Annotated in this window: 214 protein-coding genes, 1 tRNA gene and 1 riboswitch (1 of these 216 only partly in view); of the genes, 149 read left to right on the forward strand and 66 right to left on the reverse strand. The window is 44.6% G+C overall.

What is annotated here, in order from left to right:
• The first annotated feature begins 307 nt into the window (after positions 1-307).
• Both MN199_RS09625 and MN199_RS09630 read left to right on the forward strand, forming a co-directional pair.
• Positions 308-961 (forward strand): inovirus Gp2 family protein, encoded by a 654-nt coding sequence (locus MN199_RS09625; RefSeq protein ID WP_335739269.1) that lies wholly within the window; start codon positions 308-310, stop codon positions 959-961.
• Positions 962-1,237: 276 nt separating this feature from the next.
• A complete protein-coding gene (locus MN199_RS09630; RefSeq protein WP_335739270.1) occupies positions 1,238-2,329 on the forward strand; it encodes a hypothetical protein in 1,092 nt (363 codons plus the stop codon).
• A gap of 45 nt (positions 2,330-2,374) precedes the next feature.
• On the opposite strand, the gene MN199_RS09635 is transcribed toward MN199_RS09630, so the two are convergent.
• Together MN199_RS09635 and radC (MN199_RS09640) are read right to left on the reverse strand one after the other, a co-directional pair.
• Complete coding sequence (locus MN199_RS09635; RefSeq protein ID WP_335739271.1) at positions 2,375-2,935, reverse strand: tyrosine-type recombinase/integrase; 561 nt, start codon at positions 2,933-2,935, stop codon at positions 2,375-2,377.
• Positions 2,936-3,097: 162 nt separating this feature from the next.
• The gene (radC, locus tag MN199_RS09640) at positions 3,098-3,595 is read right to left on the reverse strand and encodes a RadC family protein (protein ID WP_472511588.1); all 498 of its coding nucleotides are present in this window, start codon (positions 3,593-3,595) and stop codon (positions 3,098-3,100) included.
• 132 nt (positions 3,596-3,727) lie between these two features.
• Here radC (MN199_RS09640) and MN199_RS09645 point away from each other — a divergent pair, with 132 nt between their 5' ends.
• Together MN199_RS09645 and MN199_RS09650 are read left to right on the forward strand one after the other, a co-directional pair.
• Positions 3,728-3,922: a helix-turn-helix transcriptional regulator gene (locus tag MN199_RS09645; RefSeq protein WP_335739273.1), complete on the forward strand. Its 195-nt coding sequence runs from the start codon at positions 3,728-3,730 to the stop codon at positions 3,920-3,922.
• Between the two features lie 133 nt (positions 3,923-4,055).
• Positions 4,056-4,403, forward strand: a complete 348-nt coding sequence (locus MN199_RS09650; RefSeq protein ID WP_335739274.1) for a hypothetical protein — start codon at positions 4,056-4,058, stop codon at positions 4,401-4,403.
• Positions 4,404-4,417: 14 nt separating this feature from the next.
• On the opposite strand, the gene MN199_RS09655 is transcribed toward MN199_RS09650, so the two are convergent.
• The gene (locus MN199_RS09655) at positions 4,418-6,493 is read right to left on the reverse strand and encodes an ATP-dependent helicase (protein ID WP_335739275.1); all 2,076 of its coding nucleotides are present in this window, start codon (positions 6,491-6,493) and stop codon (positions 4,418-4,420) included.
• Positions 6,490-7,464 carry a competence protein CoiA family protein gene (locus MN199_RS09660; RefSeq protein ID WP_335739276.1) on the reverse strand — a complete coding sequence of 325 codons (975 nt, stop codon included), beginning with the start codon at positions 7,462-7,464 and terminating at the stop codon, positions 6,490-6,492. Before MN199_RS09660 ends, MN199_RS09655 begins: the two co-directional genes overlap by 4 nt.
• Positions 7,465-7,698: 234 nt before the next feature.
• Between MN199_RS09660 and mads1 the strand changes: the two genes are divergently transcribed.
• The 8 genes from mads1 to MN199_RS09700 all read left to right on the forward strand — a co-directional run bounded on the left by mads1 (position 7,699) and on the right by MN199_RS09700 (position 18,140).
• Positions 7,699-7,872, forward strand: a complete 174-nt coding sequence (gene mads1, locus MN199_RS09665; RefSeq protein ID WP_335739277.1) for a methylation-associated defense system helix-turn-helix domain-containing protein MAD1 — start codon at positions 7,699-7,701, stop codon at positions 7,870-7,872.
• A gap of 90 nt (positions 7,873-7,962) precedes the next feature.
• Positions 7,963-8,259, forward strand: coding sequence for a restriction endonuclease (locus tag MN199_RS09670; RefSeq protein WP_335739278.1), 297 nt, complete (start codon positions 7,963-7,965; stop codon positions 8,257-8,259).
• A gap of 6 nt (positions 8,260-8,265) precedes the next feature.
• Entirely contained in the window at positions 8,266-10,383 is a 2,118-nt protein-coding gene (locus tag MN199_RS09675; protein WP_335739279.1) for a type I restriction-modification system subunit M, read from the forward strand.
• Positions 10,377-11,672: a restriction endonuclease subunit S gene (locus tag MN199_RS09680; RefSeq protein ID WP_335739280.1), complete on the forward strand. Its 1,296-nt coding sequence runs from the start codon at positions 10,377-10,379 to the stop codon at positions 11,670-11,672. The genes MN199_RS09675 and MN199_RS09680 overlap by 7 nt, the downstream gene beginning before the upstream one ends.
• A gap of 18 nt (positions 11,673-11,690) precedes the next feature.
• The gene (locus MN199_RS09685; protein WP_335739281.1) at positions 11,691-14,912 is read left to right on the forward strand and encodes a type I restriction endonuclease subunit R; all 3,222 of its coding nucleotides are present in this window, start codon (positions 11,691-11,693) and stop codon (positions 14,910-14,912) included.
• 56 nt (positions 14,913-14,968) lie between these two features.
• On the forward strand, positions 14,969-16,051 hold the full coding sequence (locus MN199_RS09690; protein WP_335739282.1) for a DUF262 domain-containing protein: 1,083 nt from the start codon (positions 14,969-14,971) through the stop codon (positions 16,049-16,051).
• Positions 16,048-17,187 (forward strand): AAA family ATPase, encoded by a 1,140-nt coding sequence (locus MN199_RS09695; RefSeq protein ID WP_335739283.1) that lies wholly within the window; start codon positions 16,048-16,050, stop codon positions 17,185-17,187. Before MN199_RS09690 ends, MN199_RS09695 begins: the two co-directional genes overlap by 4 nt.
• Positions 17,187-18,140 carry a hypothetical protein gene (locus MN199_RS09700; protein WP_335739284.1) on the forward strand — a complete coding sequence of 318 codons (954 nt, stop codon included), beginning with the start codon at positions 17,187-17,189 and terminating at the stop codon, positions 18,138-18,140. The genes MN199_RS09695 and MN199_RS09700 overlap by 1 nt, the downstream gene beginning before the upstream one ends.
• A gap of 83 nt (positions 18,141-18,223) precedes the next feature.
• Here MN199_RS09700 and MN199_RS09705 read toward each other — a convergent pair whose 3' ends face one another.
• Both MN199_RS09705 and MN199_RS09710 read right to left on the reverse strand, forming a co-directional pair.
• Complete coding sequence (locus MN199_RS09705) at positions 18,224-19,447, reverse strand: tyrosine-type recombinase/integrase (protein ID WP_335739285.1); 1,224 nt, start codon at positions 19,445-19,447, stop codon at positions 18,224-18,226.
• Positions 19,448-19,644: 197 nt separating this feature from the next.
• Complete coding sequence (locus tag MN199_RS09710) at positions 19,645-20,505, reverse strand: YicC/YloC family endoribonuclease (protein ID WP_335739286.1); 861 nt, start codon at positions 20,503-20,505, stop codon at positions 19,645-19,647.
• Positions 20,506-20,629: 124 nt separating this feature from the next.
• Between MN199_RS09710 and rph the strand changes: the two genes are divergently transcribed.
• The 3 genes from rph (at position 20,630) to MN199_RS09725 (ending at position 22,592) form a co-directional block, all read left to right on the forward strand.
• Complete coding sequence (gene rph, locus MN199_RS09715; protein WP_335739287.1) at positions 20,630-21,343, forward strand: ribonuclease PH; 714 nt, start codon at positions 20,630-20,632, stop codon at positions 21,341-21,343.
• Positions 21,344-21,377: 34 nt separating this feature from the next.
• Positions 21,378-22,025 carry an orotate phosphoribosyltransferase gene (gene pyrE, locus MN199_RS09720; RefSeq protein ID WP_335739288.1) on the forward strand — a complete coding sequence of 216 codons (648 nt, stop codon included), beginning with the start codon at positions 21,378-21,380 and terminating at the stop codon, positions 22,023-22,025.
• Positions 22,026-22,220: 195 nt separating this feature from the next.
• Entirely contained in the window at positions 22,221-22,592 is a 372-nt protein-coding gene (locus MN199_RS09725; RefSeq protein ID WP_335739289.1) for a diacylglycerol kinase, read from the forward strand.
• Positions 22,593-22,599: 7 nt separating this feature from the next.
• Here MN199_RS09725 and slmA read toward each other — a convergent pair whose 3' ends face one another.
• The 3 genes from slmA to coaBC all read right to left on the reverse strand — a co-directional run bounded on the left by slmA (position 22,600) and on the right by coaBC (position 25,062).
• On the reverse strand, positions 22,600-23,193 hold the full coding sequence (gene slmA / locus MN199_RS09730; protein WP_335739290.1) for a nucleoid occlusion factor SlmA: 594 nt from the start codon (positions 23,191-23,193) through the stop codon (positions 22,600-22,602).
• A gap of 171 nt (positions 23,194-23,364) precedes the next feature.
• Positions 23,365-23,823 (reverse strand): dUTP diphosphatase, encoded by a 459-nt coding sequence (gene dut / locus MN199_RS09735; RefSeq protein WP_335739291.1) that lies wholly within the window; start codon positions 23,821-23,823, stop codon positions 23,365-23,367.
• 27 nt (positions 23,824-23,850) lie between these two features.
• On the reverse strand, positions 23,851-25,062 hold the full coding sequence (coaBC, locus tag MN199_RS09740; protein ID WP_335739292.1) for a bifunctional phosphopantothenoylcysteine decarboxylase/phosphopantothenate--cysteine ligase CoaBC: 1,212 nt from the start codon (positions 25,060-25,062) through the stop codon (positions 23,851-23,853).
• A gap of 83 nt (positions 25,063-25,145) precedes the next feature.
• Here coaBC and radC (MN199_RS09745) point away from each other — a divergent pair, with 83 nt between their 5' ends.
• From radC (MN199_RS09745) to mutM, 5 genes are all read left to right on the forward strand, one after another.
• A complete protein-coding gene (radC, locus tag MN199_RS09745) occupies positions 25,146-25,820 on the forward strand; it encodes a RadC family protein (RefSeq protein WP_132585519.1) in 675 nt (224 codons plus the stop codon).
• 162 nt (positions 25,821-25,982) lie between these two features.
• Entirely contained in the window at positions 25,983-26,219 is a 237-nt protein-coding gene (gene rpmB / locus MN199_RS09750; protein ID WP_132585516.1) for a 50S ribosomal protein L28, read from the forward strand.
• A 10-nt stretch (positions 26,220-26,229) separates the two neighbouring features.
• Complete coding sequence (rpmG, locus tag MN199_RS09755) at positions 26,230-26,385, forward strand: 50S ribosomal protein L33 (protein ID WP_008219722.1); 156 nt, start codon at positions 26,230-26,232, stop codon at positions 26,383-26,385.
• 95 nt (positions 26,386-26,480) lie between these two features.
• On the forward strand, positions 26,481-26,945 hold the full coding sequence (locus MN199_RS09760; protein WP_132585513.1) for a hypothetical protein: 465 nt from the start codon (positions 26,481-26,483) through the stop codon (positions 26,943-26,945).
• A 21-nt stretch (positions 26,946-26,966) separates the two neighbouring features.
• Positions 26,967-27,776, forward strand: coding sequence for a bifunctional DNA-formamidopyrimidine glycosylase/DNA-(apurinic or apyrimidinic site) lyase (gene mutM / locus MN199_RS09765; RefSeq protein ID WP_335739293.1), 810 nt, complete (start codon positions 26,967-26,969; stop codon positions 27,774-27,776).
• A gap of 1 nt (position 27,777) precedes the next feature.
• Here the strand turns inward: mutM and MN199_RS09770 are convergent, their stop codons facing one another.
• The 3 genes from MN199_RS09770 to MN199_RS09780 all read right to left on the reverse strand — a co-directional run bounded on the left by MN199_RS09770 (position 27,778) and on the right by MN199_RS09780 (position 31,089).
• On the reverse strand, positions 27,778-29,394 hold the full coding sequence (locus tag MN199_RS09770; RefSeq protein ID WP_335739294.1) for a BamA/TamA family outer membrane protein: 1,617 nt from the start codon (positions 29,392-29,394) through the stop codon (positions 27,778-27,780).
• Positions 29,395-29,474: 80 nt separating this feature from the next.
• Positions 29,475-30,278: a mechanosensitive ion channel family protein gene (locus MN199_RS09775; protein WP_132585504.1), complete on the reverse strand. Its 804-nt coding sequence runs from the start codon at positions 30,276-30,278 to the stop codon at positions 29,475-29,477.
• Positions 30,271-31,089: a DUF432 domain-containing protein gene (locus MN199_RS09780; RefSeq protein WP_335739295.1), complete on the reverse strand. Its 819-nt coding sequence runs from the start codon at positions 31,087-31,089 to the stop codon at positions 30,271-30,273. Before MN199_RS09780 ends, MN199_RS09775 begins: the two co-directional genes overlap by 8 nt.
• 159 nt (positions 31,090-31,248) lie before the next feature.
• Between MN199_RS09780 and mgtE the strand changes: the two genes are divergently transcribed.
• Positions 31,249-32,592, forward strand: a complete 1,344-nt coding sequence (gene mgtE / locus MN199_RS09785) for a magnesium transporter (protein WP_132585498.1) — start codon at positions 31,249-31,251, stop codon at positions 32,590-32,592.
• 35 nt (positions 32,593-32,627) lie between these two features.
• On the opposite strand, the gene MN199_RS09790 is transcribed toward mgtE, so the two are convergent.
• Together MN199_RS09790 and MN199_RS09795 are read right to left on the reverse strand one after the other, a co-directional pair.
• A complete protein-coding gene (locus tag MN199_RS09790; RefSeq protein WP_335739296.1) occupies positions 32,628-33,521 on the reverse strand; it encodes a cation diffusion facilitator family transporter in 894 nt (297 codons plus the stop codon).
• Between the two features lie 146 nt (positions 33,522-33,667).
• Entirely contained in the window at positions 33,668-34,498 is an 831-nt protein-coding gene (locus MN199_RS09795; protein WP_335739297.1) for a nidogen-like domain-containing protein, read from the reverse strand.
• A gap of 172 nt (positions 34,499-34,670) precedes the next feature.
• Positions 34,671-34,767, forward strand: a riboswitch (TPP riboswitch).
• A gap of 41 nt (positions 34,768-34,808) precedes the next feature.
• On the opposite strand from MN199_RS09795, the gene MN199_RS09800 reads away from it, so the two are divergent.
• The 4 genes from MN199_RS09800 to MN199_RS09815 are packed head-to-tail and all read left to right on the forward strand — an operon-like array spanning position 34,809 to position 38,592.
• Complete coding sequence (locus tag MN199_RS09800) at positions 34,809-36,893, forward strand: TonB-dependent receptor (RefSeq protein WP_335739298.1); 2,085 nt, start codon at positions 34,809-34,811, stop codon at positions 36,891-36,893.
• 12 nt (positions 36,894-36,905) lie between these two features.
• Positions 36,906-37,154: a YkoF family thiamine/hydroxymethylpyrimidine-binding protein gene (locus tag MN199_RS09805; protein ID WP_132585486.1), complete on the forward strand. Its 249-nt coding sequence runs from the start codon at positions 36,906-36,908 to the stop codon at positions 37,152-37,154.
• Positions 37,151-37,780, forward strand: a complete 630-nt coding sequence (gene pnuC / locus MN199_RS09810; RefSeq protein WP_132585483.1) for a nicotinamide riboside transporter PnuC — start codon at positions 37,151-37,153, stop codon at positions 37,778-37,780. The genes MN199_RS09805 and pnuC overlap by 4 nt, the downstream gene beginning before the upstream one ends.
• Positions 37,732-38,592: a phosphotransferase gene (locus MN199_RS09815; RefSeq protein WP_335739299.1), complete on the forward strand. Its 861-nt coding sequence runs from the start codon at positions 37,732-37,734 to the stop codon at positions 38,590-38,592. Before pnuC ends, MN199_RS09815 begins: the two co-directional genes overlap by 49 nt.
• A gap of 9 nt (positions 38,593-38,601) precedes the next feature.
• On the opposite strand, the gene MN199_RS09820 is transcribed toward MN199_RS09815, so the two are convergent.
• Entirely contained in the window at positions 38,602-38,784 is a 183-nt protein-coding gene (locus MN199_RS09820) for a helix-turn-helix domain-containing protein (protein WP_132585477.1), read from the reverse strand.
• Between the two features lie 189 nt (positions 38,785-38,973).
• On the opposite strand from MN199_RS09820, the gene MN199_RS09825 reads away from it, so the two are divergent.
• From MN199_RS09825 to MN199_RS09840, 4 genes are all read left to right on the forward strand, one after another.
• Entirely contained in the window at positions 38,974-41,094 is a 2,121-nt protein-coding gene (locus MN199_RS09825) for a S9 family peptidase (protein ID WP_335739300.1), read from the forward strand.
• A 189-nt stretch (positions 41,095-41,283) separates the two neighbouring features.
• Entirely contained in the window at positions 41,284-42,078 is a 795-nt protein-coding gene (locus tag MN199_RS09830; protein ID WP_335739301.1) for a DUF4198 domain-containing protein, read from the forward strand.
• Positions 42,079-42,103: 25 nt separating this feature from the next.
• Complete coding sequence (locus MN199_RS09835; RefSeq protein WP_335739302.1) at positions 42,104-42,718, forward strand: EF-hand domain-containing protein; 615 nt, start codon at positions 42,104-42,106, stop codon at positions 42,716-42,718.
• 21 nt (positions 42,719-42,739) lie between these two features.
• Positions 42,740-45,058 carry a TonB-dependent hemoglobin/transferrin/lactoferrin family receptor gene (locus MN199_RS09840; protein ID WP_335739303.1) on the forward strand — a complete coding sequence of 773 codons (2,319 nt, stop codon included), beginning with the start codon at positions 42,740-42,742 and terminating at the stop codon, positions 45,056-45,058.
• Positions 45,059-45,113: 55 nt separating this feature from the next.
• On the opposite strand, the gene MN199_RS09845 is transcribed toward MN199_RS09840, so the two are convergent.
• Complete coding sequence (locus MN199_RS09845; RefSeq protein ID WP_335739304.1) at positions 45,114-45,677, reverse strand: hypothetical protein; 564 nt, start codon at positions 45,675-45,677, stop codon at positions 45,114-45,116.
• A gap of 186 nt (positions 45,678-45,863) precedes the next feature.
• Positions 45,864-47,366 (reverse strand): S10 family peptidase, encoded by a 1,503-nt coding sequence (locus MN199_RS09850; RefSeq protein ID WP_335739305.1) that lies wholly within the window; start codon positions 47,364-47,366, stop codon positions 45,864-45,866.
• A gap of 259 nt (positions 47,367-47,625) precedes the next feature.
• On the opposite strand from MN199_RS09850, the gene bfr (MN199_RS09855) reads away from it, so the two are divergent.
• The 7 genes from bfr (MN199_RS09855) to MN199_RS09885 all read left to right on the forward strand — a co-directional run bounded on the left by bfr (MN199_RS09855) (position 47,626) and on the right by MN199_RS09885 (position 55,915).
• Positions 47,626-48,099: a bacterioferritin gene (gene bfr / locus MN199_RS09855; RefSeq protein WP_335739306.1), complete on the forward strand. Its 474-nt coding sequence runs from the start codon at positions 47,626-47,628 to the stop codon at positions 48,097-48,099.
• The gene (gene bfr / locus MN199_RS09860) at positions 48,100-48,567 is read left to right on the forward strand and encodes a bacterioferritin (protein ID WP_132585463.1); all 468 of its coding nucleotides are present in this window, start codon (positions 48,100-48,102) and stop codon (positions 48,565-48,567) included.
• A 156-nt stretch (positions 48,568-48,723) separates the two neighbouring features.
• Positions 48,724-51,603, forward strand: a complete 2,880-nt coding sequence (locus tag MN199_RS09865; protein WP_335739307.1) for an insulinase family protein — start codon at positions 48,724-48,726, stop codon at positions 51,601-51,603.
• Positions 51,604-51,773: 170 nt separating this feature from the next.
• A complete protein-coding gene (locus MN199_RS09870; protein ID WP_418338087.1) occupies positions 51,774-52,796 on the forward strand; it encodes a Fe(3+) ABC transporter substrate-binding protein in 1,023 nt (340 codons plus the stop codon).
• Positions 52,797-52,837: 41 nt separating this feature from the next.
• Complete coding sequence (locus MN199_RS09875; protein WP_335739308.1) at positions 52,838-54,466, forward strand: ABC transporter permease; 1,629 nt, start codon at positions 52,838-52,840, stop codon at positions 54,464-54,466.
• Entirely contained in the window at positions 54,466-55,500 is a 1,035-nt protein-coding gene (locus tag MN199_RS09880) for an ABC transporter ATP-binding protein (protein ID WP_335739309.1), read from the forward strand. Before MN199_RS09875 ends, MN199_RS09880 begins: the two co-directional genes overlap by 1 nt.
• A gap of 97 nt (positions 55,501-55,597) precedes the next feature.
• Positions 55,598-55,915 (forward strand): DUF6122 family protein, encoded by a 318-nt coding sequence (locus MN199_RS09885; protein WP_132585448.1) that lies wholly within the window; start codon positions 55,598-55,600, stop codon positions 55,913-55,915.
• A 9-nt stretch (positions 55,916-55,924) separates the two neighbouring features.
• Here the strand turns inward: MN199_RS09885 and MN199_RS09890 are convergent, their stop codons facing one another.
• The 6 genes from MN199_RS09890 to MN199_RS09915 all read right to left on the reverse strand — a co-directional run bounded on the left by MN199_RS09890 (position 55,925) and on the right by MN199_RS09915 (position 61,493).
• A complete protein-coding gene (locus tag MN199_RS09890) occupies positions 55,925-56,347 on the reverse strand; it encodes a serine hydrolase domain-containing protein (RefSeq protein ID WP_335739310.1) in 423 nt (140 codons plus the stop codon).
• Complete coding sequence (locus MN199_RS09895; protein ID WP_335739311.1) at positions 56,337-56,510, reverse strand: serine hydrolase; 174 nt, start codon at positions 56,508-56,510, stop codon at positions 56,337-56,339. The genes MN199_RS09890 and MN199_RS09895 overlap by 11 nt, the downstream gene beginning before the upstream one ends.
• Positions 56,511-56,522: 12 nt before the next feature.
• Positions 56,523-56,879 carry a hypothetical protein gene (locus tag MN199_RS09900; protein WP_243695512.1) on the reverse strand — a complete coding sequence of 119 codons (357 nt, stop codon included), beginning with the start codon at positions 56,877-56,879 and terminating at the stop codon, positions 56,523-56,525.
• A gap of 79 nt (positions 56,880-56,958) precedes the next feature.
• Positions 56,959-58,839 carry a hypothetical protein gene (locus MN199_RS09905; RefSeq protein WP_335739312.1) on the reverse strand — a complete coding sequence of 627 codons (1,881 nt, stop codon included), beginning with the start codon at positions 58,837-58,839 and terminating at the stop codon, positions 56,959-56,961.
• Positions 58,840-59,018: 179 nt separating this feature from the next.
• The gene (locus MN199_RS09910) at positions 59,019-60,182 is read right to left on the reverse strand and encodes an E22 family MetX-like putative esterase (RefSeq protein WP_335739313.1); all 1,164 of its coding nucleotides are present in this window, start codon (positions 60,180-60,182) and stop codon (positions 59,019-59,021) included.
• Between the two features lie 9 nt (positions 60,183-60,191).
• Entirely contained in the window at positions 60,192-61,493 is a 1,302-nt protein-coding gene (locus MN199_RS09915; RefSeq protein WP_335739314.1) for a GntP family permease, read from the reverse strand.
• Positions 61,494-61,649: 156 nt separating this feature from the next.
• On the opposite strand from MN199_RS09915, the gene MN199_RS09920 reads away from it, so the two are divergent.
• A complete protein-coding gene (locus tag MN199_RS09920) occupies positions 61,650-63,896 on the forward strand; it encodes a TonB-dependent receptor (RefSeq protein WP_335739315.1) in 2,247 nt (748 codons plus the stop codon).
• A 67-nt stretch (positions 63,897-63,963) separates the two neighbouring features.
• Entirely contained in the window at positions 63,964-64,605 is a 642-nt protein-coding gene (locus MN199_RS09925; RefSeq protein ID WP_335739316.1) for a response regulator transcription factor, read from the forward strand.
• Positions 64,606-64,607: 2 nt separating this feature from the next.
• Here the strand turns inward: MN199_RS09925 and MN199_RS09930 are convergent, their stop codons facing one another.
• Together MN199_RS09930 and MN199_RS09935 are read right to left on the reverse strand one after the other, a co-directional pair.
• Positions 64,608-68,066 carry a PAS domain-containing hybrid sensor histidine kinase/response regulator gene (locus MN199_RS09930; RefSeq protein WP_335739317.1) on the reverse strand — a complete coding sequence of 1,153 codons (3,459 nt, stop codon included), beginning with the start codon at positions 68,064-68,066 and terminating at the stop codon, positions 64,608-64,610.
• Positions 68,067-68,107: 41 nt separating this feature from the next.
• A complete protein-coding gene (locus tag MN199_RS09935) occupies positions 68,108-68,857 on the reverse strand; it encodes a 3-hydroxybutyrate dehydrogenase (protein WP_132585408.1) in 750 nt (249 codons plus the stop codon).
• A gap of 234 nt (positions 68,858-69,091) precedes the next feature.
• On the opposite strand from MN199_RS09935, the gene MN199_RS09940 reads away from it, so the two are divergent.
• The 4 genes from MN199_RS09940 to nagP are packed head-to-tail and all read left to right on the forward strand — an operon-like array spanning position 69,092 to position 73,319.
• Entirely contained in the window at positions 69,092-69,799 is a 708-nt protein-coding gene (locus MN199_RS09940) for a SapC family protein (RefSeq protein WP_132585405.1), read from the forward strand.
• A gap of 54 nt (positions 69,800-69,853) precedes the next feature.
• The gene (gene nagB-II / locus MN199_RS09945; protein ID WP_335739318.1) at positions 69,854-70,852 is read left to right on the forward strand and encodes a glucosamine-6-phosphate deaminase NagB-II; all 999 of its coding nucleotides are present in this window, start codon (positions 69,854-69,856) and stop codon (positions 70,850-70,852) included.
• A 23-nt stretch (positions 70,853-70,875) separates the two neighbouring features.
• Positions 70,876-71,994 carry an N-acetylglucosamine-6-phosphate deacetylase gene (nagA, locus tag MN199_RS09950; protein ID WP_335739319.1) on the forward strand — a complete coding sequence of 373 codons (1,119 nt, stop codon included), beginning with the start codon at positions 70,876-70,878 and terminating at the stop codon, positions 71,992-71,994.
• Between the two features lie 26 nt (positions 71,995-72,020).
• Positions 72,021-73,319, forward strand: coding sequence for an N-acetylglucosamine MFS transporter NagP (gene nagP, locus MN199_RS09955; protein ID WP_335739320.1), 1,299 nt, complete (start codon positions 72,021-72,023; stop codon positions 73,317-73,319).
• A 3-nt stretch (positions 73,320-73,322) separates the two neighbouring features.
• Here nagP and MN199_RS09960 read toward each other — a convergent pair whose 3' ends face one another.
• The gene (locus tag MN199_RS09960) at positions 73,323-74,720 is read right to left on the reverse strand and encodes a capsule assembly Wzi family protein (RefSeq protein WP_335739321.1); all 1,398 of its coding nucleotides are present in this window, start codon (positions 74,718-74,720) and stop codon (positions 73,323-73,325) included.
• Positions 74,717-75,199 carry a pantetheine-phosphate adenylyltransferase gene (coaD, locus tag MN199_RS09965; RefSeq protein ID WP_335739322.1) on the reverse strand — a complete coding sequence of 161 codons (483 nt, stop codon included), beginning with the start codon at positions 75,197-75,199 and terminating at the stop codon, positions 74,717-74,719. The genes MN199_RS09960 and coaD overlap by 4 nt, the downstream gene beginning before the upstream one ends.
• A gap of 117 nt (positions 75,200-75,316) precedes the next feature.
• Here coaD and MN199_RS09970 point away from each other — a divergent pair, with 117 nt between their 5' ends.
• The 11 genes from MN199_RS09970 (at position 75,317) to MN199_RS10020 (ending at position 89,145) form a co-directional block, all read left to right on the forward strand.
• Positions 75,317-75,964: a TetR/AcrR family transcriptional regulator gene (locus MN199_RS09970; protein WP_335739323.1), complete on the forward strand. Its 648-nt coding sequence runs from the start codon at positions 75,317-75,319 to the stop codon at positions 75,962-75,964.
• 136 nt (positions 75,965-76,100) lie between these two features.
• A complete protein-coding gene (locus MN199_RS09975) occupies positions 76,101-77,297 on the forward strand; it encodes a glycine C-acetyltransferase (RefSeq protein WP_132585387.1) in 1,197 nt (398 codons plus the stop codon).
• Between the two features lie 14 nt (positions 77,298-77,311).
• Positions 77,312-78,337 (forward strand): L-threonine 3-dehydrogenase, encoded by a 1,026-nt coding sequence (gene tdh / locus MN199_RS09980; protein ID WP_132585384.1) that lies wholly within the window; start codon positions 77,312-77,314, stop codon positions 78,335-78,337.
• Between the two features lie 214 nt (positions 78,338-78,551).
• Positions 78,552-79,055, forward strand: coding sequence for a PEP-CTERM sorting domain-containing protein (locus MN199_RS09985; RefSeq protein ID WP_335739324.1), 504 nt, complete (start codon positions 78,552-78,554; stop codon positions 79,053-79,055).
• 256 nt (positions 79,056-79,311) lie between these two features.
• Positions 79,312-82,413, forward strand: coding sequence for a S8 family serine peptidase (locus MN199_RS09990; RefSeq protein ID WP_335739325.1), 3,102 nt, complete (start codon positions 79,312-79,314; stop codon positions 82,411-82,413).
• 173 nt (positions 82,414-82,586) lie between these two features.
• Positions 82,587-83,618, forward strand: a complete 1,032-nt coding sequence (locus MN199_RS09995) for a substrate-binding domain-containing protein (RefSeq protein ID WP_335739326.1) — start codon at positions 82,587-82,589, stop codon at positions 83,616-83,618.
• 141 nt (positions 83,619-83,759) lie between these two features.
• Positions 83,760-85,139 carry a phosphate ABC transporter permease subunit PstC gene (gene pstC, locus MN199_RS10000; protein WP_335739327.1) on the forward strand — a complete coding sequence of 460 codons (1,380 nt, stop codon included), beginning with the start codon at positions 83,760-83,762 and terminating at the stop codon, positions 85,137-85,139.
• A 3-nt stretch (positions 85,140-85,142) separates the two neighbouring features.
• Positions 85,143-86,513, forward strand: coding sequence for a phosphate ABC transporter permease PstA (pstA, locus tag MN199_RS10005; RefSeq protein ID WP_335739328.1), 1,371 nt, complete (start codon positions 85,143-85,145; stop codon positions 86,511-86,513).
• A 59-nt stretch (positions 86,514-86,572) separates the two neighbouring features.
• Positions 86,573-87,343: a phosphate ABC transporter ATP-binding protein PstB gene (pstB, locus tag MN199_RS10010; protein WP_335739329.1), complete on the forward strand. Its 771-nt coding sequence runs from the start codon at positions 86,573-86,575 to the stop codon at positions 87,341-87,343.
• Positions 87,344-87,385: 42 nt separating this feature from the next.
• Positions 87,386-88,105 carry a phosphate signaling complex protein PhoU gene (gene phoU / locus MN199_RS10015; protein WP_335739330.1) on the forward strand — a complete coding sequence of 240 codons (720 nt, stop codon included), beginning with the start codon at positions 87,386-87,388 and terminating at the stop codon, positions 88,103-88,105.
• Between the two features lie 101 nt (positions 88,106-88,206).
• A complete protein-coding gene (locus MN199_RS10020) occupies positions 88,207-89,145 on the forward strand; it encodes a porin (RefSeq protein WP_243695509.1) in 939 nt (312 codons plus the stop codon).
• Positions 89,146-89,196: 51 nt separating this feature from the next.
• Here MN199_RS10020 and MN199_RS10025 read toward each other — a convergent pair whose 3' ends face one another.
• Together MN199_RS10025 and MN199_RS10030 are read right to left on the reverse strand one after the other, a co-directional pair.
• The gene (locus tag MN199_RS10025) at positions 89,197-91,857 is read right to left on the reverse strand and encodes a TonB-dependent receptor domain-containing protein (protein WP_335739331.1); all 2,661 of its coding nucleotides are present in this window, start codon (positions 91,855-91,857) and stop codon (positions 89,197-89,199) included.
• Between the two features lie 99 nt (positions 91,858-91,956).
• On the reverse strand, positions 91,957-93,369 hold the full coding sequence (locus MN199_RS10030; RefSeq protein WP_335739332.1) for a hypothetical protein: 1,413 nt from the start codon (positions 93,367-93,369) through the stop codon (positions 91,957-91,959).
• 273 nt (positions 93,370-93,642) lie between these two features.
• On the opposite strand from MN199_RS10030, the gene phoB reads away from it, so the two are divergent.
• Complete coding sequence (gene phoB / locus MN199_RS10035) at positions 93,643-94,329, forward strand: phosphate regulon transcriptional regulator PhoB (protein WP_132585357.1); 687 nt, start codon at positions 93,643-93,645, stop codon at positions 94,327-94,329.
• 17 nt (positions 94,330-94,346) lie between these two features.
• Entirely contained in the window at positions 94,347-95,642 is a 1,296-nt protein-coding gene (gene phoR, locus MN199_RS10040) for a phosphate regulon sensor histidine kinase PhoR (RefSeq protein ID WP_335739333.1), read from the forward strand.
• A gap of 6 nt (positions 95,643-95,648) precedes the next feature.
• On the opposite strand, the gene MN199_RS10045 is transcribed toward phoR, so the two are convergent.
• From MN199_RS10045 to MN199_RS10065, 5 genes are all read right to left on the reverse strand, one after another.
• Positions 95,649-96,230: a DNA-3-methyladenine glycosylase I gene (locus tag MN199_RS10045; protein ID WP_472511589.1), complete on the reverse strand. Its 582-nt coding sequence runs from the start codon at positions 96,228-96,230 to the stop codon at positions 95,649-95,651.
• Entirely contained in the window at positions 96,230-97,552 is a 1,323-nt protein-coding gene (locus tag MN199_RS10050; RefSeq protein WP_335739334.1) for an amidohydrolase, read from the reverse strand. Before MN199_RS10050 ends, MN199_RS10045 begins: the two co-directional genes overlap by 1 nt.
• Positions 97,553-97,629: 77 nt before the next feature.
• Positions 97,630-99,168 carry a Ppx/GppA phosphatase family protein gene (locus MN199_RS10055; protein ID WP_207903088.1) on the reverse strand — a complete coding sequence of 513 codons (1,539 nt, stop codon included), beginning with the start codon at positions 99,166-99,168 and terminating at the stop codon, positions 97,630-97,632.
• Positions 99,168-101,291, reverse strand: coding sequence for a polyphosphate kinase 1 (ppk1, locus tag MN199_RS10060; protein ID WP_335739335.1), 2,124 nt, complete (start codon positions 101,289-101,291; stop codon positions 99,168-99,170). The genes MN199_RS10055 and ppk1 overlap by 1 nt, the downstream gene beginning before the upstream one ends.
• 88 nt (positions 101,292-101,379) lie before the next feature.
• Positions 101,380-101,886 (reverse strand): glycine cleavage system transcriptional repressor, encoded by a 507-nt coding sequence (locus MN199_RS10065; RefSeq protein ID WP_132585345.1) that lies wholly within the window; start codon positions 101,884-101,886, stop codon positions 101,380-101,382.
• Positions 101,887-102,192: 306 nt separating this feature from the next.
• Here MN199_RS10065 and phoU (MN199_RS10070) point away from each other — a divergent pair, with 306 nt between their 5' ends.
• The 11 genes from phoU (MN199_RS10070) (at position 102,193) to MN199_RS10120 (ending at position 113,005) form a co-directional block, all read left to right on the forward strand.
• On the forward strand, positions 102,193-102,903 hold the full coding sequence (phoU, locus tag MN199_RS10070) for a phosphate signaling complex protein PhoU (RefSeq protein WP_335739336.1): 711 nt from the start codon (positions 102,193-102,195) through the stop codon (positions 102,901-102,903).
• A 152-nt stretch (positions 102,904-103,055) separates the two neighbouring features.
• A complete protein-coding gene (locus MN199_RS10075; RefSeq protein WP_132585339.1) occupies positions 103,056-103,733 on the forward strand; it encodes a TIGR00153 family protein in 678 nt (225 codons plus the stop codon).
• 18 nt (positions 103,734-103,751) lie between these two features.
• Positions 103,752-105,020, forward strand: coding sequence for an inorganic phosphate transporter (locus tag MN199_RS10080; RefSeq protein WP_132585336.1), 1,269 nt, complete (start codon positions 103,752-103,754; stop codon positions 105,018-105,020).
• Between the two features lie 154 nt (positions 105,021-105,174).
• Positions 105,175-106,089, forward strand: a complete 915-nt coding sequence (locus tag MN199_RS10085; RefSeq protein WP_132585333.1) for a hydrogen peroxide-inducible genes activator — start codon at positions 105,175-105,177, stop codon at positions 106,087-106,089.
• A 67-nt stretch (positions 106,090-106,156) separates the two neighbouring features.
• Positions 106,157-107,182: a tRNA preQ1(34) S-adenosylmethionine ribosyltransferase-isomerase QueA gene (gene queA, locus MN199_RS10090; protein ID WP_335739337.1), complete on the forward strand. Its 1,026-nt coding sequence runs from the start codon at positions 106,157-106,159 to the stop codon at positions 107,180-107,182.
• 145 nt (positions 107,183-107,327) lie between these two features.
• A complete protein-coding gene (gene tgt, locus MN199_RS10095; RefSeq protein ID WP_335739338.1) occupies positions 107,328-108,479 on the forward strand; it encodes a tRNA guanosine(34) transglycosylase Tgt in 1,152 nt (383 codons plus the stop codon).
• A 10-nt stretch (positions 108,480-108,489) separates the two neighbouring features.
• The gene (gene yajC, locus MN199_RS10100; RefSeq protein WP_132585324.1) at positions 108,490-108,831 is read left to right on the forward strand and encodes a preprotein translocase subunit YajC; all 342 of its coding nucleotides are present in this window, start codon (positions 108,490-108,492) and stop codon (positions 108,829-108,831) included.
• A 22-nt stretch (positions 108,832-108,853) separates the two neighbouring features.
• Positions 108,854-110,707: a protein translocase subunit SecD gene (gene secD, locus MN199_RS10105; protein WP_335739339.1), complete on the forward strand. Its 1,854-nt coding sequence runs from the start codon at positions 108,854-108,856 to the stop codon at positions 110,705-110,707.
• A gap of 10 nt (positions 110,708-110,717) precedes the next feature.
• Complete coding sequence (gene secF, locus MN199_RS10110) at positions 110,718-111,665, forward strand: protein translocase subunit SecF (protein ID WP_335739340.1); 948 nt, start codon at positions 110,718-110,720, stop codon at positions 111,663-111,665.
• Positions 111,666-111,745: 80 nt separating this feature from the next.
• Positions 111,746-112,126, forward strand: coding sequence for a rhodanese-like domain-containing protein (locus tag MN199_RS10115; RefSeq protein ID WP_132585315.1), 381 nt, complete (start codon positions 111,746-111,748; stop codon positions 112,124-112,126).
• Positions 112,127-112,135: 9 nt separating this feature from the next.
• Entirely contained in the window at positions 112,136-113,005 is an 870-nt protein-coding gene (locus tag MN199_RS10120; protein ID WP_335739341.1) for a TraB/GumN family protein, read from the forward strand.
• Between the two features lie 39 nt (positions 113,006-113,044).
• On the opposite strand, the gene suhB is transcribed toward MN199_RS10120, so the two are convergent.
• On the reverse strand, positions 113,045-113,848 hold the full coding sequence (suhB, locus tag MN199_RS10125) for an inositol-1-monophosphatase (protein WP_132585309.1): 804 nt from the start codon (positions 113,846-113,848) through the stop codon (positions 113,045-113,047).
• A gap of 266 nt (positions 113,849-114,114) precedes the next feature.
• Here suhB and MN199_RS10130 point away from each other — a divergent pair, with 266 nt between their 5' ends.
• From MN199_RS10130 to MN199_RS10140, 3 genes are all read left to right on the forward strand, one after another.
• Positions 114,115-114,846 carry a complement resistance protein TraT gene (locus MN199_RS10130; protein ID WP_132585306.1) on the forward strand — a complete coding sequence of 244 codons (732 nt, stop codon included), beginning with the start codon at positions 114,115-114,117 and terminating at the stop codon, positions 114,844-114,846.
• Position 114,847: 1 nt separating this feature from the next.
• Entirely contained in the window at positions 114,848-115,666 is an 819-nt protein-coding gene (locus MN199_RS10135; protein ID WP_335739342.1) for a complement resistance protein TraT, read from the forward strand.
• 119 nt (positions 115,667-115,785) lie between these two features.
• Positions 115,786-117,525, forward strand: a complete 1,740-nt coding sequence (locus MN199_RS10140) for a potassium/proton antiporter (RefSeq protein ID WP_335739343.1) — start codon at positions 115,786-115,788, stop codon at positions 117,523-117,525.
• A 26-nt stretch (positions 117,526-117,551) separates the two neighbouring features.
• Here the strand turns inward: MN199_RS10140 and MN199_RS10145 are convergent, their stop codons facing one another.
• The 8 genes from MN199_RS10145 to MN199_RS10180 all read right to left on the reverse strand — a co-directional run bounded on the left by MN199_RS10145 (position 117,552) and on the right by MN199_RS10180 (position 126,844).
• Positions 117,552-118,295 carry a ferredoxin--NADP reductase gene (locus MN199_RS10145; protein ID WP_335739344.1) on the reverse strand — a complete coding sequence of 248 codons (744 nt, stop codon included), beginning with the start codon at positions 118,293-118,295 and terminating at the stop codon, positions 117,552-117,554.
• A 200-nt stretch (positions 118,296-118,495) separates the two neighbouring features.
• Positions 118,496-120,079: a bifunctional phosphoribosylaminoimidazolecarboxamide formyltransferase/IMP cyclohydrolase gene (gene purH, locus MN199_RS10150; protein ID WP_335739345.1), complete on the reverse strand. Its 1,584-nt coding sequence runs from the start codon at positions 120,077-120,079 to the stop codon at positions 118,496-118,498.
• Positions 120,080-120,147: 68 nt separating this feature from the next.
• Positions 120,148-120,438, reverse strand: a complete 291-nt coding sequence (fis, locus tag MN199_RS10155) for a DNA-binding transcriptional regulator Fis (protein WP_132585291.1) — start codon at positions 120,436-120,438, stop codon at positions 120,148-120,150.
• 17 nt (positions 120,439-120,455) lie between these two features.
• Entirely contained in the window at positions 120,456-121,427 is a 972-nt protein-coding gene (gene dusB, locus MN199_RS10160) for a tRNA dihydrouridine synthase DusB (RefSeq protein WP_132585288.1), read from the reverse strand.
• Between the two features lie 331 nt (positions 121,428-121,758).
• Complete coding sequence (locus MN199_RS10165) at positions 121,759-122,655, reverse strand: phosphoribulokinase (RefSeq protein WP_132585285.1); 897 nt, start codon at positions 122,653-122,655, stop codon at positions 121,759-121,761.
• Positions 122,656-122,786: 131 nt separating this feature from the next.
• Positions 122,787-124,556, reverse strand: a complete 1,770-nt coding sequence (locus MN199_RS10170; RefSeq protein WP_335739346.1) for an ExeM/NucH family extracellular endonuclease — start codon at positions 124,554-124,556, stop codon at positions 122,787-122,789.
• Between the two features lie 150 nt (positions 124,557-124,706).
• Positions 124,707-125,993 (reverse strand): phosphoribosylamine--glycine ligase, encoded by a 1,287-nt coding sequence (gene purD, locus MN199_RS10175; protein WP_335739347.1) that lies wholly within the window; start codon positions 125,991-125,993, stop codon positions 124,707-124,709.
• 26 nt (positions 125,994-126,019) lie between these two features.
• Positions 126,020-126,844 (reverse strand): class I SAM-dependent methyltransferase, encoded by an 825-nt coding sequence (locus tag MN199_RS10180; RefSeq protein ID WP_132585276.1) that lies wholly within the window; start codon positions 126,842-126,844, stop codon positions 126,020-126,022.
• A gap of 160 nt (positions 126,845-127,004) precedes the next feature.
• Here MN199_RS10180 and trmJ point away from each other — a divergent pair, with 160 nt between their 5' ends.
• The 23 genes from trmJ (at position 127,005) to MN199_RS10295 (ending at position 149,757) form a co-directional block, all read left to right on the forward strand.
• On the forward strand, positions 127,005-127,745 hold the full coding sequence (gene trmJ, locus MN199_RS10185) for a tRNA (cytosine(32)/uridine(32)-2'-O)-methyltransferase TrmJ (protein WP_335739348.1): 741 nt from the start codon (positions 127,005-127,007) through the stop codon (positions 127,743-127,745).
• Between the two features lie 3 nt (positions 127,746-127,748).
• The gene (cysE, locus tag MN199_RS10190) at positions 127,749-128,558 is read left to right on the forward strand and encodes a serine O-acetyltransferase (protein WP_132585270.1); all 810 of its coding nucleotides are present in this window, start codon (positions 127,749-127,751) and stop codon (positions 128,556-128,558) included.
• A 104-nt stretch (positions 128,559-128,662) separates the two neighbouring features.
• Complete coding sequence (gene iscR / locus MN199_RS10195) at positions 128,663-129,145, forward strand: Fe-S cluster assembly transcriptional regulator IscR (RefSeq protein WP_132585267.1); 483 nt, start codon at positions 128,663-128,665, stop codon at positions 129,143-129,145.
• 17 nt (positions 129,146-129,162) lie between these two features.
• Complete coding sequence (locus tag MN199_RS10200; RefSeq protein ID WP_132585264.1) at positions 129,163-130,377, forward strand: IscS subfamily cysteine desulfurase; 1,215 nt, start codon at positions 129,163-129,165, stop codon at positions 130,375-130,377.
• A 29-nt stretch (positions 130,378-130,406) separates the two neighbouring features.
• Positions 130,407-130,790, forward strand: coding sequence for a Fe-S cluster assembly scaffold IscU (iscU, locus tag MN199_RS10205; RefSeq protein WP_132585261.1), 384 nt, complete (start codon positions 130,407-130,409; stop codon positions 130,788-130,790).
• A 5-nt stretch (positions 130,791-130,795) separates the two neighbouring features.
• A complete protein-coding gene (gene iscA / locus MN199_RS10210; RefSeq protein WP_132585258.1) occupies positions 130,796-131,119 on the forward strand; it encodes an iron-sulfur cluster assembly protein IscA in 324 nt (107 codons plus the stop codon).
• Positions 131,120-131,134: 15 nt separating this feature from the next.
• Entirely contained in the window at positions 131,135-131,659 is a 525-nt protein-coding gene (gene hscB / locus MN199_RS10215; RefSeq protein WP_132585255.1) for a co-chaperone HscB, read from the forward strand.
• An 8-nt stretch (positions 131,660-131,667) separates the two neighbouring features.
• Positions 131,668-133,518 (forward strand): Fe-S protein assembly chaperone HscA, encoded by a 1,851-nt coding sequence (gene hscA, locus MN199_RS10220; protein ID WP_335739349.1) that lies wholly within the window; start codon positions 131,668-131,670, stop codon positions 133,516-133,518.
• Positions 133,519-133,521: 3 nt separating this feature from the next.
• Entirely contained in the window at positions 133,522-133,860 is a 339-nt protein-coding gene (gene fdx / locus MN199_RS10225) for an ISC system 2Fe-2S type ferredoxin (protein WP_132585250.1), read from the forward strand.
• 151 nt (positions 133,861-134,011) lie between these two features.
• A complete protein-coding gene (locus MN199_RS10230; protein ID WP_132585247.1) occupies positions 134,012-135,166 on the forward strand; it encodes a porin in 1,155 nt (384 codons plus the stop codon).
• A gap of 9 nt (positions 135,167-135,175) precedes the next feature.
• Positions 135,176-135,589: a phosphate ABC transporter substrate-binding protein gene (locus MN199_RS10235; protein ID WP_132585244.1), complete on the forward strand. Its 414-nt coding sequence runs from the start codon at positions 135,176-135,178 to the stop codon at positions 135,587-135,589.
• Positions 135,590-135,736: 147 nt separating this feature from the next.
• Positions 135,737-136,168, forward strand: a complete 432-nt coding sequence (gene ndk / locus MN199_RS10240; RefSeq protein ID WP_335739350.1) for a nucleoside-diphosphate kinase — start codon at positions 135,737-135,739, stop codon at positions 136,166-136,168.
• Positions 136,169-136,272: 104 nt separating this feature from the next.
• Positions 136,273-137,397, forward strand: a complete 1,125-nt coding sequence (gene rlmN, locus MN199_RS10245) for a dual-specificity RNA methyltransferase RlmN (RefSeq protein ID WP_335739351.1) — start codon at positions 136,273-136,275, stop codon at positions 137,395-137,397.
• A 24-nt stretch (positions 137,398-137,421) separates the two neighbouring features.
• Entirely contained in the window at positions 137,422-139,146 is a 1,725-nt protein-coding gene (gene pilW, locus MN199_RS10250; protein ID WP_335739352.1) for a type IV pilus biogenesis/stability protein PilW, read from the forward strand.
• Positions 139,143-139,979 carry a RodZ domain-containing protein gene (locus MN199_RS10255; RefSeq protein WP_335739353.1) on the forward strand — a complete coding sequence of 279 codons (837 nt, stop codon included), beginning with the start codon at positions 139,143-139,145 and terminating at the stop codon, positions 139,977-139,979. The genes pilW and MN199_RS10255 overlap by 4 nt, the downstream gene beginning before the upstream one ends.
• A 2-nt stretch (positions 139,980-139,981) precedes the next feature.
• Entirely contained in the window at positions 139,982-141,085 is a 1,104-nt protein-coding gene (ispG, locus tag MN199_RS10260) for a flavodoxin-dependent (E)-4-hydroxy-3-methylbut-2-enyl-diphosphate synthase (RefSeq protein WP_335739354.1), read from the forward strand.
• A gap of 82 nt (positions 141,086-141,167) precedes the next feature.
• Positions 141,168-142,442, forward strand: coding sequence for a histidine--tRNA ligase (gene hisS / locus MN199_RS10265; RefSeq protein ID WP_335739355.1), 1,275 nt, complete (start codon positions 141,168-141,170; stop codon positions 142,440-142,442).
• A 30-nt stretch (positions 142,443-142,472) separates the two neighbouring features.
• On the forward strand, positions 142,473-143,108 hold the full coding sequence (locus MN199_RS10270; protein WP_335739356.1) for a YfgM family protein: 636 nt from the start codon (positions 142,473-142,475) through the stop codon (positions 143,106-143,108).
• 10 nt (positions 143,109-143,118) lie between these two features.
• Entirely contained in the window at positions 143,119-144,300 is a 1,182-nt protein-coding gene (bamB, locus tag MN199_RS10275) for an outer membrane protein assembly factor BamB (protein WP_335739357.1), read from the forward strand.
• 72 nt (positions 144,301-144,372) lie between these two features.
• A complete protein-coding gene (gene der, locus MN199_RS10280) occupies positions 144,373-145,851 on the forward strand; it encodes a ribosome biogenesis GTPase Der (protein ID WP_132585217.1) in 1,479 nt (492 codons plus the stop codon).
• An 11-nt stretch (positions 145,852-145,862) separates the two neighbouring features.
• Entirely contained in the window at positions 145,863-148,121 is a 2,259-nt protein-coding gene (locus MN199_RS10285) for an arginine/lysine/ornithine decarboxylase (protein ID WP_335739358.1), read from the forward strand.
• Positions 148,122-148,351: 230 nt separating this feature from the next.
• Positions 148,352-149,368, forward strand: a complete 1,017-nt coding sequence (locus MN199_RS10290; protein ID WP_335739359.1) for a hypothetical protein — start codon at positions 148,352-148,354, stop codon at positions 149,366-149,368.
• Positions 149,368-149,757 carry a hypothetical protein gene (locus MN199_RS10295; protein ID WP_335739360.1) on the forward strand — a complete coding sequence of 130 codons (390 nt, stop codon included), beginning with the start codon at positions 149,368-149,370 and terminating at the stop codon, positions 149,755-149,757. Before MN199_RS10290 ends, MN199_RS10295 begins: the two co-directional genes overlap by 1 nt.
• Positions 149,758-150,021: 264 nt before the next feature.
• On the opposite strand, the gene MN199_RS10300 is transcribed toward MN199_RS10295, so the two are convergent.
• Complete coding sequence (locus tag MN199_RS10300; RefSeq protein WP_335739361.1) at positions 150,022-150,585, reverse strand: gamma-glutamylcyclotransferase; 564 nt, start codon at positions 150,583-150,585, stop codon at positions 150,022-150,024.
• 14 nt (positions 150,586-150,599) lie between these two features.
• Positions 150,600-151,937, reverse strand: coding sequence for an exodeoxyribonuclease VII large subunit (gene xseA, locus MN199_RS10305; RefSeq protein WP_335739362.1), 1,338 nt, complete (start codon positions 151,935-151,937; stop codon positions 150,600-150,602).
• A 139-nt stretch (positions 151,938-152,076) separates the two neighbouring features.
• Between xseA and guaB the strand changes: the two genes are divergently transcribed.
• The 9 genes from guaB (at position 152,077) to lepB (ending at position 162,606) form a co-directional block, all read left to right on the forward strand.
• On the forward strand, positions 152,077-153,546 hold the full coding sequence (gene guaB, locus MN199_RS10310) for an IMP dehydrogenase (protein WP_132585202.1): 1,470 nt from the start codon (positions 152,077-152,079) through the stop codon (positions 153,544-153,546).
• Between the two features lie 58 nt (positions 153,547-153,604).
• A complete protein-coding gene (gene guaA, locus MN199_RS10315) occupies positions 153,605-155,182 on the forward strand; it encodes a glutamine-hydrolyzing GMP synthase (RefSeq protein WP_335739363.1) in 1,578 nt (525 codons plus the stop codon).
• Positions 155,183-155,419: 237 nt separating this feature from the next.
• Entirely contained in the window at positions 155,420-156,751 is a 1,332-nt protein-coding gene (locus MN199_RS10320) for a sigma-54-dependent transcriptional regulator (RefSeq protein WP_132585190.1), read from the forward strand.
• A 21-nt stretch (positions 156,752-156,772) separates the two neighbouring features.
• Positions 156,773-156,985, forward strand: a complete 213-nt coding sequence (locus MN199_RS10325; RefSeq protein WP_335739364.1) for a histidine kinase dimerization/phospho-acceptor domain-containing protein — start codon at positions 156,773-156,775, stop codon at positions 156,983-156,985.
• 23 nt (positions 156,986-157,008) lie between these two features.
• Positions 157,009-158,487, forward strand: a complete 1,479-nt coding sequence (locus MN199_RS10330) for a sensor histidine kinase (protein WP_335739365.1) — start codon at positions 157,009-157,011, stop codon at positions 158,485-158,487.
• A 3-nt stretch (positions 158,488-158,490) separates the two neighbouring features.
• Positions 158,491-158,952 carry a response regulator gene (locus tag MN199_RS10335; protein WP_132585182.1) on the forward strand — a complete coding sequence of 154 codons (462 nt, stop codon included), beginning with the start codon at positions 158,491-158,493 and terminating at the stop codon, positions 158,950-158,952.
• Positions 158,945-160,924 (forward strand): response regulator, encoded by a 1,980-nt coding sequence (locus tag MN199_RS10340; RefSeq protein ID WP_132585179.1) that lies wholly within the window; start codon positions 158,945-158,947, stop codon positions 160,922-160,924. The genes MN199_RS10335 and MN199_RS10340 overlap by 8 nt, the downstream gene beginning before the upstream one ends.
• A gap of 277 nt (positions 160,925-161,201) precedes the next feature.
• Positions 161,202-161,789, forward strand: a complete 588-nt coding sequence (locus MN199_RS10345) for an outer membrane beta-barrel protein (protein WP_335739366.1) — start codon at positions 161,202-161,204, stop codon at positions 161,787-161,789.
• A 163-nt stretch (positions 161,790-161,952) separates the two neighbouring features.
• Positions 161,953-162,606, forward strand: coding sequence for a signal peptidase I (lepB, locus tag MN199_RS10350; RefSeq protein ID WP_132585173.1), 654 nt, complete (start codon positions 161,953-161,955; stop codon positions 162,604-162,606).
• 13 nt (positions 162,607-162,619) lie between these two features.
• Here lepB and prmA read toward each other — a convergent pair whose 3' ends face one another.
• The 5 genes from prmA to MN199_RS10375 all read right to left on the reverse strand — a co-directional run bounded on the left by prmA (position 162,620) and on the right by MN199_RS10375 (position 167,856).
• Entirely contained in the window at positions 162,620-163,504 is an 885-nt protein-coding gene (gene prmA, locus MN199_RS10355) for a 50S ribosomal protein L11 methyltransferase (RefSeq protein WP_335739367.1), read from the reverse strand.
• A 77-nt stretch (positions 163,505-163,581) separates the two neighbouring features.
• Positions 163,582-164,925 (reverse strand): acetyl-CoA carboxylase biotin carboxylase subunit, encoded by a 1,344-nt coding sequence (gene accC / locus MN199_RS10360; RefSeq protein ID WP_335739368.1) that lies wholly within the window; start codon positions 164,923-164,925, stop codon positions 163,582-163,584.
• Positions 164,926-164,941: 16 nt separating this feature from the next.
• Positions 164,942-165,397, reverse strand: coding sequence for an acetyl-CoA carboxylase biotin carboxyl carrier protein (gene accB, locus MN199_RS10365; RefSeq protein WP_132585164.1), 456 nt, complete (start codon positions 165,395-165,397; stop codon positions 164,942-164,944).
• 25 nt (positions 165,398-165,422) lie between these two features.
• Positions 165,423-165,875, reverse strand: a complete 453-nt coding sequence (aroQ, locus tag MN199_RS10370) for a type II 3-dehydroquinate dehydratase (RefSeq protein ID WP_132585161.1) — start codon at positions 165,873-165,875, stop codon at positions 165,423-165,425.
• Between the two features lie 220 nt (positions 165,876-166,095).
• The gene (locus MN199_RS10375) at positions 166,096-167,856 is read right to left on the reverse strand and encodes a protein-disulfide reductase DsbD (RefSeq protein WP_335739369.1); all 1,761 of its coding nucleotides are present in this window, start codon (positions 167,854-167,856) and stop codon (positions 166,096-166,098) included.
• A 290-nt stretch (positions 167,857-168,146) separates the two neighbouring features.
• Here MN199_RS10375 and MN199_RS10380 point away from each other — a divergent pair, with 290 nt between their 5' ends.
• From MN199_RS10380 to MN199_RS10390, 3 genes are all read left to right on the forward strand, one after another.
• Positions 168,147-168,437: a co-chaperone GroES gene (locus MN199_RS10380; protein ID WP_132585155.1), complete on the forward strand. Its 291-nt coding sequence runs from the start codon at positions 168,147-168,149 to the stop codon at positions 168,435-168,437.
• Between the two features lie 47 nt (positions 168,438-168,484).
• Positions 168,485-170,122: a chaperonin GroEL gene (gene groL, locus MN199_RS10385; protein WP_335739370.1), complete on the forward strand. Its 1,638-nt coding sequence runs from the start codon at positions 168,485-168,487 to the stop codon at positions 170,120-170,122.
• Between the two features lie 209 nt (positions 170,123-170,331).
• On the forward strand, positions 170,332-170,877 hold the full coding sequence (locus tag MN199_RS10390) for a DUF3016 domain-containing protein (protein ID WP_335739371.1): 546 nt from the start codon (positions 170,332-170,334) through the stop codon (positions 170,875-170,877).
• A 15-nt stretch (positions 170,878-170,892) separates the two neighbouring features.
• Here the strand turns inward: MN199_RS10390 and MN199_RS10395 are convergent, their stop codons facing one another.
• Positions 170,893-171,204, reverse strand: coding sequence for a primosomal replication protein PriC (locus tag MN199_RS10395; RefSeq protein ID WP_335739372.1), 312 nt, complete (start codon positions 171,202-171,204; stop codon positions 170,893-170,895).
• A 164-nt stretch (positions 171,205-171,368) separates the two neighbouring features.
• Here MN199_RS10395 and MN199_RS10400 point away from each other — a divergent pair, with 164 nt between their 5' ends.
• Positions 171,369-171,761, forward strand: coding sequence for a MerC domain-containing protein (locus MN199_RS10400; RefSeq protein ID WP_132585143.1), 393 nt, complete (start codon positions 171,369-171,371; stop codon positions 171,759-171,761).
• A 34-nt stretch (positions 171,762-171,795) separates the two neighbouring features.
• On the opposite strand, the gene MN199_RS10405 is transcribed toward MN199_RS10400, so the two are convergent.
• The 3 genes from MN199_RS10405 to rsgA are packed head-to-tail and all read right to left on the reverse strand — an operon-like array spanning position 171,796 to position 174,457.
• The gene (locus MN199_RS10405) at positions 171,796-172,491 is read right to left on the reverse strand and encodes a glycerophosphodiester phosphodiesterase (protein WP_335739373.1); all 696 of its coding nucleotides are present in this window, start codon (positions 172,489-172,491) and stop codon (positions 171,796-171,798) included.
• 37 nt (positions 172,492-172,528) lie between these two features.
• A complete protein-coding gene (gene asd / locus MN199_RS10410) occupies positions 172,529-173,386 on the reverse strand; it encodes an archaetidylserine decarboxylase (RefSeq protein WP_335739374.1) in 858 nt (285 codons plus the stop codon).
• 36 nt (positions 173,387-173,422) lie between these two features.
• Positions 173,423-174,457 carry a small ribosomal subunit biogenesis GTPase RsgA gene (rsgA, locus tag MN199_RS10415; RefSeq protein WP_132585134.1) on the reverse strand — a complete coding sequence of 345 codons (1,035 nt, stop codon included), beginning with the start codon at positions 174,455-174,457 and terminating at the stop codon, positions 173,423-173,425.
• A 111-nt stretch (positions 174,458-174,568) separates the two neighbouring features.
• On the opposite strand from rsgA, the gene orn reads away from it, so the two are divergent.
• From orn to MN199_RS10435, 4 genes are all read left to right on the forward strand, one after another.
• Positions 174,569-175,120, forward strand: a complete 552-nt coding sequence (gene orn / locus MN199_RS10420; RefSeq protein WP_132585131.1) for an oligoribonuclease — start codon at positions 174,569-174,571, stop codon at positions 175,118-175,120.
• Between the two features lie 66 nt (positions 175,121-175,186).
• Positions 175,187-175,262: transfer RNA gene (locus MN199_RS10425), tRNA-Gly, on the forward strand.
• Between the two features lie 161 nt (positions 175,263-175,423).
• Positions 175,424-176,926: an acetyl-CoA hydrolase/transferase family protein gene (locus MN199_RS10430; protein WP_132585128.1), complete on the forward strand. Its 1,503-nt coding sequence runs from the start codon at positions 175,424-175,426 to the stop codon at positions 176,924-176,926.
• 20 nt (positions 176,927-176,946) lie between these two features.
• Positions 176,947-177,147: a DUF1289 domain-containing protein gene (locus MN199_RS10435; RefSeq protein WP_335739375.1), complete on the forward strand. Its 201-nt coding sequence runs from the start codon at positions 176,947-176,949 to the stop codon at positions 177,145-177,147.
• Here MN199_RS10435 and queG read toward each other — a convergent pair.
• The gene (gene queG, locus MN199_RS10440) at positions 177,116-178,243 is read right to left on the reverse strand and encodes a tRNA epoxyqueuosine(34) reductase QueG (RefSeq protein WP_335739376.1); all 1,128 of its coding nucleotides are present in this window, start codon (positions 178,241-178,243) and stop codon (positions 177,116-177,118) included. The genes MN199_RS10435 and queG overlap by 32 nt on opposite strands.
• Before the next feature lie 170 nt (positions 178,244-178,413).
• On the opposite strand from queG, the gene tsaE reads away from it, so the two are divergent.
• From tsaE to MN199_RS10545, 21 genes are all read left to right on the forward strand, one after another.
• Positions 178,414-178,884, forward strand: a complete 471-nt coding sequence (gene tsaE / locus MN199_RS10445; protein WP_132585119.1) for a tRNA (adenosine(37)-N6)-threonylcarbamoyltransferase complex ATPase subunit type 1 TsaE — start codon at positions 178,414-178,416, stop codon at positions 178,882-178,884.
• Entirely contained in the window at positions 178,874-180,172 is a 1,299-nt protein-coding gene (locus MN199_RS10450) for an N-acetylmuramoyl-L-alanine amidase (RefSeq protein ID WP_132585116.1), read from the forward strand. The genes tsaE and MN199_RS10450 overlap by 11 nt, the downstream gene beginning before the upstream one ends.
• A 2-nt stretch (positions 180,173-180,174) precedes the next feature.
• Complete coding sequence (mutL, locus tag MN199_RS10455; RefSeq protein WP_335739377.1) at positions 180,175-181,902, forward strand: DNA mismatch repair endonuclease MutL; 1,728 nt, start codon at positions 180,175-180,177, stop codon at positions 181,900-181,902.
• Positions 181,902-182,831: a tRNA (adenosine(37)-N6)-dimethylallyltransferase MiaA gene (miaA, locus tag MN199_RS10460; protein WP_335739378.1), complete on the forward strand. Its 930-nt coding sequence runs from the start codon at positions 181,902-181,904 to the stop codon at positions 182,829-182,831. Before mutL ends, miaA begins: the two co-directional genes overlap by 1 nt.
• Before the next feature lie 82 nt (positions 182,832-182,913).
• Positions 182,914-183,174: an RNA chaperone Hfq gene (gene hfq / locus MN199_RS10465; RefSeq protein WP_132585107.1), complete on the forward strand. Its 261-nt coding sequence runs from the start codon at positions 182,914-182,916 to the stop codon at positions 183,172-183,174.
• 17 nt (positions 183,175-183,191) lie between these two features.
• A complete protein-coding gene (gene hflX / locus MN199_RS10470) occupies positions 183,192-184,487 on the forward strand; it encodes a ribosome rescue GTPase HflX (RefSeq protein WP_335739379.1) in 1,296 nt (431 codons plus the stop codon).
• A gap of 40 nt (positions 184,488-184,527) precedes the next feature.
• On the forward strand, positions 184,528-185,682 hold the full coding sequence (gene hflK / locus MN199_RS10475; protein WP_132585102.1) for an FtsH protease activity modulator HflK: 1,155 nt from the start codon (positions 184,528-184,530) through the stop codon (positions 185,680-185,682).
• Positions 185,683-185,685: 3 nt separating this feature from the next.
• Positions 185,686-186,570 (forward strand): protease modulator HflC, encoded by an 885-nt coding sequence (hflC, locus tag MN199_RS10480; protein WP_132585100.1) that lies wholly within the window; start codon positions 185,686-185,688, stop codon positions 186,568-186,570.
• Between the two features lie 62 nt (positions 186,571-186,632).
• Positions 186,633-187,790, forward strand: coding sequence for an aminotransferase class V-fold PLP-dependent enzyme (locus MN199_RS10485; RefSeq protein ID WP_335739380.1), 1,158 nt, complete (start codon positions 186,633-186,635; stop codon positions 187,788-187,790).
• Between the two features lie 136 nt (positions 187,791-187,926).
• Positions 187,927-189,222 carry an adenylosuccinate synthase gene (locus MN199_RS10490; RefSeq protein WP_335739381.1) on the forward strand — a complete coding sequence of 432 codons (1,296 nt, stop codon included), beginning with the start codon at positions 187,927-187,929 and terminating at the stop codon, positions 189,220-189,222.
• A 94-nt stretch (positions 189,223-189,316) separates the two neighbouring features.
• A complete protein-coding gene (locus MN199_RS10495) occupies positions 189,317-190,624 on the forward strand; it encodes a S41 family peptidase (RefSeq protein WP_335739382.1) in 1,308 nt (435 codons plus the stop codon).
• Positions 190,625-190,698: 74 nt separating this feature from the next.
• Positions 190,699-191,319, forward strand: a complete 621-nt coding sequence (locus MN199_RS10500) for a tetratricopeptide repeat protein (RefSeq protein ID WP_132585093.1) — start codon at positions 190,699-190,701, stop codon at positions 191,317-191,319.
• A 66-nt stretch (positions 191,320-191,385) separates the two neighbouring features.
• Positions 191,386-193,728 (forward strand): ribonuclease R, encoded by a 2,343-nt coding sequence (rnr, locus tag MN199_RS10505; RefSeq protein WP_335739383.1) that lies wholly within the window; start codon positions 191,386-191,388, stop codon positions 193,726-193,728.
• 186 nt (positions 193,729-193,914) lie between these two features.
• Complete coding sequence (rlmB, locus tag MN199_RS10510; RefSeq protein WP_335739384.1) at positions 193,915-194,646, forward strand: 23S rRNA (guanosine(2251)-2'-O)-methyltransferase RlmB; 732 nt, start codon at positions 193,915-193,917, stop codon at positions 194,644-194,646.
• Between the two features lie 158 nt (positions 194,647-194,804).
• Positions 194,805-195,185: a 30S ribosomal protein S6 gene (gene rpsF, locus MN199_RS10515; RefSeq protein ID WP_132585090.1), complete on the forward strand. Its 381-nt coding sequence runs from the start codon at positions 194,805-194,807 to the stop codon at positions 195,183-195,185.
• A 9-nt stretch (positions 195,186-195,194) separates the two neighbouring features.
• The gene (priB, locus tag MN199_RS10520; protein ID WP_132585088.1) at positions 195,195-195,500 is read left to right on the forward strand and encodes a primosomal replication protein N; all 306 of its coding nucleotides are present in this window, start codon (positions 195,195-195,197) and stop codon (positions 195,498-195,500) included.
• 11 nt (positions 195,501-195,511) lie between these two features.
• Positions 195,512-195,739 carry a 30S ribosomal protein S18 gene (gene rpsR, locus MN199_RS10525; RefSeq protein ID WP_008218940.1) on the forward strand — a complete coding sequence of 76 codons (228 nt, stop codon included), beginning with the start codon at positions 195,512-195,514 and terminating at the stop codon, positions 195,737-195,739.
• 18 nt (positions 195,740-195,757) lie between these two features.
• On the forward strand, positions 195,758-196,210 hold the full coding sequence (rplI, locus tag MN199_RS10530; RefSeq protein WP_335739385.1) for a 50S ribosomal protein L9: 453 nt from the start codon (positions 195,758-195,760) through the stop codon (positions 196,208-196,210).
• Positions 196,211-196,364: 154 nt separating this feature from the next.
• Positions 196,365-197,747 (forward strand): replicative DNA helicase, encoded by a 1,383-nt coding sequence (dnaB, locus tag MN199_RS10535; RefSeq protein WP_132585084.1) that lies wholly within the window; start codon positions 196,365-196,367, stop codon positions 197,745-197,747.
• Positions 197,747-198,835, forward strand: coding sequence for an alanine racemase (gene alr, locus MN199_RS10540; protein ID WP_132585082.1), 1,089 nt, complete (start codon positions 197,747-197,749; stop codon positions 198,833-198,835). The genes dnaB and alr overlap by 1 nt, the downstream gene beginning before the upstream one ends.
• 85 nt (positions 198,836-198,920) lie before the next feature.
• Positions 198,921-199,424, forward strand: coding sequence for a hypothetical protein (locus tag MN199_RS10545; RefSeq protein ID WP_335739386.1), 504 nt, complete (start codon positions 198,921-198,923; stop codon positions 199,422-199,424).
• 43 nt (positions 199,425-199,467) lie between these two features.
• On the opposite strand, the gene MN199_RS10550 is transcribed toward MN199_RS10545, so the two are convergent.
• The 3 genes from MN199_RS10550 to MN199_RS10560 all read right to left on the reverse strand — a co-directional run bounded on the left by MN199_RS10550 (position 199,468) and on the right by MN199_RS10560 (position 200,765).
• A complete protein-coding gene (locus MN199_RS10550; protein WP_132585078.1) occupies positions 199,468-199,932 on the reverse strand; it encodes a chemotaxis protein CheX in 465 nt (154 codons plus the stop codon).
• Positions 199,933-200,033: 101 nt separating this feature from the next.
• Entirely contained in the window at positions 200,034-200,468 is a 435-nt protein-coding gene (locus MN199_RS10555) for a transcriptional repressor (RefSeq protein ID WP_335739387.1), read from the reverse strand.
• Positions 200,469-200,552: 84 nt separating this feature from the next.
• Positions 200,553-200,765 carry a hypothetical protein gene (locus MN199_RS10560; RefSeq protein ID WP_335739388.1) on the reverse strand — a complete coding sequence of 71 codons (213 nt, stop codon included), beginning with the start codon at positions 200,763-200,765 and terminating at the stop codon, positions 200,553-200,555.
• Between the two features lie 189 nt (positions 200,766-200,954).
• Between MN199_RS10560 and tadA the strand changes: the two genes are divergently transcribed.
• On the forward strand, positions 200,955-201,440 hold the full coding sequence (gene tadA, locus MN199_RS10565; protein ID WP_335739389.1) for a tRNA adenosine(34) deaminase TadA: 486 nt from the start codon (positions 200,955-200,957) through the stop codon (positions 201,438-201,440).
• Positions 201,441-201,630: 190 nt separating this feature from the next.
• Here the strand turns inward: tadA and mltF are convergent, their stop codons facing one another.
• On the reverse strand, positions 201,631-203,073 hold the full coding sequence (gene mltF, locus MN199_RS10570; RefSeq protein ID WP_335739390.1) for a membrane-bound lytic murein transglycosylase MltF: 1,443 nt from the start codon (positions 203,071-203,073) through the stop codon (positions 201,631-201,633).
• A gap of 152 nt (positions 203,074-203,225) precedes the next feature.
• On the opposite strand from mltF, the gene purL reads away from it, so the two are divergent.
• On the forward strand, positions 203,226-207,119 hold the full coding sequence (gene purL, locus MN199_RS10575; RefSeq protein ID WP_335739391.1) for a phosphoribosylformylglycinamidine synthase: 3,894 nt from the start codon (positions 203,226-203,228) through the stop codon (positions 207,117-207,119).
• A gap of 61 nt (positions 207,120-207,180) precedes the next feature.
• Here the strand turns inward: purL and MN199_RS10580 are convergent, their stop codons facing one another.
• The 3 genes from MN199_RS10580 to MN199_RS10590 all read right to left on the reverse strand — a co-directional run bounded on the left by MN199_RS10580 (position 207,181) and on the right by MN199_RS10590 (position 211,434).
• Positions 207,181-208,098, reverse strand: coding sequence for a histone deacetylase family protein (locus MN199_RS10580; RefSeq protein ID WP_132585066.1), 918 nt, complete (start codon positions 208,096-208,098; stop codon positions 207,181-207,183).
• Complete coding sequence (locus MN199_RS10585; protein ID WP_132585064.1) at positions 208,098-209,954, reverse strand: bifunctional acetyl-CoA hydrolase/transferase family protein/GNAT family N-acetyltransferase; 1,857 nt, start codon at positions 209,952-209,954, stop codon at positions 208,098-208,100. Before MN199_RS10585 ends, MN199_RS10580 begins: the two co-directional genes overlap by 1 nt.
• Before the next feature lie 106 nt (positions 209,955-210,060).
• A complete protein-coding gene (locus MN199_RS10590) occupies positions 210,061-211,434 on the reverse strand; it encodes a DUF3300 domain-containing protein (RefSeq protein WP_335739392.1) in 1,374 nt (457 codons plus the stop codon).
• Positions 211,435-211,676: 242 nt separating this feature from the next.
• Between MN199_RS10590 and MN199_RS10595 the strand changes: the two genes are divergently transcribed.
• Positions 211,677-212,597, forward strand: coding sequence for a 2-hydroxyacid dehydrogenase (locus MN199_RS10595; protein ID WP_335739393.1), 921 nt, complete (start codon positions 211,677-211,679; stop codon positions 212,595-212,597).
• Between the two features lie 3 nt (positions 212,598-212,600).
• A complete protein-coding gene (locus MN199_RS10600) occupies positions 212,601-213,191 on the forward strand; it encodes a GNAT family N-acetyltransferase (RefSeq protein WP_335739394.1) in 591 nt (196 codons plus the stop codon).
• A gap of 293 nt (positions 213,192-213,484) precedes the next feature.
• Here the strand turns inward: MN199_RS10600 and smrA are convergent, their stop codons facing one another.
• Together smrA and MN199_RS10610 are read right to left on the reverse strand one after the other, a co-directional pair.
• Complete coding sequence (gene smrA / locus MN199_RS10605) at positions 213,485-214,063, reverse strand: DNA endonuclease SmrA (protein WP_335739395.1); 579 nt, start codon at positions 214,061-214,063, stop codon at positions 213,485-213,487.
• Between the two features lie 73 nt (positions 214,064-214,136).
• On the reverse strand, positions 214,137-214,424 hold the full coding sequence (locus MN199_RS10610; protein ID WP_132585045.1) for a hypothetical protein: 288 nt from the start codon (positions 214,422-214,424) through the stop codon (positions 214,137-214,139).
• 181 nt (positions 214,425-214,605) lie between these two features.
• On the opposite strand from MN199_RS10610, the gene MN199_RS10615 reads away from it, so the two are divergent.
• Entirely contained in the window at positions 214,606-215,019 is a 414-nt protein-coding gene (locus MN199_RS10615) for a hypothetical protein (RefSeq protein WP_132585043.1), read from the forward strand.
• A gap of 1 nt (position 215,020) precedes the next feature.
• Here MN199_RS10615 and MN199_RS10620 read toward each other — a convergent pair whose 3' ends face one another.
• On the reverse strand, positions 215,021-216,352 hold the full coding sequence (locus MN199_RS10620) for a M20/M25/M40 family metallo-hydrolase (protein ID WP_132585041.1): 1,332 nt from the start codon (positions 216,350-216,352) through the stop codon (positions 215,021-215,023).
• Between the two features lie 210 nt (positions 216,353-216,562).
• Here MN199_RS10620 and MN199_RS10625 point away from each other — a divergent pair, with 210 nt between their 5' ends.
• Positions 216,563-216,868 (forward strand): ArsR/SmtB family transcription factor, encoded by a 306-nt coding sequence (locus MN199_RS10625; RefSeq protein WP_132585039.1) that lies wholly within the window; start codon positions 216,563-216,565, stop codon positions 216,866-216,868.
• Between the two features lie 65 nt (positions 216,869-216,933).
• On the opposite strand, the gene rpsT is transcribed toward MN199_RS10625, so the two are convergent.
• Positions 216,934-217,203 carry a 30S ribosomal protein S20 gene (rpsT, locus tag MN199_RS10630; RefSeq protein WP_132585037.1) on the reverse strand — a complete coding sequence of 90 codons (270 nt, stop codon included), beginning with the start codon at positions 217,201-217,203 and terminating at the stop codon, positions 216,934-216,936.
• A 175-nt stretch (positions 217,204-217,378) separates the two neighbouring features.
• Here rpsT and murJ point away from each other — a divergent pair, with 175 nt between their 5' ends.
• From murJ to MN199_RS10695, 13 genes are all read left to right on the forward strand, one after another.
• On the forward strand, positions 217,379-218,953 hold the full coding sequence (murJ, locus tag MN199_RS10635) for a murein biosynthesis integral membrane protein MurJ (RefSeq protein ID WP_335739396.1): 1,575 nt from the start codon (positions 217,379-217,381) through the stop codon (positions 218,951-218,953).
• Positions 218,954-219,003: 50 nt separating this feature from the next.
• Positions 219,004-219,978, forward strand: coding sequence for a bifunctional riboflavin kinase/FAD synthetase (gene ribF, locus MN199_RS10640; RefSeq protein WP_132585033.1), 975 nt, complete (start codon positions 219,004-219,006; stop codon positions 219,976-219,978).
• Positions 219,975-222,803 carry an isoleucine--tRNA ligase gene (gene ileS, locus MN199_RS10645; protein WP_335739397.1) on the forward strand — a complete coding sequence of 943 codons (2,829 nt, stop codon included), beginning with the start codon at positions 219,975-219,977 and terminating at the stop codon, positions 222,801-222,803. The genes ribF and ileS overlap by 4 nt, the downstream gene beginning before the upstream one ends.
• The gene (lspA, locus tag MN199_RS10650) at positions 222,803-223,291 is read left to right on the forward strand and encodes a signal peptidase II (protein WP_335739398.1); all 489 of its coding nucleotides are present in this window, start codon (positions 222,803-222,805) and stop codon (positions 223,289-223,291) included. The genes ileS and lspA overlap by 1 nt, the downstream gene beginning before the upstream one ends.
• Positions 223,288-223,725: an FKBP-type peptidyl-prolyl cis-trans isomerase gene (fkpB, locus tag MN199_RS10655; protein ID WP_335739399.1), complete on the forward strand. Its 438-nt coding sequence runs from the start codon at positions 223,288-223,290 to the stop codon at positions 223,723-223,725. Before lspA ends, fkpB begins: the two co-directional genes overlap by 4 nt.
• Positions 223,726-223,728: 3 nt before the next feature.
• The gene (gene ispH, locus MN199_RS10660; RefSeq protein ID WP_335739400.1) at positions 223,729-224,658 is read left to right on the forward strand and encodes a 4-hydroxy-3-methylbut-2-enyl diphosphate reductase; all 930 of its coding nucleotides are present in this window, start codon (positions 223,729-223,731) and stop codon (positions 224,656-224,658) included.
• A 32-nt stretch (positions 224,659-224,690) separates the two neighbouring features.
• Positions 224,691-225,707 (forward strand): sensor histidine kinase, encoded by a 1,017-nt coding sequence (locus MN199_RS10665; protein ID WP_335739401.1) that lies wholly within the window; start codon positions 224,691-224,693, stop codon positions 225,705-225,707.
• Positions 225,708-225,719: 12 nt separating this feature from the next.
• Entirely contained in the window at positions 225,720-226,421 is a 702-nt protein-coding gene (locus MN199_RS10670; RefSeq protein WP_335739402.1) for a LytR/AlgR family response regulator transcription factor, read from the forward strand.
• Positions 226,422-226,540: 119 nt separating this feature from the next.
• Positions 226,541-227,119, forward strand: a complete 579-nt coding sequence (locus MN199_RS10675; protein ID WP_335739403.1) for a GspH/FimT family pseudopilin — start codon at positions 226,541-226,543, stop codon at positions 227,117-227,119.
• Positions 227,120-227,134: 15 nt separating this feature from the next.
• Complete coding sequence (gene pilV / locus MN199_RS10680; RefSeq protein WP_335739404.1) at positions 227,135-227,548, forward strand: type IV pilus modification protein PilV; 414 nt, start codon at positions 227,135-227,137, stop codon at positions 227,546-227,548.
• Positions 227,545-228,516: a PilW family protein gene (locus MN199_RS10685; RefSeq protein WP_335739405.1), complete on the forward strand. Its 972-nt coding sequence runs from the start codon at positions 227,545-227,547 to the stop codon at positions 228,514-228,516. The genes pilV and MN199_RS10685 overlap by 4 nt, the downstream gene beginning before the upstream one ends.
• 2 nt (positions 228,517-228,518) lie before the next feature.
• Positions 228,519-229,025, forward strand: a complete 507-nt coding sequence (locus tag MN199_RS10690; protein ID WP_335739406.1) for a pilus assembly PilX family protein — start codon at positions 228,519-228,521, stop codon at positions 229,023-229,025.
• A 5-nt stretch (positions 229,026-229,030) separates the two neighbouring features.
• Positions 229,031-230,686 carry the 5' portion of a pilus assembly protein gene (locus tag MN199_RS10695; protein WP_335739407.1) on the forward strand. 1,587 nt of this gene lie beyond the right edge of the window, so 1,656 of the gene's 3,243 nt are visible here — the first part of the coding sequence; the start codon lies at positions 229,031-229,033; its stop codon lies off the right edge, out of view.

Raw genomic sequence — 230,686 nt, forward strand, 5'->3', positions numbered from 1 at the left:
ATTTTACCATAGTGTCTCAGAAACTAGTTTGATTATGGATGGCAGCTTGATTTTTTTCAAATAACTTCAGAGCGTATAACTCCGAATAATTTTATGATTTTCTTAAACTAGCTTGCTAAGCTGAAGCGACTTGTAGGATTGAAATAAATAAATTTTGTCTGTATTAGAAATATCAATATCAATCAATCTTTCAGCATGAATTAGAACAACAGAGATTTGTGCATTAGGCATCTAGCAATACCAAAATTACTGTAAAGAAATACATGTCAGGTTAATCCATGTGAGATGACAACATTAAGGATTAATCATGAACACCTTGAACTTAAATACCGCGAACGTACCCACAATAGAACGCTTTACTGACTATCCAGTTTTAAAAAGTATCGGGCCTTTGAACCCTTATTACTTAGACCGGATACTAACAGTAATAAACAGAGCATTAGCTGAACATCCCAGAACATTAGCGATAAGGTTCGATCTGCATCTTCCTTTTGGGTACGGTGATGTTGGCTCAGACTTGATGACCAAATTTGTCGAATCGTTAAAAGCACAAGTTAAAGCTGACTTATACCGAAGGGCTGCACAAGGTAAGAGAGTGCATGATTGCAATATGCGGCATATCTGGGTAAGAGAACGTTGTGACTCGGACTCACCACACTTTCACGTAGTTGTCTTTCTGAATCATGATACGTACCACACCTTGGGAGCGTACGCCGATGAGCAGAGACGAAATATGGCCTCTAGAATCAGGAAAGCTTGGGCAAGTGCATTAAGACGATTGCCGGAAGCGATATTAGGCCTAGTCCATTTCCCAACAAATCCAACCTACAGCTTAAATGCCAATGCACATGATTTTATGGCAATAAAGGCTGATCTATTGCGTCGGCTAAGCTACTTTGCAAAGTTAAAAACAAAGGAGTACGGCACAGGTAGTCGAAGCTTCGGCTGCAGCCAAAAATGAGCAAATAAGGCGTTTTTTGAAAATAATATAGGTCTGAGTTTTTACCGGTATCGTCATTCGGTAAAAAATTCTTGCAAGCCATCAGCAAGCGGGGTAGCCTTCCTCACAGGCGCCCGCCTCACTTACATGCGAGTGAAAACAGGCAACAATCGCTAACGCGTATCTATGCTATGTCTTAAATAAATTTACTAACTTAATTCCAGGTTGAGCTACCTGGCCTTAATCGCATGCGGTCATGGTTAATTGCCCAAGGCACTCAGCCACCGGAGTTAATGTATGTACAATTTATCCTCTAACGCGCATGCGGTGCTTCAGCAACTAAAAATTCAAAACAGTGTATTGCCAACTCGGGCTCAGATACTCGAGCTGCTAGCTGCCTATTTCGGATATAAAACCTATGCTGCCTTCAAGGCTGATTCAGCCATTAGCGAAGAAACGCTTAAAGCTGCGATATTAGACCGTGTTGCATCGAATACACGTTTAGTATCCAGGCTGTTTGAGCTCTCATTACCAGAGTCGCTCGCTAACCAAGTTACGAAGTGCATTATTCAGCAACTTCAAACTGCCAAGCTTGAATCCAAAATTAGCCTTTTGCGAATCGCGCAAGATTTGCAGATCGCTGTTGGTCAGGTAAGGCTTGATAGTAAGGAAATAAAAGCAAGTCATGACTTTTTAGCTAAAAGTCATGATGCCGAGAGTGTGCTGCTTAGGTACGTTTGGCAATCCCATGACCTGGGTAGCGATCCGGATGATGAAGATGTTTATGCTGGTGCCAGCGCTTATTGGTACGAACAGCGTAAAGCGGGTAATCAGCTTTCTTCTGCTGCCAACGAGTGGGCTGATGCATATGAGCGCCAGTTAGCAGCGGAAAAGCGCCTACAAGATTTTCTATCGGCTTTTGCTGATACCACGTTGGCCAAACCCAATGCTATCGAAGTTATTGAACAGGGCGCTGAACCCAACCTTTGTTGTCAGCTCGACGCTTCATATCTGCTGTTCTTGTTTGGGCGTTTACCAACGGCGACTATGACCGACGACTTTTATTATGAATGGCATTATTTGGCGACCTTACAAAGGCCTGGCCATGAAAGCTTGGTCGAGTTAGCTGAAGGCATCGACAATCCGATTGAGCTATGGGCTCTATATTTATTCGGGTTAAGCAATAAAGTTGATATCACTGCAAGTAATTACCGTTTGATTAATTCATACACGGGTGAAGAATGGGATGAATATGGCCCTGCTGAACCCGTTGGTTATGACGGCATTACGTTACCTAATATCAGTGACAGTCAAAAGCAGGATGCCAAGTTAATGGCTGAGCGTATGCAAAGCCTGATGAACTTGGTGCGCCAACCAACAAAAAAATAAACCCCAGCACAAAGGCTACCGCCGAAGCGGTAGCCGATAGCTGTGTTAAATTTCCAGATCAACGAAGTCCTTATCAATATCTTCCTGAGTAATACCGATGTAGCGCAGCGTTACTCCTTCAGAGCTGTGCCTTAACATTTTCATCACCCGGCCGATGTCTTTGGTGCTTTTGTATAAATGGTAGCCTCGGGTTTTACGCATTGAGTGCGTGCCCAGGTCGATGCCAACATCTTCACCAATCAGAGCGAATGCGCGGCTAACGTAGCGGCGTGATAATGGCGCGGGTGGCATATTGCCAGCGCGCTGATTTCGATACGACTGAAACAGATAAGTATGATCTGGATGTTGCCGTCTTATCCGGTTTGTAATTTCAATCGTCTTCTGGTTAAGTTTAATATTGGCTACCTTGCCGGTTTTCCCTTCCTTTAATAGCAGCCGCTCATCCTGGATATCAGAGAAACGTATCGACAGTAAATCCGAGATCCGCAGTGCCAGGTTTAACCCCACGTTCCAGATATCCGCCATTTGTTGGCCGTAGTGCCTGTCCAGTAAGTGACTAATCAGTTTCACCGTGTCCAGGCTTTTGACCGCTTGTACCTCAGCCATAGTCAACTTCCTCTTTTCGATTAAAACGCAGTTTTGAGAACTTCAGCACAGTGCAAAAATTGAAAGTGCTGGTTTATAAGGCTTTCCAAGTTCCCAAAATACTAATTTGGGAACTTGGCATTTATGCCGTTATGCGGTTGGTGTTAAAGCTTGCCGTTTGAGCTAAATAAGCCCACGTTCGGCAAAAGACACTGGCGTTTCACCCACGACGATATGGTCCAGTACTTTTACATCAATCATTGCCAGCGCATCGGTTAATCGTTTGGTAATGCGCTTGTCAGCCTCGGATGGCTCAGCCACACCAGATGGATGGTTATGCGCAAAGATCACTGCGCCCGCGTTATGCTCCAGTACCAGCTTTACCACTTCACGTGGGTAAACCGGTGCTGCGTCAATGGTGCCGTGAAACAGCTCACAGTATTCGATAAGCCGGTGCTGGTTATCCAACAACATCACCGCGAAGACCTCACGCTCATGGTGCACCATGCGGTATTTCAGATATTCCTTAGTGACATCTGGGCTGGTAAAGGCGTCTTTGCGCGCATACTTTTTGGCAATCAGCGTTGCGGCTTTATCCAGAATTTCCAGTGCAGCAACTGACCATTTAACAACATCAGCAGGGGTAGGTTTTGGTGTCATGGTATATCTCCTTAAAGGCATTCATTTGTTAATGCACATAAGTGATATAGGTTTGAAAATTTTTCGATTCCGGTGCTGCTGGCGCCAAGTAACGCCCTCAAGTTAAAAAATACAGCACTGGCTCATGGTCTGGACGAATATGAGGACCTGACCATGAAACTTATCAAATTAAAAACCGTAATGGATTGCACCGGCCTGGCACGCTCAACAGTGTATAAATTTATTGCTGAGGGACGCTTTCCAAAGCCGGTGAAATTAGGTGCCAGAATGGTGGCCTGGGTAGAGAGCGAAATACAAGACTGGATCCAGGAAAAAATAGAGCAGCGCCAGCTGAGTGCTGCGGAGTAATAAGCTTTTTTAACACAAATATGAAATCTGCCAACTGTATCATTATCGTACACATCGAAAATATCCTCACTGTTCAGAGCTGTTACTGGCCGCTAATCTGGCTACACTGAAACAGAGCCTAAGGAGAAAAGCTATGGATAATGATGTAATCCTTCTTGAGCAGCAGAGCCTGGAAGCCCTGCGCCACAACTATCCTCTACTACAACAACTCAGCGGCAACATTACGTTTGTAGCTGAAGCTGATTCACCCACATTAACTGCTACCGCATGGCATTTAACTGAAGCTGATAACCAGATACTTAAACAGTCAGGTGTTAAAAGTGCAATACTAGAATTGCTCGATACCCTGGTTGAACAGCGTAAACGCCAGCGTATCCGACCAAACCGGGAAGGGTGTTTGCTTATAGATGCTGGCCAGTTATTGGTTGAATGGCTTAGCGATGGCAGCATCCCATTGTCAGGTTATAAGAATGCGAGTTGAAGCATTAGATTAAATTAGTTAAGTCTACGAAGTTCATTTAAATACCAGCTTGGCAATCGGTTGGTTGAATTACTGAAATTGTCAGCAGTTCCATCATAAATTGCCTGGCTAACTTTTATAAATGCGGTTAAACCCAGCTCGTAAACAAATCGCGATGCAACAGGTTCCTGCCTTGGTGTGCTATTCCAGCCGTTATTAAGCCATTTAGCTAGCCGTTCATCGTGCGGCACCAGTAAATGAAGTTTTTGCTTGGCACGGGTGATGCCGACATAAAAAAGCCGTCGCTCTTCTTCAAGCGAGTCGCCATCAGACACACTTTCTGTTGCAAACTGTGATGAGATCTCTTGAGGTGGCTTAGGTGGGAATTCGGAGTCGTTTAGCCCGGTAATAATAACGTTGTCATACTCAAGTCCTTTAGCGGCGTGAAAGGTCGCCAATCTGACAGGGCTGAAGTCACTATTTGCTTTCTGAGGGTTAAGTATTGCAGATAAAAACTCGCCGGCGGTTATTCTGCTTGATTGCAAGAACTCTTTGATTCTAAACATACCTCTGCGCTGGTCGTTGGACTCTCGCCTGACGGTGGATTCCTGGCCAATATTCTCGGTAAAGCCGGCCATGGCTATTTTTTGATACACTTCAGCCGCTAAATCAGTTCCTCGTGTATAACCCTTTAGTGACAGTAAATCATTTAAGTGGAAACGATGCTTACGGCCATTTTGTAAGACCTCACTAATTACCTGCCAAATATCGACCCTGTACTTTAACAGCGCTGCCTGCGAATCTTTCATTTGTCCGGATGTCCAGCTAAAACCAGCGTCCCAGAGAAAACCATTAATTATTGCAACTCTCTCCGGGTGATGGTCGAGCTTCTGTAAGTCCCCATCAATACAAAGTAAGAATGCTACTACTACAACACAAATTTCCTTGCGTCTGAACAGGGTGGTTTTTTCTGGCCTATCGCGGCCGTCAGCTTTTTCTTCAGGGTATGCATAGGGGATCTGGCATAAGCGCAATGCGAGCTCTGCTTCAGCCAAGTGAGCATTGGTTCTTGCCAATATTGCGGTTGAGCTGGCCCCCTTACTTAGCAGTGATGGAATTTTAGAAAGACATAGCCCTGCATGAATTGCCACTTCTGTTCTAAGTGTTTGACTTGGATGGCTTACACAAAGTTTTGCCGTTTTATGAGTGTTTTTGCCAATAAGGGAATTGGCAACAAGTGATAGCATATGGCCAAATCGGAAGGTGCACGATAAATGAAACACTTTTACAGGCTTAAACTGTTGCTCAAAAATACCGTCGATAAAGTCAGGCCGGCTACCGCGCCATTGATAAATACTCTGATTGATATCCCCAACAGCCATCACTTTGGCATGTTCACCTGCTAGCAACCGAATCAGTTCATGTTGAACTAAATTGACATCCTGATATTCATCTACGATTACGTGCGTTAGGTGGCTAAACAGTTGTGGCTGCTTGATAATGATTTGTTTGGCTTCAGCGAGCATGCTGTCAAAGGTACGGAAACGATGCTCCTGTAACAATTCAACAAACCGCTGGTATGCCTTAATGTGTTCTTTAGGTGATTTATCAAATACAGGATCAAATTGTATTTCTTCAGGCGAAGAACCATCAGCGTGGCAGCGAGCAATAAATAGCTCTAACTCTTCTATCTCATTCTGTTCAACAAAGCTGTCCTCAGCGGCGTAGCCATACTTATGCGCCTCTCGAATGATGCTCTTGTATTCTGGCATATCAGGTGTAAGCAAATTCTTGTAGCCCAATTCACCTCTTTGCACTGCCTGCTGCACAATTTCAAGAGCAAGGCTATGAAAGGTCCTAACATCAGGTAGTCGATGCTGGTTTTTTAGCGTTAGATTGAGTTTTTCTAAAAAACTTAGCTGAGCTGCTTTGTTATACATCAACACCAATATTTGACCTGCCATAACGCCGTTTTGGAGTAAGCGTTGCACGCGTTTAACCAACGTAGTGGTTTTGCCGCTACCGGGTACTGCTTTAACTAACGCATGTGAGCCAACATGCTCGATAATAAGGCGCTGTTCTTGTGTAACTGTTTTACTCTTCGCAATCATGACAGTGGCCTGTATTGCGCGCATAACTTAGCTTCGGTATAGGGCACTCTTGCGTGTTTTTTGTTGCAGTTTAGGAAGCCATCATCCCAGTTACTTGCAAATACACAATTCAAGCAGTTGGCATGCACACCTGCGGGGTCGGCTTGTTGTAACATATCCCTTAACCGCCCCAGCTGCAGTGAACTAGGCAATGCTTTTGGCCAGGCGCAGCTTGTGCTTACTTCAGTATGCTCAAAGTCCTTATATTTCTGCGTATGTTTTTGCAAACGGCCATTCGGGCTAATGCTCCATATATCTATTCCTACCAGAGCGTTTTTGCATTCGTCGAGACAATTATCTACAACACGGTCAACTGGTTTAAAGTTGTAATGAGTTAAATCAGTTTCCTCTACACTTAATTCACAGCTAATCAGCGCCGTAATGTCGGCCTCTGATGTCACATGAAACTCAAGTATGGGTATTCCAGAGCTGATTTTTTCTACCGAGCACGGGTGTGTTACATAAATTTCCAAATAACACTTTGCTTTCGAATTTGTATTGGTAAGAAGCACATCAGGTTTTAAGCCAGTTTCTGGGTCGTGGTGTTCAAGTTCAACCTGGTTAAAAAGCGTTTTTAAGTTGTAACGCGCAGGGATGAACACGTTACACGGTTCATGAAATCCGGCAAACAAATCAGCTTTAGGTGATTTGCATTGAGCCACACGTGCAAGTGTCAGCGTTACAGTGTCTTCATTTAGCAGGCGATGATAAATCGCCATTTTTGCCGCCTGGTGCAGATAGCTCTCGTATGAGCACACTGCTTTATGATGACGAAAGTGCTTGGCTTTATGTTCACCAAGTACAGGGATCATTGGCTCATGGCAGCCAGGGCAAAGGTATTTACCATTTCTTATTGCAGCACCAATGTGAATTAGCTTATCCCCATCAGTTTTAGCGTATGAAAATTGAACCGATTGCTCATTCCCTGGCATTTAAAATCCTAATGGCTCATCTCAATACTTTGACTAAGCGGTAAGAGGATATTGTTGACAGGTAAGCTGTTCCATTTCAAGGAAAATAATAAGATCGGCAAATATTGGTATCAAATACCTTGTTTACTAATCGAAAAAATAGTCTTGACTGACAATCACTAATGTTTTTAAAGTTTAATTGTTAACTCCTCAATTTTCTCATATTATCCAGTTGTTCATAGAAAGAGGTTAAACATGACCGATGATATTTTAACTATTCACGAGGTCGCTACCTACCTAAAACTGAATGAGAAAACGGCATATCGTCTTGCTAGTGAAGGTAAGTTGCCGGGCTTCAAAGTTGGTGGTAGCTGGCGCTTTAAGCGTAGTGATTTAGAGAAATGGATCGAAGAACAAAAAAACAAGTAAGGACAGTCAATGATCCCAAGCTATCAAGACTTCATGCGCCCCTTTCTTGAGGTTGAAAACAGTGTTGATGGTGTAATCAATTAAGACCCTTTGGGAGACGAAATTTATATCCAGGCTAAACGCTACGGTGAAGTTAATAACGTAAGTGCCGCTGATATCCGCGACCTCTTTGGCGCGTTAAACCTTAAGAAGGCGCATAAAAGCATTTTTATTACCACGTCAGATTTTACGTTATCTGCAAGAGAAATGGCACGTAACTTAGGCACGCGAATTGTGCTAATTAACGGTACTGAATTAGCCAAACTCATGCTACGTTACAATACCGGCAGCAGGGATGAGCAGGTGCTGTATCTGAAAAAAATTGACGAAGAGTTTTTTGAGAATTAAACACAAATGAATCAACAAGAAATTAAGCAATTAGAGACTGAATTATGGGACAGTGCAAACTCACTGCGCGCAAATTCAAAGTTAACAGCCGCAGAGTACAAAGATCCTGTGTTGGGCTTAATTTTGTTGCGATATGCACAAAACCGTTACGACCAGGCAAAAGTAAAAATTGAAGGGAGCATACCTGAGGGGCCAAGGGGTAAGCGTGCCGCGACCAAAGATGATTTCTTAGCTGCTGGCGCTATGATGTTGCCAGAAAAATCGCAATTTGATTACCTTGCTAATTTACCAGAGCAAGAGCCGCTTGATGAGGCTATTAACGAAGCGATGAAGCTGATAGAAGAAGCTTATCCTGATCTAGCCGGTGTGCTTCCACGAAACTATCAAGAGTTAGATACCGACTTATTACGTGAGCTTATCCGCGTTTTTAACAAAGATGCAGTCAAGAGTATCAGTGGCGACGTTTTTGGCCGTATCTACGAGTTCTTCTTAATGAAGTTCTCCATGGATGGTGCGGGTGCTCAAGAAGGGGGCGAATTCTTCACGCCGCCATCGTTGGTTCAACTTATTGTTAACATGATCAAACCCGATCACGGTGTTATCCACGATCCGGCTTGTGGCTCTGCGGGTATGTTTGTGCAAACAGGGCACTTTATTCAAGAGCAAGATAAAGATGCTTCGGTAAATCAGAAAATCACTTGCTACGGCACTGAGCTTAAATCTAACAACACTCGTTTAGCAAAAATGAACTTAGCCATTCATGGTATTGAAGGCAAAATCATTGAGAGCAACAGCTTTTACTCTGACCCTCACGCCTTAGTGGGGCAATGTGACTTCGTAATGGCTAACCCGCCATTTAACGTCAGCAAAATTGATAAAAATAAAGACTACGTAAAAACAGATGCGCGTTTATTTGCTGATATCGGTATCCCTAAAGCGGATAACGGTAACTATATGTGGATCCAGTACTTCTATCACTACCTCAACAATCAAGGCCGTGCTGGTTTTGTCATGGCAAGCTCGGCGACTGATGCAGGAAACAGCGAAAAAGATATTCGTCAAAAGCTAGTCGAAACCGGAGCGGTAGATTGTATTGTCGCGGTCGGGAATAACTTCTTCTATACCCGCTCATTACCTTGTCATGTGTGGTTTTTAGATAAAGGCAAAATAATAGCAAACCAAGACAAGATCTTAATGATGGATGCGCGTAACACATTCCGAGTCGTAACTAATACTATTAATGATTTTTCACCAGGTCAGCTAACCAACTTCAATGCCATTATGGAATCTTACCGTGGTGATGAATCAGCAATTAAAACGGCGCAAACCATCCATAGCAAAGAGGCGTTGAAATTAGCCAAAGAGATAGCCAAAGAGATTAATAGCTTGCGCAAAGATTGCAAAGCGATTATTGCCGCACCGTATATTCCGCGTAGTGATCTTAAATGTATAGAGTGCAGCAAAAACACCAAAAATATTGATTTTAAACTTTGCAAAAAGTGCCAACAAACCTTCGATAAACTGACAAAACCAAATTTTGACTTTAGCGCTATCGCGACTGAATTAGAGGAGCTGATAACGGTCGAAGATAGCACCGATTTTGAAGTGTATCAGCAATTGAATGAGCGCTTTTCTCAACCGGTAGAACAATTGTTTACCTTGCTAGAACAGTATCAAACGAGTTCAGATAAAGCGCTGGCAGATTTTAAAGCGCTGGATAAAGATGCTAAAGCGAGTAATAACAATAAGCAGCTTAAAATGCAGCTTGATGCCAATAGCAAACTACTAAAGACGATAACCTCTGCACTCTCTACTCATAAAGCGCTATTAAATCAAGAAATAGCCGACTATAAGCAACGCATCAAGGATTGGCGTTCGCTTCGTAGCAATTTTCCTGAAAACAAATATCAGGATGTTGAAGGGTTATGCAAAATTATTGATAGAAAAGAGTTAGCTGAGAACGAATACAGTCTTTCACCAGGACGTTATGTTGGAGTTCCTGTCGTTGTTGATACCGAGTTTGATTACTTGCAGCGTTTCTCAGAAATTCAGGGAAGGTTAAAACTCCTTAATGACGAATCTACAATATTGATGAATGGTATCCAAGCGGTGAAATTATGCTAGTTGGATGGAATAGTGTAAGAGTTTCGGACTTAGGTAAAGTTGTAACAGGAAATACACCACCTAGAAAGCAACCGGAGTTGTATGGCAATCATACATTGTTCATTAAGCCAACAGATATCAATATTGATGAAAGATATTGTCTAACACCTGAAGAATGTTATTCTGAAGCTGGGTTTAAAAAGTACAAAAAAAGCCTGATACCGAAAGGTTCCACTTGTGTGGTGACTATTGGCAGTATTGGTAAGAAGGTCATCATTGCTCATGATGATATATTCATTAACCAAGCAATGAATGCGGTTATACCGACTGAGAGCTATGACCCATTTTTTGTTTTTTACCTCCTAAAGCTCAACCTATTTCAACTGAAGATTGCGGATTCAGGAACAGCTTCTGGTCGTGAAAATGTGTCGAAATCCTCCTTTTCTGCTCTAAAAGTAACCGTTCCTGAATCTAAGATCATACAGAGTAAAATCGCTGCTGTTCTTTCTGCTTACGATGACCTTATCGAAAACAACCTTGAACAAATCAAGCTTATAGAAGAGATGGCACAAATCACTTATGAAGAGTGGTTTGTCCGTTTGAAGTTTCCTGGTCATGAAGAGGTTGATATAGACTCTGAGACTGGTTTTCCGGAGGGTTGGTCGAAAAGAGCTTTAAAAGAGTTCTGCACTGCGATAACTGATGGTACTCATGACAGTCCAAAACCTGTAGAAAAAGGGGTTCCGTTAGCCACGGGTAAGAATATTCTAAATGGTTTTATTGACTTTAGTGACACTTACTTAATCAGCCAAGAAGACCATGAGAAGATAAAGAAAAGAAGTGGTGTTGAAGAGTGGGATATTCTGTTTTCTAACATTGGAACTCTGGGTAATGTAGGGGTTGTAGAACGAGATATTGAGTTTAGCTGTAAGAATGTTGTGATTTTTAAAAGAAAAACAGGGTTTGAGTGCTTTTTGTACACTTACTTGTCCAACTGTTACACAAAAGAAAAGTTAGATAACCAATCTTCAGGTGTCGCTCAAAAGTTTTATAGCTTGAAGTTTATTCGAGGGTTAGAAGAAACCCTGCCTAAAGATGAATTAATTATGGCCTTTAACGACTTTACGAAACCACTTTATGAGCTGAAATACAGTCTGAAGTGTCAAAGTAAGCTACTTAAAGAAGCTAGAGATATCTTATTACCTCGTCTAATGACTGGCACGATAGATATTGAACAAGTAGAGCTGCCAGAAGCGCTACTTGAGCGTATCAACAATGAAAATAATAACAATAAAATTAACATCGGTTAGATAAGGGAGTATCGCTGTATGAGTTATGAGTATTCTGAAGATGGATTAGTGGAACAAGCCAGCCAAGAAGTATTAGAACAGCTTGGTTGGCAAGTAAAAACCGCTTGGCATAAAGAGTCATTTTCGAACAAAGATGACCGCAGAGATGGCCTGCTAGGGCGTGCTAACAAATCTGAAGTCATATTACAGCGATACTTAAAACAAGCCTTAATCGAGTTAAACCCAGACTTACCCGATACCGCTTATCAGAGCGCTATCGACCAGCTAACCTTGGCAGAAGCAGATAAAAGTTTAAGCGCGATTAATAAGCAAAAACATGAGTTAATGACCAAAGGTGTGCCGGTTAGCTTCCAGGACAATAACGGTAAGCTGCAAAAGAAACGCCTAAAAGTATTTAATTTCAACCAGCCTGAAAAGAACCACTTCTTGGCTGTTCGTCAGTTTGAAGTAGTGGGTAAACTCTATAATCGTCGCCCAGATATTGTTGGTTTTGTGAATGGTATTCCATTGGTATTCTTTGAACTTAAGGCGCACCATACCGATTTACGCAGTGCGTTTGAAGATAACCTGACCGATTACAAAGATACGATCCCTGAAGTATTACACAGCAATGCTTTCATCATTTTAAGTAACGGTACCGACTCACGAGTAGGTACCGTTACCAGCCCTTATAAGTTTTTCTTAGAATGGAAGCGTATTAAAGAAGATGAAAAGGGTGAAGTAAGCCTTGATACCATGCTTCGTGGTACCTGTGAGAAAGGCAACTTACTAGACCTGTTTGAGAACTTTGTCTTATTCGATGGCGAAGGTGATGAAGTTGTAAAAATTATGGCCAAGAACCACCAATTTATTGGTGTAAATAGAGTAGTTGAGCAAGCGAAAAACCTAGAAGATTTGAAAGGTAAGTTGGGGGTGTTTTGGCATACACAAGGATCTGGTAAGTCTTATTCGATGGTGTTTATTTGCCAAAAAATTCTGCGTAAATTTGGTAAAAGTTATACCTTTCTCATAGTAGTTGATCGCACTGAACTTGAAAACCAGCTTTACGATACCTTCACGGGTTGCGGCGCAGTAACAGAAAGAAATGTGCGTGCCAAGAGTCGTAAACATCTTCGAGAGCTTCTTGGTGAGAACCACCGTTATGTGTTTACGCTTATCCACAAGTTTGCTATCGATAAGAAGAAAGAAACTGAATACCCCTTGATTACAGAACGTGACAATATCATTGTAATTTCAGATGAAGCACATCGTACACAAGGTGGAACATATGCTCAAAATATGCGTTTTAAGGCTATTCCAAAAGCTTCTTTCCTTGGTTTTACAGGTACACCACTAATTGATGATGAAGTGGAGATTACCAAGCAGATATTCGGTGGCTATGTTTCGGTTTATGATTTTAAGAGAGCGATGGATGATGGTGCAACTCTACCATTACGTTATCTTAATCGGGGTGAAAAGCTGGATATACAGAACCCCGACCTTGATGAACGAATGGCTAAAATCATCAATGAAGAAGATTTAGATCTCGACCAGGTTGCGAAATTACGCCGTGAATTTGCGCGTGATTACCCAATCATGACCTCTGACGATCGCTTAGATAAAATAGCTAAAGATCTGGTTTGGCACTTCAATGACCGAGGCTATCAGGGCAAGGCGATGTTTGTGGCACTAGATAAGCCAACAGCTGTACGTATGTACAATTTAGTGATGCAGTACTGGCCTCTATATGTCAAAGAATTTAAACAACGAGTAGAGTCTGCAACTGACCAGCAAGAAGAGCTTACACTGAAAAAACACTTACAACGGGTAGAAAAGACCGAAGTATGTGTTGTAGTCAGCAGTGAACAAAACGAAGTTAAGAAGTTTAAAGCACTAGAGCTAGATATTGCGCATCATCGAAAAAAGATGGTGGAACTTGATTTAGAAAAAGAATTTAAGGATGAAGATAATCCGTTCCGTTTGGCGATTGTGTGTGCCATGTGGATTACTGGCTTCGACGCACCTTGTGTTTCTACCGTATATCTCGATAAACCCATTCAGGGCCATACCCTTATGCAGACGATTGCACGTGCGAACCGGGTTTACGATGATGAGAAAGAAAATGGACTGATTGTCGACTATGGGAATGTCTACACCCAGCTTGAAAAAGCATATTCAGTGTACGGCGAAGGTGGTAAGCCTACAACACCCGGTGGTAAAGGTGGTACTGGTGGTAGCGGGAATTCAACACGCAACCCAGTTGAAAAGCTGGAAGAGATGGCAAGCGAACTAGCGGCGGCGATCTTAGCGGTAAGTAATTTTTTATTTGAAGTTGATTTTAAATTACTAGACCTTGTCAATGCACAGACGGCGATGGCGAAGCTTACAGCGTTAAGTAAAGCGTCAAATGCTGTTAGCCTTAATGAAACAGCTCGTACTCAATTTGAGGTAGGTGCACGCGATGTTTTTAGAAAATACAAAGCCCTCTACCCTGAAGAGTTCATTAAACCATTTATTGCAGAATTTAATGCTATCGAAGCGATTTACAATCAGCTAAACCAGAAAGTGAAATCCGCTGATATTTCTTCTGTGATGCGTAAGCTACAACAAGAAGTGAGCATGAGTGTAAGCACTATGGCTAATGCCGTAAGTGATGATGACTATGTTGATTTAAGCAATCTCGATTTTGATAAGTTAAAACAAGCTTTTGCGAAATCAAATCAAAAGAATGTTGTTGTATTTGACCTGCAAGAAGCGATTGAAAAGCAGCTTGAACGAATGGTACGTGAAAACCCTATTCGTCTAGAGTTCTATGAGAAGTATAAAACTATTATTGCTGAATATAACGCAGGTAAAGATATCCAAGCGGTACAGAAGGCGTTTGATGACCTGAGCGATTTTATGAAAAATCAGCTTAATCCTGAGCAAGAAAGGGCTATGCGAGAAGGCTTAGATGAGGAATCCCTAGCGATTTTTGACTTGCTTAAGAAGGCCTCATTGACCCCTGATGAAGAAAAAGTGGTGAAGAAGGTCGCTAAAAAGACATTAGACATGCTTAAAGCTGAAAAGCTTAAAGTGGACCGTTGGCGTGAAAGCACACAGGTGAGTTCACAAGTCAGAACTATGATCACCAATAGCCTGGAATGGTTACCACAGGACGCGTACCCGGATGACGAGCTAGGTGATATGAGCTTGCTGGTTTATCAACATGTTTACTCAAACTACCAAGGTGCGGGAATGAGTACATATGGGCCGTTCTAAGTGCCAAGTTAATGAACAAAAGTTATTAGCTGAAAATTCAAGAAAAAGAGTTGAATATGATTAATGATAAGTACAGTGAAGAAATTGAAGGTATGGAGCTAGATGAGGATGACTCACTAGGTGAGTATCCTATTGATACAGTTCTTATTAGAAATGAAAACCGAACTGTTTACGATGTAATTCGCCGGATAAGCCAAGGCGGATATGTCATGGATCCAGATTTTCAGCGTGATTTTATTTGGGACGAAGAAAAGCAAAGCAAGCTTATTGAGTCAGTTCTAATGAGGATACCTTTACCTGTATTTTATCTGGCTGAAAATAAGCAAGGGCATATGATTGTCGTTGACGGTCTTCAGCGTTTGTCAACTTTTCAACGTTTTTGTAACGACGAACTTAAGCTAAAACTCCCAAACCAGAAATTACTTCATGGTAAACGATTTAAGGATCTATCACCAAAATTACAAAACAGGGTTGAAGATTGTAATTTAATACTTTATTTAATTGATCCAAAAGTACCAACGCAGGCTTTATTAGATATTTTTGATCGAGTAAATAGTGGTGAACCGTTGTCTCGACAACAGATGCGGAACTGCTTATTTATGGGGCCGGCTACTCAGCTTTTGAGGGAAAAAGCGGCAAAAAATGTCTTTAAGGAGGTAACAGGCGGGAGCTTAAAGCCCGAAAAGATGAGGGATAGAGAACTCATTAATAGATTTTTTGCTTTTAAGTGTCTTGGTGTAGCGGAATACAGGGGGGGCATGGACGACTTCCTGGAACGTAGTCTAGAGACTATCAATAAGATGTGTAAACCGGAAATAATTGAACTCGCTGACAGCTTTGACCTTGCTATGGCGAACAATTTGGAAGTATTCGGAAAGCACGCCTTTAGAAAACATACAGATCCTCATCATGTTAGAAGTGTAATAAATGCATCCTTGTGGGATGTTATGTCGGTTACTTTATCAAATTATCCTGAGAGTTTAATAAGAGACAAGGCTGAATTGATTAGGGAGGGCTTTTATGAGTTGATGACCAATTATAGGTTTATTGATGCAATTACATTAGGAACAAACCAAGTTGGTCGAGTTAAGGAACGTTTTCGCCTTGTACAGAAAATGTTTGAAGAGATAATGGAATGATAAAACGTTTAGACCTAAAGCATTTCAAATGCTTTGAAGAACTCAAATTACCTTTGTCTCAGCTTACGCTGTTATCAGGCTCCAATGCATCTGGTAAATCATCTGTTATTCAAGCACTAAACTTGCTGCATCAAACAATAGTTAAACATGAGTGGTCTAAACGACTACTTTTGAATGGCAATATTGTTAATGCTGGAACTGTACAAGATGTCGTTGATAAAGTTCATGGTAGGACGGGGTTTGAGATAGGGATACAAGCCGAAGAACATTCATATCACTGGTCTTTTTCTGGAGAAAGAGAGGATATGTCACTCTCAATTGACTCTATCACAGTTGATGGGAATACCTTAAAGACCCCAGAAAAATTGCATTTTCTTTTACCTGATGATTCTTCCTCTGCGACTGAAGATATGGCTAATCGTCTGTATTCAATGACATATATTTCAGCCGAACGGATTGGTCCTCGAGATTACTACCTTCTTGATGATTTGCAGAATGTACCAGTAGTTGGGAGTTCTGGTGAAAATACGGTTAGCCTTCTGTATAGCAGGCAAGATGACGATGTACTATTAGGAATAGCTGAATCTTCAGTATCTCTAAAGTTGTTCCAGCAGGTTCAATTCAGAATGCAGCAGTTCTTTCCTGGCTGCGAATTAGTCTTAGAAAGAGTTTCTGCTATTAATGCGGTTACTTTGGGAATTAGGACTTCAGAAGACACTGGATTTCATCGACCAATGCATGTTGGTTTTGGATTGACTCAAATATTGCCAATTGTCGTCGCAGCGCTAGCAGCAAAGAAAGACGACTTACTAATAATCGAGAATCCAGAAGTACATCTACATCCTGCCGGTCAGTCAATGATGGGGCAATTCTTAAGCATCATAGCAAATGCGGGTGTTCAAGTTATGGTTGAGACACATAGCGATCACCTGTTAAATGGCATCAGACGTTCTGTTAAAGCTGGAGCTTTAAGTTCAGACAAAATTGATATACATTATTTTCAACCAAGGAATATTGAAGGCGCTCAAGTTTCATCACCACAAATTGATGCGGTAGGAAATATTTCATATTGGCCCAAAGGTTTTTTCGATCAATATGAAGTGGATATGAACTACTTTGCAGGCTGGGGGGAGTAGTGCAACTTCTAGCAAATGAACTTTCCTTTGATGGAAATTTTGAAAGTTTTGAGTCTTATCTAAAAAGCTTAACTCGCCTTATGCAAATGAGGGCCGAATCTAAGAAGCACGGTTTTGACGTTCATTGCACTAAAACGATTTTGAACACTAAGATCACGAAGGATATAAACTTTAGACAGTCAGTACAAAAGCTTAATCAAGCACAAAGGTCTGCTTTACTGCAGTGGATAACTCGGTCTGGACCTTTTTGGGATGAAAACAAGAGTCATTCTTCAGAGGAATACTTTGAACTAGAAACGGGTGATATCGTTACTGATACTTGCCTCGCTGAAGCCGCCCTCCAGAATTTAGATAGTAAACCCTCAACCGTTATTAGTCTTTCGCAGCCTAATTGGAGTTCTGCGACGATACCAATTGTTTGGCATAAAGATACCGGCAATGTGCGAGTTGAAATAACGAATCAAACACGGCTTGATGTTCTTAGCGAAATGCTAGTTCAACAACCTAAGCCGATTACGTCATGGAAGCAGCTCGAAACAAGGTGTAAAGACAGGTGCTCTTCATTAACTTTTGCAGAGAAAGCCTTTTCAGGTTTGAATGGAGTTCCTTTTATACTTGGAGCATCCTCTAGAATCTTAGAGTTGCTTTTAGTATTAGATAAAATGAAGTGTTCTTTTAATGAACAAGGTGAAAGGTCTGAGGAAGGCCATCGGATATATCAAGAGCACTTTACTGGTGATAAAGGTTGGTTCTCGGATTCTTCTGATACTGAAAAGAAAGAGTTTAAAGATGCGTTAACCTTCAAGCATCCAGAAATAGAGAATGAAACTCTTTTCTGCACATGGCATGGCAAAGTTAAAACGCCTCAGATTAGAATTCATCATTCTTGGCCTATATCCTTGGAAGCACCGTTATATGTAATGTATATAGGTCCCAAGATAACTAAAAGATGATTTATGTTATATATCATTATTTTTAATTAATAAATTCAATATTTTGCGCCTCTAGAGGGTGTAGCTCACTATTAATCATAGCTTTAATAATCTGATGCAACTACTTGCTTTAGATATTGCGAAAGCTTCTCCAAAGCCTCTCTCCGCTCTTCCAAATAATCATGCTTATTATAAATCCCCTCAACGCCTTTAAGCTTATGGTTTAAGCAGCGCTCGGCTACATTACCTGGCACACCAAGTTGCGCCAGCAGGGTGCGGCAGGTGCGGCGTAAGTCGTGCACTGAAAAGTGCTTGATGTCACCCATTTTGTTTGGTGGTTGCTTCTTCTTGCCGGCTTCATGGCCAAATAGCTTGGTAATGGCGCGGTTGAGCGTGTCGGCACCCATGTGTGGGTTTTTGCTGCTGCGCCGATTGGGGAACACATAAGGTGACCCTGCTGCGCGGATTTCCAATTCTTTAAACCAAGTTACGCATAGCTCGGGTATTGGGATAGTAATGCCCACGCCTGATTTGCTGCGCTCTTTCGGTAGCTGCCAAATTCCTGCCTCTAAATCGACCTCTTGCCAACTGGCTTCTGTTAGCTCGCCTTTGCGCACGCCCAGCGTGAGTAAAAGCGCACAGGCCAGGTAGTTCTCTCTGGCAAAACTATCCTTATTTTCCCGAAATACCTTAAATACCTGAGTAAGCTCTTCCAAGGTTAGCGACCGATCTTTGCTTAGCTCAACACCGCCGGCATCGCTTACATTAAACGCACTGGCCGGGTTGGCGCTCACTACATCTAACTTTATGCCGTGGTTAAACAGTTGTTTTAAGTACAGCAGGGCATCATTGGCGGTAGTAGGCCGGCCTGACGCAGTGATGCTTTCGATGATGTACTGAATATCTCTGGCAACCACTTTGTTGGGCGCTGCGGCGCCAATATGCGGCGCGATATCTTTGCGGTAAACCCGTTCTGGGATATTCGGGTGCTTAAGGCGTTTGATATTGCCTTTATGCCAGTCGGCAAATAAGTCGTTTACGGTTTGTAGCTTTTGCTGCTTGGCACGTTGTTTTAAAAAAAGTGGATCAACTTTTTCTACCAGCAACTGCTTTTTCTGCAGCACTGCTTCGGCCCGCGCTTCTGCCAACGTCATATTGGCGTATTGGCCTAATGTCATCTCGCGGCGTTTGCCGTTTGCGGTATAGCGTAAAAACCAAAAAGGCTTACCTGATTTTGGTATTGTTAGGTATAGGCCCTCACCATCGGCATACCTTCCTGGTTCGCCCTTAATTAACGACTCTACCTTCTTTGTAGTTAGGCTACCCATATTTCCTCTCAAATCAGTTAGTTACTTCTCGGTGTTTTACCCACCAATTGCGATCTGAGTTAGTCTAACATACCCACCACTTTACCCACCACTTATTCGTAGCTTGCGGTGGATAAAGGTGGATTTTGGTAGACTTGGGTTTTGATTAAGTTATTGAAAAATATTGATTAATGTATCTTGTTGGATGTCGGTAGATGTTATTCGATGTTCTGGATCTGCTCCCGCATCTGCTCAATTAACACCTTTAACTCCACCGCAGCATTGGTAATCTCCGTGCTGATGGCTTTAGAGGATAGCGTATTCGCTTCGCGGTTAAATTCCTGCATCATAAAATCTAAACGCCGGCCGCAGGCGCCGCCTTTTTTCAATGCATGTTGGGTTTCTTTAATGTGCGCGTCTAAGCGGTCTAGTTCTTCTGCCACATCTGATTTTGAGGCAATAAAAGCCATTTCTTGCTCTAAACGGCTTTGGTCAAGGTCGGCTTTAATTTCATTTAGACGGTTTACAATGCGATCGCGTTGCCATTGCATGGCTTGCGGTAGGTGGCTGCGCACAAAAGCGACTTGCTCGGCGATACCGGTTAAGCGCTGCTGAATCATTTCTTCTATGGCGTCGCCTTCGCGGCCACGACCGGCTAAAAAGTCTTGCAAGGCGGCATCAAACCCAGCCAACAATTCGCCTTGTAGCGCATCGATGTCTTCGCTTTGCGCTTCCATAACACCGGGCCAGCGTAAAATATCAGCAATATTTAATTGTGCTTGCGGTGCTTTTAATAATAGCTGTTGGGCTTTTTGCAGTAACTGCTCGGCAAATACGTTATTCATGGTTAGCTCACCGGCGGCTTGGTTTGCATGAAAGCGTAAGTTTACTTCAATTTTTCCGCGTTGTAGGTTGTTGCGTAGTTTGTCGCGCAGAATGCTTTCTAAGCCACGAAATTGCTCAGGTAGGCGGAAATAAGACTCCAGATAACGTTGGTTTACTGAACGAATTTCCCACTGGGCGGTGCCCCAGCTAGCTTTGGTTTCGTGACGGGCAAAGGCGGTCATGCTATGGATCATAAAAAGCTCTCAACGACAAATAAAGGCTAAGTATACCTGAGCTGAATGGATTTTGGCGAATTGATAGCCCTCGCCAGTGTTAACCCTTATAATAAGCGCCATTGTTAATTTTAGGAGTGCAGTTATGCGTCCAAGTGGTAGAACCGCCAGTCAAATTCGTCCTTTAACCTTTACCCGTCAATTTACTGCGCATGCTGAAGGCTCTGTGTTAGTTGAGTTTGGTAACACTAAAGTTATTTGTACCGCCAGCGTGATAGAAGGTGTACCTCGGTTTATGAAAGGCCAGGGCAAAGGTTGGATTACGGCGGAATACGGCATGCTGCCACGGGCAACACATACGCGTAATGATCGTGAAGCAGCTCGCGGAAAGCAAGGCGGCCGCACCATGGAAATTCAGCGCCTGATTGGCCGTGCACTGCGCACAGCAGTCGATTTAAAACTGTTGGGCGAAAACACCATCACCATTGACTGTGACGTAATTCAGGCCGATGGCGGCACCCGCACCGCCTCTATTACCGGTGCTTGTGTTGCCTTGGTGGATGCGCTGAGCTTTATGCGTGCCAAAGGCATGATTAAAACTAACCCGCTGAATTTTATGGTAGCGGCGGTGTCTGTCGGTATTTATAAAGGCACAGCCGTGGCCGATTTAGACTACGCCGAAGACTCTAACGCCGAAACTGATATGAATATCGTTATGACTGAAACCGGCAAAATCATTGAAATTCAGGGCACTGCTGAAGAAGCGCCGTTTAGCTTTGAAGAAATGCAGCAAATGCTCGATTTAGGCAAACATGCTATTCGTGAAATTATTGACGAGCAAAAGCGCGTACTGGCTTAAGGCTAACTTAAGGTTCTAAGGTAAAAATAACGCTATGAAACAATTTCAAATTGATTTTATTGAGTTTGCTCTGTCGCGGCAGGTGCTAAAGTTTGGCAGCTTTACGTTAAAGTCGGGCCGTACTAGCCCGTATTTTTTTAATGCAGGTTTGTTTAATACCGGTAGTGATTTAGCCAAATTAGGTCGGTTTTATGCCGCAGCGTTAACGGATGCTGGTTTAGCTTTTGATGTGTTATTTGGCCCGGCGTATAAAGGCATTCCTATTGCCACCACTACTGCGGTGGCGCTGGCTGACCACCACAACCTAGACGTGCCGTACTGTTTTAACCGTAAAGAAGCTAAAGCGCATGGTGAAGGCGGTAATTTAGTGGGTGCGCCGCTAAAAGGTCGCGTTATGTTAGTGGACGATGTGATTACCGCTGGCACGGCAATTCGTGAGTCGATGCAGTTAATTCAGGCGCAGGGCGCAGAGCTAACCGGCGTGTTAATTGCGCTGGATAGGCAAGAGCGCGGCCAAGGTGAATTGTCAGCGATCCAAGAAGTAGAGCGTGATTTTAATACCAAGGTTATTTCAATTGTTAGCCTGCCAGATTTAATTAATTATTTGGCTGACAAACCTGAAATGGCTGAGCACTTAGACGCAGTAAAGGCGTATCGTGCGCAATATGGTGTAAAGGCGTAAAGCAAGTCTGGTTTGGTAGTAAGACACAGTGTCAGGAAATGCTTTCTACTCCGGCTTCAAGGAGCACGTCCCTGTGCCCTTTCAGCCTGCGCGGCATCCATGCCGCTGTTGCGAAAGCATACCTGACACTAGGCTTAAATATAGTGTTGTAGCCATAAACAGCTAACTAAAAATATCTTTCCTAAGGGTTCTACTATGCAAAAACCAAATGGCAGCGGCATTAGGCGTGTGTTTAAAGCAACAAAATGTTCGATGCAAGGCTTTAGCGCCAGTTGGCAGCATGAGTCGGCCTTTCGTCAGGAAACTGTATTAACGCTAATTTCAGTGCCATTGGCGGCGCTATTAGCTACGTCGTTAAGCCAGTTTGCGTTGTTAGTGAGTGTTTGGTGTTTAGTCTTAATAACTGAACTGCTTAACTCGGCCATTGAGGCGCTAACCGATCGGGTAAGTTTAGAACGCCATGAGTTATCTGGTCGCGCTAAAGATATGGGTTCAGCTGCGGTGTTTGTGAGTTTAGTAATAGTGGCGTTAGTCTGGGGCAGTGCGCTCTATGAGCGCTTTGTCTAAATAGTACTTATATGGCAAATAACGCCTGTTGCAACAACTGCCACTGATGTGGCCATTGGCTAGTAGGCAGGCGTTTAAACCCTGAGCGAACAAACTGGTTCAGTTTGCCCTCTACAGTAGCTAATAGCAGATTAGCTAGCTCGGCTTCGTCAATACTAAAGCTTTTACCTTCACGCAGCTTGCGTTCGCGTAAACATTGCTTGAGCTGGGTTTCTAACTTTTCAAATAATAGCGCTACCCGTTCTTGCAAGCGTTCTTGCTCGCCTTGCAGCGCGTCGCCGGTAAGAATACGACAAATGCCGGGGTTACGTTCGGCAAACACTAAAATTAGTTGTAGCATTAGCTCTGTGCGGCTAGCGGTGTCTTTATGTTCGTCTAAAATGCCATTAATACGCGATAGTAGCGTGTCTTCAATAAATTCAATTAAGCCTTCAAACATTCGCGCTTTGCTAGGAAAGTGGCGGTAGAGTGCGGCTTCTGATACACCTACTTTTTCGGCAAGTGCTGCAGTGGTGATACGCTGGCCATTATTGCTTTGCAGCATAGCGGCCAGAGCCTGCAAAATGTCTTCTTTGCGATTAGTGCGACGTGGTGCCGGCATTGATGATCCTACAAAATATAAACAGTGTAATTCGCTGTACGCATCTACAGCCGAAAATACTTATTTCACCGCCTGCAAGGAGCACATCCCTGTGACCTTTCCGGCTACGCGGCATCCATGCCGCTGTGGCATAAGTACATCAGCTTTCGATGCTTGTCTGCTTCTACAGCTTTATGCTTTACCAGAATGGCCAAAGCCACCTTCGCCACGCTCAGTTTGGTCGAAGCTGTCAACCAGATTAAATTCAGCTTGCACTACCGGCATAAACACTAATTGAGCGATACGATCACCCGGTTCGATGGTAAAGCTTTCATTGCCGCGGTTCCACATAGAAACCATCAGCGGGCCTTGGTAATCCGAATCAATTAAGCCAACTAAATTACCTAGCACTATGCCATGTTTATGGCCTAAACCTGAACGTGGTAAAATGGTGGCGCATAAGTTAGCGTCGCCAATAAAGATAGATAGCCCAGTTGGGATCAGCTTGGTTTCGCCCGGTGCTAACTGCATTGTAGTATCAAGACAGGCACGTAAATCTAAACCGGCAGAGCCTGGTGTAGCGTAGGCTGGTAACGGAAACTCAGTACCAATGCGTGGATCAAGAATTTTTAAATTAATGGCTTTTTTCATTTACTGCGAACTCTTCTGAAAGATCTATTATTTAGTAGAAATTTGTGCGTGAATATACTGCAATATGGCGCTGGCTAACGTGGTTTTAGATTGCAATGGCAGTGACTGTTCACCGCTACGCGATATCAAGGTAATGGCGTTATTGTCACTATTAAAGCCTAAGCTGGTGTCAGATACGTCATTAGCGCAAATTAGGTCTAGTTTTTTTCGTTTAAGTTTATCTTTAGCATACTGCAGCACATTTTGCGTTTCGGCGGCAAAGCCAACGGTGAAAGGTCGTTTTGTGGTTAGTGCAGCAACGGTTGCAACAATATCTGGGTTTTGCACTAGCTTAAGTTCAAGCGGCGTATCACCTTGTTTCTTCATTTTTTCAGGTTCTACATTCGCCACCCGATAATCGGCTACGGCCGCGCAACCAATGAAAACATCGCTACAAACCGCTTGTGCCAGTGCTGCTTCATGCATTTGCACTGCGGTGGTGACATCAATTCGATTAACCCCGACTGGCGTCGCTAGCTGCACTGGCCCCGCAATTAACGTAACGTCTGCACCCATATCTGCGGCAGCTTGCGCTAAGGCAAAGCCCATTTTGCCAGAGCTATGGTTTGAGATATAACGTACGGGATCTATAGCTTCGCGAGTTGGCCCCGCCGTGATGGTAATTTTAACGTTCTTTAATATTGGCGTTGTTTGAAAATGCGCTTCTAGCGCGCTAACCAATTGTAGTGGTTCAAGCATTCTGCCTAAGCCAATATCACCACAGGCTTGCTCGCCTGCACTTGGGCCGTAAATGTAATTATTTCGTAGTTTTAATGTTGCTAAATTTTGCTGAGTGGCTATGTTCTTATACATCTGCTGGTTCATTGCCGGCGCTAGTGCAACAGGTGCTGCGGTGGCAAGCACGCAGGTGGTAAGTAAGTCGTTGGCTAAACCATGCGCAATACGGGCAATAACATCAGCTGTAGCGGGGGCAATTAATAGCATATCGGCCCATTTAGCGAGCTCAATATGGCCCATGGCCGCTTCAGCGGCAGGGTCTAGCAGGCTGGTGCTAACCGGGTTGCCTGATACCGCTTGTAGTGTAAGTGGGGTAATAAAGTGCTGCGCTGAGTCGGTTAATATTACGCGCACATCGGCACCGCGTTCTTTTAAGCGGCGAACGAGATCGGCACTTTTATAGGCAGCAATACCGCCGGTAATACCAAGTAAAATACGTTTTTGTGCAAGCGTTTGTTGCATAACAGAGTAACCAAAGCCGGAAAAAAACTAGCGCTAAGATAACATGGAAACGCAAATTCAGCATCAATTCAGGGAGGATTTGTATGAGCATAAGGAACTGGCCAGCTAATGAGCGTCCCCGCGAAAAATTACTGGAAAAAGGCGCCGTGGCGTTATCAGACGCCGAATTGTTAGCAATATTTTTGCGCACCGGCATCGCTGGTACTGACGCGGTAACGTTAGCACGTCAATTACTAAGTCAGTTTGGCTCGTTACGCAGCTTATTGGGTGCTAGCCAAGCAGATTTCTGTTCAGCTAAAGGTTTGGGGCAGGCAAAATTTGTACAGTTGCAAGCAGTGTTAGAGCTAAGTAAGCGTTATTTTCAGCAACAAATACAGCGTGAAACCGTGTTTAATGAACCGGCGGCAGTAAAGCGTTATTTGCAACATATAATAAGTGGTGAGCAACGCGAGGTGTTTTTGCTATTGTATTTAGATAGCCAACATCGGTTAATAAAAGCAGAACCATTATTTTCGGGCACTATTGATGCTTCTCCGGTGTATCCGCGTATTGTAGTTCAGCAAGCGTTAGCGCATAATGCAGCCGCTGTTATTCTGGCACACAATCATCCTTCAGGCGTTGCCGAACCCAGTCGGGCCGACAAAGCCATTACTGAACGCTTAGTTCAAGCATTAATGTTGGTTGATATCAAAGTATTAGATCATTTTGTTGTTGGCGATGCTGATGTGATCTCCTTTGCTGAACGTGGCTGGCTGTGACAAACGGGCGAGATCCCGTTTAGATCCTTGCGCGCGAACAAAGATTTTGCTTGAATAGCGGGCTTAATTCGTGTATAAATTGCGCCCTCTCTTTTGGGGCGACCTTCTTGGCCGGAAGGGTGATGACAGCTCGAGCTGATAAAATATTGGAGAATTATTGACATGTCTAAAGTGTGCCAAGTAACTGGCAAGGGTCCGATGGTAGGTAACCGTCGTTCACACGCTAACAATGCTACCAAGCGCCGTTTCCTGCCTAACCTGCAAACGCACCGTTTCTGGGTTGAAAGCGAAAACCGTTTTGTTACATTACGTACTTCTACCCGTGGTATGCGTATTATCGATAAAAAAGGCATTGATGCCGTTTTAGTTGATGTACGTGCTAACGGTCACAAGGTGTAAGGAATAGAAAATGCGCGATAAAATTCGTTTAGTTTCTTCTGCCGGTACTGGTTTCTTCTATACAACTACGAAGAACAAACGTACCATGCCAGAAAAAATGGAAATAAAAAAGTTTGATCCTAAAGTGCGCAAGCACGTGATTTTCAAAGAAGCGAAAATCAAATAATCAAACACAGAAGCCCGGCTAACGCCGGGTTTTTGCTTTCTACGCCCTGCCTACGTTATTATGCCGCTGTCTTTGCCTACTGAGCGGCATTTTGTATGTTAAAACTGTCTCGCCGTAACTGGAATAATGTACTGATTTTAGTCGTACTGGTATTAATGTTTGTACTGTACGGTATTCCGCAGCGTTTACAGCAGTTAAACGCGTCTGAGCAGCGGTTAATCCCCGCTGACACAGAGCTATTAATGGTTGCCTTTGCCCAGCAGCGGTTAATCAAAGCCGGCCCAGTTTGGCAGTTGCAACCAATTAATATGAAAAATAGAGATGCCAGCCAGCTCGCGTTAGCGTGGCAACACAGTGTATTAACTCCAGTAAGTGTTCCGGCTAATAAAAGCCGTATACCAATAGCGCAGGCCAGTGTGCAGCTGGTAGGGCAAAGGGCTCCACTGATTTGGTTGTTGTATCCAGATAGCGATGCTGAGCTGTTTTTATTGCAAGAGGCAGGGCAAAGTCAGTTTTACCAAATAACCGCCGCCCAGGCAGCATTATTATTTTTGTTGTAAAAAAGCGAGTTGGAGTAACCCGTGCCGGAATTGCCAGAAGTAGAAGTATCGCGTCAGGGCATTAGTCCCTACCTTGAAGATCATCACTTAGTACAAGTTATTGCTCGGCAACGTCAACTACGCTGGTGGATACCTGATGAGGTGCTGGCACAGCTTAATCAACCTATACTATCTGTTACTCGTCGGGCTAAATACTTACTTATTCAACTGCCATTAGGTGACATTGTTTTGCATTTGGGTATGTCGGGCCATTTAAAGGTGCTGCCAAAAGGTACGCCAGCTACTAAGCATGATCATGTGGATTTAGTGCTATCCAGCGGAATGACGCTTAGATTAAATGATACGCGTCGCTTTGGTGCGGTTTTATGGCAACCTAAAGGTGAAGTGCATCCGTTGTTGGCTAAACTTGGGCCTGAGCCATTAAGCGATAGTTTTAATATTGAGCAATTAGCGGACGCTTTTGCTAAACGTAGCACAGCAGTAAAACAAGTATTAATGGATAACCATGTGGTGGTGGGTGTGGGTAATATTTACGCCAATGAAGCCTTATTTAAAGCCGGTATACTGCCGACAAAACCTGCGAAAGAAGTAAGCCTGCAACAACTAGAAGCCTTAGTGCCGGTAATTAAAACTACGTTAGCAGAGGCGATTAAACAGGGGGGTACTACGTTAAAAGATTTTAGCCAAGCTGATGGTAAACCAGGCTATTTTGCCCAACAGTTATTAGTTTATGGCCGGGGCGCCAAGCCGTGTATGGCTTGCGGTATAATCCTAAATGAAATTCGCCTTGGCCAGCGTAGCACGGTATTTTGCTCGCATTGCCAGCACTAAATTAAAAGCTTTGGTTGGCGGTGATCCTAATTTCCGTCGAGCTTAGGTTGTGGTTGTCGCTAAGCGCTTTGGTTAAATCGATATGGATCATGGTGCCGCGGCTAGAGTGACTAGACAGTAAGCGCACACCCGTACCAATGCCCACTAAGGTACCACCGGAAGAGGTATTGGCATCTTGTTCTTTAGTCTGCCATATTTTGCCCGCATCGACATAACCAGCAAAAGCTACATCTAGTAATTGCCATAATGACCAGTCGGTATAATGCCGATATTCTGCAGTAATAACTGCCCGAGACTTGCCGCTACGAAAGTAAGCGGGGTAGGCGCGTAGCTGATCTTCGCCGCCAATATACAAGGGCTCATCACGAAATGGGTTTTGTCCCTTATCAAGCGTTAGCTTGCCAACAATAGTGTTGTAGTCGTTAAGTTGCTTAACCAGTTGCCAGTGAGAGTTAAATAGAAACTGCGTTTGTTCAAACTGACGCTGAGTATATCTAGCGTCGGATAATAACCATAAATCTGTTGCTAGCTGCCAGTTTTTAGTTGCGCTAATCGACCAAAATAACGCATTAACGTCTGCTCCCAGCTTTTCATTATACTGGCCAATTTTTGCATTAAATTGCCAGCCTAAGTTGAAGTCTTCGGTGCGGTTAAAAGAGTTGATGTTGTACAGTTTTTTATATTTGGCTTGAATATATTCGTACTCTGCCCAGTAGCCAGTTAGGTTTCTATCTTCGGCGAAGCCAAATAGAGTACGGTCATTTTCGTAAAATTTGTGGCTATTTGCCTCAAAAGCAAGCTTTAAGCGGTGCACATGCTTACTATTAAGATTAAGTTTGTAACCAAGTTCAGCCTTAAATTTGTTGTGTTGGCGCTCATAGCTGTTGTATTCCTCGCCGGCATCATATTCGTTAACGTCTTCAGATATACGTTCAATATCAAAGCCTAAAGCCCAAGGTGAGGATAGCCGGTAAAATGGGCGATTAATTCCCAGTCGATAGTTATTACCATCACTATTTTTACTGTAGGCTACGGCGCTATTCCAAAAACTACCAAACATATTAGGTGATAAAAATACAAAACCTGCTCCGCTGCGTTCACTGTCATGCTTATATTCTAAGTTTAGGCGGTTGCCCGTACCTAGTAAGTTATCTTCATCAATGCCTATGGCACTTTTACTGCGCCCACCTTCACTAGAAAAATCGAGCGTTGGTAGTAACGACCAATTATCCCAAGTCGACACATTAACAATCACGCTGTTGCTCTCGGTACAATAATGGGTAATGCGTACTTCTGCTTCACGAATGTAACGTCGACTACGTAATAAGCGCTCGGTTTCAGCTAAGTCTTTTAACCGCAGAGTGTCTGAGGGCTGAAATAACAAATCATCTTCTAATACCGATTCTTTAGTGATGGTATGGGTATAGTTAGCAAATTCATGTAGCCAAAAAGAATGTTTGTCAGTTAAGTCAAATACGTTGTTTGCTGTGTAAGTAATACTTTTTATCGTAACGTTTTGCTCATCAACCAGAAAGTTATTGTCAGCAACAGCTTGGCATTCAGCTTGGGCTTGGCCGGCTAAAAGTAGCATGACTGCTGTAGCGACAAGGTTTTTCATTGGTTACTCCATAAGCCGTTATCAGTCGACTGTAGTTATGTTGCCTTAAGGTAACATTAACGTTTAACTTCAGGGAGATATTAATTTTTTTGTTGGTGAAGGTATACCGTACGCTGCGGAAAGGGTATATCAATACCTGCATTATCAAACGCAATTTTTATTTCTTCCTGCAAGCTATTACGTAAATCACGAAAGTTTTCTCGTTTAGCCCATACTGAAAATTGAATATTAAGCGCCGAGTCGCCAAAGCCAACAAACAAAAATATAGGTTTGGGTTCATCAAGGCATAACGGATTTTTATCAGCCACTTCAGTTAAAATACGCCGTACTAACGAAATTTGCTCCTTATATGCAACGCCCATTTGTAAATCAAAACGACGTATTGGAAAGCGTGTCAGGTTGGTGACCTCACTTTTTATTAGCGTTTCATTGGGTATGCGCACAAATAAGTTATCAAAAGTACGCAACTTAACTGACAGTAAATCTATCGACAACACTTCGCCGGTGGTGTTACCTATTTTTATCGTGTCGCCTAGGCGAAAGGATTGTTCGCCAATAAGAAATAAACCACTAATTAGATTAGACGCTGAAGTTTGTGAGGCAAAACCAATAGCAACCGATAATACGCCAGCAGCGCCTAATAAAACGCTAAGTGAAAACCCCAGTTGTTGTAATGCTGAGGCAAAAAATAATGCTAGAACTAGCCAATAAACCAGCCGTTTAAATAGCACTATATGGTGCTGCGAAAAGTTTTTGCTAAAAAACCGACTGACTGCGCGCGACGCGATACCGGCAACAAGAAAACCAGCAAGTAGTAATACACCGGCTTTAATCATGCTGCCAATTTGTTCGGATTGTAACCACTGTATTAGTTGTTCAGTCATGTTCACCTCGTCTAGTGGTTAATATATCGGCAAAAGCACGAAATAAGTTGTGCTTCTCTGATTTTAGCATTGGCTCTGATAGCAAGGTTGCACCAGCTGCATCGCTAGCTGATAGCTTGCCGGTGCGAAAATGCGTTAGTGGCTCTAATTCTTCATGTTTAAGTGTTATTGGGTTGGTCCACAGGTTGCCATCTGGCAGCGCAAATAAAGACAAATAGGGTACGGGCACACTAATTTTGTCGATACTGAGCATTTTGCTGGAATTATTATGAATAGTTACCGGAGTAATGGCGCGATATGAGCGCTGAGGTAACTCCGCTTTGGTATGGCGAGCATTGGTTTTATCAGCATAGCAAAGCTCACCCACTTGGGTAGATGGGCCAAACCAAGTGTCGGACAAGCGTTGTACGATAATGTCTTGCAGTACAATGTCTGGCTGTTTTAACGTTAGCCTTACTGATACCGGCGAACTAATGTAAAATGTAGTTTGCTCATTGGGCGGTAAGCTAACGGGTTGAAATGTTTTTACTACGATAGGGCGATCTAGCAGTTGGGGCAATAACTGGTAAATTGCTGGGCTTTGTTTGAATAAATAGCGCTGGCAAGTTAGGTGCACTGGGATCATGTTTACCGCGTTGTTAAACAGCGGGTCTGCTTTTTCTTCTGTGTTATATTCATACGCCAACAACCATTGCTGGGCTTGGCGTTGTACATAAACATGCAGTGGCCCTAGCCGATAGTGCCAACAAGCGTTTATAGCCAGCTCTTGTGGTTGCCACCAAGCGTGATGATTAGTTGTTGTGCTTAACATTTATCTACCTATAACTAAGCTTTTCGCCATATTAGCAAGAACCTGAGCTAACGCCCAATGCGATATTCAGTTGTGATTCACTGCTATGCTATTATAAAATAGCGTGAATTTTTCTTATTTAGCAATACGTTAATTTATTAACGCGGAGGTGACACTGCTATGGAACTACCAGCATTAATCACCACGCTGCGCAGTGCGCTGGAATCAGACACCGTACCTCTGCTTAGAGAGCAGCTTATTGATGTGCATCCAGCTGATTTAGCGTCTGCTTTGGTTGAGTTTGAGACCAGCGATTTATGGACGCTATTAACGGTATTTCCCCGTGCTGAACAGGCCAAGGTGTTTGGCTACCTGCCACCAGAAGAGCAGGTTAATTTATCTATTCGTATCAGTAGGCGTAAATTAGCGCCGATTATTCGGCAAATGCCGCCGGATGAACGGGCGGCGCTGTTTCACCGGTTAAGTGACGAGCAACGTGAAACGTTACTGCCAGCCTTGGCGCAAGCTGAGCGTGAAGACTTATTGCGTTTAACCGCTCATGAGCAAGGTACGGCCGGTTCGATTATGACATCGGACTACGCTATTTTAGCGACGGACTTAACGGTTGCGCAATCGCTTGAATCGTTACGTCGTGAAGCACCGGACAAAGAAACCATCTATTTTGCTTATGTAGTAGATCATCATCGTAAGCTTATAGGTGTTGTGTCGTTGCGCGATCTTATTCTTGCGCCAGTATCGATGCCAATTATCGAATTGATGAACCAAGATCCTATTTGCGCCAGCGTCGATATGCCGCAAGAAGAGGTTGCGGCGCTTATTGCGAAGTACGACTTATTAGCACTGCCCATTATTAATAACCAAGAGCAAATGGTGGGTATTGTTACCTACGATGACGCGATGGACGTTGCCGAAGAAGAGGCTACAGAAGACTTTCACAAAAATGCGACCATCGGCAAGCTAGAAAGCAGTGTAAAAGATGCCAGCATTATGCTGTTGTATCGTAAGCGCGTGCTGTGGTTAGTAATATTGGTATTTGGTAATATTTTCTCTGGTGCGGGTATCGCTTATTTTGAAGGCACAATTTCTGCTCATTTAGCATTGTTATTTTTCTTGCCACTGCTAATTGGTAGTAGCGGTAATGCGGGGGCACAATCGGGCACGTTAATGGTACGGGCATTAGCTACCGGCGATATTAAAATGCGTGACTGGGGTGCACTGCTGGGCAAAGAATGTTTAGTTGCAGGCTTGCTGGGTTTTACTATGGCCGCAGCCGTTGTTGGCTTAGGCTGGTGGCGCGGTGGTTATGATATTGCGATAGTGGTGGCGATAACCATGATGTTTGTCGTGATGGTAGGTAGTTTAATTGGTTTATCACTGCCATTTTTACTAAGCCGGTTTAACCTTGACCCAGCAACAGCAAGTGGGCCACTTATTACCTCTATCGCCGACGTAGCTGGGGTAGTGCTGTACTTCTCTATTGCTACTTGGTATCTGGGGTTGTAATTATAGTACCAACATAGCGGCTAAAATAATCGCCGCTATGTTGGTACTTTATACGCAGTGACGCCGTTAGCAAGTTCTTTGGGTTCAACGTGGACAACTAACTCAATACCAAGCTGTAGCAACGCAATTTCAGCTTCGTCTGCTAACTTATGGGCTTTTTCTACCGTCCAGTGTGCTGGAACCTGCATATCGGTTTGGGCAAATTGTAGTGTGGCTGCAGCTCGAGTGCGCAGATGAATAAAACTAACTTCCGGGCCGCCGATCGCTGCTAGCGTCTGTTCAATTTTAGCAATGTCTTCATCAGGCAGAGCCTTATCCATTAGGCCATTTGCCGCACGAAACAAAATGCCATACCCTTCGTACACAATATGCAGCGCCACGGCAATAGCCACTAAAGGGTCAAGCCAGCTATAACCGCTTACTGCGGCTAGCGCTACACCAATAATCACACCTACCGTAGTCCATACGTCGGTCATTAAATGTTTACCGTCGCCCTCTAACGCGGGTGAATTATGCTGTTTGCCACCACGCAACAATAACAGCGCGATAGCCAAGTTAATTAAACTCGCCAATACCGTAAATGCGGTACCTATGCCCAGAGTAGAAATAGGTTGCGGGTTTATTAAGCGCTCAATGGCAGTAATACAAATAGCAAATGCAGCAAGCAGTATCATGCCGCCTTCAAAAGCTGCTGATAAGTATTCCGCTTTACTGTGACCATAAGGGTGGCTGTCATCAGCGGGGCGTCTTGCTAGTGTAACCATAAAGAGCGCAAAACCAGCGCCGGCGACATTAACCACTGATTCAATAGCATCAGATAAAAAGCCAACTGAACCGGTAATGTACCAAGCTAAGGTTTTTAGCGCCATGGTGACAAAGGCAGCTAATAAAGACAGTAATAATAGTTGGCGAGGGCGCAGGTTTAGCATAGAGATGAGTCGCAAATAGTCAGTATATTGTTGCAGTGTAGAGTAGCTATTTCGCAATGTCATGCGTTGAAGTAAAAGCGGTAAAAACACAAGGTAATAAAACGCTGCTGAGGCGTTAAGGCACCATCAGCAGCGCTTGGGTATTGCTATACGCTTTTTTTAAGTAACTTTCTGCCGCCAAGAAGCATTAAACCTGAGGCTAACAAAATCACAGAACCAGACTCTGGCACTGGATTAGGTGTAGGGTCAACAACAATGTTACCGTTACGCGCAGTAAAAACGTAACGACCATCGATATCGCTATTGTAACGATTATTAATTAATGAATTTATACCTGAGTTTAAGAAGGCACCGTTGACCGCAGAGCCCGCTAATTCATAAAACGTACCTGGATTATTTGTGCCGTTGGAAAAGCCAGCACGAGCAGATGAGCCACCTAAACCGTTTTCATCTGAATCACTGGCAGTTCCGGCTTCCCACATAATATTGTCGTAGTTAAAAATGATGTCAAAATCACCTGCAGCAATATCACTTCTGTCGACTAAAATTAACTGAAAGCTATTAAAGTTAGTATGCGTTGAATCGCTGAAATAGTAATCAACATCAAGCCAGTTTACGGCAAAAGCGTTAAAGCCGTTAAGCTGGCCTTGGCCGTAAGTGACTAGCTCACCAGCATTGCGAGTATCTACGTCTGCGAAAAAAGGCGCAATAATTTGCTGTCCAGTTGAGGTTAAGTCAAAAGGGGTGTAAGCAGAGATTGGGCTATCAAACGTCACGTTACCGTTGTTGTTTACATACAAATCACTGAATACTAAACCGAAAAAGTTTACGTTAAAACCAATAGACACTAGCCCAGTAGAGCCGTCATCGTTACCCGGTAATGTATTATCGTTAAAACCAGTAATAATGGCGCCAGCAAATGCTGGGGCGCTTAATGACAAGGCGAGAATTCCAGTTGAAAGTAATTTTTTTAACATTTTAATCTCCAACACTTAACCATTTTAATTGTTATTTTACTAAAGCATGAAGTATGCCAATAAATTACTCTATGTTTTTCAGTTGGATATTAATTGTTAACAACAAGATATGTAAAATTAGCTGTCAGTTTTTCCTACGATTGCAGTTAATCTAGAAAAGCTCTACACTTGCCGCGCAACCAAGGGGTGCAATTGCTGAGATGCCGAAAGGCGAACCCTATGAACCTGATCCGGATTATACCGGCGGAGGGATGGTGCTAACTCCTCATGCTGGTGTGATCTCTATGTTGTTTTGGAGACTCATACAAAAATGCGTTTTATACCTAGTTTAATCACGCTGACAATGGCTATTCCTGTAGTAGCTACTGCGGAGCAAATCAACCTTGATGCTGCGTCGCTAGAACGCATTGAAGTGCAAGGTGACTTTCGTCGTCATTCCGTTCAGCAACTTTCGGGTAGTATTGCCGTGCTTACTGACGATGACGTTAAACGAACTTCAGCACAGCACCTTGATGATTTACTACACCAGTTTGCCAATGTTAACTATACGTCCGGCGCGTCTCGCGGTCGTTATTTGCAAGTACGTGGCGTGGGTGAGCGTAGCGAATACTCCGATACTATTAACCCGTCAGTTGGGGTGTTAATTGATGGCATTGATTACTCAGGTATGGGCATTAGCGCAATACATGATATTGCGCAAATAGAGGTTTTTCGTGGCCCTGAAGCAACCCGTTTTGGTGCTAATGCGTTGGCCGGTATGCTAAATTTAACAACCAAAGGGCCATCCATAGCGCCTGAAGGTAAGTTTAGTGCTACGTTGGCGAACTATGATAGTTACCAATTAGCCGGCTTGTTTAGTAATGCCATCAACGACAGCCTAGGTTTTAGCCTAGCGTTAGAACAGCAAACCTCAGACGGCTTTATTGAAAATGGCTACTTAAACCGTAATGACACCAACAATATTGACGAATTTACGGCACGCTTTAAATTACGCTATCAGGTTAATCAGCATTTAATGCTGCAATTAGTTACGCATTTAGTTGATCAAGATAATGGCTTCGATGCGTTCTCGTTAGACAATAATCGCACTACGCTATCAGATGAACCTGGCCAAGATATAATTCGTAGTAAAGCCTTAGCGCTGCAAGCTGAATATACCGGTGCTGAATATTTTACCGCGTTTGGTCAAATTAGTTGGTTAGATGCAAATAGCGATTATGGTTTTGACGAAGACTGGGCTTATGCGGGTATTCATCCAGATGAATATATATCAACTGATCGCTATTTACGTGATCGTGAGCAGCTAAGCGTTGATTATCGTCTGGTATCTACACCCGAAGGTAAGCTTGGTAATAGCGATTGGGTGTTTGGTATTTACGCAGCTAATAAACAGTTTGATTTAACGCGTATTGTTTTTCACAAAAATCGTCAGTTTGATAACGAACTAATACGGCGGAATTTAGCTGCCTATGCTGAATTAACTACACCGTTAAACCCAGGCTGGAGTGTAATTACAGGTTTACGCGCTGAACGTTATGATGATGACTATGCCGATACCAGCGGTAATCAGATCCAGAACCACGATACTATGTGGGGCGCAAAACTCAGTTTAAACTATCAAGTTAATCAACAAGCCTTAATTTATTTATTAGCATCGCGCGGTTATAAGGTTGGTGGTGTTAACGGCGAAGCCTTGTCTAAAGCGAAAGATAACGATTTAGCTGCACTACAAACCAAAGCCAGTTTTGCCCCTGAAACGCTATACAACGCCGAGTTTGGTGTAAAAGGCAGTGCTTTAGATCAAAGCGTGGTTGCGCGTGTAGCTGCGTTTTATATGTGGCGTGATGATATGCAAGTTAAAGGCTGGCTAAACCCGAATAGCGGCCCAGAGTTTTCCGGTTTTATTGATAACGCCGGTAGTGGCCGTAACTACGGTATTGAAATGGAAAACCGTATCCAGGTAAATTCACACTTAGCTGTGTTTATTAGTGCAAGCTGGCTTAAAACTAAGCTAGGTAATTACACGACCATTGCTGGCGACGATTTTACCGGGCGCGAGCAAGCGCAAGCACCACGGTTTCAATACAGCGTTGCTGCTGATTGGTATATCACTGAGCCACTAACCTTCAATATTAGCCTGCAAGGCAAAGATGAGTTCTTTTATTCTGACGGCCATAGCGCGCGCTCGTCACGTTACGAGTTAGTTAATCTGCGCTTAAGTTATCAGTTAGAGCAATGGAATTTAGCCCTGTGGAGCCGCAACGCGCTAGATAAAGACATTGGTGTACGTGGTTTTTACTTTGGCAATGACCCCCGCGATGGCTACGAGGCGCATACTTACGAGCAATTTGCTGAACCCCGCCGCATTGGCGTTAGCGCTAGCTATCAATTTTAATTGGAGATAAACATGAAATTAACTGTAGAAATAAGTAGCTATCCATTAGCGGATGATTATCTCACTCCAATTAAAGATTTTATTGATCAGTTAAATCAGTATCCGTCAATTTTAGTGTTAACCAACACGTTAAGCACGCAGTTATTTGGCGAATATGATGACGTTATGCATGCCTTACAGGCATGTATTAAATGGTCATATGAAAAGTACGGTAAAGTGATTTTTGTTTGTAAATTTTTACACGGTGACTTACGGCCATGAACCAGCTTATCTCGCAGGCTATCGAGCAATGGCAACTTATGCACAGCATTGAGCTGATAGCAACGCTATTGGCGTTAGCCTACGTGATACTGGCGCTAAAACAAAGTTTATGGTGTTGGCCAGCGGCGTTACTAAGCACTGTGCTATTTACTCATGTTATGTGGCAGTCGGCATTGTTGTCGGATGCCATTTTGCAGTTGTATTATGCCGGTATGGCACTTTATGGCTGGTGGCGTTGGCAACAGTTACGCCAAGCAGCGCCGGATACTCGCGGGCCGGTGTATGAATGGCATTGGCAACGGCATTTGGGCTTAATTGTTATTACGGCAATAGCAGGCTGGGTGCTAGGCGTGGTAATGCACAACTATACCCAGGCCGACTTTGCTTATATTGATGCGCAAACCACTGCTTTTAGTGTGATGGCAACTTTATTGGTTGCTCGTAAGCTGGTATCCAATTGGTTATATTGGGTGGTGATAGACGCGGTATCAATTTATATTTATGCACAAAAACACCTGTATTTTCTTACTGGCTTGTTTATGCTGTATACGGTTATTGCAATTGCAGGGTACTTTATATGGCGCAGTCATTATCAACAGCAGCCGACCATGAAATTGAGCATGTAACGCGCTTATGTCAGCGGCTAGAATTTTTTGTTAGCCAACCGCCGTTAAAAGTCCGTGCTTTATCTCAGGGCGAAAGTAACCAAAGTTTTTATGTAAGCACTGCGCTCGGTGAATATGTGCTGCGTAGTTATCCGGTCGGCTCTGATATCTGTCGACATCAAGAACTACGCTGTCAGCACGCAGCTGCGGCAAAGGGGTTAGCACCTGCACCGCTTTGTTTAAATAATCATTATCAAGTTATGTTAAGCGAGTATATTCCAAACGGTGTGGCTTTTGATTATACCCAGCACGGTTCAACCTTACTATTAACTGCACTTGCTGCCTTTCATCAATTGTCGGTACAAACACCGCAACTTGAATACCCCAGATATTTACAGCAGCTAATTAAGGCCGTGCCAACCACATTCGTTATAGAGCCGTTGTTATTGGCAGCATTACAGCGAGCTGCGACAAAGCTACAGTTATTATCGACTGACATTGTGTTATGTCATTTAGATTTACATGCGGGTAATTTGTTGTTCGCAGCAGACAAGCTCTGGCTACTTGATTTTGAATACAGCCAATTAGCTGATAGTAGTCTTGATCTAGCGGCGGTAAGTTTACATTTTAATTTGACCGAGCAGCAAGAACAGTTAATGTTAGCGGAATATGTGGGCTATCGCGGTTTAGCTGAATTGTTAGAGCCACTGCGTAGCAAGTTATTTTTAGCAAAACAACTTTACTGCGGCTTTTGCTGGTTATGGTACTTAGCGGTTCCCGGTTATGAAGCGCAGGCCAAGCGCTGGCAGCAGCGCTTGCAACACGTAGAATAATTGCTAGCGTTATAATCCGCCTAAGCGCTCTGCTAGTGTTTTATATCGCTTTACGTCATCGGCATTGAATAATGGTTTACCTGCGGTATCTTTCTCTGCGGGTACAAGCAAGTTTTCCCTTGCTAAACGTTCAACTCTTATTGCTTGTACACCTAAAAATTCTGCTACCTGCTCAACCGTCATTAACGCCATGTCATTTTCCCTGTTTATAATAAGTTTAAAGTAATAGCTTAAAACCAGCCATTTGTGAATAGATTAAATAAAGCGGCGTATAATATCTATGTATAAATATACTCAGTTACACTTTTTACGCTGTGCAAATTTGGTTTATTGTAATGATTATGTTAGTTTTTCTGCCTGCCTTATTTTGAGAGAAAACTAATGCGTAAACATACTATTGCTCTGCTGTGCTTAAGCAGTTTAAGCAGCTTCTGGCTAACCGCAGCAGAACTCACCGCGCCGATTGCCGTACAACAACCCTACACTGTAACCTCAGCCAATGGTGACCGACCAGATCCTTATTATTGGCTACGTGACGACAGCCGCACTTCACCAACAGTATTAGATTATTTGCAGCGCGAAAACGACTATTTCGCACAATATAGTGCTGGTTATCAAGCGTTAACTGACAAGCTTACCGATGAGATTATTGGCCGGATTAAACAGGACGATAGCTCAGTGCCCTACAATAAAGGCGATTATAGCTATTACACCCGTTTTGATACCGGCAAAGAGTATCCAATATATCTGCGTAAATCGTTAAAAGACGGCACCGAGCAGGTGATGCTAGATGTAAACGTATTGGCCGCTGGTAAAGATTTTTATCAGGTGGCGAATATGCGTGTTAGTCCTGACCAAAATTTACTGGCCTATGTCGACGACACTAATGGCAGACGTCAATACACCTTGAAAATACGTGACTTACGCACCGGAAAAGATTTACCCGATCAGTTAACTGGCTTATCTAGCAGCATTGCTTGGGCTAAAGATAGCAAAACGTTATATGTGGTTAAAAATGACCCTGCTACCTTACTTAGTACCCAGGTATTACAGCATACACTAGGCAACGATGTTGCCAGTGCTCGTCAAGTCTATGAGGAAAAAGATAATAGTTTTTACATGGGTATAGGTAATACCGGTGATAATAACTATGTCGTTATTTATCTTGGCAGCACGGTATCGACCGAAATGCGCGTACAAGACGCCAGTAAACCTGATAGTGAATTTAAAGTGCTGGCACCTCGGCAGCGCGACTTTCAGTACTCGGCTAGCCATATTAACGACCGCTGGGTAATAAGCACCGATTGGGACGCGCCTAATTTTCGTTTAATGAGTGTAACTGATGACAAAATTGGTGATCGTAATAACTGGCAGCCATTAGTTAAGCACGACGACAAGGTATTTATTGAAGACTTTGAGTTATTTAATAATTACTTAGCGATTAACGAGCGCAGCGATGGCTTGCGTCGGTTAAAAGTCATGCCGTGGGCTGCACCAGATAAGGCCTTCTATGTCGCATCTGACGAATCGGCTTATGTTATGGCGTTTGAAACCAACGTTGAACCTAATACTGACTATGTGCGCTATGTGTACACGTCACTGACTACACCTGCTAGCACTTATCAACTGAATATGAAGACCGGTGAAAAGCAGTTGTTAAAGCAAACTGAAATACTGGGTGGTTTTGATAAAAACAACTATAAAACAGAACGGGTTTGGGCCACAGCGACTGATGGCGTAAAAGTGCCTATTTCACTGTTATACCGTAAAGACTTTAAACGTGATGGCAGTGCACCGCTATATCAGTACGCGTACGGCTCTTACGGTAATTCGTCTGACCCTTCATTCCGTTCAGTTGCGTTGTCGCTGGTAGATCGCGGCTTTGTTTATGCTATCGCGCATATTCGTGGTGGCCAAGAAATGGGCCGGCAATGGTACGAAGATGGTAAGTTACTGCATAAAATTAATACCTTTACTGACTATATAGCAGTAACTGATTATTTAGTTGCTAACCAATATGCGGCGAAAGACAAAGTGTTTGGTATGGGCGGCAGTGCTGGCGGTTTGCTAATGGGCGCAGTGGCTAACATGGCACCAGAAAAATATCGTGGTTTAGTGGCGCATGTACCCTTTGTTGATGTGGTTACCACTATGTTAGACGAAGGTATTCCGCTAACTACCAACGAGTTTGACGAGTGGGGTAACCCAAAACAAAAAGCCTATTACGATTACATGTTGTCTTACTCGCCTTATGATCAGGTAGCTAAGCAAAATTACCCTGCGATGTTAGTGACTACCGGTTTACATGATTCGCAGGTGCAATACTTTGAGCCAGCAAAGTGGGTGGCAAAACTGCGAACCCATAAAACCAATAATCAGCCATTAATGTTTAAAACCAATATGGAAGCAGGCCATGGCGGTAAGTCTGGACGCTTCTCAAGGCTGGCAGAAAATGCTCAAGAATACGCGTTTATTCTTAATCTGTTAGGCCAAACAAAATAAAACCCAACAGCAAAAAAGCCGAGCAGCATTGCTCGGCTTTTTTGTTTGTATCGCCGCCTATTTACACCTAATACCCTCGGTTAAATTTATTTTTACGAATGATAATCATTATTACTTGAGATCTATTCTCATTTGCACTATTGTGCGCACCGCAGTAAATAATAATAATTATCATTTATGGAGAGTGTGGTGTTTTCATTTAATCGAATTATCTTGGCAAGTGCCTTAGTTAGTGGTGCGTTTATGGCTCAGGCGCATGTGCCCTACATACAACCAGCTAGTTTCGAACCTATACGCGGCGGTTGGGTAAGTTTAGATGCGGCTTTTGCTGAGCGTTTCTTTATTCCAGAACTTGCTTTTAATGACAGTGAGTTTTCTGTACTAACACCAACAGGAGCTAAGGTTAAGCCATCATTAATGCAGTACAGCCATACGCGAACTATGGCTGAGCATCAGCTAACTGACGACGGAACCTATCGCTTTAGCACCGGTTTGCGTTATGGCGCGATATTCCATACCTATGAGTACAACGGCGAGCGTAAAAGCAGCCGTGACGCTGATTTTGTCTTACCCAAAGGGGCCAAATCGTTAGCGCATTTTCAGGCGGTTACCCGAGCTGAAACCTATGTTAGCAAAGGCGCGCCAGATCACCGAGCGTTAACGCCTAGTGGTGAGGCATTAGAACTCGAATTTCTTAGCCACCCTAACGATCTTTATACCGACAGCCAAGTGCGAGCTCGACTGCTATTTAACGGTAAGCCGTTGGCCCAGCAGACGGTAAGTACTTACTTAGTTGTCGCTGGCGCTAATGATGAAAAAGTGACACACCAGCTAACTACAGATGCTGCTGGCATTCTAAGTTTTACTCCAGAACAGGCTGGTACCTACTTGCTACTAAGCCGTTACCGCACTGATGCACCTGCCTCGGCTAAGGTGCCGCAATACAGTTATAGCTACAGCGTAGTGCTAGAAGTTACGCAATAAACTTAGCTTAAAAGGAATTTATCTCATGAATAAACAACAATTTTATACCCGCCTATTTATAGCCTTAAGCGGCGTTTATCTTAGTGCGTGCAGTAGTTCGGATGTCAACACACGCCAAGCGTTAAAGCCTGAGCAGCAAAAACAGCTGGCCGCCGAGCGCGCTAGCCAATTACGGCAAACGCATGTGCGGTTTAATGCATTAGACACCGATGAAGATGGCTACATTAGCCAAGCAGAGTTTAAACGTTCAGGCGACCGTGCTTTTAAACGTATGGACACCAACCAAGACGGTGTGCTTTCAGCTGCCGATCCAAAACCTGCTCCTCGTGGTGAAGACACCCGCAGTGAACAAACGCGATTACAGCAGGAAATCCAAAGAGCTGAAGCAAATAAATCGGCACAACCGCGGCCTGAACGCTTACTTATTATGCCCACTACACATTCGAAAAATGGCCTATTAGCGATGTATGACACGAATAATGATGGCGTGGTTAGTTATGCGGAATATGAACAAGGTCGAGCATTACAGTTTGCCAAAATAGATAGCAATAACGACGGTGTACTGAGTTACGACGAATATATTGGCGAGTTTGCTACGCGCTTAGATCAACAAATAGCCCTTACTGTACAACCTAATTAAGCTCGGTACTCGGAGATTAACATGACAACGCAATACAAGGTGTTGGCGCTGGCTATTAGCTGCGCTTTGCCTCATAGCACTTTTGCTAACACAACATCGCCCGTAGAGCTTGCTACTGCTCAAGTAGCAGTCACAACTGAAGTGGAAACCAAAGCTAATACCAAGCAAAGCCAGCAACTTAGCGCTGAACAGTTGCAGCAGCAACAAGCACAAAACATTGCCGATGTGGTGCGCTTTATACCTGGTGTTAGCACTACAGAGTTAGGTCGTTTTGGCAGTAATGGTTTTAATATTCGAGGCTTAGATGGTGATCGAGTGGCGATGACGGTTGATGGCTTATCATTAGGTGAAAGCCTAGACCCACCTAATAGCGCGCCTTATGAATTTTTTCGGTCTGCCAGAGGCGGTATTGATATAGATGCGTTAAAACGGGTCGAAATTATAAAAGGGGCTGATGCTATTGCCGCCGGCAGCGGTGCGCTGGGTGGCGCGGTGTTGTTTGTTACTAAAGACCCTGCAGACTACTTAGACGCAGAAGGTAATGACACCTATTTGGCTTTGAACGCCGGTTTTAGCGGTTTAAATAATGAAACACAATTGGGCGCTACCTTAGCTAATCGTAACGATAAGCTAGAGTCGTTACTGGTATATACCCACCGCGATGGCAGCGAAAGCAAAACCGCGCGCTCGGGCGCTAATATTGCGGGTGCAGGCCGCACTATTGCCGACCCGTTAGATTATAAAACTGATAATGTTTTGGCAAAGTTGCAGTATCAGCTAACAGCTAAGCAGCGTTTAGGTTTTACCGGCGAATATTTCAATCAACACAGTGTGTTAGATAATCAATCTCGGCTAGATAAAACCTATTTGAAGCGAACTGGTGATGATGTTATTGAGCGAAAACGGCTTGGAATACAATACGAATGGCTAGCCGCTACGCCTTGGGCTGATGCGATAAATACGACAGTTGATTATCAAACAAATTATACCAATGGCCTGACTACGATGTTAACAACGGGCTGTGCCGGGCCAATAAATGGTGGCGTAACGCCTTGTTTGCGCAGTGAAGACCGTGATTTTAAACAGCAGCAGTTAAAATTTGCTTTAGCACTTGATAAAAATCTGCTGCATGACAACGCGCAACAACAATGGCTTTATGGCGTATCAATGGAGCGGCGCAAGGTTGAATACTCTGCCGTTGACCGGCGTTATTTAGGCCAGACTGACGATCTAGCCAGCCCGCCAGAAATTGATCCTGATCAGGTGCCAAAAACCCAAGTTACCGCAGTTAGTGTGTATGCACGTGATGCCATTCAGTTTAATTCAGGCTGGACACTAAGCGCTGGTGTGCGCTTAGACACATTAAAATATAGCCCTGAGTTTGACGCGCAATTTGTTGATAAGAGTAACAGCGTACAAGATGTCGATTTTTCGTCGGTAGTTTGGCAAAGCAACCTTAGTTATCAAGTTACGCCAAGCCAGCAACTGTGGTTGCAGGCGGGTCGTGGGTTTCGTGCACCAACAATAGGTGAAATGTATTCGCCAACAGCCCTAGTTAGCCGTACCGAAAAAGCTACCGGTGCTGTGGTAGATAACTTATGGAGCAGTGTTGCTAACCCTGATTTACAGGCAGAGCGTAGTTTAAACCTTGAAGCGGGTTATCGTTACCAAACTGATAATATTCTGCTTGGCGTATCTGTATTTACCGATAAATATAGCGAGATGATCGATAGCATAACGCTAATTCAAAACCCAGATATTATTTATCAAACCTGTAACGCCGGCAACTGTACCGACTTACAAGGTAACCAATATAATACCGTTGATAATATTGGTGAAGCAGAGGTAAAAGGCGTAGAGGTAGAAATGGCCTGGCGTATTAGCCAAGCAGTAAGTTCACGCTTCGCTTACTCGTATAATCACGGCGAAAAAGCCAATGGTGACCCGTTACGCAGTACTAACCCCGCTTCTGCGGTATTGGGTATGCGCTACGAGGGTGAAAGTTGGTATCTTGGTGCTAACCTAACTCATAGTGCAGCGAAACAGAGCAAAGACGCACACGATTCTGCAGCAAATAACATGGTAGCAAAGCCTTTTTTAACCTCAAATTATACCGTGGTAGATTTGCTGGCTGCACTTGAACTGTCGACAAATTGGCAGCTAAAAGCCGGAATTTATAACGTATTTGACACCGAGTATTATCAGTGGCAGCGCGTTCGGTTTGTTACTAATTGGGTAGGTAGCGGTGTAAGAGGGGGTGTACTACCAAACGGTGAAGGATTAGAGCGTTATAGTGAACCAGGCCGTTACGCCAAGCTCAGCATTAACTATAGTTTTTAACGTTTCTCCCGCTGTTGTGCATTTTACGTACCCCAATAGTTAAAGTTGGGGTTTTTTATAGCGCTAGCGTTTTGGCCATACTTAACTGTAATTGTGTGGTGAGTGAATTTAACAACGATTGTTGTTTATTACTCAGGACATGGCACACGGCAAAATCGGCGACGTCTTGCTCGGCAATGTTGGGTAAATCTTTTTTCTGGTATAAAAATTTTTTTGCCGTGTGGCTATCTTCTAATAGCACGTCAACCCGGCCTTGTAACATTAAGCCAAAAGCTTGTTGGTCACTACTAACCGTTATTCGTTTACCTAAAAACTGTTGTTGCTCCGCCATTTTAAAACCGTGAATATGGCTAATGGTGAGTTCAGGCCGTTGTTGCCAGTTGATGAGCTGCTGTGGATCGAGACTATAAGCTCGCAAGTGTAATGCACCTATAGTTACCGGTACGACAATAAATTCTGAGTGTGCTTCGTCCAGCTCACAAGAACGAAATAAGTCTGCATCAAGCTCGCCATGTTGCAGTAAGCGCAATCTACGCTCTGATGGTAAAGCAATAAACTCTGTACGATAACCCAGTTGTAAGTAGGCCGTTTTAAGTAGCTGTTCGAGCTGCAGACTCATTGGCGTAGGGTTAAGCGGCGCACCAATTACAAGAGTATTAGCACTAAGTGTGTGGGCCGAAAATAGTAAGAAAATTAATATCGAACGAATAATCACCACCTCAAAAATAGCGCTAAGCTAACCTAGTATAGCGGTTTACGTACTGACCGCCAAAAAAGGTCAGTACGTATTTATGCTAAATAGACTTTAGTATTTTGCGGCAACGCCAGGGGCTGGTAGTGCGCCTAAAATAAACTCACGTAAATCATCATTAGATTTTTTTAAGTCTTCTTTACGCAGATACATCATATGACCGCTACGGTAGCCTTTAAAGCTAAGGCGATCTTTCATTTTACCGCTTGGGTCTAACTGCCACATATTATACTTAGCATCAAAGTAGTTAGTGGCGCCGTCGAAATAGCCTGATTGGGTCATTACTTTTAAATAGGGGTTTTGTGCCATAGCTTGGCGCAAGTTTTCGCCGGTGTTATCACCACTTCTATCCCACGGGTGCACAGGGCCAAACATATTGTATTTTATGTCAGTATTGTATTTTAACTCCGCACGCACGTAGTAATTCATCGCTGGGGTAAATGAGTGCAGCCATGAGGTTAGTTCGGCATTGTAATCAGGACGGTCGCCAGCATCGCTTTTATCAATACCTAAATAGCGCGAGTCTAAACGGCCAATAGTTTGGCTACGGTCACGAAGTAGTTCTTTCCAAAAGAAACCCGGGTCAATATCTAGGTTATTTTGCAGTACAGCTTGTAACGATAAACCTGAATATGCGGCTACCTGCTGGGCTACGCGCTGCTTTTCTTCGGCACTTATCGCATTGCCTTTGGCTAAAGCAGGTAAGTATTGATTAAGTGTAAAGTCCTCTACTGCCGGTAAAATGTCGTATAAATCTTTTTGCTGTAAGTCAGTACCCAGTTTTTTGTGATACCAGGCTGTGGCGGCAAAATACGGCAGGCGATTAGCGGCATCAACCGGTCCTTCACGCTTAATGCCAAGCTCAGTTGGCGATACTAGCACTACGCCATTTAAGTACATCCACTGCTGGTTTTGTAATGCAAGTGCTAAACCCGATACTCGCGTAGTGCCATAGCTTTCGCCAATTAAAAACTTAGGTGACTGCCAACGCTCATTACGAGTAACAAAGGTATTTACCCATTCGGCTAAATATTTGATATCAGCGTTTACACCAAAAAACATTTTTTGCTGCTGATCTTTAGACGGCATTTTGCCTTCTTTATTGGGTAATACGCGCGAGTAGCCGGTGTTTACCGGGTTAACAAATACAATATCGGCAACGTCTAATACCGAATGTGTATTGGTTTGCACGCCGTAAGGTTGTACTGGATAGCCTTCGTCATCAATAAGTAATGATTTAGGGCCAGTATAAGCAATATGCATCCATACTGACGCTGAACCTGGGCCACCGTTAAATGAAATTAGTAGTGGGCGTGTGCTGCGATCTTTAATATCGCTACGCTGATAATAGGTATAAAACAAGGTGGCTGTCGGGTTGCCTTCTTCATCCCACACCGGTTGTGTGCCGGTAGTGGCGCTATAACCAAAACGTTTACCGTTTACTTCGGTTTTATGTTCGGTAACCACTTTACTGTCTATTTCTATTTGGCGCTCTGTTGCCATTAATGCACTGCTGCACAGCAGTAGCACTAGGGCAAAAGGTTTGAATAGTTGCATAAGTTCCTCTGATATTACTGGTTATTATAATTTTCACTTACTCTGTGTAACGTAAAAACACAAATAATTCAAAGTGCTTGAGACCAATATACGAAAATATGCCGTCATGTACGCTTATTTAAAACGAGAAACGAAACGTGTTAGTAATACGAACTATTATCAGTAATATGTTGTTGAAAATAAACATAATTTTGCCTAGTGGTGGCTTTTGTACTACACTTAGTCGCATGTTTTAACGCCAGATAAGAAGGTTGGTGTAATGAAAGGTCATCCACGGATACTGTCAAAATTAAACGAAGTGCTGACAGCAGAGTTAACGTCTATTAATCAATACTTTTTGCATGCCCGTATTTATAAAAACTGGGGCTTAAAAGCGCTAAATGACATCTGTTATAAAAAGTCGATTAAAGATATGAAGCAGGCTGATCAGCTGATAGAGCGTATTTTAATGCTTGAAGGCTTACCGAATTTACAAGCATTAGGTAAATTACGAATTGGTGAAGACACGCCAGAAATGCTGCAGTGCGATAGCGAGTTTCAACTTGAGCAATTACCGCTATTGCGTGAAGTTATTGCACTTTGCGAAGCAGAGCAAGACTATGTTAGCCGCGACATTATTACTGACATTTTAGAATATGAAGAAGAGCATCTAGACTGGTTAGAAACGCAGCAGTATCAAATTGGTAGCCTAGGGCTGGCAAACTATTTACAAGCACAGCTGGGAGGCGAATAAATGAAAGGCAGCAAACAAGTTATCGACGCGTTAAACCAACTCTTATCTAATGAGTTAACCGCGATGGACCAATACTTTATTCACTCGCGGATGTATCACGATTGGGGTTTGCAAAAATTATTTGCCCGTATTGATCACGAATTTGATGATGAAAAAGGCCATGCTTCAGCCTTAATTGAGCGTATTTTATTTTTAGGCGGTGTGCCAGATATGGTTACGCGCGACCCAATTCATGTTGGCCACGACGTACCTAGCATGCTGCAGAACGACTTAAACGTTGAATATGCAGTGCAAAAGCTATTAAAGCACAGCATGGCATTGTGTGAGCAAGAGCAAGATTACGTTACCCGTACGATGTTGCAACAGTTATTAGACGATACTGAAGTTGATCATGCACACTGGTTAGAACAGCAGCTAAACTTAATTAAATTGCTAGGCTTACCAAATTATTTGCAATCACAGATGTAATTATTAGCATCGAACACTAAGGCTCCTAACGGGGCCTTTTTTATTGCTGTCGACACATTTTATTACAATCCTTTTGCGCTCTGTGCTGGTAGATAGCACCTGATTTCATTACATTAGCAATTCTTTTTGTAACATTTTCGTTATATAGGTATAGACATGAAAAAAATATTTATAATCAGTGCGGTGGCGCTAGCAGTACTAACCGGCTGTGCTAGCGAACGTGTAACGTCGACAGACATGCAAAGCGTTCAGCAACAAGTGCAGGGCCAAGTACTGGTTAGCCCGAATGATACTCGAGCCTATAAAATACTAACTTTACCTAATAAAATGGAAGTGATTTTAGTATCAGATCCGGCAGCAAAAAAATCTGCTGCGGCGTTAAGTGTTGGTGTTGGTTTACTGCAAGATCCCATGAGCCAACAAGGTATGGCGCACTATTTAGAGCATATGTTGTTTTTGGGCACTGAGCGTTATCCAGACACTAAAGGCTACAGCGAGTTTATGACCGCCAATGGCGGCGCACAAAATGCTTATACCTGGCTTGATATTACCAACTACATGTTTAAAGTAAACAATGGTGCTTATGATGAAGCACTAGACCGTTTTTCTGATTTTTTTAAAGCACCAAAACTGTACCCAGAGTATACCGATAAAGAGAAAAATGCAGTTAATGCGGAATGGTCGATGCGCCGGGAAATGGACTTTTTTGGCCAATATAATTTATCGCGTAGCATGATGGGCAGCCATCCTGCCAACCGGTTTTTAATTGGTAACTTAGAAACATTAGGCGACAAAGAAAATAGTAAATTACACCCGCAAACCGTCGATTTTTATAATCAGTATTACTCGGCTAATATTATGAAGGTGGCGCTGTTAAGCAACTTGCCACTGAACGAGATGGAACAACTTGCAGTTAAGCATTTTAGTAGCATTAAAAACAAAAATATTGCCTCACCTAAAGTTACGGCAAAACTAGATGTTAGCAAGCTAGGCGGGAAGCGCATTCACTACGTACCGAATGAAGATGTTAAGCAGCTGCGTTTAGACTTTACCATTACTAATAATAGCGAACAATTTGCGGTAAAACCGAATGAGTTTTTAACCTATTTACTGGGTTCTGAAATGCCGGGTGCACCAGCACAACAGCTAAAAGCGATGGGCTTAATTTCTGGTTTAAATGCCAGTGCTGATCCTGGGCTATACGGCAATTATGGTTCATTTAGCATCGACATCGATTTAACTGACGCCGGCATGCAAAATCGCGAGGGTATTGTCGCGACTATTATGCAATATCTAGATTTGGTGAAGCAGCAGGGTGTTGATAATAAATACTTTAGCGAAATTCAAACTAGCTTAAATAACCGTTTTCGCTTCTTAGAAAAAGGCGATGAATTTGGTTATGTGTCTAATTTAGCTGCCGCTATGCAAAACGTGCCAGCGCGCAATGCGGTAAATGCGCCTTTCTATTATCAGCGTTTTGACGGTAAAGCCATAAACGAGGTATTACAGCAGCTAACGCCTGAACACTTACGCATTTGGTATATTAGCAAGCAAGAGCCGCACGATAGCAGCCTGCATTTTTACGATGGTAAATATAAAATTGCAGATATTAGCCTTGAAGAACGGCAAAGCTGGCAACAAAGTCCTAAATTGGCCTTAAACCTGCCGGCAGTGAATCGCTTATTACCAGAAAAATTTGATTTAGTCGCTGCGGTAGCGCAAAGCAAACCTGAGTTAGTGCTGCAAAAAGACGGCATTAGTGCTTGGTTATATCCAAGTCAATTGTTTGCTAGCCAACCACGTGGTGTGCTAGAAATTTTGTTTAATACTAATGTGGCTCAGCACGATATTGACGCCAAAGTGCTGCAGTCACTATGGTATGATCTATACAACTTACAGCAAAGTGCACTAGCTACAGAGGCAGGTATTGCTGGTATGTCTATGGGTTTAACGCCTCGCAACGGCATGGCATTAACTATCGGCGGTTTTACTGATAAACAGCCGCAGTTATTACAGCAAGCATTGGCTGGGTTAACGGTTAGTGCTGATCAGCAAAGCTTTGCCCAGGCTAAAGACCGTTATATTCGTGGGTTACAAAACCAGGGTAAGCAGTTTCCATACGCGCAAGCATTTGGCACGTTCAGCGCATTAGTTACTGATGGTGACTACGAACGCGCTCAGCTTATTGCCGCGGCAAATAAGCTAACAGAAGCTGATTTACAACGCTTTATTAGCAACACGTTAAGCAATAATCAACTGCGTATTTTTGCCTTTGGTAACTACGATAAGGCAATGATTGAGCAGGTAGCGGCTGAGATAAAACAAGCGTTACCCGCACAGCGCGCCGAGCAGCCGTATAGCCGCACGGTATACTGGCAACCAACAGTGGGTGAAACACTGGTAGTGCAAAAAGATATTGACGTTGCCGATGTCGCATTAGTTGATGTGCATATGCACCCTGAACCCTCTTATACCCAATTAGCTCGCGCTACAATCTTAAAAAGTCATTTTAGTAATGTGGCCTTTGATAAACTACGCACTGAAGAGCAGTTAGCTTACGCGGTGGGTGGCACCGCTATGCAGTTAGAAGACTATGTTGGTTTTGCTATGTTTATTCAGACACCGGTAAAAGGCGTGGCTGATATACAAGCAAGGTTTGACAAATTTAAGCAGGAATATGTTACGGCATTAAATGAGTTAACTGAGGAAGCGTTTGCCCAACTTAAAGCCAGCACCTTAGTCTCTTTAAACGAGCCAGCAAAAAATCTGCAGGGTGAAGTGCGGCCTATTATTTCTGACTGGTATCGTGAAAACTTCAACTTCGACAGTAAACAACAACTTATTGCTGCGGTTGAGCAAGTAACCTTAGCTGACGTAAAAGCGTTTTATAATGAAACCATGTTAAATAGCAAGGCGCCACGTATATCCATACAAATGCGCGGCACATCATTCCGTGATCAACCGTTTGCCAATTTACCTGGCCAAAAAATAATTACTGATGTAGCACAATTTCATCAACAGATGAAAAAGCAATAATCAGCATTATGCTTTACTAAAAACGCAGCTTTGGCTGCGTTTTTTATTAGGGTTTAATCAACATTTAATAGGTATTTTGGCCAAATTCGGCATTATCAAGTTGAGAACGGTTCGTATTTATGTTTAGATGCGCGGGTATTTTTTAGTATGCATTACTTAGGAGCTACAGCATGAAATTAGGTTCGGCGCTAACCCTACTCGGTACTGGTATAACTGCAGTACTGTTTAATATGTCAGTTGCTCACGCTGCAGAAGTAAATATCTATTCTGGCCGCCAAGAAGAATTAATTAAACCGCTATTAGAAAAATTTACTGCCGACACCGGTATTAAAGTAAATTTAATTACCGGTAAGCCAGATGAGCTAATTAGCCGCATGCTAAGCGAAGGCCGTAACAGCCCAGCGGATATACTTATTAGTACCGACGTAGGCCGGCTGTATCGTGCCCAGCAGCAAAACGTGCTGCAAAGTATAAACTCTGAAGCATTAACACAAGCGATACCTGCTGCACTACGTGATCCCGCAGGGCACTGGTATGGTTTAACCATGCGTGCCCGGCCAATTTTATATGTAGGAGGTAAAGTAAAACCTGAAGAATTATCCACCTATGAAGATTTAGCCAGCCCGAAATGGCGCGGCCGTATTTGCGTGCGCTCATCTGACAATATTTATAATCAGTCGATGACCGCTAGCATTATTGCCCATGACGGCGTTACCGCAGCCGAAAGCTGGGCTAAAGGCTTAGTGGCAAACTTTGCCCGCCCGCCTAAAGGTGGCGACAGAGACCAAATTAAAGCCGCTGTAGCCGGCGTATGTGATATTGCGATTGCTAATACCTACTATTTAGGCGGCATGCTAGCCGATAAAAATGAACAAGCCGTGGCGCAGCAAGTTAAGGTATTTTGGCCAAATCAAGCCGATCGTGGTGCGCACATTAATATCTCTGGTGCAGGCATAGCGAAGTACTCGCCTAATAAAGCCGCTGCTATACAGCTACTTGAGTATATGGTTACCGCAGAAGCGCAGCAGTGGTATGCGGTAGCTAACCACGAATACCCAGTAATTAGCTCAGGTAAGCTAAGTGATATACTGCAGAGCTTTGGTGAATTTAAAGCCGATCAGTTATCGCTAGAAAAGTTAGGCGAATTAAATAGCGATGCTATTCGAGTGATGGATCGCGCTGGCTGGAAGTAGTAATTGAACACTATATTCTTTAATAACCTAAGCGCCAGATAATGCGTGATATCTGGCGTTGGTCGGTGCTAATGCCTGCGCTGCTGCTGGCCATGCCAGTGCTCGTAGTTTTTACTAGCCTATTTACGCCACAACCTGATATTTGGCTGCATTTACGCCAAACTGTGCTAGCGGATTACGTTATTAACTCGTTACTGTTGGCTACAGGCACTGGTATCGGCGCGTTGTTGCTTGGCACGTCTAGCGCTTGGTTAATTAGCCAGTATCAGTTTATTGGTCGGCGTTATGTGCAGTGGCTACTGTTACTGCCGCTTGCTATGCCTGCTTACATTATCGCTTATACCTACACCGGCATGCTCGACTTTTCTGGCCCACTGCAAACGGCGCTACGCAGTCAGTTTGGCTGGCATTATGGCGATTACTGGTTTCCGGAAATACGCTCGTTAGGCGGCGCCGTTATTATGCTGTCGCTGGTATTGTACCCTTACGTTTATATGCTGGCGCGCACGGCGTTTCGTGAGCAATCCTTATCGTTATTTGAAGCCAGCCGCACTTTAGCGTTAAGCCCAAGGCGACATTTTTGGCAGGTGGCGCTGCCTTTAGCGCGGCCCGCCATTTTAACCGGCACAGCGTTAGCAATGATGGAAGCCTTTGCCGATTACGGCACAGTGCAATATTTTGGTGTCGCCACCTTTACTACCGGTATTTTTCGTACCTGGTTTGGTATGGGCAACCAAGTTGCGGCAGCACAATTGGCTGCGATGCTTACCAGCTTCGTGCTGTTACTGTTGGTGTTAGAACGCTGGTCACGCCGTAAAATTCGTTATTATCATCAAGGACAGCAACACCAGGCGCCAATGCTGAGAACGGTTAGCAAAACACGGCAGTTGCTCCTATTACTGTTATGTTTGTTACCTGTGTGCTTGGGCTTTGTCATACCGGCTGCGCAGCTTATTAGCTGGGCGTTGTCTAACTATCAAGTAACACTTAATCAGCAGTTTGCTCAGTTGGCATGGAATAGCTTTAGCTTAGCAGCTATAGCTGCGGGCATTTCCGTGATGCTGGCACTGTTGTTCGCTTATGCTAAGCGTTTACGCCAAGATGCCGTAGTGCAAACACCGGTGCGTGTTGCCGCTCTAGGTTATGCGGTACCGGGTACCGTAATTGCTATTGGCGTTATGTTGCCACTAGCGTGGCTAGATGGGCGCATCGATTTACTGGCCGAGCAATGGTTTGGTACTCGCACCGGCTTAGTATTTTCGGGTAGCGTTTTCGCGCTATTGCTGGCTTACAGTGTGCGGTTTTTAGCGGTGTCATTACACAGTGTTGAAGCAGGATTAGAGCGAATTAAGCCAAGTATGGACAACGCTGCCCGTTCATTAGGCTGCACGCCACTTCAGGTACTAAAGAAAGTACATGTGCCATTACTGAGTGGCAGTGTGTTTAGTGCCTTATTGCTAGTTTTTGTTGATGTGTTAAAAGAACTGCCCGCCACGTTAATTTTACGGCCATTTAATTTTAATACGCTAGCGGTGCGTACCTACGAGCTTGCCTCCGACGAGCGTTTAGCCGACTCGGCACTGCCGGCACTGGCAATAGTATTGGTGAGTTTATTGCCGGTAATTTTGTTAGCGCGATCGGTAGACGTCGCCAGCAAAGGAAAGAATTAATGCTAAACATACAAAAGGTTAGCATTGCCTATGCTAAGCATAACGTCGTTAACAATATCTGCTTTTCGTTAGATCAAGGCCAAATTGGTTGCTTAGTTGGCCCCTCTGGGTGTGGCAAAACAACCTTATTGCGTGCCATCGCCGGTTTTGAGCCAATTACAGCGGGTAGCATTAGTTTAGCTGGGCAGGCGGTAAGTGCGGCTGATATGCTGCTAGCGCCTGAGCAAAGGCAAGTGGGCATGGTGTTTCAAGATTTTGCTTTATTTCCTCATCTTAATGTTGCCGATAACATTAGTTTTGGCTTACGGCACAGTACTAAAGCTAATAAAGCGGCTAAGGTTAAACAACTATTGCAGTTAGTCGGCTTACCCGACTTAGCGCAGCGCTATATCTATCAGTTATCTGGTGGTCAGCAACAACGTGTCGCCTTAGCTCGAGCTTTAGCTCCTGAGCCTAAAGTACTGCTATTAGACGAGCCGTTTTCTAGCCTAGACGCTGAGCTACGTGAAGGGCTAGCCCGCGAAATACGTCATATTTTACAACAGCTAAATATTACTGCGGTAATGGTAACGCACGATCAAAACGAAGCTTTTGCTATGGCTGACATCGTCGGCGTAATGCAGCAAGGGCAACTGCAGCAATGGGCGACACCTTACGAGCTATACCATAAACCTGCTAACCGTTTTGTTGCCGATTTTATTGGCCGTGGCGTATTACTGCCAGGCACTATGCTAGATGCCCAGCAGGTGCAAACTAACTTGGGTCGGTTTGTACAGCGGTACAGCAGCGCGTTGCAAGCCGGTGACAAGGTTGAAATACTTATTCGCCCCGACGATATTGTGCACGACGATACTAGCAATGTTACCGCACTGGTTGTGGAAAAAGCGTTTCGTGGTTCACATATTTTATATCGGTTAACATTAGACAGTGGTGAGCAAGTGCAGTGCTTAGCACTGAGTCATCATAACCATGCAATAGGCGAACACATTGGTATTCGCCTTGATTTAGATCACGTGGTGTTGTTTCCCAAATAACGTGCGGCCCTTTTATCCAATTGGCCATTCATCTTTAACCTGAGTGGCTATTGTTTTAGATTAACCAGACTCGAACGCGAAGGGGTAATAATACGTAATGCTGCATATAGGTTTGCACTTTATTATTCCCGCAATATTGGTGGCGCTATTTTTTCGACATAATTGGAAATCAGCTTACCTAATACTTGCGGCAACTATGCTCGTCGATATCGATCATCTTATTGCACAGCCGATATATGATCCTAACCGTTGTAGCATTAACTTTCATCCGTTGCATAAATTGTGGCTTATTGCGGTATATATTTTGCTTTGTTTCTTGCCTAAAACTAGGCTCCTTGGGCTCGGCTTATCCATTCATATGGCACTTGACTCGATAGATTGCCAAATAACAAATGGTGTTTGGATGCAGCACTAACGTAAACAATTAAAAGTTTTTCTGTTGCAACAAATACTCTGCTAGTGCTTGATACGCGGGTAATGATGTTGGATCATTGACGCCATTAGCTGCTATGGGATGTGAGGCAAAGCGAACAATCACCATTTGCGCGGTTGGGTCAATATACATCGTTTGACCGTGCACACCGCGGGCTGCAAAAGCGTGATGTTTGTTGTGCAGTATCCACCACATGCTTTTGTAACTACCCTTTGGCAAGGTAGTGTAATCTGCTTTGGCAAAAACTTCAGGGTTACCGCCTTGGCAAATACTGTCGATGGCTTGCTGCGGAATAGCTTGTACATTATTAACTTTGCCATTGTTTAATATAGCTTGGCCTAATTTTGCCATGTCACGTAAGGTTGCACTTAAGCCACCGCCGGCAAACGGCGTACCCAAGCTATCAATTGTCATCTAACTTGCCCTGAGCGATCAGCATTTCTGCTAATAAACCGGTTAAAGATTTCGTCATTGACATGGCGGCATGATATTCAGTTTCATGCAGACAACCAAAATAGCGCTCATACACCACTTTACCTTGATGCAACACGATAATGCCATCGGTATAGTTCGCCATTAGGCTTTGCTGCTAGGTCATAGTTTGGTTGCTATTCAGCGGTGTAAAACGCAGCTCGTCTATATTGGCTAACGGTGAAAAAACCAGTGGCTGATAATGGCTAATTGCGCGGTTAATATTGGTGGTGGGTAACAGTTGGCGCATGTTACATACTGACCAGCGCAGCTTAGGAAAGCTAAAAAAATTACTGTCAGGTTGCGTAATGCGTTTGCTTTGCGCTGGCGGGAAACCCTGCATCCAACCCATTTTTACCGGGTCGGAGTCTTGTGCCGACATAGTCGGGTTTGCCGCAGTTACTGGGAGTACCAGCAAAGTTAACGCTACCGCAGTACTAAGAGTTAAGACTTTGCTACCGTTAATTCGCTGCATGTTTTGCCCTTCTTGCTTGGCGTAGCCACTCAGCTTTTGCTTAAACTGAGTGGCTATTGTTTTAAGTTAACCTAAGCAGCTAGCTTTTGGGTTGCTCGATAGCTTGAGCCGCACTGGCATCGGCGTCTTGCTGCGGGCTAGATAAGGTTGCTTGATCCGAAGTTACCGGCATCGCGCGCGATTGCTGGTTAATTTGGTAAATTTGTTCTGTGTTAGATAAATCTTGCGCGTTTTTAATACTAGCAATGGTTTCGCGGTTTGACATGAAACTTTGAATATCATCCAAAATAGCCTGCATTTCTTGTGGGTTATCTTCCATTTCTAATATGTGACGCGGGTGCTCTACGTTTTTCGCACCGCTATCAGCAAAGGTGCTACTCATAATGCGCGAGCTAATAATCCACGGCGTTAACGATGAGCGCATTACGTAGTTTTCTGATGCGGTAGAATCGTAAATACCTTTACCTGTGGTTAATTTACTTTCGGTATAAGTACCTTCACATTTTAGGTATACCAGTAGCGAGTTAAAATTAAGTTCGGCCCAAAACGTGTGGCTATAATTTTCCAGTAAGCGGCCAAAGCTGTGGCAAATTAACCAACTAAATAGCAAGCTAAGAATAAATTGGCTTTCGTTGAACAAGCTGATAACAAAGCTTTGAGTTGCCGCGTCAGACGGGCGGGCAATAGCTTGAAATTGATGCACTAGTTCTAAGATAGAGCGGGCTTCAAACAGCAAGTAAAATAAAATAAACGGACCAATAAGCAATAGCACTTGGCCAGCAATGGTCGAGAAAACACGCAGCTGCTTAAATAAAGCGGTGTGCTCCAGCGGTGCATATGCCGGCTGGGTTTCTATCATGATTTCGCCGCTAAAATTACCTTTGCTTTCTGATTGCTCATTCAAGTTAGGGTTTAGCTCGCGATATACGCGGTTTGGGATCTCTTTATAACGACGATTAGCCATAACAATGTTGTCGATATTAACGAACAGTTCGCGCGGATGGATATTTTCTTGCCAATTGGCGCGGTATTCTGACACCTTAGTTTGAGCCTTTACCTGTGCGGTGCGTTGTTTTAACAGCAAAAATATAAAGGCTCCGCTGATTGCCGCAAATAGCAGTACTAACAACAATTGTGGTGCGATGGCAAAACTGTGTAACTCGGATTGCCGTAGCTCAGCAACAAGCTCGGCAATATCGGGTTGTTGCAGTAAGAAATTGATGATTAAGCCCATTATTACTGGCGCTAAAATAGCAAAGGCCATAATTTTTGCCAGTTTTAGGTTGCCTTGAGTTTCAATGCTGCGCTCTGCTTGGCGATACACGGTGCTGGCGCCGCGCCAGCTTAAAATTAAATAAATAACTAATACCGCAGAAAAAAATGGTAACAAAATATCGCCAGTGTCGCCGGCTAAACCGGTTAAACACACAAAGGCAGTAAGGGCGTAGGCGACTAAAGCGATAATAGTGGCGATAAGCGCGCCAGAGAAACGCTGAGCTAAATTACGCAGCGGGTAGGGCAAAAAGATCAGTTTAGGTACCAGGGTATGTACTAGGCGTGAAATAAAACCTACCGGTTCAACAAAGGTTTTGTTTTTTCTGCCCATTAACATTTCTTCTAAATCAATGCTTTTGTAATGTGGCTTTTCTAGTTTCGCCGTTTCACGCTCGGATTTACTGTAGTTAGGCGCCAAAGAGGTTGGCACGCTGCGACCAACAAAAAAGCGTAACATTTGAAAAATACCACCACCCAAAGCCCGTAAGCCGCCGGCTAATAACACAAAGCCAATTGCCGCAGAAATCCAGGCCAGGGTTTTATCCTGTTGTACCAAGCTAACAACCTGCAATAGCGGGTATATACCTAATAACGTTACAACCAAGCCGCGTGCGGCTCGCAGTAAACCTTCCGCTTTAAATGGATTGCGGATCCCTAACGACTCACTGCCATAATCATAGGCCATTGCTATGTCCTTTTATAAATCAATTTGTTAACTAAGGCATCTATTTGCCTGGGTAGTATATGTTGTGCAAAATACTGAGGGATATATTAAGCGGAACAGGCTATACATTGCGAATTTAATTACATAAAGAAAAAGGGTGCTCAATACCTGCCGCACCCACCAGGGAAGGGGACTAATTTTTAGTTCAAAAAGCCGGCAATTTGGCTAGCAACGGCCTCGATACCGATAACACCGTCTAAATGCCCCCAGTTACCAGGGATTTCAGCATACTGTGGCGTGTTGCCCGCTGCAGTCATAGCTGCAGCACTATTTTTACTTAATGCCGGCGGTAATAGTAGGTCGCCAGTGGCGGGTAAAAACAGAGTTGGAGCAGTAATTTTAGCTACCGCTTGTTGCCAGTTGTCGCCCATACCAGCACGCCACAGTTGAGATGCACGCACTAAGTACAGAATATGGTTCGCATCTTGATAGGTAGCGCGTAGTTTTGCCTGTTGCATTAACTGCTGCCATGCAGAAAAACTAGCGCGAATATCATGTTGTGGTGCAGTATCAAGCTCAGGGGCTGGATAATTTAGGTTAAAGCCAACCGGATTCAGTGCATCTTGCGTAATATATGCCAGTGCCGTAGTCAGGCCCTGTATTGGTTGGCCTTGTTGGTAATAGTCACCATTTAACCATGCTGGATCTGTTTTAATCGGATAAGACCAACGCTCTAACTTAACGGCGCTGTAGGCATCCATGTAAGCACTACCAATTACTGGAATTAATCGCTGCACTTTATCTGGGTAGCGCACTGCCCATTCAATAGCCTGAAATGAACCCATTGATGGGCCGACAACCGCATGTAACGTTGAAATACCTAAACTATCGAGTAAGGCTTTTTGTACTTCAACAAAATCGCCAATGGTAACTACCGGAAAACTTAAGCCATACGGCTTACCTGTGGCGGGGTTAATGGTTGCAGGGCCGGTAGTTATTACGTTGGCATCAAATACGTTAGCGTTAACTAGCGTATCACTGCTAATCACGTAAAACTTATTAGTATCTATGGCTTTACCCGGGCCAACAATGGCGTCCCAGTAGCCAGCGGCAGTGTCTGCTGCATGGTATTTACCTGCAGCATGGCTAGTACCCGAAAAATAATGAGTGATTAAAATAACATTAGATTTGTCAGCATTAAGCTTGCCATAGGCTTCCCAGCCAATATTAACTGGGGCAATAGTGCTACCGCTTGCAGTAGTAAAACGATCTAGCGTAAAGCGCTGCTTTTGAACAATGAGTGTGTCACTGCAGGCATTAAAACTTAACCCAGCAAGTAGCAGTATGGTCAAAAAAATACGCATGTTAAGTCCTTAAAACCACTGAAATAATACGATAGCCAGTGCCGTGCCCAACACAGGGACCAATACACTAACTACGGCTACCGGCCAATAAGCATTGTGGTGGCTTTCACCACAAATAGCACGAATAGTGGTAACCACATAGCCGTTATGCGGCAGCGAGTCTAGCGCACCAGACGAAATAGCAACCACACGGTGCAATTGTTCTGGGTTAACGCCGCGGTCTAAATAGTGCGGTGCAATCTCGGGTAGTGCAATCACTTGGCCACCCGACGCTGAGCCGGTTAAGCCGGCAATCGCACTAACCGCAACAGCGGCACCCACCAACTCTGGGCCAGGTAAGTGTGTCATATAGTTTACTACGCTGGCAAAAGCAGGGGTTAGTTTAGCCACTGAACCAAAGCCGACTACGGCAGCCGTGTTGCCAATGGCCAATAGCGCACCAAGCACACCTTCATTAGTGGCTGCTGCGGGGTTAAGTAAAAAACGAAAATTGAGTAAATACAAACTGACTACGCCGCCGCTTAAAGCCACAATTAATGCGGCTTGTTGTAGGCTGTTGTGGAGTAAAAATGATAGCAGTAACACTACTCCCAAAGGGGCAATACCTTTAAGTGGGTGAGGTAGCTCACGGTCGGTAATTTCTGGGTCGCCAGTACGTTGGCTAAATTGCTCGCCTTGCTTAACCGCATGCTTAATCATCCACATCAGTAACATATAGCCGACTATCGCCATAAAAATGGCCACCATAATACTAACCTGCCAGCCTGCATAGGGCGTGGTTTTAAGGTAGGGAATAGGGATCCAATTTTGAATTTCTGGCGAGCCAGCAGAGGTCATAGTAAAGGTAACTGAACCCAGTGCTAGTGCTGCAGGAATAAAGCGGCGGGGCAGGTTGGCACCTTTAAATAAACTTACCGCCATAGGGTAGGCAGAAAATGCGACGACAAATACACTAACACCGCCGTAAGTAAGTACGGCACAAGCCAGCACCACAGCGAGTACCGCTTTGCCCTGGCCTAGCTTGTTCACAATCATCAAAGCTACCGAGTCGGCAGCGCCGGTGTGCTCCATCAGCTTGCCAAATAGTGAACCGAGTAAAAACATTAAAAACCAAGCGGCGACAAAACCAGAGAAACCAGACATATAGCCATTAACAAAGTCTATTTTGTCGCTAACATGCCAAAATGGAATGCCGTTGGTTACGGCCACTAGCAGTGCGCACAGAGGTGCGGTAATAAATAGGTTGAAACCACGCATGGTAAGTACGATAAGTAGGCCAAGGCCGGCCAATAATCCAAGAAGACTCAACATCTTATTATCCTTGTGCTCATTTTCGCTTAGTCTGATACAGGAAGGCTCACATCACCATAGTACTAAGGTACAGGTTAAAAATTCTGCGTTTAGGCCTACAGTAACCCTAGATAAATAAAAACAAGATATGCGAACACAAACAGCAGGAGAGCCAACATGGCCAATAATTATAAGATTAATGCAACGCACAAGTTTAGCCGTACCTTACTCAAGCCTAGTTTAGTTGCCTTAGCTATTAGTGGTTGTTTTGCCGGCACAGTGCTAGCGCAAGAAACTGCCAAAGGCGCCGATGACGTTAAGTTAGAGCGTATTGAAGTAACCGCTCGTCGTACTGTAGAAAATTTGCAAGAAGTGCCGGTTGCTGTAACCTCATTAGGTGAAGAAGAATTAGCGCAGCGCGGTATGGACAATATTACGGCTGTCGCGCAGTTTTCACCCAATACCACCTTGCAAGTATCGCGCGGCACAAATAGTACGCTAACGGCCTATATCCGTGGTATTGGCCAACAAGATCCACTATGGGGTTTTGAACCCGGCGTGGGTATCTACATTGATGATGTTTACATGGCGCGACCTCAGGGCGCGGCGTTAGACGTATATGACGTGGAACGCATAGAAGTATTGCGTGGCCCGCAAGGTACCTTGTATGGTCGTAACACTATTGGTGGTGCAGTAAAATATGTCACTAAGCAACTTACCGGCGAGAATGAATTCGCCGTTCGTGGCACCTTAGGTACTAAAAGTCAGCGTGATTTGAAAATTTCTGGTCAAACGGCGTTAGCAGATAACCTGTTTATTAGCGGTGCTTTTGCTACCTTTAATCGTGATGGTTTTGGTAAGTTTCTTAACACCGGCGATGACAACTACAATAAAGAGTTAATGACTGGACGTGTAAGCGTACAGTGGAATGTCGCAGACAATTTCCGTTTAGCGTTAAATGCCGATAAAACGGTAGATGAATCTAATCCGCGTGGCGGCTTTCGTTTATTCCCTAGTGCTTTAGCACCTAACGATATCCAATCTAATAGCGTATATGACGCCAACATCAGTATGCCGGTAACAAACAAGGTAGAAACTGAAGGCCAGTCACTTACCATGACGCTAGATTTGTCAGAGAATTGGACACTTAAGTCGGTTACTGCACATCGTGAAGGTAAAACCGATACCAATATCGATTTTGACTCAACAACCTTCCCTACACTGGATATCCCCGCATTTTATGAAGATACGCAGGTATCTCAAGAGTTACAGCTGATGTACAGTGATGACAAGCTGAAGGTCGCTTCGGGGCTATATTACTACGACGGCGAAGCCTGCGGTGCCTTTGGTCAGGTAGTTTATGGCGCTAGCACTACAGAAAACGGTGGCTGTGTGCAAACCGATAGTATTGCCGCTTATGCACAGGGTTCGTATCAGCTAGATGATAAATGGTCTTTAACCTTTGGTGGTCGTTATACCAAAGATGACAAAGAGGCCGATGTTTACCGTTATGTTTATGCCGGTTATAAATTCCCACGTGACCCTAACGGCGTTTATTTAGCTACGCAAACTGAATTTACTGGTAAAGAAAGCTTTAGCCACTTTTCGCCGCGTATCGGCGCAGAGTATCAGTATAGTCGTGACTTAATGCTGTATGGTAGCTATACCGATGGCTTTAAATCAGGTGGCTTTGATATGCGAGCCAACCAAGCTATTAACCCAGATGCAAGCAAGCCTTACCAAGAAGAAACGGTTGATACCTTTGAATTAGGTATGAAGAGTGAATGGTTAGACCAACGATTACGTGTTAACGCGTCGGTGTTTATGTCATCTTACGATGATATGCAGGTAACGGTGCAGCGTGCGGTTGAAACGTCACCGGGTGTTGTTACTGTTGCATCACAAGTACTAAACGCGGCCAGTGCTGATATTAACGGTGTGGAATTAGAAGCTCAGTTTGCCGTTACTAACGACTTTGAACTTAGCATGATTGTCGGTTACTTAGATGCCAGCTTCAATAAAGTAGAGTTTTTTGACCCCACTCAGCAAAAAGTAGTTGATGTATCTAACGTGTGGGCCTTTGCTAACACACCGGAGTTAACTGCAACCTTAGCGGGTAAATACAGCATTGCGACTGAAATTGGTGAATTTGTTATTACCGCGAATATGGCACATCGTAGTGAAACGCAAATTTTTGAAGTGCCATCGGTGCTAGATTACGGCGGTTACAGCGTATTTAATGCCGGTGTAAATTGGTACTCAAATGATGGCCATTGGGACGTTGCTCTGCAGGGCAAAAACTTAGGTGACAAACAAGCGCGTATCGCGGGCTACAACTTTGCTGGCCCGGCACTTGATAACTCGGTATTGGGTTTTTATATTGACCCACGCACCATTAGCTTAAGTGTTGGTTACCGTTTCTAATTAAGAAAACCCTTGCCGGGGCGCAAGCCCCGGTACATTATGGGCCAAAAGGCTCAGAACTGAATTTATGATTGCTTTAATTGCTGACGACCACCCACTATTTCGCGTTGCTTTAGCTCAAGCCTGCGCCAATATTCTTGGTAATGATGCGCTATTATTACAAGCGCAAAGCATGCAACAACTATGGCCACTACTGCGCGCTCACCCCGATACTAACTTTATATTTCTTGACTTAAAAATGCCCGGTAGCGATGGTTTTACTGGCTTAACTGCGCTGCGCACAGAATACCCCGATGTGCCGGTTATTATGGTATCGGCAGAAGAAGACCCGGTTATTATTAAACAAGCACTGACACTGGGTGCTGCAGCTTATATTCCTAAATCTGTACCGCTTGAAATGCTGTCTGAAGCCATCGCCGCAGTATTAAACGGCGACAGCTGGTTACCTGCTGAGCTAGTAGCAGATGTTAATAGTGCGGTGCCACTGATTGATGAAGACTTTGCCCAGCGCTTAGAGCAACTAACCCCGCAGCAGTTTAGAGTATTAAAAATGATTGCTGACGGCTTGCTAAATAAGCAAATTGCTTATGAAATGAATGTACAAGAAACCACGGTAAAGCAGCATGTTTCGGCGATATTGCGCAAGCTAGACGTTAACAACCGAACGCTTGCGGGTATCTTGTTTGAAAAGCTACGTTTACCTAGTTAGTACTAACGCAGTAATCGGGTAAACAGCCGCTTTAGTGCCACAGGCTTTAATGGTTTAAGTAAAAAGTAAAAGCCGGCGTTTAGTGCATGTTCACGAATAGCTTCGCTATGATCAGCAGAATGAATAATTACCGGTATTGTTAGCGCAAATTGTGCAACCAGCTTGTTGGCCACTTCTACGCCCATTTCGTTGTTATCTAAATGATAGTCAAACAACAGTAAATCAGGCTTTAAGCCTTGCGCTAAGGCAAGTTCTGCCTCTGCGGGTAAGCCAACCGCAGTCACATCGGCGTGCCAGCTGCGTAGCAATTCGGTAACTGCGCTGCGTAGTTGCGGTTCATTGTCTAATAACAAAATGGTTTTGCCAGCAAAGCTGGCGGCGATATTAGGCTGGTGTATGCTACGGATAACGGCAGGCGCAGTGGTGGCTAGCGGTAACTGAATGCTAAAGCAGCTGCCTTTGCCAACTTCAGACTGTAATTTCAAGTTGTGACCAAGAATACCGGTAATACGGTTGGCTATGGCTAAACCTAAGCCTAAACCACGTTGATCTTGTTGTTCACCTTGTTGAAACTCATCAAAAATACGCAGTTGCTCGTTTTCAGCTATGCCGATACCGGTATCAAGCACACAGATGCGTATATCGCTACCACAGCGTTTTACGCCAAGCAACACCTTACCGGTGGTGGTGTAACGAATAGCATTGGCTAATAGGTTTTGCACTACGCGCTTTAGTAGTTTTCTATCGGTGCTAACCGCTAGTTTTGACGGGATGTAATGCAGTTTTAAGCCTTTTTCTGCCGCCAGTATTGCCGCATCACGCGCAATATCATCTAATAAGGCATGCAAGCTAATGCTTTGCACATTAGCGGTTATTACTCCAGAGTCGAGCTTAGTCAGTTCTAAAATTGCGCCTAATAGTTCTTCGGCCGAATTTAATGAGCTAATTAAATTTTGACTTAGCTGCTTTAGCTCCGGTGTTGTTTGTTGGTCGCGCAGTAAGCTGGCGAATAATGCCGAGGCATTAAAGGGCTGCATTAAATCATGGCTGGCTGCGGCAAAAAAACGAGTTTTCGCTTGGGTACTTTCTTCAATTTTTTGTTGGGCTAATTGCAGTTGCTGGTTTAATTGCTGCAATGCTTGAGTGCGTTCTGTTACGCGCTGTTCAAGCTGTTGTTGCGTATCAATAAAGGCGCTTACGTCGCTATAGGTAGTAACAAAGCCACCACCGGGCAACGGATTACCTTGCATTTCTAGTACGCTACCATTTTGCTGGCGGCGCTGAAATTTATAGGCACTACCTTGTTTTAAATAACTTAAACGCTTTTGAATTTCAGCGTCGATATTGTCGCTATCAATGAGGCCACGTTCAAGGTTGTAACGAATAACATCGGCTACCGGTTTGCCAACTTCAACTAAACCCGTGGGGTAGCTAAACATATCAATATAACGCTGATTCCAGGCAATTAGGCGAAGATCAGCATCTACTACGCTAATACCTTGACTAATGTTATCGATAGTTGAGCGCAGCAGGGCTTGGTTAAACTGAAATACTTGGCTGGCTTCGTCAACAAAACGTGCGACGGATTCAAGCGGTAACGACGCATGGCGGCCACTGGCATCCATAATTAAGCGCATTGAAGCGCCACCGACTACGGCCGCTAGGCTGCGTTCGGCTGCTTGCAGTAGGTTAGCTGGAGCAAGCTGCTGTAACTCGTGAGGCTCTTTTAAATTGCGCTGTAATAAGCGCTGTGCTTCTTTATCACCCGCAAAACGTTTTACTAATAAATAACAATCTTGCACCGATAAATTGAGTGGTCGAGTAGGTTGGCTGCTCACTTGAGTGCGTAAAAACCGCCCACTTTCTAGCCATTCGCCAACGCGGGTAACACTAAAACGACTAACCAATACAACCAATAAACAGTTTAAGCTGAGGCTAACTAGCGTACCTATGCTGATAACATCGGCATCTAAGCCAAATAGGTGGTGGGGGGCTAAGTAACTAATACCAAAAGGCCCTTGCGCTAACCACGCTTGGCCAATTAACCCGGCCCGGCTTAGTTCGGGCAGTAAAATAATGTAGGCCCAAGCGATAGCGCCACCACACAAGCCGGCAATAGCGCCTTGGCGGTTAATATTGCGGCTAAGTAAGCCCAGAATTAATACCGGAGCCAGTTGTGCTACTAAAGCAAATGCCATTAGCCCTAATTGCGCTAAGCCTGTGGCAGTGCCAATCCAGCGATAATAGACATAGCCCAATGCCATTACCGCAAGCATAGTAATGCGGCGCAGAGTGGCAATTTTAATATGTTTAGCCGGTGTTGGCTGATTAGCTGGCGTGCGATAAATTAGCGGTGCTAATAGCTCGTTGGTAATCATAATGCCTAGCACTACAGTAGCCACCACCACCATACTGGTTGCGGCAGAAAACCCACCAAGGTAGGCCAGCAATGCCATATCGGTACGCTGCGCAGCTAGTGGTAGTTGTAGCAATACCAAATCAATATTGGCATCGGCACCCAGCAGCATTACCCCGGCTAGCGCCAGCGGTAGAGTAAACATGCCCATTAGCAGTAAATAGAGTGGAAAAATCCAGCGGGCACTGCGCAAATGGCCAAGATGTTGGCCTTCAACAAAGGTTACATGAAACTGGCGTGGTAAGCATAAGGTAGCGGCAAAACCCAATAATACGTGCAGCCAGTAAGTGTGTGTTGGCGCTGCCTGTTGTTGCACTTGTTGCACCGCGTTACTTTGGCCGGCAAGCTGAAAAATTTGTGCTACGCCATCATACATGCCCCAAAACACGAAAGAGGCAATGGCTAACAGGGCTAATAGTTTTACTAAGGATTCAAAGGCGATGGCCGTCATTAAGCCAGGGTTAGGTTGATGCGCCTTAGCGCCTTTGCTAACAAATAGTAGCGCAAATACTGCCATCCATAAACTAACGTAAAGGCCGGTATCGGCATACCAAGCGTCGTTAGGTGCGCTCACCACCAGCGTGTTAATACTGGTTGAAACGGCTTGCAGCTGCAGTGCAATGTAAGGAATAACCGACATCAGTAAAATGAGGGTGGTAATAACCGCTAGTAAGCGCGAGTGGCCAAAGCGGGTGGCGATAAAGTCGGCGATAGAAGTAATGCGATAACGCCGACAGGCAATAGCAATATGGGCTACTAGCTTAAAACCAAACCAAAACAGAATGAATGAGCCGATGTAGGTTGGCGGCATCCACCAACCGTTAACCGCGGCTTGGGCGGTAACACCATAAAATGCCCACGAGGTGCAATAAATAGATAAGGCAAAGCTAAATACCCAAGGTGCGAGCGGATGCTTGCTATTAATGCGCCGGCCAAAGTGACCAACGCTAAATAAAATTAGCAAATAGATTAACGAAAGCGCAGCAATGGTGCCAATACCTATGCTGCTACCGGTTAAATTCATAAACTCAGGCGCTGTGATCATTTTTTCTGTTGCTCGATTGTGCCTGAGTTTTTAATGCTGGGCTAGCGCGCTGTCCAGCCACCATCTAGTACTAACGTTTGTGCCGTCATATGCCGAGCTGCGTCACTGCATAAAAACGCCGTAGTAGCGGCAATTTCATCAACGCCAATAAAGGCTTTTTGTGGCATAGGGGCCAGCATAATTTGTTCAATTACTTGCTGCTCGGTTAAGTTGTGCTCTTTTGCTTGCGCTGCTATTTGTTGCTCTACTAGCGGCGTTTTAACATAGGCAGGGCAAACGGTGTTAATCGTAAAATTTTTGTCGGCGTTTTCTAACGCAACCACCTTACTAAAACCGAGTAAACCATGCTTGGCGGCTACATAGGCCGATTTAAACGGCGATGCTATTAACGCATGAATAGAGCCTATATTAATAATACGGCCAAAATTACGCTCGCGCATACCCGGCAGTAAGGCGCGGCTGAGCATGGCAGGCCCGGTTAGCATAACGTTTAATAGCATCTGCCATTTTTCTGGTGGAAAATCTTCCAAGCGTGCGACATGTTGAATACCAGCATTATTAACTAACACATCAATATTATATTGCGCGGCACAGCGCGCGATAGAATCGGCATTAGTAACATCCAGCAAGATGCCTTCGGCGTGATAACCAAGCTGCTTTAGCTGTGCGACTTTAGTGTCGATACTTGCTTGGTGTAAATCAGCAATAATGACCTGGTGCTGTTGCTCAGCAAAATGGCTAGCAATAGCAAAACCAATGCCTCCAGTGCCACCTGTAATTAGAATTTGCATGCGGTTAACTCCCGTAACTATGATATCGCCTATGTTAGAAGCGCTAATGTGTTACAACAACGCTACTTTAGTGCTATGCACCTTGTGTTATTAAACTGGTTTTGACCTGTTGATCCTATAGCTAACTTAGAGCATGATAAGTCCGCACTGCTGATGGCATAAGGGGTAAGCATTTAACGTTACATTACGACCATCAGCACTTCTCAAATTAATGATCAGAATAAAGAGTAGTTTATGACTTCAGCGCAAAAGATTGTGCCGCTAAATAAAGAGCAGCACGCGACAACAAAAATTAACAACAATAATGCCTTTTCTCATATTGATAACGAACATTTATTGCCGGTAGTGGTGCATGAGTTTGTGGTAGCGGGCGCCGAGTTTCCCATTGTATTTGTGAAAAGCGAAGATACGTTTCAAGCGGTAGCTATGTTGGGTTTGGCAACAAAACAGAATTTGTTTATGCAAGATAACCAATGGCAAGCGCTGTATGTGCCACGCGCAATTCGTAATTACCCGCTACTGCTAGTGCAAGAACAACAAGACAGTGAGCGCTTATTAATCGCATTAGATGAAAACTCTGAGCGTGTTAGCCAGGCTGAAGGTAATGCGTTATTCAATGAAGATGGCAGCGAAAGTGAGTTTTTAACTTATCGTAAGCAACAAATGTCAGATTACATTGAAATGGGTGTAGTAACCCGTAACTTTGTGGCTAAATTACAAAGCTTAGATTTAATTCAGGAGCAAACGCTTACATTAACGATTAATGGTGAAGAGCGCCGTATTAACGGTATTTATCTTATCGACGAGAAAAAGCTGAATGAATTAAATGACGAGGCCTTTCTAGATCTACGTAAAAGTGGTTACCTCACTGCAATCTATGCTCAGCTTATGTCGCTACAGCATACGCAAAAATTAGTTAAAAAATCCGCAGAAGCCAGCTAGTTTGGTACTTTAGGCAGCAGCAACGGCTGCTGCTGTCATTATAGGGAAGAATGAATGAGTAACAGTATCATGGCGTTAGAGGCTAGAGAAGCGCCTCAGCGTATTGCTGAACAGTTAGCTGCCAATGCTAATCTGGTAGAACAGATTGTGACGGCTATTTCTGAGCGCGCGCCTAAATTCGTCTATATGGTTGGTCGGGGGTCGTCTGACCATGCTGGTGTGTTTGCAAAATATCTAATTGAAATTGAAGTTGGTTTGCCAGTATCGGCGGCCGCGCCATCAATCGCTAGTGTATACAATAAGTCTCTGCAACTTAAAGATGCGTTGGTTTTAGTGATCTCTCAATCAGGCCGCAGCCCAGATATTCTTGCCCAAGTTGATATGGCCAAGCGCAGTGGTGCCATGGTAGTGGCATTGGTAAATGACACTAGTTCACCGCTAGCAGAGCAAGCGCATTATGCGCTGCCGTTAAATGTTGGTACAGAAAAAGCAGTAGCCGCCACCAAAAGTTATTTAGCAACATTAAGCGCCATTTTACACTTGGTATCGGTTTGGTCCGGTAACAAGGCGCTACAGCAAGCTGTGCAACAGTTGCCACAGACGTTGGCTAAAGCAATTGAGTTACCGCCGCAATTAACTGCTGCAGCGTTAGAAAACGTCGCGCATTTAGTCGTGTTAGGTCGCGGTTTCGGTTATGCCATTTCGCGGGAGATCGCACTAAAACTTAAAGAAGTTTGCGGTATTCATGCTGAAGCGTTCTCTAGTGCCGAGTTTTTACATGGCCCCGTCACCTTAGTTAAACATCCTTTTACTATTGTTGATGTTACGGTGGCTGATGAAAGCTTGAGTGCGCATCGTAGCCAGATTGATGATGTGCGCCGCCGTGGCGCTACTATAATTCCGCTGCATCATAACGGTGTTGATGCGTATAACCGAGTATTGCCTTTAGTAATTTTACAGCGGTTTTATTTAGATGTAGAAGTGGTTGCACGTAGCAGAGGAATAAACCCTGATGCGCCACCGGGCTTAAATAAAGTAACTAAAACGGTTTAATCTAACATAGTGGTATTAAGCGCATGCAGCAGTTGAGTGTCAGCCGGCTATTTGACGGTGAACAGTGGTTCGATAATGTGAGTGTCAATATTGATAACGGTATTGTGCACTCGATAGTGCCCGCGGTTGGCAATATTCAGTCTGGCATGCTAGTGCCTGGCTTTATTGATGTGCAGGTAAATGGTGGTGGTGGGGTGTTGTTTAATGCTAAACCAAACCTGCAATCGCTGCGCACTATGCTGCGGGCGCATGCCCAGTTTGGTACTACGGCAATGCTACCTACAGTTATTACTGATAATGTCGCAATTATGCAGCAAGCGGCTGATGCAATAGCGTTAGCTATTGCGGCGCAAGAACCTGGCATTATTGGTGTGCATTTTGAAGGTCCGCATTTATCAGTGGCAAAAAAAGGAGTGCACTCAGAGCAATATATTCGTCCATTAAGCGCTGCTGAGCTAGCAATTTATGCGCGAGCAGACTTAGGTATAAAGTTAATCACTGTTGCCCCAGAAAATATTAGTCCAGCACAAATTAGCCAGCTAGTGGCACTAAACGTCATTGTTTGCCTTGGCCACTCAAATGCCGATGCCGCAACCGTGCAGGCTGCACTTGCAGCAGGTGCGAGCGGTTTTACGCATTTATATAATGCGATGTCGCCGTTAACGTCACGCGAACCCGGCATGGTTGGTGTGGCGCTTAGCGACCCGAATAGTTGGTGCGGTATTATTTTAGATGGCCATCATTTGCACCCTGTTGCGGCAAAGGTGGCGTTAGCCGCTAAGCCACAAGGTAAGTTAATGCTGGTAACTGATGCGATGTCGCCAGTAGGCACCAGTGATACCGAATTTGACTTTTTTACCGGTAAAGTGACGCGTGATGGTAGCAAATTAACTAATGAGGCTGGCTCTTTAGCGGGCTCGGTATTAGATATGGCGGGTGCGGTACAATATGCCGTGCAGCAGCTAGGCGTTAGTCCGGCAGAAGCACTGCGAATGGCGTCGCTATACCCGGCACAGTTTTTATCACGCAGTACCGGTGGCCGTATTGTCGCTGGTGCGCCGGCAGATTTCGTATTCGTTGATGATAACTGGCAGGTACTAGCGTGCTGGATTAATGGTCAGCCAATTTATAGCTCCTTATAAAAATCATAATAAAGCAGGAAATACGCATGGAAGTGACAGCTGAACCAGTTAAAGTTCGCAGCAGCCTAGTGCCGATGGCAATAGTCGCAATCTTATTTTTTGTTTTAGGTTTTGCAACCTGGCTTAATGGCTCATTAATGCCTTACTTAAAGCAAATGCTCAGCCTAACGCCACTGCAGGCGTCATTTGTGGTGTTTTCTTTTTATATCGCCGTAACCTTTACTGCCTTACCTTCGGCGTGGTTAATTCGTAAAGTTGGCTATAAAAATGGTATGGCGTTAGGCATGGCAACTATGATGCTGGCTGGCTTGCTCTATATTCCGGCGGCACAAACACAAACCTTTGCTTTGTTTTTATTAGCACAGTTGGTTATTGGTGCTGGGCAAACTTTGCTACAAACTGCCGTAAACCCTTACGTAGTAAAAATTGGCCCGGAAAAAACTGCTGCCGTACGTATCAGTGTTATGGGTATTTTAAATAAAACCGCGGGAGTTGCCGCACCGGTTGTGTTTACCGCGTTAATCGCCAATAGCTTTATCTCAACTTCTGATACTGTGCTAACAAGCATACAAATTGACGAAATGGCCGCTAGTTTAGTTTTACCTTACCTTGGTTTAGCTATATTTTTAGGCGTGCTAGCACTGGCTGTAAAGTTTGCACCTTTACCTGAATTAGAAAAAGAATCGAATAACACCAATAGTGTGCAGTTAATTAAAGCGGTATTAGCAAAACCTAGTTTAGTATTAGGCGTATTAGCGTTATTTGTTTATGTAGCGGTTGAAGTTATTGCTGGTGATACCATTGGTTTATTTGCCTTATCGCTTGGTGTCGAGCGTTACACGGTAATGACCTCTTATACTATGGGTTGTATGGTACTGGGTTATATACTGGGAATAGTATTGATCCCGCGCGTGCTATCACAGCAAGCTGCGTTAGCCATTTCTGCTGTTTTAGGTGTGTTGTTAGTCGGCTTTATTGTGCTGGGTGATACTTCATCCTTTATCATCGCTAATAACGTATTGCTGCCATTAGGTGGCGCAGCGCTACCCGATACGCTGCTGTGTATAGCTGTACTTGGATTGGCTAATGCTATTGTTTGGCCGGCAGTGTGGCCGTTGGCGTTGTCAGGTTTAGGTGAGTTAACTAGTACCGGTTCGGCATTACTTATTATGGGTATTGCCGGTGGTGCTTTTGGCCCAGTATTTTGGGGTTTAGCTAGTGGCACGGGGTTGGGGCAACAAGGTGCTTATATTGTGATGTTGCCATGTTATGCATTTATTCTGTTTTATGCACTGAAGGGCCATAAAATGACCCGTTGGCAGTGATAGCTAGAAACGATATTCCCAAGTGGCGGCTAAACTACCACGTTTAATATTAAGCTCGGGTTGCGGCGATTTATCAAACACTCTACCTTCAATACTTAGCAGGCCGTTAAATAACGGCTGGCGGTATTCCAAGCGTAACTGCCAATTTTTTAAATTAGAGTTGGCAGCTAAAAACTCACCGTGCAGTAGGCTAACCGCCCAGCTATAGCCATCAAAAGTTTGAAAGCGATATCCCGCCGATAATACTCGCGCATCGCTGCCATAGCCGCTGCCAATAACGCGACCATAGCGGCGGTAACCCTGCGGGTATATATCGCCTTCGTAAGCGCAATCACCGGTTTGCACTGCACCGTCGCAACGAATATAGGTATTCGACCACTCTAAATTAACTGTGTGTATTGTGCTGCTGCTACCAAAAAAGCTACGTACGCCATAAAGCTGCATAGGTGTGCTTAGGTTGCGACCACCGCTGTCGTTGGCAAGTTCAGCATAAATACTCAGAGGTTGATGAAACAGATTAAGGTGCAAGGTGGCATCTAACCCAACCAAGTTATCAGAATTATGTTGATCATTTAACAATAACATCTGGCCAAATGCGCTAAGGCCGTTGTCTAAGGTATCGCCACCCCACTGACTAATGCGCGATAAACCCAGCTCTAATTCAGGTAACGGCCTAGCACTAAAGCGTGCGCCAAAATGCTTAATTTGTTGCGGTATACTATGGTGTTCACCCTGACCGATAAAACTGGTAAAACTCCAAGGTCCTAACCAGCTTAACAACCGGTTTTCACTTGCTTGCCAGCTATGACGGCTTAACCGCAACGAAGGTATTGGTCTGGCGTTATTGCTTAGTAACAGTGAGGTTTGTTGCCCTGGGCCCCACCATGCAGGCTGTTGATCAATAGCCAACACCCAGTTGCCAGCAATGAATGCCAAATAGCTGCCATCTAGCGTAACATCTTGCTCATGGCTGCCATTTTCTAGTTTACGATAATTAACCTGCGTTTTAGCCGCCCAGTTTTCGCCAAGGTATTCTTTAAAAATACTGGCATCAGCTTTTTCAAAATAGCTTTCGCCGAAACTTTGATACAGCGACGGGTTCGTGCTGGCTTTTAACTTAATACCGGCAATGTAATCTTGTTGGTTAGCGTTTAACGCTGATCTAACATGAGCTAGTGCAAAGCGTAATTCTTCTGTTGGTTGTTCTTGCGCCGCCGCTAAATCGCCTACAATGTTTTTCCACATTAAAGGGTAGGTGTTTACTGGGCCTGTTATAACGCCAGCCTGCGCCAGTGTTTGCAACGATTGGCGTAAATAATTATCTGTGGTGTCTACCCAGGGCGCAGCGCTGGCGGGTAATGCCAACAACAGTGTGGCAATAATCGTTGGTTTTAATGTCATAATTTAAATTTGGCTTTTAGGGCTAATTCAACATCGGCAGGAACAAAGCTAGATACATCACCACCGTGCCGACATACCTCTTTGACTAGAGTCGATGAGATAAATGAGTTTTTTTCCGACGGTGTCATAAAAATACTGTCTAGCGCGGGGTTTAGTTGCCGGTTCATACTGGCTAGCTGAAATTCATACTCAAAGTCTGCTACAGCTCGCACGCCACGAATTAATACCGCAGCGTGCTCATTTTCGGCAAACTTTGCTAATAAGCCAGAAAAGCCAATTACGCTAACATTTTTAATACCGGCAAAAGCCTGCTGCGCTAAAGCTACTCGTTCTTGCAAACTAAATAATGGCTGCTTACTTGGGTTAGCTGCAACGCCGACAATAACACTGTCAAACATTCGGGCTGCGCGCTGCACTAAATCGGCGTGACCGTTAGTAAGAGGGTCGAAAGTGCCTGGGTAAATGGCTTTAATTTTCATATTGTTAGAGGCATTCCATGCTAAGTTAAAATGCAGATTTCGCAACGACTAGAGTTTTTAGTCAATTTGGCGTTACTATAGCAAATTAATTTAATAAACAATAAGCCTGTTTCGCAGATGGAAAAAAAGCTCAGAACAAAAGATAAAATTCTGCAAGCCAGTGTAGAGTTATTTAACCAGGTGGGTGAACGCCAGGTTACGACTAATCATATTGCGGCACATTTGGGTATTAGCCCCGGTAATCTGTATTACCACTTTCGTAATAAAGAAGACATTGTGCGGCAAATTTTTAAAGAATATGCCAAGTTATTAGAAACTCGTATTAAGCCGCCGTCAGATAAAACTGAAGCACTGGATGCGTTGGCCAGTTATTTGGATGCCGTGTTTGAACTGATGTGGCGGTTTCATTTTTTTTACGCCAACTTACCCGATATTTTGGCGCGAGATGCCGCATTGCAGCAAGATTATCAACTGGTGCAACAAGGTGTTTTGGCGCGCGTTACTGCCGTGTTACGCTCGCTTAAGCAGTCGGGTATTATTGCCATTGATGACGAAGACGTGACCGATTTAGCGCACAGTATTAAGCTGCTAGTAACGTTTTGGATTAGCTATTTGAAAACCCAAGCACCCGATAAAGCGATTGATCAGGCGAGTGTGTATCAGGGCGTATTAAAAGTATTACTGCTATTTAAACCCTATGCTACTGAACAAGCTAAACCCCGTATTGCACGCTTGCAACAACAGTATGAGGCGCTGGCCAATTAAATAGCGCGGTTGTAGGTTAAACTTGACACTATCAGGTCTGAGCAGCGCACAACATAATGTAAAAGCGCTGCAGGCTTGCTTTATACGCTATACAATAGCGCCGTTTTTCTGTACTTAGCCAGTAACTGGAGGTTTTATGCGCAGCAGTGCTTTTCTGCAACACTTACAACAGCAAACCGATGATGTTAAAGCAGAAGGTTTATACAAGGCAGAGCGTATTATTACCTCGCAGCAACAGGCCAGCGTTAGTGTTGCTGGTAAACAGGTACTAAATTTTTGTGCTAACAACTATTTAGGTTTAGCCAATCATCCTGATCTTATTGCTGCTGCTCAGCAAGGTTTAACCAGCCATGGCTTTGGCGTAGCCTCAGTGCGCTTTATTTGTGGCACTCAAGATATTCATAAAACTTTAGAGCAAAATATCAGTAGCTTTTTAGGCACTGAAGACACCATTTTGTATTCGTCGTGTTTTGATGCCAACACCGGTTTATTCGAAACCCTACTGGGCGCTGACGATGCGATTATTTCTGATGCACTAAATCACGCCTCTATTATTGATGGTGTGCGTTTATGTAAAGCCAAGCGTTACCGTTATGCCAATAACAACATGGCCGAGTTAGAAGCGCAATTAAAGCAAGCCGATGCCGATGGCGCGCGTTTTAAATTAATTGCCACCGACGGTGTATTTTCAATGGACGGCGTAATTGCCGATCTAAAATCTATCTGCGATCTGGCCGATAAATACGGCGCCATGGTGATGGTTGATGACAGTCATGCTGTGGGCTTTGTTGGCGAAAATGGCCGTGGCACCCCAGAGTATTGTGGTGTGACAGAGCGAGTAGATATCATCACGGGTACTTTAGGCAAAGCATTAGGTGGCGCGTCAGGTGGTTACACCTCAGGTAAAAAGGAAGTGATTGAATGGCTGCGTCAGCGCTCACGGCCGTATCTGTTCTCTAATTCATTAGCGCCATCTATTGTTGCTGCGTCAATAAAGGTACTGCAAATGTTGCAGCAAGGCGACGCGCTGCGTGCCAAGCTTTGGGATAATGCTAATTATTTCCGGGAAAAAATGTCAGCTGCTGGTTTTACGTTAGCTGGTAAAGATCATGCCATTATTCCGGTGATGTTAGGTGATGCCAAAGTTGCCTCAGAAATGGCAAAACGGATGTTAGAAGAAGGTATTTACGTGGTTGGCTTCTCATTTCCAGTAGTGCCAAAAGGCCAAGCGCGGATCCGGACACAAATTTCAGCAGCACATAATAAAGCACAATTGGATAAGGCTATAGATGCCTTTATCCGTATTGGTAAAGACATGGGCGTGATCGCATAAGGGCGGGACGTAAAATGAAAGCATTAGCAAAGTTAAAAGCAGAACCAGGTATTTGGCAAACTGAAGTTGATAAGCCAGAAGTCGGCCCGAATGATGTATTAATACGTATTAAAAAAACCGCTATTTGCGGTACCGACGTACATATTTATAAATGGGATGAGTGGGCACAAAACACGATTCCACATGGCATGGTAGTAGGTCATGAGTATGTTGGTGTAATTGAAGGCATGGGTTCAGAAGTGCGTGGTTTTAAAGTAGGTGACCGCGTGTCGGGTGAAGGCCATATTACCTGTGGTTATTGCCGTAACTGTCGGGCTGGGCGAGTACATTTATGCCGTAACACCACAGGTGTTGGTGTTAACCGTCCGGGTGCTTTTGCCGAGTACTTAGTCATCCCAGCGTATAACGCGTTTAAATTAGCTGACAACATTCCTGACAATATCGCGGCTATTTTTGATCCGTTCGGTAATGCCGTGCATACCGCACTGTCGTTCGATTTAGTGGGTGAAGACGTGCTTATTACCGGTGCTGGGCCAATCGGCATTATGGCAGCAGCCGTAGCGCGCCACGTTGGCGCCCGGCATGTGGTTATAACTGATGTAAATCAATACCGCTTAGACTTAGCGCTTAAAATGGGTGCTACCCGTGCCGTAGACGTTAGTAAACAAAACCTAAAAGACGTGATGAACGAACTGGGTATGACCGAAGGTTTTGATGTTGGTCTGGAAATGTCCGGTGTGCCAGCCGCGTTTCGTAGCATGCTTGATACCATGAATCACGGTGGCAAAATTGCGATGCTAGGTATTCCGCCGTCTGATATGGCAGTAGATTGGAATAAAGTTATTTTTAAAGGCTTAGTAATCAAAGGTATTTACGGTCGCGAGATGTTTGAAACTTGGTACAAAATGGCCAGTTTAATTCAGTCGGGGTTAGATTTAACGCCAATGATTACTCATGAAATGCCGATGGAAAACTACCAAGAAGGTTTCGAGATTATGTGTTCTGGTCAGTCAGGTAAGGTAATTCTGAACTGGTCATAATCACCAGCGACCTATCAACAATAAAACAGCGAACCTCGGTTCGCTTTTTTATTGCCTAAAATTCATTCACTCATTTGTCTCTAAAGTTGATTTGGATATATGTTATATTTTTTTGGAATATAGGATTAGTGTTTGGTTGGATTGCTTTGTGCATAGTTAATGTTGCATGTAATTGCAATTACTAAAACTAATAATAATATCCAGAGGAATACCCATGTTGAAATCCATAATGTTTGCTGTCGCAACCTTGGTACTAAGCAGCTTTGCTGTTATCCAAACTGCGCAAGCTTCACCAATTATTACTCAAGAGTTTTTGTTTGATGACGGCAGCAGCTTTGGCTTCCTGTCAATTGACACTGCCGATATTGATGCTGATGGTAATGTGTCTCAGTGGCATGCTTTTGAATTATTTGGTTATGAAATAGGCGAAGTTTTTGATTTTTCTGCTTCGTTCGATATCGATAATTTATTTGCCGGCCTGACGTTTTTAAACTTCGACGCTAATGACGTTTCCGATTTCTTTGCCTTTCAGGGCAGCTGGTTCGCAGATTTTGATTTAGGGTTCTTTACTATTTATACAGCTGACGGTGACTACCTTATTGACGATTATATGGTGATGGGTGCACCAGTTGTAAGCGGCGTAACTGTGCCGGAGCCTGGTACGCTGTTTTTAATGCTATCTGTTATGGGCGGCTTGTTGTTACGTCGTCGTGCCTAATTTGTTTGTTAGAAATGTTTTAAGTGTCAGATTTTTTATCACTTTTATCACAGATGTAATTTAATGTTTCGAAGGGGGCGGTCATAGCTAGTGGTGTTGATGCGCAACACCATGTGCTTGTAAGTTGTCCAAATTCTTTACAGTTATGTGAAATGAGTTTTAATAAAAATTAAATTGCCGATCAATAAATAATGGTTTAGGCAAAATAGCAAAATAAAAGTGTGTTGCTAAATAAAAAAATAACCGGAGAACATCCATGCAACTGAACAAAATTATGTCTCGTACTGCTATCGCTGTCGCTATGGCAGTAGGTGTGGTTCACGCCCAGCAAATGAATAGCCCGTATGAAGTAAATATAAATCCAGCACAGTTACAGCAATCTGCTGATGCGACTGATGCGGTATCTTATATTGTGCAAGTTAAAGGTAAAACAGGCGTAGAAAAAGCAGAAGAGCTAGGTGAGTTATTGCCAGCAAAGCAATCGGTAACAAAAGCGTTAAACCGTTATAATTCATCTTCTTCACGTATGCAAAGCTATACCGCGAGTTTAAAAGCCTTTCAAGAAAATTTAGCAGCGCAAAGCGGTGTTGATACTTTACTGCATTCTTATACTCATACTTTTAACGGTTTCTCGGCAAAAATGACTGCTGCACAGGCAGAAACCTTACGTAATCATCCGAACGTGGTCGGTGTATGGCGTGATGAATTACAACAATTAACCACGTCTAACACGCCCGCATTTCTTGGCCTTACTGATACGCCTAATGGTTTACATACGCTGGGTGTGAAAGGTGAAGATGTTGTAATCGGTATTGTTGATAGTGGTATTTGGCCAGAGCATCCAAGTTTTGCTGATGATGGCTCTTATGCGCCATTAGAAGGTTGGAATGGTACTTGTGACTCGGGCGAAGACACGGCTTTCACCTGTAACAATAAATTGATTGGTGCACGCTACTTTAATCAGTCGTTTGCCAGCACTTACGCTATTCAGCCAGGTGAGTTTATTTCACCACGCGATGCTGATAACCACGGTACACACACCTCATCAACTGCCGGTGGTAATGCTGGAGTAACAGCCGTATTTAATGGCACGCCAGTAGCCACTGTGTCGGGTATTGCACCACGTGCCCGTGTTGCTATGTACAAGGCGTGTTGGAATAGCGATTACGTTAGCCCAACAGGCGCACAAGAACGCGGCTGCTTCTACGGTGATACTATGGCCGCTATTGATGCTGCGGTTGCTGATGGCGTCGACGTTATTAACTATTCAATTGGCGGCAGTTTAACTGACCTAACTACTATAGCTGCTGCGGCTAAATTACGTGCAGCACAAGCTGGCGTGTTTGTTGCGGTGTCTGCCGGTAATAGTGGTCCAGGTGCTGGCACCGTTGGTACACCAGTACCTTGGGTAACGACAGTGGCTGCGTCAACGTACGATGGTCTTAGTATTGCTAATGGTATTGAAGTAACTGCAGGTTCATTGCAAGGCACTTATATTGCGGTGGAAGGAGCTACGTCTAAGCCACTAAGTGCAACCGGTGATATTAGTGCTGATGTGGTAGTTGCTTCGCCATTATTAGCCTGTACGCCGTTAACTAATGCTGCGGATATTGCTGGAAAATTTGCGCTAATTCAGCGCGGTGATTGTTCGTTTGATATAAAAATTGCTGAAGCGCAAGCCGCAGGTGCTGCCGGTGTTATCGTTTATAACAATTCTGCAGTTGCTCCGATCCCTATGGGTGGTACTGACAGTTTCACTATTCCAGCGGTAATGACAACCTTAGCCGCAGGTACAGCGTTTAATGCTGAAGTTACTGCTGGTGGTGTAGTAAATGTAAAAATGAGCCCGTCAATCTTTATTGAAGGCGTGCCTGAAGTAGGCAACCTAATGGCTGGCTTCTCGTCACGTGGTCCTAACATTGCAACTTATGATGTTATCAAGCCTGATATTACAGCGCCGGGTGTTAAGATTTTAGCCGGTGGTTCATCACAACCCATGTCTGGCCCAGCAGGTGTTAGCTTTATTTATCTGCAAGGTACGTCTATGTCTAGCCCGCATATTGCAGGTATGGCAGCATTAGTTAAAGAGGCGCATCCAAATTGGTCTCCAGCAATGATTAAATCAGCGCTAATGACTACAGCACGTCAGAACGTGAAAAAAGAAAATGGCACAACGCCTGCCGATCCGTTTGATTTTGGTGCAGGTCATGCTGTACCAAACAAAGCGACTGATCCAGGTTTAACTTATGATATTACTAGCTTAGATTACTTCGCTTTCTTATGTGGTGTAGGTAAATCTAGTTTTGTGCAAAGTGCGAGTGGTTATACTTGTGCGCAATTTGAGGCAGCAAACTATGATACTGATCCTAGTCAGCTGAACTTACCTTCTATAGCTATTGCAGAGTTAACAGCGGCGCAAACCTTAACTCGTGTAGTTACTGACGTGAGTGGTGCCGCATCAGTTTATACTGCGACCGTTCAAGCTCCAGCTGGTGTTGATGTTCAGGTACTTACTACCGAAGGTGGCAACACCATGGCAGTAGCTGCTGGTGCAACTGTTGGTTACGGTATCAAGTTTACGCCAAAAGCTAACGCTGTAATTGGCAAGTGGGCGTTTGGTGCAATTACGTGGTCTGATGGTGTGCATACTGTTCGCAGCCCAATTGCGATAAAGGTTGAATCACCTAAGTTAATTGTTGCGCCTGAAGTGGTTAAAGGTCTCGTAAAAGCTAAAGCTGGCCGCGTTGCCTTTGACGTACAAATGAACTTTAGCGGTGTAACCAGTGCCGAAGTTAGCGGTGTTAGTGCACCATTTGGTTCTAGCGGTGTGGTTTCGCAAGATGCGGATGGAGCTTTTACCTTTAATGAAGCAGGCTTAGGTTTCCATGCTTTCCTGGTGCCTGCGGGTACTAGTGTTGCACGTTTTAGTTTATACGACGGTTTATCTGATGTAGCTGGTGCCGATTTAGACTTACATGTTTATCGCTGTATTGCTTATTCATGTACTAGCGTTGGTACTTCACTGAATACGGGTGGTAATGAGGTAGTTACCGTGCTTAATCCGCAGCCAGCAGCTAATGATGCTGCAGGTGATTTCTACTTAGCCTTTGTGCATGGTTATGATTTAAAGGGCCAAGCCAAAGCTAACTATACTATGCCAGTTTGGGTAGTTGACGCACAAGAAACGACGACAAAACTGTCGGCAAGTACGCGTGCTATTGCTGGTAGGCCAAACATTGTTGCTGTGATGACAAATAACCTGACTGCAAGCGCATTCCCTTATTTGGGTGTGGTTTCCTTTAAAGATGCTAACGGCGTTAAGCAAGCTTCAACTTTGGTTGAAGTAACTGCTAACTAAGTTTTATGTAAATACCAAAAAGCCCAGCAATAAGCTGGGCTTTTTTATTTGTGCTATCAGCTTAACTGCAAGGTATTAGTGCTCATCGAACAATCCCCCCTCGTTGTCATACTACTGTAATAAATATGCAGCAAACTAGTGCTGTATTTACATTGGACAGCCAAGGAAAAGATATGAAGCCGAATAAAAAAGCGACTATGTTGCTAATTTCTGTAACCGCTTTAGCGCTATCAGCGATGGCTGAGGCAAAAAGTCGCGATACCATTCAAATTGCCGGTTCCTCTACAGTACTGCCCTTTTCGTCAATTGTCGCCGAGGAGTTTGGTAATAACTTTGCGCAGTTTCGCACGCCGGTGGTTGGTTCAGGTGGCTCGTCAGGTGGCTTACGTCAGTTTTGCCAAGGCGTCGGTGAGAACACTATTGATGTGGCCAATTCTTCGCGAAAAATTCGGCCCAATGAGGTTGAAGCCTGCAAAGCTAATGGGGTAAAACAAATTATTGAAATAAAAATTGGTTACGATGGCATTGTGTTTGCGTCGCGCACCGATGCTGCAGTGTTTAAATTAGAGCCACAGCATATATTTTTAGCGCAGGCGGCTAAGGTGCCACAGGCCGGAAAGCTAGTAGTAAACCCCTATACGCGCTGGAATCAAATTGATAAAAACCTGCCAGATCAGGACATACTCCTGGCTATTCCGGGCTCTAATCACGGTACGCGAGAAGTGTATGAAGAAAAAGTGGTGATCCCCGGCTGTGAAAGTTTAGCCGAAATTAAGACGCTAGAACAAAGCGAAGCTAAAGCTATTTGTACTGCCACCCGTAATGATGGTCGAGTAGTTGAAATTGCTGGAGATTACACTGAAGCGTTAGCGCGCTTAACAGCGCAAAAAGAAACCTTGGGCGTATTTGGTTTAAGTTTTTATGAAGCTAACCGCGACCGCATTAAAGTAGCCACCATGTCCGGTGTTGAGCCAAATTTAGATACCATTATTGCTGGTGAATATCCGGTATCGCGCCCGCTGTATATATACATTAAAGGCGCTCATATCGGTGTAGTGCCAGGCTTACAAGAATATGCGTTATTTCATGTTAGTGACACTATGTCTGGCTTTGGCAGTGTGCTAGAAAGTGCCGGTTTAATACCTCTTGCTAATGCTGAACGTGAGCAAATGCAGCAGAATATTAAGCTTAAAGCGTCACTCTAGTAAGCTCAGATGTGCGGTTAAAAAAGAGCTATGTCATATAGCTCTTTTTTGCTTACGGCTATTGTCATAAAACTGAAATATAACTGACTTACACTACGCACCAGAATACCTTATCTAAAAAACGACTTTTATGGAGCAACCATGAGTAACCTTTCGTTAATTTTAGTGCTATTGCTAGTTATGGCGCTAGGTTACCAATTTGGTCTGGTTCGCAGCCGAAACGTTGCTAAGTCGCAGCTTAATGTGCCCATGCATTCTCGCTCACATCATTACGGTATGTTGGTTGCGTTATGGGCGGCACTGCCCGCATTTATTATTTTACTGCTGTGGTTGTGGTTGGCGCCAACAGTGATTAATAGCATGCTGTTATCGGCAGTACCTATAGATGTAACTAGCTTAAAAGCGGACGAGCTTCGTGTAATGCTACAGCGCATTAGTAATTTAGCCGGCAACTTTGGTGTAGTTGCTGATGCGGAGCCTTGGGAGCGCGCAGCAGCGGATCACCTGCGGCAGCTTAAGGCCAACAGCACTATTGTTCTTAGTGCGCTAATGGCCGTTATTGTGGCTATTGGTATGCTAGTTAGCTTGTATAGCATTACACCCAAACTAAAAGCACGGCATCAAATAGAGCGCGTAGTTAAAGTCTTGCTGATCCTGTGCTCTGCCGTTGCGGTGTTAACGACCATTGGCATAGTGTTATCAATGGTGGGCGAAACGCTAAAGTTTTTTAGTTATATTCCGCCTACTGAGTTTTTCTTCGGCACCAGTTGGAACCCTCGATTTTCAACAGTCGGCACCCAGCAGCAAGGCAGTTTTGGCTTATTGCCCCTGTTGGCGGGCACCACACTAATTGCCGGTATTGCCATGCTGGTCGCGATACCTCTGGGACTGATGGTAGCCGTCTATTTGGCAGAATATGCATCATTGCGTTTTCGTAATATCGCGAAGCCATTAATTGAAGTTCTCGCTGGCATTCCTACTATTGTTTATGGCTTTTTTGCCTTGGTTAGTGTTGGCCCCTTTTTACGTGATTTAGGTGCAGCGCTTGGCCTTAATATTAACGCTACCTCAGCGTTAACGGCCGGCGTAGTGATGGGTATTATGATTATTCCGTTTATTTCATCGTTGTCAGACGACATTCTTACTCAGGTACCCAAAGCCATGCGTGATGGCTCTTTAGGCCTTGGCGCAACAAAATCAGAAACTATTTTAAAAGTAGTATTACCTGCTGCCTTGCCCGGTATTGTTGGCGCGGTATTACTAGCCGCCAGTCGCGCTATTGGGGAAACTATGATTGTGGTACTCGCAGCCGGTAATAGCCCAGCGCTTACTGCTAACCCGTTTGAAGCGGTGTCTACGGTTACGGTAACTATAGTGAACCAGCTAACCGGTGATAACGACTTTTCCAGCCCGCAATCGCTAGTCGCATTTGCCCTAGGCTTAACCCTATTTGTTATTACCTTGCTATTAAACGTTATGGCACTGGTGATAGTGCGTAAATACCGTGAGCAATACGAGTAAGACATGACGATTATTACCGATAAATCTATACCGCATACTGCAACGTTAAGCTTAGTGCAGCAAAAGGTGATTGCTTCATTGCGCCACCGTCAGCGTAAAGAAACTTGGTTTCGCCGCTTGGGTTTTAGCGCGGTGCTTATTAGCTTGGCGTTAGTGGCTATTTTATTTACCAATATATTTTCTAAAGGGTTACCCGCATTTTGGCAGTCTGCTATTACTTTAGATATTTATTTTGACCCACAAATTATTGCTATTTCAGCTAAGCCAGAGCGTCGCGCTGATGAATTGGCCGCTGATTATCAACAGCGTTTTCTGGCGTGGCAAACGGAAGTCGGTTTTATTAACTTTAATCGCTTAATAACCGATAGCTTGCAAAAAGTGGTGCCAGATGGCACCAAACATAAACGCGACCTCGCACGCTTGGTAACATCGGGTGAGCGCTTTGCTTTGCGAGATATGGTTGTAGCTGAGCCGAGTATTATTGGCCAAACCCGCCGTTTAAACCTGTTAACCGACGCCAATATTGATGTTTGGTTAAAAGGTAATATTGACCGCAGTTTACCCGACGAGCAACAGCAACTTAGTGCCAACATGCGCGACTGGGTAGATGCATTAGCGGCAAATGGGGTGATCAAAAATCGTTTTAGCCTAGCCCTATTTATGAATGCAGATTCACGTAGTTCGCTAGCATCAGCCGGTTTGGCTGGTGCCTTTATGGGCTCTTTTTATATGATGTTGGTGGTGATCTTTTTAGCCGTGCCAATGGCAGTTGGCGCGGCCATTTATTTAGAAGAGTTTGCACCACGCAATAAACTGACTGACTTAGTTGAAGTAAATATTAATAACTTGGCAGCAGTGCCTTCTATTGTGTTTGGTTTACTTGGAGCGTCGGTGCTAATTGGCTGGTTTAATTTACCCATGTCGGCACCTATTGTTGGTGGTTTAGTGTTGTCGTTAATGACGCTACCAACCGTTATTATTGCGACCCGCTCAACGTTAAAGGCAATACCGCCATCTATTCGTCAGGCAGCACTGGGGCTTGGTGCTTCAAAAATGCAGTCTATTTTTCACCATGTGTTGCCGCTAGCCATACCGGGTATTTTAACCGGTGCCATTTTAGGTGTCGCTCAAGCCTTGGGTGAAACCGCACCGCTATTGCTTATCGGCATGAAGTCCTTTGTCGCATCAGTACCGGCGTCACCCTTGGAGCAGGCCAGTGCTTTACCAGTACAAATTTATTTATGGCAGGGTAATGAGTTGCGTAACTTTTTTGAAGCCCGTACCTCTGCCGCTATTATTGTATTGCTAATGATGATGCTAAGTTTAAATGGCGTAGCGATATGGCTGCGGAGAAAATATCAGCGGCACTGGTAAGCGAGCGAAGCAGCTGCGGTAACAAAAGAATTTTCGATTTTAAGGTAACGGATAAACGCATGACTAACTCAGCCCCGATAAAAATTAGCGCAAAAGATGTAGCGGTGTTCTATGGCAATAATCAGGCGCTGCATGGCATCAGTATGGACGTATACCAAAATGAAGTTATCGCGTTTATAGGCCCTTCAGGCTGCGGTAAATCAACATTTTTACGCTGTATGAACCGGATGAACGATACCATTGAGCACTGTCGAGTTACAGGCAGCATTTTACTTGATAATCAGGATATTCATCAGCCGGAGCTAGACGTCGTGCAGTTGCGCGCACAGGTGGGCATGGTGTTTCAAAAGCCGAACCCCTTTCCTAAGTCCATTTATGAAAATATTGCCTATGGCCCGAAATTGCATGGTTTAGCGGCGCGCAAAGCCGATTTAGACGACATTGTTGAATCGAGCCTACGCCGTGCGGGGTTATGGAATGAAGTAAAAGATCGTTTAGACCAACCCGGCACCGGTTTGTCTGGTGGCCAGCAGCAACGTTTATGTATTGCCAGAACCATCGCGGTAAGCCCAGAAGTTATTCTAATGGACGAGCCGTGTTCAGCGCTTGACCCTATTGCTACCTTGATTATTGAAGAGCTTATTGATGAGCTAAAGCAAAATTTCACTATTGTGATGGTGACACACAATATGCAGCAGGCTGCGAGAATATCTGATCGTACAGCATTTTTTCATATGGGTAATTTAATTGAATTGGGTAACACCAATGATCTTTTTACTAACCCAAAGTTAAAACGCACAGAGGACTATATTACTGGACGTTACGGTTAAATGTTATGGCCAGCGCTATCACAATTTTAGGAGACGAATGTTATGCCAAACAGTAAGCTCGGCAGCCATTATTCGCAGGCTTATGATGCAGAATTACACCAAGCCGTAGTCTGCTTATTGCAAATGGCTACACTAGCACAACAGCAGCTAACCGATGCTATGGCAGCGTTTACCACCGCTAATTTAACCTTAGCGCAGCAAGTAAAAGCGTTTGACCGCAAGGTAAATACTTTTGAAGTAGAGATAAGTGAGCATTGTTTACTTATTTTAGCTAGGCGCCAGCCAGCAGCGAGTGACCTGCGTTTAGTGCTATCAGTGCTAAAAGCGGTTAATGATATTGAACGCATTGGCGACTTAGCTAAGCGAATTGCTAAAGTACTGCTAAAAGAGCCTGATAGTAATCGTCCACAGCCGGCACAGCTAGGGCAGTTAACGCTAATGGGCACAAAGGTGTTACAGATGCTAAGCCGTGCCTTAGTGGCATTTGAACGTGTTGATGCCAGTGAAGCATTAACAGTACTGCGAGCAGATAGTGCCATTGACGCGGATTATGCTGGCATTACCCAGCAGTGTTTGCAGGATATGCGTCAAAATGCCGAAAAAATTACCACCAGCTTACAAATTATGCAGGTTGCTAAAGCGTTAGAGCGGGTTGGTGATCATGCGCGAAATATTTGTGAGCACACTATATTTTTGCGCACCAGCCGTAATGTTGCTCACTTAAGTGATACCGAGTTGCAACAAGTGGTAGATGAAGGGTAGCTAAAAGTAAGTAAATACAATATTAAAGAGGCTATGGCCTCTTTTTTTATGTTATTTTCTATAAGCGTAAAATACAAAAAATCGCCAAGTCGGTTAGACTAATGGCAGATTTATTCTGCATTAACTTAGGTGCACATATGAAAAAAACGACAATAGTATTAGCTATGATGTTGGCCAGTTCTTTATCTTTACAAGCCAAAGAATTGGAAGTGTACGGTAAAATTAACATCTCTGCGCAATCTAGCGATGAAGGCGACGGACGTTTTACTGAATTGAAAAGCAACTCGTCAAACTTTGGTGTTAAAGGCGAATATGCACTCGAAGACGGCTTAAAAGTAGTGTATCAGTTAGAATTCGGCGTAGAGACAACCAACGGAGCTAGTGATAAGAATATTAAAGCCCGTGATCAATATTTAGGTTTAGCCGGCAGTTTCGGTGAAATTCGTTTAGGCCGTCACGACACAGCGCTAAAGTTATCACAGGGTAAAATTGATCAGTTTAATAACTACGAAGCGGACGTACAAACCTTATGGCAAGGCGAAAACCGGCTAACAAATTCTATTAGTTATTTTACGCCATCATTTTCCGGCTTTTACGCCCAGTTTAGTTATATTGCTGAAGGCTCAGCGGATGCCGACGACGGTATATCTGCGGCCTTACTCTATGGCGATGAAAGCTTAAAAAGCAGCAATGTGTATTTTGGTTTGGCTTATGACTCAAAGGTAGCGGGTTTTGATACCGTGCGCGCCAGTGCGCAAGTTAAAGTAGCCGAGTTTAAACTCGGTGCTATGTACCAAACACAAGAAGCGGTAATTAGTGGCCTAGAACAAGACGGCTATTTATTCAGCGTGGCGTATCCACTAGAGAAGTTTGAATTAAAGGCCCAGTATCAAGCTCTGGAAGATGATAAGGGCTTTAGCGTTGGCGCCGATTATAAGCTAGGTAAAAATACCAAAGCCTTTGCGTGGTATTCTAGTTTTGATTTTTATAACGCGGTAGACAAAAACTATGTTGCCCTAGGGTTAGAGCACAAGTTTTAAGCTGATTAATAAAAAACGCCGGTTATATACCGGCGTTTTTTATGTTGGCTATTAGTATTTATAGGCAAAGCTTAAACTGTAGCTTTGGCCCTCAATACGTTTTTGCAGAATTTCATTTTGCTGCAAAATTTCTACGTCGTTATCTAATAAGTTTTTTAAGCCTAATTTTACCGTCATGCTGTCGCTGGGCGCATAACTATAAGTCAGATCTAGCGAGTGAAAGGGTTGCTCAAAGGCGTCACCTTTTTCATTTACACCGGCAAAGGCAATGCGTTTACCAAACACGTTATAGGTTAGAGTAGCGTTATGTTGGTTATTATCGGAGTCAAAACCCAACTGTAGGTTAGCGATATACTTAGAGTGACCATTTAAACTACGTGTTAGGTTGGTAAGGTTAGCGCCCGGAAAGCGTTGAATGGTAATGGCGGAATTGCTAACGGTAATATTGCCCGCTACAAAGAAATTGCCTGCAAACTGGCCAATGCTGTCACTAAAAAAACCTAACGGTTGTAAAAAGTCGGCTTCAATACCATACAGCTTTCCGCTTTGTGCATTACGAAATGACATGAGTAAGTTGCCGTCTGACGCTGATAATTCAATTGCTTCTATTGGGTTTTTTAACGCTTTGTAAAATACGCCTAAGCTATAATTGCTGCTATCTGCATACCATTCTAGGCGCGCATCTAGGCTGTTGATATCGGTACTTTGCAAATTAGCAAAGCCAGTAACGTTAAAGTCGGTAAGTGGGTCGATATACAATACGGGTGTTACTTCACGTAAATCTGGCCTTACTGTGGTTTGGCTGTAACCTAAGCGGGCTTGTAAATCATCATTAATAAACCAGGTTAATGCTAGTGCGGGGTAAAAGTCATCGGCTTGCAATATTGAGTCAGTAATTGAGCCACTGATGCTGTTATTGGCAGTTAGCGGGATAGAAATTTGTTTAAAGTCTTCATAGCGCACACCTAAATTTAGGCGAACTGTGTAATTGTAGTTAAGCTCTAGTGCTAGGTAGCCGGCATCGATCATTTGTGCGGCTAAATAGTCGTCAGCTTGCGTGGTCACATTTGAGATTTTAAAGCCATTACTCGGGTTTAAAATATTGTCATCAGAAAAAATCTCAAAAAAACGGCCTGATAGTTGGTTAAGGTTAAAGCCTACCGTATCAAAGTTAAAGCGGTCGGTTTGGGCGTTACGGCTGCGTTCGAAATGCGCATAGCCAGTGCTTAACATCATTTCAACCTTACCCAGTGTTAGTGGCAGTTTAGTATCCCAACTTAGGTTTTCAGTGTTGTCTTGCATATCACTGAAACTATAATTTACGGCGTTTTGGTTACGGCGCAAAAATGAAAATACTGAACCATCAGCTTGGCTTTCGTTTAGGTAACGGTGTTCAATTTGGCCCGGAGCATAGCGGCGCACTTTAGCTTTGGTGTATTGCCAGTTAAGGGCTAAATCGTTTAGTGGCGTAAAATTGTGCTTGCCGCTGATTTGATTACTTAGCAGTGTTCGCTGTTCATAGTTAATATTGGTATCGGTGTTCGAACGGTTATTCTCGTTAATGGTTTCAATACTGTCGCCACGTTTAATTTTAACTTCGTCTTTGGTATCACGCAGATAGATTGTTGCCGTTTCAAGGTGATGATTAACACCTAAATCTAGGCCAAAACTTAGCATGCCAGATAACTTAACCTGATGCTCAGTACCGCTAATATCGTCATAACGGTTTAGCGGTGTTAAGTTTTTGCCCGATACTGAGTAGTAACGCTCTTGCTCTTGAATATTATGTGTTGAACGGTCGTAACTTAGACCGGTCATTACGCCAAATACGCTATCTGAGGTTAGAGCAAAACGGTCACCGAACGAGATACTGCCGTCAACATCCGGTTTTATGCTGGTAGCATTGATATCGATATTGCGGTTAAAAGCCGTACCTAAATGGCGTAACGTATTTTCTGCCTGCGCTAAATTATCAGCATTAACCCCACCAAGGTTTTCGGCAATATTAATCGGTGTTAGCACACCATATTGCTGCTGCGCGATGGCAAGTTCGGCTGGTATAGCGCGTACGCCGTTATCTTTACCTTGCCAATCGTTACTGCCACCGGCATAGCTAACGCCACGTTCATTGTTTAGGCTGTTGTACCCGGTGCCTAAGGCAACATTAAAGCTGCGTTGTAGCGGAATTGACGTGGTGCGAATATTAACGTTACCACCACCAAAGGCGGCAGGTAATTCTGGCGAATAGGCCTTTTGCACGACTAGGCTTTCAATAATGCCGGCGGGGAACATATCTAGCGGAATAACATTACGGGTTGGATCAGGGCTTGGCACCATAGCGCCATTTAATAGCGTACTAGAATAACGCTCGCCTAAGCCGCGCACATAAATAAATTTATCTTTTACTAGTGTAAGGCCGGTTACTCGGCGCAGAGCTGTAGCGGCATTGCTATCGCCGGCTCGGCTAATTTGTTCGGCACCCAATAGCTCTGCTACATAAGGCAGCTCACGGCGTTCGGCTGCTGCGGCTGCCGCTGAACTTAGCAAGCGGCCCGATACTGAAATACGTTCAACACTTGCGCTATCTGGTGTTAATGGCTCGGCTGGGTCTTGAGCTGCCGCATTTAGCGACACGGCAGCAGCGGCGGTGTGTAGGGCTAAAACTACACCGCGCCCAATACGGCTAAAAGTAAACTTTGGCATACTGCTCATTTAAACTTTTCCTATTGGTTTAAGGTTGTCGCTGTTTAGTTGAGTAACGCGACGGCATAAAAAGCACTGCCAGTATTAAACCGGCAGTGTGTGTTTTACTTAGTCGGTTAAACCTATGGTCCAACCCTGGGTCCAATTGGTTTTGCCATCAAAGGCACCAATATGCGTTACGTTGTCAAACCAGTTATCAACATAGTTAGCCACGTTATAGCCATTAGTTAAGGCGGGTGAGTTCGCTGCGGGTATAAAACCGGTTAACAAGGCACTGCCAACTAGGTTGCCCGGTTGTGCGCGAAACCAAGCGCCGGTGTCTAACGTAACGTTGCCATTGCTATCAACGCTATTTTTAAAGGGTTCGGTGCAATCAATAATGGAGTTTCGAAACACAATTTCGCCGTTGTTGGCATTGGTTATCGACTCATCGCTATTTATTTCAAAGCATTCACCCATACCTTCAGGACCGGTCACTATGATGTTGTACAACTCAGCTGCGGTGCCAGCACGCAATAGAATGCCTTCAGAGTCGTCTTCACCATCAAAGTTGTTGCCAATAATGGTCATGTTGGCAATGCGCGGTTTGGATAGCGGTTGTGCAGTAAAGTTACCTGATTGGTTGTCCGCTTCAATACCACGGTTAGCTTTAGAATTATTGGGGTTGTGGCGCACCAGTACATGCTGCATACGGCCAGACCAGCCATCGGCCCAGTCTAACGAGTCGTCGCGATTACCGGTTAGCACCACGTATTTGGCGTCAACGGTGCCGCCAAAAAACTCAACACCGTCATCAAGGTTGTTGTGTACTTGAATATATTCAACGCGAGTGCCTCGGCCGACACCTGCAAAGGTAATACCGTTTAATTCGTTGTCAGGAATAACTTCGTAACCGGCATAGCGTACTTGCAGGTATTTTAATGCGCCGCTGCTGTCGTCGGCATCAGCGCCACCGTAAGGGCCAGCTTCGCCTTCGGCTTCTACTTGGCAATTTGCTAAATCAGCTTGGTTACATTTGTTGGTTGGCGCCTTACCTAACAACACCAAGCCGCCCCATTCTGCTGCAGAATCGTTATTAGACAAGCCCAGCATGTCATTTATAGACGTCATGATGATGGGCGCTGCAGCGGTGCCCACCGCTTGAATTTTTGAGCCGCGCGCCACTACTAAGTAGTCAGCACCGCTTTTACCAAACAGCGTAACACCTGGTTCAATAGTTAGCGTAGTGCTGTTGGCGTTATCGTTACCTACAGTTACCTTGCCGCTTAACGACCAAATAATATTTGCGGTTAGGCGGATATCGTTAGTAATAGTGCCGGAAATACCACACACGGTTTTATTTATGCTGGCTAAGCTTTTATCTTCGCTAGCAAAGCTAGGGCAGGGGCCAGTGGCTGGTGGTGTGGTGCCGCCAGTATTACTGCCGCCATTTCCAGCATTTACCACTAGGTCACCACCACAGCCAGCCAGTGCTATTGCGGATGCTAGTGCGCTTAGTTTTAATAGTTTGCATAAAGCCATTGCCATCTCTCCATTTGGTTTTTTAGGTGCTGCAAATAAGTCGTATGCACCCTACAACAGAAAAATGACGGTTTTATTACAATAAAGTCGTTGTCACAAAAGGGTAATAACGCCACGCAAAGCATCAAAACAGGCTGTAGTTAAAGATTATTCTTTGGTTTTCATAAAAGTGTCATAAACTGCGGTAATACTAGGTTAAGCAAATAATTGTTAAGTAATAATTAGCGCCGCGCGGCTAAAAAGCCCGACAATAAATCGAGTGTGGTGGGTTTAATGACAAGAAAAATTTTAGTAGTAGAAGACGAAGCGCCAATACGCGATATGCTGTGTTTTGTTTTGGAGCAACACGGTTACCAAGCGACAACGGCTGAAGACTATAACTCGGCACTTAATGCGCTAGTAGAACCTTATCCTGATTTAGTATTACTAGACTGGATGTTACCCGGCGGCAGTGGTATTCAGATAGCCAAAAAAATGAAGCAGCATGAGCTAATGCGTAATATCCCGATTATTATGATTACTGCTCGTGGCGAAGAAGAAGACAAGGTGCGTGGCTTAGAAGTGGGCGCTGATGATTATGTGACTAAACCATTTTCACCTAAAGAATTAATGGCGCGCATTAAAGCCGTTATCCGTCGCGTAGCACCCACTAGCCTAGACGAAGTGTTGGACGTGCAAGGTTTAAAACTTGACCCTGTATCGCATCGGGTAACGGCACAAGAGCACACCCTAGATATTGGCCCTACCGAGTTTCGGCTGCTGCACTTTTTTATGACCCATCCCGAGCGAGTATACAGCCGCGAACAGTTGCTTGATCACGTGTGGGGCACCAATGTGTATGTGGAAGATCGCACGGTGGATGTGCATATTCGACGTTTACGTATGGCGATTTCTGTAGCCGGGCATGATAGATTAGTGCAAACCGTGCGTGGTGCTGGTTACCGTTTCTCCGCTAAGTAAGGTTAATTACTGCCGTTATGCGTCAGCTACTGTCAAAAAAGAAGGTGTATACCAAACTCGTTCTTTTATATTGCTTTATGGCCTTGGTCGGCTTTATTTCTAACAGCTTAGTGCTGGCGCTACTTATTTTCACCATCGCCTTACTGCTATGGCACTATCATCACTTGTTTCTTATGGATAAATGGCTGTGGCAAGATCGTAAGCTATCACCGCCGATGGCTGACGGCATTTGGGCACATTTATTTGAAGGTATATATTACCAGCAGCGCAAAGATCGGCGTAAACGCCGTGAACTGAGAAATATGGTACGGCGCTTTCGCGATGGTGTAGAAGCATTGCCAGAAGCGGTAGTAGTACTGCGTGATGACTGGACTATTGTTTGGAGTAACCAGTTAGCACAAACCTTAATTGGCCTACATTGGCCGTCGGATGAAGGCATTCGGTTAGATAACCTTATTCGCCATCCTGATTTTCAGCAATACTTAGCGGCAACAAACTTTACCCAGCCGATTGAGCTGCCATCACCGGTGAGCGCGCAGCGAACACTTGAGCTTCATCTGGTGCCCTACGATATTGAACAATACTTGTTGATCGTCCGCGATATCTCGCACTTAAAGCAGCTTGAGCAAGTTCGTAAAGACTTTGTTGCCAACGTATCGCACGAATTGCGTACACCGCTTACTGTGCTGCAAGGTTATCTTGAAGTTATGGATGATGAGCATTTACCCGATAAAGCGATGTGGAAAAAAGCGCATAACGTAATGCTAGATCAGACCAAACGTATGGAGCTGTTAGTGCAGCAATTACTCACGCTATCGCGAATAGAAGCTGCTACTAAAGTACCGTTTGATAATGAAGTCGATGTACCAAGCTTGCTTGCGACCTTAGAGCAAGAAGCGCAGGCGCTGAACCATGATAAACAGCATCAAATCAGCTTTGCTGTTGATAGCAAGCTTAAAGTAACCGGCGTTAGTGAAGAGCTACGTAGTGTATTTTCTAATTTGCTCACCAACGCCATTAAATACACGCCTAGTAACGGCATTATTCAGCTTAGCTGGCAGCGACAGCCTAATGGTGCCGTGTTTACGATAACGGATAATGGGCCGGGTATAGCACTGCAGCATGTAAAGCGTTTAACAGAACGTTTTTACCGAGTAGATGAAGCGCGCGCTCGCAATACCGGTGGCAGCGGTCTTGGCTTGGCTATAGTGAAGCATGTGTTGTCGTGGCATAATAGCAAGCTGGTCATTAATAGTGAGCCCGGCAAAGGCAGCCGTTTTTCCTTTACGCTACCGCCAGAGCTAGTGCTTTAAGCTGACTTATATTGTGCTTACCCCATTTTTACAAAAACACTGATTATGATGGTCATTTACCATGCCGCAGGCCTGCATGTAGGCATACATAATGGTTGAACCAATAAAGGTAAAGCCGCGTTTTTTTAAGTCTTTACTAAAAGCATCAGATTCTGGGCTGGTAGCACGAATGTCGGCAGCGCTGGCAATGTTATTCACTTGCGGTGAACCATTAACAAAGCGCCACTGATATTGGCTAAAACTACCAAACTCTTGCTGTACCTCAATAAACCGTGACGCGTTATTAATAGCTGCAGCAATTTTTAGCCGATTACGAATAATACCAGGGTTTAGCAGTAGCTCGCTGGCTTTAGCTTCGTCAAATGCCGCCACCTTTACCGGGTCGAAATTAGCAAAGGCAGTGCGGTAGTTGTCACGCTTTTTTAATACGGTATACCAGCTAAGCCCAGCTTGAGCGGCTTCAAGCACTAAAAACTCAAACAGTTTATTATCGTCATATACCGGCACACCCCACTCGGTGTCGTGGTAGGCCACGTAATCGGGTTTGCTTAAATCTGCCCAGTGGCAGCGCTCTGGTACTAACATCATTATTGCGGCTTAAGCGTTGGCGCTTGGTCTAAATAATCTAGCGCTAACGAACTTAATGCGCGCACGCCGTTAATTAGTGCATCTTCATTGACGTCAAACATCGGCGAGTGGTTAGGGGCAACCTCGCTGTTAGTTTTGCCTTCTGGCGAGATACCTAAAAAGAAAAACACCCCAGGAATTTTTTGTTGATAAAACGAGAAGTCTTCGGCACCAGTAATAGGTTTAACGCCGGCAACACCTTTATCACCAGCCGCCCATTTTAAGCTTGGCATCGCCCAATCGGTAAGTGCTGGGTCATTCCAAGTAACAGCAGCAAAATTATGTACATGCAGCTCTGCTGTAGCGCCGCTGGCTTTGGCAATGTGTTCGCTAGTGGTGGTCATGCGAGCAATTAAGTCTTCACGCATAGCGCTGTCAAAGGTGCGAATAGTACCTTCTAGCTTTACGTCATCAGGAATAATATTCCAACGAATACCACCATGTACCTGACCAAAAGACACTACGGCTGGCGCTTTGGTCACGTCAATTTGCCGTGCCGGAATAAGATTAATCGCATTAATTAGCTGGCCAGTAACGTTGATAGGGTCAATACCCAGCCATGGCGATGAGCCATGTACTTGTTTACCTTTTACCGTAATTTGAAAGCTGTCAGCCGCCGCCATAATACCTTCGGTTTTTACCTGTATTTGCCCAGGGTTGCCAGGCCAAACGTGAAGGCCGAAGATAGCCGACGGCGAAGGGTTAGCAAATAGGCCTTCAGCGAGCATCATTTTAGCGCCGCCGTCTTCGCCGTTTGGCGGGCCTTCTTCCGCTGGTTGAAACACAAACATAATAGTGCCGCTAATATCGGCCTTTTGTTTGCTTAGTACTTCAGCCACACCCATTAACATCGCAACGTGCGCATCATGGCCACAAGCGTGCATTACACCGGTTTGTTGGCCGTTAAATTCAGCCATTACTGTTGACGCAAAGGGTAAGCCTGTTTGTTCGGCTACTGGTAACGCATCCATATCAGCACGTAGCGCAACCACAGGGCCGGCTTTACCGCCTTTAAGAATGCCAACTACACCGGTATGAGCAATGCCGGTGCGAACCTCTAAGCCTAGCGATTCTAGGTGTGCAGCTACTTTTGCGGCAGTTCGCACTTCACGGTTAGATAATTCAGGGTGTTGGTGTAGATCACGCCGCCAGCTAATCACTTTAGGCATAACCTGCTCAATGTGTTTACTCAGTTTAGTTTTACTGTCAACTGAGCTATCGGCCATTGCGGGTGCAGAAAGCAGCAGTGGTAATAATGCCAAACTTAACAATGATAAACGCATAACCGCTCCAAGTTTTTAGTCTGTTTCTACCTTAAGCGCTAATAGTGAAAAAGCCAAGCAATGATATTGTTTGATATCTAGCTGGCTTTTACTGTGGTTAAGTTGAAGCAATCAAGCGTAAAACCAATTTTCTTTAATACTTTTTGCTCTGCGACTAAATCGGCGGCAAGCAAGCGTTGTTGTGCCAGCCAGTCTGGGCTTAAATGTAGCTGTAGCTGCTGTACTTTTGCACTAACGGTTAGTTGAGGCAGTATATCATCGCGTCGTTTTTGGTTTAACAAAACGGCCAAACGCAGTAGTACCGTTAAATATACCGCCTGTGATAGCTGATACAGGCTAAAAGTAGGCATGTCATCTAAGCGGATTTTATGCCGATGGAAACGTACTAAGGTGGAGATAAGCAGTTGTTCTTCTTGGTTAAAACCGGGTAGGTTGGCATTTTCTAAAATGTAGGCTGAATGTTTTTGTACACCTGATGAATTAATGTGCAGACCAACTTCATATAAGGTTGCGGCCCAGCCTAATAATGTGGCGTCTTCGTCATTTAGCTGCCATAACTGGCGTACCTGCTGAAATAGCACTAATGCGGTATTACGAACGCGCTTGGCTTGAGCCATATCGACGTCGTAACGGCGCTGCAAGCTAGTAACGGTATGCTCACGAATATCCACATGTTGCAAACGATCGCTCATTTCATATAACACACCTTCGCGCAGTGCCGCGTCGATATAGGTTAGCTGGTCGATTTGCAATAGATTAAATGCTGCAATTAGTATGGCTAAACCCGAGCAAATCAGTGGTTTTCTATCATCTGTTAGGCCGGGTAAATTTAATTGCGCGCTATTGTTGTACGCTAATAATAGGGCTTTAAGCGCCAACAGATGCGACAATTCTAGTGCGTTGTTACTTAAGCCTAAACCAACAATAATATCGCGAATAATTTTGACCGTACCCGAGGTGCCCACTACTTGTTGCCAGCCTAACGCTCTAAAGCTAGTGACAATAGGTTCTAGCTCTTGTTCGGCCTGTAAAATTGCACGGGCAAAGCGTTTTTCACTAATACGACCTTGGGCAAAGTGCTGCAAACCATAGCTAATACAGCCCATGTTTCTACTGCCTAGTTTTAACGGTTGCAAACCCACCCCCAGGGCGAGTTCAGTGCTGCCGCCACCGATGTCAATTACTAAGCGGTGGCCGCTAAAATATTCAAAATTAGCCACACCACTGTATATAAAGCGCGCTTCTTCTTGGCCAGAAATAATTTCTATTGGAAACGGAAATACCGATTTAGCACGGCGTAAAAACGTAGCGGCATTTTTTGCTCGGCGTAAGGTGTAGGTAGCAATAACCCGCACCGATTGTGGTGCAAAGGGCTTTAAGGTATCAGCAAATTGCGCTAGGACGGATAAACCGCGGTCAATGGCCTCTTCACTTAGCACAAACTGGTCGTTTAAACCTTGTGCTAGTTGAAGTTTTTGCTTTTCACGATGTAATGGCTGAATGTCGCCATCGACTACGCGAGCAATAACCATGTGAAAAGAGTTTGAACCCAAATCAACCGCGGCCATATAGGCTTGGTTTTCTGGGCGTGTTACGTTAGCAGTAATGTCATTCATTAATGGCTTTGGTCGCTGTTTTGCCAGGTTATGCGGGCAAAATAATCATAAATTTCTTGTTGTGAACGTATGCTACGCTTGTTGCCGCGCTTCACGTAGCCATTGCTTTGTTGGGCGTCAATAATACGCGCCTTTACGTTATCGTGCCATTGAATGTCTAACGTATCTAATACTTGTTGTTTAAGGCGCGGATCATAAATGGGTACGCCAACTTCAACTCGCTGGTCTATGTTTCGAGTCATCCAGTCGGCTGACGACAAGTAAACATTAGTGTCGCCGCCATTATGGAACACATAAACCCGGGCATGTTCTAAAAAGCGATCGAGCACAGAAATAATTTTTATATTTTGGCTAATACCGCTAATGCCCGGAACCAGTGCACACATACCGCGAACAATAATACGAATTTTTACTCCTGCTTGGCTTGCGCGGTACAGTAGTTCGACAATTTCTGGATCAGCAAGATTGTTTAGTTTGAGAAAAATCTCAGCCTTATCGCCACTGTTAGCAAAATCTATTTCACGCTGGATCAGCTGAATTAAGCGTGACCGACTCCACGTGGGCGACACAATAAGGTGCTTAAACTCATATTGACGGTAACTGTATTCAACAAACTCAAAAACTTGATCAATTTCAGCGGTAATTTCTGAATGACAGGTAAATAGGCTGATGTCGGTATAAATACGGGCGGTTTTCTCATTAAAGTTACCGGTACTAATGTGGCCATAGCTAATGGTTTTACCGCGTTCTATACGGCTAATTAGGCACAACTTAGAATGTACTTTTAATGTCGTTAAGCCAAATACCACTTGAATACCGGCTTCAGTCATTTTACGTGCCCAGTTGATGTTGTTTTCTTCATCAAAACGGGCAGTTAGCTCTACTACTACCGTTACTTTTTTACCATTACGCGCAGCATCAATTAATGAGTTAATAACGCGCGACTGCTTGGCCACTCGGTACATGGTGAGTTTAATTTGGCTAACTTTGGGGTCAAATGAAGCCTGGCGTACCCATTCTGTAAAGTAACCAAAGCTGTGATACGGGTAATAAAGTAAAATATCGCCGGCTTTAATGGCGTCGAAGCTGGTGGCATGCTGCTCAAATTCCGGGCTTTTTAATGCTGGCTGTATTGGAAAGGCTAAGCTTTGATGGCCAATGTTGGGAAAGCCGATAAAATCTTTAAAATTGCGATAGCGGCTGCCAGGAATTAATGACTCAGCGCTACTGCTAGTGCCAAGCTGTTTACTTAAAACTTTTAGCATTTGCTCAGGCATCGCATTGTCGTATACCAGCCGCACAGGGTCTGATTTTAAACGCTGACGAATGCCTTTAGACATTTTATCAATCAGGCTCTGATCTAGTGTGTCGCTAATATTGTAATCGGCATCGCGGGTGAGTTTTAATGAGTAAGCTTCGATGGCGTCAAACTCAAAAAAGCCAGAAAACAAATCGGCAATACAGTGCACGATAACGTCGTCTAGTAGCAAAATTTGCCGCCGATAATTACCGTTCTTTTTTCGCGTATTCAGTTGCAGCGGTAACTCAATAAATCGTGACAGCTCATTCGTTGGCACTTGCACTATGGCGTATTCTGGCTTACTAGCGCCGGTCATTTCGACCATTAAATAGGTAGCGTTATCTTCTAGCGCTTTGGGTAAACTGAATTCGTCACCAGATAAAATCATCGGTGATATATGCTTTAACACTTCGTCGCGAAAATATCGGCGTACCCATAATGATTGCAAATCAGTTAACTTATGGTGGTCAATTAATTCTATATTGTGCTTGCGCAGCTCTAGCTGAATATCAAGATAAATAGCATTAAAACGCGCACCAAGTTTTAATACTTGTTGTTGAATCGCCTGCATTAATGCTTCGGCATCTTCTTGCTCAGTATTTTGGTATTTTTTTAGCAAGATACGGCGCTTTACATCGGCTACTCTAACGCGAAAAAACTCATCCATATTGTTTGAGTAAATACCTAAAAAGCGTAGGCGCTCTATCGGTGGGTTGCGCTCGTCGGCCGCTTCTTGCAGTACTCGGTCATTAAAAGCCAGCCAGCTTAATTCACGCGAATAAGTAGGATACTCACTCTCGCTGACGGCATTGGTGTATTCCATGGTCCAGCTCCCTAACTACGACTGGGTTAAGCAATGGTAAGTTTATGCAACAAAATAAAGGCAGCCGAAGCTCGGCTGCGGTATGACTTTAGGCTTCGGTTTCAATATCAACGACGATGTCGGTAGCAATAGCCTCGAGCGCTCTCACCACTTCGTCGCGGCTAATACCAGCAGATAACTCAACGGTGGCAATAGCATTAAATAGTGGTACGCCCCAGTTTGGTGCGCTTTGCTTGCTGCTCTCAAAGTGAATAATGTTGCTGCCTTTGTGTTTAAGCACTGACGACAATTCTCGCACTATGCCGGGGCGGTCGTTACCAGTAATAACAAATTGCAGTTGCTGCTCTGTACGTAAGGTACTGGCAACACCTTGTTGAATTTTAATATCTAGCTCGCTAATTTGTTCTAACGCAGCAGTTAACGCCGGTAAGTCTTGTTCAGCAACTTCAACTTGTAAAATACCCGCAAAATAACCCGCTAAATGGCTTAAGTTGCTCGCCATCCAGTTGCCATTATGTGTGCTAACAACCGTGGCCAGCTTCTCGACTAACCCTGCTTTATCTTTACCAATTAATGTCAGTACTAACTGCTTCATTCGATATTGTCCTATCATACGTGAAGAAATATTACAGCGTCAGCGCGTAACCGCAATGTAGCTAAAGTTTAATTCGCTCAGAGTGTAGCCGTAGACTTAAAATTTTCAAATGTATCACCAATAATATAGGCAAATTTATTGGCTTAGCCATAATTTCTGTATGAATAGTTGCAGCAATTAAGGTTGCCGCATATGACATTTTAGTTATGTTGCTGCCTGATATGGTATCAGCATGCTATTTTTGCCTATACTACGCCGGTAAAAATTGTTGGGCGATAAGGCTCAATCGCTTTACTGGAGAGCACAGTGGATAAGCTAAGCTTAAATAAACATATTTCTAGCTCTTTTAATGAAGAGATCGCCGAAATACGCAGTCATGTGATGGCAATGGGTGGCTTACTAGAGCAGCAGTTAAACAATGCATTAAAGGCGATTATTAACGCCGATGCCCAGTTAGCAAAAGCGGTTATAGACACCGATTTAAAGGTAAACGATTGGCAGCTGCAAATTGATAAAGAATGCACCAGTATTATTGTTAAGCGTCAACCTGCTGCCAGTGATTTACGCTTAGTGCTTGCCATAATGAAAGCCATTACTGATTTGGAACGTATTGGCGATGAAACGCGTCGTATTGCGCGGGCGGCATTAGAGTCCTTTAATAGCGAACAACAAGAGTTATTGCTTAATCTCGATAATTTAGGTCGTCATGTCGGCCAAATGTTGCATGATGTACTAGACGCGTTTGCGCGAATGGATGTTGAAACCGCGTTATTAGTGCACAAAGAAGACAAAAAAATTGACCGTGAATATGAAGTGATTACTCGTCAATTAATGACCTATATGGCAGAAAACCCACACTCCATTCCTAAAGTTATGAATGTACTCTGGTCGGCGCGCTCAATAGAGCGTATTGGTGATCGCTGCAAAAATTTGGCGGAATATATTATTTTTTTCGTTAAGGGCAAAGTGGTGCGCCATAGCAGCGCAGAGCAGCTTGAGCAAGAAATACGCATTTGATTTTTATTGTGTTTTACTGGTTTAGGCTATGCCTTAAATTGGCCTACACTTAGAACATTTTCATACTGCATTCATTTTCCATTTTTATTGCGCTTTGAATGTCGTTACAATGCGCGCCGACGACAGTCAAAATTAACTTACGAGGCCAGGCTATGCCAGCTAGTACTTTTTTATCCATGTTTGCCAAGTCACCTATTAAGCCGATAGAAGAACATATTCGCAAGGTGCATGAGGCAAGTGAATTGCTGTTACCTTTCTTTGATGCTGTGTATCAGCAAGATTGGCAGCTCGCGGCGGATGTACGCAAAAAAATCGTAATGTTGGAAAAGGAAGCCGACATATTAAAGCGGGAAATTCGAGTGAATTTACCACGTGGTCTGTTTCTGCCGGTTGAGCGAACCGATATTTTAGAATTGGTCTCGCAGCAAGATAAAATTGCGAACAAAACGAAGGATATATCAGGTAGGGTACTTGGCCGAGAGCTACTAATCCCTGTCAGTTTACAAGAAGGCTTTAAGTTATATTTACAGCGTTGTATCGATGCTACTACGCTGGCATGTGAAGTGATTAACGAGTTAGAAGAATTGCTACAAACCGGTTTTCGTGGTCGTGAAGTTGACCTGGTTATCAAGATGGTTGAGCGATTAGATAGAATTGAAGCTGATACCGACGCAATGCAAATTAAGTTGCGTAGAGATTTGCGTGTGACAGAGCAAGAACTTAATCCAATAGATGTGATGTTTTTATATCGTACGTTGGAATGGGTTGGCGACTTAGCTGATGTTGCACTTAAAGTGGGTTCTCGTCTCGAAATTATGTTAGCTCGTTAATTTTAAAAGGTTTTTCTGATGGATATTATACAATCATACGGTTTAATCCTGGTGATTATTGCCGCGGTGTTTGGTTTCTTTATGGCTTATGGCGTTGGCGCCAATGACGTTGCCAATGCCATGGGTACTTCAGTTGGTTCTAAAGCACTAACAATTAAACAAGCTATTGTTATAGCTGCCATTTTTGAGTTTGCTGGTGCATATTTAGCCGGCGGTTCTGTTACTTCAACTATTCGTGGCGGTATTACCGACGCCGCATTCTTTGTCGATGCACCAGAGTTAATGGCTTATGGCATGATTGCCTCATTATTGGCTGCTGCGACTTGGTTAATTGCCGCGTCTTACTTTGGTTGGCCGGTATCAACTACCCATTCTATTGTCGGTGCTATTATCGGTTTTGCGGCAGTGGGTGTTGGCGTAGACGCCGTACATTGGGGCAAAGTAGGCGGCATAGTTGGTAGCTGGATCATCACGCCATTACTGGCGGGTGTGCTGGCGTACATGTTTTTTATGAGTGCCCAGCGGCTGATTTTTGATACCGATAATCCGTTAGCAAATGCGAAAAAATATGTACCGTTTTACATGGGTTTCGCTGCGTTTGTTATGTCGTTAGTGACGGTACAAAAGGGCCTAAAGCATGTGGGCTTGCACCTAAGCACTATGAATGGCTATGTTATTGCGTTAGCGATAGCTGCAGTGGTAGGAATAATAGGTAAAGTGGTTATTTCGCGCTTGAAGTTTGACCCTGCAGCAGATAGAAAAACCCAGTTTAGTAACGTTGAGCGTATTTTTGGCGTGTTAATGATTACTACCGCCTGTTGTATGGCATTTGCGCACGGTTCAAATGACGTTGCTAATGCTATCGGCCCTTTAGCTGCAGTAGTAAGTGTAGTTAGCTCTGGTGGCGAAATTTCTAGTACCGCTAGTTTAGCATGGTGGATCTTACCGTTAGGCGCAGTCGGTATTGTGCTGGGTTTGGCAACGCTAGGTGCGCGAGTGATTAAAACCGTAGGTACGGCGATAACACATTTAACGCCAAGCCGTGGTTTTGCCGCTGAGTTATCTGCAGCATCTACAGTGGTTATTGCTTCAGGTACGGGTTTACCTATCTCAACTACGCAAACCTTGGTCGGTGCAGTATTAGGAGTGGGTTTAGCTCGCGGTATTGCAGCACTCAATTTAGGCGTGGTGCGCAATATCTTTATCTCTTGGATTATAACGCTGCCAGTTGGCGCGGGGTTAGCCATCGTATTTTTCTTTATTTTAAGAGCCATATTTAGCGTGTAATTTGGCTAAATATGCAAAAGCCCTCAACGTAGAGGGCTTTTTTATTGGCGTTAATAAAACGATAGCAGCTAATACGGTTGCAGCTTGGAGCTATCAGGCGTAAAGTTTAAACACTTATATTAATTATAAAGTATTTTTTTAATCGGAATTAATAATGAAGCGTTTGCCAAGTATTAAACAATTGCAGTATTTGCTGGCGCTGCACGAATATCAGCATTTTGGTCGAGCAGCTGATGCTTGTTATATCGGCCAATCTACACTTAGCGCTGCTATTGCCAATTTAGAAGAAACTATGGCGGTGCAGCTGTTAGAGCGTGATCACAAATCTTTTATTTTTACGCCGCTAGGCGAGGATATTGTGCGCCAGGCGCGTTATATTATTGAGCAGTGCGAAGAGTTAACCGACTTTGCCAAAAGCCAAGGTAAGCCGATGGCGGGGCCGTTTCGTTTGGGGTGTATACCTACTATCGCGCCTTTTGTGTTAAGCGAAGTAATGGCGTTATGTCGCGAGCGTTACCCCGATTTACAATTGCTACTGCGTGAAGATACCTCAGACAACTCGTTGCATGCACTGGGCGAAGGTAGACTAGATATGGTATTACTGGCGTTGCCTTATGAAACCGGTACCTTTCATGCAGAAGTGTTAGCGCAAGACGGATTTAAGCTAGTATTGCACCAAGACTGGCTAGACCGTGGCTTTAGCAATGACATTAACCAATGGCCTGATGAAAGTATTTTTTTATTAGAGCGCGAACATTGTTTAACTAATCATGCGGTTAAAGCTTGTGAGTTAGAAGATAGCCGCAAAGTAAACCCGTTTTTTGCTACTAGCCTACATACGCTGATCCAGATGGTAAATAACAAGCTAGGTGTGACTTTTATGCCGCAAATGGCGATTAATAGTGGTGTACTTGACGGTACTGAATTAATTGCACAACAACCGGGTGCAGGTAATGCGTATCGTGATATTGGTGTTGCTTGGCGACCTACCTCAAGCAAGGCGCGTAGTTATCGCATTATGGCCGATTTAATTACCGAAGTGTTATTGAACAAATGCCAATCCGCCTAAGCTCCTGCTAAAATACCGCTGTTTTTTTATAGCCGCGCCCTCTGGTCGGTAAAGCCAAGGAATTAAAATGCACGTTAAAGACTTCTCATTCGAGCTGCCAGAGCAGCTTATTGCCCGTTTTCCCAAAGCGGAGCGCTCATCTAGCCGCTTACTGGTGATGAATAAACACAATGGCGAGCTGCAACATCATATTTTTAAAGATCTTGCCGATCAACTGCAAGCGGGTGATCTGTTAGTCTTTAATAATACTAAAGTTATTCCTGCACGTTTGTTTGGCCAAAAATTATCCGGCGGCAAAGTTGAAGTGCTAGTAGAGCGCATGTTAGATAACAAGCGGTTTTTAGCCCATGTTCGCGCCAGTAAAGCGCCTAAAGCTGGCGCCATATTATTGTTAGAAAATTCAGCCGAAGTACGGATGAACCAACGGCACGAAGAATTATTTGAATTAGAAGTGCTAAGTGACGAACCCGTGCTCACTATGCTTGAACGCTTAGGGCATATGCCATTGCCACCGTACATTGACCGACCAGACAACGACGAAGATAAAGCGCGTTACCAAACGGTGTATAACGCAAAGCCTGGCGCGGTTGCTGCGCCAACAGCGGGGTTGCATTTTGACCAGCCGTTGCTAGATAAACTCAGCGCAAAAGGCGTTGAGTTTGCTTATGTTACGCTACATGTTGGCGCGGGTACGTTTCAACCGGTGCGGGTAGATAACGTGCTAGAGCATAAGATGCATGCCGAATATATTGAGGTGTCGCAGCAAGTAGTTGATGCGGTAACTGCATGCAAAGCTCGCGGTAATCGTGTTATTGCTGTGGGCACTACGTCGGTGCGTTCGCTAGAATCAGCGGCACAACAAGGTGAAGGTAAGCTTATTGCCTACAGCGGCGACACGAAAATTTTTATTTACCCAGGTTATCGTTTTAACGTTATTGACGCCTTAGTAACTAATTTTCACTTACCAGAATCGACGTTAATTATGTTGGTGTCAGCGTTTAGCCAGCGTGATTATGTGATGCAAGCGTATCAAACCGCGATTGCTGAGCAGTACCGCTTTTATTCGTATGGCGATGCCATGTTTATTAGCTAATAAGTCGACGCGCTTATCACTAACGTGGTGGCAATCTGCAGTTGGCTAAGTAAGGTTAACGAGTTCAGTTTAGTTTCTGGCAGTTTAGCTGTTATAATCGCGACGCAAAAAAGCCGGACTGTTTTTCTGGCATAAAAGGATAACGATGAAATTTGAATTAGATACCACCGATGGCAAAGCCCGCCGCGGCAGACTGATCTTTGAACGTGGTGTAGTAGAAACGCCAGCATTCATGCCTGTAGGCACGTACGGCACGGTAAAAGGCATGACACCGGAAGAGCTAGATGCTACTGGTGCACAAATTTGTTTAGGCAATACCTTTCACTTAATGTTGCGTCCCGGCACCGAAATTATAAAAAAACACGGTGACTTGCATAATTTCATGCACTGGCAAAAACCTATTTTAACTGACTCGGGTGGTTTTCAGGTATTTAGCTTGGGTGAACTGCGTAAAATTACGGAAGAAGGTGTTAAGTTTCGTTCACCGCTTAATGGCGAGCGCATTATGTTAACGCCGGAACGCTCAATGGAAGTGCAGCGCGATCTGGGCTCTGACATTGTGATGATTTTTGACGAATGCACGCCGTATCCTGCTACCGAACAGCAAGCAAAAAAATCTATGGAATTGTCATTACGTTGGGCCAAACGCAGTAAAGATGCACATGGCGATAACCCAGCTGCGCTATTTGGTATAATTCAAGGCGGTATGTACCCAAACCTGCGTGATGTATCATTAAATGGTTTAGAAGAGATTGGCTTTGATGGTTATGCCATTGGCGGCTTATCAGTAGGCGAGCCAAAAGCGGACATGATTAATATTCTGAACCATACCACTGATAAAATGCCTGCGCACAAACCGCGCTATTTAATGGGCGTGGGTAAACCGGAAGATATCGTTGAAGCGGTGCGCCGTGGTATCGATATGTTTGACTGTGTCATGCCAACCCGTAATGCGCGCAATGGGCATTTATTTGTTAGCGATGGCGTGATAAAAATTCGCAACGCGAAATACAAAGATGACATTGGGCCTTTAGATGCCGAGTGTGATTGTTACACCTGTAAAAATTACTCTCGAGCTTACTTGCACCATCTCGATCGCTGTAATGAAATACAAGGTGCGCGTTTAAATACCATGCATAACTTGCATCATTATCAGAAATTAATGCAAGGATTGCGCAGCGCTATAACCGCTGGTACTTTGGTGCAGTTTGTTGAACAGTTTTATACTAAGCGTGGCTTGCCGGTACCGGCACTTGACGCTGTAGATAGCAAAAATAACAATATTAATCACAATTAAGGGAACATTTATGAGCTTATTTATTAGTAATGCATACGCGCAGGCGACTCCGGCAGCACCGGCGGCAGGTGGCGGCTTTGATCTAATTATTATGTTAGCGGCTTTCGGTTTGATTTTTTACTTTTTAATTTACCGCCCGCAAGCTAAGCGCGTTAAAGACCACCGCAATTTAATGTCGGCACTGGGTAAGGGGGACGAGGTTTTAACGCAGGGTGGTTTAGTTGGCCGTATTAGTAAAATTTCTGAAGACAAAGATTATGTTGTTGTTGCGTTAAACGATAGCACTGAAGTCACGGTGCAAAAAGCTGCCATCAGCGCGGTGTTACCAAAGGGTACACTGAAGTCACTGTAAGCCAGATTTTAAGGATAAACAGGTGTTAAATCAAAACCCCGTTTGGCGCTACTTTTTAGTTGTTGGCATATTATTGCTAGCATTCGTGTATGCATTACCAAACTTATACCCAGAAGATCCCGCGCTAAATATTAGCGCTACCCGTGGTGGCACAGTTGCCGAAGATGTGCGCTCTGAATTAGAGCAAGCGTTTGCCGCTGCTGGTATTGCTGCAAAATCTGTCGAGTTAGAGAATGGCCAAGTATTAGCCCGCTTTAACAGCACAGAAGAACAGTTGCAAGCCCGTGAAATTGCCACTCAGTTGCTAGGTAGCGGCTACATTAATGCATTAAATCTTGCGCCTGCTACGCCAGATTGGCTAAACAGCATTGGCGCCTCGCCAATGAAATTAGGCTTAGACTTACGCGGCGGTGTGCACTTTTTAATGGCCGTTGACATGAAAGCGGCATTAGACAAAAACCTAAATGATATGGCGCAAACATTTCGGCTAGATTTACAAGCCGAAAAAATTCGCTATCGCAGTACCAAGGTTGATTTAGACCGAGGACAGGTGCAGTTAACCTTACGTAGTGTGGAAGACGTGGCATTGGCTGAAGCTGCCCTGAAAAAACGTGACCGCGAATTGGTGTTTGCACCGGGTAACGATGAGCTTACTGTATTTGTCACTATTAGTGAGATTCGTCTAAAAGAAATTCGTGAATATGCACTTGAGCAAAATATTACTATTATTCGTAATCGGGTAAATGAAATTGGTGTTGCTGAGCCATTAGTGCAGCGCCAAGGTTCTGACCGCATTGTAGTGCAGCTGCCAGGTGTGCAAGATACCGCGCAAGCCAAAGAAATATTGGGCGCTACGGCATCGTTAGAGTTTCGTTTAGTAGATGAAGACGGTGATATAGGCGCAGCGTTAGACGGCCGTGTGCCACCAGGTGCAGAACTTTACTATACCCGTGATGGACGCCCGGTGTTGTTAGAAAAACGCGTTATGCTAACCGGCGAACATATTACCGGCGCAAGCTCTGCGTATGATGAATACAGTCGGCCGCAAGTTAGCATTAAACTGGATGCTAAAGGCGGTAGTTTATTATCTACGGCAACCAAAGATGCAATAGGCCGGCGCATGGCATCGGTGTTTATTGAATATAAACCTGGTACCGAAATCGCTGCCGATGGTACGCCGGTGCTGATTAAACAGCAGGAAGTGATTAACGACGCGACTATTCAAGCGCGTTTAGGTCGTGATTTCCGTATTACCGGTATTAGTTCACCCGGTGAAGCGCAAAACTTATCCACCTTACTGCGTGCTGGTGCACTTATCGCACCTATTCAGATTATTGAAGAGCGCACCATTGGCCCAAGCTTGGGTAAAGAAAATATCGAGCTGGGTGTTAAAGCAATTCAATGGGGTATGGTTGCTGTACTGATCTTTATGGTTATCTACTATAAAGCCTTCGGTATGATTGCCAACATCGCCTTGGTCGCTAACTTAGTGCTAATTGTTGGTGTTATGTCAATGATCCCAGGCGCAACACTGACCTTACCGGGTATGGCTGGTATTGTGCTAACCGTAGGTATGGCCGTGGATGCTAACGTACTAATATTTGAGCGTATTCGTGAAGAAATGACCGAAGGCCGTTCCGTGCAACAAGCTATTCATCATGGTTATGACCGTGCCTTTGCTACTATTGCTGACTCAAATATCACCACCTTATTAGTTGCGCTTATTTTGTTTGGCGTTGGCACTGGCCCAATTAAAGGCTTTGCCGTAACACTGGCAATAGGTATTTTAACGTCGATATTTACCGCCGTTGTGGGTACTCGCTTATTGGTTAATTTATTCTGGGGTGGCCGCCGCGTGCAGTCACTGCCAATATAAGGAGTACGGCATGCAAGTGTTTAATTTTACTCAGCCACTCAATTTTATGCGTTATAAATGGGTAGCAATAATACTGTCGGCCATTCTAGTTTTAGGTTCGTTTGTGTCTATTGCTACTAAGGGCATTAACTGGGGTTTAGATTTTACTGGCGGTACGGTTATTGAGGTTGGCTTCGCTAAACCTGCAGACTTACCGGCAGTGCGCCAAACCTTAACTGATGTCGGCTATGGCGATGCGGTAGTGCAGTTATTTGGCACCAGCCGTGACGTGCTTATTCGCATACCGCTGCGCACAGATGTTGATCAATCAACATTGGGTGACAGCGTAATTAAAGCGCTGAACTCAATGCAAGCTGATGCAGTAACTATGCGTCGTATCGAGTTTGTTGGGCCAAGTGTTGGTGAAGAGCTAAAACAAGATGGCGGCCTAGCCATGTTAGTGGCGCTAATAGGTATTTTGCTTTACGTGAGCATGCGCTTTGAGTGGCGTTTGTCTATCGGTGCAGTGTTATCACTGTTCCATGACGTAATCATAACCATGGGGCTGTTTTCTATACTGCAGCTTGAATTTGATCTAACGGTGTTAGCAGCAATATTGGCGTTAATAGGCTACTCGATAAACGACACTATAGTGGTATTTGACCGTATCCGTGAAAGCTTCCGCAAACTGCGCGATACGTCAGTGGCTGAGACCATTAACGATGCTATTACCTCAACCTTAAACCGTACGGTTATTACCTCGCTAACTACCGTACTGGTATTAATAGTACTGTTTTATATGGGCGGCGCGTTAATTCATGGTTTTGCCACCGCATTGTTGTTTGGTATCGTCATTGGTACATACTCTTCTATCTATGTTGCCAGCGCAATTGCAGAAACTTTAGGCATTAGCCGTGAAGATATGCTGCCACCGCCGCCGGTAGAGAAAGAAGGCGAAAATACTGACGCGTTAATGTAATTTGTCGCTAAAGATGCTAAAAATGCCAGTTCGATACTGGCATTTTTTATGGCGTAATTCAAACGCATAAGGATACAGCAATGAGCAAACAACATGCAGCAGGCTTTGTTGCCTTGGTTGAACAGGCTAGGGCGCAGATTAAAGAAATTAGTATTTCCGAGTTACTCGAGCATAATCAGCCTTATGTATTATTAGATATTCGCGAAGATCACGAATGGGCTAACGGACATTTACCCGAAGCTATGCACTTAGGTAAAGGCATTATTGAGCGTGATATTGAACAAACCGTTGCCGATACAAAGCAGAAAATAGTGCTGTATTGTGGTGGCGGTTATCGCTCCGCACTGTCAGCGCACACATTACAACAAATGGGTTATAGCAATGTGTATAGTCTAATTGGCGGCTATCGTGAATGGTGTGAACGTAAATTACCGCTGGATGTACCAACCGCACAACAATAAGGAGCGTGCATGTTAAGGTTTAAACAATGGCTTGGTGTAGCTTCGACAGTATTTTGTGTTGCATCGGCGCAAGCCGAAACCTCGGTGTGGCAGCTAACTAACGGCGAACAGCATTTATACATTGCCGGTACGGTGCACTTATTACCGCCAGAGCAATTTCCACTGCCAGATGAATTTGCTACTGCCTATCAAGCTGCAGCGGTTTTGGCGTTTGAAACGGATATACGAGAGTTAGAAACCGCAGAGGGTATGCAATTACTGATGCAGCATGCACGTTATCAAGATGGTCGCAGTTTAAATAATGTGCTGTCGGCTGCAACCTATCAACAACTTGCACAGTTTGCTAAAAGCCAAGGCGTTGATCTTGCACCGTTAAATAGCTTTAAACCAGATTTTGTTATGCTGACATTAATGCAAGTAGCGTTGCAAAAAGCCGGTATGGCCGGCGAAGGTGTTGACAGTCATTTTTTACAACGGGCAATCGCTGATGCCAAGCCATTACTGTTTTTAGAAACCGTAGAGCAGCAATTAAGCATGCTACTGAATATTTCTGATACTAATGAAAACGTATTTGTACAGCAAAACTTAGAGCAACTATCTGAGCTCGAAGCGCAGCTAACCGAGATCATTAGTGCGTGGCGTGCCGGTAACATTGCCTCACTAAGTAAGTTAGCTATGGCGTTCACTGATACGCCACAAGGCCAGCAGTTTTACGATACCTTGTTAGTGCAGCGTAATAAAAGTTGGTTGCCACAAATAGAAAAAATGCTGGCTACACCCGAAGTGGAATTGGTATTGGTGGGTGCACTACATTTAGCGGGAGAAAATAATTTGCTGCAACTATTACAACAGAAAGGGTACAAGCTAACACAGCTATAGTTAGGTTATAGCTGTGTTATATCGGATATAGATGAGCAATTAGCGCGATAGCGTTTCGGTCAAATGTGGCCGAATACCTTTTAACATAGCCGCTAACACTTTTGGTGGTGCGGCTACAATGTTGCCACTACGTAATTGGTTATTACCACCAACAAAGTCGCAAACTAAACCACCGGCTTCACGCACAATTAACTCGCCAGCAGCGATATCCCAAGGTTTTAAACCAATTTCAAAGAAGCCATCAAAACGGCCTGCAGCGACATAGGCTAAATCTAATGCGGCTGAACCCGTACGACGCACATCAGCAGCTTCAGCTAATAAGCTAGCTAGCATTGCGCTATGAGCCGGTAAATGGGTTTTGTTTTTAAACGGAAAACCTGTGGCTATTATCGTGCCGCTCATGTCAGCTAGGTTGTTTACACGAATACGTGTACCGTTTAGCTGTGCGCCACGACCACGTGATGCAGTAAATAGCTCACCACGCAGAGGATCAAAGATCACTGCTTGGTCTAATTTACCTTGGTGTTTTAGTGCGATAGACACCGCGAAATGCGGAATGCCTTTAATAAAGTTTGCGGTGCCGTCCAATGGGTCAATGATCCATTGGAACTCACTGTCGTTGTTACCGTAATCGCCATGCTCTTCTCCAACAATACCGTGGGTAGGAAAAGACTTTTGTAACACCTGAACAATAGCTTGTTCAGCTTCTTTATCCACGTTGGTAACAAAGTCATTCGTACCTTTTTGGAATTTTTGAACCATATCAAGCTGGCCACAGGCACGAGCGATCACGTTACCCGCGCTACGAGCAGCGCGAACCGCGATGTTTAACATCGGATGCATAGCAATTACCTTATTTTAAAAAGAGCAGTATAAATTTCGTTCAAAACAGCGGCGCATATTGTAACGGCTAAGCGCAAAATGTAAAGGTAAAACGTATAGCACTATATATTTCACTGCGTTAATTGAGTCAGTGCAAACCTCAGCGTATGCATTATGCTCGTACGTATAGTTTCTGCACAAATATTCAGATACGATTCAGCTATAATCGCTAAAGATAACAAAATTTTTATTAGAAATTAAAATACTATCTCAGTTAAGGAGCAATAATGAAAACCCTATTAATGTCTGCGGTAGTCATGACGACATTAAGCCTAGCCGGTTGTGGCGCCTTACATACGGCGGTTGCTAAGCGGAATTTAGATGTACAAACCAAAATGAGTAGCTCAATATTTCTCGACCCAGTAGAACCGGAACAACGTAGTATTTTTGTTGATATACGTAATACCTCAGATAAACCAGAATTTGATTTAAAGCAGCAAGTGATTCAAAGTTTACAAGCTCGCGGTTATCGCGTTATTGATAGCCCAAAACAAGCGCATTACTGGTTACAAGCGAACATTTTACAAGTTGGTCGTAGCAATGCACGCGACACTAATTCAGCATTAGCAGCCGGCCCAGGTATTGCTGCTGGCGCTGTCAGTGGTTATGCCATTCACCGAGCAACTGGTGGTGCATCGGGCGGTGCTATGGTGGGCGCGGTTGTAGGCGGTGCAGTTGTTGGCACGGTGGTTGATGCCATGGTAGAAGATGTGTATTACAGCGTGATTACCGATATTCAAATTATGGAACGTTTTGATGGTGCGGTAAGAGAAAAATCTGAACACCAGTTAATTCAAGGCGATAGTGGCAGCACGACCTCAAGCTATAACCGCACTACGGACATGCGTAAATATCAAAGTCGGGTTGTTAGTTTTGCCAATCAAAGTAATTTAAAATGGCCGGACGCTGAGCCTGAATTAACACAGGGCATGGTACGGGCATTGGCTGGATTATTCTAAAATGCGCGTGGTTTTTTTATTGTTACTGGTGCAGGTATTAACCGCCTGCACCGCAGTGCATACCTCTGTAGCAAAACGTAAGTTAGACGTGCAAACACGTATGAGCCAAACGGTATACTTAGATCCGGTTGAGCCAGAGCAGCGCACTATTTATCTGGATATTAAAAATACCACCGCTGAATATACCTTACCATTAGCCGACGACGTACGTAGCTTTATGTTACAGCGTGGTTATTTGATCGTGGATTCACCGCTTAGCGCGCAATATTGGCTGCAAGTAAATGTGCGCACTGTACTAAAAGAGCGGCCTGACATTGTATTGGCAGCCGAGTACGGCATGACCGCTGAAGAGACTCAGGCATTGTTAGAACCGGGCATGGCGCCACCACCACCGCGCGAAACCTCGCAGCAAAGTGATAACCGCTACAACCAAGGTGCAGCCGTATTTGTTGATACCTCGGTCGGTACAAATTTAGATGGTAAAGATATTGCCCGAGCCTTGGTGGTACTAGCGGCTTTTGCTGGAGCGGAATATATAGGTAATCAGTTAGTTAAAGACAAGTACTACACCATGCTTACTGATGTGCAAATAGCCGAACGTATATCGCCAGATTCAGAACAAAAAGTAAAAGAGTATACTGAACACCGGTTATTACAGGGCAGCAGCGGCGCTTTTACTCAGTTATGGCAACGCGATACCGATATGCGCAAATATCAGATTAAAGTGGTCAGTTTTGCTAATAAAGCTAACTTAGAGTGGAAAGACGCTGAGCTACCTTTGCATAACGGTTTACTCAGATCACTGGCCGGGATATTTTAACTGCTAAACTGGCTCTCATAATTAACTTGAAATTCAAGTAGTAAGCCCATATATACCTGCTATATTATTCCTATCTCTAACAAAAATCGGCTAGTCTTAGCTAAGAATGAGAACCCTGAATGTTTGTGATTGACCATATTATATTGTTGGCGGCGGTACTGATCTTATTTGGCATCATGTCGAGTAAGTTATCCGCTCGGTTAGGCTTGCCGGTGTTAGTGCTGTTTTTATTGGTGGGTATGCTAGCCGGTGAAGATGGCCCCGGCGGTATTGTTTTTGACAATGCTGGTGCGGCACATGCGTTGGGTACCTTAGCCTTAGCCATGATATTATTTGATGGTGGTTTACAAACACCCTTACGAGCCATTAAAAAAGTTTGGCGCCCCGCGGCAACCTTAGCCACTTTGGGCGTGCTTATTACCGCGGCAGTAACTGGAGTTGCCGCAGCTTACGTTTTGGATATTCCCTTATTAAATGGCTTATTGCTGGGTGCCATTGTTGGCTCTACGGATGCCGCGGCAGTGTTTGCACTATTGCGCAATGCGGGTATTAATTTAAATAAAAAGCTTAAAGCCACCTTAGAAATAGAAAGTGCGTCGAACGATCCGATGGCAATTTTTTTAACCGTCGGTATGCTCGAAATTATCATGCACAATATGAAGCCCGGCACCGGCTTGCTGCTGATGTTTTTAAAGCAAATGGGCTTGGGTGCTGTGGTTGGCCTTGCTGTAGGCTGGCTATCTGTAAAAATGATTAATAAAATTCAGCTAGTCGCCTCGGGGTTATATCCGGTGATGGTGGCAGCCTGTGGTTTACTCTCTTTTGGCATAACGGCAAACCTTGGCGGTAGTGGCTTTTTAGCAATTTTTATTACTGGTGTGGTAATAGGTAACAGCCGGTTTGTCTTTCAGCGTAGTACCTTTTTATTCCACGACGGTTTGGCTTGGTTAAGCCAAATAACCATGTTCGTGGTGCTAGGTTTATTAATTAACCCATCATCTTTATTAGATGTCTGGTTTGAAGGGTTAATTATTGCCTTAGTATTAATTTTTATTGCGCGGCCTTTGGCCGTGGTGCCGTTCTTAGCACTATTTGGCTTTAACCGTCGCGAGATCACTTTAGTCTCTTGGGTTGGTTTGCGCGGTTCTGTGCCAATTATTCTCGCGATATTTCCACTACTGTATGAGTTACCCGGCGCGGCGCTGATTTTTAACGTAGTATTTTTTGTGGTGTTAATTTCGGCTACGGTGCAAGGTTCGACCTTGCCTTGGGTAGCAAGAAAACTAAAACTCACCATACCGCCACCGGCTACCCCGGCTGCAACCCTAGAAATTACCGCATTAGGTGAAGTAGATGCTGACATCGTTGAATATACGTTAGGCGCAACATCACGTGCGGTAGGTCGGCGCTTGTCACAAATGGCGTTACCAGATAGCACGGTGGTGGCGATGATTACCCGTAATAACACGGTTATCGCGCCTCGTGGTTCAACGTTGCTATATGCCGATGATCATTTATTTATTGTGTTAAAACCGGGCACCCGCAGTTTTGTCGATTGTGTGTTCTCTGCCACGGTAAATGATGATGAAAGCAATGAGCTACCGACGCGTGAACTAACCTTAAAGGGCAACACCAAGGTTGCGGATTTAAGGCATTCTTATGGCATCAACCTTGTTGCGGATGATAACGACAGCTTAGAGTTTGTGCTAAAAAAAGCCTTAACTACAGCACCACAGCTTGACGCTGTGGCTGAGTTTGGTGATATTCAATTATGTGTGCGTGACATGGTTGGTCAACGCATCATTACGGTTGGTGTGCTGACCTTAGTCGATAATGACTTTGCCGATACCGGCGATTAGTATTAGCTAAACTAGGATTTGGTTTTTTATTTCCAATATTGTTCCACGGTAATGTTTCCGGGGGCACGGCGTAAATTTTTCTTCAGCCCCATCGTTTCCAATAGCGTTCTGGTTTCGGTAATCATTTGCGGATTACCACACAACATAATCTGTGACTGCTCGTCTAGTGTTTGAGCGCATGCATGTTGTAATTCATTAGTTTGTATTAGCTCAGGTATGCGCCTATCTAAAGCTCCAGAATGCGCTTCACGGGTAACTATTGGTTGATAATACAACTGGCCTGGGTATTGTCGCTGACAGTTGTGAATATACTCGCGATAGGCTAAATCAGCGACGGTGCGCACGGTATGCACTAACACTATATGTTTAAAGCGCTGCCATATGCCATGGGTGCCTAACATCGATAAATAGGGGCCTATGCCGGTGCCGCTAGAAATAAGCCATAAATTATTACCGTCTGGCACTTCGTCTAAAATGAAGAAGCCTGAAGCCGGTTGGCTTACCTCAATGTTGTCGCCCATTTTAAGCTGCTGTAATAATGGCGACAGGCTGCCATCAGCAACAGTGCTAACTAAAAACTCTTGCTCATTAGTGCCAGGGCTATTAACCAGCGAATAGGCGCGCTGCACTCTGCCGGTTGGCGTATCTAAAGCTAAACGAACAAATTGACCAGCAATAAAATCGAAGTTAGGAACTTTTACTTTAATACTGAATAAATTGGCGTGCCAGTGATGATTGTCAGTAACGATTCCGCTTAGCCATTGCGCCATAATTAATGTCCTTTTTTTACTTAGCTAAAGCTTAACAAAGCTGAACGTATACTCAAGCTTAATGCTGTGTTATCGACTATAAGTGTTCTGAATAAAGGATGCTAGGTACCCATCCACTGTATGTGGGGTGTTTGGCAGGTTTCAAGCTAGTTGATATAAAAAGGCCGCAATGCGGCCTTTTAGTAGTTAAATAACCTGCTTTAATGACGAAAGTGACGAACGCCAGTAAATACCATGGCTAAATTGTGCTCGTCAGCAGCGGCAATAACTTCAACATCGCGCATTGAGCCGCCAGGCTGTATTACTGCAGTAATGCCAGCGGCCGCCGCAGCGTCTATGCCGTCACGAAACGGAAAGAATGCATCAGAAGCCATTACTGAGCCTTTAACCTCTAGTTGCTCGTCTGCGGCCTTAATGCCCGCTACTTTAGCACTGTACACTCGGCTCATCTGACCGGCGCCAACGCCAATAGTCATGCTGTCTTTTACATAAACAATGGCATTAGACTTAACAAACTTGGCCACTTTCCAGCAGAATAATAAGTCTGTTAGTTCTTGCTCGGTTGGCTGACGCTTGGTTACTACTTTTAAATCTGCTTCGGTAATCTTGGCTTGATCGCGATCTTGTAACAAAATGCCACCGTTAACCTGCTTAATGTCTACCGTTGGCGCAGCAGCACTAAATTCACCACACACTAATAAGCGTACGTTTGGTTTAGTGCTAATCACGGCAACTGCTGCATCGGTGGCGCTAGGGGCAATAATCACTTCAACAAATTGTCGGCTAACAATTTCTTGCGCCGTGGTTTCGTCTAACTGGCGGTTAAAGGCAATAATGCCGCCAAACGCTGAGGTAGGGTCGGTTTGGTAGGCACGGTTATACGCGGCTAATATAGAATCGCCAATGGCAACACCACAGGGGTTAGCGTGTTTAACGATAACGCAGGCAGGTTCAGCAAATTCTTTTACGCACTCAAGTGCAGCGTCGGTATCGGCAATGTTATTATATGACAGTGCTTTGCCTTGTAACTGTTTAGCGGTAGATACTGAGGCTTCAGTCGCATTGTCTTGAACATAAAAAGCAGCACTTTGGTGGCTATTTTCACCGTAGCGTAAGTCCTGCTTTTTAACAAACTGGCTGTTAAAGGTGCGTGGAAACTTATTGGCTGGCTCTGTCGGTGCGTTGTACGCTGGCAACATAGCGCCAAAGTAGTTAGCAATCATGCCGTCGTACTGAGCGGTGTGCTCAAATGCACTTATGGCCAAACTAAAACGAGTAGTGTGGCTAGTTGCACCACCGTTTGCTTGCATTTCAGCGATAACGCTACTGTAGTCTTTAGCGTTAACAACAATGGTGACGTCTTTATGGTTTTTCGCAGCAGCACGCACCATAGTAGGGCCACCAATATCGATGTTTTCAATGGCATCTTCAAGGGCGCAACCTGCTTTAGCTACAGTGCTAGCAAACGGATATAAGTTCACTACCACTAAGTCAATTGGGCCAATGCTATTGTCTGCCATTACTGCTTCGTCTATGCCACGACGGGCTAGTATGCCGCCATGTATTTTCGGGTGTAATGTTTTTACGCGGCCATCCATAATTTCTGGGTGTCCGGTATAGTCAGAAACTTCAATAACCTTAATACCTTGCTCAGCAAGTAATTTAGCAGTACCACCGGTAGACAGAATTTCTACCTGCTGCGCGGCCAAGGCGCGAGCAAATTCTACAATACCGGTTTTGTCAGACACACTTAGCAGTGCGCGGCGGATTGGTCTTCGTGTCATAATGCTTAAACTCTCATAAAAAAAGCACCCGAAGGTGCTTGATGGCGCGGGGTGGTCCCGCGCATTGGTTAACTCATGCCGTACTGTTTTAGCTTTTTACGCAGCGTACCACGGTTAATGCCCATCAGGTTGGCTGCGCGGGTTTGATTACCGCGAGTATATTTCATCACCTCTTCCAGTAACGGACGCTCTAATTCAGATAATACCAGTTCATATAAGTCGTCAACGTCCTGACCGTTTAATTGCTGCAGGTAATTTGCTACGGCTTTCTGTGCTGCATTGCTTAGCGCTTGCGGCTTTTCCTGCGTTTGTACGTGGGCGTTAGTAATAAATGGCGAAGTAACGTTCGAATTAAACATTGCTTTTCTCTTTTACGTTAGGTTGCTGCTAGTTGATAAAAATAGTCATTTAAGGCGTCAAGCTGCTGTTTAGCACACTCAATACCATTGAATTCACTACGAAACACACCGAGCGTATCGTGCTCGGCTAAATACCAGCCCACATGTTTGCGGGCAATGCGGTAACCGGCATGCTCACCATAAAGCTGGTGTAAACCCTGCACATGTTCCAGCATTATCTGACGCACTTCCGCGATTGCGGGTGGCGCCAGTTTGTCGCCAGTGGCCAAGTAGTGCACCACTTCACGGAAAATCCAAGGCCGACCTTGTGCCGCGCGACCAATCATGATGGCGTCGGCACCGGTGTAATCCAGCACCTGGCGCGCTTTTTCCGGTCCGGTAATATCGCCATTGGCAATAACCGGTATAGACACACTTTGTTTTATGGTGCGGATGGTGTCATATTCCGCTTCACCCTTGTACATGCAGGTACGAGTCCTGCCGTGTACAGCCAGTGCCTGTATGCCGTTGTCTTGCGCAATACGGGCGATCTGAATGCCATTTCTGTTGTCGGTATCCCAGCCGGTGCGAATTTTTAAAGTAACAGGTACTTTTACCGCATCGACCACAGCGCGCACGATCTGCTGCACTAAATCGGGATACTGCAATAGGGCTGAGCCCGCCAGTTTTTTATTCACTTTTTTTGCCGGACAACCCATGTTAATGTCAATAATATCGGCGCCGATATCGACATTGTACTGGGCTGCTTCAGCCATTTGTTGTGGATCCGCTCCAGCAATTTGCACTGAACGAATACCTGACTCCTGCCGGTGGCCCATGCGATTTTGTGATTTTTCGCTTTGCCATACCAGTGGGTTACTCGACAGCATTTCAGACACAGCCAAAGCTGCACCAAAACGCCGACAAAGCTCGCGAAAAGTATGATCGGTTACCCCAGCCATCGGGGCGCAAATTACCTTGTTCGCTAACTGATATGGACCTATGCGCACCACTGAATCCAAGGCTCTACCCTTAAGGGGCGCCAAGTTTACGGATTTTTGCCACTAAAGAAAAGGTTATTATTTAAACAAAAGTATAAATTTACTGGCCTTTGCCGTCTTGACATTCTATAAACGGCTGAATAATGGTGTTTTGTAAAGCGAACGCCAACACCTGCTACGTGCTAACGTAAATAAAATTGTTGCCTGTTGTTTTTATAATCAGACAAATTATTATTGTGAGTCGCATTTTTTAGCCAGCTTTTGTATAAACTAGCTACACCTAACTAGCTACACCTAACTAGCTACACCTAACTAGCTACACCTAACTAGCTACACCTAACTAGGTTCCTAACCAATCTACTTGGCCTCTAGCTTGGCGACGTTTTATCATCAATTCTTCTACTAAAGGGGTTAAAATTAGCTCCATGGCTAAGCCCATTTTACCACCGGGCACCACTAGAGTATTTACCCGTGACATAAAAGAGCCGTTAATCATTTGCAGGTAATAAGGGAAATCGACATGCTTAATGCCGCGAAAGCGGATCACCACAAAGCTTTCATCCAATGAAGGAATGTCTTTAGCACTAAAGGGGTTAGAGGTATCTACCGTAGGCACGCGCTGAAAATTGATATGAGTGCGCGAAAACTGTGGCGTAATATGGTTTATATAATCATCCATACTGCGCACGATACTGGCTTGTACGGCTTCGCGAGAATGGCCGCGCTCTGAGGTGTCACGGATAATTTTCTGGATCCACTCTAGATTAACAATGGGCACCATGCCAATAAGTAAGTCAACATGCTGGGCAACATCGTGTTCGTCAGTTACTGCGCCACCGTGTAAGCCTTCATAAAACAATAGATCGGTATTAGGGCGTAAATCTTGCCATGGTGTAAAGGTGCCTGGGAGTTGGTTAAAGGGGACGGCGTCATCAAAGGTGTGTAAATAGTGACGAATTTTGCTACTGCCGGTTTCTGCATAGCTAGCGAAGAAGTTTTCTAATGCACCAAAGTCGTTAGCCTCTGCACCAAAGTAGCTAATATGGCGGCCTTGTTCTTTAGCTTTACGAATGGCGACTTCCATTTCTTGGCGGCTAAAGCGGTGAAAAGAATCGCCTTCAACAAAGGCTGCATCTATGTCTAGAGTGCGGAATATATGCTGAAAAGCATTGGTGGTAGTGGTGGTGCCCGCACCGGACGAACCGGTAATGGCAATAATCGGATTTTTATGTGACATAGACCCTTCCTGCTGCTTTAACTGAACCTCACCTTAAAGCAACAGGCAAACCGGGTGCAACTATTTATTCGGTCAAGCAGGTATAACTAGCCAGTAAACAGTGCTAACTGCTTGCTGGCTATAAAGATATATTAAAACTCAAAGGTTGCGATTAGCGGGTCGTGATCTGACGAGCGATACGGGTTTGGTGCGTATAGCTGCTGTTGTTGGTCATTGCTTTTAAACTCAAGGTTGTAATCTAAGGCCGTAGGTTCATCAGCATTGATGGTCCAGTGTTGCAGTGTTTTTAACTGTTTTGCTAATTCAGGGCTGGCTAACGCATGATCTAACGAGCCACTGCGGCCGCGATAGACAAAGGAGTATTGCTCGGTATCTTTGTTATGCAAATACTGCCAGTTTTCGTCGCGCAGCGCTTGTACTGGATCTTCCATACGATAGGCATTTAAATCACCAAGAATAATTTGTTTATTGGTTTTTACACCGGTCGGTTGTGTTTTTAACCAGTCGCTTAACGCTTGGGCTGACGTAGTGCGTAACGCATTCCAACAGCCTTGGCCATCGTGTTGGTCGGCATTTTTTGTGCTGCGATCTTTAGGGCAACTGCCTTTAGATTTAAAATGGTTAATGCTTACTGTAACCAGTTCATTACTTGCTAGATGGCGGAAACTTTGTGCCAGCGGCGGACGGCTGCCCCAGTCAAAGGGTTTATTAAATAGCATCGCCGCTTTGCCTTCAACGCCTACGGTAGCCGGGCGATACAACAGCGCTACCTTAATAACGTCGTTACCTGGTTGCTCGCTAGTAATAATAAAACGGTAGGGTTTAGTGGTTACTTTATTCAGTGCCGTGGTTAAGCTAGCTAGTGCGCTTTTGGCGCCATAACCATTGTTCTCAACTTCTAACAGGCCAATTACATCAGCATCTAACGCTGCCAGCGCGGTGACGGTTTTAGCTTGTTGACGCTCAAATTCAGCTAAGGTGTCGGCACCACGGCGGGTTGGAAAGCTAGGTGTTTGATCTGTGCCATTAAAAAAGTTTAATACGTTAAAGCTGGCGATACGTAGTGCTTTAGCCGGCTTTGCTGCAGGGTTTTCTGGCCGAGGGTTGCTGGCTATATAAACCGGAGTGCGAGTGGGTACTACGCGGTAGCCTCGGTCATCTTGCACTACAACACCTTGCACATTCTGCACCGTGTCACCTACACGCAAAGTATTTTCCGCGGTTAAAGTCTTACCACCAAATTGCAGCGGATCAGGGTTTTGTTGATATAAACCATCGTCTACTACTACAGTATGTAATCGTTGTTGCTCTGTTAGTGCTGCGGCATTTTTCCCCGGTTGCATAATTTCAGTGGCAACCATTAAACGTTTATCGGCAAGGATAACTTCACCGTAGCGCCCCAGATCATAGGTGTCGTTAACGGTAAGTGTTTGGCTAAACTGTATTAGCTCACCTTCTAACTTTTCCCATTCATTCATACTGGTTAACGGTAGCTGCACCTCACGGGCGGTAACACTAAGTCCAGTATCACAAACCGTAATATCACTGATATCAATTAGGCTAGTCTGGCTATGTAACTCAGTAACTATGCCGCTAATTTGTAACAGCTGCCCCGGTTGGTATGCGGTGGCGGCGTTAGTATCGGCAATAAACAGGCTAGCAGAAGCTTGCGCATTACCTTGTTCAATAGCGCGCAGTGTTATGCCGGCCGCTTTACTACCTAAGTATATTTGCGCAGTAACTACGCCTCGGGTACTCAGTTGTTGGCCTTGCAAAGCGCTACTTTTAGCTGTGCCTTGAATCGTATAAATACTAGTAAAGTCGGCGTTACACTGCGCAAAAGTTGCACCAGAGAATATTGCCGTGCTTAGCAAAGAGAGTGAGACAAATGCGTTATTCATGATGCTGTGTTCTCGAGATAAAATAGCAGTATAGGCTGAAAGGATTAAAGCACTGTGACAAGGTTGTTTCGCTAGTCACAGTTAGTTTTGCGACAAATGTAACTGTGGTAATAAGTTTGCCAGCAACGTTGGTATTACTGGCATTATTCATTATTTGTGTTCGCGCGCTATGGCACGGTAGCCAATGTCGGTGCGGCAAAACATGCCGTCCCAACTTACTTTATCAGCAAGTTGATAAGCGGCTTGTTGTGCTGCAGTAACATTTTCACCCAAAGCGGTGGCACAAAGTACACGCCCACCATTGGTAACGACAACACTGTTTTTTAACTCGGTGCCAGCATGAAACACTTTAGCATTAGCACTGTCTGCGTGGTCTAAGCCGTGAATAACCTTGCCTTTAGCATAGTCGTCAGGATAGCCACCCGCCGCCAATACAACGCCTACTGCGGCATGTCGGCTAAACTGAATCTGTTTATCCGCTAACTCTGCTTTGCAGGCGGCTAAGCATAACGCCACTAAATCAGACTCTAAACGCATCATGATAGGTTGAGTTTCTGGGTCGCCAAACCGGCAATTAAATTCAAGAACTTTAGCACTGCCATCGGGGGCGATCATTAAGCCAGCATATAAAAACCCTGTAAATACAATGCCTTCTCCCGCCATACCATTTACCGTAGGGTAAATAACCTGTTGCATTACCCAGTCATGAACAGTTGGCGTAACAACTGGCGCGGGTGAATAGGCACCCATGCCGCCGGTATTTGGGCCTTTATCGCCGTTATCTCTGGCTTTATGATCTTGCGATGAGGCAAAAGGCAGTGCTGTTTTGCCATCAACCATGACAATAAACGATGCCTCTTCACCAGTTAAAAACTCTTCTACGACTACTCGGCTGCCAGCGTCGCCAAATTTATTGCCAGATAGCATGTCGTCAATGGCTGCAAAAGCTTCGGCTTCAGTATTGGCAATAATTACGCCTTTACCTGCGGCTAAACCATCGGCTTTAATTACAATAGGTAAACCCAGCCTCTGCACAAAGGCTTTAGCTGGCGCGGTTTCGGTAAAGGTTTGGTAAGCAGCGGTTGGAATGTTATGCCGAGCAAGAAAATCTTTGGCAAAAGCTTTTGAGCTTTCTAATTGCGCAGCGGCTTTGGTTGGGCCAAAAATGGCTAACCCTGCAGCGCGAAATACATCGACTATGCCTTTAGCTAATGGGGCTTCTGGGCCAACGATGGTTAAATCGATAGCTTCTTGCTGAGCAAAGGCTAACAGTGCAGAAATATCATCAGCTGCAATGGCTACATTTTTTAGGTTGGGTTCACGTGCTGTACCCGCATTACCTGGCGCGACAAATACTTGGGTTACCAAAGGAGATTGCGCCGCTTTCCATGCTAACGCATGCTCGCGGCCGCCGCCGCCGATTACCAATACTTTCATTTAACTTCCCGTCTTTTATTTAACAATTATTTAGCTACAGGCTTGCGAAACTTTAGGGTCATTCTATCGCTTTCACCAATAGCGAGGTACTTTTCTTTGTCTTGCTCTTTTAATTGCAAGGTTGGTGGCAAGGTCCATACACCGCCGGTATAGTCGGCCTTATCATTGGCGTTAGCATTAATTTCGCTACTAGCTTCAAATATAAAGCCCGCTTGTTCGGCCAAAGAAATAGCCAGTTGCTGTGGAAAATAGCCGGTTTTTATCCAGTCGCCCGTCATTTTATCAGCGGGTAAACGATGTTCTACTACGCCAAGTACGCCACCTGGTTTTAGGGTTTTATAAAAGTCCTTAAAAATAGCGACCATGCCATCGTCACCGCCATTGCTATACCAGTTATGCAAATTGCGGAAGGTTAATACCACGTCGGCGCTGCCTTCTGGAGCAATGTTGCTATGGTTGTTTGGCGCAAATTCAGTTAATTGCACGCGGTTATAAGCCGGATCGCTAGCTAACTTTTCCACAAAGGCCGCTCGGCCACGCTTGTAGTAATCAGAGGTAGTTGCTGCCGGAAAGTGTGCGGCGTAGTAAGTACCGCTTACGGCCAGCAATGGCGCTAAAATTTCGCTATACCAGCCAGCACCAGGTGAAATTTCTACCACAGTGCTAGTGGGTGTTATGCCGAAAAAGGTAAGTGTTTCAATAGGGTGACGATATTGGTCACGGCTAATGCTGCTGGCGCTGCGCGTTGAATGTTTAACGGCTTGTTGTAAATCGTCGGCATAATTATTCGCCATCGCTAATGGCGTTAACAGTAAGGCAGATAATACGGTGGCAAGTTTTATAGTTTTCATTGTCGTAAATCCCTGTCGTAAATGAGGCGTTAGTGTAGCAACAAAAAGTGGAAAATGCAGGCAGATAAATCGTCTTCATTAGATGGCCAGACTGCTATTTTCTCATCAACAATTGCATTCTGCTGTGTTAGAATACCTACCCTTTTATGCGGGAAACCTTATGTTAGATCAAATCCGTATCATTCTTGTAGGTACAACCCATACCGGTAATATAGGTTCAGTCGCGCGCGCCATGAAAACGATGGGCTTGTCGCAGTTATGCTTAGTCGCGCCCAAAGAGCTACCAGATGGCCAAGCCTATGCACTTTCCGCTGGGGCCAGTGACATTTTGGCCAATGCCAAAGTATATGACACGCTACAAGCGGCCATTACCGATTGTGGCTTAGTGGTTGGCAGTAGTGCGAGATCGAGAACCCTAAGCTGGCCAATTCTAGAGCCGCGTGACTGTGCAGAATTAGCAGTAAAAGAAGCGCTAACACATCCGGTTGCCATCGTATTTGGCCGCGAAAGTAGCGGTTTAAGTAACGAAGAGCTGCAGCTGTGTAATTATCATGTGTGCATACCGGCAAACCCAGAATATAGCTCGTTAAATTTGGCGATGGCGGTGCAGATAGTGTGCTATGAGCTACGCATGGCCTTTTTACCAAGCCAGCAACAGCCTGCTGTTGAAGATGATGTCGCCTATCCAACGAGTGAACAAATGCAGAGTTTTTATCAGCATTTAGAAACCACCTTAAATGACACCGGCTTTATTATTAAGCAACATCCAGGTGTAGTAATGACAAAACTAAAACGTTTGTTTACGCGAGCCCGGCCTGAAGAGCCGGAATACAATATATTACGCGGCATACTAACGTCGGTGCAGCGTTTTGGTCGCAATACACCAAATAACAAGGAGTAGCCGATGTTTTCTGGTATCAGAGAAGATATCAAAAGTGTGTTTGAGCGTGATCCAGCGGCGCGCAGCAGCTTTGAAGTATTAACCAACTACCCCGGACTGCACGCAATTTGGTGGCATCGCATTAGCCATAAGTTATGGCAAGCAAATTGGAAGTGGTTAGCACGGTTTTTAAGCACATTAGCGCGTTGGTTTACCGGTGTAGAAATTCACCCTGGCGCAAAAATAGGCCGCCGGTTTTTTATCGACCATGGTATGGGCGTAGTAATAGGCGAAACCGCTGAAATTGGTGACGATGTAACGCTATATCATGGCGTAACCTTAGGCGGAACCAGCTGGAACCCAGGTAAGCGCCATCCAACATTAGGTAATGGCGTAGTAATTGGTGCTGGCGCTAAAGTGCTGGGGCCTTTAATGGTTGGCGAAAACGCGCGTATTGGCTCAAACGCGGTAGTGGTAAAAGATGTACCGGCAGGCGCTACTGTTATTGGTATACCCGGACGCATAGTCGCCAAAGCCGACACCCCTGTTAGCGCCGAGCGTAAACAATTAGCCCAGAAGTTTGGCTTCGATGCCTATGCGGTTGCGGCAGATAATCCTGATCCGGTAGCAAATGCCATCGGTAGAATGCTCGATCATATCCAATTGCTGGATAACAAAGTGGGTGAGTTGTGCCATAGCGTAAATCAGCTTGGCGGCAATGTTTGTGATCAGATGCCCGTTGTTAATATTGAAGAAGAAGACTTCAAACTGGCCGAAGTGCGTGCAGCACAAGCGCGACAGCGCGATGTTGAAGCATTTGACCCAGATATTTAAACTGAACCTTAGCCCTGAATACTTGACTAAATTACTAGGTTATTAATACTTGACTAAATTAGTCAAGAAAGTAAAATAGTGGCACTGTTTTCAGGGAGCAAACCATGAGATTAACGTCGAAGGGCCGCTATGCGGTAACGGCCATGTTAGATGTGGCCTTACACACAGCAAGTGGGCCAGTGTCATTGGCCGATATTTCTGAACGACAAGGTATTTCTTTATCGTATCTTGAACAATTGTTTGCTCGCTTACGTAAGCAAGGTTTAGTAAACAGTGTGCGCGGCCCAGGTGGCGGTTATCAATTAAGCCGTGAAGCTATAGCTATATCGGTGTCAGACGTTATTGCTGCAGTAGATGAGTCTGTTGACGCAACTCGGTGTCAGGGTAAGTCGGACTGCCAAAGTGGTGCACGCTGTTTAACGCATACCTTGTGGAGCGACCTTAGTCATCGCATACAAGATTTCCTAACCAGCATTACGCTGGGTGAGCTGGTAAACCAGCAAGATGTACAGACCCTAGCAAAACGGCAAAATGGCCGCATTGCAAAGAACCCGGCAACTGATATTAAAGTTAGCTGCCAGCTGTAGGCAACACGGAGCAAAGAATGAAGCTACCTATTTATCTGGATTACGCTGCAACTACCCCAGTCGACACTCGGGTAGCAGAAAAAATGATGCAGTTTTTAACTATGGACGGCGAGTTTGGTAACCCTGCATCACGTTCGCATCGTTTTGGCTGGCAAGCTGAAGAAGCGGTAGAAATTGCCCGCAGCCAGATTGCTGATTTGGTTAATGCCGACCCGCGTGAAATTGTATTTACCTCAGGCGCCACGGAGTCTATTAATTTAGCGATTAAAGGCGCCGCTGATTTTTACCACAAAAAAGGTAAACATCTGATCACGGTTAAAACCGAACATAAAGCCACTTTAGATACCATGCGTCAGCTAGAGCGCGAAGGGTATGAAGTAACTTACCTTGAACCACAAACCGACGGCCTAATTACTATTGCTATGCTAGAAGCCGCAATACGTAAAGACACTACGGTACTTAGCGTGATGTTCGTTAATAACGAAATTGGCGTGGTGCAAGATATTGCGGCTATTGGTGAATTCTGCCGCAGCAAAGGTATTTTACTGCACGTTGATGCGGCGCAAGCGCCGGGCAAAGTAGATATTGACCTGCAAGCATTAAAAGTAGATTTAATGTCGTTCTCAGGCCATAAAGTATACGGCCCTAAAGGCATTGGCGCATTATTTGTGCGTCGTAAACCACGCATCCGTTTAGAAGCGCAAATGCACGGTGGCGGCCATGAACGTGGTATGCGTTCAGGCACGTTACCGACTCACCAAATTGTGGCTATGGGTGAAGCGTTTCGAATTGCCAAGTTAGAAATGCACGACGAAATAAAACGCATTACCACACTGCGTGACCGCTTATTAAATGGCGTAAAAGATATTGAACAGGTGTTTTTAAACGGGCACCGCGAACAGCGTGTACCGCATATTACCAACATTAGTTTTAACTATGTTGAAGGTGAGTCACTGATAATGGCGCTAAAAGATATCGCGGTATCATCAGGTTCTGCTTGTACTTCTGCTAGCTTAGAGCCTTCTTATGTGCTGCGCGCGCTAGGTATGAGTGATGAATTGGCTCACAGTTCTATCCGTTTCAGTATTGGCCGCTTTACTACCGAACAACAAATTGATCACACCATTAAAATTGTGCATCAAGCAATTGAAAAGTTACGAGATATGTCGCCGCTTTGGGATATGTATAAAGACGGTATCGATTTAAACACTGTGGCTTGGGTTGCGCACTAAGCGCGCTAGCTGCATAAGAGGTAACTATCATGGCATACAGTAATAAAGTAATTGATCACTACGAAAACCCACGTAACGTTGGTTCATTTGACAAAGATGACGCCACTGTTGCTACCGGTATGGTAGGAGCACCAGCGTGCGGCGACGTAATGAAGCTGCAAATTAAAGTTAACGCTGCCGGTATTATTGAAGACGCTAAGTTTAAAACCTATGGTTGTGGTAGCGCTATTGCATCTAGCTCGCTGGTAACTGAGTGGGTTAAAGGCAAAAGCTTAGACGAAGCGCAGCAAATCAAAAATACCGACATTGCGCAAGAATTGGCATTGCCACCAGTGAAAATTCACTGTTCTATTTTGGCTGAAGATGCCATTAAAGCCGCTATTGCAGACTACAAGCAAAAGCACGGAGGCTAACAACTATGGCTATTTCGATGACAGCAGCTGCCGCCGATCGCGTGCGCAGTTTTCTGCACAACCGCGGTAAAGGCATTGGTTTGCGAGTAGGTATTAAAACTACTGGCTGCTCTGGCCTAGCTTATGTGCTGGAGTTTGTTGATACCTTGAACGAAGACGATGAAGTGTTTGAGCAAGATAACTTGAAGCTGATAGTCGATGGCAAAAGCTTAGTCTACATCGATGGCACCCAGTTAGACTTTGTCAAAGATGGCCTGAACGAAGGTTTTCAATTTAACAACCCCAACGTTAACGGCGAATGTGGTTGTGGCGAAAGTTTTACAGTATAAGCGTGTAAGGGCCGGATGAATTATTTTCAGTTGTTTAATCTACCGGCAACATTCGAGCTCGATTTAACCGAGCTCGGATCGCGCTATTTGCAACTACAACGTCGGTTTCATCCTGATCAGCACAGTGCAGGATCAGAGCGCGACCGGCTGTTGGCTGTGCAACAAACGGCGAATATTAACGATGCCTATTACAGTTTAAAGCAGCCACTATTGCGTGCTGAACATTTGCTGGCGCTTCGCGGTTTAAAAATAAGCCACGAACAACGCAGCTTCACCGATCCGGTATTTTTAATGCAACAGATGGAACTGCGTGAGCAATTGGCTGAAATAAGCCAAAGTGCTGATCCAGATGCCATCATCAACAGCATAGAGCGTGAATTACAGCAGCAAAAAAATCAGCTGTTGCAACAATTAGCAAATGCATTAGAAACCAAAAGTGCCGAGCAAGATCAACTCGCAGCAGACCTTATTCGTAAACTAAAATTTTTCTTTAAGCTTCAGTCAGAGCTGGAACTAATAGAACAACAACTACAAGACTAAACGACACTATGGCGTTATTACAGATCGCAGAGCCTGGACAAAGCGCTGCGCCGCATCAGCACAAGTTGGCGGCCGGCATTGACCTTGGGACAACAAACTCACTGGTTGCTACTGTACGTAGTGGCGAAGCTAAAACGCTGTTAAATAAAGAAGGCTTGGATATGCTGCCTTCTATTGTGCGTTACACTAGCGACTCAGTAATAGTAGGTAATGCGGCCAAGTTAGCAGCAGTAGACGATGCAGAAAATACCATTCTATCGGTAAAGCGGTTGATGGGAAAAGGCTACAGCGAAACCTTGGCGTTAAACGATAAAGTGCCTTACCAACTGGTTGATCAACAAGGCTTGGTAGCAATTAACACCGTTCAAGGTGTAAAAAATCCGGTGGAAATATCGGCAGAAATTTTAGCTACACTGGCTAATACTGCAAGTGAAACCCTTGGCGGGGAATTAAATGGCGTAGTTATTACTGTGCCAGCCTATTTTGATGACTCTCAGCGCCAAGCTACCAAAGATGCGGCTAAATTGGCTGGTTTAAATGTGTTACGCCTGTTAAATGAACCCACAGCAGCCGCGTTAGCCTACGGTTTGGATTCTGGACAAGAAGGCGTTATTGCCGTGTATGATCTCGGCGGTGGTACCTTTGATATCTCTATATTACGGCTGCGTCGTGGAGTATTTGAAGTGCTATCTACCGGCGGCAATTCAGCGCTCGGTGGTGATGATTTTGATCACGCTATCGTGAACCATCTGCAGCAGTTAACTGGTCATAGTAGCTTGTCACATCAAGCTATGCGCCAATATTTAACGCTAGCACGTGATATTAAAGAGCAGTTAACCGATAGTGACAGCCTAAGCTTTATTTTACCCGGCAGCGATAAGTCAGCAACATTAACTCGCAGCGAAGTTGAGCAGTTAATGGCGCCATTGGTGAAAAAAACTATCCGCGCTTGTCGTCAGGTATTGCGCGACGCGAGTTTAACCACAGCAGACATTGTTAAAGTCGTTATGGTTGGCGGTTCAACTCGTGTACCGTTAGTACGTAGCGAAGTAGCCGAGTTTTTTGCAACAGAGCCTCTAACGTCAATTGATCCTGACAAAGTCGTCGCCATAGGTGCAGCAATTCAGGCGAATGTGCTGGTTGGTAACAAAGCGGACACCGATACCTTGTTGCTTGACGTAATACCGCTATCGCTGGGCCTTGAAACGATGGGCGGTTTAACCGAAAAAATTATTCCACGCAATACGGTAATACCGGTAGCGCGCGCGCAAGAATTCACCACCTTTAAAGATGGTCAAACCGCGATGGCTCTGCATGTAGTGCAAGGCGAACGTGAGCTAGTTGACGATTGCCGCTCACTGGCGCGGTTTGAACTACGTGGCATTCCGCCGATGTCAGCGGGTGGTGCGCATATTCGTGTTACCTTTCAGGTTGACGCAGATGGTTTGTTAAGTGTTACTGCGCAAGAAAAATCAACCGGTGTGCAGGCCAATATTCAAGTGAAGCCGTCGTATGGTTTAAGCGACGATCAGGTTGCAACTATGCTAAAAAACTCGATGCAATATGCGCGACAAGATATGCAGCTACGCTTATTACGTGAGCAACAAGTAGAAGCCGAGCGCGTATTAGAGGCGGTATCTCAGGCGTTAAAAGCCGATGCGGCCTTGTTAGGCCCAACAGAGTTAGCCGCTATTCGCGCTGCGCTTGCTAATCTAGCTACAGTAAAACAGAGCGAAGATACCGCCGCGATCAAGGCTGCTATTGAGCACACCAACACATTAACTGATGACTTTGCTGCACGGCGTATGGATCAATCGATCCGTACTGCGCTGACCGGCCATAACGTGGACGAGGTATAACACATGCCACAAATTGTATTTTTACCCCATGCAGAGCTATGCCCAGATGGAGCAGCATTAGAAGCAAAGGCCGGTGAAACGGTATTAGATGTGGCATTGCGTAATGGTATTGCCATTGAGCATGCTTGTGAAAAGTCTTGTGCTTGCACTACCTGCCACATTATTGTGCGCGAAGGTTTTTATTCGTTAAATGAAAGCGACGAGCTAGAAGACGATATGTTAGATAAAGCGTGGGGCTTAGAGCCTGAATCACGCTTAGGTTGCCAGGCTAAGGTCGCAGACGAAGACCTAGTTGTAGAGATCCCAAAATATACTATTAATATGGTGAGTGAAGGGCATTAAGCTTACTACAGCGTTATCGTTTAATAAAAGGCTGAAAAGCCTTTTTTTATGCTAATTAACTGATACAAATCAATAAAAAAGTAGCGTAAGACTAGCGCTTGGCGATGTTTAGTCTAACCTGTAAATAACAACGACAATAAACGGAGTCATTATGTTTAAAAAATCCCTGCTTGCAGTGTCCTTAGCTGGTCTGCTCGCGGCACCAGCTTATGCTGATGTTACTATTAATGGTTTTGCATCAATTAATGCAGGTATCGCACTTGATAAAAATGACAGTTTGTACGGTTATGACGATAGCTTAGATTTTAAAAATGAGAGTTTGTTTGCGATACAAATTATGTCTGACCTTGGCGAAAAGCTATCAGTAACCGCTCAATTGATGGGCCGGGGCTCAAATGACTTTGATGTCGGTTTTGAATGGGCGTTTATTAGCTATCAAATCAATGATGACTGGCGCATTAATGCTGGTCGATTACGCACGCCATTTTATAAATACTCTGATTTTCGTGATGTTGGTTACAGCTACGATTGGCTCAGGGTGCCACAAAGTGTGTATGGTTTAGGCTATGACAATATTGAAGGTGTGTCGTTATATCATACCACGCAGCTGGGTAGTTTTGACTCTAGCTTACAGTTCGTGGCCGGTACCTATGACGGCATAGGCTATATTAGCGGCAATGACCTTAATGTTAAGTTTAACGATATCGTCGGCGTAACCTGGGAGCTAAGTCAAGACTGGTTTAGTGTCCGCGCAGCCTACCTCGCGGCGAAAGTGACTATTGGTATTGACTCCATTCAACTTAATGCTACTACCACTGTTGGTGGCGTTTTAGCGGGGCTATCAAATGCAGGTCTTGATGCCTTAGTTAGCGAAATTGACGTGGCTGATGAAAATGGTGCCTTCCTTGGTTTAGGTTTTACCTTAGATAAAAATGATTGGTTAGTTGTTGCGGAATACACCACAGTTAAAGTATCAAAAAGCTTTGTTGGCGATAAAGAAAGCTATTACGGTTCAGTCGGACATCGCTTTGATAAGCTAACGCCTTATGTATCTTACGAAAAAGAAAAACGCGACGTAAAAACGGCGATCTATACACCTTATACGACAACATTACCTCAGCCAACGTTAGGCGCTGTTGTCGGCATAGTACAAAGTCAAAATCGCGATGCTAATACCTATAACGTTGGTTTACGCTATGACTTCCATCCTTCTGCTGCCTTTAAAGTACAGTACAGTTCTGAAGATAATAACATTGCCGATGTGCGCCAATCTGTATTGGCACTTGGTGTCGATTTAGTATTTTAAGGGGCCGATATGAACATCATAAAAACATTACTGTTGTTAAGCGCGTTATTATCTGGTGCGGCAATAGCGGATATTTCTGTCGTTGTTAATCCGGCAAATGCTAATGCGGTATCAGCTGATGAGTTAAGCCGCTTATTTTTAGGCCGTGCGTCAAGTTTTGCTGATGGCACTAAAGCAACACCGCTTAACCTAGCTGAAGGTCTGCCAGCACGAGATGAATTTGATAGTAAAGTATTAAGTCGTTCGGCGTCGCAGCTTAAAGCTTATTGGTCAAAGTTGGTTTTTACCGGTAAAGGCACACCACCCAAAGAGCTGGTTGACGATGCTGCAGTAAAAGCTGCTGTAGCAAGCGATGCTTCAGCCATCGGCTATATTAGCAGCGCGAGTGTAGATGGTAGCGTTAAAGTTGTTGCTACGTTCTAGCTGTAACTAAACTTATTAAGCCGCGTTGCTAACTTAGTACCGCGGCTTTTTTGTCAGCAAAAATAGGTTTTTTTTTGCAACTAGCGTATAATTTGCCGCCTTAAATTTTAATCATTTAGTTTAATCTAACTTAATCAGGAGCCTGTTATGGCGTTAGAACGCACTTTTTCAATTATCAAGCCGGATGCAGTAGCAAAGAACGTTATTGGTGCTATTTACAACCGTTTTGAATCTGCTGGTTTACGTATCGTTGCCGCTAAAATGCTACACTTAAGCCAAGAGCAAGCTGAAGGCTTTTATGCTGAGCATAAAGAGCGCCCGTTTTTTGCTGCATTAGTGTCATTTATGATGTCTGGCCCAGTAATGGTTCAGGTATTAGAAGGCGAAGACGCTGTGCGTAAAAACCGTGAAATTATGGGTGCCACTAACCCGAAAGACGCTTTTGCTGGTACGTTACGTGCAGATTATGCCGCAAGCATTGACGAAAACGCAGTACATGGTTCAGATGCTGCTGCATCTGCAGCACGTGAAATTGCCTATTTTTTCACTGACGCTGAGTTATGCGCCCGCACCCGTTAAGCCTTAATTACTAAGGTAACGGATAAGGGGGCAACAGCCCCCTTATTGCATGTTGGTACAGTGTTTTATGGTTATTGTTTATTGTGGTAAGGAGTGCTCTGCAAATGACTGAGCAACATAACAAAATTAATTTACTTGATTTAACCCGCGCTGAAATACAGGCGTTTTTTGTCGAATTAGGTGAAAAGCCATTTCGAGCTGATCAGGTAATGAAATGGATTTACCACTTCTGTATCGATGATTTCGATAAAATGAGCAATATCAATAAAGTATTGCGTGAAAAACTAAAAGCTCGCTGCGTTATTGAAGCCCCGGTTGTGGTAACGCGACAAGATAGTAGCGATGGCACGATTAAGTTTGTGATGGGTTTAAGCGGTGGACAAGAAGTAGAGACCGTTTGGATCCCAGAGAAAGAACGTCGTACTCTATGTGTGTCATCTCAAGTTGGTTGTGCCTTAGATTGCTCATTTTGCTCTACGGCACAGCAAGGTTTTAACCGTAATCTAAGCGTATCTGAAATTATTGGCCAGGTATGGCGCGTGGCACAAATTATTGGCAGCTATGGCGATACTGGCGATAAACCGATAACTAACGTCGTGATGATGGGTATGGGCGAGCCGTTGCTTAACCTAAATAATGTCGTGCCAGCCATGGAGCTAATGCTAGAAGATTTTGGCTTTGGCTTGTCAAAACGTCGTGTAACCTTAAGTACTTCAGGTGTGGTGCCAGCGCTAGATTTGCTGCGTGAAAAAATTGATGTGGCGTTAGCTATCTCGCTACATGCGCCCAATAATGAATTACGTAACGAGCTAGTGCCGGTAAATCGGAAGTATCCGATGGAAGAGTTTTTAGCAGCATCTCGACGTTATGTTGAGAACTCTAAAGCCAATGATAAGGTCACAATAGAATATGTCATGCTGGACGGCATTAATGACAGTACGGAACAAGCCCATGAGTTAGCTCATGCGTTAAAAGATACGCCGTCAAAAATTAACCTGATACCCTTTAATCCGTATCCTGGTTCGCCATATAAGCGCTCAAGCAATTCACGGATTGACAGATTTAACAAAGTCTTACAAGAATATGGCTTTACTGTTATTGTACGTAAAACCCGAGGTGATGATATTGATGCCGCCTGTGGTCAGTTGGTGGGTGATGTCATAGATAGAACCAAACGGCAGATCAAAAAGCAGCAAAAAGGTCAGCCGATAGAAATTAAAATCTTGTAATAAATCAAGGATGTGGGTGTGGTGATGCAAAAAGTTCTGATTGGTGTTTCACTCTGTAGTTTGCTGATATTAACCGGCTGTGTGTCGGAGCAAAGCTATGTTGGTAGTGATAAGCCCGTGTCAGAACGTACTTTCGACAATATCGAAGCTGCCCGCACTCGTATTTCTCTTGGTTTAAACTATTTACGTCGAGGCGATACCTCACAGGCCAAATATAACCTAGAGCGAGCGCGCAGTTTTGCGCCTAACTCTGCCGAGGTGTATAGCGCGCTGGCTTATTATTATCAAAGCGTGGCTGAAGATAAACAGGCCGAAGAGTATTTTCGTTTAGCGATTCAAAAAGACAATAACTATGCTGATGCTTATAATAACTATGGTGCGTTTCTCTGCCAATTGCAGCGCTACGACGAAGCCGAACAGCTGCTGCTTAAAGCAATAAGTCGACCGGGTTATATTCGGGTAGCAGAAAGTTACGAAAATCTCGCGTTATGCCAGTTACAGCAAAACAATTTTAGTAAAGTAAAAAGCTATCTTGATCTCTCGATCAGTCATAATACTACCCGCATTACCGCACTTACTATGGCGGCAGGTTTGGCCTATGCGATGGGTGATAATAAGCAAGCCAAAATGCAGCTTGATCGGATACAACGTTTGGGCCGAGTATCAGCGCGTACCGTGTTGCTGAGTTATCTATTAGCTGAAAAAAGTGGCGACCGTGAAATTATGCGTAGCGCTGAGCAATTGCTAATAACCCTATATATAGAAACGCCAGAAACGCGAATGTTTTTACAAGGTAAGTTACAAGACAGTGAATTTGAGCAGCTGCGTGAACGTTATAAAGATAGCCTAATGGCTAATATCGTGTTGCCAGACGATAATGCGCCTAAACCCGAGTTACCAGCCGCACCGGTAGCCAACCCCAAATTAAAAGTGGTTAAACGCAAAAACGACGACAGTTCAGCCGTGCCTGCGGTTGTAACCTCGGGTGTTGCAGCAACACAAAATAGCGGCACAGGCATCGCTAATAGTTTGGTGGGTGCGACGACAGGCGCCGTCGTTGCCAGTCTGCCAAATAATGCACAATTGCCAGCAGAAACCATCAAGGCTGATATTGACTATAAAAAGCAGCAAGATGCAGCACGGGCTAAATTGGAAGCACAACAGCAAGCCGATGCGCAAGCTAAGGCTCAGCAAGTTGCGTTAGACGCTGCCGCAGCGGCTGAATTAGCTAAGGCGCAGCAGATTGCGTTAGAAGCCGAACGGGCTACTGAATTAGCTAAAGCTGAGTTAGTTGCGGTAGAAGCCGAACAAGCAGCTGAAGTAGAGCCGGTAATTAGCGAGAACGTGGTTACACCTGCTGTGGAGTCCGAGTCAAGTGAGCAACTGTTTCATATCGTACAAGCGTCTGAATCGTTGTACTCTATTTCACTGCAGCACAATATTCGCTTGCAGCGCCTAATGGATTGGAACCAGTTAACACCAGATTCGGTGATTAAAACCGGTGAAAAAATTTGGCTAGGCCCAGTTTCTGACGCTGAGCGCATACAGCCAGTGGAAACGAAACGTGAGCAGGTTGCAGCTACTGAACCCTTTCATACCGTAAGTAAAGGTGAAACGATGTTTGGCATTTCTTATCGTTACAACTTGCGCTTAAGTAGTTTTATGAGTTGGAATAATTTTACTGAGAATAGTAAATTAACAGTCGGGCAGCAGGTATATATTATTGACCCTGCTAGTGCAACGCAATGACCGACGAGCTAACTAAGCCGATAAGTGCCGGGCAACTACTACGGCAAAAGCGAGAACAGCGCAACCTTAGCGTACAGCAGGTCGCGTTACAGCTAAACTTAAAGCCAGCACAAGTAGAGCAATTAGAACAAGATCAACCGGTAGGCGCGTTTGAAACCTATTCTCGCGGTTATGTGCGGGCCTATGGGCGGTTACTAAAAATATCTGCAGCGGAGTTAGCCGCAGCGTTAGCTGTTAATACTGGCAATGTACCAACTACTGCCAAGCAGCCTATGCGCACCTTCTCTAATCGCACAGCAAAGCAGGCAACTGAAAGCCGTTTTATGTGGTTAACCTACGGTATCATTATTTTGTTAGTGATACTGTTGTTTATCTGGTGGTGGCAAACCGATAAGCTAAGCCCAGCCGCAGAACAAAATGAGACAGTGAGCGAAAGCCAACAAATAGCACCAATAGTTGCTAAAGCCATAACTGAACCCGAGCCTGAGCCATTAGAACCAACGCCTGAGCAATTAAGTGTGCTATTGGAGCAATTAGAGCCTGAGGCAAGTATTGAGCAGCCAGAGGTGACTACGCTGGTACCTGAAAGAGATCAGCTAGAGCTACGCTTCAGTGAAAACTGCTGGGTAGATGTAGTCGATGCTGAGGGTAACCGCTTAGCCTTTGGCACCAAGCAAGCTGGCTATATAATGCAGTTAACGGGTAAATCACCTTTTGTCGTTACGTTAGGTAACCCTAGCGTAGTAAAAGTAAACTTTAATAAACAAGCTATTGATATGTCGGCGCTTGCCGCTGGCCGAGTGGCTAAACTTACTATCCCTGAGTCAGACTAAACATGTTTGCACAAAATTTAATTAAACGTCGTCAAAGCACACAAATTCGAGTTGGCAATGTATTAATTGGCGGCGATGCCCCCATAGCCGTGCAATCAATGACCAACACTAACACGTTAGATGTTGCTGCTACTGTGGCGCAAATTCAAGCTATTGCTAAAGCTGGTGCGGATCTGGTGCGAGTGTCAGTGCCAACCATGGACGCAGCTGAAGCCTTTAAGCTTATAAAGCAACAATCCCCGATCCCGCTAGTGGCAGATATTCACTTTGATTATCGTATCGCGCTAAAAGTAGCAGAATACGGCGTTGACTGTTTACGTATTAATCCCGGTAATATTGGTCGCGAAGACCGTATTCGCGCTGTGGTAGATTGCGCTCGCGATCACAATATCCCTATTCGCATTGGCGTAAATGGAGGCTCGCTTGAAGCTGACATTCAAGAGAAATATACCGAGCCAACGCCTGAGGCTTTAGTAGAATCAGCAATGCGCCACGTTGAAATTTTAGACCGACTTAATTTTGACCAATTTAAAGTCAGCGTTAAAGCATCTGACGTATTTTTAGCGGTAGGGGCATATCGTTTACTGGCCAAACAAATTAAGCAGCCATTGCACTTAGGTATTACTGAGGCCGGTGGTGCACGAGCAGGTGCGGTAAAGTCGGCTATCGGCTTAGGCATGTTATTGGCTGAAGGAATAGGCGATACCTTACGTATTTCTTTAGCTGCCGATCCGGTAGAAGAAGTTAAGGTAGCTTTCGATATTTTAAAATCGTTACGTATTCGTTCTCGCGGTATCAACTTTATTGCTTGCCCGAGTTGTTCTCGGCAAGAATTTGACGTAATTAAAACCATGAATCAGCTAGAGCAGCGTTTAGAGGATATTATTGATCCACTGACCGTATCTGTAATTGGTTGCGTGGTAAATGGCCCAGGTGAAGCATTAGTCTCTGATTTAGGCGTCGCAGGCGCAAGTAAGAAAAGCGGTTTTTACATCAATGGCCAACGACAAAAGTTACGGCTAGATAATGATAATGTTGCGGATCAGCTAGAACAGCAAATTCGCGACTATTTGCAGCAGAAAATAGCGATAAGACAACAAGACTAACCTAAGTAAGCTACTTGGTGTTTAGCGCTGTTGCGCCTATAATCGCCGCAGTTTTTTAACTCACACTGATGGAAGTTTAATTTTGTCGAAACAAATTCAGGCCATTCGCGGCATGAACGATTGTCTGCCAACAGACACGCCAGCATGGCAACATGTAGAACAGATATTGCGTCAAACCGCGGCGAGTTATGGATATAGCGAAATACGCTTTCCTATTGTTGAGATGACCGAGCTGTTTAAACGCTCTATTGGTGAAGTTACCGATATTGTCGAAAAAGAAATGTACACCTTTACTGATCGTAACGGTGATAGCTTAACCTTGCGTCCGGAAGGTACAGCCTGCTGCGTGCGAGCTGGTAACGAACATGGCTTACTGTATAACCAAGAGCAACGCTTATGGTATACTGGGCCGATGTTTCGCCATGAGCGCCCGCAAAAAGGGCGTTATCGCCAGTTTCATCAGTTTGGCTTAGAAGCTTTTGGTATAGGCACGCCGGATATTGATGCCGAAGTTATTATGTTAACTGCGCGTTTATGGCAACAGCTGGGTTTAACACCTTATGTCAAACTAGAGCTAAACTCGCTGGGTTCTACCGAGGCGCGTGCGGCCTACCGCGATGCCTTAGTTAGCTATTTAGAACAGCATAAAGGCATGCTTGATGAAGACAGCTTAAGACGTATGCATAGTAATCCGCTGCGCGTATTAGATAGCAAGAATCCGGCATTGACTGAGATTTTAGCTAACGCACCTAAGTTAGCCGATTACCTAGATGAAGACTCTGCTACACATTTTGCGCGCTTGCAGCAATTACTCACCTTGGCCGGTATTGAATTTAGCGTAAACCCACGTTTAGTGCGTGGTTTAGATTATTACAATAAAACCGTGTTTGAGTGGGTAACTACTGAATTAGGTTCACAAGGCACAGTCTGTGCTGGTGGTCGTTATGATGGCTTGGTGGAGCAATTAGGTGGCAAAGCAACACCAGCAGTAGGCTTTGCCTTAGGTCTTGAGCGCTTAGTCTTATTATTACAAAGTTTGCAGTTGTTACCAGAGCTACCAGCCATAGCGGACATCTATCTAATGGCGCTTGGCGAGCAGGCTGAACTTGCTGCGCTTTCTGTTGCCGAAAGGCTGCGAGCCGACTTGCCTAGCGCGCGTATCATGGTGCATTGTGGCGGCGGCAATTTAAAAAAACAAATTAAGCGGGCTGATAAATCTGGTGCAGCAATAGGTTTAATTGTTGGTGAAGACGAATTAGCACGCGGTGAGATTACGGTTAAGTGGTTACGTGAAGATAAACCACAGCAAACTATATTATTAACTGAACTGGCGAAAACACTGGCCTTTACCGCATAACAGGCCTTTGACGTATAACGGAGTAACGCAGTGGAAATTTACAGCAGCGAAGAACAACAAGTAGAAGCGATTAAACGGTTTTGGCAACAGTACGGCAAAGCTATTGTCGGTGGTGTGGTATTAGGCTTGGCCGTATTATATGGTTTTCGTTTTTATCAGGCTGATCAGCGCTCAACAGCTGAAGAAGCATCAACTAAGTACAGTCAGTTAGTTGAACAGCGTGAAGCCGCTAACGCCAGTGAAGATTGGCTAGTGCAAGCACAAGGCTTTATTGCGGCGTCTAAAGTAGATAACTACGCAGTACTAGCGGCCTTGCTTGCCGCTAAAGACGCGGTAGCACTGCAGCAATATGATAAAGCAGCGGAGCAACTTAACTGGGCGTTAGCTCATGCTAAAGAGCCAGGTGTCGTCGCTATTGCCCAATTGCGTTTAGCCCGCTTACAGCGCGAGCAAGGCAAGTTAGATGAGGCCTTGGTAACATTAAATAAAACCATGCCAGAAAGCTTTGCTGCGATGCAAGCCGAACTTAAAGGTGACATTTTAGTGCAAGCGGACAAGTTAGTTGAAGCTAAAGCTGCTTACCAGCAAGCATTAACTAACGCAGGTCAAAATAGTCAGCTGATACAAGTTAAGCTGGATGAATTAGCACACGTCACTGCAGTGTAAAGAGGTAAGCGTGAAATTACAGGTTAAACAGGCATTATTGCTGGCTACCTTAGTGTTGGCAGGCTGTTCCAGTAAAGAAAAACTGGTGCTACCTCAGGTTAATACCAGCATCTACCCTAGTGTAGTGTGGGAAAAAAGTATTGACTCAGGTGTTGGGCACTTTGAATCTAACTTAACGCCTATTATTGTTAAAGACACCGTATATGCAGCAAGCCGTGCGGGCTTAGTGACCGCATTTGATTTAGAAACCGGTAAGCGTAAGTGGCAGTTTGATTTACGTAAACCTGCCGGCAGTTCATTTTGGCAGGGTATTGGCGATGTTTGGTCTGGTGACAATGCGCGCATATCGGGCGGTCTAAGCTTTGGTTATGACAAACTCTATTTTGGTACTGAAAATGGCGACGTTGTTGCACTATCAGCCGACGGTGAGTTGGTTTGGCGCACTGAAGTTAGCGGTGAAGTATTAGTAAAGCCAGCCATAGGCGAAGGCTTAGTTGTGGTAGCAACCGGTGCAGGTAAAATTATTGCGTTACACCCTGATACCGGCGAGCAACGTTGGCAGTTCGAGAATGAGCAGCCGTCGTTAACGTTGCGCGGTATTAGTGAGCCAGTAGTTGAAGCCGGTGGTATAATATACGGCTCTGGTAGCGGGCAAGTTGGTGTATTAATTTCTGAGCGTGGTTATCAGGCATGGGAAGAAGCGGTTGGCGTGCCTTCTGGTACTACCGATTTATCGCGATTAGCTGACGTTGATGCCAAACCTTTAGTGCGCGGCGGTACAGTATTTAGCACTGCTTATAACGGTTCTTTAGTTGCCCTTGAATTGCGCACTGGCCGTCAACTGTGGAAACGCGACTATTCAAGTTTCCGGAATATGGCCATGTCAGGTGACACTATCTACCTGGTTGATTCCGTTGGCCGAATTTACGCAATAGATAGCCGTAGCGGCACTGAACAGTGGGCCCAGTTTGGCTTGAATAAGCATAATGTAACCGGCGCTACTGTATATAAAGATTACTTAGTAATTGGCGATAGCAAAGGCAATTTACATTGGTTAAATCGTGAAACTGGCGATTTTGTCGCCCGCCAAAGCATGGATAGCTCGGGGTTTTATACCGAAGCGGTAACTAACGGTACTTATCTGTTAGTGCAAAGCCGTAACGGTGAGCTAGTCTTATTACAAACACCTTAAACCGAGCTTAGCGGTTAAAGTTTTTAGACAGGCCTAAACTAGGCCTGTTTTGTCATTTTTGAGGTTCACATAATGTTGCCTGTCGTTGCCTTAGTAGGCCGAGCTAATGTCGGTAAATCGACGTTGTTCAACCGTTTAACCCGCACCCGCGACGCGCTGGTTGCGGACTTCCCTGGTTTAACCCGAGATCGCAAATATGGCTCTGCCAATGTTGAGGGGCTAGAGTTTATTGTGGTAGATACCGGCGGTATCGATGGCAACGAGCAGGGCATAGAAGTAGAAATGGCTGAGCAGTCGCTAAAGGCGATTGACGAAGCCGATGTGGTGCTATTTATGGTTGACGCCCGAGTCGGCGCCACCGTAGGTGATGAAGCCATAGCTGCGCATATTCGTAAAGTACAAAAGAAAGTATTTGTGGTCGCTAACAAAACTGACGGCTTAGACGCCGACACCGCCATTGCTGACTTTTATGGTTTAGGCTTAGGTGAAGTTTATGCTATTGCTGCTGCACATGGTCGAGGTGTATCTGCATTATTAAACCATGCGCTAATACCGTTATTAAGTGCCGAACAACAGCAAGCGTTAGCTGGTGATGCCGAGTTAGAAGAAGGCCCAGCGCTTGAAACGTTAACCGATGAAGAGGCAGAAGCCGAAGCTACGCGCTTACGTAACGAGCACATTAAGTTAGCCATCGTTGGCCGGCCGAACGTGGGTAAATCTACGTTAACCAACCGCATTTTAGGCGAAGAGCGGGTAGTGGTATTTGATATGCCGGGCACCACGCGAGACTCAATTTATATTCCTATGCAGCGTAACGAGCGCGACTACACTTTAATTGATACCGCTGGCGTGCGTCGTCGCGGCAAAATTGATGACGTAGTAGAAAAGTTCTCCGTTATTAAAACCTTGCAGGCTATTGAAGACGCCAACGTCGTTATTTTGGTATTAGATGCGCGTTTAGGTATTTCTGATCAAGACTTAAGCATTTTGGGTTTTGTGTTAAACGCTGGCCGCTCATTAGTTATCGCTGTGAATAAATGGGATGGCTTAAACGATAGCATAAAAGATGAAGTTAAACGCGAGCTAGACCGTCGTTTAGGCTTTCTTGATTTTTCCCGTTTGCATTTTATCTCTGCACTGCACGGTTCTGGCGTAGGTAACTTGTTCGAGTCGGTAGAAGAAGCCTTTGATTCGGCAACTAAACGCCACAGTACCGCGTTATTAACTCGCATCATGAAAATGGCGCAAGAAGACCACGAGCCACCTTTGGTGCATGGTCGTCGGGTGAAATTAAAATATGCCCACGCTGGTGGTTATAACCCACCGCTTATTGTTATTCACGGCAACCAAGTGAAAGACTTACCTGACTCGTATAAGCGTTACCTAATGAACTACTACCGTAAAACCCTGAAAATGATGGGCACGCCAATACGTGTTGAGTTCCGTGAAGGTGAAAACCCATTTGCGCCAACGAAAAAGAATACCGAAACGCCACTGCAAAAATATAAGCGTGAACGTTTAATGAAAGCACGTAAAAAACTGGACCAATAAGGACAGCTGCAATGAAATTTCGCTTCCCGGTAATTGTTATAGATGAAGATTTTCGCTCAGAGAATATCTCTGGCTCTGGTATCCGTGATCTAGCGCAAGCTATCAGTAGTCATGGTTTTGAAGTGGTTGGCTACACCAGTTATGTCGACTTAAGCGCATTTGCCCAGCAAGCCAGCCGAGCGTCATGTTTTATTTTATCTATCGACGATGAAGAGTTTGGCACCGGTAGTGCAGAAGAAGTGGCCAAAGCATTACGTGAACTACGAACTTTTATTAAAGAAGTACGCAAGCGTAATGCCGATATTCCTATTTTTCTTTATGGTGAAACCCGTACCACACGCCATGTCCCTAACGACGTACTACGTGAACTACATGGTTTTATTCATATGTTTGAAGACACCCCAGAATTTGTGGCCAAACATATTATCCGCGAAGCAAAAAAATACCTTGATGCCTTAGCGCCACCGTTTTTCAATGCACTAATGGATTACGCCTCAGACGGCTCATACTCATGGCATTGTCCAGGTCACTCGGGTGGTGTCGCGTTCTTAAAAAGCCCAGTAGGGCAAATGTTTCACCAATTTTTTGGCGAAAATATGCTGCGCGCCGATGTGTGTAACGCGGTAGACGAATTAGGCCAGCTGCTTGATCACACCGGCCCAGTGGCGCAAAGCGAGCAAAATGCTGCGCGTATTTTCGGTAGTGACCATTTGTTTTTTGTTACCAACGGCACTTCGACTTCGAATAAAATGGTCTGGCACTCCGTGGTGGCACCAGGTGATATCGTGGTCGTCGACCGCAATTGCCATAAGTCTATTTTGCACTCCATTATTATGACTGGCGCTATTCCGGTATTTTTAATGCCTACCCGTAACCATTACGGCATTATTGGTCCGATCCCGAAAAGTGAGTTTTCACCAGAAGCCATCGCGAAAAAAATTGAAGCCAACCCATTTGCCCGTAATGCAAAAAACAAAAAGCCACGCATTTTAACTATTACGCAAAGCACCTACGACGGTATCTTGTATAACGTAGAAGAAATCAAACAAGAGTTAGGTTCAACAATAGATACCTTACACTTTGATGAGGCTTGGTTGCCGCATGCCAGTTTCCATAGTTTTTATGAAAATATGCATGCTATAGGTAAAGACCGGCCGCGCTCGAAAGACACCTTAGTGTTTGCTACTCAGTCAACGCATAAGTTGTTAGCTGGGTTATCGCAAGCATCGCAAATTTTAGTGCAAAACGCCGAAAATCGCAGTTTAGATACCCACCGGTTTAATGAATCTTATTTAATGCACAGCTCTACCAGCCCTCAATACGCTATTATTGCTAGTTGTGACGTTGCCGCTGCCATGATGGAAGCACCTGGCGGCACCGCTTTGGTAGAAGAGTCATTATTTGAAGCGATAGATTTTCGCCGCGCCATGCGCAAAGTTGACGCTGAATTTGGTGATGACGAATGGTGGTTTAAAGTATGGGGCCCAGATGAGCTGCCAGAAGAAGGCTTAGGCACTCGCGATAACTGGACGCTGCACGCAAAAGACAGCTGGCATGGTTTTGGTGCAATAGAATCAGGGTTTAATATTCTTGACCCAATAAAAGCGACCATTATTACTCCAGGTTTAAACCTGCACGGCCAGTTTGATGAGCAAGGCATTCCAGCGGCTATAGTTAGTAAGTATTTGTCCGAACACGGTATTATTATTGAAAAAACCGGCCTGTACTCGTTTTTTATCATGTTTACCATCGGCATTACCAAAGGCCGCTGGAACTCTATGGTTACCGAGTTACAGCAGTTTAAAGACGACTACGATCAAAACCAGCCAATGTGGCGCATTATGCCGGAATTTGGCAAAAAGCATCCGCGCTATGAAAAAGTCGGCTTGCGCGACCTATGTCAGCAAATTCACAATATGTACCGCAAGTTTGACGTGGCTAAAGTGACCACCGAAATGTACTTATCTAATATTGAAACCGCGATGACCCCAGCCGATGCCTGGGCCAGAATGGCGCACCGTGATATCGAGCGGGTATCGATTGACGAAATTGAAGGCCGTGTTACCGCCATGCTGGTGACGCCGTACCCACCAGGTATTCCGTTAATGGTGCCAGGCGAGCGCTTTAATAAAATTATTATTAGCTACCTGCAATTTACCCGCGCTTTTAATGGTGCCTTTCCCGGCTTCGAAACCGATGTGCACGGTTTAGTGCGCGAAGTTGTTGATGGCGAGCTGAAGTACTTTATTGACGTAGTCAAAGAAGCTTAACGCTAAGCTGTTTAAGAATAAATTCGCTGTTTAGGAAGGCTGACATATATGTTGGCCTTTTTTATTAGTCGTTACATTATTTAAATATTGTATTCAATGATCCCTTTCTCGCTAAATTAGCTTAGCTATTAGCATTAACCAATATTGCTTGGCCCTTTTGTTGCGTAAAGATTAACTTATTGTTTTTATCTTGGTGTGATCTAAAAAGTTTACATAATAAGGACATTACCATGGCAGAAATTTATCTTTCAGGCAGCGCTGAGCGCGCGGAACAAATTTTCGTAAATAGACCCGATTTACTCGCGCAGTATCGTCAATACAGTAATAGAACCGACAATATTTTATTACCTAACCAGCCACATCTGATGAGCTGTGCGCCTGATGATATTAAAACTCTGCACACGTTTACACGCTTTTCTCATCCCGAACTGCAACGCTTACAGCAAATAGCTGCAGAATATGATGACTATACTCTGGCCATGGCCTATGTAACAGAAGAGCAAATAAAGCCTGTTATGCAATTGCTTGAAAAGCATGGCACAACAGCAGCACGGGCTTTACTTGGGGCAACAAACAGTAAATATTCTGTATTTCAACGTTCAATTGTTCAATACCAGCAAGCCCTATTAGATTTACATGAAGCCAGCCAAGCAAAAGCACAGGCCAAGGGTGCCAGAACTAAAGGTGCGCACAACGGCATTATTGCCGCTAAAGAAGCCCATGCCAGACAAATGCATGCGGTAATGGAACAACGTTTTCAGCAGCAGTTGCACCGTTATCGCGCTAACCTTGGAACGAGTGCTAATCGCTCTGCGTTATTATCAGCCGAGCGAGGTGTTAATGTCGCCCGCAGTGGCCGTAATAACCAACGTACCGGTCAAACATTGCGCTTTGCCAATAGCCAACAAGTGGCAACAGTGCAGCGTTTTGTTAGTGGTACTAACATGGTGGGTCGTGGCGTATTAGTGTTAGATTTTGCCATGCGTACAGAAAAGGTCTACCACGCACAAAACTCTTGGCGTGAAGGTGCTGTGCAATACTCGGGGTTTGTTGCAAGTGCTGGTACAGGAGCATTAGTTGCTATGGGCACTAAGACCATAGGCATAGCTTTAGTGCTTTCCCCAGTAGGATGGATAGTTTTGATTGGTGCTGCAGTGCTGGTAGGGTTTGTGGCAGCATCTAAAGCAGACTCTTGGATGCAAAATGAAGCCGCATCAAGATATGATAATAGACGGGATCGACGTTAATGGAGTTTTCGATTAGAGATTTTTTTTCTATTGTGTGCATGGTCTTATTGCTTTCAGCTGTAATTGCCTATCCAGTGGTTGCTTTATTTGCTACCAGACCGATACAACGCAAATTACGTCTGACCCAGCAGGATTATATAAGTGACTGGGTAAAGTGGCCATTTCAGACAATGTTTTATACGCTGGCTGTTTTGGTGTCTTTTACCCGTTGGCGTCACGAAAACAATCGACATTTAGTGGATGCTGATGAACTGGTACGCCAAGCTGCAACGCCACTGCAATGGTGGTTGTGTTTGTGGCTAGCGGTTAGCACATGCGGCATGGTGATGTTGATGTTTTCTATGATGGTATTAGATTATTTTGGTGTATGGTCGCTTGGTGTCAGTTAGTACGCTTATTATCCAGCTTTTAGGCAAAGTAATGCGTTTTGCCATGTGTACGGAAAAGGTATATCACGCAAAAAGACTCTTGGCGTGAAGGTTTTGTGCAATACTCTGGGTTTGTTACTAGTGCTGGTATAGGAACATTAGTGCTTTCGCCAGCAGGTTGGGTAGTGTTAATTGGTGCTGCAGAACATTTAGAGGGTCAGATCCAAAATTAACAATTGGATCTGACCCTCTATAGTTCCGGATCTGACTCCGACGGTTTTTCTTCTACAATTTTAACAGCGCTTGTTCAATCGCAAACACATGCTCGTCGTGCTCGTTCATTTCTCGCAGTGCTGCGGCTAGTTTCAGTAAATACTCACTGTTTTCGCCACTTGGGCCTTTGCTGCGGGCAATATGTGCAGCTATGGCGGTGTCTGATTCTGGCCCCAAATAAGCGGCATTATCTGCGCTAGCTAAGTACAACACGCCTTCGGTTTGGCCCGGTGTATCAAGCCAGTGTAAGGTAGTAAACACGCGCAGGTAGCCGTTTTTCTCACGGTGGTCTAAATACTCAAAGGTATCTGGCGTAACTTCATAAGCCATACCAGCGCAGCGAGCAGTAGCAGTTTCAACCAGTGTTAATACTCGCCCAGGGGCTTCAGGTGTGCCGCGATGATCATGCGAGCCTTGCCAAAACCGGCGTTGCCAGCCGTAAATGCAGGCCGGCTTGCGGTTAAGGTAAGCAAAGTCAGCTTTATATATTAATGAGCCATAACCAAATAACCATACTGATTTTAAATGATTCAGCGGTTGTCGCTGCTGGTTAATAGCAATGGTATTGTGTGACATAAATTCCTAAACGCTTAATCCGCGTTAAGCTTGGTGATTTTAGCGGCAAATTCACCCTTGGCCAGCCGCACCGACACGCTGTCGCCTATTGTTAAGCTGTCGGTTGAGGTAAGTACCTGCTTGGTGTTGTCAAACGTAATGCTGTAACCACGCGCTAAGGTAGCCAGTGGGCTTACGGTGTTTAGTTGTAGGCTTAGCTGGGCTAGTTGCTGTTTATGCTGTTTTAGTTGTAACTGTTGCGCGCTAGTAAGCCGCCGAGCTAAATCGGCAATGCTTTGTTGTTGTGCCGTTAAGGCTTTTAATGGTGATAGTTGGCGTAAGCTTTTATCAAGATATTGTTGTTGCTGTAACTGGCTTTGCAGCACGCGTTTTACATTGCTGGTTAGCCGTAGCTGTAATTCATCTAAGCGTTGCTGTTGTTGTTGTAGCCTGCGTTTGGGATGCAGCGCTAATAAGCGCTCGCTTAAATTAACTAACTTGGGGGTTAGCTGCTGCATACGCGCGCGCTGGGCTTGAATAAGCGCATTACGTAAGCGTTGTATGCGTTCTAACAAGTGGCTTTGATCTGGCGATACTAACTCCGCCGCTGCCGATGGTGTAGCGGCGCGCATGTCGGCAACAAAGTCGGTTAGGGCAAAATCTATTTCATGGCCTACGGCGCTTACTATTGGCATAGGGCAGTCGGCGATAGCCCGGCACAGCGCTTCATCATTAAAGCACCATAAGTCTTCTAGCGAGCCACCACCGCGGCCAATAATAAGTACATCGACTTCATTGCGCCGTATGGCGGTGCTTAGCATCTGCCTAAGCTGCGCTGCAGCGGTTTCACCTTGTACTTGAGACGGATAAATAATAACTTCAATGCCCGGCGCGCGGCGCTGCAATACCGTAACAATATCGCGTATGGCGGCACCCGTCGGCGAGGTAATAACACCCACGCGCTGCACGTGGGCGGGAAGCGCTTTTTTGCCAGACAGATCGAACAAGCCTTCGCTTTGTAATTTTGCTTTAAGTTGTTCAAACTGTTGTTTAAGTAAACCGGCGCCGGCGCTTTCAATAAATTCAGCCAGTAACTGATATTCACCGCGCGGTTCGTACACACTAATACGGGCACGAATAAGTACTTGCTGGCCATTTTGTGGCCGAAAGCTGCTATTGCGGTTAGCCTGTTTAAACATCGCGCATTTAACCTGTGCGGCGCTGTCTTTTAAAGAAAAATACCAATGGCCGCTAGCTGCAGCAACAAAATTAGATATTTCACCTTGCAACCACAGGGTTTGAAACTGTAGCTCAAGAGTTAAGCGCACTTCGCTATTTAAGCGAGAAACGGTATAAATATCGGGGTTTTGCATGCAACGCTCATATCAACACGAATAGGTAAACTGGCGTTAGAATAACATAAAACAAAAAACCGTTTGTGATACGACGATAAAACCGCTAAAATTGTACCGCAACATTCCCTATCTTTTCAGCCACAGCGAGATTGTTGCAATGCTCAGGATCAAACAAGAAGCTCTTACCTTTGACGACGTGTTATTGGTACCGGCACATTCAAATGTTTTACCTCATACAGCCGACCTACGTACCCGACTGACTAAAAGCATCACGCTGAATATTCCTATGGTTTCTGCGTCTATGGACACGGTAACTGAAGCGCGTTTAGCCATTGCTTTAGCGCAAGAGGGCGGTTTAGGTTTTATTCATAAAAACATGACGATTGAAGATCAGGCCGCTAACGTGCGCCGGGTAAAAAAATTCGAAAGTGGTGTAGTGTCAGACCCTGTTACCGTTAGGCCAGATATGAGCATTCGTGATGTGCTTGAATTAGCACAACAGTGCGGTTTTTCTGGTTTTCCGGTGGTCGATGCCAGCAACAATTTAGTTGGTATGTTAACCAGCCGTGATATGAGCTTTCAAGCGAATAATAACGAAATAGTTAGCGGTTTAATGACGCCACGTGAGCGCTTAGTTACCGTGCTTGAAAGTGCGCCGCGTGAAGAAGCCTTTAAAAAAATGCACCAGCACCGCATTGAAAAGGTGTTAGTAGTAGATAGCGAATTTAAGCTAAAAGGCTTAATTACCGTACGCGACTACTATAAAGCCGCTAGTAAACCTAATGCTTGTAAAGATGAACTAGGTCGTTTACGTGTTGGCGCCGCCGTGGGTGTTGGCCCTGGTACTGACGAACGTATTGCGGCGTTAGTTGACGCGGGCGTTGATATTTTGCTTATTGATACGTCGCATGGCCATTCACAAGGTGTAATTGACCGGGTAAAACAAACTCGCGCTCAGTATCCAGATTTACAAATTGTCGCTGGTAACGTTGCGACTGCGGACGGTGCCAAAGCCTTAGCTGAAGCGGGTGCGAATGCAGTGAAGGTGGGCATTGGCCCAGGCTCTATTTGTACTACGCGTATTGTTACCGGTTGTGGCGTACCACAAATTACCGCAATTTCTGAAGCGGCTATGGGTGTAGTGGGTACCGATGTAACTATTATTGCTGATGGCGGCATTCGCTTTTCTGGTGACGTGGCCAAAGCGTTAGTAGCTGGCGCAAATTGTGTGATGGTCGGTTCAATGTTTGCTGGCACTGAAGAGGCTCCAGGTGATGTTGAGTTATATCAAGGCCGTTACTATAAGTCATACCGTGGTATGGGTTCATTAGGCGCGATGGCACAGCGTAATGGTTCGTCAGACCGTTATTTTCAAGGTAGTAACAACGCGGAAAAATTAGTACCAGAAGGTATTGAAGGCCGCGTAGCATACAAAGGCCCAATGGAAAACATTATTCACCAGCAAATGGGTGGCCTGCGCAGCGCTATGGGGTTAACCGGTTGCGCAACGATTGACGAATTGCGCACTAAACCAGAGTTTGTGCGTGTTACTTCTGCAGGTATGGGTGAGTCGCACGTACACGATGTGCAAATTACCAAAGAAGCTCCTAATTACCGTGTAAGCTAAACTGATTTTGGTGTTATCGGCTGGTTTATACCAGCCGCTTTACTTTTAAAAGGTCGCTATGAACAAAAACATTCATCACCACCGCATTTTAATTCTCGATTTTGGCTCGCAATATACTCAGCTTATCGCCCGTCGCGTGCGTGAAATAGGCGTCTATTGCGAACTGTGGGCTTGGGATGTAACTGAAGCGCAAATTCGTGAGTTTAACCCAACGGGTATTATTTTATCTGGTGGCCCAGAAAGCGTGCACGAGGCTAATTCACCAAGGGCACCACAATACGTGTTTGAAGCTGGTGTGCCAGTGCTGGGTATTTGCTATGGCATGCAAACTATGGCCGAACAACTGGGTGGCAAGGTGCAAGGCTCAGATATGCGCGAGTTTGGCTACGCTCAGATTGAAGCCGTTAAAGCAAACGCCTTATTTGCCAAAATTGAAGATCATATCAGTGCTAATGGCAATGCGCTGTTAGACGTGTGGATGAGTCACGGTGATAAAGTTGTTGATATTCCTGAAGGTTTTATCACTTGTGCTACTACTGCAACCTGTCCACATGCCGGTATAGTCGATGAAGCTCGCCAGTTTTATGGCGTGCAGTTTCACCCAGAAGTAACGCATACTCGTCAAGGTTTGCGCATGCTAGAGCATTTCGTGGTTGATATTTGTGGTTGTGACAAATTATGGACCCCAGCCAGCATTATTGAAGATGCCGTTATTCGCTTAAAGCAACAAATTGGCGATGATCAAGTTATTCTAGGCTTATCGGGTGGTGTAGATAGCTCAGTAGTTGCCATGTTGCTACACCGTGCTATTGGTAAAAACCTAACCTGCGTATTTGTTGATAACGGTTTACTGCGTTTAAACGAAGGCAAGCAGGTTATGGATATGTTTGGCGACCATTTTGGTCTAAACATTATCAAAGTTGAAGCTGAACAGCGCTTTTTAGATGCGCTGGCTGGGCAAAGCGATCCTGAAGTAAAACGTAAAACCATAGGTCGGGTATTTGTTGAGGTTTTTGATGAGCAATCACAAAAGCTAGAAAATGCGAAGTGGTTAGCCCAAGGTACTATTTATCCTGACGTTATTGAATCGGCTGGCTCCGCTACTGGTAAAGCGCATGTGATTAAGTCGCACCACAACGTGGGTGGCTTGCCAGAGCATATGAAGTTAGGTTTAGTTGAACCACTGCGCGAATTGTTTAAAGACGAAGTACGTAAAATAGGCCTAGAGCTTGGCCTACCGTATAACATGCTATACCGTCATCCGTTCCCAGGCCCAGGCCTTGGTGTGCGCGTGCTTGGCGAAATTAAGAAAGAGTACTGCGATATATTGCGTCGTGCCGATGCCATTTTTATAGAAGAACTGCATAAAGCCGATTTATATAACAAAGTGAGCCAAGCCTTTGTGGTGTTTTTACCGGTGAAGTCAGTCGGTGTTATGGGCGATGCCCGTAAATACGACTGGGTAGTCTCGTTACGCGCGGTAGAAACTATCGATTTTATGACCGCTCATTGGGCGCACTTGCCGTATGATTTACTCGGCAAAGTATCTAATCGTATTATCAACGAAATTAACGGCATTTCGCGTGTGGTGTACGACATATCAGGTAAACCACCAGCAACAATTGAGTGGGAATAGTTATTTTTCGCTATTGAATAAAAAAGACGCTTCGGCGTCTTTTTTTATATCAGCGAGTAAAGCCTAAATTTCTGTTGGCTCGTCGGTTATCTGGTAGGCATATTGCAAACAAAAGGTTAATTAAGTGCTATTCATGCTGGGTTTAATCACCTACTATAGGCTGGTAACTTCAGGTATCACCGTAACATATGGCTTAAATCACATTTTTCGTTAATTTACTGATATGAGAATTTACCATTGCTATCAATATTGCTTGTCGATGATGATCAAGAGTTTACCAATGTAGCCTGCCATATTATCGAGTTTCTCGGCCATACTGTGTCTGTGGCAGAAAACTTGGCGCAAGCCAATGAATGGCTAGTCCATAATAACTTTGATCATATTTTGCTAGATTTTATGCTGCCTGATGGCAGCGGTATTCATTTAATGGATCGGGTGCAGCAATTATTTCCTGTGCCCAAGGTAACCTTTATTACTGGCCACCCCTCGGTAAAATCGGTTATTGCTGATCTTTGCGGGCCTAAGGTTGATTATTTACTTAAGCCTATTCAGCGTGAAGATTTAGAGCGCGTACTTAACCCAGTTAAAGCAAAAAAGAAAAAATTATCTAACCAAGCTAAGTTGCACTTTGGCTGCCTGCTAGGCGAGTCGGCACCGATGCAAGCCCTCTATACTATGATTGAGCGGGTTGCCGCATCTAATGCTAACGTGATGCTAATGGGCGAAAGCGGTGTGGGTAAAGAACTGGTAGCCTCGGCTATTCACACCGCAAGCCAAGCTTCTGGCCCCTTTGTCGCAATAAACTGCGGCGGCTTGTCAAAAGAGCTAATTAGTAGCGAATTATTTGGCCATGAAAAAGGTGCTTTTACCGGAGCCGTAGCACAAAAAGTTGGTGTATTTGAGCGCGCGCACTCAGGTACCTTGTTTCTTGATGAAGTAACCGAAATGCCTATAGATATGCAACCACATTTACTACGCGTATTAGAGACAAAAAACGTAGTGCGTGTTGGCGGCACTAAAGAAATTGCCGTTAACTGTCGGGTTGTGTCGGCCACTAACCGCAGTATGCAAAGTATTGCTGAGCAACATATATTACGCGAAGATATTTATTTTCGTTTGGCCGTGTTTCCACTAGAAATTCCGCCGTTAAGAGAACGCAGTACCGATATTCCACTATTAGCTAACGCTTTTTTAGCCAGGTTAAATGAAGAAAATGATACCAATTACAGTTTTACTGCCGCACAGTTAGAACGTTTAGCCAATTTTGACTGGCCCGGTAATGTGAGAGAACTGCGCCATACAGTGCATCGGGCCTACATTATGAGTGATCCGACAAAAACTAGCGTTGAACTGCCAGCGTCTTTTGCCTCACCGTTTTCTACCACGAAACCGAAAAATAGTGGCTTAACGGCTGGTAAAACGATAGAGGAAGTCGAAAAAGAGCTTATTTATTTAACCTTGAAAAACGTAGATGGCAACAAAACGTTGGCTGCTGAAATGCTGGGCATTAGTGCCAAAACCCTTTATAACCGACTTAATGCTTACGGCGGTTTAGGTGAGTTCAGTTAGTATTTTACCCCGGAGGAGCACATGTCGATAGAACAGCAACCTACTGTGTTAGAAAAGCAAATACACGATATTCGCAAACCATTAAACCGTATTTCTATGCAAGCCGAGCTAATTAAGTTGGTATTAGAAAACCAGTTGCCAGCAGCCAAATTGGCAGAGGCTGCTGACAAAATATTACAATCTTGCCAAGAATGCAGCCAATTACTGCAAGACCTAATCGCACCGACAAAGTAATGCCGATGAAAGGGAGTTTATAGATGGCCAGCAAGCTGCTTAATAACGCCCGCACCAGTTGGTTGTTACTGGGTGCGGTAATGATGTGCTTGATTGCGTTTAATGCGTTTTTGGCTTTTAGCTCAATGGAAAAACTTACCTCAACTCAAACTAGCCTAACCAACACCGGCGATATTATTGTTAAGCTTGATGATTTACATATGTCAGTGTTGTCAGCTGAGTCTGGCCAGCGCGGTTACTTACTAACTGAAGATATATTGTATTTAGAGCCTTACTTGGCAGCGTTAAAAAATGTACAAGCACAAATAACTGAAATGGCAGCGGTTCGCTCTGAAATGCCAGAGCAGCAATTGCGAATAGATAATGTTATACGTTTATCTGAGGCAAAAATAACCGAACTAGTCGAAACGGTCGAATTAGCTCGGCAAAATAAAGAGGCACTAGCGTTAACCTTATTAAAAACTGACCATGGTCAAAATATTTATTTACAATTACGCGCAGAGGTATACGCCGTTCGCCAGACTGAAAAAGCTTTTCGTAAAACCTTATTTGAACGTTTATCTAAAGGCCGGGATGAAGCCCTACTTAATTTCGTTATATCTGGCGTGCTTAGTAGTGTGCTGGTGATACTGATGTTAGTGCTGTCGTGGCGAAACGAGAGCAAAGAAAAGAAATACTTAAATGCGCTTGAGCAGCAAAATGAAGGTCTAACACAGAAGGTAGCCGAGCGTACTCATGATTTGCAGTTGTACTCGGAAGAACTTAGTCGCAGCAACCGCGAACTGGAAGATTTTGCTTTTGTCGCCTCGCATGATTTACAAGAACCGCTGCGTAAAATACAAGCCTTTGGCGATAGGTTAGAGTCGTCATTTAGCCAGAACTTAGGTGAGCAAGGTTTAGACTATTTAACGCGAATGCGAAATGCGGCCCATCGTATGTCAGCATTAATTAATGACTTGTTAGATTTTTCACGTATTAGTACCCGCGGTCGCGATTTTAGCGCTACCGATTTAAATACCGTAATAAGTAGTGTGCTTGATGATCTAGAAATTGCGATCCAAGAAAGTAACGCACAATTTACTATTGAGCCTATGCCGACTATTCAGGCCGATCATAGCCAGCTGCAGCAGCTGTTTCTTAACTTGCTATCTAACGCGATTAAGTTTCGTAACGCCGATGTAGCACCTGCCATTAATATAACAATTGCACCGCACCAACCTAATGTTATGCAGCAGGATATATGCGCAACGTGGTATGCCATTACGCTGACTGATAACGGTATTGGTTTTGCTGAAGAATACGCTGAGAAAATTTTTACACCGTTTCAACGTTTACATGGCCGTTCAGAATACAAAGGTACTGGCATTGGTTTAGCGGTTTGCCGGCGCATTGTCGAGCGCCACCGCGGGTTAATTAGTGCATCAGCGACGTTGGGTGCTGGCGCAACTTTCACTATAATTTTACCGGCCGAGGGTACACCTTTTGGTGCTCGGGGAGACTAGATAATGCCACTTAGCAAAGCACGCGCTATTACGATTTTAATGGCCGACGATGATGAAGATGACCGGTTACTAACCCAAGATGCATTGCGCGAAAGCCGGGTACTTAATTCCCTATATTGCGTGGAGGACGGCGTAGAACTGCTTGAATACCTGCGCAAAGAAGGTAAATATGCCTCAGATGAGCCTTGCCCGCGGCCTAGTTTAATTTTGTTAGATCTTAATATGCCGCGAATGGATGGCCGAGAAGCACTACGGAATATTAAAAGCGATGAGCGCTTGCGTGGTATTCCAGTGGTTATTTTAACCACGTCAAAGCAAGAGGAAGATATGGTCCGAGGCTATAATTTAGGTGCAGCTTCATACATCACTAAACCGGTAAATTTTGACGGCTTGGTCGATTTAATGCGTACTTTAGGTAAGTACTGGGTCGAATTTGTAGAGTTACCCGAACATCACGATGACTAAGACTGCGGTTAAACAAGCAAAAATTTTGCTGGTTGAAGATGATGAAGATGACTATATCCTTACTCGTGGTCATCTTGATGACTTAACCGCGTTAGATAGCCAATTAACCTGGGTTAAAAGCTCGGCCGAAGGTTTACAAAAGCTAACTGAAGGCCACTTTGATGTGTGCTTGTTAGATTACCAGCTTGATGCCGATACTGGTTTATCGCTACTTAAAAAGGCCATAAATGCTGGCGTATCAACGCCAATTATTATGCTAACTGGCCAGCCCGATAAGCAGCTAGATTTACAGGCATTAGAATATGGCGCGGCAGATTTTTTAGTTAAAAGTGAGCTAAGTGAGGCACGCTTTGCCAGAGCAATACGTTATGCTCTAAGCCGCCGCGAGTATGAGCTGGAGCGGATCAACAGGTTACAACTTGAAACAGATAGCCGCTCAAAAGACCGATTTTTAGCCCACCTAAGCCATGAGCTACGTACGCCACTATCATCCATTTTAGGCTATACCGAATTATTGTTAGAATCCGATAGCGCGTTAGAAGCACGGCCAGAACTAAATATTATTCTTAACAACGGTAAACATTTGCTCAGCTTGTTAAATGACGTGTTGGATTTATCAAAAATAACCGCAAATAAATTAGAGCTACGGCCAGAAATTATTGCCTTGCGGCATCTGTTAATTGATATTTACACCTTATTAAATGTTACCGCTATAGATAACGGCTTGCAGTTTGACGTAACAGCGCTAACCGCGCTACCGGATACGATTATCGCCGATGGTACGCGTTTGCGTCAGGTGCTGATAAATTTGATTTATAACGCAATAAAGTTTACTGACGCGGGTAGCATTAAAGTTGAGGTTTGGCTGCAACAGCAAGTCGAGCAGCAAATGCTGTTCTTTCGGATCACCGATACCGGTGTTGGTATACCCGCTAAGCGGTTAAAAGATATCTTTGTACCTTTTATGCAAATAGAAGATATGTTTACTCGCAAGAAAGGTGGCGCAGGGTTAGGCTTGGCGATATCTGCTGAACTTATTCAGCATATGGGCGGTAGCATCGATGTTACCTCTGAAGAAGGTAAAGGCAGCATCTTTACGTTCTCAATTAACCCCGGTGATTTAACTGACGTTAACCTTAGCCAATTTAATGCTGAGCTAACATATAGCGAACCGCAAGAAACCGGCGAAAAACTGCAATTAACCGGTGAGGTATTAATCGTCGATGATCTCGCTGATTTGCGTAAACTGGCAGGGCACTGGGTTAGCGCCACCGGCGCTACAGTAAGTTACGCTAGAAATGGCGCCGAAGCGATTGAGAGAGTTAAAGCTAAGTTGGCGTCACAGAGCCATTACAACTTAATTTTAATGGATTTACATATGCCGGTAGTCGACGGCAAACAAGCCACAACTGATATTCGCAAGCTGGGTTATAGGCAACCGATAGTGGCACTAACGGCGACTATGGCCAAAGGCATTCATCAGCAACTGTCCGATATTGGTTTTACTGAGCTGTTGTATAAGCCAGTAACGAAAAAGCAGCTGTATAGCGTATTAAAGCGTTATCTAGTAGCAGCTGAACCTGAAGTAGCATTAACACCAATCGCTAACATAGGCGTAGAGCTGCAGTTTTTAGTGGTAGAGGACGATATTGAAGCGGCGCAGCTATTACAGCTATTGTTAGAAAGTTTAGGCGTTAAGGTAACACTGGCGCACAGTGCGGCACAATGCTTACAGATATTGGCGCAGCATGATCACTTCGATAGAATTTTACTGGATATGGGTTTGCCAGATAGCTCCGGTTGGCAATTAGTGCAGCGTATTGAACAGAGCGACGCGGATAACGTTATTGTGATAATAAGTGGGCAAAACGTTGAGGAAAGTGATGCTAAGCCGGCCATTGTGCAGCAGAGTTTGCTAAAACCGGTGACTAAACACATGCTAAGTAATTTGGTAAAAGGCTGTTATGAATAATAAAAGTTAACCGCTAATCTTCCGCATAACCCCCCACATTTACCTACGATCTGCCCGTTTCTTGTTTATTATTAAGTGTGTAAGTTTTTCTTGTTGTAATGTGAGTGTTACAATTTTAACGCGTATTGGTTAATAACTTACAAAGATGATTTGCACTTAACCTATTGATTTTAATGTTTTTTATTTTTCCCGTATAAGTGGCATAAAGCTTGTAACACTTTAACGTGAAACCCAAGCTAACGCTTATTTTTAATTATTTGATTTCACGGAGCTTACAATGAAAAAACATTATTTAGCCGCCCTAACCGTATCTTCATTTTTATTGTCTTCTACCTATGCTTTTGCCGCGCCTAATAATGACGAAGTTGACCATGTTGGCATCTATGTCGGTGCTGCGTACGGCTTACTCAACGTTGATGGTGATGACCAAGATTTTGATAAAGAAGATAACGCCTCGCGTCTTTTTGTCGGTGCGCAGTTTAATCAGGCGTTTTCTTTAGAAGCCGGTTATATCGATTTTGGTCAATACGGCAATAATATTTTTAATACTGAACTGGATGGTTACACTTTAGCATTAAAAGCTGGCCTGCCGCTTGGCGAGCGTTTTACGCTATATGCGCAAGGTGGTAATGTTTGGTGGAAAGCCGATATTAGTGCAACAGATGACAAGGCAGATGTTGATGGTTCAGATTTGTTTTACGGTGTAGGGATGTCATTTGCGTTGAGTGAGAGCTTAGATTTACGTTTAGATTACACCCGTTTTGACGTGAAGTTTAACCGTGACGAAATAGGCATATTAGCGGATATCGATAACTTTGATACCAAAGTTGACTATGTCAGCGTGGGTATTCAGTACACCTTTTAATATTTAACAACTAGCCTGCGATAAGCTAACCGTTAACGGCATGGATGCCTAAGTTAGCTTATTAGTATTACTCCCTTTATTACTTGTGCAACACGATTTAATGTAGTGCGAACCTAATGCCGCCAGTAAGGTCATAGCAAAAGCTAACTTAATGGAGTAAGACATGAACAAACTGCAACAGCTGTGGCGTGATAACCGCAGTGTTATTATATTTTTAGCCTTAATGTTTATGTTCAGAAGTGCTGTCGCTGACTGGAACGATGTACCGTCAGGCTCAATGCAACCCACCATTCAAATAGGCGATCGTCTGCTAGTTAACAAAATGGCCTATGATCTACGCGTGCCCTTTACTACAACGTCTTTACTAAAACTCGCTGATCCTGAACGTGGCGATATCGTGATCTTTGTCTCAAAAGCTGCCAACAACCGGCTGGTTAAACGCGTTATTGGTATACCGGGTGACGTCATCGCTATGCACAATAATGTGCTGACCATTAACGGCCAACGCTTAGTGTATTCGCAACCTAATGCTAACGAGGATGACAATAGTGTGTTGCTGAATGAGCAGTTAGACAATATCCAGCATAGTGTGAAATTAGCCGCGTTTTCTAGTGGGCGAGATAGTTTTGCGCCAGTAACTGTGCCAGCAGAGCATTATTTAGTGTTGGGAGATAACCGTGACAACAGCGCCGACTCTCGGGTAATTGGCTTTGTACCACGAGCTGAAATAGTCGGCCGCGCGAGCACGGTGTTAGTTTCGCTCGACCACGATAATTACTATCTGCCGCGCAGCACACGATTTCTGGCGGCATTATAAATATAGGTAAATATTAGCTGTGCTTGCGTGCGCTTAGGCGCACCCATTCGTCTTGCACCGCAATGGGGTCAAAACTAAACTCATCTGCATAAGCGGCCATTACACTATCGGCTTGGCTTTCTAAAATACCTGACAATGCCAGCACCCCGTTGGGTTTTACATAAGCACTAATAACGTGTTTTAATTCAGCTAATGGCCCGGCTAAAATATTAGCGACTACCACATCTGCTTGAAAATCAACCGGCTGATCTTTCGGTAGATAAAGTTCGATCTGGCCATTAACATTATTGCGTTTGGCATTAGCCGTGCTAGCTTCAATAGCTTGCGGGTCAATATCAACACCGACCACTCGTTTAGCACCCAGCTTTAACGCGGCTATGCCTAAAATGCCTGAACCACAGCCAAAGTCGACTACGGTTTGTTCCGGCTTTATCGTCGCATCTAGCCATTGCATGCAAAGCGCCGTAGTGGGGTGAGTGCCGGTGCCAAAGGCTAAGCCTGGGTCGAGCATTACGTTGACTGCAGTTGGGTCGGGGATATCACGCCAGCTTGGGCAAACCCATAAACGCTGACCAAATTTAATTGGATGAAAGTTATCCATCCACTCACGTTCCCAGTCTTTGTCTTCTAATTGCTCTAGCTTATATTCTACGCCCTGCTTAAAAAACGCCACTTGTTCGAGCTGCTTTACGACCTTGTCCATTGGATGCTCGGCATCAAACAAACCCACCACTATGGTATTTGTCCAATAAATAACTTCACCCGGCATAGGTTCATAAATGGGCGTGTCGTGGGCATCAACAAAACTAACAGCTTGAGCGCCCCAGCCCATTAGCATATCGCTAACTTGTTCTGCCTTTTGTTCAGTAGTTGTAACGCGCAATTGGATCCAAGGCATAGTAGTCTCGCTAGTAAAAATTTTGCGTATTATAGCAAAAAGGCCGCAAATGCGGCCTTTTAATCTGTGGCAAATACTTAATTGATACCTAGTTTATGTTCTAAGTAATGAATATTAGTGCCGCCTTTACAGAAACCTTCATCGCGCATAATATCTTTATGCAATTCGATATTGGTTTTAATACCTTCTACTAGCAATTCATCTAACGCATTACGCATGCGCGCAATAGCGATATCGCGAGTTTCACCGTAGGTAATTAACTTACCGACCATTGAATCGTAGTTTGGTGGTACGGTGTAATCGGCATAGATATGCGAATCCCAGCGAATGCCATTACCACCTGGTGGATGGAACCGAGTAATTTTACCTGGTGATGGCATAAAGGTTTTTGCATCTTCAGCGTTAATACGACATTCAATAGCATGGCCACGAATAACAATATCTTCCTGCTTAAGCGTCAGTGGCATGCCTGAAGCAATACGCAGCTGTTCTTTAATTAGGTCAACACCGGTTATCATTTCGGTAATTGGGTGTTCTACTTGAATACGGGTGTTCATTTCAATAAAGAAAAACTCACCGTTTTCAAATAAAAACTCAAAAGTACCAGCGCCGCGATAATTCATTACTTTACAGGCAGACACACAGCGCTCACCTATAAAGGCACGCAGCTCATCAGTAATACCTGGTGCTGGCGCTTCTTCTACCACTTTTTGGTGACGACGTTGCATTGAACAGTCGCGTTCACCTAAATGAATAGCATTGCCTTGACCATCAGCGAGTATTTGAATTTCAACGTGGCGTGGATTTTCTAAAAACTTCTCCATGTACACCATGTCATTACCAAATGCGGCTTTCGCTTCTGCTTTAGTCATTTCTATTGAGCTAACTAAATCTGCTTCGCTACGCACTACGCGCATACCACGGCCACCACCGCCGCCTGAGGCTTTAACAATAAGCGGATAGCCAATACGTTTAGCAATTGCCATATTAGTTTCGGCATCGTCGCCTACTGCGCCGTCTGAACCCGGTACGCAAGGTACGCCAGCTTTTTTCATCGCTTCAATAGCGGCAACTTTATCGCCCATAGTGCGAATAGACTCTGCACGTGGACCAATAAAAATTAAGCCGCTTTCTTCTACTTGTTGCGCAAAATCAGCACGTTCAGCTAAAAAGCCATAACCAGGGTGTATAGCTTGTGCGTTGGTTATTTCAGCCGCAGCAATAAGTGCCGGAATATTTAAATAACTTAGTGGTGAAGCGGCCGGGCCAATACAAATGGTTTCGTCGGCCAGCAGCACGTGTTTTAAATTACGGTCAACGGTAGAGTGTACAGCAACCGTTTTTATGCCCAGCTCTTTGCACGCGCGTAAAATACGTAGTGCAATTTCGCCGCGATTGGCAATCAGTACTTTTTCTAGCATCAGTCTGCCTTTTGCGTTATTCGATCACAAAGAGTGGCTGGTCAAACTCAACCGGCTCGCCGTTTTCAAGCAGAATTTCTTTTACCACACCGGCCTTGTCAGACTGGATTTGGTTCATCATCTTCATTGCTTCTACGATACATAAGGTATCGCCTACTTTAACCGTTTGGCCCACTTCAACAAAGGCTTTAGCCGTTGGTGATGCCGCTCGGTAGAACGAACCAACCATGGGTGATTTAACCACGTGGCCGCTTATTACTTTTGGTGCATCTACTGCTGCAATAGCCGCTGGTGCAACAGGCGCTGGCATTGCTTGTTGTGGCATTGGTGCATAATGTTGCATTGGCGCGTAATGCTGTGCAGGGCCGTTACGGCTGATGCGTACTGACTCTTCACCTTCGGTGATCTCAAGCTCAGAAATACCTGACTCTTCTAACAGCTCGATCAATTTTTTAATCTTTCTAATATCCATGTCTTTTAGCCTGATTTAGTTATTACTATTTGGTTGTTTTCAAAACTGCTACCGCCGAGTCTAAAGCATAGTGGTAACCTTTGGCCCCCAGACCGCAGATCACCCCTTTGGCGATATCAGATAAATACGAGTGCCGGCGAAAACTTTCGCGGGCATACACATTAGATAAATGTACTTCAATAAACGGAATAGCCACAGCCAGCAGCGCATCACGAATAGCCACACTAGTGTGGGTAAATGCACCCGGGTTAATCAGAATATAGTCTTGTTGCCCTAAACTTTGTTGAATGGCATTCACTAGTTCGTGTTCAGCGTTCGATTGTAAATGTGTTAGTTTTACATCTTTCGCTGCTGCCTGTTCCGTCAGGTCGGTAATAATATCTTGCAAAGTAGCCGAACCATATACTTCAGGTTCGCGCACACCTAACATATTTAAGTTAGGGCCATTTAAAACTAAAATTCGATAAGTTGCCGCCATCGGTGCGTAATTCCCACTAATTGTTTTAATTCGGCTAAACCTTGCTAAAGCTAGGGTTTAACCGTATTTGCGTAGTAAAAACATACTGCAACAAAGCCGTTAGCTTAACAATAGCGCCTTATTATAGTGAAATCGTGACAAATCGCAGCAAAATACTGGTCTTATCAGCCAGAAAGACAAGAAAAGGTCGCGGCGTTGGCAAAGAAACACCGCGATCTGCTTACTGTTGCAGTTGTTGTAAGTGTGCGGAAAATTCGCTGGCGTTTTTAAAACCAGTTACGCGAGCCTGAGTTAGGTCGGTACCGTCTGGGCTGAAAAATAGCAAAGTTGGTAAGCCTAACACTCGGTAGTGTTCCAACACGGCTTGATCTTTAAGGGTATTTTTAGTGACATCAACCTTTAGTAATTGCATGTTTTGCATCTGCGCCTGAACTTCAGGTTTAGGAAAAGTTAAGTGCTCAAATTCTTTACAGGCAATGCACCAATCTGCGTACAGGTCGACCATAGTGTAGCGGCCATCACTATTGGCTACTTTTTGTTGTAGTTGTTCTAAGCTAGTAACCAACTCAAAACCTGTGCTTTGTGTTTGTGTTGCGGTAGTTGAGGTTGCTGGCGCTGGCCACCAATGCTGTATGTTTAAATACAAGATAGCGACCATAAGCAGTTGACCAATAATTAACAGTATCGCCTTCGCGCTGGAATTTTGCAGGCTAAAGAGCACCCGGTATATGTAGATAACGAACGCCAATGCTAATAATGACCCCGCGGCTAATACATAGCTAAACGGCAACATACGGTCAAGTAAAATAAGCGGTACGGCCAATAACAAAAAGCCAAAGGTCGATTTTACCGCGTTCATCCAGTTACCCGCTTTAGGTAAAAGCTTGCCACCTGAGCTGCCCAACAATAATAATGGCAAGCCCATACCTAGGCTTAAAATATATAAGGTTATGGCACCAAGCAGTAAATCACCGCTTTGGGCAACATACAATAATGCTGCCGATAACGGTGCGGTGGTGCACGGTGATGCAATTAAACCCGACAGCGCGCCCATAACAAAGGTGCCCTTGTGTGACCCGCCTTGTTGCTTGTTACTAACCTTGCTAATTTTCTCTTGCCAGCTTGATGGTAGGCTTAAATTAAATGCACCAAACATAGACAGCGCTAACACAATGAAAATAATACTGGCAACAATTAGCACGGCAGGGTGCTGCATATAGCCCTGAAATTTCACACCTAAACTAGCAATAACTAGCCCAAGTAATGAATAAGTAATAGCCATACCCTGCACGTAAGAAAACGATAAGGTAAAGGCGCGTTTATTGGACAAACCCGCACCTTGGCCAACAATAATGCTAGTTAAAATTGGGTACATTGGGAATACGCATGGCGTAAAGGCCAAACCAATACCCAATAAAAAAAAGCCCGCTAAGGTAGCAATGCTGGCGCCCGCAGTTAATTTCTCTGCCAGTTGGTTTTGGCTTGATACTGGCAGCGAACTTGAGGGCGTGCTGGTTGATGCCGCATTGGTGGGGGTAACCGATAATAGCGGTACTTCTTTAGTGACTGGCGGATAGCAAAGACCTGCTTCGGCACAGCCCATATACTGAATTTTAAATACTGCATCTTCGCTAACGTCAGTTAACGGAATACGCAGTGTAAGTTGATGAAAATAAACATCAGTTACACCAAAGTACTCATCTTCAATTTGCATACTAGCAGGGTACGATGGGTGAGAAAAACTCACCGCAATGCCGCCGAGTTTAATTTTGTCTTTGTATAAATAGTAGTTATCAGCAATGTTCCAGCTAATAATTAATGCATTGTCCTGCTGAATAAAATCAAACTCAAAGGCTTGGTCAACAGGCAAAAAATTGTCAGTCGGCTTAAGTAAGCTATCGAGCACTGAATTTTGTTGTGCGAGTGCAGCCCCTGCTAAGGCAAACCATAATAAAAATGGCAGAACAAATACTTTAAACATCTACTTATATTTCCTCATATACCGCGCCTACATAGCTGTAGTGCAACATTGCTCAGTTACAGAATACGACAATAGCCGAGGCTTGGCTTTCTATTTGTCATAAATTTCGTGTAAGTAAAGACCTTGTATTTACGCAGGTTATTTCACTAACTGCTGAAATAAATATTTATTAAACAAAAGACTAAGAAATTTTAGCCTTAGCCCTTGGTTTTTTTTTCGCGTTACCCCATATATGCAGCACACAATTTAACACCCATGTTAAATCACAAAGAAGCTTTAGGAGATAGAGCATGAATATTCGTCCATTACATGACCGTGTCATCATCAAACGTTTAGAAGCTGAGAGCAAATCAGCTGGTGGCATTGTACTAACTGGCGCTTCAGCAGAGAAATCTACTCGTGGTGAAGTTGTTGCAGTGGGCAATGGCCGCGTTTTAGAGAGCGGTGATGTAAAACCGTTAGACGTTAAAGTTGGCGACAAAGTACTGTTCGGCGCTTATGTTGAGCGCACTGAGAAAATTGATGGTCAAGAATACGTGATCACCAAAGAAGACAATATCTTAGGTGTAATTCTGGATTAATTTTTTGAACCGTATAACGCATTAACTAAATGTAAGGATTAAAGAAAATGGCAGCAAAAGACGTACGTTTTGGCGATGAAGCCCGTAACAAGATGCTTAAAGGCGTCAATATTTTAGCAAACGCTGTGCGCGTAACTTTAGGGCCAAAAGGCCGTAACGTTATTTTAGACAAGTCATTCGGCGCGCCACTGATCACTAAAGATGGTGTATCAGTAGCAAAAGAAATTGAGCTAGAAGACAAGTTTGAAAATATGGGCGCGCAGATGGTGAAAGAAGTTGCTTCTAAAGCCAATGATGAGGCTGGTGACGGCACAACTACTGCAACAGTATTAGCGCAAAACATCATTAACGAAGGTGTTAAAGCGGTTGCAGCCGGTATGAATCCAATGGATTTAAAACGCGGTATTGATAAAGCCGTTATTGCTGCAGTAGCTGAATTGAAATTACTGTCGCAACCATGTGCTGATACTAAAGCTATTGCTCAAGTAGGTACTATTTCAGCTAACTCTGACGATGAAATTGGCCAAATTATTGCCAATGCCATGGACAAAGTAGGCAAAGAAGGCGTTATTACTGTTGAAGAAGGCCAAGGTCTAGCAAACGAGCTAGATGTGGTTGAAGGTATGCAGTTTGACCGTGGTTACTTGTCACCTTATTTCATCAACAACCAAGAAGCGGGCCAGGTAGAATTGGATAACCCGTACATTCTTACTATTGATAAGAAAATTTCTAACATCCGTGAGTTATTACCGGTATTAGAAGGCGTAGCTAAATCAGGTAAGCCATTGTTAATTATTGCTGAAGACGTAGAAGGCGAAGCGTTAGCTACGTTAGTAGTAAATAACATGCGTGGTATCGTTAAAATTTCTGCAGTAAAAGCACCAGGTTTCGGCGATCGTCGTAAAGCCATGCTGCAAGATATTGCTACTTTAGCTGGCGGTACGGTAATTTCTGAAGAAATTGGTATGGAATTAGAAAAAGCCGGCTTAGAAGAGTTAGGTACAGCTAAACGCGTAGTGATCACCAAAGATAACACCACTATTATTGACGGTGCTGGTGAGCAAGGCGCTATTGATGCCCGCGTGAAGCAAATACGCCAGCAAATTGAAGAAGCAACCTCAGATTACGATAAAGAAAAACTGCAAGAGCGTTTAGCTAAATTAGCTGGCGGTGTTGCTGTAATCAAAGTAGGTGCGGCAACTGAAATTGAAATGAAAGAGAAAAAACACCGCGTTGAAGATGCATTACATGCAACTCGTGCCGCAGTAGAAGAGGGCGTAGTGCCTGGCGGTGGCGTAGCCTTAGTGCGTGTAGCGGCTAAATTAGTTGATTTACGTGGCCTTAACGAAGACCAAAACCACGGTATTAAAATTGCCTTACGGGCAATGGAATCGCCACTGCGTCAAATCGTTGATAACGCCGGTGATGAATCATCAGTAGTAGTAAACCAAGTTAAACAAGGTACTGGTAACTACGGTTACAACGCGGCAACGGGTGAGTACGGCGATATGCTAGAAATGGGTATCTTAGACCCAACTAAAGTAACGCGTTCAGCACTGCAGTTTGCGGCCTCTGTAGGTTCATTAATGATTACTACCGAAGCTATGGTTACTGAACTACCAAAGTCTGACACTGGTGCAATGCCTGATATGGGCGGCATGGGTGGTATGGGCGGTATGATGTAAACCGTTGGTAAGTTATCACTTACTTAAAACCCCAGCATTGCTGGGGTTTTTGTTTTTAGGCTAAGGTGTTTTGGCTACATCTTTATACAAAACATTACGAGCATAGTGTTAGCAATTAGCGTTATAGTGGTAACAGTAACTAAACTTAATATGTACTTTAGGCTCTAATGGTGTGACTAAACTCACCTAACAACAGCAGGAGATTGGCGATGCGTAATAAACTTGTTATTTGCGGATTTGCGGCGCTGCTATGCAGCACAATTTATTCGGCCGAGCTGCACTCTGCCGAGGTTGAAGTAAAATGGCAGCAGCCAGAAAAATTTACTGATATTCAACCTTCAAACGATAATCGTAAAGTGTACCGTGAACGGGTAATGAAAAAGTTTGATGAGTTTTTTCAACAGCTCGCCGCCAAGTTGCCAGAAGGCTATAGCTGGCAGGTTACGGTTACTGATATCGATCTTGCCGGTGATGTAGACTACTTCGCAGGTGGTGCTGGTAATGCGCTACGCATAGTGAAAGATTTATACTCACCCGCCATTAAGTTTAACCACGTATTGCGTGATAATTTTGGCGAAGAACTGTTAAACGAAGAAGAAAAGCTACGCGATCTGGGTTTTATGCAAACCATAGGGCAAAATACTAATTCTAACGATTTTCATTATGAACAAACCATGTTGCAAAACTGGTTTAACAAGGTGCTATTACCAAAAGTAGAGCAGCATAGCGCGGCACTACCTAAAGTAAGTCAGTAAAATATGTCGGCTAATTTAGCTACTGATGGCTGCGCGAAACTCAGCTAGCGTGCTGTGTAGCTGCTTTAACTGCTGCACAACACGCTGTAGCGTAGCGGTATTAAACTGCTGACTATGGCGCATTGCAGCTACCTGTTCTGCCGTTTCGGCTAAATAAGGCATAAAGCGATTACTAGACGCTTGAAATAATTGGTTATCAGCAAAAATGCGCTGGTGCTTGGCATGGCCTTGCTGTTGCAAGTTATCAAGCAGTGCATCAGCGTCTACGGCTTTGCGGTACAGCTCTTTCAAATTGTCATCAAGTTGCGTAAGTAAAGTATCCATCATCGCGCTTAGCTAAAGAATAATAGCGGCATTATGCCATAAGGCCGTATCCACTTCAGCACGCGTGGCGGGTGAGAACAAAAGTATTTTTTACACGAACCGTTCCCTTCGCAAATGTTTTGTTATACTATATCGTTTCATTAGTTTTACTATCTAGAGTGAGCATCGTGTTAGCAGCGGTTAGAAATGCATTTGATAAAATCGGTATTACAGTAACGTCGCTTTGCGCTATTCACTGTATTTTGCTGCCGGTTATTCTGCCTGTATTGCCTTTGTTGGGGTTAAGTGCAGTGCATAATCACGCTTTTGAACGCATTGTATTACTGATTACTATGGTGCTGGGCTTTATTACCTTGTTTATTGGTTTTCATCGTTACCACCGTAAACTTTATCCGTTTTACTCGTTATTTCTTGGCGGTTTTATTTACTGGCAAAAGGATACTTGGGGCGCGGATTACGAGCACGTCGTATTAATGGTAGGTGCGGCGCTGGTAGTATTAGCGCACGTAATGAATATGCGCTTATGTAATAGCTGCAATAGCTGTGAAGACGAGCATTAACAGCCAAGTGAGTTAACTTAGCTTTATCTACACTTTACTGCGGCAATAAGCAGCCTCGACTTCTTGCTGGATAATTAGTAAAAATGCCATCTACACCATATTGCTGCATTCTGGCAATGTCATCTGCACTATCAACCGTATACACATACACTTTCAGCCCTCGCGCTTTGGCGTCATCGACGAAAGCTTGGTTAATAAAGCTAATATCGCAATTTACCGAGTTAGCTTGCAGCTGTTGGGCAAAGGCCGCGTAATCAATGGGTAAACTCGCTGTTAGCGCACCGAGCTTTAACTCCGGCCTAGTGTGTTTTAGCTGTAATAATAAATGATGGTTAAACGACGAGATTAGCAATTGCTGGCAGTCAAAACCAAGTTGTTGCTCGGCTTGTTGCAGCAGTGCTAGTAACGGCGCTACGGTGTTTTCACCCTTTAATTCAATATTCAACCATAACTTATTTTGCACGCGCTGCAGCACCTGCCACAGCGTAGGAATTTTCTCGCCGCTGCCGGCATCTAGCTGCATTAGCTGGGCTAAGCTGTGCTGATAAATACTGCCAGTGCCATTAGTGGTGCGTGCTAAGTGGTAGTCGTGGATCACAATTAATTCGCCATCAACCACAAACACATCAAGTTCGATAGCGTCGGCACACTGCATAATGGCGTGGTCGAATGCTAACAGCGTGTTTTCTGGATATTCGCCGCTAGCACCGCGATGGGCAATAATTTGCATTTATCTCCACCTTGAAAAATTAGTTATGGCCTAAACGTTAGTTTAGCTTAGCAAACGGCTCACCCATGCGGGTTACTGTGCCTGCTTGTTGCTCAGCTAAAAATTGTAGTTTATTAGCTGGAAATGCCAACACGACAGTAGAGCCTAATTTAAAGCGGCCCATTTCGGCGCCTTTTTCTAGCGTAATCGCGGTTTTACCGTGTGCCGGATAATTCCAACGGAATACATGCTTACCGGCTGGCGGCGTTACCGTGCCGGCCCATACGGTTTCAATGCTGGCAACAATAGTTGCGCCTACTAATACCAAGGCCATTGGCCCTAACTCGGTATCAAAAATAGTGACTACGCGTTCATTGCGGGCAAATAAGTCGGGTACGTTTTCAGCGGTTAACGGGTTAACGGAAAACAGGTCTCCAGGGACGTAAATCATTTGCCGTAATGTGCCTGTAATTGGCATATGAATGCGATGATAATCTTTAGGTGCTAAATAAATAGTGGCAAATTCGCCGCCCATAAAGGGTTCGGCAGTGGCTATATCGCCGCCTAATAACGCTTGCAGCGAATAGTTATGGTTTTTTGCTTGCACCAGTTGGCCTTGTACAATAGAGCCTAGTTGGCTAATGCAACCGTCTACCGGATGAGCAATAATGTGGGGCTCGATGGCTAATGGGCGAATACCGTCTTTTAATGGCCGAGTAAAAAATTCGTTAAAGCTGGCATATTGCTCTGCGTTTTCAAATTGCGCTTCAGCCATATTAATACCGTAAGCCTTAATAAAACGGTTAATTAAAAAATGTGTAAACCAGCCCAGTTTTGCCGCGGCAAGTTTACCTACTAAGCGTGAAATTAAATGCTTTGGCAGAAGATACTGCAGGGTAATTTTTAAATTATCCATTGTGCTCTCAGTTATAAGTTAGTTATTGGTGATCGGTTAAAAATAATTGGGTTTATCTTGCGCCATACTGGCAAGAATTTTTAAATAGCTGTCGTAGCGTTCATGGCTAACCTCGCCATTCTCGACGGCATGCTGAATGGCACAGCCCGGATCGGCAATATGTTTGCAGTCGCGGTATTTGCAGCGCCCTAACCAAGGCGTAAACTCGACAAAACCGCGCGTTACTTCTTCAGCGGTTAAATGCCATAGAGCAAATTCGCGAATACCCGGTGAATCTATTAGATCTCCACCATTAGGTAAATGATACAACCGCGATACCGTGGTTGTATGCTGCCCAAGACCTGAGTTAGTCGAAACCTCTTGGGTGTGTGCCGCTAGGCCTGGCATTAGGCTGTTCATTAATGATGATTTACCCACACCGGATTGACCAACAAAGATGCTGGTGCCGCTATGTAAGTAATCGAGTAATTGCTGCATGCCCAAGTTGGCTTTAGCGCTAACCAGCAAAAAATCATAGCCAAGCTTTTGATATAACGCGAGTTGCTGCTCGGTAGCTTGTAGTTCATCTGCGCTAAGTAAGTCTACTTTATTAATGACCAGCAAGGGTTTAATACCGGTTATTTCGGCAGCAACTAAGTAGCGGTCGATAATATTTAGTGACAGCGTAGGTAAAATAGCTGAAACAATAATCATTAAGTCGATATTAGCGGCTACTGGTTTTAGGCCATCATAAAAATCGGGGCGTAATAGCACTGAGCTGCGTTCTTCTACCGCATCAATTACGCCATCTACACCACCTGTGGGGTGCAATGCGCGACGCCAAATTACCTGATCACCGGTTACCAGTGAGGCAATAGCGCGGCGCATATTACAGCGCACCACGTCGCCGTGCTGATCTTCAACGTCGGCGTGCTGGCCAAAGCGGCTTAATACTAAACCGGTTTCTACGGCGGCAAAGCTGGCGTCATCAACAGATTCGACACCTTTGTTTTTTGCTACCCTTAGCCTTTTACTGGCGTTATCGACAATGCGCTGCTGTTGGCGCTGGGTAAGATGTTTTTTCTTCGTCACGGCGTCTGTTTTCGCTCTGATGTAAAGGATGCTATTACTGCTAAGCTTAGGGCGTGTATGATACCCGTATTCTGTAAATGAACAAAGCAGCATGCTGCGTAAGGGCTTTTGATGAGTGTAAATGATAATAATCTAGTTTGGCTTGATTTAGAAATGACCGGACTAGAGCCAAAAACCGACGTTATTCTAGAAATGGCGACCATAGTTACTGATAGTCAGTTAAATATACTCGCTGAAGGGCCGGTGTTTGCTATTAAACAATCGGACGAGGTGCTAGATAATATGAGTGCTTGGTGTGTTGAGCAACATGGCAAAAGTGGTTTAACCGCCCGCTGTCGTGCAAGTAGCGTTAGCTTAGCTGAGGCTGAGCAGCAAACAATTGCCTTTTTACAGCAATATGTAAATGCGGGTAAATCGCCAATGTGTGGCAATAGCATTGGCCAAGACCGGCGTTTTTTAGCAGAATATGCACCACAATTGGAAGCTTTTTTTCACTACCGTAATTTAGACGTGAGTACGGTAAAAGAATTGGCACGGCGCTGGCACCCTGATGTATTAGCGAAAGTACAAAAAGCCGGCAGCCATTTAGCGCTAGACGATATTCGCGAGTCAATTGCTGAATTAGTAACCTATCGCACGCATTTTTTTAAATTACCTGAATAAAATGCTTGCATAAGCCAACCGATTTTGTAAAATGCGCGCCATCAGAACGCAACAGCGTTAGATTTTGCGAGTATAGCTCAGCTGGTAGAGCGCGACCTTGCCAAGGTCGAGGTCACGAGTTCGAACCTCGTTACTCGCTCCAAATTAATAAAAAAAGCCGCTTTTTAGCGGCTTTTTTTATTGCTATTTTACGCCGAGTGATTTATTGCTCTATTCTTATTAGACTTAAGTCTAGGTTGGCTAGTCAGCTGCTATCTTTACTCATAGAATGACGCCCTTTTTGTCGTACTGAGATAATAGCTTATGTCGTTAGAACGTATTCGCCTTGCTTCATTGCACACTAAAGTAATGTCAGCTGAACTTGCCGCTGACATGATTGAAGATGGTATGACCGTGGGAATGAGTGGTTTTACCCGTGCTGGCGAAGCCAAAGCAGTGCCCCAAGCGTTGGCACTAAAAGCGTTAACTACACCAATGAAAATTACCTTAATGACCGGCGCATCTTTAGGTAACGATCTTGATAAAAAAATGACCGAAGCCGGTATGCTGGCACGACGGATGCCGTTTCAAGTTGACAGTACATTACGCAAAGCGATTAACAGCGGTCAAGTTATGTTTATTGACCAACATTTATCTGAAACCGTAGAGCAATTGCGTAATCATCAGCTAAAGCTGCCCGATATTGCGATTATTGAAGCAGTTGCCATTACCGAGCAAGGCCATATTGTGCCAACTACGTCAGTGGGGAACTCGGCAAGCTTTGCTATTTTTGCCAAAAAGGTGATTATTGAAATTAACCTTGGTCAAAACCCAAATTTAGAAGGTTTGCATGATATCTACATTCCCAGTTATCGGCCAACGCGCACGCCAGTGCCATTAGTTAAAGCGGATGATCGTATTGGTAGTACTGCCATTCCAATTGATCCGGCAAAAATTGTTGCCATAGTGTTCACCGATAAAACTGACTCACCTTCAACCGTTACTGAGCCTGATGCCGACACACAAGCAATTGCTAATCATTTAGTCGCATTTTTAGAACAAGAAGTAGTAGATGGGCGCTTACCAAAAAATCTTGGCCCATTACAAGCGGGCATTGGTAATATCGCCAACTCAGTAATGACTGGCTTAATCGCCTCGTCGTTTGAACACTTAACGATGTATTCTGAAGTGCTACAAGATTCTACCTTTGATTTAATTGATGCCGGCAAACTGGATTTTGCTTCAGGAAGCTCCATTACCTTATCCGAGCGGCGTAATAAAAGTGTGTTTGGTAATTTAGATAAATATAAACATAAGCTGGTACTGCGACCGCAAGAAATATCTAACCATCCTGAATTAGTGCGCCGTTTAGGCATTATTGCCATTAACACTGCGCTAGAATTTGATCTGTACGGCAACATTAACTCTACCCACGTTTGTGGCACTAGAATGATGAATGGTATTGGTGGCTCTGGTGATTTTGCCCGCAATGCGCATTTAGCTATTTTTGTTACTAAATCGGTGGCTAAAGACGGCACTATTTCTAGTGTCGTGCCTATGGTAAGCCATGTTGATCACACGGAACACGATGTTGATATTTTAGTAACAGAGCAAGGTTTAGCTGATTTACGTGGTTTAGCACCGCGTGAGCGCGCAGTTCAGGTGATCACGCATTGTGTGCACCCGACCTATCGTGAAGCTTTATTAGATTACTATAACCGAGCTTGCGCAAAAGGTGGGCATACACCACACTTATTAACTGAAGCCTTATCTTGGCACCAGCGTTTAGAGGAAACCGGCACTATGCTGTCAACGAGCGCAGTGTAGGCTAAATAAAGAAGGTAGTTATGTTGCGTTCGCCCTGTGTTCGACATTGCTGTTTAGATCAGCAAGACTGCTGTCTTGGTTGTGGCCGGCTATTAACCGAGATCACGCAGTGGAGCACGGCGAGCGAACAACAACAGCAACAAATTCTAATTGCGGCTAAACAACGAAAAGATGAGCGAGATGCCAAACTTAAGCATCTCGAGGCAAACCTTTTTCGATAATGCGCACTAAACGTGCGGTTTTTCGGGGTATTAATGAGTCTTGCTGCCAGCCTTTGCGTTTTTGCTGCTGTAATGCCCAGTGAATGTGCTCGGCAACTAAGGCAGTGGTGTCTGCTAACTTTTGCTGTAAAGCGCTAATAACCGTATCGCTGTACGGTGCGTTACCTAAAGCTACAGCAATATTGCGCTGCCAGCGCTCAAAACCAATACGACGAATTGCACTGCCTTCAGTGTAATTCAGAAATTCGTGTTCTTGCCAATTAAACAAACTGAGTAAACTTTGGTTTTGCCATTGTTCTCGGCGCTGAAAGTCGGCTTCTATTGATAGTGGGGCCTGACGGTTTTCTGGGCAAACTAACTGGCAGTCGTCACAGCCATAAATGCGGTTGCCAATTAATGAGCGAAACTCTTCAGGTATTGCGCCTTTAAGCTCAATAGTTAAATACGAAATACAGCGACGGCCGTCAACTACATAGGGCGCAACAATAGCGCCTGTGGGGCAACTGGTGATGCAAGCCACGCAGCTACCGCAATTGCCATCATGAGGTGTATCAATAGGCAGCGGTAAATTGATGAGTAGTTCGCCAAGGAAAAACCACGAACCGGCTTCTTGGTTTAATAATAAGCTGTGTTTACCCACCCAACCTAGGCCAGCTTGTTGGGCTAGTGGGCGTTCTAATATTGGTGCTGAATCGGTAAAGGGACGAAAACCTAGTTCAGCCACCTGCTGGTTAATGCGTTGGCCTAATTGCTTTAAGCGGTTGCGTATCAGTTTGTGATAATCTCGGCCTAGCGCATAGCGGCTAATATAGGCCTGCGTTGGGTCAGCCAAGTTTGTAGCAAAACTCGCACCCTGCGGCAAGTAATCCATTCGTACACTAAGCACCCTAACTGTGCCGGGAACTAATTCGGCGGGCCTTGCTCTTAGCATGCCGTGGTTGGCCATATAATCCATTTCGCCGTGATAGCCAGCATCTAGCCAGTGTTGTAAGTGGCGCTCGGCGTCGGGCAAACTAACGCCAGTAATACCTAGATCAGCAAAACCTAACTCTTTTGCCCACGTTTTTATTTGTTGCGCTAGCGCTGCATAATCCATAGAAACAGTAGTAACTGATGTAAGGGTGGGTAATTTAGCATAAATTGTTGCAGCTCGGCTAACCTGTTACGCTAGCTAAAGCGGTAATACGCGGTTTTACTGGCTCATTAGTGACTTAATTTGTTAACATGGCAGCGATTTATTCATGGTAGCAAACAGTGTGGTGACCGGTGGCGCAATATCAGAGTGTATTAAAAGATGAAGCGGCAACAATATTGTTGGCACAGCAACTTGCGCGCTATGTAAAACCTGGGCAAACGTTATTTTTGCATGGTAGCTTAGGCGCAGGGAAAACCACCTTTAGCCGTGGCTTACTTAACGCGCTTGGCCATAATGGCACGGTTAAAAGTCCAACCTACACCTTGGTTGAGCCTTATCAATTTGCTGGCTTTACTGTGTTTCATTTTGACCTATATCGTTTACGTGATGCCGAAGAATTAGAGTTTATGGGTATTCGCGACTATTTTCGTGCCGATACGTTATGTTTGATCGAATGGCCGGAGCAAGGCATGGGTTATTTACCTATACCCGATCTCGACATACACTTAGTTTTTCAGCAAGAGCACCGACAGGTAACGCTAACGGCAAATACCAATGTGGGTGCCAACATAATAAAAGCCTTAGCAGATAATGAAAAATAATAATTACATAATTAAAAGCTGCTTACTGTTACTGGTTTTACTGAGCTCAGTCGCGGCGGCAAATCAGGTTCAGGGTGTACGTGTTTGGCCGTCACCAGATAATACCCGCATAGTGTTTGATATGGCGGCAGCGCCTGTACACAAAAGTTTTACCCTAAATAAGCCAGAGCGACTGGTTATAGATTTAAGCAACATTAAAGGCGGTAGTACCTTACCGCAAATATCCGGTGAGTCTGCGCTAATTAAAGCCATTCGTAGCAGTGGCGATGCCAACAAGATGCGTATTGTTTTAGATTTAAACAAGGCGACTAAAACGAGTGTTTTTGCGCTGCCGCCCACACCGCCATACGGCCACCGTTTAGTGGTCGACTTATTTGATGACAGCCCAGTAGAAAACATACCGCCAGTCGCTATTCGTGCGGCACGCGATATTGTTATTGCTATTGATGCTGGACATGGTGGCGAAGACCCTGGTTCTATAGGCCCTAGTGGTTTTTATGAAAAAAACATCACCTTGCCGGTTGCAACACAGTTGGCAAGATTAATTAATGCTCAGCCGGGCATGAAAGCAATGATGGTGCGCACCAATGACTATTATATTCATGTAAACAAACGCACCGAAATTGCTCGGGGTCAGCAAGCTGATTTGTTAGTATCAATACACGCTGATGCCTTTACTTCGCCGCAACCGCGCGGGGCATCGGTTTGGGTATTATCAATGCGTCGTGCGACAACCGAAGTGGGCCGAATGCTGGAGCAAACTGAGCGACATTCTGAGCTGCTTGGTGGTGTAGCTGAAATTATTAAAGATTCAGTGAATGAGCGTTATCTGGCACAAACAGTATTAGATTTGTCGATGAATCATTCAATGATTACCGCACATCAAGTTGCCAGCGAAGTATTGTTAGAGTTAGACCGAATTGCCTTTTTGCATAAAAAAGAGCCGCAAGCTGCCAGCCTTGGCGTACTTAAAGCACCCGATATTCCGTCTATTTTGGTAGAAATTGGTTTTATTTCTAACCCACAAGAAGAAAAATTATTAAAGTCAGCTAGTCATCAGTCTAAGCTAGCGCAGTCATTATTTACCGCATTAAAGCGCCATTTTGAAAAATCGCCGCCAGCAGATTCGCTCTTCGCGCAACAACGATCACGTGAACACCGAGTTAGCGCCGGTGAATCATTATCGCTATTGGCTCAGCGTTATAACGTTTCTATCGACGACTTACGGCATATTAATAAGTTAAGCTCTGACAGCATTAATGTTGGCCAGACGCTACGGATCCCTTAAATATGGCGATCCGAATATTATCCCCGCAGCTGGCGAATCAGATAGCGGCGGGAGAGGTTGTTGAGCGGCCAGCCTCAGTAGTAAAAGAGCTGGTTGAAAATAGCCTAGATGCTGGCGCAGATGTTATTGAAATAGATATAGAAAAAGGCGGCAGCAAACTTATTCGGGTGCGGGATAATGGTAGCGGGATACCAGAACAAGAGTTGGTATTGGCACTAAGTCGGCATGCAACCAGTAAAATTGCTGATCTAGATGATTTAGAGGCCATTAGCAGCTTGGGCTTTCGTGGAGAAGCCCTTGCCAGTATTAGCTCGGTATCCCGGCTAACATTAACCTCGCGGACGCATGATCAGAGCGCGGCTTGGCAAGCAACTGCTGCCGGTCGTGATATGCACGTAGATGTACGCCCAGCGGCGCATCCTGTTGGTACCAGCATTGAAGTGCTCGATTTATTTTTTAATACGCCAGCGCGGCGTAAATTTTTGCGCACCGATAAAACCGAATTTAGCCATATTGACGAACTGGTTAAACGTTTAGCCTTAAGCCGCTATGACGTAACGTGGCAATTGACCCACAATGGGCAGCCAGTACGCCGCTTAAAAGCGGCAGATTCCGCAGAGCAGCGGCAAAAACGCGTCGCCGCGTTATGTGGCCGTGCCTTTAGCGAGCATGCTGCTTTTATTGAAAACCAATATGGCGATGTGCGTATTTGGGGTTGGATTGTGCAACCTGAAGCTTGTTCTGCTCAGCTGCAGTGTCAGTACAGCTACGTTAATGGCCGCATGATGCGCGACAAGCTACTTAATCATGCTATTCGCCAAGCTTATGGTGAGCACTTACTTGCTGATCAGCAACCGGCGTTTGTGTTGTATTTAGAGCTCGACCCACGTCAGGTGGATGTTAACGTGCACCCAGCAAAGCATGAGGTGCGCTTTCATCAAGCCAGATTAATTCATGATTTTGTCGTGTCAGCTTTAACTGATGCACTGCACCAGCTTACACCTCGACCTCAGCTAGCCATAGTCGCGCCATCTGAAGTGCAGGAGCAAAGTAGAGAGGCTTACCCCTCAGCAAGTCATGTGCGCCAATGGCCGAGCGCAGGTCGTGCTGCATCGACATATCAAGCCTCAGCCGCGGCGGTAAATCGTGAACTATCGTATTGGCAACATCAGGCCAACACTGAGCCCGCTGTTGCCATACCTGTGACACAGCAAGCTACCGAGCACGCCGTTAGCACTGCAGCGTTACTGATCGCTGATAATCGCTATTTATTGCAGCAACAGGCAGAAAATATTCACGTTATCGATTTAATACCGACACTTACGGCCTATTTTTCTGTGCATCCGCAACCGGCGCAACCCATATTATTGCCACAACGTATAACCGTTAATGCCAAACAAATTGCTTTATTAACGCAACAAGCAGAACAATTTAATCAGTTAGGTTTTGATTTACTACTTAGCGATAAGATACTGATTATTCGAGCAGTGCCTAGCTGGCTGAGGCATAGCGCTATTAGCCAATGGTTACCGCTTTGGCTTGAGCAGTTGTGCCTAGATAGCCCAGAGCCGCTAGTACAGCATTTATTGTCTATGCTACTTAATGCTAATAGGGTATCGGCAAGGGCGGTGCTACACTCCATACCGCAATTACTTAATGCCCCAGAATTTTGGTTAAGTGTGCCGCTGCAGCTAGAAACAACGCTGAGTTTGTTAACGGAACAGAATTAATGAGCCAAGCAGTGAATAATGTAGTTTTTATAATGGGGCCAACGGCGTCTGGCAAAACGGCACTGGCAACGGCATTACATCAGCAGATCCCGTCAGAGGTAATTAGTGTTGATAGTGCGCTAGTTTACCGCGATATGAATATTGGCACTGCCAAGCCAACAGCGGCCGAGCAGAAAGTTACACCGCACCATCTTATTGATATACGCGATGCCGTCCAGAGCTATTCTGCGGCAGATTTTCGTAATGATGCGTTAAGATTAATTGCTGAAATACAACATCGTGGTAACATTCCAATTCTGGTTGGCGGCACTATGTTGTATTTTAAAGCCTTGCTTGAGGGAATATCGCCATTACCTGAAGCGAATGCAGAGATACGGGCTCAACTTGAGCGTGAAGCTCAAAGCCGAGGCTGGGCAGCGTTGCACGATGAATTAGCAAGGGTTGATATTATTGCCGCGCAGCGCATTCATCCGAATGATCCGCAGCGAATTAATCGTGCGCTAGAAGTGTACAGAATTACCGGCCGGACTTTAACAGAATTAACCGCAGACAAAGGGGAACCTTTTCCTTTTCCTGTACACCAATTCGCTATTGCGCCTGCCGAGCGCTCGGTATTGCATCACCGTATTGCCTTGCGTTTTGAGCAAATGTTAGCGGCAGGTTTTGAACAAGAAGTACAAGCTTTACGGCAGCGTACTGATTTACATATTGATTTACCCTCTATTCGCTGCGTAGGTTATCGGCAAATGTGGCAGTATTTAGACGGCGAGTGCAGTTACACTGAGATGACTGAGCGAGGCATTGCGGCAACGCGACAGTTAGCAAAACGGCAATTAACTTGGTTACGCGGCTGGTCGCAGTTAAATTGGCTGGAAAGTGACGCGCCAGTGACAGAAAACTTGCAAGCGATTTTAACTTCGCTAAGCTGAATAAATAAAAATGCTTTAACAACTTGAAATAAAAAAAATAATACTCATATAAGACACACTAATAATAAAAGGAAAGCGGCACATGGCAAAGGGCCAATCTTTACAAGACCCATTTTTAAACACCTTGAGACGGGAACGTATTCCAGTGTCAATTTACTTGGTGAATGGTATTAAACTTCAGGGTCAGATCGAATCTTTCGATCAGTTTGTTATTTTACTGAAAAATACCGTCAGTCAGATGGTATATAAACACGCCATCTCAACCGTCGTACCAGCACGTGCCGTTAATACAATGATCAGTCATAGTAACGGTCAGGGCGACGACGAAGACGATACGGAATAATAACAGGGAGCTTTCGCTTGTCTGACATTAGCGTTATTGCGGAACAAGCGATCCTTGTCCATGTGAACTTTTCGCAGCAGCACAACAGCGAAGATTTGAGTGAACTCAAATTGTTGGTGTCTTCTGCTGGCGTCGAATGCCTGCAAGTCGTTACGACGAGCAGAAGTGCGCCTGATGCAAAATTTTTTGTTGGCTCCGGCAAGGCGGCTGAAATTGCTGCGTTAGTAGCAGAAACAGAAGCCGATGTTATTATTTTCAATCATGCCTTAAGTCCCGCGCAAACGCGTAATCTTGAACGCATTTGTTTAGCTCGAGTTATTGACCGTACTACCCTTATTCTCGATATCTTTGCCCAGCGTGCCCGTACCTTTGAAGGTAAGTTGCAGGTTGAACTGGCTCAGTTACAGCATTTAGCCTCTCGCTTGGTGCGGGGGTGGGAAGGTTTAGACCGGCAAAAAGGCGGTATTGGCATGCGTGGCCCGGGCGAGACACAGCTTGAAACCGACCGGCGTTTATTGAACGAGCGTATTAAAGCGCTACAAACTAGGTTAGCTAAACTAGAAACTCAGCGCGAGCAAGGTCGCAAAGCCAGGCAAAAAGCTGAAGTGCCCGTAGTATCAGTGGTGGGTTACACCAACGCAGGTAAATCAACGCTGTTTAATCGGCTAACTAACGCAGGCGTGTACGCTGCCGATCAGTTATTTGCTACCTTAGATCCGACATTACGCAAGCTAAAACTAAAAGGCATCGGCGACATTATATTAGCTGATACTGTTGGCTTTATTCGGCATTTACCGCATGATCTAGTGGCGGCATTTAAATCTACCTTACAAGAAACTCGTGAAGCTGATATTCAACTGCACGTTGTTGACGTTGCTGATGCACGTAAAGACAGCAATATGCAGCAGGTTGACGCTATTCTTGAAGAAATAGACGCCGACCAAATACCTCAGTTATTAGTCTTTAATAAAGTTGACCTACTACATCAAGCGCCGCGTATTGAATATAATGAATACGGCCAACCTGCTGCGGTGTATTTATCGGCGGCTACCGGCGCCGGTATCGATTTATTAGTGCAAGCGATAACTCAACTGTTATCCGAGCAATTTTTTGATGTAATGCTGTTGCTACCGCCGGCTCAGTCAGTGTGGCGGTCGCGGTTTCATCAACAGCATTGTATCGCGCACGAACAGTTTGACAGCGAGGGTAACTGTGAGCTGAAATTGCGAATTAGTGACAGCGTATGGCAGCGTTATTTAAAGCAGTCTCAAGGCGTGCTAGAAAACTATATCGTCAGCGCGCCGGTAATTTGATACATTAACCTTTATTTTGCAACTTAGAACGGAGTAGAGCATGGCTTGGAATGAGCCCGGCAACAATGGTAAAAATAACGACCCGTGGAAACAGGGCGGTCGTGATCAGGGGCCACCAGATTTAGATGAAGTATTTCGTAACTTCGGCAAAAAGCTAGGCGGCGTTTTTGGCGGTGGTAAATCTTCTGGTGGCAATAGCGGTGGTGGCTTTGCTGCTGCTTCGCTGTTGATATTAGTTGTTGCTGCGCTGGTATGGGCTTTTAGTGGCTTTTATACCATTCAAACGGCTGAACGCGGTGTGATTTTACGCTTTGGTCAATACCATAGTGAAGTTACTGCTGGTATTCATTGGAAGCCCACCTTTGTTGATACTGTTATTCCGGTAGACGTTGATGAAGTGCGTACCTTGCGTACTGATGGCTTTATGTTAACTCAAGATCAAAACTTGGTGCGAGTTACCTTTGAAGTACAGTATAAAATACTCGACCCGATGCTATATTTGTTCTCGGTTGTCGATGCTGATAACAGCTTGAAAGAAGCTACTGACTCTGCGCTTCGCTTTGTTATTGGTCACTCAATTATGGATGACGTGTTAACGCGTGGCCGTGAAGTGGTGCGGCAGAATACGCGTACTGAGCTTGAGATGATCATGGAACCCTACAAAACGGGTTTAAGTGTAGTCGATGTGTATTTCCGCGATGCGCGGCCGCCAGAAGAAGTGCGCGCTGCGTTTGATGATGCGATTTCTGCGCAAGAAGACCAAGAACGTTTTGTCAAAGAAGCAGATGCCTATGCTCGCGAAATTGAACCTCGTGCTCGTGGTCAAGTAAACCGTGTAATGCAAGAAGCCGAAGCCTATAAGCAACAAATTGTGTTAAAAGCACAAGGTGAAGTAGCGCGCTTTGAAAAGTTATTACCAGAATATATTGCGGCACCTAAAGTAACTCGCGATCGTATCTATCTAGAAACTATGGAACAAGTGTATAGCAGCACATCTAAAGTGCTGGTAGACGTAAAAAATGGCAATAATATTATGTATTTACCGTTAGATAAAATGTTGAACAATCAAGGTTCAACTGAACAACGTAGCCAACCAGCAACGTTATCTACGCCGCGTACTCAGTTAGATAGCAGCAATACTGAAGTAAGACAAAACACTGCCCGTGGCAGTGAGCCGCGTACTGGTAGGGGATAAAAAATGAAGAATTTTCTAATTGCTATTTTCGTAGTACTGGCAGTTGTAGTGGTGTCTTCACTGTTTGTTGTCGCAGAAGGCAAACGCGCTATTGTCATTCAATTTGGTAAAATTCAAGTTGACGATGCTAATAAAGTTAAAGTATTTGGCCCTGGCTTACATATAAAAATTCCGTTTATTGAAGACGTAAAAATGTTTGATGCACGTATTCAAACGTTGGACGATCCTGCGGATCGTTTTGTTACTGCCGAGAAAAAAGACTTATTGGTAGATAGCTACGTTAAATGGCGGATTAAAGATTTTGGTGCGTACTTTGTTGCTACTCGTGGTGGTAATAAAGCCCAAGCTGAAGACCGCTTAAAAGGCATAATTAATAACGGTTTACGTTCTGAGTTTGGTTCAAGAACCATTCAAGAAATTGTTTCTGGCGAACGTACTCAGCTAATGCAAGGCGCGTTATCTCAGGTTGCCGCTTCTGCTGATGAGTTTGGCATTGAAGTAGTTGACGTCCGAGTTAAGCAAATTAACTTACCAAACGAAATTAGTAATTCAATATTTGCTCGTATGCGTGCAGAGCGTCAGGCTGTAGCCCGTGAGCATCGTTCTAAAGGTATGGAAGAAGCTGAAATTATCCGCGCTGATGTAGATGCTAGGGTAACAGTAATGCTGGCCGATGCTGAGCGTAACTCGCGTACTGTGCGTGGCGATGGCGATGCAACAGCCGCTAAGGTATATGCAGACGTGTACAGTAAGAACCCTGAGTTTTATTCCTTTGTGCGCAGCATGGAAGCCTATAAAAAGAGCTTCGATAGTAAAAGTGACGTGTTAGTAGTGCAGCCAGATAATGATTTCTTTAAATATATGAAATCAGAAAAATCAGGTAAGTAAGCACATTTAGTTTAAAGGGCCCGAAAGGGCCTTTTTTATAACAAATAGTTACTGGGGGAGCCATGTACCAGCAGTTTTATCAGCAATTTTTAAATGCTAATAAAGGCAAGCAACATTTTGCCTGTCACTCACATCACTATTGGCCTGATATTACACGTGAGGCTATGTTGGAATATTGGGATGACACCGCAAGGCTCGTCGATGATAAATGGCGTTATATATTTGCCGAAAAAGTGCCGCAAACCCAGCAACTTATTGCCGATGTTTTGCACTTACCTCATCCTGAGCAGTTGGTGTTTGCGCCTAATACTCATGAACTGGTTATGCGCTTACTTAGTTGTTTTGATTTACGCCAACCGGTTAAAATTCTAACCACAGACAGCGAATTTTATAGCTTCACACGACAAGTAAAGCGCTTGGCTGAATACGATAATATACAGCTAGATATTATTCCAACTGAACCTTTTGCAACCTTTGAACAACGCTTTGCTGCTGCTGCAGCGGCGCAACAGTATCAACTTATTTTTTGTAGTCAGGTATTTTTTAACTCGGGTTATGCCATAGCTAATTTAACTGGTTTTGTGCAACAGCTTGCCACTAACCCGGATACGATGATTGTTATCGACGGTTATCATGCGTTTATGGCAATACCGACCGATCTTTCTGCAATAGCTGAACGTGTTTTTTATATAGCCGGTAGCTATAAATACGCACAGGGTGGTGAAGGCTGCTGTTTTATGGCCGTGCCTGTCGGCAGTAGCGAACGGCCGTTGTATACCGGCTGGTTTGCCGAGTTTGGTACGTTAACGGCAGAAAAATCTGCGGCGATATTATATAGCGAAGATGGCTACCGTTTTGCTGGCGCTACCATGGATTACACGGCGCTGTATCGGTTAAATTCGGTACTGCGACTGTTTAAACAGCAAGGCATTAGCGTTGGCCGTATTCATCAATACGTACAACAATTACAGCAAGTATTTTTAGCTAAGGTAGCTGAGCTTAATCACCCGCAATTAAATAATAAAACCCTAGTTGCCCACGATCTAAGTTGTCATGGCCACTTTCTGACCTTCCGTTTTGGCAGCTTAGTAGAGGTGGCAGAACTAGCTGCTGTACTTAAACGTGCCGGTATAGAAACGGATTATCGCGGAGACCGGTTACGTTTTGGCTTCGCGTTGTACCATAATAGTGAACAATATGACCTAAGTTGCTTAGCATAGCGATATTTAACCTGCTGAATACACACCATAAAACGAGCCGCTGATAAAAAAGCGGCTTTTTTTCTTCCAGACGGCTGAAACTTGGTTGCCAATTTGGTAGACTCCACACCTAATTTTTCTCCATGATGTAGGGACCATGGCCAAAAACGTCGTTGTACTCGGCACCCAATGGGGTGACGAAGGTAAAGGTAAAATCGTCGATTTATTAACAGATAAAGCCTGTTATGTGGTGCGCTATCAAGGCGGCCATAATGCTGGCCACACTTTAGTGATCGATGGTGAAAAAACCGTATTGCATTTAATTCCATCGGGTATTTTGCGTGCAAACGTAAAATGTGTGATTGGTAACGGTGTAGTATTATCACCAGAAGCCTTTTTAAGAGAAATGACCATGCTCGAGCAGCGTGGCATTCCAGTTAAAGAACGCTTGCTATTAAGTGAAGCCTGCCCGCTAATTTTGCCATTTCACGTTGAACTGGATAAAGCGCGCGAGCTAGCACTGGGTGATAAGCCTATCGGCACGACGGGTCGCGGTATTGGCCCAGCGTATGAAGATAAAGTTGCCCGTCGCGGTTTACGCGTAGGCGATTTGTTTAATCCAGAACTGTTTGCTGAAAAGCTAAAAGTAGTCATGGATTTACATAACTTCACCTTAACCCAATATCACAAAGTACCTGCTGTTGATTATCAAAAAACGTTAGACGATGCGCTAGCTATTGCTGATATTCTAAAGCCGCTGATTGTTGACGTAACGGATTTACTCGATAAAGCCCGCAAAGCTGGTAAAGAAATTATGTTTGAAGGCGCACAGGGCACACTGCTTGATATCGATCATGGCACTTACCCCTATGTTACTTCATCTAACACTACCGCAGGTGGTGTAGCAACAGGTGCAGGTTTTGGCCCACGTTACCTTGATTATGTGCTAGGTATTGTTAAAGCTTATACCACGCGCGTAGGTTCAGGCCCATTCCCAACCGAACTTGATTGCGAAATTGGTCAACACTTAGGTGTTAAGGGACACGAGTTTGGTGCTACTACCGGCCGTAAGCGTCGCTGTGGTTGGTTTGATGCGGTGGCAGTTAAACGTGCCGTGCAGCTAAATAGTATTTCAGGTTTTTGTTTAACTAAGCTTGATGTACTAGACGGCCTTGAAACCATCAAAATATGCATTGGCTATAAAGATAGCGCAGGTAATGTTGCTGATGTGCCGCCATTGGCTGCTGAAGGTTACGACTTAGTAACACCAGTATATGAAGAAATGCCAGGTTGGAGCGAAACAACGTTTGGTGTGCAACAGTTAGATAAGTTGCCACAGGCTGCGCGTAACTATATTAATCGTATAGAGCAGCTAACAGGCGTACCGGTTGATATCGTATCGACAGGCCCGGACCGAGTTGAAACGATAGTACTGCGTCATCCATTTGCCTAAGTGGTGTTGTAAGCATGTTACCTCGTATAAAACGCTGCCCTTTGGTAGCGTTTTTGTTTTATGCTGTAACAAACAGCTTAAGAAAGGGTGAGTTATGCGCAAAATTATTTTACTCGCGGTATCTGTATTGTTAAATGCCTGTGGCGGCGGAGGCGACATTACTGCGCCAACTCAGCTATGCCAACGCACTGATACCAATGCCAAGATTTTTTGTGCGTTACAAAAAGATTATTTATGGTATCAGGCATTACCAACCACGATTGAGCCGGCAAATTATGCTACACCACAAGCCTTACTTGATGCTGTTGCTGAACCACAAGATCGGTTTAGCTTTGTATTAACTGAACAAGAATACGAAGACCGTTACATTAATGCTACCTACTTTGGTTATGGTTTTGCTACAGTACGTGCTGATAATAATGGGGCGTTACAACTTATTTATGTATTTGACGACGGTTCGGCTGCGCAAAACGGCCTGCGCCGAGGTGACAAAATTGTCGAAATTGAAGGGCGCAGTGTGGCTAGCTGGCTAAGTCAGTTAGATGCAGGGAAAATAACTAACGATGACATCTACGGCCCAAATGTCGCAGGTGTAGTCCGTAATTTTGTCTGGAAAAAGCCAGATAACAGCACATTATCTGCTGATTTAATTAAGCGGGATGTTGCCACTAACACCGTACTACATACCTCAGTGGTTGTGCAGGGTAATAAGCGTGTTGGCTATTTAGTATTTAACAGTTTTATTGAATTATCCGAATTTGAATTAGAACAAGCCTTTGCTTATTTTGTTCAGCAAAATATTAACGAATTAGTATTAGATTTACGCTATAATGGTGGGGGTTTAATCCGCGTAGCTAACCAATTAAGTACACAAATTGCTCGCAATGCGGTGCAAGGGCAAACTTTTGTAAAGTATCAGTATAACGACCAAAACAGCGGAAAAAATAACACTTCATTGTTTTCTCTTGGCGCAGGGCGTAGCGCCTTAAACTTAAATCGCGTATTTACCCTTACTACCGGCAGCACCTGTTCAGCGAGTGAATTAGTTATTAACTCGTTAGCGCCATTTATTGATGTGGTGCAAATTGGTGAACCCACCTGTGGTAAACCTGTGGGTATGCAGCCTGATCTTATTAATAATTATGTACTGTTTGCGATTAACTTTCAGACTGTGAACGCGCTGGGACAAGGCGATTATTTTTCTGGTTTAACACCTGAATGTGCGGTTGCTAGTGCGACAACTGGTGATTGGGGTACCGCAAATGACCCGCTGTATGCAACGGCCTTGGCCTATATTGCGGGTAACGGCTGTAATCAGCAGGCTGTAGCAACCAGCATGAATCGTATGCTGGCAATTAAACCGCGAAGTACGGCGCCTTGGCAGGTAAACAATGAGCAGTAGTCGGCGTGAAAATTGCTTAATAATTGCTGTGTATGGCCGATAACAGCTTAGCTGACAATTTTTAGGCACAAATTATGATAAAACCGTTTTGGTTAGTGCTACTTAGCTTAGCATTACAAACTTTGACTATTAAAGCGCAAGAGCTAGACGCAGTGCAGTTATATACTCAAGATGAGCTATTAACGCTTATTCGTACCAATAGCCACTTGCAACGCGTGCGTAAAGACGATTGTCAGCTAGTCAAAGATATTGAAGCCAGAGCCGACATTATGCAGTTGCCAGCTTATCAGTTTTTATACGGTGATATGCTAGCCTATGCGGTTTGTGTGCCGCGTAATATAGAGCGCGGTTGGGATTTAATGCTGCAAGCTGCAGCGCAAGGTTTACCTGAAGGCTTAGAGCAGGTAGGCCGTTATTATCATACTGGCCGTTTTGTGCAACCAGATATGAACAAAGCCATTATATATTTACGTGAGGCCTCGGCGCTGGGCAATCTAAAAGCGCAGTTGCGGTTAGCGCAAATACTTATTGATGGCCATGGCAGCCCGGTAGACTTTGAACAAAGTTACCGTTGGCTGCATCATGCGGTAACGGCCGATGCCGCGACCCATAAAAAAATTACCCAGCAACTGGCAAAACTGGCCGAAAAAATGCCACCCAAAGTGGTAGCAAATGCGAAACGGTCAGCTAAATGAAGTTCATACTCATATACAGTTTTAGCTGTTACACTTAATATAATTTAGGAAATAAAAGACACTTTAATGACGGTAAATGATCCGCATCTTGCGCGTGAGCAGGAAAAATATGACAACCCTATCCCCAGCCGAGAATTTATTCTTGCGCATATCGAAAAACGCCAAAGCCCCGCTTATTTTGAAGAGCTAGTAACTGAGTTAGGGCTAACTGACGATGACGCGGTATTTGCGTTAAAAAAACGTCTGCGGGCAATGGAGCGTGACGGCCAGGTAATTTATACCAAAAACCGCCGTTACGGCTTAATTGATAATATGGATTTAGTAAAAGGCACTGTGCTTGGCCATCGTGAAGGTTTTGGCTTTTTAAAGCTTGAACAAGGCGGGCCTGATTGGTTTATACCTAATTTTGAAATGCAGCGTTTGCTGCACGGCGATCAGGTATTAGCCACGGCGCAAAGTATTAATAGTAAAGATAAAACCGAAGCGCGCATCGTGCGAGTAATCGCGCCGCGTAGCGAGCCAATAGTTGGCCGCTATTTTAAAGATTTTGCCTTAGGTGTCGTGGTGCCCGATGACCCACGTATTACCCAAGATATTGTGATACCAGATGGCGAACAAGGTGCAGCTAGGCATGGCCAAGTTGTATTAACCGAAATAACCCAGCGGCCATCAAAGCGAGTAAATGCAGTAGGTAAAGTGATTGAAGTGCTTGGCGAACATATGGCGCCGGGTATGGAAATTGAAATTGCCATTCGCAATCATCAAATACCACATGAGTTCCCTGAGTCTGTATTAAAGCAAGTCGCGAAATACGGCGAAGAAGTACCTGATTCAGCTAAAGCAGGCCGAGTAGATTTAACTAAGCTGGGTTTAATTACCATTGACGGTGAAGATGCCCGCGATTTTGATGACGCGGTATATGCTGAAGTTAAAGACAATGGCGGTTTTCGCTTATGGGTTGCTATTGCTGACGTGAGTGCATACGTGCAGCCAGAGACCCCGTTAGATAAAAATGCGTTAGAGCGCGGTAATTCTGTGTACTTTCCTGATCACGTCGTGCCAATGCTACCTGAAGCGTTATCCAACGGTTTGTGTTCGTTAAACCCACATACCGATCGTTTATGTTTAGTAGCTGATATGCACATTAGTGCCAACGGCAAACTCGATAGCTATCAGTTTTATGAGGCGGTGATGCATTCAAGTGCACGCTTAACCTACAACAAGGTGCATAAAATACTGCTGGGCGACCCGGAGTTACGTCAGCAGTACGACGCTAACCTAACTAATATTGAAGCGTTAAACCGCTTATACAAAACACTGGCTAAAGTGCGTGGACAGCGTGGTGCTCTGGAGTTTGAAACAGTCGAAACGCGATTTGTTTTTAACAGCCATCGTAAAATAGAACAAATTGTGCCGGTGCATCGGGTTGAGTCACACAAGATTATTGAAGAATGCATGATTATGGCCAACGTAGCCGCGGCGCGCTTTATTGAAAAGCATGACGCTCATACGCTGTTTCGTGTACACGAACGCCCCGATGCCGATCGCTTTGATAACTTCCGCCGCTTTTTAGCCGAGCTGGGTATTGAAGCTAATTTATCAAAAGAACCGACGCCGTTAGAGTTAACCGAAACTCTAGCAAAGCTAGGTGACCGCCCTGATCGTGAGTTAATTGAAACCACGATGCTGCGTTCAATGAAGCAAGCAGTATATCAAGGTGATAACCAAGGTCACTTTGGTTTAGCCCTTGAAGCTTATGCTCATTTTACATCGCCAATTCGTCGCTATCCAGATTTAGTGCTACATCGCGGTATCAAAGCTTTGTTAGCTAAGCAGGGACAACCCGTAACGGGCGCGCGAGCTTATACTGAAGCTGAAATTGCGCCACTGGGCGAGCAGTGTTCAATGACTGAACGCCGTGCGGATGACGCCACACGCGAAGTTGCTGATTGGCTAAAATGCGAATATATGCAAGATCATATTGGGTCTGAATTCGCAGGTGTAATAGCTACAGTGACGAGTTTCGGTTTATTTGTCCGGTTAACTGAGCTGTATATTGAAGGTTTAGTACATGTTACATCATTGCAAAACGACTATTACCACTTTGATGCTGAACGTCATACGTTAACGGGCGAACACGGCAAAGTGATTTATCGCATGGGTGACTTACTAAAAGTTAAGGTGGCTGCGGTTAACCTAGAAGCGCGTAAAATTGATTTAGTGCTTGTTGGTGAGCCAACGCGCGTTGTGAGTAAAGCCGATATTAAAGGTTCAAAGCAAGCCGCCTCGGGTAAAGCCGCTAAACGTGGCACCGGCAAAGCGCCAGTATCAGCTAAAGCGAGTGAGGCTAAACCCAAGGGTGCACGTAATATCACTGCGGGTAAAAAGCCACGGCGTAAGGCTAAGTAACTACACTATTGTCGACACGAATCAGTTTGCCCTAAGCCAACCGTTGACGGCATGGATGCCGGAAACGAGCCTATAGGGACATATTTACGGCGTGTTGGCGTGGGTAAATTGGTTCGTTAGTTCGCAAATTTCGCAATCTAAGGTAAACTGTCGGCCTTTTTTAAGTGTCGGCATTAAGGGTTAACAATGAGCGCAGATCTGGTATTTGGTATTCATGCGGTTGCCGCACTATTACAACGCGCACCGTTAGAGGTACTGGAATTGTTCGTGATGAAAGATCGCGACGATAAGCGTATGCAGCCATTAATTCAACAAGCTAGAGAAAATGGTGTATCAGTACAATTTTGCAACCGTAAAACCCTAGATGACATGGTTAGCGGCCAGCACCAAGGCGTGGTGGCAAAAGCTCGCTTGCAAAGCAGTGGCACTGAAAACGATTTAGCCGCTATAGTTGCCAGTACAGACAAGCCGTTTATTTTAATTCTTGACGGCGTAACCGACCCGCATAACTTAGGCGCTATTTTACGTAGCGCTGATGCTGCCGGTGTGCATGCTGTCGTATCACCGAAAGATCGTTCAGCAAAACTTACTGCCGCAGTGCGCAAAGTAGCCTGTGGTGCTGCCGAAAGTGTACCTTTTATTACCGTTACTAACTTAGCTCGCACTATGCGTGAGCTACAAGAGGCGGGTTTATGGATAGTAGGCACCGCTGGCGAGACAGAAACCCTAGTTTACGACGCGGATTTAAAAGGCCCATTAGCCATAGTGCTTGGTGCTGAAGGTGAAGGCCTGCGCCGTTTAACGCGTGAAACCTGCGACGCCCTGGTAAAAATTCCAATGTTTGGCGCCGTATCTAGTTTAAACGTCTCAGTTGCCGCTGGCATTTGTATGTTTGAAGCAGTGCGCCAACGCGCTTAACCCTTGTTAAGAATACCTTCGTATAACCACAGATACTGCTTGTTATTTACGCGCTAAGTCCGTAGTATATGCGACCTTCGGCCATACACTAACGTTCCTTGCCTCTATGAGAACCCCGGCCGAGTTCCCCCGAGGCTTACTAACCGTAAGGAGCTACAATGCGTCATTACGAAATCGTTTTTATGGTTCACCCTGATCAGAGTGAACAAGTACCTGGCATGATCGAGCGCTACACTGGCGCGATCAAAGAAGCGGGTGGTTCTATTCACCGTCTGGAAGACTGGGGCCGTCGTCAATTGGCATACCCAATCCAGAAGTTGCATAAAGCTCACTATGTTCTGATGAACGTAGAAGCACCACAAACTGTGATTGATGAGCTGGAAACTAACTTCCGCTTCAACGACGCTGTTTTACGTAATCTGATTATGCGCACTGACAGTGCCGTAGTTGAGCCATCACCAATGGCGAAGGTACGTGATGAACGTCGTGAGCGTGCTCCTCGTGAAAACGAAGAAGAGCAAGTATCAAACGAAGAGTAAGTTGCGTTAATGGACAATTGCACCGTACTGGTTGGCAGTATTTGCCGTCAGCCCGAACATAGCGAAAGTCCCGCGGGCATACCGCATACCGTTCTGGTGTTAGAACACCGCAGTAATCAGATGGAAGCTGGCCTAAACCGTCAAGTTTACGTCAGAATACAGGTGGTAATTACCGGAGCTGCATTAACACAACATACCCGACATTTAACGTTGGGCAACATGGTCAAGGTTACTGGTTTTTTAAATCGTCACCAAAGCCGCAGTGGACAAGCTAAGCTGGTACTGCATGCTCAACAATTTGAACAAATAAGTTAGGAGACAGACAAATGTCACGTTTTTTCCGTCGCCGTAAATTCTGCCGTTTTTCTGCAGAAGGCACTGTAGAGATTGATTACAAAGATACCGCTGTTCTGAAAAACTATGTTACAGAAAGCGGCAAGATCGTACCTAGCCGTATTACTGGCACCAGCGCTAAGTATCAGCGCCAACTGGCTCGCGCTATTAAACGCGCTCGCTACCTGGCTCTGCTGCCTTACAGCGACTCACACAGTTAATACAGAAGGGATAAAGCAATGCAAATTATTCTGTTAGACAAAGTCTCAAACCTTGGTGGTTTAGGTGACAATGTAACTGTTAAGTCAGGTTATGCTCGTAACTTCTTATTCCCACAGGGTAAAGCAGTTCCAGCTACCAAGGCTAACGTAGAAAAGTTCGAAGCACGCCGCGCTGAATTAGAAGCTAAATTAGCAACTGACTTAGCTGCCTGTAACGATAAAGCTGCTAAAATTGCTGCGCTGGGTGAAGTGACTATCGCTTCTAAAGCTGGCGACGAAGGTAAGCTGTTCGGTTCAGTTGGCACACGTGATATCGCTGATGCGATCACTGAAGCTGGCGTTAAAGTATCAAAAGCTCAAATTAAGTTACCACACGGTACTTTACGTGAAACTGGCGAGTTTGATATCGACGTTCAGTTACACGCAGAAGTTATCGCAACTGTTAAAGTTGTGATAATCGCTGAAGCTTAATGCTATTTAAGCGCACTGGTAATTCGGTGCGCTTTCCTCTTGTTTGTTGCCCGCTGTTATTTCCACTACCCACTAAAAAAATCTCTGACTTTGCTTTGTGATCTGCCGTTGGCGGGTTAGCATTATATTGTTTTCGTTAACTGAAACAGGTGTTATGAGCAGTAATAAAGATAAGCAGGTTGCTGCGGTTAAAATGCCGCCACATTCTATTGAAGCTGAGCAGTCAGTGCTTGGCGGTTTAATGCTAGATAATGATGCTTGGGATCGTGTCGCCGAAAAAGTGGTAGAACAAGATTTTTATTTACGCGCTCACCGATTTATTTTTTCTGCAATGTCGCGCTTAGCTGAAGCTACACAGCCTATTGATATTATTACGGTATCTGAAAATTTAGAGGCAAACCTACAGCTCGACGATGTCGGTGGCTTTGCCTACTTGGGCGAAATTGCGAAAAATACACCCAGTGCTGCCAATATTTTGGCCTATGCCGAAATTGTGCGCGAACGCGCTGTAGTACGCGATATGATTTCAGTGGCGCATGATATTGCCGATGCGGGTTACGATACCCAAGGCCGCACCTCAGCTGAGCTGTTAGATTTCGCTGAAACTAAAGTATTTAAAATCGCGGAGCAACGCACTAATGCTAATGAAGGTCCCGAGCCAATTAATAGCATACTGGCGAAAACCATTGAAAAAATTGACGAGCTATTTCGCTCGCCACACGATGGCGTCACCGGCGTTTCTACCGGCTATACCGATTTAGATAAAATGACCCATGGTATGCAACCATCGGATTTAATTATTGTTGCTGCCCGCCCATCGATGGGTAAAACCACTTTTGCTATGAATCTGTGTGAACACGCAGCTATTACTAGCGACAAACCGGTATTAATTTTCAGCCTAGAAATGCCGGCAGAACAAATAATGATGCGTATGCTGGCCTCGCTGGGTCGTATTGACCAAACCAAGGTGCGTACTGGCCAGTTACAAGATGAAGACTGGGCAAGATTATCTTCAGCTATTGAGCTATTGAATACCAAAGGCAAAATGTACATTGATGATGGCTCAGGGCTAACGCCAACGGAAGTGCGCTCACGAGCCAGAAGGGTCGCGCGTGAGCATGGCGGCCTAAGTATGATTATGGTCGACTATTTACAGTTAATGACAGTGCCGGGTATGGGCGATAACCGTACGTTAGAAATTGCTGAAATTTCGCGCTCATTAAAGGCATTAGCCAAAGAATTAAAGGTGCCAGTAGTGGCGCTGTCGCAGTTAAATCGTTCACTAGAACAACGTGCTGATAAGCGACCAATAAACTCAGACTTACGTGAGTCGGGTTCTATTGAGCAAGACGCCGACTTAATTATGTTTATTTATCGGGATGAAGTGTACAACGAAGATAGCGCAGATAAAGGCACGGCTGAAGTTATTATTGGCAAGCAGCGAAACGGGCCAATAGGCCGCGTGCGCTTAACCTTCCACGGTCGTTACTCGCGCTTTGACAATTACGCCGGCAGCGCTCGGTTTGAGGATGATTAATGCAAAGCCGTCGCCCCCAAGCCATTATTGATCTTAGTGCGTTAAACCATAACTTTACTCGTGTTAAGCAGTTAGCGCCAAATAGTAAAGTGCTTGCTGTACTTAAAGCTAATGCTTATGGTCACGGTATGCTGCCGGTAGCTCAGGCATTAAAGCAGGCTGATGCTATAGGGGTGGCGCGGCTTGATGAAGCCTTAGCGCTGCGCGCTGGCGGTATTGCAAAACCTATAGTGTTACTTGAAGGCTTTTTTCATGCGGATGAGTTAGAGCAAGTGGTTGCATCTAACTTGCAGTTAGTCATTCATTATCGCGAACAGGCAGAAGCTTTACTTGATGCAAAGTTAGATGCTCCGGTACGGGTCTGGCTAAAAGTTGATTCAGGTATGCATCGCTTAGGTATATACCCTGACGAATTTAACGCGTTATACCAACGTTTAAGCCAAAGTGATAATGTGCAAGGGCCGCTTAGATTAATGAGTCATTTTGCCAGCTCAGATGAACTGCATAACCCAGCGACACTAGCCCAGTTACAGCTATTTCAACAGATTACGCAACACGCTGTAGGTGAACACTCATTAGCAAACTCTGCGGCAGTGTTAAATTGGCCACAAAGCCACGCCGATTGGATAAGACCGGGGTTAATGCTGTATGGCGTGTCACCCGTGTCAAATAACACGGGGGCTGAGTTAGGTTTAAAGCCTGCAATGACGTTAGCCAGTAGTGTTATCGCTGTGCGCGAGGTTAAGGCCGGCGATGCCGTGGGTTATGGTGGCAGCTGGATAGCGGCGCATAATACCCGTTTGGCAGTCGTGGCGATGGGCTATGGCGATGGCTACCCACGCGGCGCGGGTAACAATGCTGATGTGCTAATACGTGGTAAACGAATGCCGATTGTCGGCCGCGTGTCTATGGATATGATTACGGTTGATATAGGCGCTGAGCCTGTTGCTGTCGGCGACAGTGTTGTGTTGTGGGGTGAAGGTTTGCCGGTAGAACAACTGGCGCACTGTGTTGATACTATTGCCTACGAGCTATTGTGCAATATCACCAGCCGAGTACAGTTTAGTTACAAAGATACCGCTAATTAACCCAAAATAGATTTGGCATAGTTCCTGCTGTATTCGTGGAGAGTTAAAAATCACGATTATTAGCCCGTATAGCAGGAGCATACTAATGACAGTGTCCGGATTGTCTTTTAATAATCTTCAATTGCAATACCAAGCCTTAAAATTAGACGATGCAAGCTTGCAACGGCAAAATGTTGCCGATCAGGTGGCCGCACCTGCAACACTAAAGCATGCTGAGCCAAAACAACCTAAGCCAAATGTTAACAATGAAAACCAGTCAGCTTTTTTAGCGCAGTTAATGGAACAAATGCTAGCTAACCGTATTGGTTTAGATAAGCAAAAGTACGATGAGATTACGAAAAAAATTGAAGAGACACAGCAACAAATAGACACGCTGTCTGAACAGCCAGCAAGCCCAGCTAAAGATAAGCAGCTATCTATTTTGGAACAGAAGTTAGAGCAGCTTAACGATGCGTTAGAAAGCTTAGTCGAGCAAGCCAACCGCAATCGAGAACAAAAAGAGCGCACTGAATTAGCGGCGAAAGATCTGCTAGAGCAATATCACTCGCCAGCCGCAGCGCAAAGAGTGAAAAATAGTTTTTTTGTTTGAGTGGGTATTACGCTGCTAGTATCAGCAGCGATAACCCGTGATATTACTTATCAAAGCTCACTTCAATGTGTACCTTGCCAAAATCAGAATCAAATGGCATTAGAATTTTAGCACCTTCTGATTTGTGCGAAATAGTATGGCCTTTACCCGATACTACTACAGGTGTAGCCATGGTGAAGTCATAACCTTTTTCACCCAAAATACGTTTGGCACCACCAGTAACCATATTGGTAATTTCGCCAACCATATCAGTAACATCGGCGGTGATACCTTTGGGGCGTTCGCCAAGCATACGAAACATAAGTTCTACTGCTAATGACTCTTCAAAGGTAATAGAAAACGAACCTTTGGTTTGCGGGCTTACCATGCCGATTAAGCCAGACACATCACCGCGCGCCAACTCATCTTTTTTAATGCGTGGTTGGCCTGGTGTAATAGTGGTATTAGCCATGGTGCTTAACACATTAACTAATGACGATAAAAACGGGTTTATAAATTCAACATTCATGTTAACGCCTATCAGAATACGGGAACAGGATTACGGCTTGCTTAAGATTAGAAACCTTTTGCTGAATTAACAAGCCACAACCTTGATATAGATAAGTTTTATTAGGCCTGGCAGGTTTTGCATAAACCATTAGCTTCTATGGTTTGATGCTTAATGACAAAACCTTGCGCAACTGCCTGGCGATTAAATTCTTCTTGTAACACATCTGAATGCAGCTCTGTTACGTTGCCGCATTGATCACAGATCAGTAATTGTGCTGGGTGATGCTGATCAAAATGATGGCATAACAAGAACGCGTTGCTGGATTCAATTTTATGAATAAAACCTTGCTCGGTTAAAAACTCTAATGCTCTATATACCGTAGCCGGTTTAGCTCCGGGTTCGGTTTGTTTTAACTGCTCAAGTAACTCATAGGCGCCAATGCCACCGTTAAGATTAGCTAGCAGGCGAAACACCTTTTCTCTAATTGAAGTAAAGCGAGCGCCGTTTTTTTCGCATAGCGTGCGAGCGCGATTAACCAGAGTTTCCGTCGACATTGTTAGCTCCTGTCAGCAGTTCTTCGCAGTGTATCATATTGCGCGTGAACTGCCACGCTGTCAGGAGCGGTTAAAGCACTTCGCTTAAAGCCGATTTATTTGATCTTTTAGTTGATACGACTTATCGGTAACAATGCTTTCCAGCGTGGCAACGCGCTGTTTAAGCCGCTCTTGCTCGGCTTTAATTTCATCTAGCTGCACTGAGTCAGCTTTGTCTTTATTACTGTTATGCACTTTATACGCTGACAGTGCGATACCGCCAATAATAGCGATAGCAGCAATTTCAAAGGGTCCCATAGTATTCTCCGTTTTATTTATTTACATATTACGAGGCAACATCAGTGCCAATATGTAAAATTGATAAATATCAACAACATAAAAAATATTGGCGAATGCTTTTTTTATAATGAAACTAAAATTTAGCAATTTTAACCAGAATATAGTGGTAAACTTGGCCGCAATTCTAGTATTTAATTGTAAGCCATTATGACTGACGAAGACTGGATGCAATATGCGATTAGTTTGGCAGAAAAAGCACAGCAGCAAGGCGAAGTACCCGTTGGCGCCGTTTTAGTAAAAGACGGTAAACTGTTAGCCGAAGGCTGGAACCAGATGATCAGCCTACACGACCCGTCGGCGCATGCGGAAATGCAAGCAATACGCGCAGCTGCTGCAGCAGAACATAATTATCGTCTGGCCGACTGCACACTGTATGTGACGCTTGAACCCTGCTGTATGTGCGCCGGTGTAATGGTACATAGCCGAGTAAAACGTTTAGTATTTGGTGCTAGTGATGCTAAAACGGGAGCTGCAGGCTCAGTGCTAAATGTGGTGCAGCAGCATCAGTTTAATCATCAGTTAGTGGTTGAAGCTGGAGTGTTGGCTGAGGAGTGTGGTGCGCAATTATCTAACTTTTTTCGCCAGCGCAGAGCCGAACAAAAAAAGCTTAAGCAGTCTCGTTCGGCGAACTAACACAACCAACATAATGGCGCCGCCGTTGGTGTAGTTTGTTTACTGCTACATTGCGTTTAATACGCCTACGGCACGCTACCATATCGAGTAAACGCCGACGTTTGGTTTTAATTTTTGGTTTTTTTCGTTGTAACATACCGACCTCATTAATGCGTTTCGATCAGTACTATGGGTGCTTTTGTCGCAAGATTCAATAGGGCACCTTGTTGTTGAGCTCACTGGGTTCTGGCAATACTTGTTCACTACTTTGTTCGCTTAATCTTTGTTTTTGCAGTTCTAAACGCTGTTCTGCTTGTTGGCGTTCATCAACCCACAGCAGGGTGTCATAGTAACGCCGAATATTATCAACATAGTTTACCGCTTCATCGCCGCGCGCATAGCCATATTTAGTGGTTTGATATACACTTTTTTGTCTTAGCAAGGGTAGGCGTTGTTTTACGTCTAACCATTTATCTGGATCTGCTTTTTCGCGCTGCGTTAGTTTGCGCGCATCTTCAACGTGGCCCCAGCCTATGTTGTACGATGCTAGAGCAAACCATAAGCGATCGGGCATCGCAATACGTTCTGGTATACGGGTAAAAAGGCGATGCAAGTAACGGCTACCGCCACGAATATTTTGTTGTGCGTCTAAGCGGCTAGTAACGCCCATTTGTTGTGCTGTAGGTAAGGTTAGCATCATTAAACCTCTTACGCCGGTTGGGCTTCTTGCCTGCGGGTTCCAATGTGATTCTTGATAGCTTAACGCCGCCAGTAAACGCCAATCTAGTTCCCCCGCGTATTGTAAAAACCAGGGCTTTAATGGTGGTAAGGTTTGCTCTATGGCATCAATAAACGCGAGAGTGTCAACATAATCGAATAGCTGCACATGGCCAAAATAACGGTCTTCTAAGGCGATGAGTTCACCACCTTGATACATAGCGCCAAAAAACTCGATAAGTACTGCGTATAGCGAGTCATCGTCGTTATTAGCAAGTAGCCAGCTAACCGGTAAGTTATCGCGTACGGTAAAGGCAATGCTTAAGTTTGGATAAAATCGCCGGTTCAATGCCAGTTGGTTTGAATCAGTTACGGTATAAGCTATTTTACCGTCGACAACCTGTTGTAATATTTCTTCTGCATCTAATTCTGGATGCTGCTGCCAGTTAAGTGCGGGATGGTCTAAGCTAAGTTGCTGCAAGGTTTCAACATGACTACTGTCTTTTACTACCACGATAGCATCAGTTAAATCATCTAATGAACGTGGCCAGGCATTGCCTTGTTTAAACACTAATACTTCGTTAACCCAGCGATAGGCAGGCGAAGCGCGATACTTGTCTTTGCGCATTTCGGTTAGAGTTAGCCCACCCGCAATAAAGTCGACTTGGCCGCTATCCAGCTTTTGTAGTAACTCTTCTAGATAATAACTGGGAAATATTTCTAATTTGACACCGAGTTTGTCCGCTAGCGCTTGGCTAAGTTCTAGCTCAAATCCGGTGGGTCCATCCACGCCAACATAGTAGCTAGTCGGGCCATGTAGTACACCAACTTTTAAGCTATTCTTTTGATATATATTGAAAAGTTGGCTTTGCTGTGGTTCGGGGCTACAGCCAGTAAGCCAGATTAATATCAGTATTAAGAAGCCACTTTTGCGCATGCAGTTACACTCTTTACTACGTTGTCCGAGCTGTTATAGCAAACTTCTGTTGTAACGTCAGCGTTTACTCATACCACTTCGGTAGAAATTTCTTTATAATGGCGCGCCTGTTTTAGGTTCCATCGTCGTTCAACCCACGGGAAAAAAAGCCTATGTTGATCCTGCGTGGTGCGCCAGCACTGTCCGATTTCAGAATTCAGAAGTTACTCGACCAATGTGTCCAAAGTGGCTTAGCTATCAGTAATATTTATGCTGAGTTTATGCACTTTGCTGATGTAAGCAGCGCATTGACTGATGCCCAGCAACAAACGCTGGATAAATTACTGACTTACGGTCCCGCTACTGCCAGCCATGAACCCCATGGCCAGCTGCTGCTCGTAACACCACGACCAGGCACTATTTCGCCTTGGTCATCTAAAGCATCAGATATTGCCCATAACTGTGGCCTGACGCAGGTGTCTCGCTTAGAGCGGGGTATAGCATACTATATTCAAAGCAATGCCGCACTTAGTGCACCGCAGTTGCAGCAAGTTGCTGCGTTGTTGCACGACCGTATGATGGAAGCGGTGTTTACCGATATGGTGCAAGCTAAAGCTTTGTTTAGCAAGGCCGAACCAGCAGCCTTAAGCTCGGTTGATATTACGCAAGGTGGCCGTGCAGCGTTAGAAACCGCCAACACTGAAATGGGTCTTGCCTTAGCAGATGATGAAATTGATTATCTATATCAGAATTTCACTGCTTTGGGGCGTAACCCGAATGACGTTGAGCTGTATATGTTTGCCCAAGCAAACTCAGAGCACTGTCGTCACAAAATTTTCAACGCCGATTGGACTATCGACGGTGTAGAACAGCCCAAATCGCTGTTTAAAATGATTAAAAACACCTTTGAGCAAACACCAGACTATGTGTTATCAGCATATAAAGATAATGCAGCGGTAATGGAAGGCTCAGTAGCAGGGCGTTTCTTTGCCCAGCCTGGCAATAATACTTATCAGTATCATCATGAAGATATTCATGTGTTAATGAAAGTTGAAACCCATAACCACCCAACCGCGATTTCACCTTACCCAGGTGCGGCTACGGGTGCTGGTGGTGAAATTCGCGATGAAGGCGCGACCGGCATTGGTTCAAAACCCAAAGCAGGCTTAGTTGGCTTTTCCGTTTCTAACTTGCGTATTCCTAGCTTTGAACAGCCATGGGAAACCGATTTCGGCAAGCCAAACCGTATCGTATCGGCGCTGGATATTATGCTAGAGGGCCCCTTGGGTGGCGCGGCTTTTAATAACGAATTTGGTCGTCCAGCCATTAACGGTTATTTTCGTACATACGAAGAAAAAGTACCCAGCCATAATGGCGAAGAAGTTCGCGGTTACCATAAACCTATTATGTTAGCTGGTGGCTTGGGTAATATTCGTGCTGAACACGTACAAAAAGGTGAGCTAACCGTTGGCTGTAAACTAGTTGTACTAGGCGGCCCGGCGATGAATATTGGCTTAGGTGGTAGTGCGGCTTCGTCTATGGCATCGGGGCAGTCGGCAGAAGATTTAGACTTTGCCTCAGTGCAGCGTGAAAACCCAGAAATTGAACGACGCTGCCAAGAAGTTATTGACCGTTGCTGGCAGTTAGGTGCTGATAACCCTATCGTGTTTTTACATGACGTGGGTGCCGGTGGTTTATCAAATGCGTTTCCTGAACTAGTCAATGATGGTGGCGTGGGCGGTAAGTTTGAACTGCGTAACGTGCCTAACGACGAACCGGGAATGTCGCCACTGCAGATTTGGTGTAACGAGTCGCAAGAGCGCTATGTTATGGCAATACCGGCAGATAAAATGTCGGTATTTGAAAAAATATGCCAGCGCGAGCGCGCACCTTTTGCCGTAGTTGGCGAAGCCACTGCCGAGCGGCATTTAACCCTAACCGATACGCACTTTGGTACTACACCAATTGATTTACCGCTAAACGTATTATTAGGCAAAGCGCCAAAAATGCATCGCGACGTGCAAAGTAAGCAAGCCGCAGGTAAAGCGTTAGATTTAAGCGGTGTAACCATAAAAGATGCGGTAGAGCGCTTGTTGCGTTTACCCACTATTGCTGAAAAAACCTTCTTAGTTACTATTGGCGATCGCAGTGTTACGGGTTTAGTTGCCCGTGATCAAATGGTTGGCCCATGGCAAATACCCGTAGCTAACTGTGGTGTTACCGCAGCTAGCTACGACACCTACCATGGTGAAGCTATGGCTATGGGCGAACGTACGCCTGTGGCTCTGCTTGATTTTGCTGCATCGGCGCGTCTTGCCGTAGCTGAAGCAATTACCAACATTGCGGCTACTGATATCGGTAGTTTAAAGCGAGTGAAGCTATCAGCAAACTGGATGGCCGCAGCAGGGCACCCAGGTGAAGACGCGGGCTTGTACGCTGCAGTAAAAGCCATTGGTGAAGAGTTATGCCCAGCACTGGAAGTCACTATTCCAGTAGGTAAAGACTCTATGTCAATGAAAACGCAATGGCAGCAAGATGGTGAAGACAAAACCGTTACCTCACCGCTGTCGTTAGTGATTACCGCTTTTGCCCGTATAGAAGATATTCGTAACACGGTTACACCGCAGCTGCGCACTGACAAAGGCGATACCAGCTTACTGTTAATTGACTTAGGTCAAGGGCAGAATCGGTTAGGCGCATCGTGTTTAGCGCAAGTTTATAAACAATTGGGCCAAACACCGGTTGATTTAGACAGCCCAGAGTTATTAATTAACTTCTTTAATGCGGTGCAACAGTTAACGCGTGAGCAAAAACTACTGGCCTACCATGACCGTTCAGACGGTGGTTTATTTGTTACCTTAGCTGAAATGGCCTTTGCCGGTAAAGCCGGCTTTAATGTTGATATTAGCGCCTTAGGTGCTGACGACATGGCGGTGTTGTTTAGTGAAGAAGTGGGCGCCGTTATTCAAGTTAGCAACAGCGAGCTGGATTACGTTAAGCAAGTATTTTCCCAGCATAACTTAGCTAATAGCAGCCATGTTATTGGCAGTGTAAATACCAGTGATGATTTAGTGTTTAGCCGTGGCGGCACGTCAGTGTTGCAAGATAGCCGCACGCGTTTGCGCTGTATTTGGGCAGAAACCACGTACCAAATGCAAGCACTGCGTGATAACCCCGAAGGTGCTAAACAAGAGTTTGCCGCTAAAGCTGACATGGCAGATCCAGGCTTAAACGTAAAACTAAGCTTCGATTTAAACGAAGACGTTGCGGCACCGTTTATTCTTAAAGGCGCGCAGCCGCAAATAGCCGTGTTACGTGAGCAGGGCGTTAACTCGCACGTTGAAATGGCGGCGGCATTTAACCGCGCCGGCTTTAGTGCGGTTGACGTACATATGAGCGATATTTTATCTGGCCGCGTTAAATTAGCCGATTTTAATGGTTTGGTCGCTTGTGGTGGCTTCTCATACGGTGACGTATTAGGTGCCGGTGAAGGTTGGGCTAAGTCGATATTGTTTAATGATATGGCGCGCCAACAGTTTGCTGACTTCTTTTTACGTGATAGCACCTTTTCGTTAGGGGTGTGTAACGGTTGCCAGATGATGTCAAACTTAAAGAGCCTGATCCCAGGTGCTGAGTTGTGGCCACGTTTTGTTACTAATAAGTCAGAGCGTTTTGAAGCACGCTTTAGTTTAGTTGAAATTCAGCAAAGCCCATCAGTGTTATTCGCTGGCATGGCCGGCTCACGTATGCCAATTGCCGTATCGCACGGTGAAGGTCATGCTGAGTTTGCTAATAATGAAGCTTTTGCTAAGGCCAACCACAGCGGCACAGTAGCAATGCGTTTTGTTGATCATTACGGTAAAGTTACCGAGCAATATCCGCAGAACCCGAACGGTTCAGCGGCGGGTATTACCGCGCTTACTACAACTGATGGTCGCGTAACTATTATGATGCCACACCCTGAACGGGTATTCCGTGCAGTAGCTAACTCGTGGCAGCCAGATGGCTGGCAAGAAGATAGCCCATGGATGCGCATGTTCCGCAACGCCCGTGTTTGGCTAGGCTAAACCAATAACGAAAAACCCTGCTACGGCAGGGTTTTTTATCAGTAATAGCCTGATATGAAATTTATAACATCGCTTTTAAATGAGCCACCACACTTCGGCCCAGCGCACTTAAGGCGTAGCCGCCCTCTAAGGTTGACACTATACGACCGTGACAATGTTTATCGGCTATTAGCTTTAGCTGCTGAGTGATCCAGCCATAATCATCTTCGGTTAGCATAAATTCTGACATATCATCTTCGCGATGGCCGTCAAAACCGGCTGAAATAAAAACTAACTGCGGTGCAAACTGGTCGAGCTTAGGCAGCCAATGTTGTGCAATTTGCTCACGCCATTGTTGCGGTTTACAACCGCCGGCTAGCGGAATGTTGATGATATTGGGCTCGGCACTTAGTTCACCACTAAATGGGTATAGCGGATGCTGAAACGATGAGCAAAATAATACGCGTTCATCGCCGGCAAAAATATCTTCAGTGCCATTGCCGTGATGCACATCAAAATCGATTATAGCAACTCGAGTTAACGAGTAATGCTTTAACGCATAGGCGGCTGCAATGGCAATATTATTAAATAAACAAAAGCCCATAGCTTGATCATGGGTAGCGTGATGGCCAGGTGGGCGCACATTACAAAACGCTTGCTGGTTATCGCCGCTCATTACTAAGTCAACTGCGTTTATTGCTGCGCCAGCGGCATGCAACGCGGCGTTTAAACTGTGTTTCATCATTTGCGTATCAGGATCTAGCCAAATATGGCCTTCGCTGGGTGCTTTCGCATAAATTTCGTCAATATAAAGTTTAGCGTGCACGCCGTATAAATCTTCGCGCTGTGCTGGCGTGGCATCACGCTGCTGCACCACAAACTCCATACCTGAGCGAATAAGTTGATCGTTTATTGCGTTTAAGCGGGCAGGTTGCTCGGGGTGGTCATCACCCGCTAAATGCAGGTAGCAGCTTGGGTGGCTAAATAGTGTAATGGCCATTAGCTACGCTGCTCATTAATGTCAGCGCGCGGTAAGCGCAGCTGCATATAAACTTCGCTTGGGTCATCACCAGGTAATCGGCTAAAACCTGCTTTTTGAAAGATCGTGATCATGGCTTTATTTTCTGCCCGCACATAGGCGGTCATGCTGGTTAAACCGCGTAGCTGGGCAATAGTAATCATTTCTTGTAGCAAGCGCTTGGCCATGCCTTTACCCTGATGCTTTTCTCGGGTAACAAAAGCAACTTCGCAACTTAAATTGTCATTGAGTAAATAATAGCGGCCAACAGCCTGTATTTGCACCACTGAGCCTTTTTGCTTCACAATACACAGCGCCAGATCACGAGATTGATCAACGCCGACTAAGGTACAGGATTTTTCACGACTCATTTGGGTCGGCACTGCGCTATAACGCATTTGCAGAGTTTCTTTGGTGTGTGAGTAAAAAAATTCTTGTAAGCGCCGCTCGTCAGAAGGATTTAACGGGCGCAGGTCAAAGGCTTCACCATCAATGTGGAGCTCTTTAAAACCAACACTGCCCAGCTCAGGGACTTCCATTGGTGTATGCAGTTGATAATGCGGTACCCAATAGTTTTTGCGCACTTCTTCTAATAGTTGTTGGCGAAACTTGGGGTGTGCTACCCGAATAAGCTCTAGCGAACGCTCACGAATGCTCTTGCCTCGTAACGAGGCGACGCCAAATTCTGTAACGACATAATGTACATGGCCACGTGATGTGACTACTCCCGCACCGTCGGAAATACGCGGCACTATACGTGACACGGTACCATTTTTAGCCGTTGAGGGCAGGGCGATAATGGGTTTGCCGCCGTTGCTCATTGAAGCGCCGCGGCTAAAATCAACTTGACCACCAATACCGCTATAAAACAAATGCCCAATTGAATCAGAGACAATTTGCCCGGTTAAATCGACCTCTATCGCACTGTTGATGGCGATCATATTGTCGTTACGGGCGATATTGGTGGGTGAGTTAACGTATTCGCTAGGGTAGAAGCCCATGTGTGGATTAGCATCAACAAAATCGTATAGTGCTTTGCTACCAACACAAAAACTAGTAACGGTTTTGCCCTGATGAAAGGTTTTACGCCGATTATTAATCACGCCTTTTTTAATGAGCTCCATCACGCCATCGGTGACAAGCTCGCTGTGTACGCCCAAATCTTTGTGGTTACCTAGATAGCGCAGCGCCGCAGCACAGATTTTGCCAGCGCCAATTTGAATCGTCGCGCCATCATCAATAAGCAGTGACACATACTGGCCAATACGTTCGGTAATGGCATCCAGTTCGGGTGCTGGCAGTTCAGGCAAGGGTTCTTCAGCATAAAAAAACGCATCTATCTGATCGCGATGAATAAAGGCTTGGCCATAGGTAACAGGCATAGCAGGATTAACCTGCGCAATGACCTTTTTTGCTGATTTTGCGGCGGCAGATACAATATCAACCGACACACCCAACGAGTGATAGCCGTGTTCGTCGGCTAAGCTGACCATAATTAATGCAGCGTCGAGCGGTAGAATGCCATCGCTAAATAATGACGGAATGTCTGACATAAAACACGGGGTATAATCGGCGCGGCCTTCGGCTACCGCTTGGCGTACCTTGTCACCACCGATAAACAGTGCGTTAACTTTAAACAATTGCTGATGCTGTGGTTCGGCCCACTTATTGTCGGCTAGCGTAGATACCTGAACAATTTCGATATCATGCAGTTGTTTAGCATTGGCTATAAGGTTATCAATTAGCTGGGCGGGTGCGGCGGCATGTGAGCCAATAAAAATACGGTCGCCCGATTTTAACAACTGCTGCCAGTTTAGTGTTGCTGGAATACTTGCCAATGTTGTGCTCCCACTAACTCAGAACTTTATATCTGAACCCAGTTTAAAGCAAAAGGCAACTGCTAAGCAGTCGCCTTTAGTCTAGTAAGTAGCGAGAAAGATATTACTAATCAATCTGTCTTGCACGCCGTTCTTGGTTTTGCGCCATGTTATTGCGTGTAGTTGTTGCGGCACGCTGTTCACGAGGCGCTGACACCTGAGGTTGACGCTCAGCTCGTGGTTGCCGTTGTTGCACTTGAACGTTTTGCGCTGGTTGTGCTTGGCGCTGCTGTACCTGAACATGTTGTGATTGCTGGCGTTGTTCTGGTTTTACCTGGTTGGGTTCTATACGTGGTAATGGTCTTGCCTGTTCACGTTGGCGTAATTGCTCAGTGCTGTTTATTGGCGCGCGCCGCTGCTCGGTTATAGCCTGACGCTCGCGCTGTGGTGTGTTTAATTGTTGGCGCAATGCTTCATTACGTTGGCGTGGGGTATTATCGTTGGCACGCAATTCACGGTTTGGCAATCTAACTTGCTCGGCTGTGCGGCGCTGGTACTGCTGTTTGTTTTCACGAACGGTAACATTACTGTCAACTCGGGTGCTACGCGCCGGTATACCTTTTGTTTCGCGTGTTGACTGACTATAGCCATAACCTGAATTGTAATCGCGATTTAAGCGTGCATGTCGGTATTGCACCCCACGACGATGCTCAGTGTTGTGTGTCCAACGATGTGCATTAACAAAGTGGGTATGGCGACGCGGATAATAACGCGGTGGAGTATGGTAATAATGATGGTTTACGACGACATGATGCTGGCGCCAGTCAAAAATACCAAAGTAAAACCATGGGCGTACGTTAACGCTAACGCCCCAATAAAATGGGCTTCTGCCAAATTGCACCCCAGCGGTCTGCCAATATACTGGAGGATAAGACGGCCACCACCAATCACCGTATACAACGCGCGTATCGTACACCGGCACATAAATGACTTCTTTACGTGCAGGCTCTATGATGATGACTTCACGTTCGCGTTCTACCACCACATGCTTGTTATCGTTTAACGAGCCGTTAGCATAGGCTTTTTGTCGCAAGGTTTGAATACTAGCCAATACTTGCGTTTCGTCAGCTAAAAACGCTTCGCCAAGCTGCTCAGTCCAGTCTAGATCGCTACTGAGTCGCTCTAATAGCTGTGGAAATGCAACTAAGGCCTTAACGCTCGGATCCCAGCTTTTGCTTTCAACGGCTTTAACCGCATCGTCGCCAGTTAAGTTAGAGTTTGCTTTAGCCCAACGCGATGCTTGTACCACTTCTAACGGGTAAGTAGCAGCAATTAGTACATGGGTTAATACAGTATCTGGGTATAACGCCACCGGCGCTAGCATTTGGTCTAGCTCGGCTTGTGATAAAATATCATCATCAGCCCAAGCCATTGTTGCGGTACTCATTACCAGTATAGAAGCGGTAAGTAGTCGACTTAATTGCAGCATCAGATTTTTCATCTTGCTATCCTCAGTTTACCGTTAGTTAAGTGTAGCACTGACGGCTTTTTGTTCACTGTATAGCTTATAGGTCTCTGGGGCTGAATTGAAACTGAACTTTACTAAACCTTTACATAGCTAAATTTATAAAAAAGTACTAAGCATTTATCTGAAAATAGCACTAAACAATGTTACCTTTAAAACGTTAGCATAAAAGCCCGCTATATCAGCAGCATAACAAATTGTTGGAGCCAGAAAAATAGATGACTATTGCCCTTATTATTCCCGATCGCAAACTTGATGATTTACATCAGCGTTTGTCACTGGCGTTGCCTGGCACCGACATAGAAATTTGGCCAGCAATAACTGAACCCGACAAGGTTGAATTTGCGGTGGTGTGGAAGCAACCCAAAGATAGCTTAGCTAATTTAAGGAGTTTAAAAGCGATTCAGTGCTTTGGTGCCGGCGTTGATGCAATTTTAGCTGATACAAGTTTGCCTGCCGTGCCAATTGCTCGTATCGTTGATAACAGCCTGAGTCAAACCATGGTGCGTTATTTAGATGGTGTGGTAAGCCATTATCGGTTGCGGTTAGATCAATTTAAGCAACAGCAGCAACAAACATTATGGCAACCGAAAGGCCCACGTCGGCTCAGCAATATTTGCGTGCTTGGCTTAGGCGAGTTGGGTGCTGCAGCGGCACAGCATTTTTCCATGCTAGGTTACCGTGTTAGTGGCTGGGCCAGAACAGCAAAGCAATTAAATAACATAGACAGCTATTATGGTGCGGCGGGCTTGTCGGCGGCGGCGGCTAATGCCGATATTGTTATTTGTTTACTGCCGCTAACACCCGCTACAGAAAACTTGTTAACTGATGCCTTTTTTAATCAACTAAAAGGCGGTGCTATTTTTATTAACGTTGCCCGCGGTGCTCTGGTTGATGACAGGGCATTATTGCAAGCATTAGATAGCGGTAAATTGCAGGCGGCTTGTTTGGATGTCTTTCGTCAAGAGCCCTTAGCTGAAACTCATCCATTTTGGCAGCATCCGGCAATTTTAATTACGCCACATGTATCTGCGGTAACGAGTGTTACTGCTGTGATTGAACAAATTGCCAATAACTATCAGCGCAGCCAGCGTGGTGAGCCCATGTTGAATTTGGTTGATGTTGAGCGTGGATACTAACTAATGAGTGTGATCAAACAAACCGCAGTTACCACTTGGTTTTTACAGTTTGAGGGCAGCGCGCCAACACAGGTTAGTTGGCCTAGTGGTGTGCAGTTAGTTGAGGCAGAAATAGCCAGCCCAGAACTTAGTCAATTTATGTTTAGAACAGTAGGAGGGCCATGGCGCTGGTTTAGTCGTTTAAGTTGGAGTTATCAGCAGTGGTTAGAATATCTTACACAGCAACAAGTGCGCACTTGGTTACTATGGGTACAGGGTACGCCAGCGGGTTATATTGAATTGTTGAAACATTCTGATCAGGGTGTAGAAATTAAGTTTTTTGGTCTATTACCACCATTTGTGGGGCGAGGGTTAGGCTTATCCTTAGCTCAGGCAGCAATTATGCTAGCATCGCAGTGGCAGGCGGCCAAAATTTGGCTACATACTTGTTCGACTGATCATCCGGCAGCGTTGAAAAACTACCAACAAGCTGGCTTTACGCTAATGCACACTGAACATAGCGTAGAAGCTTTACCAGAGCTAAATGATAGTCGTTTGTTAACCGAGAACTTTGTTTATTCTACGCTCGCTTATCATCTTGAAAATGCTGGGTAAATACACAGTTATTGTAAGTTTGTTACAACTTAACTACACTAGTTATCGGTTTAAGTAAATTTAAACCAATTTGCTACACAAAATAATAAAAAGAGTCATTGAGGCTAATTATGAGTAAAGCGTCCAATCGTAGTTTTGGCTTTACCGCAGTCGCTATTATTGTTTGTTTAATGGCGTTATCGGCATTTTTAACTAAAGCCGAAGCTATCTGTCTGTTGTGCGGGTAGCAGGAATCGAATCTAGTCAAATGGAATGACTAACACCAATCCCCAGCTTGCTGGGGATTGTTCTATCTAGCGCTTGCTATGTAACTCGCGATTTTCTCGCTTTTGCTCGGCATTTTTTTGCAATAAAACATAACTTGCAGAATAGCCACCGTGGTGTCGTTGTGCAGTATTACATGCTAGTACTATAGGTATTTGAGGCAACCATTTAAATACATAACTACGTAAAATGGCCGGATGAGGTTTGCTGTTTCGCCCCATACCATGCTGAATAAGCAACGTACGGATGCCGCGTTTGTGGCAGTCTTCAATAAAGAAAAACAGTTCTCGGCGAGCTTCGGTTAGGCTTTTACCTAAAAGATTTAACGTGGCATCTAATTCATACTTACCTAAGCGTAAATTACGATAGACACCATCTTGCACACCGTCTTTTTTATAAGTGAAAGGCTCGTCTGGCTTTACAAGATCGACATATTCCATGCTAAGGTAATTAGCATCATATTCCATTTCTAGCTCTGCGGCTTTGCGCCGTGCTTGCTGAGCCAATGTTGGGTTAAACTCTCCCGGCTCTAACATTACTTCATCTTGAGATAACGGTTTAACCCCCGACATCTCTAACAGAAACAAGTCTAAATCATCGTTTTGCATACTAGGCACTCTTGTCTCACCAGGCAGTTAATTATACCCCGCCTAAGCTATTGGAAAAAGTGCCTGTGCGTTGTTACTTCGCTTGAACGGTTAGTGCGCTAGCTGGAATTGTTAAATCCTTGGCTATCTTTTCTGCTCTACGTGCTTTGGCAAAGCGTAGTAAATAGTATGCATTAATTAATAATACTAATAAGTTTGAGATGACGCCTTGCGGAATATCAATATGGCTATAGTAAACAAACAGCAGGCTACAGCCAATTAGTGTAGTAAGGCGCAACCAGAATACGTCCTTAACAAAGAAAGCGCCAATACAGATTGTTAAGCCAACCCAGCTGATAATATCGAACAAAATATGTTCCATTGCGCTCTCCTTAAGACACTGCTGACCAAATTTTGTGCATATTATGCGGCGGCGTAGAGGGTTACTCAACTGAGGAATTTTACATCTTTCAGATTAGTTATATTAATGCAGTTAGAAAGGTGAGTTTGCAGTAGCAAAAAGCTGTTCTACACTTAATTGCAGCTAAACAGGGAGAGTGATTATGCTACCAGCGAAATTATATGAAGTGCTGCCCTATGTTTATGTTGCAGCCGGAATTAGTATGATGCTTGGTGTTAAATCTTGGTTGGCGTTGGTTGCTGGTGTATTAATCAGCTTTGCCGGTGCCGTGATCTGGGTTTTACGATCTGATAACCGACGTTCTGATATCAAAAAAGCCAGAGAAAAATACGGTGGCATTATGCCATTTTGGTTGTATGAGTTGTTGCCCTTTAGCTATTTTACATTTGCTTTAGTGTTATTTGTTGTTAGTAGCAATATGTATTTATATCCATTTGCTACGGTTATGCTGGTAATAGGCATCCATTTATGGATATTGCGCACCAGCTATCGTAAACATCAGCGGCCTGAACCAGTAAAGAAGTTCAACCCGCTGCGTTCACGAACTCGAGGCTAACTTATTTTCTTAAATCAACGCGGCTATTGGCAATAGTTGCAGTAGTTAATAACCACACTTTTAAGTTTTGCTTTAGCGACTCAGGGTCAACTTTGTCTAGGGTGTCATTAGGCGTGTGGTGATAATCAAAATAGTCTGTACCATCTTGCTGCAAGCTAACTACAGGCACACCTTGAGCACGCAGTATAGATACATCTGGGCCTCCTGATGCGGTATTAGTGCCCATTTCGATACCGAAGCTCGCTAGCTTTTGTTGTAGAGTTTTGGCAAACGATTGTGATTTTTCACCGAAACCTGTGTCTAACCGCCAAATACGGCCAGCACCGAAGTCTGATTCAGAAGCAAATACATGATTTTTTAAATTAGCAGTATGTTTTGCCGCATAAGCACGTGCACCGACCAAGCCACCTTCTTCATTGCCAAACAACACGACACGTACCGTGCGCTCTGGGCGGCCTTGCTGCTTTAATAATGCTGCAGTTGCCATTACAAGGCCTACACCAGCGCCATCGTCTAATGCGCCTGTACCTTCATCCCAAGAATCTAAGTGAGCACTAATTAGCACAATTTCATTCGGGTACTTACTACCAGTAATTTCCGCTATTACGTTGTGGCTAGTAACGTCACCAGGTAGTTTATTTTGCATTTGTAATTGTAAGCTAAGCTCAGGTTGATGGCTCAGCATACGAGATAGTTGCATAGCATCTGGCACGGAAATAGCCGCAGCAGGAATACGAGCTACATCATCGCTGTAACGCATAATGCCGGTATGAGCAAAACGGTTAATGCTGGTGCCCACTGAGCGAATAATAATGGCTTTTGCACCTAACTTAGCTGCTTCAACAGCACCTTGGCTACGCGCACCCACTACGTCACCGTAAAAACTGCCCAGTTTATCTTTGCCCATACTTTTATTAATAAACACAATTTTGTCTTTTACTTCGCCAGGGCTGGCTTGTTTTAGCTGATCTAAACTATCGAACATAACCACTTGCGCGTTAATACCGTCAAAAGGCGTCGCGATAGAACCACCTAAAGCGGTAACAACTAAATTCTGACGAAAAGGCTCGCCAACGTTAAGGCTAGCTTGGCCACGCTGCCAATACTGCATAGTAAAAGGCTCGGACCAAACTTTATCAAATCCCAGTTGTTTAAATTTTTGCTCTGCCCAAACGACAGCGCGGGCATCGGCTTCACTGCCAGCAAGGCGTGGGCCGACTTCTACCGTTAACGATTCTGTGATTTGAAACGCGAGCGTGTCATCTAGCGTAAAATCTTTTGCGGCGATATTTAAACTTAGCGCTGCACCTATTGTAGTTAGCCACCATTTCATTATTGATATTATCCTGATGTTATTAGTGTTTACGACTTTAGCACTTTTTTAGTTAGACGTTACAGCGTAGGTCGGTAGAAATGTGTATTTTTCGGACGGAGTGATTTTATTGCCTAAACGAATGAATATAGGCATAGCTGATCGCAAAATGTTGTGACTAATGCTGTAACTCGGTAATATTAAACCTTCCAATTGACAGGGCTAGGTGTAATGAATTTACAAAATATGCTAAAAAATTCCGCAAAAGCGGTAAAGTTACTAAAAGCCGTGTCTAATGAGCGACGCTTACTGATTCTTTGTCATTTATTGGAAAAAGAATTATCAGTAGGTGAGATGAACGAAAAACTAGAGCTTAGTCAGTCAGCGTTGTCGCAACATTTAGCATTACTGCGTAAGCATAAATTAGTAAAAACACGTAAAGCTGCACAAACAGTGTACTACAGTATTAATAGTAACGAAGCCGAGGCGTTAATTGGCTTACTGCATAAACTCTATTGTGCAGAGGATATGAAATAGCTCCAACCTAGAATAACAGCAACAAAAAAGCCGGTATTAACCGGCTTTTTTGTTGAAACTGTGTCTTAAGCGGCGCTTAATGCTTTAACATGTGCATTTAAACGTGACTTATGACGTGCTGCTTTGTTCTTGTGGATCAAGCCCTTTGCGGCCATACGATCCAGAACAGGCACCATTTTCTTAAACGCTTCAGTTGAAGCAGTTACGTCAGCAGTTAATACCGCTGCGTTGGTTTTCTTAATGAAAGTACGCATCATTGAACGTAGACTGGCGTTTTGCTGACGACGTTTTTCTGATTGAATTGCGCGCTTCTTAGCAGACTTAATGTTAGCCAAGGTGACACTCCTAAAAAACTAAACTGGACCTATTAAAGGCCGCATAATATGCCTATTTAATGTGCCGTTGTCAAATGCTTTCACAGAAAAAACACCGATTTTAATCGTGATTTTTACTGGTAATTCACGGCAATAAACGTGCAGAATAGTCGCGGGTTAAAATAAGGACGTAAAAGTGTCGGCAAAGCTATTAAAATCAGGTCTTATTGTCAGCTTTATGACATTGATTTCGCGTGTATTAGGCTTAGTTCGTGATGTGGTGGTGGCTAACTTTATTGGTGCAGGCGCAGCCGCGGATGTATTCTTTTTTGCTAATCGTATCCCCAATTTTTTACGCCGCCTATTTGCTGAAGGTGCATTTTCTCAAGCGTTTGTTCCTGTATTAGCGGAAGTTAAAGCAAAGCACGGCGATGATGCGGTGCGTTTATTAGTGGCAAAAGTAACCGGTAGCTTGGGTGTGGTTGTTACCTTAGTGACATTGTTTGGTGTTATCGCATCGCCATTAGTAGCAATGTTGTTTGGTATGGGCTGGTTTGTTGAATGGTTAAACGATGGCCCAGACGCCCATAAGTTTGAGCTTGCTAGCGTAATGCTGAAAATCACTTTTCCTTATTTATGGTTTATTAGCCTCGTTGCGCTGTCTGGCGCAGTGCTTAATATTTATAATCGCTTTGCCGTTGCCGCATTTACCCCAGTATTTTTAAATATCGTGATGATTGCTTGTGCAGTTTATATGGCACCGCTTTTAGATGAGCCGGCCTTAGCGTTAGCTTGGGGGGTATTTATTGGCGGTGTCGTACAGTTACTGTTTCAGCTACCTTTTTTAGCCAAAGCTGGTTTGTTGCAAATGCCACGTTGGGGCTGGCGCGACGAAAATGTGGTGAAAATTCGCAAATTAATGCTGCCTGCGTTATTTGGCGTATCGGTTAGCCAAATTAATTTGTTGTTGGATACGGTAATCGCTTCTTTCTTACTGACCGGTGCGGTTAGTTGGTTGTACTACTCAGATCGTTTAATTGAGTTTCCGCTAGGTTTGTTTGGTATTGCTATTGCAACGGTAATATTACCTAACTTATCTCGGCACCATGCTAGTGATAACGCACTGCGCTTTAGTCAGACACTAGATTGGTCGCTGCGTTTTGTCTCGCTGTTTGGCATTCCGGCAATGGCAGGGTTAATGATTTTAGCCAAACCGATTATTGCCTTGTTGTTTATGCGTGGCGAGTTTACGCAACATGACGTAATGATGGTGTCGCATAGCTTAGTTGCTTACAGTACCGGCTTGCTTAGTTACATGCTAATTAAAGTGTTAGCACCTGGTTTTTATGCGCGGCAAGATATAAAAACGCCAGTACGTATTGGTATTATTGCCATGTTAGCCAATATGGTAATGAACCTAATGCTTGCGCCATTTCTAAGCTATGTTGGTTTGGCCTTAGCCACTGCATTGTCTGCAAGTTTGAACGCGTTGTTATTATATCGCGGTTTAAAAGTGGCTGGTGTGTACCAATTATCTAAAGCAACATTGCTATTTTTAGCAAAACTGCTGTGCGCCAGCGGCATTATGGCAGCGTTACTGTATTGGCAAACCCCAAATTTAGCCCAATGGCTTAAATTGAGCTTCAATGCACAAATATGGCGGTTATCAGCGTTGTGTGTGCTGGCCGTGTTGGCGTATTTTGCTTTATTGATGCTAATGGGTGTGAGACTGCGTGATTTTAGCGCCAATTCAATTGCTGAAAGCAATTGATTAAATGGGTATAATGCACTGTTTATAATCAGCAGTTAGAAACGGCAGGCATGGAGTTTATACGCGGCTTACATAATATTCAGGCGCAACATCGTGGTTGTGTGCTTACCATCGGTAATTTTGATGGTGTGCATTTAGGCCATCAAGCGGTGTTAGCTAAGGTAATTGCTATTGCTAAGCAACAGCAATTACCGTCGTGCGTTATGCTATTTGAGCCGCAACCACTTGAGTTGTTTGCTGGATTAGCCGCACCGGCGCGCTTAACTCGGTTTAGAGAAAAGTATACGGCATTAGCTCAGCTGGGTATTGATCGCCTGTTGTGTGTTAATTTTACCGCTGAGTTTGCCGCGCAGCAGCCTCAGCAGTTTATACAGAAGCTATTATTGGATCAGTTAGGCGTAGCACATTTAATTGTTGGTGATGATTTTCATTTCGGTAAAAACCGTAGTGGCAGCTTCGACATGTTGGCGCAAGCGGCACAGCAACATCAGTTTGGCTTGTATAGTACGTCTAGCCTGATACTAGGTGAGCGGCGAATTAGCAGCACCTTAGTGCGTCAAGCCTTAGCAGAAGATCAGCTACAGTTGGCTGCTGACATGTTGGGGCGGCCTTTTGCTTTAACGGGGCGAGTGCGCCATGGCCGTAAACTGGGCCGTGATTTAGGATTCCCCACCGCCAATGTATTTTTATACCGGCGTAAGTTGCCCGTTGCTGGTGTTTACGCCATAACGGCCAGCACCGTGTTTGGGCAGTTTCATGGCGTAGCAAATATAGGTAATCGCCCGACTGTACAAGGACAGCGGCAGCAACTTGAAGCGCATCTTTTTGATTTTAAAGGCGATTTATATGGTAGCCAGATTGAAGTTGTGTTGCAGCATAAGCTGCGAAGTGAGCAACGTTTTGATGGGCTAGCTGCGTTACAACAACAAATTGCTGCGGATGTAACTGCAGCAAAAGTATTTTTTCAGCGTAACGCTTTATTACAAGCGCACGCAACTACTGATAAGACGGAACCAAACGGATGAGCGACTACAAGCATACCCTGAATTTGCCAGAAACGGCTTTTGCGATGCGCGCCAATCTGGCGCAGCGTGAACCACAAATGCTGGCTAAATGGACCGAAGCAGACTTATACGGCAAAATTCGTGCAGCAAAAAAAGGCAAAAAAAGCTTTATTTTGCACGACGGCCCTCCGTACGCTAACGGCAATATTCACATTGGGCATGCTGTTAACAAAATATTGAAAGATATTATTGTTAAAGCTAAAACCTTGTCTGATTTTGATGCGCCCTATGTGCCAGGTTGGGATTGTCACGGCCTGCCTATCGAGTTGGTAGTAGAGAAAAAATACGGTAAACCCGGCGTTAAACTTACCGCTGCCGAATTTAGACAAAAATGCCGCGAATATGCGGCAACGCAAATCGATGCACAGCGCACCGACTTTATTCGCTTAGGTGTACTGGGCGACTGGCAAAACCCATACCGCACTATGGACTTCGATTTTGAAGCCAATATCATTCGTTCATTAGCTAAAATTATCAGCAATGGTCACTTACAGCAGGGCTTTAAGCCGGTGCATTGGTGTACCGATTGCGGCTCGGCATTAGCGGAAGCTGAAGTCGAATATCAAGATAAGGTATCTCCGGCTATTGATGTGCGTTTTGCCTTAGTTGATGAAACCGCAGTTGATCGTTTTGATCATCCCGCAGATAAGCGTGGCAACGGTAAGGTATCGGTCGTTATTTGGACTACCACGCCGTGGACTATTCCCGCCAACCGAGCCGTGGCGTTAAATGCCAAGTTAGATTACAGCTTAGTGCAAATTGAGCAGGGACCAAATGGTGCTGAGCGGTTAATTATTGCTACCGATCTTGTCAATGACGTAATGGCTCGTGCTGGCATAGAACACTATCATGCATTAGGTTTTGCCAAAGGCGCTGCGCTTGAACTGGTGCAAGTTAAACACCCGTTATATGATTTTAATGTGCCCCTGATTATGGGTGAACACGTTACAACGGAGTCGGGTACTGGTTGTGTGCATACTGCGCCTGGCCATGGTCAAGAAGACTTTATTGTTGGTAAATTATATAACTTAGAAGTGGCTAACCCTGTGGGTGCCAATGGCGTTTATTTACCTGATACGCCGTTATTTGCTGGCCAGCATGTATTTAAGGCGAATGACAGTGTAGTTGAGGCATTACAAGAAGCCGGTGCTTTGTTGCTACATAAAGCCTTCAAACACAGCTACCCGCATTGCTGGCGCCACAAAACGCCAATTATTTTCCGTGCTACACCGCAGTGGTTTATTAGCATGGATCAGCACGGTTTGCGTAAAACTTCATTAGAGCAAATTGAGCAAACCCGCTGGATCCCAGATTGGGGCCAGCAACGAATTGAAAAGATGGTTGCCGGTCGGCCAGACTGGTGTATTTCACGCCAGCGTACATGGGGCGTACCTATTGCGCTGTTTGTTGATAAAGATACCGGTGCGTTGCATCCAAATACGGCTGCGTTAATGGAACAAGTTGCCAAGCTGGTTGAGAAAGACGGTATTCAAGCATGGTTTGATTTAGACGCTAAAACACTGATTGCCGCCGATGCTAATCAGTATGTAAAAGTAACTGATACGCTAGATGTCTGGTTCGACTCTGGTGTAACTCATGCTTGCGTCATTGGCGTACGCGACGAGTTTGGCGGCGCTGATCAAGCCGATTTATATTTAGAAGGCTCGGATCAGCACCGTGGTTGGTTTATGTCGTCATTAATGACCGGCGTGAGCATTAAACACAAAGCACCCTATAAGCAGGTATTAACCCACGGTTTTACTGTAGATGGTGATGGCCGTAAAATGTCTAAATCATTGGGTAATGTGGTATCGCCGCAAGATGTAATGAACAAGCTGGGCGCCGATATTTTACGTTTATGGGTTGCCACCACTGATTACACCTCTGAAATGACCGTGTCAGATGAAATTTTAAATCGTGCCGCTGATAAATATCGACGCATTCGTAATACCGCGCGGTTTTTATTAGCTAATTTAAATGGTTTTAACCCTAAAACCGATTTAGTGCCTTTTGAGCAAATGGTCGAATTAGATTTATGGGTCGTTAACCGTGCCGCTAAGCTGCAGCAAGAAATTGTCGATGCCTATGACAACTATCAGTTCCATCAGGTTAGTGGCAAGCTGATGAACTTCTGTACCGTAGAATTGGGTAGCTTCTATTTAGATGTGATTAAAGATCGTCAATATACCGCGCATACCGATGGTTTAGCCCGCCGTTCTTGTCAAACCGCGCTGTACCATATTGCTCAAGCCATGGTGCGCTGGATGGCACCAATAATGAGCTTTACCGCACAGGAAATTTGGCAAGAACTGCCAGGTGAGCGCGACGAGTTTGTGTTTACTGATGTATGGTATACCGGCTTTACGGGTTTAACCACTGGTAAATTTAGCGATGAATTTTGGCAGCAGTTATTGCAAGTTCGCGATGAAGTAAACAAAGTATTGGAAGCTGCACGTCGTGAAGAAAAAATTGGCGCATCGTTACAAGCTGAGGTAACGCTGTACGCATCAGACGCTCTTGCCTCTGATCTGGCAAAATTAGGTGACGAATTACGCTTTGTGCTTATTACCTCAACCGCACAGGTTAGCACTGCAGCAGTACCAAGTGATGCAGTTAAAACCGAACTTGCCGGCTTAAGCGTGCATGTTGCTGCATCTAAAGGTGATAAGTGCGAGCGTTGTTGGCATCATCGCCACGACGTTGGCGCGAATGAGGCGCATCCAGGTTTATGCTTGCGCTGCGTAACCAACGTAGAAGGTGCTGGTGAGACGAGAGTGTTTGCTTAATGACGTTATTTAAAAACAGCGGTTGGCGCTTATGGTGGTTAATGCTGCTGGTGTTAGTGTTAGATCAACTAACTAAACAGATTGTTATTGCTAATATGCAGTTATTTGAGTCAATACCACTGTTACCGGTATTTAACTTAACTTATGTGCGAAACCACGGCGCGGCATTCTCATTTTTGAGTGACGCCGGTGGCTGGCAGCGCTGGTTTTTTACTGCCATAGCGGTTGTCATCAGTGTGCTGCTTGCGGTGTGGTTAGCACGCAATAACAAAACTCAGCTAAAGCTTAATTTAGCGCTGAGTTTAGTATTAGCCGGAGCTATTGGCAATTTGATCGATCGCACCTTGTACGGTTACGTTATCGACTTTTTGCACCTGCATTATCAAAATTGGCATTATCCGGCGTTTAATATTGCTGACTCGGCCATTTGTATCGGTGCCGTATTATTAATTTGGGACAGCTTTAGCAATAACGAGGTGAAAAAATGAATGAGTCAGTAATAGGTGCAAATAGCACAGTAATTTTTCACTTTGATATTAAGCTATCTGACGGCAGCGCCGCAGAAAGTACTCGCGTACATAATAAACCCTCTAAAGTGCAAATGGGCGATACCAGTATATCGCCTGAGTTTGAAGCGCAGCTAACTGGCCTTAAAGCTGGCGATAAGAAAACCTTTACGCTGGCACCAGAGGACGCTTACGGTATGCCTAATTCAGATAATATTTACTATGTGGACCGTAGTAAGTTTTCGCCTGATGCACCGGCAGAAGTGGGCGCAATTATTGGTTTTACTATGCAAGATGGTTCTGAAATCCCAGGCTTAGTGCGTGATGTGGTTGGTGAATCCGTCACAATAGATTTTAACCATCCGCTAGCGGGACAAACACTGACATTTAGTGTCGAAATAATACAGGTAAGCTAAATTATGGATATTTTGTTAGCCAATCCGCGTGGTTTTTGTGCCGGTGTCGACCGAGCTATTAGCATTGTTGAACGTGCGCTTGAATTATATGAACCGCCAATTTATGTGCGCCACGAAGTGGTACATAACAAATTTGTAGTCGATGGCCTACGCCGCCGTGGCGCGGTATTTGTGGATGAGCTAAATGAAGTACCGGATGGCAACATTGTTATTTTTAGCGCACACGGTGTTTCTCAAGCCGTGCGTGAAAACGCGAAGCAACGTGGTTTAAAAGTATTTGATGCGACCTGCCCACTAGTAACCAAAGTGCATATGGAAGTCACTCGTGCCAGCCGCAAGGGTATCGAGTGTATTTTAATAGGCCACGCCGGACACCCTGAAGTTGAAGGTACTATGGGCCAGTACGACAATTCTGCTGGTGGTATTTATTTAGTTGAGTCGGTAGAAGATGTTGCGGCGCTTGTTGTTAAAAACCCAGCGCAATTATGTTTTAGTAGCCAAACCACGTTATCAGTTGATGACACTGCTGATGTCATTGACGCCTTACGTCAACGCTTTCCTGATATTGAAGGACCGCGCAAAGATGATATTTGCTATGCCACACAAAATCGGCAAGACGCCGTGCGTGATTTAGCCAGTAAAGCCGATTTACTGTTAGTAGTTGGCGCAAAGAACAGTAGTAATTCAAACCGGTTACGCGAACTTGCCGACAAAATGGGGTGTACGGCGTATTTAATAGATACTGCCGATGATATTCAACAGGCATGGTTAAATGGCGTAAAAGCCGTCGGCGTAACCGCTGGCGCGTCAGCACCTGAAGTACTAGTACAGCAGGTTGTTAAACAATTACAGCAATGGGGCGGAAAAACTTTAACCGAAAACCCCGGCCGCGAAGAAAATGTAGTATTTGCCATTCCGGTAGAGTTGCGATAATCGACGGCCACATTAAGTAGGAGCCGACACAAATGCCGAGCGCGTTACCTGCGTTAAAACTGCCTCATTTATGTCACAGCCGGTTCTTAATTCGGGTTATCGTATTATCACAAGCTGTAGCTGTGGTGTTGGCTTTTGCGCCTGGTATTGCTACCGATGTATGGTACCGGCTTGGCCTAATTAGTTTATTTGTGCATTGGGTTGTGCTGCTAAGTATCGGTTGCTTATGTTGGTTGCGGCCACATTTAAATAAATTGCCAGCAATGACTATTCTAGTTAGCTGCACACTGATTTTTATTTGTGTCACAGTGTTAATTAGTGCTTTGGCTTATCATTGGCTACACGCTCAAAGTTGGCCTTTAGCGCAAAGTTTAACGGTGTTTTTATTATCAAATAGTATGATTGCATTTATTGTTAGTATCATTGCTATTCAGTTTTTTATTATGCACGGCGAACACAGCGAGCAACTGGCTGCACAAAATCGCGCAGAGCTGAGCGCGTTGCAGGCACGCATCCAACCACACTTCTTATTTAATAGTTTAAATACCGTTGCCGAATTAACACAAATAGACGCCAATGCCGCAGAGAAAGCATTGTTAGATTTAGCCGCTTTATTTCGTGCAGCATTGCATGTTGGTGAAGCTGTTCTGTTAGAGCAAGAGTTGCAACTAACAAAGCAATATTTATCGTTAGAACAATGGCGTTTAGGCGAGCGTATGCAAGTAGAGTGGCAGCTACCCGACGTATTGCCGCAGATAAATATTCCTGCATTAACTATTCAGCCATTACTTGAAAATGCGGTGCGTCATGGTATTGAAAGTTGTCATGACAAAGCGACGTTAGTAATTCAACTTTTAGAATCACGCTCTGCTGTTACCTTGGTTGTAACAAATCCTTTTCGCCAGCTAAGTACAAATAGACCTAAAAATGGTATTGCTATTGAAAATATTCGCCAGCGCTTAAAGCTGCATTATGGCCAAGGCGCAAGTTTAACTTATAGCGTTACCGACAATTTATTTCGCGTTAAACTAGTGCTGCCAATACTTTAGGAGCTTATTACTATGAGAGTATTGATCGTTGATGATGAGCCTTTAGCTCGCGCCAGAATAAAGCGTTTACTGCTACAACAGCCTAGTTATGAATACGTTGGTGAAGCTGGAGATGCAGTGCAAGCGCTACAGATGGCAAAGCAGCTGAAACCAGATTTAATGCTTATCGATATAGAAATGCCAAATACAGATGGTATTAGCTTAGCTTGCCAGTTAGATGGATTAAGCAAAGTGCCTGCAGTCATTTTTGTTACGGCCCATGCTGAGCACGCGCTAGAGGCTTACCGCGCCTCGCCGTTGGACTATATTTTAAAGCCGGTATCTGCTGAGCGGTTATTTGAGGCATTGCTGCGGGTAAAAAGTAAGCTAATTACTCCATCTAAGCCAGCGAAGCTGAGCTATACGATTGGGGCCGTAACAAAGCAGCTTGTGGTTGCCGAAATTCTATATTGCACCGCCGATGATAAGTATGTGCGTGTTATTACAACTAGTACTGAAGCAATCATCGACCAAAGTTTAAACCAATTACAACAAGTCCTGCCTGCGCAGTTTATACGTTCGCATCGTAATACGTTAATTAACTTAGATTACTTTCAGAGTTTACATACTGCTGTTGATGGGAAAACTTACATCAAGCTACAGGGTGTTGACAATAAGTTGAATGTATCTAGACGCGCCTTAGCAAATGTTAAACAAGCTCTGAAACTCATCTAATATAACCGCTCATCAGTGAAATAGGCCGCTTATCCTTGCGGTACTTGCTTGTGTACCCACCTTCGATTATTTGTGACAATATTAAAAGTACATTTAATTAAAGACAAGCGGCGGCACAAGTGCTTAAAAACATAAATATCAAGAAGTCGACCGGGTTTACACTCATTGAAATGATGGTAACGGTGGCCGTTGTGGCCATTACCTTAACCGTTGCGGTGCCAAGTTTTACTGGTCTAATTAATGGAAATCGCTTATCTGGTCAAGCAAATGAAATTATTGCCGCATTTATTTTAGCTAGAACTGAAGCGGTGAAGCAAAATCAGGTCGTAGTGCTATGCCATAGTAGCGATGGCGCCAGTTGCTCTGCGGCCACCGCTAATGGTTGGAGCGGGTGGTTAGTGGCGCGTCAAGCCATACTTACTGCGCCAGGAACCGTCGTGATTGCCAGTGGTAAAATTAATTCTGGCCGAGTTACTACCTTAGGCAGCCCCAGTATTTCTGGCGCGTCAGATGTGGTGCGCTTTACGCCGCAAGGATTGGCAAGGTCGAGTAATAATGGCGCCTTAAATGCGATACTGCGTGTTTGTATTGCCAATATTGATAATAACGTGCGTGACGTAGAGCTTCGTTCTGGGGGCCGAACCCGTATTCGTCAAGGTACTAGCGCAAATTGCAGCGCACCAGCAAACCCAGCTTAGTAGGTGAGATAGAAGATGAAATATAATTTGAATAAGCAGCATGGGGTTACGCTAATTGAAGTGCTAGTGTCTGTGCTTGTGCTAGGTATTGGTTTGCTGGGCGTAGCCGGATTACAAACAAGCAGTATGAAAAATACGAATAGTTCTTACGAGCGCACAATGTCGGTAATACTTACCGAAACCTTAGCCGAATTAATGCGTTCAAATCCAGCTATATCACGTACTGGCGGTTATGAGTTAACTGATTGCGTGGGTAGCCAGGCTCTGGGTACGTCTGATTGGGTTCTCAGTGTGAAATCAGCCACGACCGCAGACACTTGCCCAAAAGTTGAATGGGACGCTTCGGCTGATCGCTACACGGTAACTATAAATTGGTCAGATCAGCGCTTAAACGCAGGAAACTCAATTGTTATGCAGGTTATGCCATGAAATATTCAACCGTCACCTCTTCACACAAGATAGCCGGCTTTTCATTAACCGAACTAATGATCGCTATGGTACTTGGTCTATTAATTTTAGGTGGGGTACTGGGTGTGTTTATGGCCAACCAGACCACAAGCCGGGTTAATACCTCGTTATCTGAAGTGCAAAATACCGCACGAATTGCATTTCAGCTTATGTCAAAAGATATGCGTAACGCGGGTTTTAGTGGTTGCGGTAATCCTGTGCGGGTAGTTAATGTGCTTAACGTGGCGCAGCCTTGGGCTGATTGGAATGATGGGATCCGCGGGTTTTCGGCGCCAGTTGCTGCAATTAACGGTGTTACACCCAGCTTAGGTACTGACGCTGTTCGTTTAATGTATGGTTCTGGTGTGAGCAATAGCGTTAATAATCATAATGCTACCAATGCTCTGTTTACGCTTACTAATCCGCCTATTCTAAATGCTTTAGATATAGCCATGGCCTGCGATGATACATTAACTACTATTTTCCAAGTAGGGGTCGTAAATAGTGTAGCTAACACTATTAGCTATAAAATTGCCAATGCACCACTTAATTGTACTGAAAACTTTGGTTTTATTAGTCCATATAATTGTGCTGCCGCTCCTGCCCGAAACTTTCCAAGCACCGCAATGATTATGCGCTTTGAATCAGTAGCTTGGTTTGTTGCACCAAGTGCTGATGACCGCCAAGTTAAATCTTTATATCGTGCGGCCTTGGTGGGCTCTAGGCAGATTAACGAAGAAATATTATTTGGCGTATCAGGTTTGCAACTGCGCTATATGGACGCCAGTACAAGGCAATTTAGCGCGGCAAGTGCAGTAATAAATTGGGGTGATATTGTTGCTGTTAGTGTAACGCTAACTCTAGATGATGCAGTGTTACAGCAACTAGATTTGCTGGAAGATGCAAAGCAGATCAATTTTTTAGTCACACTTAGAAATAGAGTGGGGTAAGTATGCACACAAGTCATTTTAAGCAGAAAGGTGTGGCATTAGTTGTTAGCTTACTATTATTAGTAGCAATTACATTACTTGCTTTGAGCAGTATTAAACGCACAACATTACAAGAGAAAATGACGGCAAATTTATATGATAAGCAGTTAACACAGCAACAGGTTGAGGCGGCGCTACTTGAAGCAGAACGGCGATTAAATGTACTAGACCCTGTTGCCTTAGCCTTTGTTTTTCCAATACCGGCGGCCACACAAGTAGATCGTTGGACGTTAGCTAATCCTGGTGCGCCAAATTGGCAAAATGCGAGTGCAATCAACGTAGGTATGGCAAACCCAGCTAGCTATATTGTCGAATATATGGGCGATTGGCCCGATCCAGATTTTCCTGACTGCGATAGTGCAACAACGCCGCCACGAGGTTGTTTGTCACCCACTTTTAGAATAACCGCGCGAACTCAAGATGACGATGGCCGAGCGGCTGTAATAATGCAAACGATTTGGCGGAGATAACTGCGATGAAACTTTCAAAATATATAGGCTTTGTTGCTAGCATATTCATTGGTATTAGCAGTGCACACGCCGCCGTTGAGCTAGCCGCATCCCCGTTGCAAACCGGTGGTGATGTGCCACCGAATATTATGTTTATTATTGATGACTCTGGTTCCATGGGGTGGGAATACATGCCAGATTCTATCAGTGGTAATTATGGTAGTGGCACCAGTTCATTTTGTGTGAAATACAAAAACAATGGCCGCTGTGATGAGACTGAAACTCATTATGATGCGGAAAAGGTTACATATAAGTGGTATTACAGTGCGAAAGAGAATGGCGTATTCTACAACCCAGATACGACTTATACCGTGCCGACAAAAAGCGATGGCACAAGTTCTTGGGGCAATAGTACTTTTTCTGATGCGTGGCGAGATGGCTTTAGTAAGGGCACAAAGGACAATTTAGAAAACAATTATGTCCATCGAGGACGACGTTTTTATAACGGTGCGTTTTACTATCAGTATAATGAGAGTCTAGCGGGCTGTTCTGGAACAAACAAAGAGCGTAATAATAAGTGTTATAAATATGTATCGCATACTTCTATGAGCAATAGTGAAAAACAAAACTATGCTAATTGGTATTCCTATTACAGTAATCGGATGTTGGCGGCAAAGTCAGGCATAAGCACAGCATTTCATCAGCAAAGTGGAAAACTGCGTGTGGGCTATGGTTCGATAAATAAAACAGGCCAATACCAAGGCGTGTCAGCATTTAATGGCAATAATCGTACTGGTTTTTTTAATTGGTTATTTGGTGTTGCTCCAAACGGCGGTACGCCGCTGCGTAATGCTTTAGATGCTGCGGGTAAGTATTATAAAACCGATGCCCCTTGGCGTACAGATCCAAGTGACGCCCAGGAAAATCCGAGCGATATGTTAAGTTGTCGGCAAAGCTTTAGTGTGTTAATGACGGATGGTTACTGGAACGGCGCGCAAGCGGCAACTACCAATGCTCGTGCGAATAATGACGGGGCGGATGGTATTACTCACACGAGTGGTAGTGGTGAGACATATCAGTATAAAGCCGGTCCGCCATTTGCGGATAATCGCAGTGATACGTTAGCGGATGTTGCTATGTATTACTGGAAAAACGACTTGATGCCTAATTTACCTAATAACGTGCCGACCACTAAAGATGTTTCACCTGCATTTTGGCAGCATATGAAAGTATTTGGTATTAGCTTTGGTTTAGCTGGAGATATTATCCCTGACGACGCGATGGCTGCTATTACAACAAAAGCACCTATTGCGTGGGGCGATCCCTCTAATGAGGATGCGCGCTCGATAGACGACTTGTTGCATGCTGCGGTGAACTCTAGAGGGGGTTTTTTTAGCGCAAGTAACCCTAAAGAGTTTGCTGACAAGCTCTCGGCAACGTTAAAGGGTATCGATGCTGGTGTTGCTTCCGCGTCTAATTTAGCGGGCACTACAACCTCTACTCAGGCAAATAATTACGTTTATCAAGGCAGTTATAACGGTAAAGATTGGAGTGGTACGCTAACCGGCTATGATATTAACAATCCATCTAATAGCTTATGGACCGCAAATTTCCCAGCTTGGGCAAGTCGTAACTTGTGGTTTAACGGAGCATCTGGTGTAAAAAGCTTTAGTTGGGCTAAC

The sequence above is a fragment of the Rheinheimera metallidurans genome (assembly GCF_036983985.1).
Lineage (GTDB): Bacteria > Pseudomonadota > Gammaproteobacteria > Enterobacterales > Alteromonadaceae > Alishewanella > Alishewanella metallidurans.

What these genes read in the sequence shown, in the direction of transcription:
- MN199_RS09625 (WP_335739269.1), top strand. Translation starts at nt 308, where the DNA reads ATGAACACCTTGAACTTAAATACCGCGAACGTACCCACAATAGAACGC.
- MN199_RS09630 (WP_335739270.1), top strand. Translation starts at nt 1,238, where the DNA reads ATGTACAATTTATCCTCTAACGCGCATGCGGTGCTTCAGCAACTAAAA.
- MN199_RS09635 (WP_335739271.1), bottom strand. Translation starts at nt 2,935, where the DNA reads ATGGCTGAGGTACAAGCGGTCAAAAGCCTGGACACGGTGAAACTGATT.
- radC (WP_472511588.1), bottom strand. Translation starts at nt 3,595, where the DNA reads ATGCCTTTAAGGAGATATACCATGACACCAAAACCTACCCCTGCTGAT.
- MN199_RS09645 (WP_335739273.1), top strand. Translation starts at nt 3,728, where the DNA reads ATGAAACTTATCAAATTAAAAACCGTAATGGATTGCACCGGCCTGGCA.
- MN199_RS09650 (WP_335739274.1), top strand. Translation starts at nt 4,056, where the DNA reads ATGGATAATGATGTAATCCTTCTTGAGCAGCAGAGCCTGGAAGCCCTG.
- MN199_RS09655 (WP_335739275.1), bottom strand. Translation starts at nt 6,493, where the DNA reads ATGATTGCGAAGAGTAAAACAGTTACACAAGAACAGCGCCTTATTATC.
- MN199_RS09660 (WP_335739276.1), bottom strand. Translation starts at nt 7,464, where the DNA reads ATGCCAGGGAATGAGCAATCGGTTCAATTTTCATACGCTAAAACTGAT.
- mads1 (WP_335739277.1), top strand. Translation starts at nt 7,699, where the DNA reads ATGACCGATGATATTTTAACTATTCACGAGGTCGCTACCTACCTAAAA.
- MN199_RS09675 (WP_335739279.1), top strand. Translation starts at nt 8,266, where the DNA reads ATGAATCAACAAGAAATTAAGCAATTAGAGACTGAATTATGGGACAGT.
- MN199_RS09680 (WP_335739280.1), top strand. Translation starts at nt 10,377, where the DNA reads ATGCTAGTTGGATGGAATAGTGTAAGAGTTTCGGACTTAGGTAAAGTT.
- MN199_RS09685 (WP_335739281.1), top strand. Translation starts at nt 11,691, where the DNA reads ATGAGTTATGAGTATTCTGAAGATGGATTAGTGGAACAAGCCAGCCAA.
- MN199_RS09690 (WP_335739282.1), top strand. Translation starts at nt 14,969, where the DNA reads ATGATTAATGATAAGTACAGTGAAGAAATTGAAGGTATGGAGCTAGAT.
- MN199_RS09695 (WP_335739283.1), top strand. Translation starts at nt 16,048, where the DNA reads ATGATAAAACGTTTAGACCTAAAGCATTTCAAATGCTTTGAAGAACTC.
- MN199_RS09705 (WP_335739285.1), bottom strand. Translation starts at nt 19,447, where the DNA reads ATGGGTAGCCTAACTACAAAGAAGGTAGAGTCGTTAATTAAGGGCGAA.
- MN199_RS09710 (WP_335739286.1), bottom strand. Translation starts at nt 20,505, where the DNA reads ATGATCCATAGCATGACCGCCTTTGCCCGTCACGAAACCAAAGCTAGC.
- rph (WP_335739287.1), top strand. Translation starts at nt 20,630, where the DNA reads ATGCGTCCAAGTGGTAGAACCGCCAGTCAAATTCGTCCTTTAACCTTT.
- pyrE (WP_335739288.1), top strand. Translation starts at nt 21,378, where the DNA reads ATGAAACAATTTCAAATTGATTTTATTGAGTTTGCTCTGTCGCGGCAG.
- MN199_RS09725 (WP_335739289.1), top strand. Translation starts at nt 22,221, where the DNA reads ATGCAAAAACCAAATGGCAGCGGCATTAGGCGTGTGTTTAAAGCAACA.
- slmA (WP_335739290.1), bottom strand. Translation starts at nt 23,193, where the DNA reads ATGCCGGCACCACGTCGCACTAATCGCAAAGAAGACATTTTGCAGGCT.
- dut (WP_335739291.1), bottom strand. Translation starts at nt 23,823, where the DNA reads ATGAAAAAAGCCATTAATTTAAAAATTCTTGATCCACGCATTGGTACT.
- coaBC (WP_335739292.1), bottom strand. Translation starts at nt 25,062, where the DNA reads ATGCAACAAACGCTTGCACAAAAACGTATTTTACTTGGTATTACCGGC.
- radC (WP_132585519.1), top strand. Translation starts at nt 25,146, where the DNA reads ATGAGCATAAGGAACTGGCCAGCTAATGAGCGTCCCCGCGAAAAATTA.
- rpmB (WP_132585516.1), top strand. Translation starts at nt 25,983, where the DNA reads ATGTCTAAAGTGTGCCAAGTAACTGGCAAGGGTCCGATGGTAGGTAAC.
- rpmG (WP_008219722.1), top strand. Translation starts at nt 26,230, where the DNA reads ATGCGCGATAAAATTCGTTTAGTTTCTTCTGCCGGTACTGGTTTCTTC.
- MN199_RS09760 (WP_132585513.1), top strand. Translation starts at nt 26,481, where the DNA reads ATGTTAAAACTGTCTCGCCGTAACTGGAATAATGTACTGATTTTAGTC.
- MN199_RS09770 (WP_335739294.1), bottom strand. Translation starts at nt 29,394, where the DNA reads ATGAAAAACCTTGTCGCTACAGCAGTCATGCTACTTTTAGCCGGCCAA.
- MN199_RS09775 (WP_132585504.1), bottom strand. Translation starts at nt 30,278, where the DNA reads ATGACTGAACAACTAATACAGTGGTTACAATCCGAACAAATTGGCAGC.
- MN199_RS09780 (WP_335739295.1), bottom strand. Translation starts at nt 31,089, where the DNA reads ATGTTAAGCACAACAACTAATCATCACGCTTGGTGGCAACCACAAGAG.
- mgtE (WP_132585498.1), top strand. Translation starts at nt 31,249, where the DNA reads ATGGAACTACCAGCATTAATCACCACGCTGCGCAGTGCGCTGGAATCA.
- MN199_RS09790 (WP_335739296.1), bottom strand. Translation starts at nt 33,521, where the DNA reads ATGCTAAACCTGCGCCCTCGCCAACTATTATTACTGTCTTTATTAGCT.
- MN199_RS09795 (WP_335739297.1), bottom strand. Translation starts at nt 34,498, where the DNA reads ATGTTAAAAAAATTACTTTCAACTGGAATTCTCGCCTTGTCATTAAGC.
- MN199_RS09800 (WP_335739298.1), top strand. Translation starts at nt 34,809, where the DNA reads ATGCGTTTTATACCTAGTTTAATCACGCTGACAATGGCTATTCCTGTA.
- MN199_RS09805 (WP_132585486.1), top strand. Translation starts at nt 36,906, where the DNA reads ATGAAATTAACTGTAGAAATAAGTAGCTATCCATTAGCGGATGATTAT.
- pnuC (WP_132585483.1), top strand. Translation starts at nt 37,151, where the DNA reads ATGAACCAGCTTATCTCGCAGGCTATCGAGCAATGGCAACTTATGCAC.
- MN199_RS09815 (WP_335739299.1), top strand. Translation starts at nt 37,732, where the DNA reads ATGGCGCAGTCATTATCAACAGCAGCCGACCATGAAATTGAGCATGTA.
- MN199_RS09820 (WP_132585477.1), bottom strand. Translation starts at nt 38,784, where the DNA reads ATGGCGTTAATGACGGTTGAGCAGGTAGCAGAATTTTTAGGTGTACAA.
- MN199_RS09825 (WP_335739300.1), top strand. Translation starts at nt 38,974, where the DNA reads ATGCGTAAACATACTATTGCTCTGCTGTGCTTAAGCAGTTTAAGCAGC.
- MN199_RS09835 (WP_335739302.1), top strand. Translation starts at nt 42,104, where the DNA reads ATGAATAAACAACAATTTTATACCCGCCTATTTATAGCCTTAAGCGGC.
- MN199_RS09840 (WP_335739303.1), top strand. Translation starts at nt 42,740, where the DNA reads ATGACAACGCAATACAAGGTGTTGGCGCTGGCTATTAGCTGCGCTTTG.
- MN199_RS09845 (WP_335739304.1), bottom strand. Translation starts at nt 45,677, where the DNA reads ATGAGTCTGCAGCTCGAACAGCTACTTAAAACGGCCTACTTACAACTG.
- MN199_RS09850 (WP_335739305.1), bottom strand. Translation starts at nt 47,366, where the DNA reads ATGCAACTATTCAAACCTTTTGCCCTAGTGCTACTGCTGTGCAGCAGT.
- bfr (WP_335739306.1), top strand. Translation starts at nt 47,626, where the DNA reads ATGAAAGGTCATCCACGGATACTGTCAAAATTAAACGAAGTGCTGACA.
- bfr (WP_132585463.1), top strand. Translation starts at nt 48,100, where the DNA reads ATGAAAGGCAGCAAACAAGTTATCGACGCGTTAAACCAACTCTTATCT.
- MN199_RS09865 (WP_335739307.1), top strand. Translation starts at nt 48,724, where the DNA reads ATGAAAAAAATATTTATAATCAGTGCGGTGGCGCTAGCAGTACTAACC.
- MN199_RS09870 (WP_418338087.1), top strand. Translation starts at nt 51,774, where the DNA reads ATGAAATTAGGTTCGGCGCTAACCCTACTCGGTACTGGTATAACTGCA.
- MN199_RS09875 (WP_335739308.1), top strand. Translation starts at nt 52,838, where the DNA reads ATGCGTGATATCTGGCGTTGGTCGGTGCTAATGCCTGCGCTGCTGCTG.
- MN199_RS09880 (WP_335739309.1), top strand. Translation starts at nt 54,466, where the DNA reads ATGCTAAACATACAAAAGGTTAGCATTGCCTATGCTAAGCATAACGTC.
- MN199_RS09885 (WP_132585448.1), top strand. Translation starts at nt 55,598, where the DNA reads ATGCTGCATATAGGTTTGCACTTTATTATTCCCGCAATATTGGTGGCG.
- MN199_RS09890 (WP_335739310.1), bottom strand. Translation starts at nt 56,347, where the DNA reads ATGACAATTGATAGCTTGGGTACGCCGTTTGCCGGCGGTGGCTTAAGT.
- MN199_RS09895 (WP_335739311.1), bottom strand. Translation starts at nt 56,510, where the DNA reads ATGGCGAACTATACCGATGGCATTATCGTGTTGCATCAAGGTAAAGTG.
- MN199_RS09900 (WP_243695512.1), bottom strand. Translation starts at nt 56,879, where the DNA reads ATGCAGCGAATTAACGGTAGCAAAGTCTTAACTCTTAGTACTGCGGTA.
- MN199_RS09905 (WP_335739312.1), bottom strand. Translation starts at nt 58,839, where the DNA reads ATGGCCTATGATTATGGCAGTGAGTCGTTAGGGATCCGCAATCCATTT.
- MN199_RS09910 (WP_335739313.1), bottom strand. Translation starts at nt 60,182, where the DNA reads ATGCGTATTTTTTTGACCATACTGCTACTTGCTGGGTTAAGTTTTAAT.
- MN199_RS09915 (WP_335739314.1), bottom strand. Translation starts at nt 61,493, where the DNA reads ATGTTGAGTCTTCTTGGATTATTGGCCGGCCTTGGCCTACTTATCGTA.
- MN199_RS09920 (WP_335739315.1), top strand. Translation starts at nt 61,650, where the DNA reads ATGGCCAATAATTATAAGATTAATGCAACGCACAAGTTTAGCCGTACC.
- MN199_RS09925 (WP_335739316.1), top strand. Translation starts at nt 63,964, where the DNA reads ATGATTGCTTTAATTGCTGACGACCACCCACTATTTCGCGTTGCTTTA.
- MN199_RS09930 (WP_335739317.1), bottom strand. Translation starts at nt 68,066, where the DNA reads ATGATCACAGCGCCTGAGTTTATGAATTTAACCGGTAGCAGCATAGGT.
- MN199_RS09935 (WP_132585408.1), bottom strand. Translation starts at nt 68,857, where the DNA reads ATGCAAATTCTAATTACAGGTGGCACTGGAGGCATTGGTTTTGCTATT.
- MN199_RS09940 (WP_132585405.1), top strand. Translation starts at nt 69,092, where the DNA reads ATGACTTCAGCGCAAAAGATTGTGCCGCTAAATAAAGAGCAGCACGCG.
- nagB-II (WP_335739318.1), top strand. Translation starts at nt 69,854, where the DNA reads ATGAGTAACAGTATCATGGCGTTAGAGGCTAGAGAAGCGCCTCAGCGT.
- nagA (WP_335739319.1), top strand. Translation starts at nt 70,876, where the DNA reads ATGCAGCAGTTGAGTGTCAGCCGGCTATTTGACGGTGAACAGTGGTTC.
- nagP (WP_335739320.1), top strand. Translation starts at nt 72,021, where the DNA reads ATGGAAGTGACAGCTGAACCAGTTAAAGTTCGCAGCAGCCTAGTGCCG.
- MN199_RS09960 (WP_335739321.1), bottom strand. Translation starts at nt 74,720, where the DNA reads ATGACATTAAAACCAACGATTATTGCCACACTGTTGTTGGCATTACCC.
- coaD (WP_335739322.1), bottom strand. Translation starts at nt 75,199, where the DNA reads ATGAAAATTAAAGCCATTTACCCAGGCACTTTCGACCCTCTTACTAAC.
- MN199_RS09970 (WP_335739323.1), top strand. Translation starts at nt 75,317, where the DNA reads ATGGAAAAAAAGCTCAGAACAAAAGATAAAATTCTGCAAGCCAGTGTA.
- MN199_RS09975 (WP_132585387.1), top strand. Translation starts at nt 76,101, where the DNA reads ATGCGCAGCAGTGCTTTTCTGCAACACTTACAACAGCAAACCGATGAT.
- tdh (WP_132585384.1), top strand. Translation starts at nt 77,312, where the DNA reads ATGAAAGCATTAGCAAAGTTAAAAGCAGAACCAGGTATTTGGCAAACT.
- MN199_RS09985 (WP_335739324.1), top strand. Translation starts at nt 78,552, where the DNA reads ATGTTGAAATCCATAATGTTTGCTGTCGCAACCTTGGTACTAAGCAGC.
- MN199_RS09990 (WP_335739325.1), top strand. Translation starts at nt 79,312, where the DNA reads ATGCAACTGAACAAAATTATGTCTCGTACTGCTATCGCTGTCGCTATG.
- MN199_RS09995 (WP_335739326.1), top strand. Translation starts at nt 82,587, where the DNA reads ATGAAGCCGAATAAAAAAGCGACTATGTTGCTAATTTCTGTAACCGCT.
- pstC (WP_335739327.1), top strand. Translation starts at nt 83,760, where the DNA reads ATGAGTAACCTTTCGTTAATTTTAGTGCTATTGCTAGTTATGGCGCTA.
- pstA (WP_335739328.1), top strand. Translation starts at nt 85,143, where the DNA reads ATGACGATTATTACCGATAAATCTATACCGCATACTGCAACGTTAAGC.
- pstB (WP_335739329.1), top strand. Translation starts at nt 86,573, where the DNA reads ATGACTAACTCAGCCCCGATAAAAATTAGCGCAAAAGATGTAGCGGTG.
- phoU (WP_335739330.1), top strand. Translation starts at nt 87,386, where the DNA reads ATGCCAAACAGTAAGCTCGGCAGCCATTATTCGCAGGCTTATGATGCA.
- MN199_RS10020 (WP_243695509.1), top strand. Translation starts at nt 88,207, where the DNA reads ATGGCAGATTTATTCTGCATTAACTTAGGTGCACATATGAAAAAAACG.
- MN199_RS10025 (WP_335739331.1), bottom strand. Translation starts at nt 91,857, where the DNA reads ATGAGCAGTATGCCAAAGTTTACTTTTAGCCGTATTGGGCGCGGTGTA.
- MN199_RS10030 (WP_335739332.1), bottom strand. Translation starts at nt 93,369, where the DNA reads ATGGCTTTATGCAAACTATTAAAACTAAGCGCACTAGCATCCGCAATA.
- phoB (WP_132585357.1), top strand. Translation starts at nt 93,643, where the DNA reads ATGACAAGAAAAATTTTAGTAGTAGAAGACGAAGCGCCAATACGCGAT.
- phoR (WP_335739333.1), top strand. Translation starts at nt 94,347, where the DNA reads ATGCGTCAGCTACTGTCAAAAAAGAAGGTGTATACCAAACTCGTTCTT.
- MN199_RS10045 (WP_472511589.1), bottom strand. Translation starts at nt 96,230, where the DNA reads ATGATGTTAGTACCAGAGCGCTGCCACTGGGCAGATTTAAGCAAACCC.
- MN199_RS10050 (WP_335739334.1), bottom strand. Translation starts at nt 97,552, where the DNA reads ATGCGTTTATCATTGTTAAGTTTGGCATTATTACCACTGCTGCTTTCT.
- MN199_RS10055 (WP_207903088.1), bottom strand. Translation starts at nt 99,168, where the DNA reads ATGAATGACATTACTGCTAACGTAACACGCCCAGAAAACCAAGCCTAT.
- ppk1 (WP_335739335.1), bottom strand. Translation starts at nt 101,291, where the DNA reads ATGGAATACACCAATGCCGTCAGCGAGAGTGAGTATCCTACTTATTCG.
- MN199_RS10065 (WP_132585345.1), bottom strand. Translation starts at nt 101,886, where the DNA reads ATGAAGCAGTTAGTACTGACATTAATTGGTAAAGATAAAGCAGGGTTA.
- MN199_RS10075 (WP_132585339.1), top strand. Translation starts at nt 103,056, where the DNA reads ATGCCAGCTAGTACTTTTTTATCCATGTTTGCCAAGTCACCTATTAAG.
- MN199_RS10080 (WP_132585336.1), top strand. Translation starts at nt 103,752, where the DNA reads ATGGATATTATACAATCATACGGTTTAATCCTGGTGATTATTGCCGCG.
- MN199_RS10085 (WP_132585333.1), top strand. Translation starts at nt 105,175, where the DNA reads ATGAAGCGTTTGCCAAGTATTAAACAATTGCAGTATTTGCTGGCGCTG.
- queA (WP_335739337.1), top strand. Translation starts at nt 106,157, where the DNA reads ATGCACGTTAAAGACTTCTCATTCGAGCTGCCAGAGCAGCTTATTGCC.
- tgt (WP_335739338.1), top strand. Translation starts at nt 107,328, where the DNA reads ATGAAATTTGAATTAGATACCACCGATGGCAAAGCCCGCCGCGGCAGA.
- yajC (WP_132585324.1), top strand. Translation starts at nt 108,490, where the DNA reads ATGAGCTTATTTATTAGTAATGCATACGCGCAGGCGACTCCGGCAGCA.
- secF (WP_335739340.1), top strand. Translation starts at nt 110,718, where the DNA reads ATGCAAGTGTTTAATTTTACTCAGCCACTCAATTTTATGCGTTATAAA.
- MN199_RS10115 (WP_132585315.1), top strand. Translation starts at nt 111,746, where the DNA reads ATGAGCAAACAACATGCAGCAGGCTTTGTTGCCTTGGTTGAACAGGCT.
- MN199_RS10120 (WP_335739341.1), top strand. Translation starts at nt 112,136, where the DNA reads ATGTTAAGGTTTAAACAATGGCTTGGTGTAGCTTCGACAGTATTTTGT.
- suhB (WP_132585309.1), bottom strand. Translation starts at nt 113,848, where the DNA reads ATGCATCCGATGTTAAACATCGCGGTTCGCGCTGCTCGTAGCGCGGGT.
- MN199_RS10130 (WP_132585306.1), top strand. Translation starts at nt 114,115, where the DNA reads ATGAAAACCCTATTAATGTCTGCGGTAGTCATGACGACATTAAGCCTA.
- MN199_RS10135 (WP_335739342.1), top strand. Translation starts at nt 114,848, where the DNA reads ATGCGCGTGGTTTTTTTATTGTTACTGGTGCAGGTATTAACCGCCTGC.
- MN199_RS10140 (WP_335739343.1), top strand. Translation starts at nt 115,786, where the DNA reads ATGTTTGTGATTGACCATATTATATTGTTGGCGGCGGTACTGATCTTA.
- MN199_RS10145 (WP_335739344.1), bottom strand. Translation starts at nt 118,295, where the DNA reads ATGGCGCAATGGCTAAGCGGAATCGTTACTGACAATCATCACTGGCAC.
- purH (WP_335739345.1), bottom strand. Translation starts at nt 120,079, where the DNA reads ATGACACGAAGACCAATCCGCCGCGCACTGCTAAGTGTGTCTGACAAA.
- fis (WP_132585291.1), bottom strand. Translation starts at nt 120,438, where the DNA reads ATGTTTAATTCGAACGTTACTTCGCCATTTATTACTAACGCCCACGTA.
- MN199_RS10165 (WP_132585285.1), bottom strand. Translation starts at nt 122,655, where the DNA reads ATGTCACATAAAAATCCGATTATTGCCATTACCGGTTCGTCCGGTGCG.
- MN199_RS10170 (WP_335739346.1), bottom strand. Translation starts at nt 124,556, where the DNA reads ATGAATAACGCATTTGTCTCACTCTCTTTGCTAAGCACGGCAATATTC.
- purD (WP_335739347.1), bottom strand. Translation starts at nt 125,993, where the DNA reads ATGAAAGTATTGGTAATCGGCGGCGGCGGCCGCGAGCATGCGTTAGCA.
- MN199_RS10180 (WP_132585276.1), bottom strand. Translation starts at nt 126,844, where the DNA reads ATGAAAACTATAAAACTTGCCACCGTATTATCTGCCTTACTGTTAACG.
- trmJ (WP_335739348.1), top strand. Translation starts at nt 127,005, where the DNA reads ATGTTAGATCAAATCCGTATCATTCTTGTAGGTACAACCCATACCGGT.
- cysE (WP_132585270.1), top strand. Translation starts at nt 127,749, where the DNA reads ATGTTTTCTGGTATCAGAGAAGATATCAAAAGTGTGTTTGAGCGTGAT.
- iscR (WP_132585267.1), top strand. Translation starts at nt 128,663, where the DNA reads ATGAGATTAACGTCGAAGGGCCGCTATGCGGTAACGGCCATGTTAGAT.
- MN199_RS10200 (WP_132585264.1), top strand. Translation starts at nt 129,163, where the DNA reads ATGAAGCTACCTATTTATCTGGATTACGCTGCAACTACCCCAGTCGAC.
- iscU (WP_132585261.1), top strand. Translation starts at nt 130,407, where the DNA reads ATGGCATACAGTAATAAAGTAATTGATCACTACGAAAACCCACGTAAC.
- iscA (WP_132585258.1), top strand. Translation starts at nt 130,796, where the DNA reads ATGGCTATTTCGATGACAGCAGCTGCCGCCGATCGCGTGCGCAGTTTT.
- hscB (WP_132585255.1), top strand. Translation starts at nt 131,135, where the DNA reads ATGAATTATTTTCAGTTGTTTAATCTACCGGCAACATTCGAGCTCGAT.
- hscA (WP_335739349.1), top strand. Translation starts at nt 131,668, where the DNA reads ATGGCGTTATTACAGATCGCAGAGCCTGGACAAAGCGCTGCGCCGCAT.
- fdx (WP_132585250.1), top strand. Translation starts at nt 133,522, where the DNA reads ATGCCACAAATTGTATTTTTACCCCATGCAGAGCTATGCCCAGATGGA.
- MN199_RS10230 (WP_132585247.1), top strand. Translation starts at nt 134,012, where the DNA reads ATGTTTAAAAAATCCCTGCTTGCAGTGTCCTTAGCTGGTCTGCTCGCG.
- MN199_RS10235 (WP_132585244.1), top strand. Translation starts at nt 135,176, where the DNA reads ATGAACATCATAAAAACATTACTGTTGTTAAGCGCGTTATTATCTGGT.
- ndk (WP_335739350.1), top strand. Translation starts at nt 135,737, where the DNA reads ATGGCGTTAGAACGCACTTTTTCAATTATCAAGCCGGATGCAGTAGCA.
- rlmN (WP_335739351.1), top strand. Translation starts at nt 136,273, where the DNA reads ATGACTGAGCAACATAACAAAATTAATTTACTTGATTTAACCCGCGCT.
- pilW (WP_335739352.1), top strand. Translation starts at nt 137,422, where the DNA reads ATGCAAAAAGTTCTGATTGGTGTTTCACTCTGTAGTTTGCTGATATTA.
- MN199_RS10255 (WP_335739353.1), top strand. Translation starts at nt 139,143, where the DNA reads ATGACCGACGAGCTAACTAAGCCGATAAGTGCCGGGCAACTACTACGG.
- ispG (WP_335739354.1), top strand. Translation starts at nt 139,982, where the DNA reads ATGTTTGCACAAAATTTAATTAAACGTCGTCAAAGCACACAAATTCGA.
- der (WP_132585217.1), top strand. Translation starts at nt 144,373, where the DNA reads ATGTTGCCTGTCGTTGCCTTAGTAGGCCGAGCTAATGTCGGTAAATCG.
- MN199_RS10285 (WP_335739358.1), top strand. Translation starts at nt 145,863, where the DNA reads ATGAAATTTCGCTTCCCGGTAATTGTTATAGATGAAGATTTTCGCTCA.
- MN199_RS10290 (WP_335739359.1), top strand. Translation starts at nt 148,352, where the DNA reads ATGGCAGAAATTTATCTTTCAGGCAGCGCTGAGCGCGCGGAACAAATT.
- MN199_RS10295 (WP_335739360.1), top strand. Translation starts at nt 149,368, where the DNA reads ATGGAGTTTTCGATTAGAGATTTTTTTTCTATTGTGTGCATGGTCTTA.
- MN199_RS10300 (WP_335739361.1), bottom strand. Translation starts at nt 150,585, where the DNA reads ATGTCACACAATACCATTGCTATTAACCAGCAGCGACAACCGCTGAAT.
- xseA (WP_335739362.1), bottom strand. Translation starts at nt 151,937, where the DNA reads ATGCAAAACCCCGATATTTATACCGTTTCTCGCTTAAATAGCGAAGTG.
- guaB (WP_132585202.1), top strand. Translation starts at nt 152,077, where the DNA reads ATGCTCAGGATCAAACAAGAAGCTCTTACCTTTGACGACGTGTTATTG.
- guaA (WP_335739363.1), top strand. Translation starts at nt 153,605, where the DNA reads ATGAACAAAAACATTCATCACCACCGCATTTTAATTCTCGATTTTGGC.
- MN199_RS10325 (WP_335739364.1), top strand. Translation starts at nt 156,773, where the DNA reads ATGTCGATAGAACAGCAACCTACTGTGTTAGAAAAGCAAATACACGAT.
- MN199_RS10330 (WP_335739365.1), top strand. Translation starts at nt 157,009, where the DNA reads ATGGCCAGCAAGCTGCTTAATAACGCCCGCACCAGTTGGTTGTTACTG.
- MN199_RS10335 (WP_132585182.1), top strand. Translation starts at nt 158,491, where the DNA reads ATGCCACTTAGCAAAGCACGCGCTATTACGATTTTAATGGCCGACGAT.
- MN199_RS10340 (WP_132585179.1), top strand. Translation starts at nt 158,945, where the DNA reads ATGACTAAGACTGCGGTTAAACAAGCAAAAATTTTGCTGGTTGAAGAT.
- MN199_RS10345 (WP_335739366.1), top strand. Translation starts at nt 161,202, where the DNA reads ATGAAAAAACATTATTTAGCCGCCCTAACCGTATCTTCATTTTTATTG.
- lepB (WP_132585173.1), top strand. Translation starts at nt 161,953, where the DNA reads ATGAACAAACTGCAACAGCTGTGGCGTGATAACCGCAGTGTTATTATA.
- prmA (WP_335739367.1), bottom strand. Translation starts at nt 163,504, where the DNA reads ATGCCTTGGATCCAATTGCGCGTTACAACTACTGAACAAAAGGCAGAA.
- accC (WP_335739368.1), bottom strand. Translation starts at nt 164,925, where the DNA reads ATGCTAGAAAAAGTACTGATTGCCAATCGCGGCGAAATTGCACTACGT.
- accB (WP_132585164.1), bottom strand. Translation starts at nt 165,397, where the DNA reads ATGGATATTAGAAAGATTAAAAAATTGATCGAGCTGTTAGAAGAGTCA.
- aroQ (WP_132585161.1), bottom strand. Translation starts at nt 165,875, where the DNA reads ATGGCGGCAACTTATCGAATTTTAGTTTTAAATGGCCCTAACTTAAAT.
- MN199_RS10375 (WP_335739369.1), bottom strand. Translation starts at nt 167,856, where the DNA reads ATGTTTAAAGTATTTGTTCTGCCATTTTTATTATGGTTTGCCTTAGCA.
- MN199_RS10380 (WP_132585155.1), top strand. Translation starts at nt 168,147, where the DNA reads ATGAATATTCGTCCATTACATGACCGTGTCATCATCAAACGTTTAGAA.
- groL (WP_335739370.1), top strand. Translation starts at nt 168,485, where the DNA reads ATGGCAGCAAAAGACGTACGTTTTGGCGATGAAGCCCGTAACAAGATG.
- MN199_RS10390 (WP_335739371.1), top strand. Translation starts at nt 170,332, where the DNA reads ATGCGTAATAAACTTGTTATTTGCGGATTTGCGGCGCTGCTATGCAGC.
- MN199_RS10395 (WP_335739372.1), bottom strand. Translation starts at nt 171,204, where the DNA reads ATGATGGATACTTTACTTACGCAACTTGATGACAATTTGAAAGAGCTG.
- MN199_RS10405 (WP_335739373.1), bottom strand. Translation starts at nt 172,491, where the DNA reads ATGCAAATTATTGCCCATCGCGGTGCTAGCGGCGAATATCCAGAAAAC.
- asd (WP_335739374.1), bottom strand. Translation starts at nt 173,386, where the DNA reads ATGGATAATTTAAAAATTACCCTGCAGTATCTTCTGCCAAAGCATTTA.
- orn (WP_132585131.1), top strand. Translation starts at nt 174,569, where the DNA reads ATGAGTGTAAATGATAATAATCTAGTTTGGCTTGATTTAGAAATGACC.
- MN199_RS10430 (WP_132585128.1), top strand. Translation starts at nt 175,424, where the DNA reads ATGTCGTTAGAACGTATTCGCCTTGCTTCATTGCACACTAAAGTAATG.
- MN199_RS10435 (WP_335739375.1), top strand. Translation starts at nt 176,947, where the DNA reads ATGTTGCGTTCGCCCTGTGTTCGACATTGCTGTTTAGATCAGCAAGAC.
- queG (WP_335739376.1), bottom strand. Translation starts at nt 178,243, where the DNA reads ATGGATTATGCAGCGCTAGCGCAACAAATAAAAACGTGGGCAAAAGAG.
- MN199_RS10450 (WP_132585116.1), top strand. Translation starts at nt 178,874, where the DNA reads ATGAAAAATAATAATTACATAATTAAAAGCTGCTTACTGTTACTGGTT.
- mutL (WP_335739377.1), top strand. Translation starts at nt 180,175, where the DNA reads ATGGCGATCCGAATATTATCCCCGCAGCTGGCGAATCAGATAGCGGCG.
- miaA (WP_335739378.1), top strand. Translation starts at nt 181,902, where the DNA reads ATGAGCCAAGCAGTGAATAATGTAGTTTTTATAATGGGGCCAACGGCG.
- hfq (WP_132585107.1), top strand. Translation starts at nt 182,914, where the DNA reads ATGGCAAAGGGCCAATCTTTACAAGACCCATTTTTAAACACCTTGAGA.
- hflK (WP_132585102.1), top strand. Translation starts at nt 184,528, where the DNA reads ATGGCTTGGAATGAGCCCGGCAACAATGGTAAAAATAACGACCCGTGG.
- hflC (WP_132585100.1), top strand. Translation starts at nt 185,686, where the DNA reads ATGAAGAATTTTCTAATTGCTATTTTCGTAGTACTGGCAGTTGTAGTG.
- MN199_RS10485 (WP_335739380.1), top strand. Translation starts at nt 186,633, where the DNA reads ATGTACCAGCAGTTTTATCAGCAATTTTTAAATGCTAATAAAGGCAAG.
- MN199_RS10490 (WP_335739381.1), top strand. Translation starts at nt 187,927, where the DNA reads ATGGCCAAAAACGTCGTTGTACTCGGCACCCAATGGGGTGACGAAGGT.
- MN199_RS10495 (WP_335739382.1), top strand. Translation starts at nt 189,317, where the DNA reads ATGCGCAAAATTATTTTACTCGCGGTATCTGTATTGTTAAATGCCTGT.
- MN199_RS10500 (WP_132585093.1), top strand. Translation starts at nt 190,699, where the DNA reads ATGATAAAACCGTTTTGGTTAGTGCTACTTAGCTTAGCATTACAAACT.
- rnr (WP_335739383.1), top strand. Translation starts at nt 191,386, where the DNA reads ATGACGGTAAATGATCCGCATCTTGCGCGTGAGCAGGAAAAATATGAC.
- rlmB (WP_335739384.1), top strand. Translation starts at nt 193,915, where the DNA reads ATGAGCGCAGATCTGGTATTTGGTATTCATGCGGTTGCCGCACTATTA.
- rpsF (WP_132585090.1), top strand. Translation starts at nt 194,805, where the DNA reads ATGCGTCATTACGAAATCGTTTTTATGGTTCACCCTGATCAGAGTGAA.
- priB (WP_132585088.1), top strand. Translation starts at nt 195,195, where the DNA reads ATGGACAATTGCACCGTACTGGTTGGCAGTATTTGCCGTCAGCCCGAA.
- rpsR (WP_008218940.1), top strand. Translation starts at nt 195,512, where the DNA reads ATGTCACGTTTTTTCCGTCGCCGTAAATTCTGCCGTTTTTCTGCAGAA.
- rplI (WP_335739385.1), top strand. Translation starts at nt 195,758, where the DNA reads ATGCAAATTATTCTGTTAGACAAAGTCTCAAACCTTGGTGGTTTAGGT.
- dnaB (WP_132585084.1), top strand. Translation starts at nt 196,365, where the DNA reads ATGAGCAGTAATAAAGATAAGCAGGTTGCTGCGGTTAAAATGCCGCCA.
- alr (WP_132585082.1), top strand. Translation starts at nt 197,747, where the DNA reads ATGCAAAGCCGTCGCCCCCAAGCCATTATTGATCTTAGTGCGTTAAAC.
- MN199_RS10545 (WP_335739386.1), top strand. Translation starts at nt 198,921, where the DNA reads ATGACAGTGTCCGGATTGTCTTTTAATAATCTTCAATTGCAATACCAA.
- MN199_RS10550 (WP_132585078.1), bottom strand. Translation starts at nt 199,932, where the DNA reads ATGAATGTTGAATTTATAAACCCGTTTTTATCGTCATTAGTTAATGTG.
- MN199_RS10555 (WP_335739387.1), bottom strand. Translation starts at nt 200,468, where the DNA reads ATGTCGACGGAAACTCTGGTTAATCGCGCTCGCACGCTATGCGAAAAA.
- MN199_RS10560 (WP_335739388.1), bottom strand. Translation starts at nt 200,765, where the DNA reads ATGGGACCCTTTGAAATTGCTGCTATCGCTATTATTGGCGGTATCGCA.
- tadA (WP_335739389.1), top strand. Translation starts at nt 200,955, where the DNA reads ATGACTGACGAAGACTGGATGCAATATGCGATTAGTTTGGCAGAAAAA.
- mltF (WP_335739390.1), bottom strand. Translation starts at nt 203,073, where the DNA reads ATGCGCAAAAGTGGCTTCTTAATACTGATATTAATCTGGCTTACTGGC.
- purL (WP_335739391.1), top strand. Translation starts at nt 203,226, where the DNA reads ATGTTGATCCTGCGTGGTGCGCCAGCACTGTCCGATTTCAGAATTCAG.
- MN199_RS10580 (WP_132585066.1), bottom strand. Translation starts at nt 208,098, where the DNA reads ATGGCCATTACACTATTTAGCCACCCAAGCTGCTACCTGCATTTAGCG.
- MN199_RS10590 (WP_335739392.1), bottom strand. Translation starts at nt 211,434, where the DNA reads ATGAAAAATCTGATGCTGCAATTAAGTCGACTACTTACCGCTTCTATA.
- MN199_RS10595 (WP_335739393.1), top strand. Translation starts at nt 211,677, where the DNA reads ATGACTATTGCCCTTATTATTCCCGATCGCAAACTTGATGATTTACAT.
- MN199_RS10600 (WP_335739394.1), top strand. Translation starts at nt 212,601, where the DNA reads ATGAGTGTGATCAAACAAACCGCAGTTACCACTTGGTTTTTACAGTTT.
- smrA (WP_335739395.1), bottom strand. Translation starts at nt 214,063, where the DNA reads ATGCAAAACGATGATTTAGACTTGTTTCTGTTAGAGATGTCGGGGGTT.
- MN199_RS10610 (WP_132585045.1), bottom strand. Translation starts at nt 214,424, where the DNA reads ATGGAACATATTTTGTTCGATATTATCAGCTGGGTTGGCTTAACAATC.
- MN199_RS10615 (WP_132585043.1), top strand. Translation starts at nt 214,606, where the DNA reads ATGCTACCAGCGAAATTATATGAAGTGCTGCCCTATGTTTATGTTGCA.
- MN199_RS10620 (WP_132585041.1), bottom strand. Translation starts at nt 216,352, where the DNA reads ATGAAATGGTGGCTAACTACAATAGGTGCAGCGCTAAGTTTAAATATC.
- MN199_RS10625 (WP_132585039.1), top strand. Translation starts at nt 216,563, where the DNA reads ATGAATTTACAAAATATGCTAAAAAATTCCGCAAAAGCGGTAAAGTTA.
- ribF (WP_132585033.1), top strand. Translation starts at nt 219,004, where the DNA reads ATGGAGTTTATACGCGGCTTACATAATATTCAGGCGCAACATCGTGGT.
- ileS (WP_335739397.1), top strand. Translation starts at nt 219,975, where the DNA reads ATGAGCGACTACAAGCATACCCTGAATTTGCCAGAAACGGCTTTTGCG.
- lspA (WP_335739398.1), top strand. Translation starts at nt 222,803, where the DNA reads ATGACGTTATTTAAAAACAGCGGTTGGCGCTTATGGTGGTTAATGCTG.
- fkpB (WP_335739399.1), top strand. Translation starts at nt 223,288, where the DNA reads ATGAATGAGTCAGTAATAGGTGCAAATAGCACAGTAATTTTTCACTTT.
- ispH (WP_335739400.1), top strand. Translation starts at nt 223,729, where the DNA reads ATGGATATTTTGTTAGCCAATCCGCGTGGTTTTTGTGCCGGTGTCGAC.
- MN199_RS10665 (WP_335739401.1), top strand. Translation starts at nt 224,691, where the DNA reads ATGCCGAGCGCGTTACCTGCGTTAAAACTGCCTCATTTATGTCACAGC.
- MN199_RS10670 (WP_335739402.1), top strand. Translation starts at nt 225,720, where the DNA reads ATGAGAGTATTGATCGTTGATGATGAGCCTTTAGCTCGCGCCAGAATA.
- pilV (WP_335739404.1), top strand. Translation starts at nt 227,135, where the DNA reads ATGAAATATAATTTGAATAAGCAGCATGGGGTTACGCTAATTGAAGTG.
- MN199_RS10685 (WP_335739405.1), top strand. Translation starts at nt 227,545, where the DNA reads ATGAAATATTCAACCGTCACCTCTTCACACAAGATAGCCGGCTTTTCA.
- MN199_RS10690 (WP_335739406.1), top strand. Translation starts at nt 228,519, where the DNA reads ATGCACACAAGTCATTTTAAGCAGAAAGGTGTGGCATTAGTTGTTAGC.